The organism is Streptomyces sp. NBC_01003, from assembly GCF_045162695.1.
Classification (GTDB): domain Bacteria; phylum Actinomycetota; class Actinomycetes; order Streptomycetales; family Streptomycetaceae; genus Streptomyces.
Genome location: NZ_CP108707.1, coordinates 4,516,295 through 4,745,556 on the forward strand (window position 1 = coordinate 4,516,295; position 229,262 = coordinate 4,745,556).

Genomic DNA, 229,262 nt, shown 5'->3' on the forward strand with positions numbered 1-229,262 from the left:
GGACTGTCCGGTTCGGGCGGAGCGAAGACCGCACACCGAACCGGCACCCCTGCGCCCTCACCCGGGAGGGCCCGGAGGGATCAAGCCCCGGCAGGCTGACGGACGTTCGCGTTGACCCAGTCCACGATCGACGCCGTCGTCGCGCCCGGGGTGAAGATCTCCGCGACGCCCTTCTCCTTGAGCGGAGCGATGTCCGCCTCGGGGATGATCCCGCCGCCGAACACCTTGATGTCCGCGGCGTCGCGCTCCACGAGGAGCTCGATGACGCGCGCGAAGAGCGTGTTGTGCGCCCCGGAAAGAATCGAGAGACCGATCGCGTCGGCGTCCTCCTGGATCGCCGTGTCGACGATCTGCTCCGGCGTCTGGTGCAGGCCGGTGTAGATGACCTCCATACCGGCATCGCGCAGCGCCCGCGCGATCACCTTGGCCCCGCGATCGTGACCGTCGAGCCCTGGCTTGGCGACCACCACGCGGATCGGACCGGCTGCCACACCCATCACTGCCTCCATGAAGCGACTTCTACCCGATACCTGACCTGATGCGTACCCGGGAAGTGAACGAACGTTATCGACAGCATCCCGCAACCGACCGTTTCGCGGTGCGGAGCGAGGGGGAAATCACACGTTGGGACACGTTCGCTGCGCGCCACAGCCGCCGCAGGCGGTTCAGAAGCCGCATACGGGGGCCTCTGGCGCAAGGGGAGCCGCAAAGAGACAGCCGCACCACCACACCGCCGCCGGCCGCGCGGCGGGCGGCACGGCGCATCGGCGCCGCGGTACGTACGGAGTTTTCGTAACGCACCGCGACGGTCACACACGGGCACCAAGGCGTCACAGCCCGCGTACGACGCGCATCGTCGGCCACCTCGGCGCATGCTTCCCATGAGGGCACACGGGAGACAGAGCCGTTTTCCCGGGTGCCGACGGGAGGTCGGCCATGAAGGTCACGAGCATCCTGCCTTTTCGCCCGCTCTGTCAGCTGATCCCCACCAGACTGGTGTTCCCCGCCAGACTGGCCGGGGTCTCCGTCTCGTTGTTGAAGGCGACCGCTCTCGAGGTCGCGATCCTCGCCGGGCACCTCCTGCTGTACCCCTCCGGCATCATCCAGGAGCGCAGGGCCGCCCCGGAGCTCCCTGCGCTCGGCTACACCCCCGCCCCCAAGGGCCTGGACGAGGGCGCCGACGATGCCTCGTACCTGACGGAGAGCACCACGCTGCCGGGGTCTGAGGCCCAGAACGCCCACAGCACCCCCGACAGCCTCAGCGCCCGCCTGCCGGTCACCGAGAGCAAGCCGCCGGTTCTCCTGCTGCACGGCTTCATCGACAACCGCTCCGTCTTCCTCCTGCTGCGCCGCTCCCTCGCCCAGCACGGCCGGCACCATGTGGAGTCGCTGAACTACTCGCCGCTGACCTACGACATCCGCACCGCCGCCGCGCTGCTCGCCCGCCATGTCGAGGAGATCTGCGAGCGCACGGGCCACGACCGCGTGGACGTCGTGGGGCACAGCCTCGGCGGACTCATCGCCCGTTACTACGTGCAGTGCCTGGGAGGCGATCTGCGCGTACGCACCCTCGTGTCGCTCGGCACCCCGCACAGCGGGACCACGGTCGCGCCGCTGATGAACGCGCACCCGATCGTCCGGCAGATGCGCCCCGGCTCGACCGTCATCGAGGAGCTGTCCCGGCCCGCCCCCGGCTGCCGCACCCACTTCGTGAGCTTCTGGAGCGACCTCGACCAGATCATGGTTCCGCTGGAGACGGCCTGCATCGACCACCCCGACCTCATCGCGCAGAACGTCCGCGTCACCGGCGTCGGACACCTCGCGCTCCCCGTCCACCCGGCGGTCGCCGCCGGTATACGGCAGGCACTCGACGCCGAGGAGACGGAAGGAGGGCGCGCCGCCGACGCGGTGGGCGGCCTGACGGTGGCGTGACCGTGGCGTGAACGTGCCCCCGGAACGGTCTCCGAACTGGCCAAACGTCGAACGATTCTCGAACGCAGGGCCAAAGCTCTGCCCACAGTCCGCCGAAAGACGGCCGAATGCCCGTTTCCTGCGAACGGGAAACCTGCCGAAGATTGTCGAGCCCGCGTACCGCCGGGTACAGTCACCGCACTGCTCTGGCAGCCCCTGTTGTCGAGGCGAAAGAGAAGTTGGTGAACGACCGTCACCCGTCGGGGACTCAGACCTCCCCGGCCCCGGCTCAGGACGCCGACTACGCGCCCTACGCTCCGTATGACCAGCAGAGCGCGCAGTACGGCGACTACACCGGTTACGACGGCTACGCCACCGGCGGTTTCGCGGCCGACCCCCTCTTCGGGGACCTTCCCGGCGCGCAGAGCACCGGCTCGTACGACAGCGGCCAGTGGGCGACCGGCGCGCACCAGACACTGACGACGCAGGACTCCCAGCACCACGACCCGTACGCGGCGCAGCAGCACGCCTCCGCGTACGGCACCGGCAGCTACGACACCACCGCTGCCTGGGGGACCGCCGCTCACGAGCAACTCGGCGGTATTCCGGCCCAGTCCGGACCGGACCATTCCGGCCAGTGGGACAACAGCGCGTGGGCCGACCAGACCGGGCAGTGGGACGCGAACGCCTTCGGGGCGCAGGCGCAGGGATTCACCACGCAGGACGCGTTCGCCACGCAGACCTTCCAGGCACCGGCGGCCTTCGAGACCGGGACTTACGAGACCGGAACCTTCGACGCGCAGGGCTTCGAGACCCAGGCGTTCGAGGCTCAGGCCTATGAGACGCAGGCGTTCGAGGCCCAGCCCTTCGCAACACAGACCTTCGAAGCGCAGACCTTCGACACCGGCGCGTACGACGCCACCGCGTGGAACTCCGCCGGCACCGAAGTCGACGACAACGACCCCGACGCACGGCACGAATACGGCCAACCCGACGCCCCCGAGCCCGAGTTGAGCCACAACGACGATCGCCACGACAACTACGGCGAGGACCTCGACGACGGCGAGGAAATCATTGCCCGCGACGAGCGGCCCGCCCCCGTCACCCCGGCCCAGCGCGCCCGCTCCCGCCGCCGCTCCCCCGCCAAGCGCTCCGCGCTGCTCACCGTCGCGGTGCCCTCGGTGTGCGTGATGGGTGTCGCGGGAGTAGCCGCGGCCTCCGTCGGCGGGCTCGGCGGCGACGACAGCAAGGACACGACGGCGGCCTCGGCACCGGACGCGACCGCCGTGAAGCCCTCTGTCGCCAACAACAAGCTCGACACACAGCTCGCGGACCTCTCCGCGGACGCGGGCGACTTCGCCGACCGGGCGAGCCGCACCCAGGAACGTATCGACCTCAGGGCCAAGCAGCAGGCCGAGCGGAAGCAGGCGGCGGAGGAAGCGGCGCGCAAGGAGCGGCTGCGTCCCAAGTTCGCCCTCCCGGTCAAGCAGCGCGGGCTGAGCGCGTACTTCGGGCAGGCCGGTATCAACTGGATGTCCGTGCACACCGGGATCGACTTCCCCGTCTCGTACGGGACCCCGGTGATGGCCGCGACCGACGGCACCGTCCGTACGCAGTGGAACAGCGCCTACGGGAACATGACGATCCTGACGGCGAAGGACGGCACGGAGACCTGGTACTGCCACCTCTCCAGCCACGCCGTCATGAGCGGACCGGTCAAGGCCGGCGACCTCATCGCGCACTCCGGGAACTCCGGCAACTCCACCGGTCCGCACCTGCACTTCGAGGTGCGTCCCGGCGGCGGCTCTGCCGTCGACCCGCTCCCGTGGCTCCGCAGCCACGGGCTCGACCCGACGTAGTAGGGCCGAGCCTCCGGCGGGCGGCCTCCCTACGGCTTCCCCACCGGCCTACAGAGCTACAGCTTCTCCACCGGCGCGTACCGCAGAAGCAGGCGCTTCGGCTTGGGCTCGCCGAAGTCGACCGTCGCCTCCGCGTTCGCCCCTGTGCCCTTGACTCCGACGACCGTGCCGAGGCCGAACTGGTCGTGCGTGACCCGGTCTCCCACGGACAGCGCGACGACCGGCTTCTCCGTCGCCCGGCGCGTGGCGAACGCCGGTGTCGCGCGCGAGCGCGACGACGAGAGAGACGCGGCGATACCGCTCGTCGGACCCGCCGACTTGGCGGGCGCCATGGCGCCGGTCCGCTTCCACTCCAGATGCGCGTCCGGGATCTCCTCCAGGAAGCGCGACGGCGGGTTGTACGAGGGCTGGCCCCAGGCGCTGCGCAGCGTGGAGCGCGTCAGATACAGCCGCTCACGCGCGCGCGTGATGCCGACGTAGGCGAGGCGGCGCTCCTCCTCCAGCTCCTTGGCCTGGCCGAGGGAGCGCATGTGCGGGAAGACGCCGTCCTCCATACCGGTCAGGAAGACGACCGGGAACTCGAGGCCCTTGGCCGTGTGCAGCGTCATCAGTGTGATGACGCCGGAGCCGTCGTCCTCCTCGTCCGGGATCTGGTCGGAGTCGGCGACGAGCGCGACCCGCTCCAGGAACTCGGAGAGCGTACCGACGCTCGCCTCGCCCGCACCCTCGGCCGCGCCGTCCGCCGTCGCGCTCTCCTGCTCGAACTCCAGGGCCACGGCCGCGAGTTCCTGAAGGTTCTCGATGCGCGTCTCGTCCTGCGGGTCCGTCGACGACTGCAACTCGGCCAGATAGCCGGTCCGTTCGAGCACGGCCTCCAGGACCGTGGCCGGGCCCGCGCCCGACTCGACGATCGTGCGGAGGTCCTCCATCAGCGTGTTGAACCGCTTCACCGCGTTCGTCGAGCGGGCCGCCATGCCGTACGCCTCGTCGACGCGGCGCAGCGCCTGCGGGAAGGAGATCTTCTCGCGCTGGGAAAGCGCGTCGATCATCGCTTCGGCGCGGTCGCCGATGCCGCGCTTCGGCACATTGAGAATGCGGCGCAGAGGGACGGAGTCCTCGGGGTTGGCGAGCACCCGCAGATAGGCCAGAACGTCCCTGACCTCCTTGCGCTCGTAGAAGCGGACTCCGCCGACGACCTTGTAGGGCAGGCCGACGCGGATGAAGATCTCTTCGAAGACACGGGACTGCGCGTTCGTCCGGTAGAAGATGGCGACGTCGCCGGCCTTCGCGTCGCGCGCGTCCGTGAGCCGGTCGATCTCGTCGGCGACGAACTGCGCCTCGTCGTGCTCGGTGTCCGCGACGTAGCCGGTGATCTGCGCACCCGCGCCCGCATTCGTCCACAGGTTCTTGGGGCGGCGGGATTCGTTGCGCTCGATGACCGCGTTGGCCGCGGAGAGGATGGTCTGCGTCGAGCGGTAGTTCTGCTCCAGCAGGATCGTCGTCGCGTCGGGGTAGTCCTCCTCGAACTGGAGGATGTTGCGGATGGTGGCTCCGCGGAACGCGTAGATCGACTGGTCGGCGTCACCCACGACGCACAGCTCTGCCGGCGGGAGGTCGTCCGCGCGGGGCGGCTCGTCCTCCCCGCGGCCGCTGTCGGCCGACCCCACCAGCTCCCTGACCAGCGCGTACTGCGCGTGGTTCGTGTCCTGGTACTCGTCGACCAGGACGTGGCGGAAGCGGCGGCGGTAGTGCTCGGCGACGTCCGGGAAGGCGCGCAGGAGGTGCACCGTCGTCATGATCAGGTCGTCGAAGTCCAGCGCGTTCGCCTCGCGGAGGCGGGACTGGTACATCGCGTAGGCCTGGGCGAGGGTCTTCTCGAAGCCGTCGGCGGCCTGACCTGCGAAGTCCTCCTCGTCGATCAGCTCGTTCTTCAGGTTCGAGATCTTGGCGCTGAACGACTTCGGCGGGAACTTCTTCGGGTCCAGGTCGAGGTCGCGGCAGACCAGGGCCATGAGGCGCTTGGAGTCGGCGGCGTCGTAGATCGAGAACGACGACGTGAAGCCGAGCTTCTTCGACTCGCGGCGCAGGATGCGGACGCAGGCGCTGTGGAACGTCGACACCCACATCGCGTTCGCCCGCGGGCCGACGAGGGACTCGACGCGCTCCTTCATCTCGCCCGCGGCCTTGTTCGTGAACGTGATCGCGAGGATCTGGCCGGGGTGCACACCGCGCTCGCCGAGGAGGTACGCGATGCGGTGCGTGAGCACGCGGGTCTTGCCGGAACCCGCGCCCGCCACGATGAGCAGCGGGGAGCCGCCGTGGACGACGGCCGCCTTCTGGTTCTCGTTCAGCCCGTCGAGGAGCGCCGCCGGGTCTAGCGCCGGGCGTGGGGCGCCGTCCCGGTAGTACGCGTCCCTGGCCGGGGGCACGTCGAACTTCCCGTCGAACAGGTCGTCCGGAATGTGCTCCGGAGCCGTGTCGTCCTCGGGCGGCGGCGGGGCATGCTCCTCACTGGCCTTCGAAGCCGTGAGGTCCGCCAGGAAGCTGTCGTCAAAGAGGCTGCTCATCGCTCTACGAGTCTAGGCCGCCCCACTGACACCCACGGCCGTCCCGGAAACTTCCCCCGACTTCACGGACCCGGCCACCTCTCGTAGTGCGGTAATCACCCTCAGCAAGGGTTACCGGAGGTCACAATCAAGATTGCCGAAGGTCACGAAAATGTATCGGGCATATCGAACATCAACCTTCACAGCAGCCACACGAGTTGGCTAGCGTGCTCCGCGGGCCACCCGTCCCCCCGCCGGTAACCGCGCCGCGAGCGGGTCGCCCCCGCTGAGTTCAGTACGCCGAAAGGCATGGAACCGGGGACCCACGACCTTTGGGGTGAATCGGCCGACGACCCGTCAGGGCGCGGCCGTAGGGCAGCCTTCCGAATCTCCGCCCGAACCCGACAGCTAACCCGGTAGGCGGTCATGGGAAGGAGACGCGACCCTTGGCGTCGCACCGCAAGCCACGCACCAGAACAGCCGGCCCCCGCACGGCCCCCGTCGCCGGCATCACCACGGCGGCCCTCACCTCCATCGCCCTGCTCTCGCAGACCGCGACCGCCGCCCCCTCCGCGCCGCCGAAGCCGAGCCTGGAAGAGGTCCAGAAGAAGGTCGACACCCTCTACCACCAGGCGGGCGTGGCCACGGAGAAGTACAACGCGGCCAAGGAGCGCACCACCAAGCAGCAGAAGCGCGTCGGCGAGCTGCTCGACGACGTCGCGCAGCGCACCGAGAAGCTCAACAAGGCCCGCCAGGAACTCGGCACCTTCGCCGCGGCCCAGTACCGCACGGGCGCCGTCTCCGACACCGCGACGCTGCTCCTCGCCGACGATGCGCAGGACTACTTCGACCAGGACCATCTGATGAGCCGGCTCACGAGCCGCCAGAAGAAGGCCGTCGACGACTATCAGACCGAGCAGGCCGCCACCACGAAGAAGCGCACGGAGGCGGCCAAGAGCCTGGAGACGCTGACCACTTCGCAGGCCACGCTCAAGAGCACCAAGAGGGACGTCCAGCAGAAGCTCGGTGACGCCCGCGAACTCCTTTCGAAGCTGACCGCCGAGGAGAAGGCGCGGCTCGCGGCGATCGAGAAGAGGAAGCAGGAGGCCGCCAGGAAGAAGGCGGAGGAGCTGGCGCGTCAGCAGGCCGAGGCGGAGGCCAAGCGCAAGGCGGCCGAGGAGGCGCGCCAGACGGAGAACCCGGGCACCGGCACCGGTTCGGGGACGGGTACGGGTACGGGCTCCGGGAGCACCGGCAGCGGTTACGCCACCAAGGCGGCGAAGGTCATCGCCTTCGCCGAGTCCCAGATGGGCAAGCCGTACGTGTGGGGCGCCACGGGCCCGGACTCGTACGACTGCTCGGGCCTCACGCAGGCCGCGTGGAAGGCGGCCGGCATCACGCTGCCGCGCACGACCTGGGACCAGGTCAAGGTCGGCACGACCGTCACCACGGCCGACGCCAAGCCCGGTGACCTGGTTTTCTTCTACGACGACATCAGCCACGTCGGCATCTACATAGGCGACGGCAAGATGATCCACGCGCCGAAGCCGGGCGCGAACGTCCGCGTCGAGTCGATCTACTACATGCCGATCCACAGCGTGGTGCGCCCGGCCTGACCGCCTTCGTGGGGTTACGTTCGGGCGGTGCGCGGCCCGAACGCAACCCCACGTCCCGGACCCACGTGGTCCCAGCTCCCACCGGCCGCCGGCGCCGCCGTCATGGCCACCGGCATCATTTCGGTCGGCCTGCGACTCACCGGATACTCGGTGCTGTCCGGCATCATGCTGGTGCTCGCCGCCGCCCTCTGGCTGCTCCTCGCGGCGGACTTCGCGAAACGGCTGGTGCGGGAGCGCGACCGCTGGGAGTCCGAGGCGGACACCCCGCCCGCGCTCACCGCGGTCGCGGCGACGACCGTCCTCGGCACGCGGATCTCCCTGTCCGGCTGGCAGATCCTGGCCGAGGCGCTCCTCGCTCTGTCCGCGCTCGTCTGGCCGGTGCTCCTGATCAACGTCGTACGGCACTGGAAGCCGCGGATGCCGGGGTCCGTGTTCCTCGGCTGTGTCGCGACGCAGGGCCTCGTCGTCCTGGCGGCGACGCTCGCGCCCGCGGTCGGCGCGCACTGGCTCGCGTTCACCGGGATGGTGCTCTTCTGGGGCGGGATCATCCTGTACTGCTTCGCGCTGCTCCACTTCGACCTGCGCGAGGTGGCCTCCGGCGCCGGGGACCACTGGGTCGCGGGCGGCGCGCTCGCCATCTCCGCACTCGCCGCGTCGAAGCTCGTCGCGACGGGTCTGTGGAACAGCGACGACACGGACGTCCTGCGCACCATGAGCTTCCTGCTGCTCGCGCTCGATGCTGCCTGGTACGTCGTGCTGGCGCTGGCGGAGGTGCGGTGGCCCAGGCCGCGTTACGACGTGCGGCGCTGGTCGACGGTCTTCCCGATGGGAATGACAGCGGCGGCGGCACTGTCCGTGAGCGCCGCCGCCGATGTGCCCTGGCTCAAGGGGCCGGGGCAGGTACTGGTGTGGATCGCGGTGGCCGCGTGGCTCGCCACCCTGTTCGGGACGTTCAGGTCCCGAACACCCGCCTGACTCAGGTCCAGAGCACCGCGATGAAGATGTTCGCGGTGGTCAGGAGGCCTACGAGGCCGAACAGCCCCTTGTCCACCTTCTCGTCGTCCCGCTTCACGTACACGAGGCCGAGGATCACGATCAGCAGCGCGAGCTTCACGCCGATCTTGATGTTGTTGACGGTGTTGTCGTCCGCCTGGTTCAGGCCCACCAGGACGACACCCGTGACCAGCATGGTCAGCGCGCCGTGCAGCATCGCCGGGACGAACCGGGCCGTTCCCTTGCCCATCGCTTTCATCTGGGTGAGGAACCCACCGAGGAGCGAGGCGATGCCGATGATGTGCAGGCCGACGAAGAGGTGGATGAGTACGTCCATGACCGTCGAGCCTAGCCGGGGCCTCACTGCCTCCATGAACCGGCCCGCACCGGTCCCGCGCCGGTCACATACGGTCATACCCGGAACACGAGGACCAGTTGCGGACAATCCGTCACCAACCCGTGACGGTCAGGTTTAGCGTCCTTCCTCAGGTGACCGGCTCCCCACCCCCGCCCCGCTCAGGGGCGGCAGTCGGGCACCTACCGCCGAGAAAGGTCCGGCGGCGGCCCGCTTCCCCTGTGCGGGCCGCCGCCGGACGCGTAAGCAGTACGTACCGGAAGGACGTGCCCCTCGTGTCGGCAGCGCACCGCAAGCCCCGACAGCGCTCGCTCACCGGCCCCACGGCCCGCACCGCGGCGACCCTCGCTCTCGCCTCCGCGGCGACCGCCACCGCCCTGGACGGCGCGGCGCACGCGGATCCCCGGCTCACCCCGAGCCAGGTGAAGGCGAAGGTCGACCAGCTCTACCAGGAGGCCGAGAAGGCCACCGAGAAGTACAACGGCGCCAAGGAGAAGGCGGACAAGGCCGAGAAGAAGCTCGGCTCCTTGCGGGACGAGGCGGCCCGCAGGACGGACCGGCTCAACACCCAGCGCGAAGCGCTCGGTTCGGCCGCCGCCGCGCAGTACCGCACGGGCGCCCTCGACCCGGCGGTCCAGCTCGTCCTGTCCTCCGACCCCGCCCAGTACCTCGACAACGCGGCGCTCGCCGACCGGCTCGGCACCCGGCAGGCCTCCGCGGTCGGGCGCGTGCAGCGCGAACTCCGGCAGATCGACCAGCTGCGCTCCGAGGCCGACGGCCGGCTCGCCGAGCTGCGCAAGCGGCAGGGAGAGCTGAGGAAGCAGAAAAAGACGGTCACCGGGAAGCTGGCCGAGGCGAAGCGTCTGCTCGACCAGTTACCGGCGGCCGAGCGCACCGGCGTCGGAGCGGGCGCCGGCGACAGCGGCGCGGCCGGCCGCGCCTCCCGCTCGGACTCCTCCCGCGAGGTGCCGTCCGGCGCCCTGCCCAAGGCCCCGGACTCCCGCACGGCGGCAGCCATCTCCTACGCCTACAGCGCCCTCGGCAGTCCCTATGTGTGGGGCGCCACGGGCCCGAACGCCTTCGACTGCTCCGGCCTCACCCAGGCCGCGTACCGCTCGGCGGGCATCTCCCTGCCGCGCACCACGTACTCCCAGATCAACGCGGGCCCTCGCATCCCGCGCTCCCAACTCCAGCCGGGCGACCTGGTGTTCTTCTACTCGGGCATCAGCCACGTGGGCCTCTACATCGGCAACGGCAAAATGATCCACGCCCCGAACCCGAGCGCCCCGGTCCGCATCGCCCCGATCGACGAGATGCCGTTCGCCGGGGCTACGCGGGTGGCGTGACGAGAGTGCCGTTACGGTGCTCGCGCGCCATGTGGTCGTACGCGAGGTCCGCCACTTCGGCCAGCACCCCGGGGGCCGCGGAGCCGCAGTGCGCGCGCAGCTGCGCGGCGAACGCCTCCGAGTCCCGGCAGAGGGCGAGCGCCTGTGTCACCTGGGCGATCAGCTCCGGCAAGAACTCGGCGCAGTAGGGGTGTTCGCTCTCTGTCGCCGCGCGGATCGGGTCCTCCTGGTCGGTGAAAGCCGGGTCGAGCCAGGTCTCGAGGCCGAGCAGCCGCGGAAATCTCACCGCCAGCTCCCAGCGGGCGAGCGGGATCTCCTCATACGTCGCCTCGGGTTCGCGGCACGCCATCCTCAGGAGCGTCGCCAGGTCGTTCATGAACTCGGGCACAGTCCGAGTTCCCGCCGCACGACTCCACAGGGTGCGGGCGGACGGCGGGCAGGTCGAGAAGAACTCCTCGGTGAACGTGTGGGCCAGATAGTCCAGTTGGGCCGCGGCCGGCTGCAGCGGCCAGGTCCAGTACGAGCGGGTGTACTCCACCCCCTGAATGCGCTGGTAGCGCAGCACCTGCCACTCCAGCGGATCACCCGATTCGGCCGCGTCGGCCGCGAGACCGACGAGGTGGAATATGGCGCCGCTGCTCAGCGCGGACTGCGGAAGACGCGTCGTCACCGCCCGTCACACCAGGCGTCGCGCCGTAGCCCACCGCGTCAGCTCGTGGCGGTTCGACAGCTGGAGCTTTCTGAGGACCGCCGAGACATGGGACTCGACCGTCTTGACGGAGATGAACAGCTGCTTGGCGATCTCCTTGTACGCGTAACCGCGGGCGATGAGGCGCAGGACCTCGCGCTCGCGCTGCGTGAGGCGGTCGAGGTCCTCGTCGACCGGCGGGGCGTCCGTGGACGCGAACGCGTCGAGGACGAAGCCCGCCAGACGCGGCGAGAAGACCGCGTCGCCGTCCTGGACGCGGAAGATCGAGTCGACCAGGTCCGTGCCGGTGATCGTCTTGGTGACGTACCCGCGGGCGCCACCGCGGATGACGCCGATGACATCCTCCGCGGCGTCCGACACGGAAAGGGCCAGGAAGCGGACCGGGTTGTCGGCCGCCGCCATCAACGGGGCGCAGCGGCGCAGGACTTCGACGCCGCCGCCACCGGGAAGGTGCACGTCGAGGAGGACGACCTCGGGGCGGGTGGCCGTGATGACCGTGACCGCCTGGTCCACGTCCGCGGCCTCGCCGACCACCTCGACGCCCGTCGTCTCCGTGCGGCCGATCTCCGCCTGGACGCCGGTGCGGAACATCCGGTGGTCGTCGACAAGGACCACGCGTGCGTGACGGCCGACCGGCTCCGTCTCCGGCTCGCTCGCCGCGGTCGCGTCCGGCTTGACCTGCTCGTCACTCATGGGGTCTTCTCCGCCCTCTTCATGGTCAGTTCGACCTCCGTGCCGCCGTCCGGCACCGCGCGCAGCCGCGCCGTGCCGCCGTTGCGCTCCATCCGGCCGATGATCGATTCTCGTACGCCCATCCGGTCCGCGGGAATCGAGTCGAGGTCGAAACCGGGGCCCCGGTCGCGTACGGACACGAACACCGTCTCCTCCTCGACCTCGGCATAGACCTGGACCGCACCGCCCTCGCCACCGTACTTGGCGGCATTCACCATCGCTTCCCGCGCAGCCTGCATCTGTGCCGAGAGACCGTCGTCGAGCGGGCAGTCGCCGACCACCACCACCTCGAGGGGCACCCCGTGCTTGTCCTCGACCTCGGCCGCGCTGCGCTTGACCGCCTCCGCGACCGTGCCGGGCTCCTCCGCCTCGTCCTTCCCGTTCCCCTCCGGTCTGTAGAGCCAGGCCCGCAGGTCTCGCTCCTGTGCGCGGGCCAGGCGCCGCACCTCGTTCGCGCTCTCCGCGTTCCGCTGGATCAGCGTGAGGGTGTGCAGGACCGAGTCGTGGACATGGGCCGCGACCTCCGCCCGCTCCTGCGCGCGGATCCGCATGAGGCGCTCCTCGGACAGATCCTGCGTCATGCGCACGAGATAGGGGCCGGCGAGAAGGGCGATACCGACGAGGACGGCGAGGGCGGCCTGAAGGATGGAGCCGAGGTGCTCGGCCGACCCCTGGAGCACGAAGATCCCGGTGACACCGGCCCCGACGAGTACGACACCCGCCGCGGCCCGCGCCAGATTCAGCGTCCGCTTGCGGCGGCCGACCTCCATCCAGCGGGCCCGGCGCGCATTGTCCGCCTGGCGCCAGACGAGAGCCACGCCCGCACCGACGAGGAGCGTCGGCCACAGATACGCCTTCGCGTTCCCCGCCAGATTCACATTGCCGACGAACACCATCGACACGACGACCATGAGGAGCAGGGCGACGATCTGCCCCTTGTCCGGCTTGCGGGCGACGAGTCTGCGCCGTCCGTCCGTAGCCGTCTCCGTGGTGAAGGCAGGGGTCCGCTCGCTGCCCACGCCTCCGACGCCGAGCGGGACGAAGAACCAGAACGCCGCGTACAGGAGAGCGCCGAGGCCGTCCGCCATGAACAGGCCCACGAAGACGAGCCGCACCCAGATCACGGGCAGGCCGAGATGCCCGGCGAGCCCCCGCGCCACTCCGCCGAGCCAGCGTCCGTCGCTGGAGCGGTAGAGCTTGCGCGGCGGCCGCGGGACGTCAATGGGGGGTGCTGCGGCTTCCGGCATGCCATTGATGGTCACACGTGGGGCGGACCCCGGGCATCAGGGTTCAGCCCGGAGACTCCCCTGATCTCCGGCCCGGCCCCGAGCGCCGTCAGGGGCGATATCAGGGTTGGTCCAGGGTCGTCCCGACTGCCGCGGCGGGCCTCGGCCCGTCACGATGGACGCATGACAGATCACCAGCACGCCTCGACGGGAGCGCAGGCCGGGCAGCCGCAGGACGCGGTGCCCGGGCGCGGCTCCGGCGGTGCGTCCGCGCCGCCCGCACCGGGACAGGAGCCCGGCGTCCCCGCGCCGCCGAGCAAGTTCCGGCGCGACCGGCGGCACGGGACGCTGGGCGGAGTGTGCGCGGGACTCGGCCGGCACTGCGACATGGATCCGGTGATCTTCCGGATCGGCCTCGCCGTGCTCGCCGCGACGGGCGGGCTCGGCCTGATCTTCTACGGTTTCGCCTGGCTCTTCGTCCCGTACGACGACGAGGAGGAGAACGAGGCGCGCAAGCTCCTCTCCGGCCGCGTGGACGGCCCGGCGCTGACGGCCGTGCTCTTCGCGCTCGTCGGCTGCGGGCTCTTCCTCTCCATGCTGAACAACGGCGGAGTGCTGACATTCGCCGCCGTCCTCGCCCTGCTCCTCGCGGCCGCGGGGTACTGGTCCCAGCAGCGCCGAGCGGCCGACCCCGACCCTCTGGCCGCGCAGACCGTGGCCGACGCGCCGCCCGAGGCGCAGGCGCCGCCCGTCACCGGGGCGCCGTCCTGGTGGCGGGACCCGATAGTCAAGGACGGCACCCACGTCGGAGGGACCGGGTACTTCTGGGGGCCCGACAGCGGCGTCGACATCCGGTACGAGCCCACGGCACACGGGCACCGGACGACCTGGGGCCCTGACGTCTCCTCCCACGGCCCAAAGGGCGGGGCACCCAAGCAGCGCGGGCCGCGCTGGATCGGCGGCTGGACGTTCCTGCTCGCGCTGGCCGCGGGCTGCGCGGGCACGGCGGCGACCTGGGACGGCCACCCGCTCGGCACGGCCCTCCAGGCCGGTCTCGCGAGCGCGCTCGTCGTCTTCGGTCTGGGCATCGCGCTCAGCGCCTTCGTCGGACGGACCGGCGCCGGCTCGATCATCCTCGCGGTCATCACGGCGGGCCTCCTCGCCGCGTCGGCCGCGCTCCCCTCCAACATCACCACCCACTGGATGCGCACCCACTGGACCCCGGCCTCGGTCGCCCAGGTGGAGCCGGTGTACGAGCTGGGAACGGGCGTCGGCACGCTCGATCTGAGCGGGATCGATCTCGGCAAGGGCAAGACGCTGACGACGAGAGCGGAGGTCGGGGCGGGGCAGCTCAAGGTCGTCGTGCCGAAGGACGCGACGGTCGTGCTGCGGGCCGAGGTGGGCGTCGGTGACATCCGGCTGCCGGACGAAAAGACACAGGACGTGGACATCCGTCCGAGACAGGAGCAGAGGGTGACCCTCACACCACCGGTGGGCAGCGAGGACGGCGGCACGGTCGAGTTGCGGCTCAAAGTCGGTGTCGGACAGGCGGAGGTGGCCCGTGCCACGTCATGACTTCCAGCCGGGAAAGCTGATCGCGGGCCTGTTCCTGACCGCGGCCGGAGTCCTCTACCTGGGCGCCGCGCTGGGCGGCTGGGAGGTGGAGTGGTTCGCGGTGATCCCCCTGGTCGCCGCCGGCCTGGTCCTGGCCGCAGTAGCGGGCACAGCAACCTACGCGATCCGCCGCCGCCAAAGACCCCGTCCGACGGACTCCAGCTCCCCGTAGGACCGGAAACGGCGCACTGGCGCCCGCCGAGGGGCGCGGGGAGCTGCGCGCCCAGCCGCAACCGGCCAACAGCCAAGAACGCGACACGGGCCCCAAAGCCCCCGCCGCACGAAGAAACCCGTCAGCCAAGCCCGCCCCGGGCCCGGCGCCGAGCCGCAAGCATCGCATCCACCGAAAACACCGAAGCCCCCGCAAGCACCAGCGGCAGCCAAGCCATCAGATAGGCAAGATCGTTGCCGAGGTAATACGGCTCGGTGGCCCAGCTCACCGTCAGCCACAGGCTGAGCGAGATCAGCATGCCGCCCACGGCGGCGAGCCGGGCGAGCAGACCGATCAACGTGCCGATACCGACGGCCAGTTCACCGAAGGCGATCGCGTAACCGAAGCCGGTCGGGCTCTTGAGTGCCAGGTCGACCATGGCGGGGATGGCGGAGATGTCCCGCACTCCGCGCATCTGCTCACCGATCGACCCCGATCCGGTGGCGTGGAAGAACGCGCTGTCGGTCAGCTTGTCGAGGCCCGCGTAGATGAAGGTGACGCCGAGGAAGATCCGCAAGGGAAGGAGTGCAAACCGTTGGGCGTTGTCCCGCCAGCTGCCCCTGCCGTTGACGTAATCGGTATGGATATCCGTCCGCATGCCATGAGTCATCGCCCGTCCGCCGCCTCTCGCACCCGCATCGGTGCCCGCGAAATTGCCCGTCACCAGACTTTACGTACGAGCGGGCGCGACTGTTCAGTAACGTTCAGCTATTGCCGCAGGCCGGACGCGGACGCTCAGTCCGAAACGTCGATCGCGCACCGGTTCGTCTCCACGCCCGCCGCGGTGACGACCTGGACGTCGACCCGCCCCGGCTCGACGTCCACGGGAACCGGGACCGTCAGGGTCGAGTCGGTGGGGTTGGTGAAACCTCCCTGAACCGGGACGAGAGGCACATGGACGTGCACGGGACCGATGCGGACGATCATCCGGGAGAGCCGGTCCGCGGTGGCCGCGCCCGGCGGCACGAAGCCGGCCCCGCGGATCTCGATGTCGTCGCCGGTGCGGATCGGCGCGTCCAGGTCCCCGGCCTCACGGGACCGCACGACCGAAAGGATCACCGGCCGGCCGCCCTCGGCGTACTTGGCCGCGAGGTAGGTGGCCGCGGAGACCAGGACGAGCAGGGCGAGGCCCCACGGCAGATCCGGCAGCTGTCCCGGGCGGCGGGCGAGGCGCACGGCTACGAAGACGAGCGCGACGGCCGAGATCAGCACGTACTGGATGTCGGCGAAGGTGCCACGTCCGGAGTCGTCCGTGAGCAGGTCGGCGGCGCGCGGCCGGTCCGCGCGCACCTTCTGCAGGCGCTGGCCCAGCACGCGCATCCACACGACCCGCCGCACCAGGACGGCGACCCCGCAGACGACGGCGAGGACGGTCACGACCCCGGCGCCCCGGGCGAGTTCAAGGCCGGAGATCAGCGCGTCCCGTTCGCGGTGGCCGGAGGCGCCGGCCAGCTCGCCCGCCACGACGAGCACCGCGTAGACCACGACGAGGACCCAGCAGGCGGCGACGGCTCGGGAGGTGGACAGGCGGTTGTCCTCGCCGACGACCGGGGCGAGCACCCCGCCGGCCGCCCGGTGGACGTAGGCCGCGCCGGTCAGGAGGCCGCTCACGACGACCGCCGCGAGCAGTCCCGCCGTGCGCGCCGGCGTCCAGCCCGCGCCGATCGCCGTGAGCGCCTGCACGATCAGGAGCAGCGCGCACCCGCCCCACACCACGCCGACCGTGCGCGGCCACAGCCCGGCGAGCCACGCGTCGCCCTCGGCACGCCCGCGATCGGCCATGCCCCGCGCGGACTGGGTCAGTTCGTCCGAGACCCACTGGCGGGACGCGCCCGCCGAGTGCGCGACGGCAATGGGCAGACCCTGCCCGGCCGCCAGTTCGTCCCGTTTCGCGAGGAACGCGGCGACGGCCCTGCGGTGCCCTTCGCGCGCCCCGTGCGGGCAGTCGCCGCAGGTGCAGCCCCCGCTGTGCGTTCCCTCTCGCGCCTCCTGGACCGCCACCCGGTACGCCCGCCTTCCCATCCGGAGCCCGCCCGACCCGAACGGCCGCGCGTCAACTTCCGTGTAATGACTGGGAATTGTGCCGTACGCCAGGCCGTCCAGGGCCGCCAGGTCCGGTCAGAGGGGGTGAACAGTGAACGCCGGTGTTGACCCCCGAGGCCACAGCCCCGGCTCGAGGACGACGGCCCCGGCTCGAGGCACCGCTGCCCCGGCTCGAGACGGCACCGCCCCGGCTCAGGACGACACCAGCCCTCCGCTCAGGACAGCAGATCCGGCTCCGCGCTGCTGATCTCCTGCCACAGGGGCTGATGGTTGATCCACGCCACCAGGTCGCCGCCCAGCTGGTCCCGTGCCGCCACGGCCTGGCGGTGGTCGATCAGAATCGGGCGGCCCGCGGCCCGCGCCGCGAGCTGCACCTGGCAGGAGCGCTCCATCGACAGGAACCACCACGCGGCCGAGTCGACGGAGTCGCCCACGGTGAGCAACCCGTGGTTGCGCAGGATGAGCGCCTTGTACGAGCCGAGCGCGGCCGCGATCCGCCGCCCCTCGTCCGGGTCCACGGCCACGCCGGTGTACTCGTCGAGCAGCGCGTGGTCCTCGTAGAAGGCGCACGCCTCCTGGGTGATCGGGTCGAGCAGCTCACCGAGCGTGGACAGCGCCCGCCCGTACAGCGAGTGGCAGTGCGCGACGGCGACGACGTCGGGCCGCGCCCGGTGGACCTGGGCATGGACGGTGAACGCGGCCTGGTTCACATGGCGGCGGCCCTCGACGACCTGCCCGTCCCCGTTGGCGAGGACCAGGTCGGACACGGTGACGTGCTTGAACGGCATCCCGAAGGGATTCACCCAGTAGCAGTCGTCGTACTCCGGGTCCCGCACCGTGATGTGCCCCGACACCCCGTCCTCGTAGCCGAGACGCCCGAAGATGCGCAGCGCGCCCGCGAGCCGCTCCATGCGGTGCCGACGCTCGTCGGCCGGGGAGTCATGGATGGGGGGCATCGCGAACTGGAGGTGTTCGGTGGGGACCGGCGGCGGCGTCTGCGTGGACATGGAGCGGAAGTTACCTCCGAGGAGCGCAGGAGGACAGAGGCGGGCGGTGAAGAGAGTGCGCCGAACTCGTCGCGGGCGGCGCCGCGCATACCGGACAGCAGGTGTCGGGTATCCGCGCCAGACTCGGCGTATGACGTCGAACTGGGCCACTTTCACCACGGCCGAACCGGACCTCGCCAAGACGGTCGAGGAGCGCTTCGGTCTGTTCCAGCACCACATCCTGGCGACCCTCCGCAAGGACGGTTCGCCGCGCACGAGCGGACTGGAGGTGCGTTTCCTGCACGGGGAGTTCTGGCTCGGCATGATGCCGGGCTCGCTCAAGGCGCGCGATCTGCTCCGGGACCCGCGCTTCGCCGTCCAGGCCAACCCGGGCGACGGCACCGGCATGGGCGGCGGGGACGTACGGATCTCGGGACGGGCGCTGCTGGTCGAGGACCCCGAGGTCATCGCCTCGTACACGGACTCGGTCCAGGTCCCCGACCCGGACGACTTCCACCTCTTCCGCACCGAGCTGACCGAGGTCACCCGCACCTTCATCGAGGACGAGAAATACCTGGTCGTACAGGTGTGGAAGCCGGGCGGCGAGCCAGTACGCACCCTGAAGCGCACCTGAGCTGCCCCCCAGACATGAAGGCGCCGCCCACTCCATGCGGCAGTGGGCGGCGCCTTCACACACGGTGTCGGGGAGCGACTACTCCCACTCGATGGTGCCCGGCGGCTTGCTCGTCACGTCGAGCACGACGCGGTTGACGTCCGCGACCTCGTTCGTGATGCGGGTCGAGATCTTCGCCAGGACGTCGTACGGCATGCGCGTCCAGTCCGCCGTCATGGCGTCCTCGGAGGAGACGGGGCGCAGGACGATCGGGTGGCCGTAGGTGCGGCCGTCGCCCTGGACGCCGACGCTGCGGACGTCCGCGAGCAGGACGACCGGGCACTGCCAGATGTCACGGTCGAGACCGGCCGCCGTCAGCTCCTCGCGGGCGATGGCGTCGGCCTCGCGCAGCAGGTCGAGCCGGTCCTTGGTGACCTCGCCGACGATGCGGATACCGAGGCCGGGGCCCGGGAACGGCTGGCGCTGGACGATCTCGTCCGGCAGGCCGAGCTCGGCGCCGACCATGCGCACCTCGTCCTTGAAGAGCTGGCGCAGCGGCTCGACGAGCGCGAACTCCAGGTCCTCGGGGAGGCCGCCCACGTTGTGGTGGGACTTGATGTTCGCCGTGCCGGTGCCGCCGCCGGACTCGACGACGTCCGGGTAGAGCGTGCCCTGGACCAGGAACGCGACGTCCTCGCCGTCGGCCGCGCCCTCGGCGACGATCTCCGCCTGCGCCTGCTCGAAGACGCGGATGAACTCGCGGCCGATGATCTTCCGCTTGGCCTCGGGGTCGGAGACCCCGGCCAGCGCGTCCAGGAAGCGCTGGCTCGCGTCGACGACCTTGAGGTTCGCGCCGGTCGAGGCGACGAACTCCTTCTCGACCTGCTCGGTCTCGCCCTTGCGCATCAGGCCGTGGTCGACGTACACGCAGGTCAGCTGGGAGCCGATGGCCTTCTGGACGAGGGCCGCGGCCACCGCGGAGTCGACGCCGCCGGACAGGCCGCAGATCGCGCGCTTGGTGCCGACCTGCTCGCGGATCGCGGCGACCTGCTCGTCGATCACGTTGCCCGTGGTCCAGGTCGGCTCGATGCCGGCGCCCCGGTAGAGGAAGTGCTCGAGGACCTGCTGGCCGTACGTGGAGTGCATGACCTCGGGGTGGTACTGCACGCCGTACAGCTTCTTGGCGTCGTTCTCGAAGGCCGCGACCGGCACGACGTCCGTGGACGCGGTGACGGTGAAGCCCTCGGGCGCGGCCGAGCAGGCGTCGCCGTGCGACATCCACACGGACTGCTCGGTCGGGGTGCCCTCGAAGAGGGTGGAGCCGGGGCGGGAGACGGTCAGCGGCGTGCGGCCGTACTCACGGGCGCCGTTGTCGTCGACGGTGCCGCCGAGGGTCGTGGCCATCAGCTGGAAGCCGTAGCACATGCCGAAGACGGGGACGCCGGCCTCGAAAATGGCGCGGTCCAGGCGCGGGGCGCCCTCCGCGTACACGGACGAGGGGCCGCCGGAGAGGATGATCGCCTTCGGGTTCTTGGCGAGCATCTCCTCGACCGGCATGGTGCTCGGCACGATCTCGCTGTAGACGCGGGCCTCGCGGACGCGGCGGGCGATGAGCTGGGCGTACTGCGCACCAAAGTCGACGACCAGAACGGTGTCAGGGGCGGCAGCGGGGGACGCTGATGGCACGGCGGCGGCCTTCCGGCGGTGGAACACGAGCAGGGGTCTGTTTTGTCGATTCTAACGGGCCCGGACGGACACTCTTCGTCTCATCCCACGGACGCGGTGGCCGGGGCCACCGAGCCGGGGCATACTGGTCCTGTGACCAAGCACCGCATCGACTTCCTCTTTACCTATGGCAACCGGCCCGCCGGCTGCCAAGGTCGAGCTGCTTGATCACCTGACAAGCGACTTACCGGGCGCCCCGGGCCGACAAGGCCCGGGGCGCTCTGTCATCTCCGGTCCTTGCCACTCCGGGACACCCGTACCCATACGACGAGGAGCCCCAAGATGACCACCACCGCGACCCCCAGCGAAAAGACCGGCGCCCGCACCTCCGAGGCCACCGACGTGATCACCGGCGCCCGCGAGCGCATCGACTCGCTCGACGACCGGATCATCGGCCTGATCCAGGAACGGATGGCCGTCTCGGCCGTCATCCAGGAGGCGCGCATCACCTCCGGCGGGCGCCGCGTGAACCTGGCGCGCGAGCTGGAGGTCCTCGGCCACTACAGGGACGCCCTCGGCAAGCCCGGCACCGGCCTCGCGATGACGCTCCTGGAGCTGTGCCGGGGCCGGGTCTGAGGCCTACTCGACGCACCCACGTTCGGATCCGCTCTCACCCGTACGGCGCGTGACCGGTGCGCGGCACCCTTCGTTGGTCCCGATGTCCGTGCCAGCCAGGGGCGGGCCCGCTCAATCCACGCGTGGCTCCGCTGGAGCGATGAGACGTAGGGATCCATGCCGTACGTCGTGGGACCTCGCTCCAGCGTTTGTGACCGGACGGCAGGGGACAGCAGCCCGGTCACCCAAGAGAACGACCGGTCCCGGGGACGCCCGGGGCCGGTCGGCCTCCCAGCAGAACCCCTTCGCCCCTGTGGTCGAAACGGTCGGTCGAAACGGTTGCGCGCACGACAGACCCGCGAGCACGATGCGGAGAAACCCCCACATCCCACAGAGACCCAAGTCCCGGGCTTCACAAGTGAATTGCCGCAGGCCCGCCCCCTCCGCACGCCACCGCGCGCCGGGGTGGCGACCCCTGGCAGACCCGCACCAGCGGCGCAACCCCCCGGCGCCGCTCCCCCGGCACCGACGCCGCCCTGACGTCGGTGCTGAAGGCCAAGGGCCCCGCGGACTCGTCCGCGGGGCCCTTCGCTGTGCTCACCGGGCCAAGCCGAACTCGCCCGGTCCGGACAGCCGAGGTCAGGCGGTCTTCTCCAGCTTCGCGAGCTGCGCGTCGACGATCACCTGCGGCACGTCGGTCTTGCTCGAGTCCAGCATGTTCATGGTGTAGAACGCCACGACCGTCGAGCCGCTGCGCACCACGGTGAAGGTCATCGGGACCTTGTCGCCGTCGATGACACCCTTCACGTCGTACGAGACCGCCTCGTCACCCGCGTCGGGCGCGGGCCGCTCCTTGACGCCGTTGTACTTGTAGTCGACGTGCTCGTACGCGGTGCAGCTCTTCGAGGCCGTGCGCAGGTCCTTCATGACCTTGGCGGCGTCGGCACCGTCGTGCGCGAGCAGCGCCAGCGAGGTCACCTTGGGGTCGAGCTCGTCCGTCGCCATGAGCGTGCGCACGACCCGGTCCTTCGCCGTCGGCCGCGTCGAGAACATGAACATGTCGGCGAGCGGCTGGCACGAGGCCGGCTTCGCGGCGACGCTCTCGGTCGGCGGCAGGTCGTCCTTGCCCACCTTCTCGACCTTGTAGCCCTTGACGTCGCCCGTGGCGACGACGGCCTTCTCCAGCTCGGCCGCCGTGAGCGCCTTCGCGCCCTCCTCGGCGGGCTTCGCGGGCGCCGTGGTCTTCTCCGAAGCGGCCGACTTCGCCGGCTTCTTGGCGTCGTCGGTGGTCTCGGAGGACCCCCCGCACGCCGTCGTCACACCCAGGGCCGCGACCACGGCAGCGGCCGCCACGGCACGCCTCACACCTGACTTCACATTCCCACCTTCGTCTTCTGCGGCACGGGGCCACCCGTAGGCCTGTACCGAGGCGCCATCCAAGCCCGCCGCCAGCCTCTTTTACCAGCGCTTGGCGTAACGATCGGAGATCGCCGCAAAGGTTGTACGGGGCGCCGGGTGACCCAGCTCACATAAGAATCGTGTGAGGTCGAGGGCAACCATTTCCCGGGGTTGCCGGTCACTTGTGCGGAACCAACGGCCACACCCGCGACCCCACAACGCGGAGGCCTCCCAGCTCGTACTGCGCAGCAGCAGTACGCCGGACTTTCCGAGGTCTTCATGAAGCTTCGCCGTGCCCTGGCCGCCGCGGCCGCGACGGCTGCGATAGCCCCGATCGCGCTCCTTTCGGCGCCGGCCGCGTTCGCCGACGAAACTCCCGACACGACGACCGTCACGACCGAGACGCCGTCGACGCCGGCCGAAACGCCTCCGTCGACCCCGGCCACGCCGTCGTCGCCCGAAACCACTCCGTCCACCCCCGAGTCGCCGTCGACGCCGGCCTCCACGCCCGCGACGACCCCCGTCTCCACCCCGTCGGGCACGCCGTCCGACTCCACGTCGCCGTCGCCGTCCGCGACGCCGACCGAGGAGCCGACCCTCCCGACCGGCATCTGCGAGGAGGACAACGAGGGCTACCAGTCCAAGCTGTCCGTCTCCTTCAGCGGCCTGCCCGGCAAGATCGCGGCCGGCAGCGGCTGGCACGGCTTCACCCTCAACGTGAAGAACCCGACGAAGAGCGACCTCGACGAGGCCATCTTCTACGCGGGTGTCGGCCCGAACGACGAGAACGCCGAGAACGCGTACAAGGCGAGCCAGGTCCGACTCCAGGCGAAGGTCGACGGCTCCTGGGTCGACATCGACGACGGCGACGGCTACTCGTTCGGCTTCCTCGACCTGTCGGGCATCAAGGCCGGCAAGTCCGTCAACTACCAGCTCCGCCTGAACGTGAAGGCCGGCGCCCCCATCGGTGAGGGTCTGACCATCGGCGGCGGCTTCTACAACGACGACGAGCTGGACTGCCTCAGCGACACCTCCGCCAGCTACATCATCCAGATCGTGAAGCCCGGCACGGACACCGACGGGACCAAGCCGCAGGAAGGCGGCAAGGTTCCGATGCCGACCGAGAAGCCGAACGACAACAACACCCAGGAGGTGACCGGCAGCCTCGCTGAGACCGGTTCCTCCTCCATGGTCCCGACCATCGGCCTCATCGGCGGTATCGCCGTCGTCGCCGGTGCCGGCGCCGTGTTCACCGTGCGCCGCCGCAAGGCCGGCGCCACCGCGTAACACCCCTTAGGGGCTGCGCACACGGGAAGGACCTGCGCTCGGAGGGGGGCGCAGGTCCTTCCCGTGTGTCCGTTCCTTTCGGGAACGGGCTACTTCTTCTTGGGCGGGACCGCCGGCATCCCCAGGAACGGCAGCTTCAGCGCGCCGAACGCGTCCTGTGGGACCGCCGGGTTCTTCGGCGCCACCGCCGACAGCCGCGCGTACGCCACGCCCTGCGCCGGACGCGGGTCCTCCTCGCCCTTGTTGGGCCAGTACGACATCGCGCGCTCGGCCTGGGCCGTGATGGTCAGTGACGGGTTCACGCCCAGGTTCGCCGTGACCGCGGCGCCGTCGACGACCGAGATGCCCGGGTGCCCGTAGAGGCGGTGGTACGGGTCGATGACGCCCGTCTGCGGGGAGTCGCCGATCGGGCAGCCGCCCAGGAAGTGCGCGGTCAGCGGGGTGCCCATCAACTCACCCACGTTCGAGCCGGCGAAGCCGTTGATCTCCGCGGCGATCGTCGACGCGGCGTCCACGGCGGCCTTGATCTGCTTGGGGTTGGGCGCGCCATGGCCCTGCTCGGCCGTGAGCAGGCCCTTGCCGACGCCGTCCGGCTTCAGATAGGTCGTCAGCGAGTTGTCGAGCGACTGCATGACCAGGCCGATGATGGTCCGCTCGGACCAGCGGTGGTTGGAGAGCGAACGCGCCAGCAGGGTCGGGTGCTTGGCCACGTTGGCGAGCCACCCGGCCACGCGGGACGAGCCCTGCGCGTACGGGACCTGGAGGATCGTCATGCCGCCCATCGCGTTCGAGCCCTTGCCGTAGCGGACCGGCTCGATGTGCGTGTTCTCGTCCGGGTGGATCGAGGACGTGATCGCGACGCCCTGCGTGAAGTCGACCTTGGGCTTGCCGTGACGCTTCTTGTAGCGGCGGTTGTTGGTCTGGGCGCCGACGAGCGCCTCGGAGTTCGTCCGCGTCAGCTCACCCAACCTGGCGGACAGATACGGGAGTTGACCGCCCGCCTTCATGCGGTGCAGCAGGGTCTGCGTGCCGTACGTGCCGGCCGCGACGATGACGCGCCGGGCCTTGAACGTACGGCCCGCGCCCTTCTTCCTGTCGTCCGTCGGGAGCGTCTGGACCGCGTAGCCGCCCTGCGAGTCGTCGGTGACGGAGACGACCGTCGTCATCGGGTGCACGACCGCGCCCGCCTTCTCGGCGAGGTACAGGTAGTTCTCGTTGAGGGTGTTCTTCGCGCCGTGGCGGCAGCCCGTCATGCACTCGCCGCACTCGGTGCACGCCTTGCGGGCCGGGCCCGCGCCCCCGAAGTACGGGTCGTCGACCTGCGTGCCGGGCGCGGCCTTCACCGAACCGGCCCCGTCCTCGCCGCAGGCGTCCTTGCCGTCACCGAAGAAGACACCCACCGGCGCCATGTGGAACGTGTCGCCGATGCCCATGTCCTGGGCCGCCGCCTTCAGGTGGACGTCGGCCGGCGTCATGGTCGGGTTGAGCCGCACGCCCAGCATGCGCTGCGCCTGGTCGTAGTACGGGCTCAGCTCCGCCTGCCAGTCGGTGATGTCCTTCCACTGCGGGTCCTCGAAGAACGGCTTCGGCGGCACGTAGAGCGTGTTGGCGTAGTTCAGCGAGCCGCCGCCGACGCCCGCCCCGGCGAGGACCATCACATTGCCGAGGAGGTGGATGCGCTGGATGCCGTACATGCCGAACTTGGGCGCCCACAGGTAGTTCTTGAGGTCCCAGGAGTTCTTGGGCAGCGTGCCGGGCTCGAAGCGGCGGCCCGCTTCGAGCACGCCGACGCGATAGCCCTTCTCGGTCAGGCGCAGGGCGGACACGGAGCCGCCGAAGCCTGAGCCCACGACGAGGACGTCGTAGTCGTACGCGGCGTCGTCGGCGCTCCCGGCTTCACTCCGGACAGAGTTCTCCTGTGACACTGGCTCTCCTCGTTGAGAACGGGTGGTGCTCTAACGAAGACGGAAGGTCTTCATCGCCTTCAGGCTGCGGCTCATGAACGCCGCGTACTTCTCGTCGGTCATCCCGAACGACGGCGCCATCGGCATGATCCGCTGGTGCGCGACGGTCTGCGCCTCGGTGTACTTGAGGATGCCCTCGGAGCCGTGGCGGCGGCCGAGGCCCGAGTCCTTCATGCCGCCCATCGGCGACTGGACACTGCCGTACGCGGGCGCGTAGCCCTCGTTGATGTTGACGGTGCCGGTGCGCAGCCGGGAGGCGACGTCGTGACCGCGCCTGGCGTCCTTCGTCCAGACCGAGGAATTCAGGCCGTACGGCGTCCCGTTGGCCAGCGCGATGGCCTCGTCCTCGTCCGTGAAGCGGTAGACGGAGACGACCGGGCCGAAGGTCTCCTCGTTGCACACGGCCATCGGGGCCTCGACGCCGTCGAGGATGGTCGGCTCGAAGAAGTAGGGGCCGATGTCGGGGCGCGCGACGCCACCGGCCACGAGCTTCGCCCCCTTGGCCACGGCCTCGTCGACGTGCCGCGTCACCGTCTCCAACTGCCGCTCACCGACCAGGGATCCCATGTCCGCGCCGTACGCGAGGGACTTGCCCAGGCGCATCGCCTTGGTGCGCGTGGCGAACCGCTCGACGAACGCGTCGGCGATCGACTCGTGGACGTAGAGCCGCTCGATGGAGATGCAGAGCTGGCCCGCGGAGGAGAAGCAGGCGCGGACCGCGCCGGCCGCCGCCTTGTCGATGTCGGCGTCCGCCAGGACCAGCATCGCGTTCTTGCCGCCGAGTTCGAGCGAGACGCCGACGAGGCGCGCGGCGGCGCCCTGGGCGACCTCGCGGCCCGTGCGGGTGGAGCCGGTGAACGAGACGTAGTCGGCGTGCTTGACCAACTCGGGCCCCACGACCGGGCCTTCGCCGATGACGACCTGGAAGACCTCGGCGGGCAGCCCCGCCTCGATGAGCAGGTCGCGCGCCCACAGCGCCGTCAGGCAGGTCTCCGTGTCGGGCTTCATGACGACCGCGTTGCCGGACACGAACGCCGGGAGCGCGTCACCGACGGACAGCTCGAACGGGTAGTTCCAGGGGGCGATCTGGCCCACGACGCCGCGCGGCTGGCGCAGCTCGGTGACCTTGGTGAGGGTCGGGACGGCGCCCGTGTGGCGCTTCGGCTTCAGGTAGGCGGGGGCTTTGCGGCCGTAGTGGCGGGCCGCGACGGCCACGGCCTGGACCTCTTCGTGCGCGTGCAGGCGCGCCTTGCCGGTCTCCAGCTGGATCAGGTCGAGGACCTCGGCCTGGCGGGCGAGCACCAGGTCGTGGAAGCGCAGCAGCACGGCGGCGCGCTGCCGCGCGGGCACCTTCGCCCAGACGGCCTGCGCGGCACGGGCCCGCTCGAAGGCCTCCGTGACGTCCTCGGGCGTGGACTCGGGCAGGTCCGCCAGCTTCTCGCCGGTGAACGGCGTGTGGTTGGCGGTGCGGCCCGAGCCGGCCACACCCTTGGTGAGCTGGGCGACCAGCTCGGGCGTCACCACGTCGGCCGCGGTGCGCGCGCCCTGCGGGGCGGGAGCGACCGGGTTCGTGCCGGTCTTGTCCGTACGGTCCTTGGAGATGGCCTGCGAGTCCGTCATGGCGCGAGCGTAAGCGCCCGTCAACGTTTTGGGTACCCACGGGTAACGAGGTTTCACCAAGCACTCACACGCCGCCAGCGATCGCTGGCAACAAAGCCCCTGATCAGGGCGTTGTCAGGGCCTTCGGTCAGAGTTTGTCGATGTCGAGGTTGGCGATCGCCTGCTTCGCCACCTCACGCCCGCGCTCGGTGAAGTCGCCCTTGCCCGGGTAGTCGATCCAGAGCTGGTACATGTCGCCCGACCTGGTCTTGTAGTAGAAGACCTTCGCCTCTCGCGGCTTGAGCTCGTCGGAATCGCTGTCATCCGTGTAGGTGATCGTGTTCTCGGCGGACTCACGGTCGTTGTACGTGGTCTTGGCGGTCCGGCTGTGCGGAAGGGGCTTGTCCGCCATCTTCGTGTTGTCGCCCTTGTTGATCTCGTCGGAGTCCTTGTACGCCTGCGCGGACGCGGAGCTCGCGATCCCGTTCAGGCTGTCCTCGGACTTCTTCTTGAGATAGAGGGTGATCGAGACCGCGTAACTCGGATCCCGGTAGGAGACCCAGTGATCGGTCTTCAGGATGCTGTTGTCCACCTGGGACCGGACGTACTGCGGCGGCGCCGCGAACGTCGCCGCGAGCGTCTTCTCCTGATGGTCCTGCCACCCCTCCGGCAGCGGGCCCGCGAACGGGTTCGCGATCACCAGGTACGCCACCACCGCCGCCGCGACGACCGCAGCGCCGACGCCGAGCAGCGTCTTGCGGCTGAGGCTGACGCCCTTGCCGCCGGGGCCCGCGAGCTGGACGACCTGAGTGGGAGGCTGATGCGGCGGGTTGGCCGCGCGCTCCAGGAGGTCACGCACGCGCGCCGCGTTCGGGCGCCGGGCCGGGTCCTTGGCGAGCAGGCCGTTGATGGCCTCGGCGAGCGGGCCCTGGGCCGCGGCGGGCGCCGCCGGGGTCGCGTTGATCACGGACTGGAGCGTCGCCGGCGTGTTGCTGCGGCGGAACGGCGAGACGCCCTCCGTCGCCGCGTACAGGACGACGCCGAGGGACCACAGGTCGGACGCGGGGCCCGGGCGCTGGCCGAGGACCCGCTCCGGGGCGATGAACTCGGGCGAGCCGACGAAGCCGCCGGTGTCCGTCAGATTGGTCTCACCCTCGATCTGGGCGATGCCGAAGTCGGTGAGGACCACGCGGTCGTGGCGGCCGAGCATCACGTTGTCGGGCTTCACGTCGCGGTGCAGGACGCCCGCGGCGTGCGCGGCCTCAAGGGCGCCGAGCACTTCGAGGCCGATCCGCGCCGCCTCGCGGGCGCTGAGCGTGCCCTCCTGGAGCGCGTCACCGAGCGTGCGCCCCTGCACGAACTCCATGACGATCCACGGCTGTCCGTCCTCGACGGCGACATCGTGGACGTTGACCACGGCCGGGTGGTCGAGCCGGGCCGCCGCGCGCGCCTCGCGCCGCATCCGCTCGAAGACGGTGGTCCGCTCGCGCTCCGGCAGATGGTCGGGGACGCGCGGCTCCTTGACCGCCACCTCGCGGTCCACCGTCTCGTCCTTGGCCCGCCACACGGTGCCCATGCCGCCGTGCCCGAGCTTGCTCAGGAGCCGATAGCGCCCGCCGATCAGACGCCCGGCACCCGGCTCGGGCTCCGAGGCCTGCCGCGGCGGCACGACCCGCGTGGGCGGCGGCTGGTGCGGGGGCTGCGGGTGCGGCTGCGGATACGCGGTGGGGGGCTGGGCGTACGGGTTCCCCTGCTGGGGCGTGTGCGGCTGCTGCGGCGGCTGGAGTCCGAAGCTCGTCGGATCGTTCGGGCCGTAGGCGGGTCCCCCGTTGTTACTCATGCCCCCATGCCTACCGTGCGGGACGCCTCCGGATCCACTCCGGTCACGCAGTTGTGACCGCCCCGATGCCTCAGCCGCCCCCGGAGGGCACGAAGGTGGCAACCGCCGTGTCGAAGTACCGCTTGGCCTCCGCGATCCGGCCGACCGGCGCCGACACCCACACGTCGTACATCCGGCCGCCCTGCTCCCAGCACAGGTCGTACGTGTGCCTCGCGCCCTCCGCCGTGCTGAAGCCGTTCCACGTGAACCGCCAGAGCGCGGCGGGCCGGCCGGCGTGAGTCGTGTCGGTGACCGAACCGTCGCGGTAGCCCGGATTGTTGGCGGGCCCCTTCGCGTCGGAGCGGCGCTGCACGGCGCCGGGCCCGCCCGGGTCGGGGGCCGCCTCCTTGATGCCGATCCTGAACGTGTCGCCCGGCGACATGTAGAAGATCCGGGGTCCGTCGGGCTTCCTGCTGAAGTCGTCCGGCACGGCCAGGGAGAAGCCCTCCGGGTCGACGGCCGTGCGGTAACCGGCGGGGGACGCGGGCCTCGTGCCGGTCTGCTGCTCCGTGACGGTGACCGTCGGACGGGGCTCCGGCGCCGAGTCCGAGGGGGACGCCGTGTCGCCCGTGGGGCCCGGCGCGGACGCCGTGGGGCGGTGGGTGCCGCCGCCGTCGCCCCCGTTCACGAGCAGCGCGGCCGCGGAGACGCCCGCCCCGGCCATCGCGGCGACGAGCGCGGCGGCCGCGAGGACTACGCGAGCGGAACGCTTCTGCGGGGGCGCGGCAGCGGGCGCCGTGAGGCTGTTCCTGGCGGTGGGCGTGTAGCCGCCCATGGACCGCGGCGTCGTACCCGTGGCGACGTACGCGCGAAGGAGCCGGTCGGCCTCGTCCAGGCCGAGCCTGCGCTCCGGATCGCGCTCGAGGAGGCCCCGTACGACGGGCAGCAGCGGCTCGGCCTCGGCGGGCGGGTGGATCTCGCCGACGACCACGGCGTGCATGATCCCGCCCAGCGAGTCGCGCCGGAACGGCGACTCGCCCGTCACGGCCGCGCACAGCATCGCGCCCAGCGACCACAAATCCGACTCGGGACCGGTCCGCTCCCCCGCCATGCGCTCGGGCGCCGTGTACTCGGGCGAGCCGACGAAGGAACCCGTCTCGGTCAGCGTCGTCGCGCCGCTGACCTGCGCGATCCCGAAGTCCGTGAGCACGACGCGCTCGCTGCCCGCCTCGACGAGCACGTTCGCCGGCTTCAGATCGCGGTGCAGCACCCCCGCCGCGTGCGCGACCCGCAGCGCGCCGAGGAGCGCGATCCCGATCCGGGCCGCCTCCCGCGCGTCGACGGGCCCGGTCCGCGAGAGGCGGTCGGCGAGCGAGCCGCCCTCGATCAACTCCATGACGATGTACGGGCGTTCGCCGTGTTCCACGACGTCGTGGACGACGATGACGTTCGGGTGGCTCAGCTGGGCGACCGCGCGGGCCTCGCGCAGGGTGCGGTCCTTCTGCCGGCGGGCCTCGTCGGCGGAGAGCGTCTCGTCGAGTACGAGTTCCTTGACTGCGACGCGCCGCCCGAGCAGCTGGTCGGAGGCGCGCCACACGACGCCCATTCCGCCGCGGCCGATGCGCGCCTCCAGCCGGTAACGCCCGGCGATCACACGGACGTTGTCCTCCCCCTCGGTCCCCATGCGTTCCATCATGCCGCACGGAACGGGCGCCGGAGGGGCGTGCTCCGGGCCGTCAAGGGATCAACGAAACCGCAGGGCCGGCGCCCGCGGGCCACGGGCGCCTACGGCTCCCAGCCCCGCAGGATCGCGTCGAACTGCTGCCGCCCCTCGTCCCAGTCGGCCTCCGGCACGGACAGATAGATGGCGTACTCGGTGCCGTCGTTCTCGACGTACGTCTGCTCGATCGCGTGCCGCGGGCCCGACGTCGTGTCCTTGTTACCCGCGGTCCAGGTGAACTCCCACAGGGATCCCGGCCGGTCGCGGTAGGTGTTGGGCTGCAGATTGACCTGCTGGTAGTCGGGCAGCCCGGGCGGCTTCGTGACCTGCCGCTCCAGGTCCAGCTGGTGGTGGTACGAGTCGGGCCAGTCGGGGGACTCGTCGACCGCTATCCGTACGAAGTGCGCGCCGCCGTCCGGTGTGTAGTCGACCTGGGTGCCGTCCGCCTGCCGCTTCCAGTCCTTCGGCAGCATGAGGCTGTAGCCCTCGACGTCGTCGACGCGGACCCAGTCGTCCGGAATGCTCCCGGACTTGTGCTTGCCGCTGCCTGAACCCGCCGATGTGCTCGGGGCCCCGTCCTTGCCGGAGTTCGCGTCCGACGAGGTCCGGTCGTTCAGATAGTGGTTCGCGGCGAACACGCCACCGCCGCCGACGAGAGCCGCCGCCAGGGCCACGGCGACGACCCGCGGCCACTTGCGGCGCCCGGCCGTAGGGGCCGTCGGTATGACTGGGTGGTGCACACCTATCGCCGTCGACCGGTCCGTGGGCGTCGGCGGCGCCGCGGCGTGCACCTGCGTGGGTACGTAGGCCTGCGCCGCGTTGGAACGGCGTCCCTCGGCGGCCTCGGCGAGCATCGTCTCGGCCTCGTCGGCGGACGGGCGCGCGGCCGGATCCTTGCGCAGCAGCGCCTGGATGACGGGCGCGAGGGCGTCCGCGTACGTGAGTTCGCCCGGCTCGTCCTCGACGACGGCCTGCATCGTGCTGATCGGCGACGTACGCCGGAACGGGGACTTCCCCTCGACGGCCGTGAACAGCGTGGCGCCCAGCGCCCACAGGTCGGACGCGGGCCCGGGCGCCGAGCCGCTGACCCGCTCGGGCGCCAGATAGTCGACCGAGCCGACGATCTCGCCGGTCCGCGTGATCGTCGAATCGCCCTCGACCTGCGCGATCCCGAAGTCCGTGAGCAGTACCCGTCCGTCGCGGGCGAGCAGGACGTTGCCCGGCTTGACGTCGCGGTGCAGCACCCCGGCCGCGTGCGCGGCGCGCAGCGCCCGCAGTGTCCACAGGCCGATGCGGGCGGCCTCGCGCGGCTGGATGCGGCCCGCCTCCTTCACGGCGTCCGCGAGCGAGGGGCCCTCGACGAGCTCCATCACGATCCACGGCCGGTCGTCGTGCTCCAGCACGTCATGGACGGTGACGACCGCCGGGTGGTTGATGCGCGCGGCGGCCCGCGCCTCCGTCTGCGTCCGCGCGAGCAGCACGGCGCGGTCGGCCTCCTGCACGTACTGGGCCGCCGTCAGTTCCTTGACGGCCACGGCCCGGTGCAGCACCTCGTCGTGCGCCCGCCACACCCGGCCCATGCCGCCTCGCCCGATCGAGTCACCGAGTCGATAGCGGCCCGCGAGGAGCAGGCCTTGCATCTGATTCACGTTCCCCCGCAGGCGCATTGGTCGTGCCAGGGCCGCTCATGGCCTTGACAGAGCCACATTAGGGAGCGGCCCAGGCACAGGGAACCGCCGGGGGTGCACGGAGACCGCACTGTGACGCTTGTCGCCTGCCGGGACGGGGGCCGACAGGTCATCAACTAGGTGCATTCAGTACGCCGGTACGACGTCTGGCGTTGCACCAGCCCGTACTCCGATACATCAGCCCGTGCTCTGATACGTCGCCGACGCCTGCTGGTACAGGCGCGTCACCTCGTCGCGTTCGGCTTCGGGGCCCCGCAGTTGCACCACGTGGTACCGGCCGCCCACGATCATCGCGAGGTTGCGTACGTACGTCTCACGGCCCGCCGAGTTCTGCCACGTGAACTGCCCCTCGGCCATGGCCCGACCGCCCACGTCGATCCGGCGCATCCCGGAGGACGTCGCCCACGTCGAGTCGCGGAACGGCTGCAACTCGCGTTCCTTCTCCCGCTGGTACGTCATCGGGTCGCTGCCGTACGCGGACGTGCTGTCGCGGCCCGGTACGACGACGAGCTCGAAGTCGCCGTGCGTGTAGAGGACCTGGCCCTGTCCGTTCCTGCCCTGCCGGTTCCAGCCCTTGGCGACGGCGACGCGGAACCCTTCGGGGTCCTTGCGCAGGGTGAAGCCCTGCGCGACCTCGGGCTCGGACGAGTCGGTCTGCGGATCGGTGGCGGAGGGGGGCGACGAGCCGTTGCCGCCGTTCTTGCCCGCGGATTCGCCCGCCGACGGCGCCGGCGTGGACCTGCCGCCCTCGGGCGCGGGCCGGCCCCCGCCGGTGGCGCCCGCATGATCCTTGGCACCGTCACCCGGCGTGCCGCCGCTCGGCTCGGCCTTCGGCATGAAGACCACGGCATACGCGACCGCGGCGGCCAGGCCGAGCAGTACGAGAACGAGCAGGGTGCGGCCGAGCGAACGGGGCTTCCTGGGGCCGCGCTCTGACTGGGGGCGACGCTCTCGCTCCGACTGGGGGCGACGCTCCGGCCTCGTGCGCCGCTCCGCCTGCTGCGGCTGCGCCTTGGCCCGCTTGTGCCTCGCATGCCCGGGCCCGGCCCCGGCCCCAGCCTGGGCGGAGGAGCGCCAGCGGCGCCTGCGCACGAGCTCGCCCCGGCGCCGTACGATCGGCAGCCGCGTGGCGTCGAACGGGGGTGCGGCCACGACGTTCGCGCCCGCCTCAGGCTCCGGCGCGGACCGCACCAGCGACCTGAGCCACCCCCGCAGCTCCTCGAAGTCGAGCCGCTCCGTGGGGTCCTGACGCAGCAGCGACTCGACGACGGGCCGCAGCGGCCCGCACTCCTCGGCGAACGCGGGCGGCTCGGCGCACACCATCTGCACCAGCTCGCCGGTGTTCTCCTCCGGGTACGGGGCATGCCCCTGGACCGCCCGGAAGAGGAGGGCGCCGAGGGCCCACAGGTCGGTGGCCGGGCCGATCGGGGCGGCCAGCTGCCAGTTCTCGTGGACGGGCCCCGCCTGCTCGGGCGCCCAGCGCTCGGTGACGGGCCCGACGACGGTCATCCGCGCCTGCCGCGCACGGTCGGCGGCGAGGGCGGTGGCCGGCCCGCGACGGGCCGTCGCCGCCGTCTGCTGCGCGGGAATGAGCTGGTCCCAACGCGTGCTCTCCGGGGCGGAGCCGGGCGCCACAAGAGCGGTGGGCTCGGCCTGCTCCATGCCGGGCCGCGGGATCGCCCCGTGCCAGGGGCGCTCGGCGGAACCGCGTACGCCGTAGGGGTCGTCGATCCGGCCGGACTGCGCGTCGCCACTGTGCGTCCCGGCGCCGGACTCACCCCCGGACTCCCCGGACTCCCCGCCCGGCCCGCGCTGCGGCGGCCCCGGCGTCCCGTCCGAGTCCGCACCCCCGCGCGCGGCGGCCCGTGCACCGGCCCGGTACGCGGCTATCGCCCCCGCGCGCGCGGCCCGCGGGTCACTCCCGGCCTCAAGGGCGGCGGGCCGGGACGGCGCGGGGGCAAAGGGAACAGGAGGGGTGTAGGGGGACGCGGGAGCCGAAGACTGCGGGTCCTGCGGTTCCGAGGGTGCCGCGGGCGGCGCCGGCGTCGGGTCATAGCCGCACAACGCCTCCTCCGCCGCGCCGGCCGCGAGTCCGGTCAGCACGATCCGGCCGTCGTCGCACACGAGAACCGTGCGGGCGGTGATGTTCCGGTGGACCCAGCCGTGGGCGTGCAGCGCGCGCAGGGCGGTGAGGACGTCGGACGCGACCTCGGCCGCCCGGTACGGGGACAGCGGCTCCTCGGCGAGCAGCGCGGCGAGCGGCCGCGCGGAGACGACCTCACTGACGATCCACAGCGAGCCGCCCTCGGCGAACACGTCGAAGACCTGGTCGAGCCGTGGGTGGTCGGGTATCTGGGCGGCGGCCTGCGCGGCCTCGATGGCGCGGCGCACCGCGGGATCCGTCGGCCTGCGCGTGGTCCGCGCCGCGTCCCCCCGCTCGCGCCGGCCACGCGATTCACGCGGCACGAACCCGTCCGGGAGCCCCTCGGCGTCGAGCACCTCGGCCTCGACGACCTCGGGTAACGGCACCTGTCTGACCAGGACCTCCTGGCCGCTGTAGGTGTCGAACGCCCGCGTCGATGCGAACTCGTACGCGTCGGCGGGCGACAGCGGCAGGCGGTAGCGGTCGGCGAGCACTCGCCCCGCGTAGTCCTCCACGACGCGTCCCCCTGTCCGCCCGGTGGTCAATTACGTTCGTTCTGCGCCCTGTTGTGCGCAGTGATACGTACCGATGCGGCTGCGCACGGTCCGCAAGCACTCACGATACGTGCCGGACCGCTGTCAGGCTCAGGACTTCGGCTTGAACGTCTTGGTGAACGTCTCCCAGGCAGCCTTGCGCTGCGCACCGTCCCAGTCAGCGGCCTTGGCCGTGTACATCAGGCCGTAGCCGAGACCGCTGTTGACCACGAAACCGCGGTCCACGGAGCGGTACTTGGTTCCCCCGTCGACGTAAGTGAACTCCCAGTCCGCCGTGTTCCAGTCGCGGAAGTCGACGGCCGCTATGCGTATCCGGTCGTACTGGGCGCGGCGCATGTACTGCTCCTGGTTGCGCCAGTCCTGGACCGGGTTCGACTTGGGCGTCGTCGTCCAGCCGACGAGCAGCTTCTGCCCGTCGGGACCCGTGAAGCGGGCCCCCGCCGCGCTCGTCGAGACGTACTTCCAGCCCTTCGGGAGCCCGATGGAGAAGCCCTGGTCGTGCTTGTACGTCGAGGCGGCGCCGCTGCCGCCGGGAACCCCGCTGCCGCCGCTGGTGCTGTCGGGCGACGCTCCCTGGCCGGCGTCGCCGTCCTTGTCGCCGCCTTTGTCGGTGTCCGAGCCGGAGCCCTTGCCCTTGTCGGAGCCCTTGCCGCCGTCCTGCGCCGCGTCGTTGCCGCTGCCGGAGCCGCTGCCCTTGTCCTTGCTACCGCTACCGCCGCTGCCTCCGGTCGCTCCCGCGGAGGCGGCCTTGTCGCCGCCCTTGGCGGAACTGCCGTCGTCGCCACCGCTGAACGCGATGCCGATGACGGTGCCGATCACGGCGAGCGCGACGAGCACCGCCACGATCACGAGGGTGCGCCGCGGGACCACGTCCGTGAGCGAGGCCCTGGTCGCGGGCGTACGCGGCGGCCCGGCGGGCTGCGCCGGGATACCCGAACCGCCCTGCCCGACCGCGGGATGCGCGGAGGCTTCCGCCGTAGCGCCGGACGCATCTCCGCCGCCCTTACCTGCCGCGCCGGCCGCCGTCGCGGCGGTGGCCGCAGCAGCGGCCTTCCGCACCGTCCGCAGCGCACCGCGCAGCTTCTCGGCGGCCTCTTCGCCCCTCTTGCCCGCGCCATCGCCCACGGCGACACCGGAACCGGATCCGGATCCGGCCTCCGCAGAACCAGAAGCGGCGGCAGCGCTGGCGCCCGCAGCAGCCCCCGCCCCCGAACTCCCCTTGCCGAAGCGCACCTTGGGCGCCTTCGACGCCTTCGGCGCCCTGGGCGTCTGCTCGGGAATGGGCGGCAGCGGCACGACCTTGGTCGCGTCGACCGGCTCGGGCTCCTCGTCCTTGGGCTCGGGAGCGTGCAGGACGTCGTTGAGGAGCGCCCGCGCCCCGGCGTCGTCGAGCCGCTGCTCCGGGTCCTTGGCGAGCAGCCCGTAGATGACCTTCTCCAGCGGCCCGGCGTTCTTGGGCGGGTCGACCGGCTCGGTCATGACGGCAGTCAGGGTCGCGATGGCGGACCCCTTGTCGTACGGAGGAACGCCCTCCACCGACGCGTACAGCAGTCCGCCGAGCGACCAAAGGTCGGCTGCGGGACCGGGCTTGTGCCCGCGTGCCCGCTCCGGCGAGATGTACGAGGGCGCGCCGACGAGCATGCCGGTGGACGTGATCGAGGGGTCTCCCTCGACCTGGGCGATGCCGAAGTCCGTGAGGACGACGCGCCCGTCCTCGGCGATCAGCACGTTCGACGGCTTCACGTCGCGGTGCAGGATGCCCTCGCGGTGCGCGGCGCGCAGCACGTCGAGGATCGCGAGCCCGACCTCGGCGGCACGCCGCGGTTCCAGCAGACCGTCCTCGCGGATCTGCTCCGCGAGGGACTTGCCCTCGACGAGTTCCATCACGATCCACGGCCGGTCGTCCTCGTCGACCACGTCGTAGACCGTCACCGCGCTGTTGTTCCGGATCCGCGCGATCGCCTTCGCCTCACGCAACGTACGCGTGATCAGACGCCGCTTCTCCTCGTCGTCGATGCTCGACGGGAACCGCAGCTCCTTGACGGCGACCGTCCGGCCGAGCGTCTCGTCCTTCGCCCGCCACACGGTGCCCATGCCGCCGCGGCCGAGGACTTCTCCCAGCCGGTAGCGCCCGGCGAGGAGACGTGCACTCTTGTCCTGACGAGCTGTGCCCGCCTGCTCCGCCTCCGACATGCGTCCCCTCTGCAACCCGCCCTGACAGAGCCTTCATTGTCCCTTACCCGGAGACCACTCCACGCCCAGGGTCGGCCGTCCCTCATGATGGACCACACACAGGGAAGGACCGTCATGCCCGTACTTCGGACACTGCTGGCGATACCCCTGGCAGCAGCCCTGTTCTGTATGTTTCCGGGCAGTTCCACGACACTCGCGGCCCCGGCCACGGACGCCACTCTTCCGCTGCTGGTCACGGAGGGCAAGGCCCCCGCCGCGGCGCTGCTCGCCCGCGAGGGCAGCACGACGCGCTTCGTACGCACCGGCCCCACGATCCGCCGCACCGACCACTTCCGGGCCGGGAGCATCACGAAGTCGTTCATCGCAACGGTCGTGCTGCAACTCGCCGCCGAACACCGCCTGCGCCTCTCGGACACGGTTGACGATCACCTCCCGGGTCTCCTACGTGACCACGCCGTCTCCCTCCACTCGCTTCTCACCCACACCAGTGGCCTGCCCGACTTCACGGCGCGCACGCACGGCAAGATCCCGATATCCCCCGGCACCGCCGTACGCCTGGCCGAGGCCGACCCGCCGAAGCCCCGCGGCCACTGGTCGTACTCGAACACGAACTACGTCCTGCTCGGCATGGTCATCGGCCAGGTCACGGGCCACTCGTACGCGACCGAGGCCCGCCGCCGCATCATCGAACCGCTCCACCTCACCGGCACGTCGTTCCCCGGCACCCACACCGACCTGCCCACCCCGCACGGCCGCGCGTACGACGCGACGGGCCGCGACGTGACCACCCTGAACCCACGCGTGGCCGGCGCCGCAGGCGAACTGATCTCCACCCTCACGGACCTGAACCGCTTCTACACGGCCCTCCTGAAGGGCCGCCTCCTCCCGCCACGCCAACTCAGCACGATGCTCAACACCCGCACCACGCAAGGCCGCTACGGCATGGGCATCTACCCGACGAAACTCCCCTGCGGACCGACGGTCTGGGGCCACAACGGCCGAATCGAAGGCAGCTACGTCCGCACAGCGGCAACGAGAACGGCGTCGAGAGTAATCACGTTCCGCACCAACACAGCCACGGTGACGAACACCCCCCAACTGGAACGCCGCCTATTGACGGCAGAGTTCTGCGAACCCAACACCTAAAGACGATCCCGCCGTTCCAGCCCGTCCGGCGCTTGAGGACGAGCCCAACCCCCTACCCAGCCCGTCCGGCGCTTGAGGACGAGCCCGAAGCGCGAGGGGGGGGCCTGGGGGCACAGCCCTCAGCGCAACCCCGGCCCACCCCATCACAGCGGCACAATATCCGGCGCCCCCAATCGCGCCGCATCGGCCGAGAGGTCATCAGGTTGACGCTGAGACTCCCGCTCAGCCTGCACCCGCTTCTCGTAATGCTGCACCTCGCGCTCGATCTGGTCCTTGTCCCAGCCGAGCACCGGAGCCATCAGCTCCGCCACTTCACGCGCACACCGCGTCCCCCGGTCGAACGTCTCGATCGAGATCCGCGTGCGCCGCGTCAGCACATCGTCGAGATGCCGCGCCCCCTCGTGCGAGGCGGCGTACACGACCTCGGCCCGCAGATAGTCGTCGGCGCCGGTGAGGGGCGCGCCGAGCCCGGGGTCGGCAGCCACCAGGTCGAGCAACTCCTCCGCCAACGACCCGTACCGGTTGAGCAGATGCTCCACCCGCACCACATGGAGCCCGGTCCGCGCGGCGATCCTCGCCCGCGCGTTCCACAGCGCGTGGTAGCCCTCGGCGCCGACCAGCGGAATGTCCTCGGTGACGCAGTCGGCAACGCGCTGGTCGAGCCCGTGCACCGCCTCGTCGACGGCGTCCTTGGCCATGACCCGGTACGTCGTGTACTTGCCGCCCGCCACGACGACGAGCCCCGGCACGGGGTGCGCCACCGTGTGCTCGCGCGAGAGCTTGCTCGTGGCGTCGGACTCACCGGCGAGCAGGGGCCGCAGGCCCGCGTAGACCCCCTGGACGTCGTCGCGCGTGAGGGGCACCGCGAGCACCGAGTTCACATGCTCGAGCAGATAGTCGATGTCGGCGCTGGAGGCCGCGGGGTGCGCCTTGTCGAGGTCCCATTCCGTGTCCGTGGTGCCCACGATCCAGTGGCGCCCCCACGGGATCACGAACAGGACGCTCTTCTCAGTACGCAGGATGAGCCCGGTCGTCGAGTTGATCCGGTCCTTGGGCACGACGAGGTGAATGCCCTTGGACGCGCGTACGTGGAACTGGCCCCGCTCGCCCACCATCGCCTGCGTGTCGTCCGTCCACACGCCCGTCGCGTTCACGATCTGGCGGGCGCGGATCTCGTACTCCCCACCGCCCTCCACGTCCTCGACGCGGGCGCCGACGACGCGCTCGCCCTCGCGCAGAAACCCCGTCACACGCGCCCTGTTGGCGACCTTCGCCCCGTACATCGCGGCTGTCCGCACCAGCGTCGCCACGTACCGCGCGTCGTCCATCTGCGCGTCGTAGTACTGCAACGCACCCACGAGCGCGTCCTTCTTGAGCGCGGGCGCGACCCGCAGTGCTTGACGCCGGCTCAGATGGCGGTGCATGGGCAGGCCGCGCCCGTGCCCGCGCGCCATCGACATCGCGTCGTACATGGCGACGCCCGAGCCCGCGTACAGCCGCTCCCAGCCCTTGTGCTGCAGGGGATACAGGAACGGGACCGGCTTCACGAGGTGCGGGGCGAGGCGCTCAAGGAGCAGCCCGCGCTCCTTCAGCGCCTCGCGCACGAGCGCGAAGTCGAGCATCTCGAGATACCGGAGCCCGCCGTGGATCAGCTTGCTCGACCGGCTCGATGTGCCGGAGGCCCAGTCCCGCGCCTCGACCAGGCCGGTGGACAGTCCACGGGTCGCGGCGTCGAGCGCGGTTCCCGCGCCGACCACCCCCGCGCCCACGACCAGGATGTCCAGCTCCCGCTCGGCCATTCCCGCGAGCGCCTCGGCACGCTCCGCCGGTCCCAGTGTCGCTGTCCTCACTGCTACCTCCCGCTGTCGGTCAGTCGGCGTCGGTCCAGTCGGTCCCACCGGTGTCACCTGTCCGGTGTGCCCCGGCTCTCATCCCCCATTCACCGATTCTGACCGCCGTGCCCGACTTCAGCCACCACTCACCCGCAGCCTGTGGACAACACTCCCGGATTCCCGGCCCCGCAATACCGCATAACGGTCATATTTACTCCTAGTCTGACATTGCGCTCGTCCATCTTGTCCACAGGACTTGCGCTCCCCTCCCGCTCCGGCTATTGGGAAGGACGGCCCACTTCCATGCCCGCAGATCTCGCCGTCATCGGACTCGGTCACCTCGGCCTGCCCCTCGCCCAGGCCGCCGTCGCCACCGGCATCGCGACCATCGGCTACGACCCCGCACGCGCCACCGACCTCGCGGCCGGCCGCCTCCCCGGCGACGGCGCCGAGGGAACCCTGACCGCCGCCGACATCCGCCGGATGCTCTCGGGGGGCTTCCGGCCGACCGGCGACCCCGTCGAACTCGGCCGCGTCCGCACCGCCGTCATCTGCGCCCCCGCGCCACTCGGCGCGGACCGCTCCCTCGACCTCGCGCAGCTCACGGACGCCACGCGCGCCCTCGCCACCCGCCTGCGCCCCCACACCACGGTGATCATCGAGACCCCGGTCGCCCCCGGCACCACCGAAGGCGTCCTGCGCCCCCTCCTGGAGGACGGCTCGGGGCTGCGCGCCGGCCGCGACTTCCACCTCGCCTACTCCCCCGGCCGCCTCGACCCCGGCAGCCGCACGCACGCGTACGCCACGACCCCCAAGGTCATCGGCGGCCTCACCCCCGCCTGCACCGAGTCCGCCGCCGCCTTCTACGGCCGCCTGTCCGACAAGGTCGTACGCGCGCGTGGCCCGCGCGAGGCCGAGACCGTCCAGCTCCTGGAGACCAACTACCGCCACGTCAACATCGCCCTGGTCAACGAGATGGCCGTCCTCTGCCACGACCTGGGCGTCGACCTGTGGGACGTCATCCGCTGCGCCGAGACCAAGCCCTTCGGCTTCCAGGCATTCCGCCCCGGCCCCGGCGTCGGCGGCCACGGAGTCCCCCAGGACCTCTCACGCCCGCCCCTCCCGGTCCGCCCCCTGCGCATGGTGGAACTGGCCCAGCAGGTCAACCAGCACATGCCGCAGTACGTGATCCAGCGCGCCGCCACCCTCCTCAACGAACACGGCAAGTCGGCCCGCGGCGCCCGCGTCCTGCTCCTCGGCGTCACGTACAAGCCCGACGTCGCCGACCTGGAGGGCACCCCCGCCCACGAGATCGCCACCCGGCTGATGCAGTTGGGCGCGGCGGTCAGCTACCACGACCCGCACATCCCGTCGTGGAACGTCCTCGGCCACCCCGTCCCCCGCGCGGACTCCCTCTACGAGGCAGCAGCCGACGCCGACCTGACGATCCTGCTTCAGCAGCACCGCACGTACGACCTCCAGGGCCTGTCCGTGAAGGCCCAGCTCCTCCTGGACACCAGGGGCGCCACCCCGACGGGCGCGGCCCACCGCCTGTAGAAGCCCTCTACTAAGAGGTGTAACGGCCCTCCACGGAGACCTGTAGTGGCCCTCTACGCAGATGGGGCCCGCACCGAACCGGTGCGGGCCCCATCTGCGTAGAACTGCGTCAGCGGCGGTGCTGCGAGTCCGCCACCGTGACCTCGACGCGCTGGAACTCCTTGAGCTCGCTGTAGCCGGTCGTCGCCATGGCGCGCTTGAGGGCGCCGAAGAAGTTCATCGAACCGTCCGGGGTGTGCGAAGGCCCGGTGAGGACCTCCTCCGTCGTACCGACGGTCCCGAGGTCGACCTTCTTGCCGCGCGGCACGTCCTCGTGGACGGCCTCCATGCCCCAGTGGTGGCCCTTGCCGGGCGCGTCCGTGGCGCGCGCCAGCGGGGAGCCCATCATCACGGCGTCGGCGCCGCAGGCGATGGCCTTCGGCAGGTCGCCGGACCAGCCCACGCCACCGTCGGCGATCACGTGCACGTACCGGCCGCCGGACTCGTCCATGTAGTCGCGGCGGGCAGCGGCCACATCGGCCACGGCGGTCGCCATCGGCACCTGGATGCCCAGCACGTTGCGCGTGGTGTGCGCGGCGCCGCCACCGAAGCCGACCAGCACACCGGCCGCGCCGGTGCGCATCAGGTGCAGCGCGGCCGTGTACGTGGCGCAGCCGCCCACGATGACCGGCACGTCGAGCTCGTAGATGAACTGCTTCAGGTTCAGCGGCTCGGCGGCACCGGAGACGTGCTCGGCGGACACGGTGGTCCCCCGGATCACGAAGATGTCGACGCCCGCGTCCACGACCGCCTTGGAGAACTGGGCGGTGCGCTGCGGCGACAGCGCGGCGGCGGTGACGACACCGGAGTCGCGCACCTCCTTGATGCGCTGCCCGATCAGCTCCTCCTTGATGGGAGCCTCGTAGATCTCCTGGAGGCGGCGTGTGGCGCTCTCCGTGTCCAGCTCGCCGATCTCGTCGAGGAGCGGCTGCGGGTCCTCGTAGCGGGTCCACAGGCCTTCGAGGTTCAGCACGCCGAGGCCACCGAGCTCCCCGATCCGGATGGCGGTGGCCGGCGACACGACCGAGTCCATGGGAGCGGCCAGGAACGGCAGCTCAAAGCGGTAGGCGTCGATCTGCCAGGCGATCGAGACCTCCTTCGGGTCGCGCGTACGGCGGCTCGGTACGACGGCGATGTCGTCGAAGGCGTAAGCCCGGCGGCCGCGCTTGCCGCGCCCGATCTCGATCTCAGTCACGTGTGTGGCCTTTCCCTCTGCGTTTCAGCGCCTTCCAGTATCCCCGACATACGCGCCAGGGGCGGCCCCGGGGAACCCCGGGACCGCCCCTGACCCTGTCTTCGACTGTCGGCGACTACTTGCTGCGGCTGTAGTTCGGCGCTTCGACCGTCATCTGAATGTCGTGCGGGTGGCTCTCCTTGAGGCCCGCGGACGTGATCCGCACGAACCGGCCCTTGGTCTCCATCTCGTCGATGGAGGCGGCACCCACATAGCCCATCGTCTGGCGCAGGCCGCCGACGAGCTGGTGCAGTACGTTGGCCAGCGGGCCGCGGTAGGGCACCTGACCCTCGATGCCCTCGGGCACGAGCTTGTCGTCGGAGGCGACCTCGGCCTGGAAGTAGCGGTCCTTGGAGTACGACCGGCCCTGCCCACGGGACTGCATCGCCCCGAGGGAACCCATGCCGCGGTACGACTTGAACTGCTTGCCGTTGATGAACATCAGCTCACCCGGGGACTCCTCACAGCCCGCGAGAAGGCTGCCCAGCATCACCGTGTCGGCACCGGCGGCGAGCGCCTTGCCGATGTCGCCGGAGTACTGCAGACCGCCGTCACCGATGACCGGGACACCGGCGGCACGCGCGGCGAGAGCCGCCTCGTAGATCGCGGTGACCTGCGGGACACCGATACCGGCGACCACGCGCGTGGTGCAGATGGAGCCGGGGCCCACACCCACCTTCACGCCGTCGACACCGGCGTCGATCAGGGCCTGCGCGCCGTCACGCGTCGCGACGTTGCCGCCGATGACGTCGACGCCGACGCTGGACTTGATCTTCGCCATCCAGTTCAGCGCGTTGCTGTTGTGTCCGTGCGACGTGTCGACGATGAGGAAGTCCGCGCCCGCCTCGGCCAGCGCCTGAGCGCGCTCCAGGGCCTCGGGGCTCGCACCCACCGCGGCACCGACGAGGAGGCGGCCCTCGGCGTCCTTCGCGGCGTTCGGGTACTGCTCGGCCTTCACGAAGTCCTTGACCGTGATGAGGCCCTTGAGGACACCCGCGTCGTCGACCAGCGGAAGCTTCTCGATCTTGTGGCGGCGCAGCAGCTCCATGGCGTCGACGCCGGAGATGCCGACCTTGCCGGTCACGAGCGGCATCGGCGTCATGACCTCGCGCACCTGCCGGCTGCGGTCGGACTCGAACGCCATGTCGCGGTTGGTGACGATGCCGAGCAGCTTGCCCGCCGGGTCGGTCACCGGGACGCCGCTGATGCGGAACTTCGCACAGAGCGCGTCGGCCTCGGCCAGCGTCGCGTCCGGGTGCACGGTGATCGGGTCCGTCACCATGCCGGACTCGGAACGCTTCACGAGGTCGACCTGGTTGACCTGGTCCTCGATCGACAGGTTGCGGTGCAGCACGCCGACGCCACCCTGTCGCGCCATGGCGATGGCCATGCGGGACTCGGTGACCTTGTCCATCGCCGCCGACAGCAGCGGAATGTTCACGCGCACGTTGCGGGAGATGCGGGACGAGGTGTCGACCGCGTTCGGGAGGACCTCGGACGCGCCCGGCAGCAGCAGCACGTCGTCGTAGGTCAGCCCGAGTGTCGCGAATTTCTCGGGCACTCCGTCGACGTTTGCAGTCATGACACCTTCCCCAAATGGCCTTGATCGGTGCGGATGTCCATGCTAACGGGATCCGGAGGTGTCTCATTCCACGATCAAGATCACCAAGCAGATTTGTACGTTCACACGTGCGCGGCCCGCGCCCTGCACAGGGGGAGTCCCACGCGCGCGTGGCGCGTCTCACTCATCGGGTCGCGGCTTGGGGCACTGCTTGAAGCACTGCTCGGCTCGCTGTTTCGGCTCGCCGGTCCAGCTCGCAGTTTCAGCTCGTCGGTTCGGCTCACTGCTCGGCGAGCGCCCGCAGTCGGCTGAGTGCGCGGTGCTGGGCGACTCGGACGGCGCCCGGCGACATGCCGAGCATCTGTCCCGTCTCCTCGGCGGTGAGGCCGACGGCGATCCGGAGCAGCAGCAGCTCGCGCTGGTTCTCCGGAAGGTTGGCGAGGAGCTTCTTCGCCCACTCCGCATCGCTGCTGAGCAGGGCCCGCTCCTCCGGTCCGAGCGAGTCGTCGGGCCGCTCCGGCATCTCGTCGGAGGGCACGGCGGTGGAACCGGGATGCCGCATGGCAGCGCGCTGCAGGTCGGCGACCTTGTGCGCGGCGATGGCGAAGACGAACGCCTCGAAGGGGCGCCCGGTGTCCTTGTAGCGCGGCAGCGCGAGGAGCACCGCGACACAGACTTCCTGCGCGAGATCCTCCACGAAGTGCCGTGCGTCACCCGGCAGTCGGGTCAGACGGCTGCGGCAGTAGCGGATCGCGAGGGGGTGGACGTGCGCGAGAAGGTCGTGCGTGGCCTGCTCGTCGCCCTCGACGGCGCTGTGGACCAGTGCACCGATGGCTCCTGGGCCGGCTGCCTCGTCGTCGCGCATCGGTCCATGGTGCCTTGACGGCGTCCGGTCCGTGGCACCGCGTCCGTAGTTGTGCACTGAAGCGTTATGAGCAGGTGCGCCGGAACTCATCTCGTGCGCCCTCCCCTTCCGCTCGACCGACTCGTCCCTGAGGAACTCCACAACTCAAGGATGCGGCATGTCCGGCGAAACGAGGACCGGCGGCCGTCCGCAGCCCCGTCCGCCCTGGGGCGGACGGGGATCGCTGTGCCCCCGCGGCGGCGCATCGTGGGCCTTAGCGGACAAGGCCCCAGCGGAATCCGAGCGCCACGGCGTGCGCGCGGTCCGAGGCGCCGAGCTTCTTGAAGAGGCGGCGTGCGTGCGTCTTGACCGTGTCCTCGGAGAGGAAGAGCTCGCGCCCGATCTCCGCGTTGGACCGGCCGTGACTCATGCCCTCGAGCACCTGGATCTCACGCGCCGTGAGCGTCGGCGCCGCACCCATCTCGGCCGACCGCAGTCTGCGCGGCGCGAGCCGCCACGTCGGGTCGGCGAGCGCCTGCGTGACCGTGGCACGCAGTTCGGCGCGCGAGGCGTCCTTGTGCAGATAGCCGCGGGCACCGGCCGCGACGGCGAGCGCGACACCGTCCAGGTCCTCGGCCACGGTGAGCATGATGATGCGCGCACCGGGATCGGCGGACAGCAGCCGCCGGACCGTCTCGACGCCACCCAGACCGGGCATGCGTACGTCCATCAGAATCAGGTCCGAGCGGTCGGCGCCCCAGCGGCGGAGGACTTCCTCGCCGTTGGCCGCGGTCGTCACGCGCTCCACGCCGGGGACGGTCGCGACCGCGCGGCGGAGCGCTTCTCGGGCAAGCGGGGAGTCGTCGCAGACGAGGACGGATGTCATGACCGTCCTCCGCAGCTGATGCGCGTCACCTTGGGCCTCCAGGCTGGTACGAATCGTCACCTGTGCGGTCGACGCTCTCGGACACATGCCCGAGCGCTTGTTCTTTCAACCGCCTCCGCACTCTCAACGACGGTCACCCGAAAGAGTTACGGGTTCGGCGGTCTGCTTCGGCACTCTACGTGAGGGACCGGATACAGAGCAGACGGCGCAAGCGACCCACAAGGTTTCGCCACAATGCATGCCCCATTTAGCCGTTTTTCTTCACTTTCAGTGGTGTCTGAGGCTAGATTCGTAATGAGTCATATTTTCATCTCCTTAGACAGTAGATGTACGGTTCTTGGGCACCGTATCCGCGTCAGAACGGCTACAAGGGGACACAGCAATGGCAGATTTCTCCCGCCTTCCCGGACCGAACGCAGATCTATGGGACTGGCAGCTCCTCGCGGCCTGCCGCGGGGTGGACAGCTCGCTCTTCTTCCATCCGGAGGGAGAACGGGGAGCGGCGCGCAGCGCACGCGAGAACTCGGCCAAAGAGGTCTGCATGAGATGTCCGGTGCGCGCGGAGTGCGCTGCTCATGCGCTCCAGGTACGCGAGCCGTACGGCGTGTGGGGCGGGCTGACCGAGGATGAGCGCGAGGAGCTCATGGGCCGCGCCCGCAACCGGCTCGTCGCCGCCGCACCGGCGTCGGCGGGCGGCGCCCCGCCCGTGGTGAACAACTGACGGAAACGTTTCTTCACGGTGGGCACGCAGTTGCGTGCCCGCGGGCTTGTCAGGGCCCGATCACGGGTTCGTCAGGGCCCGATCAGCGGGCCGCGGCCCGCGCCAGGTGGTCGAGCGTGGCTGCCACGGCCGGCACCTGGGCCAGGTCGGGCAGTGTGAGGGCGACGATCTCGCGCTGCACAGCCGGCTCCACCGTCACTGTGCGTGCACCCTTGGGCCGTACGGATTCAATGGCGAGCTCCGGCAGGACCGCCACACCGAGGCCCGCGCCGACCAGGCCGATCACCGCCGGATAGTCGTCGGTCGCGAAGTCGATGCGCGGCGTGAATCCCGCATCCTCACAGACCTCCACCAGCTGCCGGCGACAGCGCGGGCAGCCCGCGATCCAGGGCTCGTCGGCCAGCTCGCCGATGGAGACCGCGTCCGACTTGGCGAGACGGTGCCCCTCAGGGACAAGGCCGACGAGACGGTCGGCGAGCAGCGGACGTACGACGAGGTCGTCCCAGTCCTCCGCGGCCTGCGCCCCTTCTCCCTCCCGTCTCCCACCACCGCCCTTGTCCGGAGACGCTTCGCGCCGCCCCTCGTATCTGAAGGCCAGGGCCACGTCGCAGTCGCCCTCGCGCAGCATCTCGACCGAGCGCGGCGGCTCCGCCTCCACGAGGGAGACGCGGGTGCCGGGGTGCGCGGCGCGCAGGGCGGCCAGTGCGGTGGGGACGAGCGTGGAGCTGCCGCTCGGGAAGGAGACGAGGCGGACTCGGCCGGCGCGCAGGCCCGCGATGGCGGCGACCTCTTCCTCCGCCGCGGTCAGCCCGGCCAGGATTCCCGCCGCGTGCCGCACCAGGGCTTCACCCGCCTGAGTGAGGCGCATTTCGCGCCCCGTGCGGATGAGGAGCGGGGTGCCCGCCGAGGATTCGAGGGCCTTCATCTGCTGGCTGACCGCGGGCTGGGTGCAGCCGAGCTCGCGGGCGGCCGCCGAGAAGGAGCCGGTGGCGGCCACGGCGCGCAGGACACGGAGGTGACGGGCCTCGATCATTCCTCAAGCATAAGGGGGCCTTGGGTGCAACAGGAAATATTGCGTCGACGCTTTGACGCCGCGTCGCCTAGCGTGCCGTCATGAAGCTTCTGTCTCTGAATGTGGGTCGCCCCGAGGCCAGCGAGCACACCGACCAGGCCGAGGGTGTGACCGGAATCGACAAGCAGCCGGTGCCGGGCCCCGTCCGGGTGGCGGCGCCCGGGCCCAAGGGGGTCGGCGCCAGCGGTCTCGAGGGGGACGCCGTGTGCGACTTGCGCCATCACGGCGGCGACTACCAGGCGGTCTACGCCTTCGCTCGCGAGGACCTCGACGAGTGGCAGGGCACGCTCGGCCACGACCTGCGCAACGGCTCGTTCGGCGAGAACCTCACGACCGAGGGTGTCGACGTGACGGGCGCGAAGATCGGCGAGCGCTGGCGCGTCGGCTCCGACCTGGTCCTCGAGATCACCTCCGGCCGGATCCCCTGCCGCACGTTCCAGGGCCACCTCGGCGAGAAGGGGTGGGTCAGGCGTTTCACCGCGCGGGCCGCCCCGGGCGCGTATCTGCGGGTGATCGAGCCGGGCGCGATCCGGGCGGGCGACACGATCGAGATCGTGCACCGGCCCGACCACGAGGTGACCGTCGCCTTCCAGTTCCGCGCCGTCACGACCGAGCGGGAGCTGCTGCCGCGGCTGCTCGTCGCAGCGGACGTGCTCGACCCCGAGGCGGTCCAGACGGCTCGTACGTACGTGGCCAAGTACGGAGACGGGGGCGCGGGGGGCGACGCGACGCAGGGGTAGAGCGGGCGTGGCCGCGTGGTGGTAACGGACGTGGTCCGCACGGCGGTTGCGGGTCCGGCCGCACGCCGGCTGCGACACCCGCCGGACCACGCGCGGGGGGCTCCCGAGCGTGGTCATGCCCACGGCGGTCACTGGGGGGGTGTCCGGCGGATCATGGCCGGGGCCCCCTAGCCTGGCCCCATGACTACCGCTCTGATTACGGGATCCACCTCGGGGATCGGTGCCGCGTTCGCGCGCCGGCTCGCCGCGGACGGCCACGACCTCGTCCTGGTGGCGCGTGACACCAAGCGGCTGCGGGAGCAGGCCACCGAGCTCCACGACCGGCACGGCATCGAGGCCGAGGTGCTCACGGCGGACCTCGCCACCGACGAGGGCATCGGCGCGGTCGAGGCGCGGCTGACCGACCGCAAGCGTCCGGTGGACCTGCTGGTCAACAACGCGGGCTTCGGCAACAAGGGCCAGTACCTGGAGGTCCCGCTCGCCGACGAGTTGACGATGCTGAAGGTGCACTGCGAGGCGGTCCTGCGGCTCACGTCCGCCGCGGTGGCGCCGATGCGTGAGCGCGGCAGGGGCGGCGTGGTGAACGTGGCGTCGGTGGCGGCGTTCGTGCCGCGCGGGACGTACGGCGCGTCGAAGGCGTGGGTCGTGCAGTTCACGCAGGGCGCGGCGCGGGACCTGGCCGGCAGTGGTGTGCGGCTGATGGCGCTCTGCCCGGGCTTCGTCCGTACGGAGTTCCACGAGCGGGCCGCGATGGGCACCGACAACATCCCCAAGTGGATGTGGCTCGACGCCGACAAGCTGGTGGCGGCGGCGCTCGCCGATCTGGCGCGCGGCAAGTCGCTGTCGATCCCGGATCCGCGGTACAAGACGCTGATGGGCGTCGTGAAGCTGGCGCCGCGCGGGCTGCTCGGCGGGGTCACGGCGAAGACGGGTCGCAAGTACGGGCCGCAGTAAGGCGCGGCGAGTCCGGGGCCGGGGCGGGGGATACCTCGGCCCTCGCCCGGTCCCGCCGGCTCGTTGCACGCCGGTCCCGCCGGCTCGTTACACGGCGGTGGGAAGATGGAGCTGTCCGGACCTTACGCAGGGGGCTCAGGGGGGCCGGAGGCGGCGTCATGACGTTTGTGCAGGTCATCGACTGCAAGACCAGCCGATTCGACGAGATGAACCAGCTCATGGACGCCTGGGCGGACAAGGCCCAGGGGAAGCGGACCGCGACGCACAGCGTCATCGGCAAGGACCGGTCCGACGACACCCACTTCATCGAGATCGTCGAGTTCCCGTCGTACGAGGAGGCCATGCGGAACTCGAACCTTCCCGAGACCGACACGATCTTCCGGGAAATGGTCGCCCTCTGCGACGAGATGCCCACCTTCACCGATCTGGACGTGGTGCGGGACGAGCAGTTGTACGCGGGCAACGCGCGCCGGTTCTTCGAGACGGTCGCCACCGAGGGTGAACTGCCGCCGCTCGACGGCCTGCTCGCGGAGGACTACCACGGTCACGATCCCGGCAACGTGGCGGACACCATCGGTCTCGACGCGATGCGGCGCGAGATCGAGATGTACCGCGGCGGGTTCGACTTCGAGTTCACCGTCGACGACCAGATCACCGAAGGCGACCGGGTGTGCACGCGGTGGACCTTCAGCGCCGAGCACAACGGCAACTTCATGGGGATCCCGGCGACGGGCAAGCAGGTCACGATGACCGGCGCGACCATCTTCCGGTTCCAGGAGGACGGGAAGATCGTCGAGGGCTGGTGGCACAACGACCGGCTGGGGCTGATGGCCCAGCTCGGCGCGCTCGACGAACTCGAGGGCTGACCGGCGGCCGTGTCGCGGGGCGCAACGCCGAGGCCCGGCCCCGCGACAAGCGCGGAACCGGGCCTCGTACGAACAGGCGCCAGTGCGACCGGCACCGTACTAGTTGCTCAGTGCACTAGTGGGAGTGGCCGTGACCGTGACCGCCGGCCTCGGGCTCCTCCTCCGCCGGCTTCTCGACGACCAGGGTCTCGGTCGTGAGCAGCAGCGAAGCGATGGACGCGGCGTTCTCCAGGGCGGAGCGGGTGACCTTGACCGGGTCGATGACGCCGGCCTTGACCAGGTCGCCGTACTCGCCGGTCGCGGCGTTGAAGCCCTGGCCCTTGTCGAGCTCGGCGACCTTCGAGGTGATGACGTAGCCCTCGAGGCCGGCGTTCTCGGCGATCCAGCGCAGCGGCTCGACGGCGGCGCGGCGCACGACCGCGACACCGGTGGCCTCGTCGCCGGTCTTGTCGAGGTTGCCCTCGAGGATCTTGACGGCGTGCACCAGAGCGGAGCCACCACCGGAGACGATGCCCTCCTCGACCGCGGCGCGGGTCGCGGAGATGGCGTCCTCCAGACGGTGCTTCTTCTCCTTGAGCTCCACCTCGGTGGCGGCGCCGACCTTGATCACGCACACGCCGCCGGCGAGCTTCGCGAGGCGCTCCTGGAGCTTCTCGCGGTCCCAGTCGGAGTCCGTGTTCTCGATCTCGGCCTTGATCTGGTTGACGCGGCCCTCGACGTCGCCCTTGACGCCGCCACCGTCGACGATCGTGGTGTCGTCCTTGGTGATGGTCACGCGGCGGGCGGTGCCGAGCACGTCCAGACCGGCCTGGTCGAGCTTGAGGCCGACCTCCTCGGCGATGACGGTGGCACCGGTGAGGGTGGCCATGTCGCCGAGCATCGCCTTGCGGCGGTCACCGAAGCCGGGCGCCTTGACGGCGACAGCGTTGAACGTGCCGCGGATCTTGTTCACGACCAGGGTCGACAGGGCCTCGCCCTCGACGTCCTCGGCGATGATCAGGAGCGGCTTGGAGCCACCGGCCTGGATGACCTTCTCGAGCAGCGGCAGCATGTCCTGGATGGAGGAGATCTTGCCCTGGTTGATCAGGATGTACGGGTCCTCGAGCACGGCCTCCATGCGCTCCTGGTCCGTCACGAAGTACGGAGACAGGTAGCCCTTGTCGAAGGCCATGCCCTCGGTGAAGTCCAGCTCGAGCCCGAAGGTGTTGGACTCCTCGACGGTGATGACACCGTCCTTGCCGACCTTGTCCATCGCCTCGGCGATGAGCTCGCCGACCTGCGAGTCCTGGGCGGACAGACCGGCGACAGCGGCGATGTCGGCCTTGTCCTCGATCGGGCGGGCGGTCGCGAGGAGCTCCTCGGACACGGCCTTGACCGCGGCGTCGATGCCCTTCTTCAGGGCGGCCGGGGAAGCGCCGGCGGCGACGTTGCGCAGGCCTTCCTTGACCAGGGCCTGGGCGAGCACGGTGGCGGTGGTGGTGCCGTCACCCGCGATGTCGTTGGTCTTGGTCGCCACCTCCTTCACCAGCTGGGCGCCGAGGTTCTCGTACGGGTCGTCGAGCTCGACCTCGCGGGCGATCGTGACACCGTCGTTGGTGATGGTGGGAGCGCCGAACTTCTTGTCGATGACGACGTTGCGGCCCTTGGGACCGATCGTCACCTTGACCGTGTCGGCAAGCTTGTTGACGCCGCGCTCGAGGGCGCGACGGGCGTCCTCGTCGAACTTCAGGATCTTCGCCATGGAGCTGTTAGTCCTCTCGAACGAACTGCGCCCCCGACGCCCGGCATGCTGAGAAAAGTCGCAGCTGAGTAGCGGGGTGCCAGGGGCGCAGAACTAAAACAGTGGGTGAATTACTTCTCGACGATCGCGAGCACGTCGCGAGCCGAGAGGACGAGGTACTCCTCGCCGTTGTACTTCACCTCGGTGCCGCCGTACTTGCTGTACAGCACGATGTCGCCGGTCTGCACGTCGAGCGGCAGGCGCTCGCCGTTCTCGAAGCGACCCGGACCAACGGCGAGGACGACGCCCTCCTGGGGCTTCTCCTTCGCGGTGTCCGGGATGACCAGGCCAGAGGCGGTGGTCTGCTCGGCGTCGAGCGGCTGGACCACAATGCGGTCCTCGAGCGGCTTGATGGCAACCTTGGAGCTGGTGGTCGTCACGATCCGACCTCCCCCTTCGGAGATCACGGGGTTAACTGTCTGAGGTGGCGACCAGGTGGATCCGTCGTCGCGGGTGCCGGACCTGCCCGTCGCTATTGGCACTCTCCAGTGGGGAGTGCCAGGGCCGAGACTATGACTGCGATTAGCACTCGGTCAAGCGGAGTGCCAATTCAGTGAGGGCGAGTCCTCCGCACGGCCCCTCCGGCCCGCCCGCCGCAGCCCCTCCGGCCCATCCCTCACAGGTAGTTCTCGAGCCTCCCCACCGCGAATCCCTGGGCCTGGATACGGCGGATCAGCCGCGCCGTCATCCCGGTGAGCGTCGCGCCGCGCGGCCCGGCACGGTCACTGAACCGGGCCCGGACGATGTCGCCGGGACGCAGCCGGTCCCCGTCCGCGTAACTCAGGCCCTCGCCCCGCGTCGAGGCGCGCCACAGGACGACGGCGTCGACGCCGCAAGTGGCGGCCGCGCGGAGGGTGTCCTGGTCGTACTCGCCGAAGGGCGGGCGGAAGAGGCGGGGGCGGGTGCCGAAGCGGCTCTTCAGCCGGTCCTGCTGGCCGCAGATCTCGGCGTGCTGCTCGGCGTACGGGAGCGAGGGCAGGGAGTGGTGGTTCAGGGTCTGGTTCTGCACGCCCGCGCCGAGAGCACGCAGCATGCCGAAGTGGTCGTGGCCGGGGCCCGCGACGCCGTCCGTGAGGAAGACGCTGACGGGCAGCCTCAGGTCCCGGACCATGTCGGCGAAGTGCGGGTCGCGGTCCACGCCGTCGTCGAAGGTCAGGAAGACGACGCGGTCCTTGGTCCGGACGTGGTCCACGACGGGCGGGAGTGGGTACGAGCCCGGGCCGGCCCCGGCCGCGTGGCCTGCCGGAGGTCTGGGCGCCGGGGCGAGCGGCGCGGAGAGACCCCAGCGGCGATAGGCGTCCGGAGCGGCGCCGCCCTGAGGGGAGTGGAGAGGCGCGGCGTGGGCAGGCCCCCCAACCGCCGCCTCCCCGGCGCCGAGCGCACCCCAGGACGACCCGCGCCCCACACCGGCGGCCGGCGTGGCCGTCGGAGCCGGGTGGCGCGAGTGGCGGACCTTCTCGGCCGCCTTCCTGCTGAGCCGCTCGATCGGGTCCACGGACGGGGCGCACCCGGTGAGCAGCGCGGATGCGAGGACACCGGCGGCCAGGGCGGCGGCGAGCAGCCGCCGCGGCCCGGTGCGCGCGGGGGCCCGTCGCGCCCGCACGGACCTCACAGGTAGTCCTCCAGCCGGGCCACCGCGTACCCCTTGTCGGTGACGTACTTCATGAGCCGGCGGACCATGTCGGGCATGGTGCCCTTCCACTCCCCGCGGCCGCGGAAGTGGCTGAGGATGATGTCGCCGGGGTGCAGGTCCCGGTCCGCCTCGCGCCACTCGACGTGGTCGACGAACATCTCTTCGTTCCAGATCGGCGCGTACTTGATCCCGCAGGACTTGGCGGCGCGCAGCGTGTCCCGGTTGTAGTTGCCGTAGGGCGGGCGGAAGAGGACGGGCCGCTTGCCGTACTCCTCCTCCATGATGTTCTGCATGCCGCAGATCTCACGCTTCTGCCCCGCGTAGGACAGACCGGGCAGGTAAGGGTGCGTCAGCGTGTGGTTGTTCAGGGTGACGCCGCGGGACTGCATCTTCCTGAAGTAGCCGTAGTTGTCCTCCACCAGGTAGTTGCTGAGGAAGGCGGTGTACGGGATCTTCAGGTCGCTCATCATCTTCAGGAACGCCGGGTCCTTCTCGGAGCCGTCGTCGATGGTGAGGAACACGACCTTGTCCTTGGTGGGCACGGTCGTGAAGACGGGCGGCAGATCCTCCTGGCCATGGACCTCGAACCCCTTGCGGGCGCTGATCACCGGCTTGTCGGCGGGCGGGGGCGGCGCGAGGAGCGGCGGCTCGGCCAGGCGCCACTTCTTGGCCATCGCGACCCGGGCGGCCTGGGCGGCGCCCGGCTTGCCCGCGTGGGGGTCGAGGGCGCGGCCGGGCGGCCCGTGGAGGGGCTGCTGGCCGGGCGCCGGCCGGACGGCTTCCGTGCCGACGGACGCGGCGCACCCGGAGGCGACCGCGCAGGCGGCGAGCACGGCGAGGCCGGCCCGCGTACGGCCGTTCCGGACCCCTCGGCCCGGTGTCCCCTTCAGGACCCTTTTGTCGTTTTGTCGTACAAGTCGCATGGCGCCGGATCCTCGCAGCTCACGGCGCTGATCAGGGCCCGACACCGCGGCCGGGCGCGCACCGTCCACCGACTGGCCCACAATGGGCCTGGTGAACGACCTCGCCTCCTTCAGCTCACTGCTCTCCGCACAGGGCCAGGCGCTCCTCGACGACGTACGGGGCATCACCCCCGGCCAGGAGCTCGCCGTCGCCACCCGGCTGCGCCGCGACCACCCGGTGGAACTCGTCTCCGCGGCCATCGCTCAGGCCCGGCTGCGGCAGCGCGCCGCGGCCAAGTTCGGCGAGGCGGACGCGAGCCGCATGTACTTCACGGCGAACGGCGTCGAGCAGGCGACCCGCACGAGCGTCGCCACCCACCGCGCGCAGGAGTTCAAGGCGCTCGGGGTGCGCTCCGTCGCCGATCTGTGCTGCGGCATCGGCGGCGACGCGATCGCACTGGCCCGCGCCGGGATCTCCGTACTCGCCGTCGACCGCGACCCCCTGACCTGCGAAGTCGCCCGGGCGAACGCTCAGGCCCTGGGCCTCGACGGGCTGATCGAGGTACGCGAGGCCGATGTCACCCAGGTCGACACGGAGCCGTACGACGCGGTGTTCGTCGACCCCGCGCGCCGGGGCGGCGGCAAGGGGGGCGGCCGGATCTTCGACCCGGAGGCGTACTCCCCGCCCCTGTCCTGGGCGGTCGGCGCGGCGCTCGGGGCCCGGCACGCGGCCCTGAAGATCGCGCCCGGCATCCCCCACGAGGCGATCCCCGACGCGGCCGACGCCGAGTGGATCTCGGACGGCGGGGACGTGAAGGAGGCCGTGCTCTGGTTCGGCACCGAGCCGGGCCGCATGCGGGCGACGCTGCTCCCCGGGCCGCGCGCACTCATCGGCCGCGGCCTCCCCGACCCCGAAGTGCGGCCCGTGGGACGGTACTTGTACGAGCCCGACGGCGCCGTCATCCGCGCCCACCTGGTCGCCGACGTGGCCGAGGAGGTGGCGGGCGGGCTGATCGACGAGATGATCGCCTACGTCACGTCCGACACGCTGCGCGCGACGCCGTACGCCACGGCTTACGAGATCACGGACCAACTCCCCTTCAACGTAAAGAAGTTGAGGGCGCTGCTGCGGGAGCGCGAGGTCGGGATCCTGACCGTGAAGAAGCGGGGGTCGGCGGTGGAGCCGGAGGAGCTGCGCCGCAAGGCGCTGCCGAAGCGGCACGGCCCGAACGCGCTGACGGTCTTCCTGACCCGCGTCGCGGGCGCCCCGACGATGCTGCTGGGCGCGCCCGCGCAGCCGGCCACGGGTGAACCCGCCGCCACCCGGCGCGGAGCGACGCCCTAACGACACCCCTCCGCCCGAGCCAGCAGCAGTTCCCGCTCCCGCTCATTACGGGTCAGCGAAGCGGCCCGCTCGAACTCGGCCCGCGCCTCCTCGTACCGCCCGAGCCGCTCAAGCAGGTCTCCGCGCACGCTCGGCAGCAAGTGGTAGTCGCGCAGCGCCGGTTCACCGACCAGGGCGTCCACCAGGGCGAGACCGGCCGCGGGGCCCTCGGCCATGGACACCGCCACCGCCCGGTTCAGCTCGACGACAGGGGACGGCGCACGCGCGGCGAGCAGCCCGTACAGAGTCGCGATCCCCTGCCAGTTCGTCTCCGCGTACGTGTGGGCGTGCGCGTGGCTGGCGGCGATCGCGGCCTGGAGGGCGTACGGGCCGGGGCCGCCGCCCGTGGACACCGCGTCCGCGCGGCCGAGCGCCGCGAACCCGCGCCGGATCAGGAGCTGATTCCAGCGCGTACGGTTCTGGTCCCTGAGCAGGACGGGCTCGCCCGAAGGGCCCGTACGGGCGGCCGAGCGCGAGGCCTGGAGCTCCAACAGGGCGGCCAGGCCGTGCACTTCCGGCTCCTTCGGCATCAGGCCGGCCAGGAGCCGGACGAGCCGCAGCGCGTCCTCGCACAGGCCGGGGCGCAGATAGTCGTCGCCCGCCGTGGCCGCGTACCCCTCGTTGAAGATGAGGTAGATGACCTCGAGGACCGAGCCGAGGCGGGCCGCCCGCTCAGGTCCGTAGGGCACTTCGAAGACGACGTTCTTCGTGGCGAGGGTGCGTTTCGCGCGCACGATGCGCTGGGCGACCGTCGCCTCGGGGGCCAGGACCGCGCGGGCGATCTCGGCCGTGGTCAGGCCGCCGAGCAGGCGCAGCGTGAGCGCGACCCGGGCCTCGGCGGACAGGACCGGGTGGCAGGCCGTGAAGACGAGGCGGAGCAGGTCGTCGTCGATGTCGTCCGGGTCCGCGGGCTCGTCCAGGTGGGGCGGCGCGGCCTCCAGGCCACGGCCGACCTCCGCCAGCTTGCGCGCGTATCGCTCCTTGCGGCGCACGAGGTCGATCGCCCGGTGCTTGGCGGTGGCCATGAGCCACGCGCCCGGGTTGTCGGGAACCCCCTCGTCCGGCCACTGCTCCAGGGCGGCGACCAGCGCGTCCTGCGCGAGTTCCTCCGCTATGCCCACGTCCCGGACGATGCGCGTGACACCGGCGATGATGCGGGGCGCCTCCAGACGGAAGACGGTCTCGATGGCGTGGGCCGCTTCGGCAGTACGTTCTGCTGTCACGGCCCACCATCAGACACCCCCGGCCGCACGGCGGCCAAGGGCCTGTCCGGCGTGGCTCGGCCCTCAGCCCTCGGCGATCTCCCGGATCTCGGAGGTGACCGTCCAGTGCTCCTCGTGCACCTTCAGGAAGCGCTTGGTCCACTCCAGGATCTCGGCCCGGTCCTTGGCCTGGATGATCGCGTAGCCGCCGATGACCTCCTTGGACTCGGTGAAGGGCCCGTCGGTGACGGTGATCTCGCCGTTCTCGTAGTGCATGCGGGTGCCCTCGGACGACGGGTGGAGGCCCCCGGTGTCGAGCAGCACGCCGGCCTTGGTCATCTCCTCGATCAGCTCGCCCATGCGCTGCATCAGCGCCTCGCTGGGGCCCTCGGCAGGGGCCTTGCTCTCGTCGATACGGACCAAGGTCATGTAGCGCGGCATGGTGGACTCCTCGTTCGGTGCGGTCGGGGCTTCTCCCCGCTCTCGTCTACGCGTCGAACGGGATCGGGGCGGATCGACACGCGCGCGGAAATTTCTTCGGGAAGTTTTCCGACCCCTCCCCGGCAACCCCCCAGCCCCTCCTCACCCGCGCCTTACCGCCCCCCTGCCACCATCACGCCCCATGCCCTTCGACCACAACGACCACTACCACCGGCTCCTCCTGCGCCGGCTGCCGGAGGAAGGCCGCAAGAAGGGCCGCGAGGAGGGCCGCCGCGCCCTCGACGTCGGCTGCGGCACCGGCCGCTTCGCCCGGCGCCTGGCGGCCCGTGGCTACACGGTCGACGCACTCGACCCCTCGGCCGAGGTCATCGCCGAGGCGGAGGCCATGGGCGGCGGGCCCCGCTACCGCCGGGCGGACGTGACGGCGACGGATCTGCCCGAGGGGCACTACGACGTCATCACCTGCCTGGCGAGCCTGCACCACATGCCGTTCGCGACGGTGACGCGGCTGCGCGCCGCCCTCGCTCCCGGCGGCGCGCTGCTCGTCCTGGGCTGCTACGCGGGCAGGACGCGCCGGGACCTCGTAGCCGTCCCCGCGAACGCGGCGGCTGCCCGCGCCGCGGTCCACGTGAGCGACCGGCTGCGCGGCGCCGCACGGCCGCCCCTCCAGCCCCCCGTGCGCCAACCCGACATGTCGCTCACCGACATTCACACCGAGGTCTCCCGCCTCCTCCCCGGCGGCGAAGTCCGTCAACTCCTCTTCTGGCGCTATCTGTTGACGTACAACAACGCCTGACGCGTCACCGCAGTGAGGCCCACAGCTTCCCGGCCTCCGGCTCGTCGGCGACGACACGGTTGGGGTCGGACGGCGCCGGGAGCACCGGCATCATCACCGTCTTCACCTCATCGGCCGACAGCCCCTTCAAGCTGCCCGCCAGGCCCTGGAGTTCGCCGAGGGAGTCGAGGCCGGTGTCCGTGGTGAGGCTTCCGGTGAGGGCGTCGGCGACCTTGTAGAGGCGGGCCGGGTTCGTCAGGAGATCGCTCTCCGAGACCTTCTCCACCAGCGCCTTGACCAGCTGCTGCTGGAGTTTGATGCGGCCGAGGTCGCTGCCGTCGCCGACGCCGTGCCGGGTGCGGGCGAAGGCGAGGGCCTGCTTGCCGTCGAGGTGGTGGTAGCCCGCGTCGAGCTGGAGGTGGCTCAGGTCGTCATCGATGTCCTCGGTCGTCGTGACGTCCACGCCGCCGAGCGCGTCCACGACCGAGGCGAAGCCGGAGAAGTCGATCTCCAGATAGTGGTCCATGCGGACGCCGGTGAGCTTCTCCACCGTCTTCACGGCACAGACGGGACCGCCCACGGAATAAGCGCTGTTGAACATGGCGCCGTACGCGGCCTGCGTGGTGCCGCCGGACGAGGTCGGGCACGCGGGCCGCTCGACGAGAGTGTCGCGGGGGATGCTGACGACGGTCGCCGACGAGCGGTCGGCGGCGAGATGGACGACCATCGCGGTGTCCGAGCGGGCACCCTCGCTGTGGCCGCCGCCGAGCGCGGAGTTCTCGCTGCCGCTGCGCGAATCCGAGCCGAGGACGAGGATGTTCAGCGCCCCGGCGGGCAGTGCGGTCGCTGAGGGCAGTGCGGTCGCCGAGGGCCCGGGAGTGACCGGGGCCGGCTTCGGGGGCCGGTCGTCGCCGAGCGCGTTGTCGATGTCGACGCCCTGGATGTTGTGGTCCAGATGCCAGTACGCCCACGCGGCCCCGCCCCCGGTGAGGACGAGAACGCAGCCGGCCACGGCACCGGCCGTCTTCACCAAACGCCCACGACGACGCTGTATTCGCTTCACAGGGCGAACATAAGTCGGAGTTATTACAACGGTAAACCAGTAAGACGCCGTCTTCCGGGAATCTCAGACGGTTCTCACGTCCCGGAGCGAGACCGCCTCAGGCGGGAGCGACCGCCTCGAACCGCCACCGGTGCACCGCCCGGGTCACCAACTCACCCTCAGGTTCGGGCAGTTCGGGCAGCTCGGCGTCGTACGCCGCCTCCCACCAGGTGATGACGAGGACCCGGTCCTGCGGGGCGCGGAAGAACTCGCGCCGCAGCGGCTCGGCCGCGAGGACCTGTCCCCGCGCCCAGGCGAGCAGCTCCTCGCCCCGCCCCTCGGCCGCCCGGGCCTCCCACATCAACGCGACGGTCATGAGTACAGGTTGTCCTTCGCGACCTCGTGCACATGGTCGTGGTCGTGCGTCTGCCCCGGCACGTGCGTCTCCGTCACCGGAAGCGACGAGTCGGCCGACAGGTCCCAGGCGGACGCGGACCGGTTGCGCGCCACCATCTCGGCGCCGAGGGCCGCGACCATCGCGCCGTTGTCCGTGCACAGCTTGGGCCGCGGCACGCGCAGCCGGATCCCGGCGGCCTCGCACCGCTCCTGGGCCAGGGCCCGCAGCCGCGAGTTGGCGGCCACACCGCCGCCGATCATGAGGTGGTCGACACCCTCGTCCTTGCAGGCGCGCACGGCCTTGCGGGTCAGCACGTCGACTACGGCCTCCTGGAAGGACGCCGACACATCCCGGACCGGAACGTCCTCACCGGCGGCGCGCTTCGCCTCGATCCAGCGCGCCACGGACGTCTTCAGGCCGGAGAAGGAGAAGTCGTACGCGGCGTCACGCGGCCCGGTGAGCCCGCGCGGGAAGGTGATCGCGTTCGGGTCGCCCTCCTTCGCGTACCGGTCGATGACGGGACCGCCGGGGAAGCCGAGGTTCAGCACCCGGGCGATCTTGTCGAAGGCCTCGCCCGCCGCGTCGTCGATGGTCGCGCCGAGGGGCCGCACGTCGGACGTGATGTCGGAGGAGAGCAGCAGCGACGAGTGCCCGCCGGAGACGAGCAGCGCCATCGTGGGCTCGGGCAGCGGCCCGTGCTCCAGCTGGTCCACGCAGATGTGCGAGGCGAGGTGGTTCACGCCGTAGAGCGGCTTGCCGAGCGCGTACGCGAACGCCTTGGCCGCCGAGACGCCCACGAGGAGCGCGCCCGCCAGCCCCGGGCCCGCGGTGACGGAGATCCCGTCCAGGTCGGAGGCGGCGACCCCGGCGTCCTTCAGGGCGCGCTCGATGGTCGGCACCATGGCTTCCAGATGCGCGCGCGAGGCGACCTCGGGGACGACGCCGCCGAAGCGGGCGTGCTCGTCGACGCTGGAGGCGACCGCGTCGGCGAGCAGCGTGTGGCCGCGGACGATGCCGACGCCGGTCTCGTCGCAGGAGGTCTCGATGCCGAGGACGAGCGGTTCGTCAGCCATTTTCGGTTCCTTGTACGGGTGTCACGGAGGTCGAGGGGTCGGTCAGACGCATCACGAGCGCGTCCACGTTGCCCGGCTGGTAGTAGCCGCGGCGGACGCCGATGGGCTCGAAGCCGAAGCGCTGGTAGAGCTTCTGCGCCCGGGTGTTGTCGACCCGCACCTCGAGCGTCACCTCGGAGCACTCGAAGTCGGTCGCGTGGCGCAGCAGGGCGGTGAGGAGCCGGGCGCCGAGCCCGGTGCCCCACTGGTCACGGGCGACGGCGATGGTCTGCACATCGGCCCCCACGCCGGAGCCGCCTTCGTAGTCCGTGCCGGACGCGGCGAGGCCCGCGTACCCGACGAGACGGTCGCCGTCGTGGGCGACGACATAACGGCGGGTCGACCCGGCGCCGCGCGCGTGCGCGAGCTCGGACCAGAACATGCCGCGGGACCACGCGTCGTCCGGGAAGAGATCCTTCTCGAGCGCGTGCACGGATTCGATGTCCCACCAGCGCATCTCGCGCAGAGCCGCGCTCACTTCGGGGTGACCACCTTGTAGTTCTTGGGCACCTGCGCGTCGGGCCGGCGCAGATACAGGGGGCGCGGCGCGTCGAGCTCCTCGCCGGCGGCGAGCTTCTCGGCGGCGAGCGAGGCGAGGGCGGCCGCCGACACGTTCTCGGGGGCGCGCGCGTCCGGGAACGTGTCCGGGTACAGCACGGCACCGGCGCCGACCGCGGGAAGCCCCGCGACCTGCTCGGCGATGTCGGCGGGGCGGTCGACGGCGGGCTCGGTGACCCGGGTGCGCGGATTCTCGTAGCGCGCCCAGTAGACCTCCTTGCGCCGCGCGTCCGTGGCGACGACGAACGGACCGTCCAATGAGGCGACCTCGGCGCCGTACGCGAGCCCGTCCAGCGTGCACAGACCGTGGACGGGCACACCGAGCGCGAGGCCGAAGGTGTCGGCGGTCATCAGGCCGACGCGGAGGCCGGTGTAGGGGCCGGGGCCCACGCCGACGACGATGCCGGTGACGGCGTCGAGTCTGACGCCGGCCTCGGCGAGTACCCGGTCGACGGCGGGCAGCAGCAGCTCCCCGTGCCGACGGGCGTCCACCTGGCTCGATGCGGCGACGACGGAGGAGCCGTCGTGCAGGGCGACGGTGACGGCGGGGGTGGCGGTATCCAGCGCGAGCAGCAGCACACAAACAGCCTACGGCTCCGGCGCCCCGCCCACGGCCGCCCCGGTGAGCCGCACGCCTGCTGCTACCGTCACCACAAAGACGTACGGGCAGGAGAGGTGGGCACACAGGTGGCACGGAGCAGCTCGGGATTCGTGGCCGGGCTCACCGCGGCGGCGCTCGCCGTGGTCGGCTTCCTCACCTACCAGGCATCGGCCAGCGCGCCGGAGAGCCTGGCCCCGCCGAAGACCGGGAAATCCCCTTCCGCGGCCGCGTCCCACTCCCCCGAGGAGAAGAAGGACCGGACAGAGGTCCCCGAGAAGTCCGGCACCGGTGAGCGGGTCGTCTACTCCGTGAGCGACGACCGGGTGTGGCTGGTCGCGGAGGGCGGCAAGGCGCAGCGCACCTTCAAGGTGACGCCTAGCACCGTGAACCCGCCGGCCGGGAGGTACCTGGTGACGTCGCGCTCGGCTTCGATCACCGGCAGCGACGGCGTACCGATCGAGCACGTGGTGCGGTTCGCGAATGTCGACGGCGTCACGATCGGCTTCAGCGCGGCGGTCGACGGCTCGATGCCGGCACCGGACCCGGCCAAGAAGACGGGCGGCATCCGCGAGAAGCGGGCGGACGGCGACGCGATGTGGGAGTTCGCGACGATCGGCAAGAAGATCGTCGTGGTCCAGTAGGGCCCTCCGTCACCCGACCCACGCCACAGAAACGCTCACGCGGCATCACGCCGCTCCTCACCGGCTTCCTCCCCCCTGCCCTCCCCCTGCTCAACGGGCGGAGTGGAGATGGCGGACGCGGCGGCGCAGGACGCGAGCAGATCGCTCATGGACAGCCCCGAGGCGGAGATCCCGGACATGTCCCCGTGCCCCGGCGCCACGCGGGGCTGCTGCGGCACGTCACGTTCTGAAGCCGACATGGATGCCTCCTGGGCTCCGGGGCAGCAAAGTTAGGTAGACCTAACCAGGACTGGTATCCATGTGACCACGCGGAACGCGCGCCGCGCAACATTTTGCCGACGCCATGTCGGAACGTTCGGGTGAAGGTACGAGAGTCAGGCGGCCAGAGCCTCCAGGCCCGCGCCGGCCCAGCGCGCCCCGAGGCCACGCAACGTCACCGAGCGCACCTCGTCGTCGGTGTCCCCCGTGGCGCGGTGGATGACGACATGGAGCCGGTCGTCGGCGAGGTCCTCCACCTTGCCGTCGCCCCACTCGACGACGATCACGGAGTCGGTCAGCGAGACGTCGAGGTCGAGGTCCTCCATCTCGTCGAGTCCGCCCCCGAGCCGGTAAGCGTCCACGTGCACCAGGGCGGGCCCGTCGCCGAGCGGCGGGTGGACGCGGGCGATGACGAAGGTCGGAGAGGTCACGGCACCCCGCACACCGAGGCCCTCGCCGAGCCCGCGGGTCAGTGTGGTCTTGCCCGCACCCAGCTCGCCGGTGAGCATCACGAGGTCGCCGGGTCGCAGCAGTTTGGCCAGGCGACGGCCCAAGTCCCCCATATGGGCGGGCGAGTTGACGGTGATCGAGGCGGTGGCGGCGTCAGCTGCCGGGCTGTGCGGTGTCTCCATAACTTCCCACGGTAGCCCCTGCGGGAACGGCTCCCGTGCGCGCGAGGAGGTCGGCCAGCCGGTCGGTGACGGCCTCGGGGTGCTCCAGCATCACCAGGTGCCCGGCGTCGGGCACGAGCACCAGCTCGGCGTCGGGCAGCAGCCCGGCGATGGCCTCGCTGTGCTCACTGGGGGTGACGAGATCCTGGTCGCCGGCCAGTACGAGTACGGGGAGCTGCGCGAACCGCTCGACGGCCTCGCTCTTCTCGTGCTCCTGAAAGGCGGGGTAGAACTCGGCGACGACGTCGATCGGCGTGCTCTCGATCATGCGCTCGGCGAAGCGGGCGACGGCGGGATCGACGTCACGCGAGGCGAACGAGTAGCGCTTGATGACGCCGGCGAACAGGTCGGCGGTGGCGCGGCGCCCCTTCTCCACCAGGTCGGCGCGCTGGCCGAGAATCTTCAGGACGCCGGGGAGCACGCGCCGCACGGCGTTGACGCCGACCACGGGCAGCCCGTAGCTGACCTCGCCGAGCCTGCCGGAGGAGGTCCCGACGAGAGCGACGCCGACGACGCGCTCGGCCACGAGCTCGGGAAAGTGGTCGGCGAACGCCATCACGGTCATGCCGCCCATGGAGTGCCCGACGAGGACGAGCGGCCCTTCGGGGGCGGCGGCGTCGATGACGGCCTTCAGGTCGCGCCCGAGCTGGTCGATGGTGACGTCGGGCCCGCCGTCGGCCTGCTCGACCCCGCGCCCGGACCGCCCGTGGCTGCGCTGATCCCAGTAGACGGAACGCACCACGCCCCGCAGGGCGGCACGCTGGAAATGCCAGGAGTCCTGGTTGAGGCAGTACCCGTGGCTGAATACCACGGTGACCGGCGCGGGCGCCTTGCGACCGAAGAGCCGGAGCCTGCGAGGTGCGGCACCGCCCTCGGACCCCACTTCCTCGACCTCGTAATAGAGCTCGGTGCCGTCCTCGGCGTAGGCCTTGCCGGGGGTGCCGCGCAGGGACCCGAACGGGCCGGAGGCATCCAGCGCGAGCCGCGCCTTCCTGCGCATGCCGCGGCCGACGGTGAGCCGCTCGACGGCGACACCGGCAGCGGCACCGGCCGCGACGACGCCTATCGCGGCGCCGGCGAGCCCGGCCACCCGCCAGCTCGCGACACCCGCCGCGGCCTCGGCGCTGCTCTCACTCACGTGCCGCTCCTCCGTCCACATAGACGCGCGGAACACGCGCCCCGATCCGGGTGACGATCTCGTACGCGATGGTGCCGGCGGCCTGCGCCCAGTCCTCGGCGGTCGGCTCGCCCCGGTCACCGGGCCCGAACAGCACGGCCTCGTCCCCGGCCCTCAGCTCGTCGCCGCCGAGATCGACGACGAACTGGTCCATGGCGACGCGTCCGGCGACGGTCCGCAACTTGCCCCCGATGAGTACGGGCCCGGTCCCCGAGGCATGCCGGGGAATCCCGTCCCCGTACCCGAGGGGGACAAGCCCCAGGGTGGTCTCGCCCGGGGTGACGTAGTGATGCCCGTAACTGACGCCGAGCCCGCCCGGGGCGTGCTTCACCAGGGCGAGCGAGGCCGACAGGGTCATGACGGGCCGCAGCCCGAAGTCCTCGGGGGTGCCGATCTCGGGGCTGGGCGAGATCCCGTACATGGCGATACCGGGCCGCACCAGATCGAAATGGGTCTCGGGCAGAGTCAGAGTCCCCGGCGAATTCGCAATATGCCGAACCTCGGGCCGAACCCCAGCCCCCTCCGCAAAGGAGACCATCTCGCGAAAAGAATCCAACTGAGCGGCAATCGACGGATGCCCCGGCTCATCGGCACAGGCGAAATGGGACCAGAGCCCAGAAACAACAACAAGCCCCTCGCGCTCCGCAGCAACGGCAGACCGCACCAGCTCGGGCCAGTCACCAGGCAGACACCCATTACGTCCGAGCCCGGTATCGGCCTTCAACTGAATACGAGCGGGACGCCCCACCACCCGAGCCGCAGCAACAACCTCGTCCAGAGCCCACATGCCGCTCACGGACATGTCGAGATCGGCCTCGATGCCCTCGCGCCAGGGCCCGCCGGGCGTCCACAGCCAGCACATGACGCGCCCCTCGATCCCCGCGGCACGCACCGCGAGAGCCTCCTCGGGCGTGGCCGTACCGATCCAGGTGGCACCGGCCTGCCGCGCGGCGCGCGCGCAGGGAATCATGCCGTGGCCGTAGGCATCAGCCTTGACCACAGCCATGAACTCGGCCCCGGGCGCACGATCGCGCAGGGACCGCACATTGGCCCGCAGAGCGGCCAGATCGATCTCGGCCCGGGCACGGCCCACGGCAGCTGCTCTCTCAGTCATCGTGCGCCCAGTGTCTCAGAGCCCCCCGACACCCCCATGTGACCACCACCCCTCAAACCCCCCACACCAACTCAAATCACCAAGCCAACAATCACCCCACAACGAAGAACCACGACCGCCCGACGAGCCAGGCGGAACCGGGAACCCGTACAAAGAACGGCCAGGTGGGAGGACGAATCCCCACCGCCCGGCAGCCGCCCGACGACTGGAGGGGACGCACCGGGATGTGCGCGCGGAGCCACCTCCACCCCGTTACGGGCGATTAGCCGGCCGGGGCAGGCCCATAGAACAGCGAGCACGTACATCCCGGGGCGACCCCGTCCCAAAGACGGCGAAGCGCCCACGACGGCGAGACAAAAGCCCACCGCCCCAAACCTGGACGCCCCTAGAACCCGCGCCGAACATCCCCCCAGGCCCCGGCAATCCCCCCGGCCACATCCTGAGCGACAACAGGCGCCCCACCGGACACCCGCCGAGCGGCAAGCCCATGCAGATAGGCCCCCACAGACCCGGCATCGAGAGCCCCGAGCCCAGCAGCGAGCAACGACCCGGCGAGCCCGGACAGAACATCACCACTGCCGGCGGTGGCCAGCCACGCAGTGCCAGTGGAATTGACCCGCACCAACCGCCCCCCACCCCCGGCGGAACTCCCACCCCCGGCAACCAGGGTCGTGGACCCCTTCAAAAGAACGGTCGCGGAGAACCGATCGGCCAACTCCCGTACGGCGGCAAGCCGTTCCGCCTCCACCTCCTCCCGGGAAACCCCCAACAACGCGGCGGCCTCCCCCGCATGAGGCGTGAGCAAAGTAGGCGCGCCCCGCCCCCGAACGGCCTCAGGATCGGCGAGCCGCAGCCCATCGGCGTCGATCAGAACGGGCACATCGGCCCCCACGACATCCGCGAGCCCGGACGCGTCATCACCGAGGCCGGGCCCGGCCACCCACGCCTGCACCCGCCCCGCCTTCCCTGGCGCGCCCTCGGACACCAGAGTCTCCGGGAACCGAGAGACGACGGCGCCGGCCGCAGGCCCCACGTACCGAACGGCCCCGGCCCCACCCCGCAAGGCCCCCGCCACGGCAAGCACGGCGGCGCCGGGATACCGGGCGGACCCGGCGACGATGCCCACGACACCGCGCCGGTACTTGTCGCTCTCACCGGTGGGCTCAGGCAACAGCCGGGCCACGTCATCGTGCTGAAGGGCCTCCAGATCCCCTTCCCCGGAAACCGGTTCGAGCCCGATGTCGACAAGCCGAACGGCACCGGCGTACTCCCGCCCGGGATCAACAAGAAGCCCGGGCTTGTACGCACCAAAGGTGACGGTCACATCGGCGCGGACGGCCTCCCCGTCGACCTGCCCCGTATCGGCGTCGACGCCGCTGGGCAGATCCACGGAAACGACAACGGCACGAGAATCCAGGGCAGCACGAACAACAGGCAGAGCACCCGCACGAAGCCCACCCCGCCCCCCGATGCCCACGATCCCGTCGACAACGAGATCGGCCCCGGCAAGAACCCGCTCACCACTGTCGGCGACGCGCCCCCCGGCGGAGAGGAAGGCAGCAAGCCCGGCACGGTGCACCCGCTCGGAGTCCAGAAGCACGGCGGCGACCCCGGCGCCACGACGGGCGAGCCGGGCACCGGCGTAGAGGGCGTCACCCCCGTTGTCCCCGGACCCGACGAGGAGCACGACCCGGGCCCCGTACACCTTGCCGAGGAGCTCGGCGCAGACGACGGCGAGCCCGGCGGCGGCACGCTGCATCAGGGCGCCTTCGGGAAGCCGCGCCATGAGGGCACGCTCGGCGGTCCGTACGGTGTCCACGCTGTAGGCAGTACGCATATGAGCGAGTCTCCCGCAAAGAAGAACCCCGCGCGCGAAGCGCACACCCAAACCGGAACCGGCCCCGGAACCGAGGCCGGACCCGAATCCGAACCCGAAGCCGAAACAAAGCCCCCCGGCCCCTACCCCCGGGCCCCTACCCCTCGGCGATCACCACAGCAGACGCAATCCCGGCATCATGACTGAGAGACACATGCCAAGACCGCACCCCAAGCTTCTCGGCGGCGGCGGCAACGGTCCCGGTGACCCGCAGCCGCGGCTGCCCACTCGCCTCGACACAGACCTCCGCATCGGTCCACCGCAACCCGGCCGGCGCCCCCAGCGCCTTGGCCAGCGCCTCCTTGGCGGCGAACCGCGCGGCAAGGGAGGCGACACCCCGCCGCTCCCCGCTGGGCAGCAGCAACTCCCGGTCGACAAAGAGCCGTTCGGCCAATCCGGGCGTACGCGCGAGCGACGCCTCGAACCGCTCGATCTCGGCAACGTCGATCCCGACCCCAATAATCAAAGCCAGCCCCCAGTCATCAAATCCGGCCCGTCACTCCACCGTCACGGACTTGGCAAGGTTCCGAGGCTGATCGACCTCGTTCCCGCGCGCAGTGGCCAGCTCGCAAGCAAACACCTGCAACGGCACCGTCGCAACCAGCGGCTGAAGGAGCGTAGGGGTGGCAGGGATCCGCACGAGATGGTCGGCGTAGGGGACGACCGCCTCGTCGCCCTCCTCGGCGATCACGATGGTGCGCGCCCCGCGGGCCCGGATCTCCTGGATGTTGGACACGATCTTGTCGTGGAGGACGGACCGCCCCTTGGGCGACGGCACGACGACCACCACAGGCAAGTCCTCCTCGATCAACGCGATGGGCCCGTGCTTGAGTTCACCGGCGGCGAAGCCCTCGGCGTGCATATAGGCGAGCTCCTTGAGCTTCAGGGCGCCTTCAAGGGCGACGGGATAGCCCACGTGCCGCCCCAGGAAGAGCACGGTCCGCTTGTCGGAGAGCGACCGGGCCAGCGCCCGCACGGGCTCCATGGTCTCCAGAACGCGCTCGACCTCACCGGAGATGTCGGCCAGGTCCCGGATCACCGCACGGATCTCGTCCCCCCACTTCGTGCCGCGCACCTGCCCGAGGTACAGGGCCACGAGGTAGCAGGCGACGAGCTGCGTGAGGAACGCCTTGGTGGAGGCGACGGCTACCTCGGGCCCGGCGTGCGTGTAGAGCACGGCGTCGGACTCGCGGGGAATGGTCGAACCGTTCGTGTTGCAGATGGCGAGGACGGTCGCACCCTGCTCACGAGCGTGCCGCAACGCCATCAGCGTGTCCATGGTCTCGCCGGACTGAGAGATGGCGATGACGAGCGAGCGCCCGCCCAGAATCGGATCCCGGTACCGGAACTCACTCGCGAGCTCCACCTCGCAGGGGATCCGGGTCCAGTGCTCGATGGCGTACTTGGCGATGAGACCGGCGTGGAACGCCGTCCCGCACGCCACGATCACGACCTTGTTGACTCCCTTCAACACGGCCGCGGGGATACGGAGTTCATCGAGCGTCAGCGCCCCGTCGACGCCGATGCGCCCGAGCAGCGTGTCGGCGACCGCCTTCGGCTGCTCGGCGATCTCCTTGAGCATGAAGTAGTCGTAGCCGCCCTTCTCGGCGGCGGAGGCGTCCCAGTCGACGTGGTACGACCGCACCTCGGCGGGCCGCCCGTCGAAGTCGGTGACGGTCACCCCGTCCCGTACGCCGTCCCGGCGCAGCTCGACGACCTGGTTCTGGCCCAGTTCGATCGCGGAGCGGGTATGGGCGATGAAGGCGGCGACGTCGGAGGCGAGGAACGCCTCGCCCTCCCCCACGCCCACGACGAGCGGCGAGTTGCGCCGGGCGCCCACGACGACGTCGGGCTCATCGGCATGCACGGCGACCAGCGTGAACGCCCCTTCGAGGCGCCGGCAGACGAGCCGCATGGCCTCTGCGAGGTCCGCGCACACGGAGAACTCCTCGGCGAGCAGATGCGCGACGACCTCGGTGTCGGTCTCGGACTCCAGGACGTGCCCGCGCTCGGCGAGCTCGGCGCGCAGCTCGGCGAAGTTCTCGATGATGCCGTTGTGGACGACGGCGACGCGGCCGGCGTTGTCGAGGTGGGGATGCGCGTTCGCGTCGGTGGGGGCGCCATGGGTGGCCCAGCGGGTATGGCCGATGCCCGTGGCCCCCGTCGGCAGCGGCCGCTCCACGAGCTCCTTCTCCAGGTTGGCGAGCTTGCCCGCCTTCCTCGCCGAGGCGAGGCCGCCGTCGGCGAGCACCGCGACCCCGGCCGAGTCGTAACCCCGGTATTCGAGCCGCTTCAGCCCGGCGAGCACGATGTCGAGCGCCGACTGAGATCCGACGTATCCCACGATTCCGCACATGGCGGCAGCCTAAGGCCGCGCGGTCAGCAGCCCCAGACGATCCGGTCCCGCGCGTCTTCGAGCAGACGCAGGTACTCCACTTCCTCGCAGCGCGGCTTGCTGCCCATCTCGTAGAGGTCGAGACAGTCGTCGAGATCCTCGCGCAGGTCCTCGTCGGGCAGGTCGAGGGCGAGCTCGCTGCGCACCTGACCGGCGAAGTCGTCCTCAACGAGCCTGGGTCTGCGCCGGACCAGGTCACGCAATCGGGGCACGGCCATAACGGTTCCCTCCCACCCGGACGGCGCGGCTCTGCGCCAGGTGCCGGGAACGTATCCCCGTTCCCCCGCCCGGTCCAGACCTGCGACCACGGAAACCCGCGAATTCCGGCACGAACCACGCACAGAAAACCCACCGCACCCCCACCCGCCGCACCTCACCGCCCCCAAGGTGACGCACCCCACCCCCCACCCCGTCCACACAGCCGTAACAATGGACTGTGATCTCTTCGGTCTCCGTGCCCCCGACGGCACCCCGGAGCGCCCACCGGCACAAGCCGGAGGCGACTCCCTACGTCGACCTCACCCGCACCGAGTGGAGCGCGCTGCGCAACAAGACGCCGCTCCCACTCACCGCCGATGAGCTGGAGAAACTGCGCGGCCTCGGCGATGTCATCGACCTGGACGAGGTCCGGGACATCTACCTCCCGCTCTCGCGTCTCCTCAACCTCTACGTCGGCGCCACCGACACCCTGCGCGGAACCCTCAACACCTTCCTCGGCGAGACCGTCGAGAAGGCGTCCCAGTCGGGCACACCCTTCGTCATAGGGGTCGCCGGTTCGGTGGCGGTGGGCAAGTCGACCGTCGCCCGCCTCCTCCAGGCGCTGCTGTCCCGCTGGCCGGAGCACCCGCGCGTGGAGCTGGTCACCACGGACGGCTTCCTGCTGCCGACCAAGGAGCTGGAGCGGCGCGGCCTGATGTCGCGCAAGGGCTTCCCCGAGTCGTACGACCGACGCGCCCTGACCCGCTTCGTCGCCGACATCAAGGCGGGCAAGGACGAGGTCTCGGCACCCGTCTACTCCCACCTGATCTACGACATCGTGCCCGGCCAGAAGCTCACGGTCCGCCGCCCCGACATCCTCATCGTCGAGGGCCTCAACGTCCTCCAGCCGGCCATGCCCGGCAAGGACGGCCGCACCCGCGTCGGCCTCGCCGACTACTTCGACTTCAGCGTGTACGTGGACGCGCGGGCCGAGGACATCGAGAGCTGGTACCTCAACCGGTTCAAGAAGCTCCGCCAGACGGCGTTCCAGAACCCGTCCTCGTACTTCCGCAAGTACACGCAGGTCTCCGAGGAGGAGGCGCTCGACTACGCGCGGACGACCTGGCGGACCATCAACAAGCCGAACCTGCTGGAGAATGTGGCGCCCACGCGCGGCCGCGCGACGCTCGTCGTGCGCAAGGGCTCCGACCACAAGGTGCAGCGGCTGAGCCTGCGGAAGCTGTAGAAAGCCGGAAAGCTACGCTTCGCGCATGCTGCACCTGCGACTGATCACCCCGGCCGACAAGACCGACGCGGTGGCCCGCCTGATCGAGAGGACCGTCGGCACCACGCATCTCGTGGTGGTGCCGGGCGCGGCCCGCGATCCCGAGGGTGACGTCGTGATGTGCGACGTCGCTCGGGAGGCCGGCGACGAGCTGATCAGCGGGCTGCGCGGGCTCCACATCGACACGACGGGCTCGATCGCCGTCGAGAACATCGACCTGTCGCTGTCGAGGCTGGCCGACAGGGCGGAGGACGAGGCGCCGGGCGAGGGCGCGGACGCGGTCCTGTGGGAAGCAATGACGGACGCGACGCACGAGGAGTCGACGCTCAACGTCACCTACGTGGCGTTCCTGGCCGTCGCGACGATGCTCGCGGCCTGCGGTGTGATGCTGGACAACGCGATCCTGATCGTCGGCGCGATGGCCGTCGGCCCCGAGTTCGGGCCGCTCGCCGGGATCTCCACGGCGCTGGTACAGCGCGCCCCGCGCCTGGTGTGGCGATCGCTGTGGGCGCTGCTGGCGGGATTCGCCGCCGCGATGGTGCTCACGGCCGGGTTCAGCTGGCTCCTTGACCTGTTCGGCCTGTTCACGCGCTCGATGGTCGAGGCGGACCGGCCGAACACGTCCTTCATCTGGAAGCCGGACTGGATGTCGTTCGTCGTGGCGTTCCTCGCGGGCATCGCCGGGACGCTGTCCCTCACGTCGGCGAAGTCGGGCGCCCTGATCGGCGTCGCCATCTCGGTGACGACGGTCCCGGCCGCGGCGAACGCGGCGGTGGCGTTCGCGTACAGCGACTACGCCCAGACATGGGGCTCGACCGCCCAGCTACTCGCGAACCTCGGCGGCATCGTCCTGGCCGGCACGCTCACCCTGCTCGCCCAGAAGTGGTTCTGGGCGAAGCAGCGCAAGCGTGCCACTCCTGCGGCCGGACCGGCCTAGGTCCTCCGAACTGCCTTATCCGAGCGTGGACTTGACGACATCGGCGAGGCGCCCGGCGATCGAGCGGGCCTGCTCGATGTCGGCGGCCTCGACCATGACGCGGACCAGCGGCTCCGTGCCGGACGAGCGCAGCAGCACCCGGCCCGTCGCGCCCAGCTCGCGCTCGGCGTCGCTGACGGCGGCGGCCAGCTCGGCGGACGTCGTGACGCGGGACTTGTCGACGTCGCGCACATTGACCAGGACCTGCGGGAGGCGCTCCATGACGGACGCGAGGTCCTGGAGGGTGCGGCCGGTCTGGGCGATGCGGGCCGCGAGCAGCAGACCCGTGAGCGTGCCGTCTCCGGTCGTCGCGTGGTCGAGGATGATCACGTGCCCGGACTGCTCGCCGCCGAGCGCGTAGTCGTGCTCCTTCATCGACTCCAGGACGTACCGGTCGCCGACGGCGGTCGCCACGAACTCGATCCCCTCGCGCTCCATGGCCAGCTTGAAGCCGAGGTTCGACATGACGGTCGCGACAACGGTGTCCTGGCGCAGGGCGCCGTGCTCCCGCATCGACAGGGCGAGCACGGCGAGGATCTGGTCCCCGTCGATCTCGGCGCCCGTGTGGTCCACGGCCAGGCAGCGGTCGGCGTCACCGTCGTGCGCGATGCCGAGGTCCGCGCCGTGCTCGATGACGGCGGCCTTCAGCAGGTCGAGGTGGGTGGAGCCGCAGCCGTCGTTGATGTTCAGGCCGTCCGGGTCGGCGCCGATCGTGACGATCTGGGCACCGGCCTGGGTGAACGCCTCGGGAGAGACCATGGCCGCCGCGCCGTGCGCCTCGTCCAGGACGATCCGCAGGCCGTCGAGCCGGTTGGGCAGCACACCGATGAGGTGGGCGACGTACTGGTCGAAACCCGCGTCGTACGAGTTCACACGGCCGACGCCGGCACCGGTCGGGCGGTCCCACGGCTCACCGGTGCGGTGCTGCTCGTAGACCTGCTCGATCCGGTCCTCCAGCTCGTCGGCGAGCTTGTGGCCGCCGCGCGCGAAGAACTTGATGCCGTTGTCCGGCATCGCGTTGTGACTGGCGGACAGCATCACGCCGAGGTCGGCGCCCAGCGCGCCGGTGAGATGCGCCACCGCGGGGGTGGGCAGCACGCCGACCCGCAGGACGTCGACGCCCGCGCTGGCCAGACCCGCGACAACCGCGGCCTCGAGGAACTCGCCCGAGGCCCGCGGGTCACGACCGACCACGGCCACCGGACGGTGCCCCGCGAACGTCCCCGCCTCGCCGAGTACATGTGCCGCCGCCACGGAGAGTCCGAGCGCGAGCTCGGCCGTCAGATCCGCGTTGGCGACACCTCGTACGCCGTCCGTGCCGAACAGTCGTCCCACTGGTGTCCTCCGAACTTTCGCAATTCTCGAAGAAGCGTCGGAAATCATCCGAGCATGCAAACTTATGAGCGCCTTGTGCCGTTATAACGCCCAGCGCCGCTATATACGAACGCCCCGGCGGCACACAGCGTGCCGCCGGGGCGAACGAAACGAACAAGCAGCAGCGATTTAGCGCTTGCTGTACTGCGGGGCCTTACGGGCCTTCTTGAGACCGGCCTTCTTGCGCTCGACCGCACGGTCGTCACGCTTGAGGTAACCGGCCTTCTTGAGGGCGCCGCGGTTGTTGTCGACGTCGGCCTCGTTCAGCGCGCGGGCGACACCGAGACGGAGCGCACCGGCCTGACCGGAGACGCCGCCACCCGAGATGCGGGCGATGACGTCGTAGCGGTTGTCGAGCTCGAGCACCTTGAAGGGCTCGTTGACTTCCTGCTGGTGGACCTTGTTCGGGAAGTAGTCCTCGAGCGTGCGCCCGTTGACCTTCCACTTGCCGGTGCCGGGCACGATGCGGACGCGCGCGATGGCGTTCTTGCGACGGCCCAGGCCGGCGGCCGGCTGCGGGTCGCCGAAGCGCGCGGCGTTCGACTCCGAGGTGTACTCGCCCTCGACGGGGACCTCGGACTCGGTGGTGTACTGCTCGACGTCGACAATCTCGGTCTCTTCGACCGGCTGCTCAACGGTGGTCTCGGCCACGATTCTCCTCAGATTCTTTTTCGTCTTTGGGGGTGGCCGGAACTACTGCGCGACCTGGGTGATCTCGAACGGCACCGGCTGCTGGGCAGCGTGGGGGTGCTGGTCGCCCGAGTAGACCTTCAGCTTCGAGAGCACCTGACGGCCCAGGGTGTTCTTGGGGATCATGCCCTTGATGGCCTTCTCGACGGCCTTCTCGGGGTTCTTGTCCAGCAGCTCGTCGTAACGAACCGAACGCAGACCGCCCGGGTAACCGGAGTGGCGGTACGCCATCTTCTGGGTCTTCTTGTTGCCGGAGAGGTGCACCTTGTCCGCGTTGATGATGATGACGAAGTCACCAGCGTCGACGTGGGGGGCGTAGATCGGCTTGTGCTTGCCCCGCAGGATGTTCGCGGCAGTGGTCGCCAGACGACCCAGGACGACATCCTGGGCGTCGATGACGTACCACTGGCGAGTGATGTCGCCGGGCTTGGGGCTGTACGTACGCACTTAGCAGCCTTCTTCTTCTTCAGTGGATGGGTGCTGAAAGTGGCATCACTGAAGCGATCGTGCAGCTTGGGACGACAGTGCCGGGTTCAGCGCCCGTATGCCGCCCACTGGTAACTGCTCCAGGGAACCTGTGCTTGGCCCCTCACGTGAGAATGAGAAAGCCAATACACATAACGAACTAGCAGGATACCCGCGCTTCCCCGTACGGGTCAAAACGCGGATCTGGACACCGGCACCGCCGGATCCGCCGCACTGGGCGGCCCTGCCACTTCCAGGGTAACCGCACGTCGCCGCAGGCAACGCCGTACGAGCGTGACCCCCGGCACACAGCAGGCACACACAAGGCGCACACAAGACCGGCCCGACCCTGCGCACACCCTTTCCCACCGCGCGGCACCCCCTGCGCGTCGGTCTAAGATGCGCCCCATGAGCTTTGGGCAGGGGGGACCCCAGTGGGGTTCCGGGGGCAGTGGTGGTTCACAGGGACCGGACTGGGCGGCACTCGCCGAAGCGTCCGAGACACGCGCGCGGCGCCGCCGCTGGCTGATGATCGGCGGTGGCGCGCTCGCCACGGTCGCCGTCGGCTCGGCCGTCGCGTTCGCGATCGTCTCCGCCAACGGCAAGAACTCGGCCTCGAACAAGCCCGCCGACCAGCTGCCGACGACCGCTGACATCCCCAGCGACACGGCCACGGCGGACCCGACGTTCGCGGAGACCACACCCCCGCCCCCGCTCGACCCCAAGGACTTCATCTCCAGCGCCAAGAAGGACAAGGCCCCGCTCAGCGCGGACACCCTCTTCCCCGGCACCAAGCTGACCGTCAGCGACCGCGTCTACAAGAAGGGCGCGACCGCCAGCACGAAGAGCTGCGCCTCGGCCACCCAGGGCGCGCTCGGCGGCGTCCTGACGGGCAACGACTGCACGCGCCTGATCCGCGCCACCTACGCGAAGGACGGCGTCGCGGTCACCGTCGGTGTCGCCGTCTTCGACACGGAGGCCCAGGCCACCAAGGCCAAGAACCAGTACACCAAGGGCACCGTGACCTCCCTGTCCGGCTCGGGCGTCCCCGCGTTCTGCCGTACGACGATCTGCCGCTCGACCACCAACTCGTACGGCCGCTACGCGTACTTCACGACCGCCGGGTTCACCAGCGGCGGCCGGGACGTCACCACCAAGGACCGCGCGGTCTTCACCACGGGTGACGACCTCGCCGAGTTCACGTTCCGTCAGATCACCCGGCGCGGCGAGGCGCAGGCCTCCGCTGCGGCCGAGGCGCCCCAGTAGGGGCTCAGCAGCACCCCGGCTCCGAGAAGGGCGCCCCGGGCAGCGTCCGCTTGTTCCTGGCTTCCTTGCTGCGCGCCGCGAGCAACTCGTCGGCCGGGTAACCGACTTCCTCCAGTGTCAGGCCGTGCGGCCGCACGACGTGCACCGCCGAGTCCCGTACGCCGGCGGCCAGGACCTTCGCGGGCCAGTCCGGCGTCCGGTGCCCGTCACCGACGAACAGCATCGCGCCGACCAGCGAGCGCACCATGTTGTGGCAGAACGCGTCGGCCCGGACGGTCGCTTCGAGGATCCCGTCGGGCGACCGCTCCCACCGCAGCTCCTGGAGCGTACGGATCGTCGTCGCGCCCTCGCGCCGCTTGCAGTACGCGGCGAAATCGTGCTCCCCGAGCAGCTTCTCCGCGGCGGCGTTCATCGCGTCGAGGTCCAACTCCCAGTCGTGCCACAGCACATGACTGCGCAACAGCGGATCAACACCGCCCGGGTTGTCGGTCACCCGGTACACGTACCGACGCCACACGGCGGCGAACCGCGCGTTGAACCCGCTCGGCGCCTGGGCCACCTTCCACACCCGCACATCGTGCGGCAGCCGCCCCGCGAGCCGGCGCAGGAGCTTGTCCTGGTGCTCGGCCCAGACCTCCTCCGGCAGATCGACATGCGCGACCTGCCCACGCGCGTGCACCCCGGCGTCGGTCCGCCCGGCCACGGTCAGCTCGTACGTCTGCGCGGACCGGGTCACGGTCTTCAGCGCGTCCTCGATCTCGCCCTGCACGGTCCGCCGGCCGCTGGCCTGCTTCGCCCACCCGGAGAAGTCCTTGCCGTCGTACGACAGATCAAGCCGCACCCGCACGAACCCGGGCTCTACCTCGTCACTCACACACAGATCCTCTCAGGCAAAGGCAATACGAAAGCGGGCCCGCCCCGAAGGGCGGACCCGCTCACATCAAGGCAGAGCCTCAGGCGTCCTTGGACTCCTCAGCGGCCTCGACCGCTGCGGCGTCCTCGACGACCTCGGCGGCCGGAGCGGCAGCCTCGGCGTCCTTGGCGGCACGCTTGGTGGCGGCCTCGGCCTCACCGGTGGCCTGCTGCGCAACAGTCAGCGCCTCGACCAGCTCGATGACAGCCATGGGCGCGTTGTCGCCACGGCGGTTACCGATCTTGGTGATACGGGTGTAACCACCCGGACGGTTCTCGTAGCGCGGGGCGATCTCCGTGAAGAGCGTGTGGATGACGCTCTTGTCGGTGATGACCTGGAGCACCTGACGGCGGTTGTGAAGGTCGCCCTTCTTCGCCTTGGTGACCAGACGCTCCGCGTACGGACGCAGACGACGGGCCTTGGCCTCGGTCGTCGTGATCTTGCCGTGCTCGAAGAGCGACTTCGCGAGGTTCGCGAGAAGCAGCTTCTCGTGCGCGGCACTGCCGCCCAGACGGGCACCCTTGGCGGGACGCGGCATGGTGTTTCTCCTAGATGTCTGCCCCGGCCGTATCAGGTACCAGGGTCAGTGTCCGAGCGGGCGGATGCCCGTCGGAGACCCGCGCCCCGTAAGGGGCGCGGGAGGGGTCAATCTGCGACTCCGTCGCGTGGGCGCGACCAGCCGAAGCTGACCGCCGCCGAAATCCGGCGTCCTCGCGGAGCGCCTAGTACTGCTCGGTCTCGACGAAGCCAGCGTCCGCGTCGTCGTCGGCGCCGAAGGCGTCGGCGGCGGCGGTCGGGTCGAAGCCGGGAGGCGAGTCCTTGAGCGCAAGACCCATGCCGGCCAGCTTCGCCTTGACCTCGTCGATCGACTTCGCACCGAAGTTGCGGATGTCGAGCAGGTCCGCCTCGGAGCGGGCGACGAGCTCACCCACGGAGTGGATGCCCTCGCGCTTGAGGCAGTTGTACGACCGAACGGTGAGCTCGAGCTCCTCGATCGGCAGCGCCAGATCGGCGGCCAGGGCGGCGTCCGTGGGGGACGGGCCCATGTCGATGCCCTCGGCGTCGATGTTCAGCTCGCGGGCGAGACCGAACAGCTCGACCAGGGTCTTACCGGCCGACGCCATGGCGTCACGCGGACGCATGGCCTGCTTCGTCTCGACGTCGACGATCAGCTTGTCGAAGTCGGTGCGCTGCTCGACACGGGTCGCCTCGACCTTGTACGTGACCTTCAGGACCGGCGAGTAGATCGAGTCGACCGGGATGCGCCCGATCTCCTGACCGACCTGCTTGTTCTGAACGGCGGAGACGTAGCCGCGACCGCGCTCGACGGTCAGCTCCATCTCCAGCTTGCCCTTGCCGTTGAGCGTGGCGAGGACGAGGTCGGGGTTGTGCACCTCGACACCGGCCGGGGGCGCGATGTCGGCGGCGGTGACCAGACCCGGGCCCTGCTTGCGCAGGTACATCACGACCGGCTCGTCGTGCTCCGAGGAGACGACCAGCTGCTTGATGTTCAGGATGAGGTCGGTGACGTCTTCCTTGACGCCCGGCACGGTGGTGAACTCGTGCAGGACACCGTCGATACGGATGCTGGTGACAGCAGCGCCGGGGATCGACGACAGGAGGGTGCGGCGAAGCGAGTTGCCGAGGGTGTAACCGAAGCCCGGCTCCAGCGGCTCGATGACGAACCGGGAGCGGAACTCGTCGACGACCTCTTCGGTCAGCGACGGGCGCTGAGCAATAAGCATGAAGGAATCCTTCAGACAGGGGCACCCACTATTTGATGCCCTGATGCCACCGGGTGGTGGCCCGGTGTTGATGCAGTAACAAGGGTACGGGCGATACGGCCCTTAAGAGCCGTACCGCCCGAAAACCTCAGACCAAGCAGTCGTACGTCAGGTCAGACGCGGCGACGCTTGGGCGGACGGCAGCCGTTGTGCGGGGTCGGCGTGACGTCCTGGATCGAACCGACCTCGAGGCCCGTGGCCTGGAGGGAGCGGATCGCGGTCTCGCGGCCGGAGCCCGGACCCTTGACGAAGACGTCAACCTTGCGCATGCCGTGCTCCTGGGCGCGACGCGCGGCCGACTCGGCGGCCATCTGCGCGGCGAACGGAGTGGACTTGCGCGAGCCCTTGAAGCCGACGTGGCCGGCGGAGGCCCACGAGATCACGTTGCCGGTCGGGTCCGTGATGGACACGATCGTGTTGTTGAACGTGCTCTTGATGTGAGCGTGCCCGTGGGCAACGTTCTTCTTTTCCTTGCGGCGCACCTTCTTGGCAGCGCCCTGACGACCCTTGGGGGGCATCTATTACTCCTACGGGAGGTGGTCGGTCCTGCAGCGACAGCTGTCGATAGACCGCTGAGCGAGGACTACTTCTTGCCCGGCTTCTTCTTACCGGCGATGGCGCGACGCGGGCCCTTGCGGGTACGAGCGTTCGTGCTGGTGCGCTGACCGCGGACGGGCAGGCCACGACGGTGGCGAAGACCCTGGTAGCAGCCGATCTCGACCTTGCGGCGGATGTCGGCCTGGATCTCGCGACGGAGGTCACCCTCGGTCTGGATGTTCGCGTCCACGTACTCGCGGATCTTGATCAGGTCCTCTTCGGACAGATCACGAACGCGGGTGTTGCGGTCCACACCGGTGGCGTCCAGCGTCTGCTGGGACAGCGTGCGGCCAATGCCGAACACGTAGGTGAGGGCAACCTCTACGCGCTTGTCGCGCGGGAGGTCAACGCCTTCAAGGCGTGCCATTCAAGGCTCCTGTTGATTCTCGGAGGTCTTCAGCAGAACCGTTCCCAGGTGCCGTACGAGGTACATCCTGGGTCCCCGGCCTCCGACCGGGGGTGTCGCCCTCCATTACCAATGGATCTGAAGAGGGACGGGTCCTGCATGTGTGCTTACTTGCGTCGCGCGAAACTCTGCGAACTGCAGTAGTGCGTCAGCCCTGGCGCTGCTTGTGGCGCGGGTTGTCGCAGATAACCATGACCCGGCCGTGACGGCGGATCACCCTGCACTTGTCGCAGATCTTCTTGACGCTCGGCTTGACCTTCATTGGGTGAGGTTCTCCGGGTCAGTGCCACCACCCCGCGCGAGGCGGGGTGCGGGCAAGATCTACTTGTACCGGTAGACGATCCGGCCACGCGTCAGGTCGTACGGAGACAGCTCCACCACGACCCGGTCGTCAGGGAGGATACGGATGTAGTGCATACGCATCTTGCCGCTGATGTGAGCCAGGACCTGGTGGCCGTTCTGGAGCTCCACCTTGAACATGGCGTTCGGGAGAGACTCGACGACAGTGCCTTCGATCTCGATGGCACCTTGCTTCTTGGCCACGCTTTGCCCTTCGAATCGACTACCTTGATCGACTCAGCACGTACATGCAGGCATGCGTGTGCACGAGAGCCGACGAGTCAGTCTACGTCAGGGCCCCCGGAAAGACGAATCGGGGAAGTTTGCCCCACACCCAAGATCATTATGCAAGGGGATCCGGAGCAGCGGTGACACCGTCCGGAGCAGCGGCCGTCATCAGGCCAGAGGGTCGGGCGCAGCGGTGACACCGAGCTCGGCCAGCTTCGCCTTGCCGCCGTCGGGCGCCGTGAGGACCAGCGGGCCCTGTTCGGTCAGCGCGATGGAGTGCTCCCAGTGCGAGGACCAGGTGCCGTCCGTGGTGATGACCGTCCAGTCGTCCTCGAGGACCTCGGTGCGCGGGGTGCCGAGGGAGACCATCGGCTCGATCGCGAGGCAGAAGCCGGGCACGAGCTTGGGGCCCTTGCCGCGGCGGCGCTCGACGTAGTTCAGGAGGTGCGGGTCCATGTGCATCTCGGTGCCGATGCCGTGGCCGCCGTAGTCCTCGACGATGCCGTACTTGCCGCCGCCCGGCTTCGGCTGGCGGCGGATGTAGGACTCGATGGCACGGGAGATGTCGACGAGCCGGTTGCCGTTCTTCATCGCGGCGATGCCGGCCCACATCGACTCCTCGGTGACCCGCGAGAGCTCGACCAGCTCCGGAGCGTGACCGGTCCCGACGAACGCGGTGTACGCGGCGTCGCCGTGCCAGCCGTCGATGATCGCGCCGCAGTCGATGGAGATGATGTCGCCGTCCTTGAGGACGGTCTTCTCGTCCGGGATGCCGTGGACGACGACCTCGTTGACCGAGGTGCAGATGGTCGCGGGGAATCCCCCGTAGCCGAGGAAGTTCGACTTGGCCCCGTGCTCGTCGAGCACCTTGCGCGCGACCTCGTCCAGGTCCCGGGTGGTGGCACCGGGCACCGCGGCCTCACGCGTCGCCGCGTGGATCGCGGCGACGACCAGCCCCGCCTCACGCATCTTGGCGATCTGCTCGGGGGTCTTGATCTGCACCATGGGGGCCTGCGCTCTCCGTCTTCCGTACTACGGGTTTACCTACACAACACTACGGCCGCGGCACCCTGTACGGGCACCGCGGCCGGAGCAGCGTAACAACGACTTACTTGTCGCGCTTGAGGGCCTCCATGGCCCGCGCGGTCACCTCGTCGACCTTGCCGAGCGCCGAGATCGTCCGCACCAGGCCCTGGGCCCGGTAGTAGTCGATGATCGGCTCGGTCTGCGTGTGGTAGACCTCGAGCCGCTTACGAACGGTGTCCTCGCTGTCGTCCTCGCGCTGGTACAACTCGCCGCCGCAGACGTCACAGACGCCTTCCTGCTTCGGCTGCTTGTACGACACGTGGAAGACGTGCGCGGAGTCCTTGCGGCAGATGCGGCGGCCGGCGATGCGCTTGACCACCTCGTCCTCGGGGACCTCGAGGTCCAGGACCGCGTCGAGCTTCACTTCGTCCGCCTTGAGGGCGACGTCGAGCGCCTCGGCCTGCGAGACGTTGCGAGGGAAGCCGTCGAGCAGGAAGCCGTTCACGGCGTCCGGCTGCTCCATGCGGTCCTTGGCCATCCCAATGGTGACTTCGTCGGGAACCAGGTTGCCGGCGTCCATGAACGCCTTTGCCTGCTTGCCCAGTTCCGTGCCCTGGCTGATGTTGGCACGGAAGAGGTCGCCCGTTGAGATGTGCGGAATCGACAGGTTCTTGGCAAGGAACGCGGCCTGCGTTCCCTTGCCCGCACCGGGCGGCCCGACGAGGACGATACGCATCAGCGGAGGAACCCTTCGTAATTGCGCTGCTGAAGCTGGCTCTCGATCTGCTTCACCGTTTCCAGACCGACACCCACGATGATGAGGATGCTGGTCCCACCGAACGGGAAGTTCTGGCTTGCCCCGAAGCCAACCAACGCCATCGTTGGTACGAGAGCGATCAGACCCAGATACAGCGAACCCGGCCACGTGATCCGGTTGAGTACGTAGCTCAGGTACTCAGCGGTCGGCCGGCCGGCCCGGATGCCCGGGATGAAGCCACCATACTTCTTCATGTTGTCCGCGACTTCCTCGGGGTTGAACGAGATCGCCACGTAGAAGAACGCGAAGAAAACGATCAGGAGGAAGTACGAAACGATGTAATAGGGGTGATTTCCCTTGGTCAGATGGTCGTTGATCCAGGTCTTCCACCCGGAATTGCCTCCCGCGAACTGCGCGACGAGGGCCGGGATGTAGAGCAGCGACGAGGCGAAGATGACAGGGATCACACCCGCCTGATTGACCTTCAGCGGGATGTAGGTGGACGTACCGCCGTAAGACCGGCGACCGATCATGCGCTTCGCATATTGGACAGGAATGCGGCGCTGCGCCTGCTCGACGAACACCACCAGGCCGACCATCACGAGGCCCACCAGGATCACGGCGCCGAACTCGATCCAGCCGCCGGCGAGGTCACCGGTCGTCTTGATGGTCCACAGGGCGCTCGGGAACGTGGCGGCGATCGAGATGAACATCAGGATCGACATGCCGTTGCCGATGCCGCGGTCGGTGATGAGCTCACCGAGCCACATGACGATGGCGGTACCGGCGGTCATCGTGATGACCATCGTGATCGTCACGAAGATCGACTGGTCCGGGACGATCTGGTTCGCGACGGGGCAGCCCTGGAAGAGGGCGCCGCTGCGAGCGGTCGCGACGAGGCCGGTGCCCTGGAGGATGGCGAGCGCCACGGTCAGGTAACGGGTGTACTGCGTGATCTTCGCCGTACCCGCCTGACCCTCCTTCTTCAGGGCCTCGAGCCGCGGGATCACGACAGTGAGCAGCTGAAGGATGATGCTCGCGGTGATGTACGGCATGATGCCGAGCGCGAAGATCGTGATCTGCAGGAGCGCGCCACCACTGAACATGTTGACGAGACCGAACAGCCCCTGCGTGCCTTTGTTCGCGTCCACGCATGTCTGGACGTTCGAGTAGCTGACTCCCGGGATCGGTACATGCGTACCCATCCGGTAGATCACGATGATGCCGAGCGTGAAGAGCAGCTTCTTGCGCAGGTCGGGCGTCTTGAACGCCCGGGCGAACGCGGTGAGCACGGTGCCTCCTGCGACCCCCGCGCACGTGCGTCAGAGGTGACGGTCTTGAGGTTCGATGAGTGAAGGAATGCGTAAACAGTCAAGCACCGGGTGAAGATCCGTCAGACTCGTCGCCTTCAGGACACACCGCCCGGCCCGGGGCGTCAGCCCCAGACGGATACAGCACAGTGCAGGCCACCATACCGGCGACCATGCCCCCCTTGGAACGACCAACCGGGGATGCCCCAAATATGGGGCATCCCCGGTTGGGAATCGCTCATGTCATCGAGACGTCTGAAAAGGTCAGACGAGCTCGGTGACGGTACCGCCGGCGGCGGTGATCTTCTCCTTGGCGGAGTTGGAGACGGCGTCAACCGTCACCTGCAGCGCCACGGTGAGCTCACCCTGGCCGAGGACCTTGACGAGGCTGTTCTTGCGAACGGCACCCTTGGCGACGAGACCCTCAACGGTGACCTCGCCACCCTCCGGGTACAGCGCGCTCAGCTTGTCGAGGTTCACGACCTGGAACTCGGTCTTGAACGGGTTCTTGAAGCCCTTGAGCTTCGGGAGACGCATGTGGAGGGGCATCTGGCCACCCTCGAAGCGCTCCGGAACCTGGTAACGGGCCTTCGTGCCCTTGGTACCACGACCGGCCGTCTTACCCTTGGACGCCTCACCGCGACCCACACGGGTCTTCGCGGTCTTGGCGCCCGGGGCGGGACGGAGGTTGTGGATCTTGAGCGGGTTGTTCTCCGCCATGATCAGTCGACCTCCTCGACCGTCACGAGGTGCCGCACGGTGTTAGCCATGCCGCGGAACTCGGGACGATCCTCCTTGACGACCACGTCGTTCAGGCGCTTGAGCCCGAGCGAACGCAGGGTGTCGCGGTGGTTCTGCTTGCTGCCGATGTACGACTTCGTCTGCGTGATCTTGAGGCGAGCCATTACGCACCCGCTCCCGCACGTGCACGAAGCAGAGCCGCGGGGGCGACGTCCTCGAGGGGCAGACCACGGCGAGCCGCGATCTCCTCGGGACGCTGCAGGCCCTTGAGGGCCGCCACGGTCGCGTGCACGATGTTGATCGCGTTCGACGAGCCGAGAGACTTCGACAGGATGTCGTGAACGCCGGCGCACTCGAGCACGGCGCGCACCGGGCCACCGGCGATAACGCCGGTACCGGGAGCAGCCGGCTTGAGCAGGACGACGCCCGCAGCCTTCTCGCCCGTGATCGGGTGCGGGATGGTGCCCTGGATACGGGGGACCTTGAAGAAGTGCTTCTTGGCCTCCTCAACACCCTTGGCGATGGCGGCCGGCACCTCCTTGGCCTTGCCGTAACCGACGCCTACCGTGCCATCGCCATCGCCCACTACGACGAGCGCAGTGAAGCTGAAGCGACGGCCACCCTTGACAACCTTGGCGACACGGTTGATCGCGACAACGCGCTCAACGTATGCGGTCTTCTCGGCGGCAGCAGCGCCACCGTCGCGACCCTTCCGGTCCCGCCGCTCGCCGCCACCGGCACCGCTTCCGCGGCGCTGGGGTCCAGCCATTGGAATTACCTCTCTTCGTTTTCCGCTAGCTACGGAACCGGATCAGAACTTCAGACCGGCTTCGCGGGCGGCGTCCGCCAGAGCGGCGATGCGCCCGGCGTACTGGTTACCACCACGGTCGAACACGACAGCCTCGACGCCCGCGGCCTTGGCACGCTCGGCGACCAGGGCGCCGACCTTGCCGGCCTGCGCGGACTTGTCGGCCTCGACACCACGGATCGAGGTGTCCAGGGTCGACGCCGACGCGAGGGTGTGACCCTTAACGTCGTCGATGACCTGGGCCACGATGTGGCGGTTCGAACGCGTCACGACCAGGCGCGGACGCTCGGCCGTACCCGAAACATGCTTACGGATACGAATGTGACGGCGCTTGATGGCAGCACGCTTGTAAGCGTCGCCCTTAGCAATCTTGACACCGTATGCCATGGCTTACTTACCCGCCTTTCCGACCTTGCGGCGGATGACTTCGCCTTCGTACTTGACGCCCTTGGCCTTGTACGGGTCGGGCTTGCGCAGCTTGCGGATGTTGGCCGCAACCTCGCCGACCTTCTGCTTGTCGATGCCCTCGACCGAGAACTTGGTCGGCGACTCGACCTTGAAGGAGATGCCCTCGGGCGCCTCGATCACGATCGAGTGGCTGTAGCCGAGCGAGAACTCCAGGTTGGAGCCCTTCGCCAGGACGCGGTAACCGACACCGCTGATCTCGAGCTTCTTCACGTAACCCTGGGTCACGCCGGTGATCATGTTGGCCACCAGCGTGCGGGACAGGCCGTGCAGAGCCTTGTTCTGACGCTCATCATTGGGACGGGCGACGTTCAGCACGCCGTCCTCGTCCTTCGTGATGACGATCGGAGCGACGATCGTGTGGCTGAGGGAACCCTTGGGGCCCTTAACCGAGACCGTACGACCGTCGATGGTGACGTCCACGCCGGCGGGAACCGTGATGGGGAGCTTGCCAATACGCGACATTAGCTATTCCTCCGTTCCCGACTACCAGACGTAGGCGAGGACTTCCCCACCTACGCCCTTCTTGCCTGCCTGCTGGCCGGTCAGGAGACCGTGCGACGTGGAGATGATCGCCACGCCGAGGCCGCCGAGGACCTTGGGCAGGTTGGTGGACTTCGCGTAAACCCGGAGACCGGGCTTGGAGATCCGCTTGATGCCCGCAATGGAGCGCTCACGGTTCGGGCCGAACTTGAGCTCGAGGACGAGGTTCTTGCCAACCTCGGCGTCCTCGGTCTTCCAGCCCGTGATGAAGCCCTCCTGCTGGAGGATCTCCGCGATGTGAGACTTGATCTTGCTGTGCGGCATTGCCACGGTGTCGTGGTACGCCGAGTTCGCGTTACGCAGACGAGTCAGCATGTCCGCGATCGGATCAGTCATGGTCATGAATTGGCCTTCGGCCTCTCTCGCCGGGGTTTCCTGTATGCGCCATCCCTCTCCCCACACAGAGGCGGGACGGGTGCGGTGCGGGGACCTACGGCGTAGTAAGTCGGTATGGGCGGCGGGCGCCCAACCCCACAAGCCTACGGCATGTGAAGGGGGGCTCCCGCCGTCCAAATACTTACCGAGAGCGTCCGGTAATTCCCAAGTCCCTAAGGACAGAAGGGGATTACCAGGAGCTCTTGGTCACGCCCGGCAGCTCGCCACGGTGAGCCATCTCACGAAGGCACACGCGGCACAGGCCGAACTTGCGGTACACGGAGTGCGGGCGGCCGCAGCGCTGGCAGCGGGTGTAGCCACGCACACCGAACTTCGGCTTACGAGCAGCCTTGGCAATAAGAGCCTTCTTCGCCATCTCGGTTACGCCTCCTTGAAGGGGAAGCCGAGGTGACGAAGGAGCGCGCGGCCCTCAGCGTCGTTGGTCGCCGTGGTGACCACGGTGATGTCCATACCCCGGACGCGGTCGATCTTGTCCTGGTCGATCTCGTGGAACATGACCTGCTCCGTGAGACCGAAGGTGTAGTTGCCACGGCCGTCGAACTGCTTGGGAGACAGACCACGGAAGTCGCGGATGCGCGGAAGCGCGAGCGACAGGGTGCGGTCCAGGAACTCCCACATGCGGTCGCCACGGAGCGTGACGTGGGCACCGATCGGCTGACCCTCACGCAGCTTGAACTGCGCGATGGACTTGCGGGCCTTGGTGATGGCCGGCTTCTGACCGGTGATCGTGGTCAGGTCACGGACGGCACCGTCCATGAGCTTGGAGTCACGGGCGGCGTCGCCGACACCCATGTTGACCACAATCTTGACGAGGCCCGGGGTCTGCATGACGTTCTCGTACGAGAACTCTTCCTGCAGCTTGCCCGCGATCTCCTCGCGGTACTTCGTCTTGAGACGCGGAGTCGTGGTGGTAGCCATCAGATGTCCTCACCCGTCCGCTTGGCAACGCGAACCTTGTTGCCCTCGTCGTCGAAGCGGTAACCGACACGCGTGACGACCTTGTTGCCGTCCTTCTCCACCACGAGCTGAACGTTGCTCACGTGGACAGGGGCCTCGGTCGTGACGATGCCACCGGCCTGCGAACCGCTGGCGGTGGGGCCGGCCTTGGTGTGCTTCTTGACCCGGTTGACACCCTCGACCAGGACGCGGTCCTCGCGGGGGAAGGCCGCGATGACCTTGCCCTGCTTGCCCTTGTCCTTACCGGTGATGACCTGTACCAGGTCGCCCTTCTTGATCTTCATGCTTACAGCACCTCCGGCGCGAGCGAGATGATCTTCATGAACTTCTTCTCGCGCAGCTCACGGCCCACCGGGCCGAAGATACGGGTGCCGCGAGGGTCGCCGTCGTTCTTCAGAATGACGGCGGCGTTCTCGTCGAAGCGGATGTACGAGCCGTCCGGACGGCGGCGCTCCTTGACGGTGCGAACGATGACCGCCTTGACGACGTCACCCTTCTTCACGTTGCCGCCGGGGATCGCGTCCTTGACGGTGGCGACGATGACGTCACCGATGCCCGCGTAGCGGCGACCCGAGCCACCGAGAACACGGATGGTGAGAATTTCCTTCGCACCCGTGTTGTCGGCGACGCGCAGTCGCGACTCCTGCTGGATCACGTCTATCTCCTGATTGTCTGCCGGTTCCCCCGGGGCAGTTCAGTGAACTGCCCCGGGAGCCTGGCGGAACGAACTCTGAGGGATACCCCTCAGAGAATTACTTGGCCTTCTCGAGGATCTCGACGATGCGCCAGCGCTTGGTCGCCGACAGCGGACGCGTCTCCATGATGAGGACGCGGTCGCCGACGCCGGCAGCGTTCTGCTCGTCGTGCGCCTTGAGCTTGTTCGTACGGCGGATGACCTTGCCGTACAGCGCGTGCTTGACGCGGTCCTCGACAGCGACGACGACGGTCTTGTCCATCTTGTCGCTGACGACCAGACCCTCACGGGTCTTGCGGAAGCCGCGGGCGGCAGTCTCTTCAGTCACGTTGCTCTCGCTCATCAGGCGTTCTCCACCGTCTCGATGCCCAGCTCGCGCTCACGCATGAGGGTGTAGATCCGCGCGATGTCCTTGCGGACGGCCTTCAGCCGACCGTGGTTCTCGAGCTGACCGGTCGCCGCCTGGAAACGGAGGTTGAACAGCTCTTCCTTGGCCTCGCGGAGCTTGTTGAGGAGCTCCTCGTTGCCCAGTTCGCGCAGCTCGGACGCCTTGGTACCGGCCGACATCACGACTCACCTGCCTCGCGCCGAACAATCCGGCACTTCATCGGAAGCTTGTGAGCAGCGCGGGTAAGCGCCTCACGCGCAATCTTCTCGTTCGGGTAGGACAGCTCGAACATCACCCGACCCGGGTGAACGTTCGCGACCCACCACTCGGGGGAACCCTTACCGGAACCCATGCGGGTCTCGGCGGGCTTCTTCGTGAGGGGGCGGTCCGGATAAATGTTGATCCAGACCTTGCCGCCACGCTTGATGTGGCGGGTCATCGCGATACGAGCCGCCTCGATCTGGCGGTTCGTCACGTACGCCGGCGTGAGGGCCTGAATGCCGTACTCGCCGAACGCAACCGTCGTACCACCCTTGGCCTGACCGCGGCGCTTGGGGTGGTGCTGCTTGCGGTGCTTGACCCTACGGGGGATCAGCATTTCGGTCAGGCCTCCGTTCCGGTGCTCTCAGCCGGAGCGGCAGCGGCGGGCGCGTCAGCCTTGGGGGCCTCGGCGGCCGGAGCCGACTGCTGCTGCGGCTTGCGGCCGCGGCCGCCACGCTCGCCACCACGGCCACCGCCGCGGGCCGGGCGGTCGTTGCCGCCGCCACGGGCCGGGCGGTTACCCGCACGGGCCGCAGCGTTCTCGGCGCGGACCTCAGCGATGTTCTTGACGTCGCCCTTGTAGATCCAGACCTTCACACCGATACGGCCGAAGGTCGTCTTGGCCTCGAAGAAGCCGTAGTCGACGTTCGCGCGGAGCGTGTGCAGGGGCACACGGCCCTCGCGGTAGAACTCCGAGCGGGACATCTCGGCGCCGCCGAGACGGCCACCACACTGGATCTTGATGCCCTTGGCGCCGGCCTTCATCGCCGTCTGCATGCTCTTACGCATGGCGCGACGGAAGGAGACGCGGGAGGACAGCTGCTCTGCAACGGCCTGAGCAACCAGCTGAGCGTCGGTCTCGGGGTTCTTGACCTCGAGGATGTTCAGCTGGACCTGCTTGCCCGTGAGCTTCTCGAGGTCACCGCGGATGCGGTCGGCCTCGGCGCCACGGCGGCCGATGACGATGCCCGGACGAGCGGTGTGGATGTCCACACGCACGCGGTCACGGGTGCGCTCGATCTCAACCTTCGAGATACCGGCGCGCTCCATGCCGGAGGTCATCATGCGACGGATGGCTACGTCTTCCTTGACGTAGTCCTTGTACAGCTTGTCGGCGTACCAACGGGACTTGAAGTCCGTGGTGATACCGAGCCGGAACCCGTGCGGGTTTACCTTCTGGCCCATTACCGGGTTCCTTCCTTGCTGCTGACGACCACGGTGATGTGGCTGGTCCGCTTACGGATCCGGTAGGCACGGCCCTGAGCACGCGGACGGAACCGCTTCAGGGTCGGGCCCTCATCCACGTACGCCTCGCTGATGACCAGCGAATTGGCGTCGGTGTGGTCGTAGTTGTGTGCAGCGTTGGCAATGGCGCTGTCCAGCACCTTGCCAACCGGCACGCTCGCGGCCTGCGGGGCGAAACGCAGGACCGCCTGAGCCTCCGTGGCATCCATGCCACGGATGAGGTCCACCACTCGGCGGGCCTTCATGGGCGTGACGCGGATGTACCGCGCCTGGGCCCTGGCTTCCATGGTTGTCCCTTCAGTGTTCGTCATAGTCGATTCCACCCCGCCTTAGCGGCGCTTCGACTTCCGGTCGTCCTTGACGTGACCCCGGAAGGTGCGCGTCGGCGAGAACTCGCCGAGCTTGTGGCCGACCATCGACTCGGTGACGAACACCGGGATGTGGATCTTGCCATTGTGCACCGCGATGGTGTGACCCAGCATGCTGGGGATGATCATCGAGCGACGGGACCAGGTCTTGATGACGTTCTTGGTGCCGGCTTCGTTCTGTACGTCCACCTTCTTTACGAGGTGGTCGTCGACGAAGGGCCCCTTCTTGAGACTGCGCGGCATCTAAACCCGCTCCTAGCGCTTCTTGTTCGTCTTGCGGCGGCGGACGATGTACTTGTTCGAAGCCTTCTTCGGCGAACGAGTACGACCCTCCTTCTGACCCCACGGGGAGACCGGGTGGCGACCACCGGAGGTCTTGCCCTCACCACCACCGTGCGGGTGGTCAACCGGGTTCATCGCCACACCGCGAACGGTCGGACGAACGCCGAGCCAGCGCTTGCGGCCGGCCTTGCCCCAGTTGATGTTCGACTGCTCGGCGTTGCCGACCTCGCCGATGGTGGCGCGGCAGCGAACGTCGACCAGGCGAATCTCGCCGGACGGCATGCGCAGGTGGGCCATCTGGCCCTCCTTCGCCAGCAGCTGCACGGAGGCACCTGCGGAGCGGGCGAACTTGGCACCGCCACCGGGACGGAGCTCGATCGCGTGGATCGTGGTACCGACCGGGATGTTGCGGAGCGCCAGGTTGTTGCCCGGCTTGATGTCGGCCCCAGGACCGTTCTCGATGCGGTCGCCCTGCGACAGGCCACGCGGAGCGACGATGTAACGCTTCTCGCCGTCGGCGTAGTGCAGCAGCGCGATGCGCGCGGTGCGGTTGGGGTCGTACTCGATGTGCGCGACCTTCGCCGGCACGCCGTCCTTGTCGTGACGACGGAAGTCGATCACTCGGTAGGCGCGCTTGTGTCCGCCACCCTGGTGGCGAACGGTCACACGACCGGCGTTGTTACGGCCGCCCTTGCTGTGCAGCGGGCGGACCAGCGACTTCTCCGGCGTGGACCGCGTGACCTCGACGAAGTCGGCGACGGAGGAGCCACGGCGGCCCGGCGTCGTCGGCTTGTACTTGCGGATTCCCATTTCTCAGTCCTCGTCCGATATTCGGACCAAGGCGCTCCGTTAGGAGGCCTGGCCGAAGATGTCGATACGGTCGCCCTCAGCGAGGGTCACGATCGCGCGCTTGCTGTCGGCACGCTTGCCGAAGCCCGTCTTGGTCCGCTTGCGCTTGCCCTGACGGTTGATCGTGTTGACTCCGGTGACCTTGACCGAGAAGACCGCCTGGACGGCCTGCTTGATCTGGGTCTTGTTGGCACGCGGGTCAACGATGAAGGTGTACTTGCCCTCATCGAGGAGCGCGTAGCTCTTCTCGGAGACGACCGGCTTGAGGAGGACGTCACGGGGATCCGTGAAGCTCTTGCTCAGCGGCGTCTCAACGGTGTTCTTGCCCTCGGCCTCGTGGCGCTTCGCCTTGGCGATGCGCGCGGCCTTGGCGGCCTTGGCCGCCTTGGGGGCGATGCTCGGGTGACGCGTAGCCATCAGGCTTCGCTCCCTTCGGTGTCAGTGGCCTGCGGGCCGGACACGAAGGACTCGAAGGCGGCCTGGGTGAAGACCACGTCGTCCGAGACGAGAACGTCGTACGTGTTCAGCTGGCCCGGCTCCAGGATGTGGACCTGGGGCAGGTTGCGAGCGGAGAGCAGCGCGGCCTCGTCGGCACGGTCGATCACCAGGAGCAGGTTCTTGCGCTCCGAGATCTTGGCGAGCAGCGACTTGGCGGCCTTGGTGGAGACTCCGCCGTCGACCACGCCGGTGACGACGTGGATGCGAGCGTTGCGGGCCCGGTCGGTGAGGGCGTGGCGCAGGGCCGCGGCCTTCATCTTCTTCGGGGTCCGCTGCGAGTAGTCACGCGGCTGCGGGCCGTGGACGACGCCACCGCCGGCGAACTGCGGCGCACGGGTCGAACCCTGGCGCGCACGGCCGGTGCCCTTCTGGCGGTAAGGCTTGCGCCCACCACCGCGGACTTCGCCACGGCGCTTGGTCTTGTGCGTGCCCTGACGGGCAGCGGCCAGCTGGGCGACGACGACCTGGTGGAGAAGCGGGATGCTGATCTTCTCTACGTCGAAGATCTCCGCGGGGAGCTCGACCGTCCCGGCCTTGTCGCCTGCAGGCGAAAGGATGTCAATGGTGCTCATCGGTTCCTCAAACCCCCTTGGCCGCGGTGCGGACCAGGACGAGGCCACCGTTCGGACCGGGAACTGCGCCCTTGATGAGGAGCAGACCCTTCTCCGCGTCAACGGCGTGAACGGTCAGGTTCTGGGTGGTGACCCGCTCGTTGCCCATGCGACCCGCCATGCGCATGCCCTTGAAGACACGGCCGGGAGTGGCACAGCCACCGATGGAACCGGGCATGCGGTGCACACGGTGGGCACCGTGGGACGCCTTGCCACCCTTGAAGTTGTGGCGCTTCATGACACCGGCGAAGCCCTTGCCCTTGCTCTTCGCGGTGACGTCAACCTTGACGCCGGCCTCGAAGACCTCGGCAGTGATCTCCTGGCCCAGCGTGTACTCGCTGGCGCCGGGGGTACGGAGCTCCACCAGGTGGCGGCGCGGGGTTACATCGGCCTTGGCGAAGTGGCCCTTGAGGGGCTTGTTCACCTTGCGCGGGTCGATCTCGCCGAAGGCGATCTGGACCGACTCGTAGCCGTCAGTGTCGTTCGTACGGACCTGGGTCACGACGTTCGGACCGGCCTTGACCACGGTGACCGGGACGACACGGTTGTTGTCGTCCCAGACCTGGGTCATGCCGAGCTTCTCGCCCAGGATGCCCTTGATCTGCTTAGCCATTCTCAGCTCACCGATCCCTAGAGCTTGATCTCGATGTCGACACCGGCCGGAAGGTCGAGTCGCATCAGAGAGTCAACGGTCTTGGGCGTCGGGTCGAGAATGTCGATCAGGCGCTTGTGCGTGCGCATCTCGAAGTGCTCGCGAGAGTCCTTGTACTTGTGCGGCGACTTGATGACGCAGTACACGTTCTTCTCAGTGGGCAGCGGCACCGGGCCTGCGACCGACGCACCAGTGCGGGTCACCGTCTCGACGATCTTCTTCGCCGAGCTGTCGATGACCTCGTGGTCGTAGGCCTTAAGCCGGATGCGGATCTTCTGTCCCGCCATGGCTACTAGTAGTCCTGTCTCTCGAAACGCTCTGGAACCTGGCAGGTCCTATTCCGTCCTCCTCCGACCCACGCGGTCGGGCGTGTCGCAGTCTCACTGACAGAAATATCCATACGGATTTCCCTGCTCGGGAGCTGCAGCCCTGGGACCGCGAAGCCGGGGGAAGAAACCCACCGGGCGCCTGGCTGAACGACCTCACTGCACTTCCCGGAAGATTCCCGTACGTCCGCCCTAGCGCTGCCTGCGGATCTTTCGACCTTCTGGCAGATGGGGCGACGAGTACTGTGGGACTCGCTTCCGGTCCTCCCGGCGGGAGGCGTGCAGCATCGGCACTCAACCGAGCAACCCCGACAGTCTGCCACAGAGCGGCTGCGCCTGGCCAATCGAGCCGTAGAGAGTACCCCTGGGGTGACGAAGGTCAAACCGGGGGCGCCACGCGTCGCTCATGCGGGGACACGCGCGAGGCGGGCCACATGGATCATGTGACCCTCTCCGCGCCGCCGGATTCGTCAGCGCACACCGTCTGATCACCGGTATCGCTCACCCACCTGACCCGTGTGGGCCGGGCATCGAAATGACGAGAGTCAACTTCGCGGACGTTGCCCGGCACGTGAGAAGCACGTCCCCGGCTCCGCATCCGATCGCTTTCCGCATCGGCGGCCGAGGCTTCCGGGACAGCCGGAATGACTCCTCGCAGCCCGCGGTCCACCACGGCGAACCGGAACTCGTCGTCCCCCGACCAGAGCCAGTCGACACTGCCGATGGTCTCGGAGAGCAGCGTCTCGCGGGTGCGCTGGTGCCGCGACTTCCTCGTCACGCTCCGCGCCCTCGACGATCTACTGCGCATCGAGGTGGCGGACACCAGGGGGGACAGGCGCCCGCCCCTTACGCGACAACCACCCGCCCCCGACGCCGAATCGGGGCGCGGCCTGCCCCCCATCGAGGCGGTAGCCGACCGCTGGGGCGTCGCGGAGGGACCCGTTCCGCGTAAGACGGTGCGGGCGGAACTGGATCTCGTACCACCGGAGCACGAGAACGCGTGCGCCGGTGTTCCATGCGACAACCCCAAAGGAACAACGGACGGGGAAAAGGAACCGAGCCAAGCCCCACCCGCCCCGGTCGTCGACCGCCGGGGCCACTCACTCACAAAGGTGAACATCGCCAACTCGGCTGGCCAAAGCCCCCGTTGACAGCCATACGCTCAGCGCGAGACGCAGGCAAACAGACAACCGCAGACATGCGACGGCCCCCGGCCGGGACTCGCAATCCCGATCGAGGGCCTGACCACCGAGGAAGAATCGAGCTTCCCGATGGGTACCCAGAACCCTAGCGCGCCCCCGCGCGCCCAGTCCCGCGTTGCCGGGAAAGCGCGCCCGAACCGGGCCCCCGCGCCGCTCGGCATCACGCACGCCAACACCCGCCACGCCACCCGCTTCACGGTGATCGGCAACCACCTGGCCCAGCACCGCGAGCTCTCCCTCGTCGCGATCGCGCTGGCTGTTCACATCCAGTCGCTGCCGACCGGCGCCCCGCGCAGAGGGCGAGCCGGGGTTCGGCGCGGTGCAGGCCGGCGAGGAGGTCGGCGGCGGTCTGGAGGAGGAGCGGGGAGGAGTGGGAGGGGTGGGGGGCGGCCAGGGGCCGGGGCGGGCGCTCGCCGTCGGGGCGGAACTGCAGCGCGGAGGCGAACAGGTCGATGGGGGGCGTCGTCATGAGAGATGACCCCGGACCAGTACCAGGAACTCGCCGCCCGCTACAACGGAGGCCCGTACCGGGAGTCCGACGGCGCCCAGGCCTACGGGCGTGGCTTCAACAACAACCTGGACGAGGCAAGGAACGCACTGCGCTGATGACAGACCCCGCCCGCCCTGCCGCTCCGGCACACCCCGACGGTCCCGCCCACCCGGACGACGACCGGGGCTTCCTTCGGGTGGTCCTCGCCCTGCCGTTCGCGCTGCTCACTCTCATCGCCGCGTACTTCTGCTGGACGGCCATGACCATCCGGCCGTCCGGGAGTTGGGACGACGACGCCTACGGCGGCATCGTCCTGTCATGCGTCGTCACCATCGCGGCCGCCGGCTCCGCGGCGGTGCTGTGGCTCCTGCCGTCCGTACGGCGGGTCATGGGGTGGGCGTGGGTCGCGCCCGCTCTGGTGCTGGGGGTCGCTGCCGCGGTGCGGTGGGTGGTCAGCGGTTGACCTGCGAAACCCGCCCCCGCCAAGACCATCGGTTCGAGTGAACGGAACATGTCCTTGCATGGAACCTGACCCCACTGACGAGCCTCTTCTCGGCTGAAGCACCGAGAAGCAGCGCACATTCCGACCGCTGCGTACGGCGGACGGAGGGCGACGCGTGCGACGCGGACGTGGACAGGACAAGCGTGATCAGAGCGCGCAGGACGGCGGCAGCGGGCGAATAGTCGACGGGGGCGAGGGGTTCCCGGCGGCGCCCGGCGTACACGGGAGCGACAGCCTCCCGCAGGCACCCCGCGTACACGGGAACGACAGCCTCCCGCAGGCACCCCGCGTACACGGGCGCCGGGCCGTGCTCATCGGGTCCGCCGCCGTCGCGGCCGCCACCGCGGCCGCCGTCGTGGGCCACGATGCCGCGACCGCGCCCCCGGCCCGCGCCACCGCCCCCTCCCCCGCCTCCGGCCGCCCCGCCGCCGAGGGCGATCACGCCCTACTGCTCCAGGTCCTCGCGCACCCCGACGACGACCTGTACTTCATGAACCCGGACACCAGCCAGGCCGTCGCCGCCGGCGTCCCCCTGGTCTGTGTGTACGTCACCGCGGGCGAGGCCGACGGCGTCAACAAGATCCCCGGCCGCGCGCATCCCCCGGCCGACAGGTCCGCGTACGCCTCCGCCCGTCACCAGGGGCTCCGCCAGTCCTACGCGACCCAGCTCGGCCTGCCCGTCTTCAGCGGCTGGCGCACCGAGGTCACCACGCTCGCGGGCGGGCACCAGGCCGAGGTGAACACCCTCGAGCACCGGGGCCGCCGCGTCGAGCTGGTCTTCCTCGACCTCGCGATGCACACCCCGGCGGGCCACATGGGTGCCCCGGCGCTGTGGCGGGAGCGCGGACTGCCGCTGCGTACGGTCGTCGTCGCCGGGTCGCCGCTGCGCCGGGCACAGATGTACGACTACGACGGCCTGGTCGACGTACTCGTGGCCCTCTTCGAGCGGTACCGGCCCACCCTCGTGCACACGCTCGACCCGGACCCCGACATCCAGGACAGCGATCTGCGTACGCGGATACGTGACAGCGAACAGCCCGGTTTCTCCGACCACGCCGACCACACGGCCGTGGCCGCCTTCACCTGGGCCGCGCTGATCCGCTGGTCGCAGACCGCGGCGGGTGGACCGCCCCCCTTCGCCGCCACCGCCTTCCGCGGCTACTACAACCACCACTGGCCCGAGAACCTCCCCGAGGCCGTGCTGCACGCCAAGGCTGCGCACCTGATGCCCTACGGCGCGGCTCCCGACTGGCAGTGCGGCAACCCCTCCGGCTGCGGCGACTACAACGTCGGCGGGGACCGCCCCCTCACCAACCGCAAGGGCTGGGTCCGCTCGACGCACTACCGCTACCCGGGCCCACGGATCGCCCTGGCCCAGGAACCGGACGGCAAGCTGTCCGGCTACGGAGTGCTCGGCATGCGGGCCGTCCGGTGGCGCGAGACCACGCAAGGAGTCTTCGGCCGGCCGACGGACCTCGGCGGCGGCCCGCTCGCGCCGGCCCTCGGCTCCGCGACCCTCCGCGACGGGCGGCAGCTGCTGCTCGGCCTGCGGCTCGCGGCTCTGGAGGGGCGCGGCGGCTCCGACCTGCGCGAGATCGTGGTCCTCGAACAGCGTGCCCCCGGCGGGGAGTTCGGCGCCTGGACCGGTCTCGGCAACCCGGAGACCGACCCCGTGCGCGGCCGCCGCGTCGGCGTCCCCGTCGCCGTCACCGCCCGCGACGGGCAGGTCCATCTCTTCGTACGGGACGCGGACCAGGGCATCAGTACACGGGTACGCGGCCTCGACGGGCGCTGGTCGCCGTGGCGCGGTCTCGGCGGCGGGCCCGTGCAGGACGGTCTGACCGCGGTCGTCGGTGAGGACGGCGGCGTCCATGTGTACGCGCCGGGACGCGACACGGTGCACCACTGGACTCCGGAGGGGCCCGCGCCGCTCGCCGGGCTGCCGGTGCCCGCCGACGCCGTCGCCGCCACGGGCGGCCGGCTCTACTACCGGGCCCCCGCCTCGTCGGCGCTGACGGCGACGGCCGGGCCCCCGTTCGACTTTCCGGGCTACGGCCCCGTGACCGCCGACGGGCCGTACCTCCTGGGCCGGGACACCGCCGGCACGCTCCAGCTCCTGCACCGCGGCCGGATCCAGCGGGCCGCGCGCGACCTGGTCACCCTCGACGGGCCCGCCCTGCGCGCCACCCCGCGCGGCCCCGTGGCCGCGGGCCTCTCCCCCGCGGCCCGGCCATGGCTGTGGCGCCCGGACAGCTCCACCGGCACCGGGACCGCCCGCAAGATCTGAGCGCCAAGAAGACCCGAGCCCCAAAACAAGAGAAGAACGCATGCGAAAGGGGCCCGTACGACCGAAGTCGTACGGGCCCCTTCTGGTGCTCGCTGGAGCTACCAGGTCAAACCGTCAAGGAAATTACTTGACGATCTTGGTGACCTGGCCGGCGCCCACGGTCCGGCCACCCTCACGGATGGCGAACTTCAGGCCCTCTTCCATGGCGACGGGCTGGATGAGCGCAACGTTCATCTCAGTGTTGTCGCCCGGCATGACCATCTCGGTGCCCTCGGGGAGGGTCACAACGCCGGTCACGTCCGTCGTGCGGAAGTAGAACTGCGGGCGGTAGTTGTTGAAGAAGGGGGTGTGACGGCCACCCTCGTCCTTCGACAGGATGTAGGCCTGGGCCTCGAACTCGGTGTGCGGCGTGACCGAACCGGGCTTGATGATGACCTGGCCGCGCTCGACGTCCTCGCGCTTGATGCCACGGAGGAGCAGACCGACGTTCTCACCGGCCTGGCCCTCGTCGAGCAGCTTGCGGAACATCTCGATGCCGGTGACCGTGGTGGTGGTCTTCTCGGTCTTGATACCGACGATGTCGACGGTCTCGTTGACCTTGAGGACACCACGCTCGATGCGGCCGGTGACGACGGTGCCACGACCGGTGATCGTGAAGACGTCCTCGATCGGCATCAGGAACGGCTTGTCGACGTCACGCTCGGGCTGCGGGATCGACTCGTCGACGGCGGCCATGAGGTTCAGGATCGACTGACCCCACTCCTTGTCGCCCTCGAGCGCCTTGAGCGCCGAGACCTTGACGACCGGCAGGTCGTCGCCCGGGAACTCGTACTCGGAGAGGAGCTCACGGACCTCGAGCTCGACGAGCTCCAGGATCTCCTCGTCGTCCACCATGTCGGCCTTGTTCAGGGCGACGACGATGTACGGAACGCCGACCTGGCGGGCCAGGAGCACGTGCTCCTTGGTCTGCGGCATCGGGCCGTCGGTGGCGGCGACCACGAGGATGGCGCCGTCCATCTGCGCGGCACCCGTGATCATGTTCTTGATGTAGTCCGCGTGACCGGGGCAGTCGACGTGCGCGTAGTGACGCGTCTCCGTCTGGTACTCGACGTGCGCGATCGAGATCGTGATACCGCGCTGGCGCTCCTCAGGAGCCTTGTCGATCTGGTCGAAGGCCGAGGCCTCGTTCAGGTCCGGGTACGCGTCGTGCAGCACCTTGGTAATGGCGGCCGTGAGGGTCGTCTTACCGTGGTCAATGTGACCGATGGTGCCGATGTTGACGTGCGGCTTAGTCCGCTCGAACTTCGCCTTCGCCACTGGGTCCTCCTGTGGAGTGGTTCTGTACGCCTTGCTTCATCGGCGCCAGGTGATCTTTGCTGGGAAACCCGCCGCCGGGGTTCGGGGTTACGAACCCCGGCGGTCGGTGTCAAGCCTAAAGCGTGAACTCGGGTGAGTTACTCGCCCTTGGCCTTCGCGATGATCTCCTCGGCGACGTTCCGCGGAACCTCGGCGTAGGAGTCGAACTGCATCGAGTAGCTTGCGCGACCCGACGTCTTGCTGCGGAGGTCGCCGACGTAGCCGAACATCTCCGAGAGGGGCACGAGGCCCTTCACGACACGGGCGCCGCTGCGCTCCTCCATGGCCTGGATCTGGCCACGGCGGGAGTTGATGTCGCCGATGACGTCACCCATGTAGTCCTCGGGCGTGGTGACCTCAACGGCCATCATCGGCTCGAGCAGCACGGGGCTGGCCTTGCGCGCGGCCTCCTTGAACGCCTGCGAACCGGCGATCTTGAAGGCGAGCTCGGAGGAGTCGACCTCGTGGTAGCCACCGTCGAGAAGGATGACGCGGACGCCAGTCATCTCGTAGCCGGCCAGGATGCCGAACTGCATGGCCTCCTGCGCACCCGCGTCCACCGACGGGATGTACTCCCGGGGGATGCGGCCACCGGTGACCTTGTTCACGAACTCGTACGTGGCGTCGCCGCTGTCGATCGGCTCGATCGCGATCTGCACCTTGGCGAACTGACCGGTACCACCGGTCTGCTTCTTGTGGGTGTAGTCGTGACGCTCGACGGCCTTGCGGATCGTCTCGCGGTAAGCGACCTGCGGCTTGCCGACGTTCGCCTCGACGCGGAACTCGCGCTTCATGCGGTCGACGAGCACCTCGAGGTGAAGCTCGCCCATACCACCGATGATGGTCTGGCCGGTCTCCTCGTCCGAGTGGACCTGGAAGGAGGGGTCCTCCTCCGAGAGGCGCTGGATGGCGACACCCAGCTTCTCCTGGTCGCCCTTGGACTTCGGCTCGATGGCGACCTGGATGACCGGCGCCGGGAAGTCCATGGACTCCAGGATCACCGGCTGCTTGTCGTCACAGAGCGTCTCACCCGTGGTGGTCTGCTTCAGACCCATGACGGCGACGATGTCACCGGCGCCCACCGACTCGATCTCCTCACGCTTGTTCGCGTGCATACGGTAGATCTTGCCGATGCGCTCCTTCTTGCCCTTGACGGAGTTCAGCACGGCGGTGCCGGACTCCAGGCGGCCCGAGTAAACCCGGACGAAGGTGAGCTTGCCGAGGTGCGGGTCGCTCATGATCTTGAACGCCAGCGCCGAGAGGGGCTCCTCGTCGGACGGCTTGCGCTTGACGACCGTCTCCGCGTCCTTGACGTCGTGGCCCTCGATGGCCTCGACGTCCAGGGGCGACGGCAGGTAGCGCACAACGGCGTCGAGCAGGGGCTGAACGCCCTTGTTCTTGAACGCGGTGCCGCAGAACACGGGGGTGACAGTGGTGTCGCCGCCCTTGCCGGAGGCGATGGTGATGCGACGGATCGCCGCGTACAGCTGGTCCACCGAGGGCTCAGTGCCCTCGAGGTACAGCTCCATCATCTCTTCGTCGTTCTCCGCGACGGCCTCGAGCAGCTTGCCGCGCCATTCCTCGGCAGCCTCGGTGTGCGTGGCCGGGATGTCGACGATGTCGTACGCCTCGCCCTTGGCCGCCTCGGCGGACCAGACGAACGCCTTCATCGTGACGAGGTCGACGACACCCTGGAAGTCCATCTCGGCGCCGATGGGCAGCTGCATGACGAGCGGGGTCGCACCGAGGCGGTTGACGATCATGTCAACGCAGCGGTGGAACTCGGCACCCGTACGGTCGAGCTTGTTGACGAAGCAGATACGCGGCACGCCGTAGCGGTCCGCCTGACGCCAGACAGTCTCGGACTGGGGCTCAACACCGGCAACGCCGTCGAACACCGTCACGGCACCGTCGAGGACGCGGAGCGAACGCTCCACCTCGACGGTGAAGTCCACGTGGCCCGGGGTGTCGATGATGTTGATGGTGTGGTCGACATCGTTCAGCGGCCAGTGACAGGTGGTGGCAGCAGAGGTGATCGTGATGCCACGCTCCTGCTCCTGCTCCATCCAGTCCATGGTCGCGGCGCCGTCGTGGACCTCACCGATCTTGTACGAAACACCGGTGTAGAACAGGATCCGCTCGGTGGTCGTCGTCTTGCCCGCGTCGATGTGAGCCATGATGCCGATGTTGCGCACCTTGGCCAGGTCAAGTGAAGTGGTAGCCATATCGGCTCAGTCTTCTCTCGGTCTCGATGTGGGTAGCGACTACCAGCGGTAGTGCGCGAAGGCCTTGTTGGACTCGGCCATCTTGTGGGTGTCCTCACGCTTCTTGACGGCAGCGCCAAGACCGTTCGAGGCGTCGAGCAGCTCGTTCATGAGGCGCTCGGTCATGGTCTTCTCGCGGCGGGCGCGGGAGTAACCCACGAGCCAGCGCAGCGCGAGCGTGTTGGCGCGACCGGGCTTGACCTCGATCGGCACCTGGTAGGTGGCGCCACCGACACGGCGGGACTTGACCTCGAGGGTCGGCTTGATGTTCTCCAGCGCGCGCTTCAGCGTGATGACCGGGTCGTTGCCCGACTTCTCACGCAGACCCTCCATGGCGCCGTACACGATGCGCTCGGCGGTGGAGCGCTTGCCGTTCAGCAGCACCTTGTTGATGAGGGAGGTCACCAGAGGAGAACCGTAGACCGGGTCAATGATGACCGGGCGCTTCGGGGCGGGGCCCTTACGAGGCATTCTTACTTCTCCTTCTTGGCGCCGTAGCGGCTGCGGGCCTGCTTGCGGTTCTTGACACCCTGGGTGTCGAGCGAACCGCGGATGATCTTGTAACGAACACCAGGCAGGTCCTTCACACGGCCGCCACGCACGAGCACGATGGAGTGCTCCTGCAGGTTGTGTCCCTCACCCGGGATGTAGGCCGTGACCTCGATGCCGCTGGTCAGACGCACACGCGCGACCTTACGGAGGGCCGAGTTCGGCTTCTTCGGGGTGGTCGTGAACACACGCGTGCAGACGCCGCGACGCTGGGGCGAACCCTCGAGTGCGGGCGTCTTGTTCTTCTCGACCTTGTCCTGCCGGCCCTTCCGGACCAGCTGCTGGATCGTAGGCACTACTTCTCCGGTTTCTGTGTGCCGAATAGTAAAGCTAACCTGGAACATTTCCCGACCCACGCGGTCGGGTGTGTCGAATACTGTGAACTCCCGCCGCCAAGCGGGAAGGGCGCAGATTACGGTGGCCCATCGCGGACTCCCGTAGCGGCTGACGACACGCACAGGAGCCCAGGCACACCCCAGGCACAAGGTCTGAGCGTACCTACCTCATCGGGTTCGGTCAAAACAAATGCAGTCCACCGCGACACGCCGGACTTGTCACGCTCCGCCCGGAGCCCCCCGCGCACGGCATGGACACGATTCAGTTGTTCACCCGTCCCCGCCTGTTCCGCTTCAGTTACCTTGATCGACCGGCTTTGCTGGATCTTGCTGGATCGGGGACACAGCGGTCAGGTGGTGCAGCTACGGGGCGACGGAGACCTTGACGACCGGGTGCCCTTCCTGGCCCGTCTGGAAGCGGACGACCGGGCGGCCCTGCTCGCCCTCGGCGGCGCCCTTCGCTGCTCCCCCGCGCGGCCCTGAGCCACCAGGACGAGCCGTCCGCCCATGTCCTGCTGAGCCTGCACGGCTGGACCGAGGTGATCGCCGCCGCGGCCAACGGCTACGAGGCCCTGCGCGGCCCCGGCGACATCGTCGGCGAGTCCGCGGCGCTGACCAGGCGCTCCAGGTCGGCGACGGTCACCGCCCTCGAACCGGTACAGGCCGTGGCCGTCGAACACGACCGCTTCACCCGCTTCCTCTCGGCCTCGCCCCAGGTCGCCCTGTAACTGCTCGGCCTGACCGCCGACCGCACCAGGGCCGCCGACCGCAGACGCCTCGAGTTCGCCTCCCTGAACGTGCGGGAGCGGTTCGCCGCACTGCTCCTGGACCTGGCCCGCACCCACGGACGCCGTACGGAAGAGGGCATCGAGCTCGCCGTGCCGCTCAGCAAACAGAAGCCGGCCGGATCCGTGGGCGCTTCGCGGGAGACGGTCCAGCGGCCGCTCAAGGAGCTGCGTGAGCAGCGTGCCGTGGTGACCGGCCGCAGGTCCCTGGTGATTCTGCGGCCCGACATCCTGCGGCAGCTGCTGACGGGCTGAACCCCCCTGGGGCCACAACAAGTGGGACTGTGCACACGGTCACACTTCCAGTGAGTCATCTGCCCTCACACCCCTCCCGCCACCGGCGCCATGCTGCCGGGCATGACTACTGAGCCCGTCAGCAGGACGATCCTGCTGTTCGACATCGAGCGCTTCAGCGACCGCGACGACGTCGAACAGGCCTGTCTGCGGCGCATGCTGTACGCCATCGCCGACCGGACGCTGGAAGCCGCCGGCATCGACGAAACGCTGCGGATGCGGGCCGACCGGGGCGATTCCGTGATGGAGCTGATCGAGGCGTGCGCCTCCGTCACCGGCCTGCTGCGCGCCCTTCTGACCGAGGTTCCCGCACAGCTGCGTGCCGTGAACCGGATGGCGTCGCGGTCGGCCCAGATCAGGCTGCGCGGGGTCGTGGCCACCGGGTTCGTGGCCGTGGACCCGCTCGACGGCTGGTCAGCTCCGACCTCGACCACGCCTGCCGGCTCCTCGACGCACAGGTGCTGCGGGACGCGCTGGGCGAGCGTCCGGACGACTTCGCCCTGTGTGTCTCGGAGAGCGTGCACAGCGGGATCGTCCGCCACGACCATCCGGGCGTCCCGCGCGACGCGTTTCACACCGTCACGGCCGGCAGCAAGAACGGCCCGTTGCGGGCGTGGCTGCACGGTCCGGTACCGGCGCGGAGCGGCACGGGCGACGACGGCCACGTGAGCGGGGGGAGGGGGAAAGCCCGGCGCCGGGTGGCCACCGCACAGGAGCGGCAGCGCCTCGAACCGGTCTGGCGGGAGGTCACCGCCCGTGCGGGCGTCGACGCGCGGACGTACGAGCTGTGGGTGGAGGACAGTGACGGCCTCAACGCGGTCGCGGCGGCCGGCCACATCGTCGGCGTCACCCGCTTCGCCATGAGCGAGCTGCCCAACGGCGAGTCGGCCGCGGTGACGGCCCACGAGCTGGGTCACCACGTCGGAGGCCATACCTGGTCCTCGCTGCTCGGCTACTGGTGCGCGCTGCCGGGCCGCATCGCCTGGCGGGTCTTCCGAGGCATCGGCCGGGCCCTGTTCAAGGTGTCCAAGTCCTTCTCCTGCTTCGGCGTCGGGTACTTCCTGCTCGTCTTCGGCAGCGTCGCCCTCACCACGATCAGCACGCTGTAGCTGTACGGGCTGCCGCTGCTGATCCTCGTCCTGCCGTACGCGCTCGCCGCGGTCAGCAGGCGCGCGGAGTTGCGCGCCGACCAGCATGCGGCGGGCCTCGGCTTCGCACCCGTGCCGGCCGGCGTCCTGGACAAGCTTCACCGTTCCGATCAGCAGCGGACGGCCACCGCGCGGGCCCTCAACCGCAGCGTCCCCCTCAAGGAGAGCCCTCTGAGCAGGCTGCTCTCCTCGCACCCGGACCACTACACCCGGCTCCACCACCTGCAGCCCTACCTCCAGCCCTACGCGCCCCAACAGCCACCGCGGCAGCCACCGCGCTGAAGCACACCGGCCGACCCAGGACAGCCGAAAGGGCGCCCACCCCGCAGAAACGGAGTGGGCGCCCTTCAGCAGACGTACGCCTTACTGGTTGTACGGACCGTAGTCGTAGTCCTCCAGCGGAACGGCCTGGCCGGAGCCCGTGCCGAACGGCGAGTAGTCGATGTCGTCGTAACCGACGGCCGAGTACATCGCGGCCTTGGCCTCTTCGGTCGGCTCGACCCGGATGTTGCGGTAGCGGGACAGACCCGTACCGGCCGGGATGAGCTTACCGATGATGACGTTCTCCTTGAGGCCGATGAGGCTGTCGGACTTGGCGTTGATCGCCGCATCCGTCAGGACTCGGGTCGTCTCCTGGAAGGAGGCGGCCGACAGCCAGGATTCCGTCGCCAGCGAGGCCTTGGTGATACCCATCAGCTGCGGACGGCCGGAGGCGGGGTGACCGCCCTCGGTGACCACACGACGGTTCTCGGTCTCGAACTTCGAGCGCTCGACGAGCTCGCCCGGCAGCAGCTCCGCGTCGCCGGACTCGATGATCGTCACGCGGCGCAGCATCTGCCGGATGATGATCTCGATGTGCTTGTCGTGGATCGACACACCCTGCGAGTTGTAGACCTTCTGGACTTCGCCGACCAGGTGGACCTGGACCGCACGCTGACCGAGGATCCGCAGCACGTCGTGCGGGTTGGTGGCACCGACGGTGAGCTTCTGGCCCACCTCGACCGCGTCGCCCTCGCCGACCAGGAGACGGGCACGCTTCGAGATCGGGAACGCCGTCTCGTCGCTGCCGTCGTCCGGGGTGACGACGAGCTTCTTGGTCTTCTCGGTCTCCTCGATCCGGACGCGGCCCTTGGCCTCCGAGATCGGGGCGACACCCTTCGGCGTACGAGCCTCGAAGAGCTCGACGACACGGGGCAGACCCTGGGTGATGTCGTCACCGGCCACACCACCGGTGTGGAAGGTACGCATCGTCAGCTGGGTACCGGGCTCACCGATGGACTGGGCGGCGATGATGCCGACCGCCTCACCGATGTCGACCAGCTTGCCGGTGGCCAGCGAGCGTCCGTAGCAGAAGGCACAGGTGCCGACCGTGGACTCGCAGGTGAGAATCGAGCGGGTCTTGACCTGCTCGACACCGTGCTGGATCAGCTGGTCGATGAGCACGTCGCCCAGGTCGACGTTGGCCGGCGCGATCACCTTGCCGTCGATGACGACGTCCTCGGCGAGCATACGGGCGTAGACGCTGGTCTCGACGTCGTCCGTCTTACGAAGGACGCCGTCCTCGCCGCGCGCACCGATCTGCAGCTTGAGGCCGCGCTCGGTACCGCAGTCCTCCTCGCGGATGATGACGTCCTGCGAGACGTCCACCAGACGACGGGTCAGGTAACCCGAGTCGGCGGTACGCAGGGCGGTGTCCGCGAGACCCTTACGGGCACCGTGCGTGGAGATGAAGTACTCAAGCACGGTCAGGCCCTCACGGAAGGAGGCCTTGATCGGACGCGGGATGGTCTCGTTCTTCGCGTTCGACACCAGACCACGCATACCGGCGATCTGACGCATCTGCATCATGTTTCCTCGGGCACCCGAGTCAACCATCATGAAGATGGGGTTCGTCTTGGGGAAGTTCGCGTTCATCGCCTCGGCAACCTCGTTGGTCGCCTTGGTCCAGATCGCGATGAGCTCCTGCGTGCGCTCATCCTTGGTGATCAGACCGCGCTCGTACTGCTTCTGGACCTTCTCGTCCTGCGCCTCGTAACCCGCGACGATCTCCTTCTTGGCCGCGGGGACCACGACGTCGGAGATGGCCACGGTGACACCGGAACGGGTCGCCCAGAAGAAGCCGGCCGCCTTCAGGTTGTCGAGCGTCGCCGCCACGATGACCTTGGGGTAGCGCTCGGCCAGGTCGTTGACGATCTCGGAGAGCTGCTTCTTGCCCACCGAGTAGTCGACGAACGGGTAGTCCTCGGGCAGCAGCTCGTTGAAGAGCGCGCGGCCCAGGGTCGTACGCAGCCGGAAGCTGTCGCCCGACTGGTACTCCGGCTCGCCTTCCTCGACGGCCGGCGGGGTCCAGCCACGCGGCGGGATGGTGCCCACCGGGAAGCGGATGTCGACGGACGACTGGAGCGCGAGCTCGCCGGCGTCGAACGCCATGATCGCCTCGGCGGTGGAGCCGAACGCACGGCCCTCGCCCTTGACGTCACGCAGCTCACCGTCGGTGGTGAGGAAGAACAGACCGAGGACCATGTCCTGGGTCGGCATCGTCACCGGACGGCCGTCGGCGGGCTTGAGGATGTTGTTCGAGGACAGCATCAGGATGCGGGCCTCGGCCTGCGCCTCCGCGGAGAGCGGAAGGTGCACGGCCATCTGGTCACCGTCGAAGTCCGCGTTGAACGCGGTGCAGACGAGCGGGTGGATCTGGATGGCCTTGCCCTCGACCAGCTGCGGCTCGAAGGCCTGGATGCCGAGGCGGTGCAGCGTCGGCGCACGGTTCAGCAGAACCGGGTGCTCGGCGATGACCTCTTCCAGGACGTCGTACACGACCGTGCGGCCGCGCTCGACCATGCGCTTGGCGCTCTTGATGTTCTGCGCGTGGTTCAGGTCGACCAGGCGCTTCATCACGAACGGCTTGAAGAGCTCCAGCGCCATGGCCTTCGGGAGACCACACTGGTGCAGCTTCAGCTGCGGGCCGACGACGATGACGGAACGCGCCGAGTAGTCGACTCGCTTGCCGAGCAGGTTCTGACGGAAACGACCCTGCTTGCCCTTGAGCATGTCGGACAGCGACTTCAGCGGACGGTTGCCGGGGCCCGTGACCGGGCGACCACGACGGCCGTTGTCGAAGAGCGCGTCGACGGCCTCCTGAAGCATGCGCTTCTCGTTGTTCACGATGATCTCGGGGGCGCCGAGGTCAAGGAGTCGCTTCAGGCGGTTGTTGCGGTTGATCACGCGGCGGTACAGGTCGTTCAGGTCGGAGGTCGCGAAACGGCCACCGTCCAGCTGCACCATCGGACGCAGGTCCGGCGGGATGACCGGCACGCAGTCGAGCACCATGCCCTTGGGGCTGTTGCTGGTCTGCAGGAACGCGGAGACGACCTTGAGGCGCTTGAGCGCACGGGTCTTCTTCTGGCCCTTGCCGGTACGGATGATCTCGCGGAGGCGCTCCGCCTCCTCCTCGAGGTCGAAGGACTCCAGGCGCTTCTGCAGGGCAGCGGCACCCATGGAGCCGTCGAAGTACGTGCCGAAGCGGTCACGCAGCTCGCGGTAGAGCAGCTCGTCACCTTCGAGGTCCTGGACCTTGAGGTTCTTGAAGCGGTTCCACACCTCGTCGAGGCGGTCGATCTCGCGCTGCGCACGGTCGCGCAGCTGCTTCATCTCGCGCTCCGCGCCTTCGCGCACCTTGCGGCGCACGTCGGCCTTGGCACCCTCGGCCTCGAGCTCGGCCAGGTCGGTCTCGAGCTTCTTGGCGCGGGCCTCCAGGTCGGAGTCGCGACGGTTCTCGATCTGCTGACGCTCCACCTGGACGTGCGCCTCGAGGGAGGGCAGGTCGCGGGTGCGGCGCTCCTCGTCCACGAACGTGATCATGTACGCCGCGAAGTAGATGACCTTCTCGAGGTCCTTCGGGGCGAGATCAAGCAGGTAGCCGAGGCGCGACGGAACGCCCTTGAAGTACCAGATGTGCGTGACAGGGGCGGCCAGCTCAATGTGGCCCATCCGCTCACGACGCACCTTGGCGCGAGTGACCTCGACGCCGCAGCGCTCGCAGATGATGCCCTTGAAGCGGACACGCTTGTACTTACCGCAGTAGCACTCCCAGTCCCGGGTCGGACCGAAGATCTTCTCGCAGAAGAGTCCGTCCTTTTCGGGCTTGAGGGTGCGGTAGTTGATGGTTTCAGGCTTCTTGACCTCGCCGTGCGACCAGGTCCGGATGTCGTCCGCGGTGGCAAGGCCGATCCGCAGCTCGTCGAAGAAGTTGACGTCGAGCACTGTGCGTCAATCCCTCTTTCGGGGTTGTGCCCCTCGCGTAAAGCGAGAAATAAGGCGCTTCATCATGGTCTGAACGGTCCCGGGGATGGCCGGGGGTTCCTTGTGGGAGCCCCCGGCCAGGCCCGTCAGACCTCTTCGACGCTGCTCGGCTCGCGCCGGGACAGGTCGATACCGAGCTCCTCCGCCGCGCGGAAGACGTCCTCGTCGGTGTCGCGCATCTCGATGGACATGCCGTCCGAGGACAGCACCTCCACGTTGAGGCAGAGCGACTGCATTTCCTTGATGAGCACCTTGAAGGACTCGGGAATGCCCGGCTCGGGAATGTTCTCGCCCTTGACGATGGCCTCGTAGACCTTCACGCGGCCGGTCACGTCGTCGGACTTGATCGTCAGGAGCTCCTGGAGGGCGTAAGCGGCACCGTAAGCCTCAAGCGCCCACACCTCCATCTCACCGAATCGCTGGCCACCGAACTGAGCCTTACCACCCAGCGGCTGCTGGGTGATCATGGAGTACGGACCGGTCGAACGGGCGTGGAGCTTGTCGTCGACCAGGTGGTGCAGCTTGAGGATGTACATGTACCCGATCGAGATCGGGTCCGGGAACGGCTCACCGGAGCGGCCGTCGAACAGGTTGGCCTTGCCGGACGGCTGGACCAGACGGTCACCGTCGCGGTTCGGGATCGTGGCCTCGAAGAGACCGGAGATCTCGTCCTCGCGCGCACCGTCGAAGACCGGGGTCGCGACGTTGGTACCGGGGGCGACCTGGTCGGCGCCGATGGCCTGCAGGCGCTGGGCCCACTCGTCACCGAGGCCGGAGACGTCCCAGCCGCGGCTGGCGAGCCAGCCGAGGTGGATCTCCAGGACCTGTCCCGGGTTCATTCGGGACGGCACACCCAGCGGGTTGAGGATGATGTCGACCGGAGTTCCGTCCTCGAGGAACGGCATGTCCTCGATCGGAAGGATCTTCGAGATAACACCCTTGTTGCCGTGGCGGCCGGCGAGCTTGTCACCGTCCGTGATCTTGCGCTTCTGCGCCACGTAGACACGAACCAGCTGGTTCACGCCCGGCGGCAGCTCGTCGCCCTCTTCACGGTCGAAGACGCGGACGCCGATGACCTTGCCGATCTCACCGTGCGGCACCTTCAGCGAGGTGTCGCGCACCTCGCGCGCCTTCTCACCGAAGATCGCGCGGAGCAGGCGCTCCTCCGGCGTCAGCTCGGTCTCACCCTTGGGCGTGACCTTGCCGACGAGGATGTCGCCGGCGACGACCTCGGCACCGATACGGATGATGCCGCGCTCGTCGAGGTCGGCGAGGACCTCTTCGGAGACGTTCGGGATGTCCCGGGTGATCTCCTCCGGGCCGAGCTTGGTGTCACGGGCGTCGACCTCGTGCTCCTCGATGTGGATCGAGGAGAGGACGTCGTCCTGCACGAGGCGCTGCGACAGGATGATCGCGTCCTCGTAGTTGTGACCCTCCCACGGCATGAACGCCACGAGCAGGTTCTTGCCGAGCGCCATCTCGCCGTTCTCGGTCGCGGGACCGTCGGCCAGAACCTGGCCCTCGATCACGCGGGCGCCCTCGTCCACGACAACCTTCTGGTTGACGGAGGTGCCCTGGTTGGAGCGCGAGAACTTCGCGAGGCGGTACGTGGTGTACGTGCCGTCGTCGTTGGCGGTGGTGATGTAGTCCGCGGAAACCTCCTGGACCACACCGTCCTTCTCCGCCTTGAGCACGTCGCCCGCGTCAGTGGCGCAGCGGTACTCCATGCCCGTGCCGACGAGCGGCGCCTCGGACTTGATCAGCGGCACGGCCTGACGCATCATGTTCGCGCCCATGAGGGCACGGTTGGCGTCGTCGTGCTCGAGGAACGGGATCATCGCGGTCGCGACCGACACCATCTGGCGCGGCGAGACGTCCATGTAGTCGACGTCGTCGCCCGGGATGTAGTCGATCTCGCCGCCACGACGGCGGACCAGGACGCGGTTCTCGGTGAACCGCATGTCCTCGCCGAGGCCGGCGTTGGCCTGGGCGATCACGAAGCGGTCTTCCTCGTCCGCGGTCAGGTAGTCGACGTCGTCGGTGACGACACCCTCGACGACCTTGCGGTACGGCGTCTCGACGAAGCCGAACGCGTTGACGCGACCGTAGGAAGCCAGCGAGCCGATCAGACCGATGTTCGGGCCTTCAGGCGTCTCGATCGGGCACATACGGCCGTAGTGGGACGGGTGCACGTCACGGACCTCGAAGCCGGCCCGCTCACGGGAGAGACCACCCGGGCCAAGCGCCGACAGACGGCGCTTGTGGGTGAGACCCGACAGCGGGTTGTTCTGGTCCATGAACTGCGACAGCTGGCTGGTGCCGAAGAACTCCTTGATGGAGGCGACGACCGGCCGGATGTTGATCAGGGTCTGCGGCGTGATCGCCTCGACGTCCTGAGTCGTCATGCGCTCGCGGACGACGCGCTCCATACGAGCCAGACCCGTGCGGACCTGGTTCTGGATGAGCTCGCCGACGTTACGCAGACGACGGTTGCCGAAGTGGTCGATGTCGTCGGTCTCGACGACAATCGAGACACCGCTGTCGCCAACGGTCTCGGTCTCACCGGCGTGCAGCTTCACCAGGTACTTGATCGACGAGATGATGTCCTCGACGGTCAGGACGCCGGCGTCCAGCGGGGCTTCGCCGCCCAGCTTCTTGTTCACCTTGTAGCGGCCGACCTTCGCGAGGTCGTAACGCTTCGGGTTGAAGTAGAGGTTCTCGAGCAGCGTCTGCGCGGCCTCACGGGTCGGCGGCTCGCCCGGACGCAGCTTGCGGTAGATGTCGAGGAGCGCGTCGTCCTGGCCCTGGGTGTGGTCCTTCTCCAGGGTGGCGCGCATGGACTCGTACTCGCCGAACTCCTCGAGGATCTGCTCGGTCGTCCAACCGAGAGCCTTCAGGAGAACGGTGACGGACTGCTTGCGCTTGCGGTCGATGCGGACACCGACCATGTCGCGCTTGTCGATCTCCATCTCGAGCCAGGCACCCCGGGACGGGATGACCTTGGCCGAGAAGATGTCCTTGTCGGACGTCTTGTCGATCGAGGAGTCGAAGTAGACGCCCGGCGAGCGGACGAGCTGCGACACAACGACACGCTCGGTGCCGTTGATGACGAAGGTGCCCTTGTTGGTCATGAGCGGGAAGTCGCCCATGAAGACCGTCTGGGACTTGATCTCGCCGGTCTCGTTGTTGGTGAACTCGGCGGTGACGAAGAGCGGGGCGCCGAACGTGAAGTCGCGCTCCTTGCACTCGTCGATCGAGTTCTTCGGCGGCTCGAAACGGTGGTCGCGGAACGTCAGGGACATCGACCCTGAGAAGTCCTCGATCGGGGAGATCTCCTCGAAGATCTCCTCCAGACCGGACTTCCTGGGGACGTCCTGTCCGCTGTCCAGAGCCGCCTCGACACGAGCCTTCCACGCGTCGTTGCCGAGCAGCCAGTCGAAGCTTTCGGTCTGCAGCGCAAGAAGGTTCGGAACCTCGAGGGGCTCCTTGATCTTTGCAAAGGAAATGCGCAGCGGGGCGGTGCTGGCGCCGTTGTTCGTATTCGCGGTCGAGGCAGTGCGCGAGGCGGCCAAGAGGGGGTCCTTCCGAGGGCTCGGACTCACTACGCGCGTACCGGTCCCAAGCTGGCACGGAGGCAGAAGCTTCCCGAATCGGCCGGTGAAGGCCAGGTCAGGAGGACTTCAGTCCACGGTGCTGGAGCGAGGGCATGCCCCTGGTGACGGGCAGGGAGCAGCTAACAGGCAGCGCAAAGGGTCAGTGTAGCCACTTGGCTCACTGATGTCCAGTGCGGGTTTTTTGAGACCCTCGTTGTCCTCAACGACCCTCGTCAGACCCTCGTTGTTCTCAACAGCTGCAACACGTCACCACGTCACTCGTGGCGCGCACATCCTTACTGCCCTCTTCGTCGTCGATCCATGCCTCGGATCCGGATCGTTGTGACGACGCGTCCTGAGAATTGCGCGCTGCGTGCGGTTCGTCAAGGCCCCCTCCTGTGCGAACGGGGCTGCCCCGACCCCCGCACTCACCAGCAGGCACCCGCAGGCACCGGCTCCAGGCACCGGTTCCAGGCACAACGAAGATCACCATACTCGTCGGGACCGTCAGTGCAAGGCAGCCGAACTGGAGCGCCGAGCGGCCGTCCGAAAAGCCTGAAGGGCGACCACCCAGTTGGGTGATCGCCCTTCAGTACGTTCGCGTTACAGCCCTACGCGAGAGCCGCTCAGCAAGGAGTCAGCAGACTCCAGAGGTCACTTGACCTCGACGGAGGCGCCGGCGCCCTTGAGGGACTCGGCAGCCTTCTCCGCGGCGTCCTTCGCGACCTTCTCGAGGACGGGCTTCGGGGCGCCGTCGACGAGGTCCTTGGCCTCCTTGAGGCCCAGGGAGGTGAGCTCGCGCACGACCTTGATGACCTGGATCTTCTTCTCGCCGGCGCCGGTGAGGATGACGTCGAACTCGTCCTGCTCCTCGGCAGCCTCGGCGGCCGGGCCACCGGCGGCGGGGCCGGCAACGGCGACGGCCGCGGCGGCGGTGACGTCGAACTTCTCCTCGAAGGCCTTCACGAACTCGGAGAGCTCGATGAGGGTCATCTCTTCGAACTGCGCGAGCAGGTCGTCCTGGGACAGCTTCGCCATGATGGCGTCCTTCCACTAATTCGGCAGGTGCCGGAGTTACATGTAGGCGGGCGTACGTTCGGCCCGCTGCGACCGTCGCCCTTGCGGGCAACGATCATTGCGCGAGCCGAGTTACTCGGCACCGCCCTGCTCGTCGCGCTTGACGCGAAGCGCCTCCGCAGTGCGGACGAACTTCGACGGGAGCGCCTGGAAGACCTGAGCAGCCTGAGTCTGCTTGCCCTTCATGGCGCCCGCCAGCTTGGCGAGCAGAACCTCGCGGGACTCGAGGTCCGCGAGCTTCTTGATCTCATCGGCGGACAGCGCCTTACCGTCAAGGACACCGCCCTTGATGATGAGGTTGGGGTTGTCCTTGGCGAAGTCACGAAGACCCTTCGCCGACTCCACCGGGTCACCGGTGACGAAGGCAACCGCTGTCGGACCCGTGAACAGGTCGTCCAGCGTGTTGATCCCGGCCTCGTTGGCCGCGATCTTGGTCAGCGTGTTCTTCACCACGGCGTACTCGGAGTTCTCACCGAGAGAACGGCGCAGCTGCTTGAGCTGGGCCACGGTGAGACCCCGGTACTCGGTCAGCACGGCGGCGTTCGAGCTGCGGAACTTGTCCGTGAGCTCGGCTACCGCGGCAGCCTTGTCGGGCGTCGGCATAGAGCGTCGGCCTCCTTCCGGGTGATGAGGACCGCTCAGAAGGGGCTGTACAAAACAAAACGCCCCGGCGCAGGCGCACGGGGCGTAGCTCGACCGGAACGAGTCCGGGAACTTTCCACAGTCACCTGCGCAGGTCGTCCGCTTTCAGCAGATCCTTCGGTCGCCGGATCCTCTTGCGAGGGCACGGCAACGACCAGCGGTCTTTGGCTTCCTGAGGAGATTACGTGACGGGGTCCGCCTCAGGCAAATCCGCCCTTGTCGGCCGCCCGCCGGGGCACTCAACCGCTGGTCGCGCGCGGTCCGCTCGCCTTGGCCTCGCCCTCTTCACTGTCATGCAGTGGGCTTTCGACTGACGACGTCCTTGAAGTCGACCGTGTCCCGCGCCGGCGGGCGCTCGGCCGAGGCGCGGGCGCCGTAGTCGGCGTAGTGCACGGTCCCGGAAAAGGCTCCGGAGCCCGTACGGGCCCGCTGGACGCGCTTGACCAGGAGGTGCCCGCGGTCGATCCAGACGTCGACGCGCTGCCCGTCGGCCGTGCCCGTGTAGTGCGTGGCGCGCACGCCGCGCACGGTCTCCCGGCCCACCTCGCGCGCGTTCCCCGAGGACAGCAGCAGTTTCAGGGAGGCCGCCGGTGAGAGGTCGGCCCCGGGGTCGTACGGGTATCGGATCCAGTGCTTGCCGTCCGACAGCGCGGCGAACTTGTCGGTCATGCGCGTGTAGTACGCGTCCGGCAGGAAGCGGGACTGGGACGGGGAGCCGCCCATGAGCCGGGTCGTCGAGGCCATCGAGCCGCCGGTCGCTGTCACCCTAAGGGTGCCGCGCAGCCCGCCCGACCAGCGCAGGACGCCCACGCTCCGCGACGACAGGCTGGTGCCCGTACTGCTCGTCGCCTCGATCCTCGCGGACCCGGCGGCGGTGACCTCCGAGCGGGCGGCCCGCAGCGCCCCGGTGACCCTCTCCTCACCCCTGGGCGCCTCGTGCGAGCCGCAGGACACCAGGCCGGCCACCGCCAGGCAGACCGTCGCGTACCGCACCCACGTCCTGCCGTTCATACGCTCCCCCCGCCGAGCCCCAGTTCGACCCCGCACGCTAGCGGAGCCCACCGGTGCCCGGAGGGGTTAGCGGAAAACGGGAACGGGCCCCGCACCTCGAAAGGTGCGGGGCCCGAGCCGACTTGGCTGAGCTGTCAGGCTCAGACCGCAGCCGGGTCCTCCTCGACGAGGAGGTTGCGGGTGCGGTTCGGGTCGAGCGGAACGCCGGGGCCCATCGTGGTGGCGATGGCGGCCTTCTTGATGTAGCGACCCTTGGCGGCGGACGGCTTCAGACGAAGGATCTCGTCCAGGGCCGCGCCGTAGTTCTCCACCAGCTGGGTGTCGTCGAAGGACACCTTGCCGATGATGAAGTGGAGGTTCGAGTGCTTGTCGACGCGGAACTCGATCTTGCCGCCCTTGATCTCGTTCACGGCCTTGACCACGTCCGGGGTCACCGTGCCGGTCTTCGGGTTCGGCATGAGGCCACGGGGGCCGAGCACGCGGCCGAGGCGGCCGACCTTGCCCATGAGGTCCGGGGTGGCGACAACGGCGTCGAACTCGTTCAGGCGGTTGCCCTTGGAGATCTCGTCGATGAGCTCGTCGGAGCCGACGATGTCGGCGCCAGCGGCTTCCGCGGCCGCAGCACGGTCACCGGTCGCGAAGACCAGGACCCGGGCGGTCTTGCCGGTGCCGTGCGGGAGGTTCACGGTGCCACGGACCATCTGGTCGGCCTTGCGCGGGTCGACACCCAGACGCATGGCGACCTCGACGGTGCCGTCGAACTTCGTCGCGGAGGTCTCCTTGGCGATACGGACGGCCTCGAGCGGGGCGTAGAGCTTGTCCCGGTCGATCTTCGCGTCCGCAGCGCGGAGAGTCTTGCTGCGCTTCACTTCTACTCCTGGAGTTCAGGGATGGAGTTCGTGGTCCGGGCCGGCGCTGGCCCTGCCACTGGAGGTCTTACGGGGTGGAGGGGTTCAGCCCTCGACCGTGACGCCCATGGAACGCGCGGTACCGGCGATGATCTTCGCGGCGGCGTCCAGGTCGTTGGCGTTCAGGTCGGCCATCTTGGTGGTGGCGATCTCGCGGACCTGCGCGTCGGTGATCTTCGCGACCTTGGTCTTGTGAGGCTCGCCGGAGCCCTTCTCGATGCCCGCGGCCTTGAGGATCATCTTGGCGGCCGGGGGCGTCTTGGTGATGAAGGTGAAGGAGCGGTCTTCGTAGACCGTGATCTCCACCGGGATGACCCAGCCACGCTGCGACTCGGTCGCGGCGTTGTAGGCCTTGCAGAACTCCATGATGTTGACGCCGTGCTGGCCCAGCGCGGGACCAACCGGCGGGGCCGGGTTGGCGGCACCGGCCTGGATCTGGAGCTTGATAAGCCCCGTGACCTTCTTCTTCTTGGGAGGCATTGCTCTCTCCGGGTCCTAGTGAGAGTTTTCAGCCGACCACCCGGTCATCCGGATGGAGGCATACCGCACAACGATAACGGGTATCCATGTGCGGCTAAAAACCGAGCAGGTCAGACAGGCTGTGAGAGCCCGTCTGACCTGTTCGGAAGTGCTTGTTCCAGAAGGTGCCGGAAGGGGCTAGTTCTTCTGGATCTGGTCGAAGCTGAGCTCGACCGGGGTCTCGCGACCGAAGATCTCGACGAGGCCCTTGACCTTCTTCGAGTCGGCGTTGATCTCGTTGATCGTCGCCTGCAGCGTCGCGAACGGGCCGTCGGTGACGGTGACCGAGTCGCCCACCTCGAAGTCCAGGACCTGGACCTCGACCTTGCGGGACGGAGCCGGCCTGCCCTCGGCCTCGGCAGCCTCACGGGCGGCCTTCTCCTCGGCCTCCGGGGCGAGCATCTTGACGATCTCGTCCAGGGTCAGCGGGTACGGGTCGTAGGCGTTGCCCACGAAGCCGGTGACGCCGGGGGTGTTGCGGACGACGCCCCAGGACTCGTTCGTCAGGTCCATGCGCACCAGCACGTAGCCGGGGAGCTTGTTCTGACGGACGGTCTTGCGCTCGCCGTTCTTGATCTGCGCGACCTCTTCCTGCGGCACCTCGGCCTGGAAGATGAAGTCCTCGACGTTCAGCGAGACGGCGCGCTGCTCGAGGTTGGTCTTCACGCGGTTCTCGTAACCGGCGTACGTGTGGATGACGTACCACTCGCCGGGCAGCGTGCGCAGTTCCTCGCGCAGGGCGACGATCGGGTCGACCGGCTCGGACTCCTCGGCGGCTTCCTCGACGGACTCCTCGTCGGCCTCGGCCTCGGGGGCGTCCTCGGCGGACTCCTCGTCGGCGTCGTCCTCGGCGGCGTGCTCGAGGGACTCCTCGGCGGCTTCGACCTCGTCCTCGACGTGCGCGTCAGCCTCAGTGGCTGCCTCGTCGGCAGCCTCGGCCTGGACCGTGTCCTCGGCGTTCTCGGCGTCCGCCGCCTCGACAATGTCGAGCTCGTCCTCAGCGGACTCGACGGGCTCGATCGCCTCGTTCAGGTTCGGGTCAGACACTGTGGCTGCTTCTTCCTGGATACATAGGGGTGGAACACGCGAAAGGGGCGCCGGGTACGGCGCCCTTCGCTCTCGGCTCAGCCGAAGATGTACTTGACAGCGTGGTTGAAGCCATAGTCAATCACGGTCACCAGACCGATCATGATGACGACGAACACAATCACCACACTGGTGTAGGTGGTGAGCTGATTCCGAGTCGGCCAGACAACCTTGCGGAGCTCCGCGACGATCTGGCGGTAGAAGAGCGCGAGACGGCCGAAGGGGCCCTTCTTTCCGCGCTTGCCACCTTTACGGGGCTTCTTCTGGGACTCCGGCGCCTCATCCTGGGCATCAGGCATGTCGATGGAGCCCACGGCGTCCGTCACGCGTCCTCACCTGAATTCCGGGTCGTGGCCGTGCCGCGCCCGGTTGAGCCGCACGGCGGTGCATTTGCAGTACGTACATGCGCACACGTCCTGGCGAAGGAGTGTGTAGCAGGGCCGGAGGGACTTGAACCCCCAACCGCTGGTTTTGGAGACCAGTGCTCTACCAATTGAGCTACGACCCTTTGTCTGCCCCAACGTACCGCATCCTTCCGACTGCACGATGTGTGCCGGAAGAGGGCGGCCGGTGAAGGCCAACGAGCAGTGAGTGTACGTGTTCCGCGGCCCTCCGTCGAACAGAAAGAAGCGGGCCGGTCGTTGATCGTCCGTGAAACCCGTGTGCCGGCCGGGTTTCCGGTCTGGAACGATGGGGTTATGAGCGCTGCTGCTACTCCTTCCTCCTCGCCCACCGAGCGCCGGGTCTCCGCCCGTGTCGGCGCGATCTCCGAGTCCGCGACCCTTGCCGTCGACGCCAAGGCCAAGGCCCTCAAGGCCGCCGGGCGTCCGGTCATCGGTTTCGGCGCGGGCGAGCCCGACTTCCCGACCCCGGACTACATCGTCGAAGCGGCCATCGAGGCCTGCAAGAACCCGAAGTACCACCGGTACACGCCCGCCGGCGGTCTGCCCGAGCTGAAGGCCGCGATCGCCGCGAAGACGCTCCGCGACTCCGGCTACGAGGTCGACGCCTCGCAGATCCTGGTCACCAACGGCGGCAAGCAGGCCATCTACGAGGCCTTCGCCGCGATCCTCGACCCGGGCGACGAGGTCATCGTCCCGGCGCCGTACTGGACGACGTACCCCGAGTCGATCCGTCTCGCCGGTGGTGTCCCGGTCGAGGTCGTCGCCGACGAGACGACCGGGTACCGCGTCTCCGTGGAGCAGCTGGAGGCGGCGCGCACCGAGCGCACCAAGGTTGTCCTGTTCGTGTCGCCGTCGAACCCGACGGGCGCGGTCTACAAGGAGGCCGACGCCGAGGCGATCGGCCGCTGGGCCGTCGAGCACGGCCTGTGGGTCCTCACCGACGAGATCTACGAGCACCTGGTCTACGGGGACGCCAAGTTCACGTCCCTGCCGGCGCTCCTGCCCGAGCTGCGCGACAAGTGCATCGTCGTGAACGGCGTCGCCAAGACGTACGCGATGACCGGCTGGCGCGTCGGGTGGATCGTCGGCCCGAAGGACATCGTGAAGGCCGCGACCAACCTGCAGTCGCACGCCACGTCGAACGTGTCGAACGTCGCGCAGATCGCCGCGCTCGCCGCCGTGTCCGGTGACCTGACGGCCGTCGCGAAGATGCGCGAGGCCTTCGACCGCCGCCGCAAGACCATCGTGCGGATGCTGAACGAGATCGACGGTGTGCTCTGCCCCGAGCCCGAGGGCGCCTTCTACGCGTACCCGTCGGTGAAGGAGCTGCTCGGCAAGGAGATCCGCGGCAAGCGTCCGCAGACCTCCGTCGAGCTGGCCGCGCTGATCCTGGAGGAGGCCGAGGTCGCGGTCGTCCCGGGTGAGGCCTTCGGCACGCCGGGCTACCTGCGTCTGTCGTACGCCCTGGGCGACGAGGACCTGACCGAGGGTGTCTCGCGGATCCAGAAGCTGCTCGCCGAGGCGCGCGACTGACGCGTCTTCCGCGTGGTGCGGGCCGTCTCCGGGATTCCCGGGGGCGGCCCGTTCTTCGTGCGGCCCTTCGTCCGGATCTTGGGCCAGTTCTTCGGTCGGATCTTCGTTCGGACAAGGCCACGAAGGGGGAAAGCCGCTTCCCGCGCGGCGGGTGTGTGCGGCAAGATCCTGGAATGGAGCGTGTACCACGTGATGTAAGGCAGCTGCCCAAGGCCCATCTTCATCTGCACTTCACCGGGTCGATGCGGCCCACGACCCTGCTCGAACTCGCCGACAAGTACGGCGTCAGGCTGCCGGACGCCCTGACCGGGTCCGAGCCGCCGAAGCTGCGGGCCACCGACGAGCGCGGCTGGTTCCGCTTCCAGCGGCTGTACGACGCAGCGCGGTCCTGCCTGCGCGAGCCCGAGGACATTCAGCGGCTGGTGCGCGAGGCCGCGCTGGAGGATCTCGCGGACGGGTCGGGGTGGCTGGAGATCCAGGTCGACCCGACGTCGTACGCGCCGCGGCTCGGGGGGCTGATCCCAGCCCTGGAGGTCATCCTGGACGCCGTCGAGACCGCCTCGCGCGACACGGGTCTCGGCATGCGGGTCCTGGTGGCCGCGAACCGTATGAAGCATCCGCTGGACGCGCGCACTCTGGCCCGCCTCGCCGTGCGGTACGCGGACCGCGGCATCGTCGGCTTCGGGCTCTCCAACGACGAACGGCGGGGCATGGCACGGGACTTCGACCGTGCGTTCGCCATCGCCAGGGAGGGCGGGCTCCTGGCCGCGCCGCACGGCGGCGAGCTGACCGGGCCCGCCTCCGTCCGCGACTGTCTGGACGACCTGGAGGCGACTCGGATCGGGCACGGAGTACGGGCCGCCGAGGACCCCCGGCTCCTGAAGCGTCTCGCGGACCGGCAGGTGACCTGCGAGGTCTGCCCGGCGTCCAATGTCGCGCTCGGCGTCTACGAGAAGCCGGAGGATGTACCCCTGCGCACTTTGTTCGAGGCAGGGGTGCCGATGGCGCTCGGCGCCGACGACCCTCTCCTGTTCGGCTCACGTCTGGCCGCCCAGTACGAGATCGCGCGCCGTCACCACGACTTCGACGACTCCGAACTGGCCGAGCTGGCACGGCAGTCGGTGCGCGGTTCGGCGGCGCCGCAGGACATCAAGGCGAAGCTGCTGTCGGGGGTCGACGACTGGCTGACCGCCGCCCCCTGAGCAGGCCCGGCGCGTCTGTCACTCCGACAGGGTCGACGTCCTGACCGCCAGCGGAACGTACTTGGGGTCGAACATGAGGTTCCGCCGGTCCTCCTTGAGGAGGGTGCCGTTCACCGCGAAGGCCGGGGTGCCGGACGCCTTGTCGGCCTCGAAGGCCTTCTCGGAGGCGGTGACGAAGGAGCGGTACTTCATGCCCTTCACCGCCGCGTCGAACTCGGGGCCGCGCAGGCCCTTCACCCGCGAGGCCATGCGGAGCAGGAACGCGTCGGTGTAGCCGTCGACGGCCTCCTCGGGCTGCTCCTGGAAGAGGAGGTCGTGGTACTCGACGAACTTCCCCTTTTCCAGCGCGGCCCGCAGCGCGTTGGCCGCCTTCTTCGAGCCCTTGCCGCCCAGCCGGTCGTCGAGGAACGACGCCAGGGTGTACTCGGTCCTGACCTCGCCGTGGAGGGTCATCTTCCGCAGCGCGCCGGCGCCGCCGTCCTCCTCGAAGTCACGGCAGACGGGGCAGCGCAGGTCCTCGTAGAGCCGTACGACGGTGTCCGCCTTCGATGACCCGACGACGACCGTCGTGCCGTCGGCCGCGAGGTGTTCGGGCAGCTGCCCGGAACTCGCAAACCGCTCGGGCTTCTTGGCGTCGGTCGCGTCCCCGCCGGACGATCCCCGGCCGCACCCCACGGCGAGCGCGCCCGTCAGCGCCGCCACCAGCACCGATATGGCGGCCCGGCGCCCTCTTCCACGCAGCATGATCTTGCCCTCCCCGGAAAGAAGAGGGACTCTATGCGATCCCTGTGAGCAGGGTGCGGGCGAGGCCCGCCGCGAACTCGTCCAGCGGCTGCGGAGGCTTGCGGCCGGGGGCCATGTCGTACGCGAACGCGCGCTGGGCGCAGGCTCCGAGAAGGAGGGACGCGGCGGCGTAGGTGTCGGCGTCGCGGCTGACGCGGCCCGCGTCCTGCTCGGATCTGAGATAGGCGTCCAGGCCCTGGATCGGGCGGTGGGGGCCCGAGCCCATCTCCCGCAGCGCCTCCTCGTGACGGCGCTTGAGCTGGGGTTCCGCGTACAGGGAGGCGGCCATCGGGAAGGTCTGCTCGTAGAAGAGGGCGGCCTCACGGGCGATCTCCGTGAGGTTCTCCTCGACGCTCTTCACGCCCGGCTCCCTGGCGAGCTCGGTCAGGAGTGGTCCGAGCTTGGGCAGCCGCTCGCTGAGAACGGTCACGAACAGCTCTTCCTTGTTCGCGAAGTACTTGTAGAGCGCCGCTTCCGAACAGTCCGCAGCTTTGGCGATCTCCTTGGTGGTGGCGCGGGCGAGGCCGCTGCTCAGCATGAGTTCATGGGCGGCGTCGACGATGCGGACGCGGGCCGGCTTCTGATGCATGCGGACTCCAACCGAGCTTGACGAGTAGGTGAGTATCCACTCACTCTAGGGGTGAGTGAACACTTACCCACCTTAGGAGGGTGTGCCATGAGGATCACTGTCTTCGGAGCGACCGGCGGTATCGGCCAGGAAATCGTCCGGCAGGCACTGGCATCAGGACATCAGGTCACCGCGGTGGTCCGGGACCCCGCGCGGTTCACGGTGACGGGCGCGGACCTGGAGGTGTTCCGGGCGGATGTGCGGGACCCCGAAGCGCTGCGCCCCGCGGTCGCCGGGCGCGACGCGGTCCTGTCCGGGCTCGGCGCCCGCAAGCGCTCGGACGCGGGCATCACGGTCGAGCTGACCCGGTCGGTGCTGGGGGCGGCGGAGGCCGAGGGCGTACGGCGTCTGCTCGTCGTCAGCGCGGCGCCGGTCGGCCCCGAGCCGGAGCGCTCACCGCTCCTCGACCGCGCCATGATCGGCGCCATCAGCTCGCTGCTCAAGCCCGTCTACGACGATCTGCGGGCCATGGAGGGCGAGCTCGCGGCCAGCACCACGGACTGGACCTCCGTGCGCCCGCCGAAGCTCACGGACAAGCCGCTCACGGGCACGTACCGGACCGTGGTGGGCGGGAATCCGCGCCGCGGCCGGAGCATCTCGCGGGCCGACGTGGCCCACGCGATGCTGGCGATGATCGACGACCCGTCGACGGTGAAGCAGGGCGTGGGGGTCGCCTATTAGCGGGTCGCCGGGTCAGAAGATCAGGGGGTCAGAGAGTCACGCCCACCGTGACCGGCTCGTTGACCAGCGTCACGCCGAAGGCGTCGTGGACGCCGGCCACGACCTCGCGGGCGAGCGCGAGCAGGTCGTCGGTGGTCGCCTCGCCGCGGTTGGTGAGGGCGAGCGTGTGCTTGGTGGAGATACGCGCGGGCCCGCTGCCGTAGCCCTTGGTGAAGCCCGCCTTGTCGATGAGCCAGGCCGCCGAGGTCTTCACGCGGGCCTCGCCGGCCGGGAAAGCGGGCGGGGCGGTGTCGGGGCCGAGACGGTCCGCCACGCGCGCGTGGAAGGCGGCGAACTCCTCCTCGGTGAGGATCGGGTTGGTGAAGAACGACCCGGCCGACCAGGTGTCGTGGTCCTCGGGGTCGAGCACCATGCCCTTGCCCGCGCGCAGCTTCAGGACAGTCTCGCGGGCGAGGGCCGCGGGGACCCGGTCGCCCGCCTCGACACCGAGGGTGCGGGCGGTCTCGGGGTACTTGACGGGGGCGCTCATGCCGCCCGCGTCCTCGAGCCCGAACCGCACCCGCAGCACCACGAAGCGGTCGGGATCGGCCTTGAAACGGCTGTGCCGGTACGAGAACGCGCACTCCTCGTTCGGAATGGTGACCGTCTCGTCGGCCTTCCGGTCGTACGCGATCACTTCGGTGATCGTCGACGAGACCTCCTGGCCGTACGCGCCCACGTTCTGGATCGGCGTGGCGCCGGCGGAGCCCGGGATTCCGGCGAGGCACTCGATGCCCGCGAGACCGGCCTCGACGGTGCGGGCGACCGCGTCGGTCCACACCTCGCCGGCCGCGAGGTCAAGGTTCGTACCGTCGAGCGAGAAGCCCTTCGTGGCGATCCGCAGGGCGGTACCCGCGAAGCCCTTGTCGCCGATGACCAGGTTGCTGCCACCACCGACGATCAGCAGCGGGGTGCCCGCCGCGTCGGCCTCACGGACGGCGGCGATCACCTCGTCGTCGGTCGTCGCCGTCAGCAGCCGGGCCGCGGGGCCGCCGAGACGGAAGGTGGTCAGGGGGGCGAGGGGGGCGTCGTGGAGTTCCTGCACGCGCTCAAGAGTACGAGAACGGCCCCGCCGGTCGTGGCGGGGCCGTTCGTCTCCTTCAATACCTGGCGAGCCTTCCCCTACTTCAATATCGGGCGAGTCTGCTCCTTCGATACCTGGCGAGCTCACCTCACGGCTCACGTCAGGCGCCGCAGCGCCTCCGCCCAGTCGAGCGGCAGCTCGTCCGTGGTGGTCTGCCAGCGCACGAACTTCGCGTCCTTCATCTGTGAGCGCAGACCACCAGCCGTCGGGCCGTGGGGCGCCGAGCCCGCGAAGCGCTTCAGCGCGTCGGGCGACTCCCAGGCGGACAGGGTCCAGAAGGTCCGCCGCAGGGGCGCCGCCTTCACGGAGGCTCCGTACGCGCCGGGCGCCTTGCTCACCTGGCGCCAGACAGAGGGGGTCTTCGCGAAGAAACGGAGGGCTCCCCACAGGGTGCGGGTCTCGAAGCGGGAGGCCATGACGTGGACCTCGGCGCCGGCCGGCGGGGTGTTCGGGACGGTCCAGGGCAGTGTGGGCATGACGGGCTCCTTCGAAGAGTGCCGGTTGGTTGCGGGGCGATCTCAGTTCGAAGCGGTCTCCAGGACAGGGGCGGATCGGGGCTCGGGCTCGCTCCTGGAGCCCTCGGCCGCGCGCCGGCGGGAGGGGATGAACAGGGCCGCGGCTCCGGCGACGGCCACCGTGGCCGCGCCCACCCACAGTGCGGGCTGGATGCCGTCCACGAAGGTCTGCGCGGAGTCGTAGCCGCCCTGCGCCGCGAAGATCGACGACATCACGGCGATACCGAGCGCTCCGCCCACCTCGCGCAGCGCGTTGTTCGCGCCGGACGCGATGCCCTGCTCCTGCGGGCGGACGCTGGACATGACCAGGTTGGACGCGGGGGCGAAGTAGAGGGACATCCCGATGCCGTTGATGATCAGGGCGGGCAGCTGCGCGGCGTACGAGGCGTCGGCGGAGACCACGGAGGCGTAGTAGGCGAGGCCCGCGGCCTGGAGGAAGAGGCCGGTGGCGACGACCAGGCGGCCGCCGATCCGGTCGGACAGGTACCCCGCGATCGGCGAGACGAGCATCGGCATGCCGGTCCAGGGCAGCATCCGCAGGCCCGCCTCGGTGGGCGAGTAGCCGAGTACGCCCTGCATGTACTGGCTGAGCAGGAAGATCGAGCCGAACATCCCGAGGAACATCAGCAGGCTGGCCGCGTTGATCCCGGCGAAGGCGCGGGAGCGGAAGAGGCGCATCGGCAGCATCGCGTTCCTGGCACGGGTGCCGTGCAGCGCGAAGGCGACGAGCAGGGCGCCGCCGGCGAACAGGCCCAGCAGGACGAGTCCGCTGGTCCAGCCGTCGCGGGGCGCGCGGACCAGGGCGTACACGATGCCGAAGAGGCCGCTGCTGGCGAGCGCTGTGCCGACCAGGTCGAGCCGGGCGCCGGCGCCGTACGACTCGCTGAGGCGTAGCCGGGCGAGCGGGAGAAGGGCGAGGCCGAGCGGGACGTTCAGCCAGAAGATCCAGTGCCAGGAGACGTGCTCGGTGAGGCTGCCGCCGATCAACGGCCCGCTCGCGACGGCGAGCCCGTTGACGGCGCCCCAGATCCCGTACGCCATCCCGCGCTTCGCCGCCGGGACGGCCGCGGTGAGCAGGGTGAGGGTCAGCGGCATCATGATCGCGGCGCCGACGCCCTGGACCGCGCGGGCGGCGATCAGCGAGTCGATGCCGGGCGCCATGGCCGCGGCGGCGGACGCGCCGGTGAAGACCGTGAGGCCGACGAGGAAGAGCCGGCGGCGGCCGAACCGGTCACCCAGGGCCGCGCCGAACATCAGCAGCACGGCGAAGGTGAGCGTGTAGGCGCTGACCGTCCACTCCAGGTCGTCGAGCGCGCCGCCGAGATCCTTGCGGATGGAGGGCAGTGCGGTGGTGACGACGAGGTTGTCGAGGGCCGCCATGAATCCGGCGACGCTGGTGATGACGAGGGCCCAGACGGCTCCCCCGCGCTGTGGTGTTGCTGTCCGCTGTGACATCGCTTCCCCCTGAGATCCCTTGGTTAGTTATTGATGACTAACCTTCGCGGGCACAAAAGTGCGCACCCCCGTGACACACGCGCTGCACTACTCGGATTGCTGAGACCGCTGAGGCTGCACCGACTCGTAGAAGCCGGCCCAGACCCTGTGGTCGGGCTGGAAACCCATGGACACCAGGACGTTGATGAGCATCCCGTAGGCGATGAACTGCGTCGTGTCACCGACATCCGCACCCAGCGCCAGCCGGGCCGTGTCGTACATCTCCATCCAGCCGGCCCGCAGCGTCTCACCGAACTCCCGGTCACCGGCCGCCTCCGCGGAGGCCACGGCGACGTACATCTGCATCTGCATGAGCAGCACGTCCGGGTCGTCCGCGATGAGCGCCTGGTAGGCCGCCCCCATCTCGCGCAGGGCCGCTTCGCCTTCGAGGCCCTCCGACGCCCTGCGGAACACCTCGGTGGTCCGCTCGCAGCAACGTCGGGCCGCCGCAAGGAAGATGGCCTCCTTGCCCGGGAAGAGCCGGAAGAGATACGGCTGCGAGACGCCCACCCGCTTGGCGATCGCCTCGGTGGACGTGCCCTTGTAGCCGCCGCGGGCGAATTCGATCATCGCCGCACGAATGACGCTCTCGCGCCGCTCCTCCGCACTCATCCTGACCATGCGACTAAATTAGTGGCCAATCACTACCTAAGTCAACCCCGAACGTGGGCAAGGACACGAGTAAGGGGCGCCCTCCTCGGAGGGCGCCCCTTACTCACGGCTACGCAGCTGCCGATCAGGCGAGCTGAACGACCGCCCGCGACATCCCGAGCACCTTCTGCCCGGCGCTCATGGCGGTCAGGTCGACGCGCACCCGGCCGTCGTCGAGCTTGGCGGCGACCTTGCCGCTGACCTCGATCGTCGCGCCCTCGTCGTCGTTCGGGACGATGACGGGCTTGGTGAAGCGCACGCCGTACTCCACGACGGCGGCCGGGTCACCGACCCAGTCGGTCACGACGCGGATCGCCTCGGCCATGGTGAACATGCCGTGGGCGATGACGTCCGGGAGCCCGACCTCGACCGCGAACTTCTCGTTCCAGTGGATCGGGTTGAAGTCACCGGAGGCGCCCGCGTACTGCACGAGCGTGGCGCGGGTCACGGGGAACGTCTGGGCCGGCAGCTCCGTGCCGATCTCCACATCCGCGTACTGAATCGTCGTCGTCATGGTCACGCCCCCTCGGCCGCGCGCGACACGAGCTTGGTGTAGGCGGTCACGACGTGCTCGCCGGCCTCGTCGTGCACCTCGCCGCGGATGTCCAGGATGTCGTTGCCCGCCAGGGACTTGATCGCCTCGATCGTCGAGGTCACGGTGAGCCGGTCACCGGCGCTCACCGGGCGCGTGTACACGAACTTCTGGTCGCCGTGCACGACGCGGCTGTAGTCGAGGCCCAGCTGCGGGTCCTCGATCACCTGGCCCGCGGCCTTGAACGTGATGGCGAACACAAAGGTCGGCGGAGCGATCACATCGGGGTGGCCGAGCGCCTTGGCCGCCTCCGGATCGACGTAGGCGGGATTGGCGTCCCGCACCGCCTCCGCGAATTCACGGATCTTCTCCCGGCCGACCTCATAGGGGTCGGTGGGCGGGTAGGACCGTCCCACGAAGGACTGGTCGAGCGCCATGGACTCGGCACCTCCTGGATTTGCGCTGTTGCCGGATGTTGCCGGATCTTACGGCCGGCCGCCCACACGCGATAACGACATGAGGCCGCCCCCTCGAAAGGGGACGGCCTCATGTACGAGCCTGAGTTAGCGCGTTTCGCGGTGCGCCGTGTGCTGGTTGCAGCGCGGGCAGTGCTTCTTCATCTCAAGACGGTCCGGGTCGTTACGCCGGTTCTTCTTGGTGATGTAGTTCCGCTCCTTGCACTCCACGCAGGCCAGCGTGATCTTCGGGCGGACGTCGGTGGCAGCCACGTGAGTGCTCCTTGGACGGACGGTTGACGGATGAACGCATGAATAGTAGCCGACCGGAGGACCGACCCCACAATCGGCTACTGTGTGTAGCGGTGACCGGACTTGAACCGGTGACACAGCGATTATGAGCCGCTTGCTCTACCGACTGAGCTACACCGCTTTGATGCGATGCCCCTCACCCGAAGGTGAGGGAACTTCACACCAGAGCCCCAATACGGAATCGAACCGTAGACCTTCTCCTTACCATGGAGACGCTCTACCGACTGAGCTATTGGGGCGAGCGATGAAGACATTACACGCTCGCCCGCCGATCGCCCAAATCCGTTTCGCGGCCGCCCCCCAGGGGCAGGACCACGGCCGTTCCGGCGCCGCAACAACCGCCCACGACCGCCTCATCGGCACCACGCACCACAGCAGTACGACTATTGCGCTCCTCCGCAAAGCGGGCCTGCCACAGCTCTAGGCTCGACCCGCGCTGCGTGATCTTGTACGCCCCTTCCGGCCCGCCTCCGGTCCGGGGCGGCCCCCGCCCACGCGGCCGCCGCCCCCGAACCCCAGGAGCGCGATGCCCGACAGCCAGCCGCAGCACCCCCGCTCCCCCGGCAACGACTCCGCCGCCGAGAGCACCGCCCTCCTCCTGTGCGGCGCCCGGCTCACCGACGGCCGGACCGTGGACGTGCGGCTCGACGACGAGCGCATCGAGGCCGTCGGCACGGCCGGCAGCCTCACCGCCCCCTCCGCGCGCGTGGACCTCGGCGGCTACCTCCTGCTCCCTGCCCCCGCCGAACCTCACACCCATGGCGACACGGCGCTGTCCGAGGAGACGGAGGGGCCGGTGTCGTACGACGGGCCCGACGTGCAGCGGCGGGCCACCGAAGCCGCGCTGCTCCAGCTCGGGCACGGGTCCACCGCGCTGCGCGCGCATGTGCGGATCGGGGATCTGCAGGGCCTCGGCCCGATGGAGGCGGTGCTCCAGGCGTGGCGGTCGCTGCGCGGCCTGGCCGATCTGCGGACCGTGGCGATGCCCCGGCTCCTGACGGGCCTCGCGGGGGCCGACGGCCTGTCGATGCTGCGGGACGCGGTGAAGATGGGCGCGTCCGTGGTGGGCGGGTGCCCGGATCTCGACCCCGACCCGACCGGCTACGTGGAGGCGGTCCTCGAGGTCGCGGCGGAGCAGGGCTGCGCGGTGGATCTGCATACGGACGGCGGTGATCCGGCACGGCTCGGGCGGATCGCGACGATGGCCGGAGGGCTGCGGCCCGGCGTCACGATCGGGCCGTGCGGCGGGCTCGGGCGGCTGCCGCGCGAGGTCGCCGCGCGCACCGCCGACCGACTCGCCGCCGCGGGCGTCACGGTGGTCTGCCTGCCGCAGGGGGGCTGCGCGGGCGTCGACCGTCGCGACACGGCTCCCGTACGGCTCCTGCGGGCGGCCGGCGTGCGGGTCGCGGCGGGCAGCGGGGCGCTGCGCGACATGGCGAACCCGGTGGGGCGTGGCGATCCGCTGGAGGCCGCGCACCTGCTGGTCTCGCGCTTCGGGCTGCGCCCCGAGGAGGCGTACGACTGCGTCAGCGGGGCAGCGCGGGCAGCGCTCGGGCTGCCCGAGGTGCGGGTGGAGGCGGGCTTTCCCGCGGAGCTCGTCGCCGTGCGCGGCGACCGGCTCGCTGGTGCGCTCTCACTCGCGTACAGCCGGATCGTGGTGCACCGGGGGCGGGTGGTGGCGCGCACCAGCGCGGTGCGGGAGTACTGCGACTCGGCGTCGGCGCTCGATCTGCCGCGGCAAGGGCGAGCGGGGATGCCGACGGAGGGCGGGGGCTGCGGGCAGGAGTGAAAGGGCCCGCACGCACGCGGGCCCCCTTGCCTCCCGTGAAGCCCGTCTGCCGCCCTCACCCGGGGCATTGACCAACTGTCAGAAGCCGCCCATCGGGGTACCCATCATGAACGGGTTGCCGCCCGCGAGCTCGCCGAGCGGGACCTCGGTCGCGCCGGACGGTGCGCTGATGTCGCCCGCCTTGCCGAACTTGAGCACCAGCGGGACCTTGGCGCCCTTCTTGCCGTCGGCGAGGGTCGCGAGGTCGAAGGAGATCTTCGACAGTGCGCCGTTGGTGATGGAGAAGTCGACGGCCACCTTCTTGGCGGGGGCGTCCTTGAGGTCCTTGGCGGTGGGGAATCCGGCGCCGGGCGGCAGCTCGTCCTTCAGGGGGCCGAGCTTGTCGAAGAGGTCCGTGAGGAGCTCACGGAAGGACGCCTTGGCGACGATGCGCTCCGTGCCGTCCTTGGTGCCGGCGCTGCGGAGCGTGACGTCGTCGGCGATGACGCCGCGCAGGGCCTTGAGGACCTTCCGCTGGGTGCGCTCGTCCACGCCGCCGGAACCCTTGGAGCCCTCGCCTGAAGTTTTCTTCTTGGCGTCCGAGACGTCCACCTTGACCCACTCGCCTTCGAGGGCCTTCGCGAGCCCCTCCTCGCCCTTCGGGAGGTCCTTCGGCGAGGGGACGGGGAAGCCCATGAGCTCCGACGACTTCTGCATGTCGAGGCGGAAGTAGACGAAGTCTCCGGCGAACCGGTACTCGGCCAGGGTGCCGCCCTTGACCGACACCTTCGCGCCCATCCCGACGAAGTCCTTCTCGCCCGACTCGGACAGCGGCTTCTTCGACCGTACGGAGAAGGTGATGTGGGCACCGGCGAACGCCTTGGCGATCGTCGGCGGCATGGCCTCGTCGCCCTGTCCGCCGACCAGCTCCATGAGCGCGTCCGGCTTCGCGTCGAGGCCCAACTCGAAGGACAGCGACTTCTGTTCGCCGAGCTTGTCGGCGGCCTTGTCGATCTTCTGACCGGCCGTCAAGTTCTCGACGGTGCCGCAGGCGGAGGTGGTCGCGAGCAGCAGGGCGGCGCAGCCGGCCGCGGTGAGGGTGGTGGTGCGTATGGCGCTGATGTCTGTCTCCCGCTGAGGTCCGATGAGAGACCCGGCGGCCGTCGGCGGCACGGGTCGCTGATGAGACTCACGAGGCACCCGCAAGGTTGCGCGGCGAACGGGGGCGGCCCGGCGTACGGTCGGAAGCATGCGCATTGTCATCGCTGGTGGTCATGGTCAGATCGCGCTGCGGCTCGAGCGTCTGCTCGCCGCACGCGGAGACGAGGTCGCGGGCATCATCCGCCGCGCCGAGCAGGCGGACGACCTGCGGGAGGCCGGGGCCGAGCCCCTGGTGTGCGACCTGGAATCGGCGTCCGTGGAGGAGGTCGCCGGGCTTCTGGAGGGCGCGGACGCGGCGGTGTTCGCGGCCGGCGCGGGGCCGGGCAGCACGGCCGGACGCAAAAACACGGTGGACCGCGGGGCGGCCGTACTGTTCGCGGACGCGGCGGAGCGGGCCGGGGTCCGGCGGTTCGTCGTGGTGTCGTCGATGGGCGCGGACCCGGCTCATCAGGGTGACGACGTCTTCGACGCGTACCTGCGGGCCAAGGGCGAGGCGGACGTGTCCGTACGGGCCCGGTCCGGCCTGGACTGGACGATCCTGCGCCCCGGGATGCTCACGGACGACGCGGGCACCGGACTCGTACGTCTGGAGGCGTCCACCGGGCGGGGTCCGGTGCCGCGGGACGATGTGGCGGCGGTGCTCGCGGAGCTGGTGGACACGCCCGCCACCGCGGGGCTGACGCTGGAGCTGATCTCCGGGTCGGCGCCGGTGATGGTGGCGGTCAAGTCGATCGCGGGGAACTGACCGCGGTGGGGAACTGAGCGCGGTTCAGAAGAGCGGGAGCTGGCCGGGCACTGTCGGGACCACGTAGCCGTCGAGGGACGGCTGTGCGGCGCCGAGTTGCGCGGGCCTGCGGGAGCCCGGGCAGGACACGAGTTCGCCCGCGCTGCGGGCCCCGGGCGGGTCGTGGCGGGCGAAGCGGCCGGCCACGACGGCGATGTCGCGGCGGCACTCGGGGCAGTTTCTGCGGCGAGACGCCGACGGTACGGACATGGGGATCAGTCTGCGCCACGGGGTGTCCGAGGATCCGAAGAAGCCCCCTCCGGACGGCGATGTCACGGTCCGGAGAGGGCTTCCCTGAGGCTTCCCCGGGAGCTTCCCTGGGAGCTTCCCTGGGGCTTCCCTGGGAGCTTCCCGCCATGCGGCGGCGCCGGGCACAGCCTGCTTCGTCCACGTCCCGTCCACGCCTCGTCCCGGCGCATCCCGCGCCCCCTGGCCCCCCGGGCACCCCCAGTAGGGTGGGCGCGACAGCACCTCATGAACCGGAGCAAGGAGCAGACGTGAGCGAGGCGGCGTCTAACGACCTGCAGCAGGAGATCGCCCGGGAACTCCAGGTCGCCGAGACCTTCGAGGCCGAGCGTGAGATCGAACGGCGGGTGGCCTTCCTCACCGAGCGGCTGACCTCCACCGGCCTGCGCTCCCTCGTGCTCGGCATCAGCGGCGGTGTCGACTCCACCACAGCCGGCCGGCTGTGCCAGCTCGCCGTGGAGCGGGCCCGGGCCGCCGGACACGAAGCGCGGTTCTACGCGATGCGGCTGCCCTACGGGATTCAGGCCGACGAGCAGGACGCCCAGCTCGCGCTCTCCTTCATCCGGGCCGACCACGTACTGACCGTGGACATCAAGCCCGCCAGCGACGCCGCGATCGAGGCCGCACTGGCCGCCGACGTGAGCTTCCGCGACGAGGGCCACCAGGACTTCGTGCACGGCAACATCAAGGCCCGGCAGCGCATGGTCGCCCAGTACGCGGTGGCCGGCGCGCACAACGGCCTCGTCGTCGGCACCGACCACGCCGCCGAGGCCGTCTCCGGCTTCTTCACGAAGTTCGGCGACGGCGCCGCCGACCTGGTCCCGCTGACCGGCCTGACCAAGCGCCGGGTGCGCGCCGTCGCGGACTCGCTGGGCGCACCCGCCGAGCTGGTGTGGAAGGTCCCCACGGCCGACCTGGAGACCCTCGACCCGGGCAAGGCCGACGAGGACGCGCTCGGGGTCACCTACGACGACATCGACGACTTCCTGGAGGGCAAGCCGGTCGACGGGCGGGCCTTCGAGACGATCGTCCACCGCTACCGCCTCACCGACCACAAGCGCCAACTCCCCATCGCGCCCTAGAGGGCTCTGTGTGGGGGCCATGTAGGTACGAGACCGTCTGAGATCGCTTGAGACCGCCTGTTCAACGCGGTCTCGTACCCCTCGCGCACGGGCCCGAAATACAAAGAACCCCCTCCGAACTACGTTTCCGCAGTTCGGAGGGGGTTCTCCACCATGTGGCGGCGCCAGGATTCGAACCTGGGAAGGCTGAGCCGGCAGATTTACAGCGGGCCGGTTCGTGAACGCCTGACCTGGAGAAATCCACGGCTGAAGGCCTCCGGGGGACATGTGGGGGAATCCACCCCGCCCCCGAGCACTTGGTGACGTCTGATGCCGTCAGCACCCCCGCGCTCCCAGGGCCTGTCTTGAGTCGTGAACAATGCGGTCCGTTTCGGACCCGAGCGTCACGCCCGACTGCTCCTCACTGCTGGCGCGCGTGGGCCTGGTCTCCTCGGGACGCCTCAGACTGTCCTGTGCCACCGAGCCTTGAGCGTGTGCCATCGAGGTCTGACAGAGATTTTCTAGTGCTCTGAGTCCGCCGACTTCTCGCGCTTGGGCGGAAGGATGGTCTCCTCATCGGTTTTCACTTCTGTGAGCGGATGAGTTAGCCCTAGAACATCCGAGAGGTCTACCCCGCGCAGGTCGGCCCCGGTGAGCGTCGCCCTGCCCAGGTCGGCCTTGGTGAGCATCGCCCCGCTCAGGTTGGCCCCGGTGAGCATCGCCCCGCCCAGGTCGGCCCCGGTGAGCGTCGCCCTGCTCAGGTAGGCCCCGGTGAGCGTCGCCCCGCTCAGGTTGGCCCCGGTGAGCGTCGCCCAGCCCAGGTTGGCCTTGGTGAGCGTCGCCCCGCCCAGGTCGGCCTTGGTGAGCATCGCCCTGTACAGGTCGGCCCCGGTGAGCATCGCCCCGCCCAGGTCGGCCCCGGTGAGCATCGCCCCGCCCAGGTCGGCCTTGGTGAGCGTCGCCCCGAGCAGGTCGGCATTGGTGAGCATCGCCCCGCCCAGGTCGGCCTCGGTGAGCGTCGCCCCGCGCAGGTAGGCCTCGGTGAGGTCGGCGCGGTGCAGCTGTGCACCGGCGAGGTGCAGGCCGTGGAGGTCGAGGAGTTCGCGGGGGTCTACATGGGTGCGTGATTCCGCGCGGGTCAGCGCGGTCAGGGCCGCCTGGACGTCGGCGGCTGGCTCTTGAGGGAGTTGCTCCGAGTCTGGCGCCGTGGAGGTGGGGGTACGCCCGTCGGGGCCCGGTGTCGGGGTGGTAAGTGCAGCCTTTGGGGCGCGGTCGCGAATGAAGTGGCCCAGGACACGGGCGGCGTCGGTTGCAGCTTGCTCGGGTGCGTCCTGGACGATCTGTTCCAGGGCAAGGATGCCGCCGATGCGGACGTATCGCTCCGTCGAGCCCAAGCGTTCCAGAGCTTTGGTGAAACGTTCGGTGATCTGGCCGCGCCGGGTGAGCCGGTACGTGCGAGCTGTGTAAAGCAGGGCGATCCCGGCACCGAGGGCGGCGACGCAGGCGACTGTCGCGGTACGCAGACCAGTGACCAGGGCAGCCGACCCCTTCTCCAGCTCACTGGGGTCCAAGTACTTCTCGTCGAGCACGTAGGGACCTCGCCACACCAGCCACGGCAGACCGGCAAGTAAGGCGAGCGTACCCACCGCTATGAGCACGATCGTGCCCCACCGGCGGGCCCTGACCTTCTGCCGGACCCGGGTCCGGCGCTGCTCAAGGGGCAGGGTGTTCCGTGCGGCTCGGCGGCGTGCCCGTACGCCACGGCCCCAGCGAAGCGGGTGCGGAGTCTTCATACCCGGTACATGCCTGTACCGGGGGGCGCGGTTGCGGGCCATGGCCTCCCGGCGCGCCGGGGCGCGTTTCGGCGTGCACAGAAAATCGAACACATGCTCTACTGGGTTCATGGTGCACACCGAGCATTCTCGCGACATCGTGCAGGCCCAGCGCGACTGGATCCGCACCTACAACGCCCTCGCCGAGGCCCCGACCCGCAGCAATACACGCCTGCGGCGTCGCCTGATCGATCTGTCCCGCCGCCTCGTCCAGGACGTCCCTCGGGAACAGCTCGCAGACCTGCGCCAGCAGGCTGAGGAGAAACCGTGACCCGCGTCCGACGGTCTTGGGACATCACGGAGCGCCAGCAGTCGGTGCTCGCCGCGATACGCGCCCACATCGCCGATCACGGCGAGGCCCCCACCGTGCGAGAGATCGCCGCGGCCGTCGGCCTGGCTAGCCCCTCGTCGGCGCTGTACCAGCTGCGCCGCCTTGAGGAAGCCGGCGTCGTTCGGCGCGCTCGGGGCGCCGGCTCGCGGGACTACCGGCTCAGCTGACGTCCGACGACACCCGCCCCATTGACACGGTCCCCTCCGTGGGGCGTGAACAGGCGCGCATCAAGCCGGGATCGCGGCTGACGCACCGGTCAGAAGTCGAAGTATTGATGAGGTCCAGCAACCACCTGCCGCAACCAGAGCTCCATCCCCCTGTGCCCAGCGGCGGAAGGTCGCGGATGGTCGTCGTTGGTCGCTCTGGGCCAACCGTTGACGGTCCAGTGACGGCCCAGGACACGCAGGCGCTGCCGGAGGGCAGCACTGCTCCTCAGACCCATCGTTGAGTGTTGGCCTCCTAATCCAGCGTCCGGCACCTGCCACAAGATCGTGCAGCTACCAACACTCCTGGCTACCCTGGGAGCACGGGTAACTACCGTCCAGAGGGGGCAAGTTCGTGGATCCAGAGATAGTCGCGCTGGCGGGTACAGCAGGCACAACCCTGGTCACTCTATTGACCACCGAAGCGTGGCAACGAGCCCGAGACGGCATTGCCTCGTTGTGGCGCCGTGCTGAGCCAGATCGGGCCGAGGGGATATCCGCCGAGCTCGACGTGACCCGGACAGACCTGCTAGCCGCTCAGACAGGCGGCGACCTCGAATCCCGGGACGAACTGGGTACAGAGTGGCAAGGCCGCATCCGGCGGCTACTCGTGACGCACCCCGAAGAAGCCGAAGCGCTTCGCACCCTCATCAACGAGCTACAGCCGCTCGCGCCAGCCGTTACGTCGGTCTCCCAGCACGCCACCGCCTCCGGGCACGCCCGCGTGTACCAGGCGGGCCGCGACCAGAACTTCAACCAACGATGAGCGGCGGCAACGACGCGCAGGCCGACGGGCAAGGGCGCGTCTACCAAGCTTCAGGCGACCAGCACATCATCGAGCACCACCATCACAGCCCCGAGTGGTCCGGTCCGGACTCCGTGCGTCACCCAGCTGTCGGCCGCGCCCCCGTGGCGCTCCGCGACCGCGTCGGAGAGATGGACCGGCTGCGGGCCGCGGTCGAGCCTGACATCGGCAACCGCGTCTACGTCCTCCATGGCTTGGGAGGCTGCGGCAAGACCGCCGTGGCCTACACCCTCTTCCAACACGCCACCAACAACGTCGGCCGCATCGGACTCTGGGTCAACGCCTCTGACCCAGCTTCTCTACGCGCCGGCATGCTCGCTGTCGCCGCTGACCGTGGCGCAACCGACGCTGAACTTACCGGTGCACGCAGCGGCCTACGCCCCGCCGCCGACCTTGTCTGGCAATACCTCGACCGCTCCGAACAGCCATGGTTGCTGGTCCTCGACAACGCCGACACTCCTGCCGTCCTCCGTGACGGAGGATGGCTGCGCACCAGCCCCGCCGGCACCGTCATCGTCACAACCCGCCAAGCAGCAGCCCATTGGTGGCCGGGCGCCGAACTCCTCCAATTCGGCGTCCTTCCACGCGAAGACGCCGCCCGCGTCCTCCAGGACTTCGCACCGCACGCTGGAAGCATTGAAGAAGCGGCAGAGGTCGCCGACCGCCTGGGACGCCTTCCCCTCGCGCTCACCCTCGCCGGCGGATTCCTCGCCCACCAAGTCATTGACCCGTGGACCCTCGCCGACTACGGGCACAGACTCGACAACGGTGCTGGACTCCACCGCATCGAACTCATAGACCAGGGTGCTGAGACCCACAGCGATCCCCGGCGCCTATTGAGTCGTACCTGGCAACTCTCGCTGGACGCCCTCACCACACAAGGACTACCCGAAGCAACCCACCTGCTCCGCCTTCTCGCCTGCTTCGCGGGCGACCCGCTCCCCCTCAAGGTCCTCGCCCATGCCGAACTTGGCGCAGAGCTGAACCGTACCCGCGTCGAATCGGCCCTCCGAGGGCTGCTCGACCACTCTCTTGCCGAACTCCTGCCAGCCCCCGCACGCTGCCTACGCGTACACGGAATACTTCTTGACAGTGTTGCTCACGCAACCCCGCATAACCAGCGACAGAAACTCGCTTCGACAGCTGTCCATGTACTCAAAACCATGCTGCCAGAAGTACCTGAGCGTGGAGTGCAAGACCCTGCGGTGATCATGCTCGCTCCTCATGTCATTGCATTCCTACGGCGAGTAGTGAACTGGGAGACTGAACTATCCGCGGTGGAGGGAGCAGCCGAGTGCGCCCTCCGGCTCGTCATTGCCGTTCACAGGTCGGGGGACTACGCCTCGGCGCTCGCATTGGCTAATGAAGCCATCGAAATTTCCGCTCCCCGCCTTCAAGCCGAGAATGTTTTCGTTCTTAGACTCCGCCAACGTGTGGGCCGCGCCCTCTTCCGCCTCGGACGATTCGAGGAGTCCGAGACCAAATATCAACAGATACTTGAGGAATGCGAGCGGACACTCGGATCCGCTGCCCCCGACACGTTCGAAACATGTTTACGGCTGGCGCTGCCGCTCTACAATCTTGGACGGGCCCAGGAATCGATTCCGTTGATCAGACGGGCAGCGCAAGGCCGGGAGGAGACTCTTGGCAAGTCGCATCCACTCACACTCATCGCTCGGAATTGCCTCCTAGAGGTGGCTGGAATCCCAGATATAGCTGGGCTCCCAGTGAGCGACGAGTTGCTTTCCACGGGGCCCGCACTGATTGCAGACTGCCGCAGCGCAGCCGGCGAGGATCATTCATTAACGCTCGGCGCTGAACTGAACTACGCCTATGCGCTTATCGGCGCAAATAGACCGATTGAGGCACTCCCTCACGCTCGTAAGGCTCTCGCCGGGTACGAGCAGGCTTTCCCACCGGACTACCCGTTGCTGTTCAATGCACGGCACAACCTTAGCCGCATCTTCAACGCCCTCGGCCAGCACGCCGATGCGATCGAGCAAGCAAAGATGGTTGCAGAAGGGCGAATCCGAACTCTAGGCCCGACACACCCGTGGACCCTTAACGCCCAAGATCTTCTCAATCGGTACAGGAACACTTAAAGTCGGGGTGGGCTACACCGGGGCAGCGCCGTCCGCAGCACCAACGCAGTGTCCTCAGGGTGCCGTTCCTCGCACTTCCACCGCTTCTTGCGCAGGAATTGATGCGGGCCGCCGGCCGCCTGCTGCGATCCAATCTCGGCCACTCCTGACCTGCTGGCGCCGGGTCACACTTGGTCGCTGTCTGTCGTTGCGGGCCGCCCGTTGACGGCCCAGCGACGGCCCGGGACGGGCGGTCTTCCGAGGGTCGGCAGACTTACAGAGGGCTCCGTTAACCGCCTACGACCTGCGAAGATCCGTGTGCCGCCCTCCGCCGGGGGACACCTGGGGGACCAGAGCCAGCTCAAGGGGCCTGGGCAGGGATACACGGGCCGTCGATGAGCATCGTGTCAGGAGCTCGACTTGGCAGATGTACATCCCTAAGCGGGCAACGCCTCAGCGCTGGCAATCAAAACCTTTTGCGCCAAAAAGCGCATCAGCTCATTCTCGGTTCGAACGCTATCGGCTTCCGAAGTGAAGGGAAGCAGGAGCGAGTCAGCATTACCCCCGCCATCCTCTTTCGAGTGCACCACGAGGCACCGAATGTGGTAAATCCTGTCGCATACGGTTTCGACTAAGGTGCTTTTATTCTTGACATCAATTACAGGCGCCCCTGAGATCAATGGCTTCTTTTGGGAAAAGTGCTCCATTAGGGCGGCGTCGCCTGAGATCAGCTCCGCGATGGCATCACCAGAGACGCTGTATTTCATAGTTGCTTTGAGTTGGCTACGCTCGTCACCATAGCCGCGTCCCGACTGTTGCGATATTCGAAGGATGCGCGACAGGTGCATTTCATCGTCTGGTCGAAATCGCGGATCTCGAAGCTCATTTCTTAGCCTGTCGAGAAGATCTCGTTGATTGTATCGAGGGAAGTGATATTCCAGAACTTGATAGTATGCGAGGAACTGTAGAAGTGGCATGCTCGTCGCGGACCGAGCATAATTATAGAGGCTCAAAGGCTCCTTGCCGTAGCGAAGTCTTGGCAGAGTGGGCAACTGTGCACTCCGTACGAAGCGTGGCCTGGCCCGTCGCGCACCCAGAAAGCGTGCACGCCTCATGGTGAGCGGAATTCCGTAGTTCATGTCAAACTCGAATAGAATCGAGCTTCCGACACTTTCAAGGAACGCTAGCGATTCCTCGTACGTCCCACTCGCATTTCGAAAAATGCGCAGCGTTGGCGCCCTGCCGTACCCCTCCGACAAGAGGGCATGCGCTTTAGAGGGGCTCCCGATTTCAGCAGTCCAACGCTCATCTCGGCTCCCCTGGAACCTGACTACCCAGCCACCCTCGCCTTCCTCTGAATCCTCCAGCAATTCCCAGCCTGGCAGTCGCGCAAGGTTTTGCACATATGATGGGCCTGAATTATTCAAAGCCACCTCAATGCAAGGGGTATCTCCCACCCTTTCGAAGGCGTCTAGGTCACCCAGGGCGCGATACTGGGTGAACTCAAAGCCGAGACAATCTTTCGCTCGCTTCTCCGAGATGTCGACGTCTCTGGTTTTGCGTCCCGATTTGATAGACACCGTGAGGGAATGGACGACGCCATCATAAACAGGGTTCCAGCGATACGAAACACCCTGCCGCTTCAGCTGGTCCTCAAGGTCGAGAAGCGGAGAGTCAGGAGAAAGGGCATCTGGTGCGGCATTATCCGTGCTCACAAACATCACTCTCCCGCGCTCTGCCGGTAATATGCACCGCATTTTGACATATGACGAAAGCCTGTGTCTTGGGCGTTTACGGGTTACCCGTCAGGTCTTGTCACGCTCAGCTTCTGACCTGAGCGAGAGAGCTGAACGCCCACGACTGCGACCTCCTCTCAAACCGCCCCCGGTTGCCCGTCGCCACAGTCAACTCGACCACCGCTCCTCCCTCTCATCCATCTGCTTCCACCTTTCGAAGATTGGCAGGAAGGGGCCCAGCACCTCCAACTCCTCGTCAGGCCCCGTGATGGTCTCCTCGAAAACAATCTTTCCCAACTTAGTTCTACTGAAAGGGGCAAGCAGAGAGCGGCGTTCGCCGTCTCTCGTCGCGGCCGCGACATGAAGCACTTCCTTCCTGTCCTTCCTGTCGCGGGGTGGAATTACCTGACCCTGCGCATCTAGCGCTTCCCCTTGCGCCCACCACGCCTCAATGACCAGAACGACACCATCCGCCCGCAAAGATTCCACACGATCCGCCAGGCGGTGAAACATCAGATACTTGCCGTTCTGGTCAGCGAAGTTAGGGGAGATCATGTCAATGATCTTCCCGCCCCTATAGGACCACATCATGGGCATGTGGCATTTATCTTTCTTTAGCACCATGCGCGCTGACTCCATCAACTGCGGAGCTGCTTCGATAGGATTAGAGGCGGTCACGGAAAAAGAGCCGTATCGCTCCCTGGCCTTCTCCACCCGCCGTTCATCGCGCTTCAGGTAATGCTCAACTTCGCGGATACCGAAGCCGTCCTCCAGGTCAAGATGCTCCTGCCTGACGCCCGCGTTGATGTCCATGCAAGCTAGCGGCTGCTCATCGATGACCGGAGTTACACACGAAGGCTCCCGGTCATCTAGGGCGCACAGAGAGACATCAGCGGCAGCGTGCGCAGTGTGGAGCAATCTGCTCAACTCAATGAATACCTCCCTGGTCGCATGGAGCAGCTCCCAGTCGGGTAGAGCCTTGTCTACCCACCTGCGAGAAACCGTGACGACACCCATTCGAGGGTTTCCCGGATCCGCAAAGATCGCTCCAAGCATCTCGCGCGACGACATTCTTGGAGGGAATGTAAATTTCCTCTCCTCTTTAACCGCCCAGTTCCCCACCCAACGAATTTTGGCCTCGCTGAGCAATTCGAGGTCAGATTCTTTAACGACCCTGTTCCTCGACTTTACTGCCCAGCGCATCAGAGGCTTAGGGCCAACCTCTTTAACAAACCTGGTGTACCAATCTTCATACCCAACCAGCTCGGCCTTCTGCTTTTGAATCATGAATGTCACATTGCGCAACCCTTGAATCAACGAGTTTAAATGCATGCGGAAGCTGTCGGGTTCCATATAGGAACCCGACATCGAGTGCCACATTGCATGGCAATCCATCAACCGCTTGTGAGCAATCGGCATGGGGCATGGCTGAGAAGCAGTCATATCCAGAGGATAAAGCTGCCAGCGATCCGCGCTGTGCGATTTACGTTTTCGTACAGAAAATCTGCATTTGTCTCCGGCGTCCGTCGCGGAGCACGAGCCATCCGCACACCTACTCCCCCAGCGCCCGAAGATGCTCCACGAAGTCCTCGACAAGGCTCCCCAGGACGGCCTTGCCCTTGTCCGGCGTCGCGTACGACGGGAAGCCGATAACTCCGGTTTCGGTGTACGCCTTCATCCCGTGCGTCAGAAGGAACGGACGCTCGCCGCCGTCATGGTCCGCGGTCTCGTAACCCTCACGCACGAGAGCCGGTTCCGCGTGGAGCAGGATGGACGTTTCGATCTCCCCGGCATGCATGTCGCCGTGCGCGTCGGAGACAAGGCCAGCGCACTCTCGGGCTCGGTTCCACTCGCGACCCTGTGGGAAGAGCGTCATCCGCGGCTCGGTGAGATTCGCTTCCTGGACGATGTTCGAGAGGACGTAGTTCCCGCCGTGAGCGTTGACGAGTACAAGCTTGCGGACGCCGGCGGCTTCGAGCGATGCGGCGATGTCGTTCACTACTGCGTGAAGGGTCCGAGCGCTGATGCTCACCGTGCCCGGCCAGGTGCCGTGTTCATGGCTACACGCGATCGTCACGGGCGGGAGTTGAAGGACCGGATAGGCGGCGGCAACCTCACGGGCGATGACGCACGCGATGGCGGTGTCCGTGATGAGCGGCAGGTGGGCGCCGTGCTGCTCGTACGAACCGATCGGGAGAATGGCGACTCGGGGCTCCTGTTCCTGAACGTCAGTGGTTGTGATCGCGGGAAGCAGGTTCACGGCTCTCCTTCAACTGGTCAGGTCCCCTTCATACTGCCCACGACTCGGTTGAGTTCCGCAATCTCCACGAGCTTGCGGAACGGCTCCAGGTGCGTTTGCAGCCGGGTCAACTCTGCCAAGATCCGAGCCGAACCGGTCGCCTGGGCGATGCTCACCGCCTGTGTGGCCGCGTTGACGGCACTTTCCAAGTCCTCGTTCAGCGCGTACGCCGTGGCCAGCCGAGCGAGGCACAGCCCCCTGTCTCGTTGCTGCTGAGCGGGCCACCTCGTAAGGCTGTCCTCCAACGGCTTCACCGCGTCCTCTGGACGATTGAGCTCGATGGCGCAGTTGGCTGCCTCCATGTCGATGTACGCGACGGAGACGTACGAGGCGAGGCCCTCATCATCGTCAGGGCTCCTGTCCGCGAGTGCACGAGCTTCATCGAGCGCACGGGCGGTCTCGCTCTCGCTGCCCAAGACGGCGAGGGCATTCGCCCGGGCCCGTAAGGCGACGGCTTCGACCTGCCCCGGGATCTTGCCCGCGTGCTTCAAGGCCGCGTTGGCCAGACCCTGGGCGTATCCAGCGTGCCCCGCCTCCGTGGCGATGTTGGCCCGCCGTTGGAGGACGTACGTGTTCAACGTCGGCTCGTCGAGTTCGTACGCGTAGTCGAGGGCCCGATTCGTCCAGAGCATCGCTTCCTGCGAGTCCCCCGAGTCCTGGTAGAGCCATCCCAGGAACTCCGCGTACCTCAGGCCGACGCGGAGAACGTCGCCCCGCATCGGACCTGCGGCATCCCTGCATAACTGCTCGATGAGCGGCACCTGGCTCAGCACCGGATGAACGAGGAACCGCGGACCGACCAGCGGCTCCGCCTGTGAATGCTGCACGAACACGGACTTGAGGTAGTCGAGAGTCGCTGCGTTAGCCGTGGGCGCCGGGCCCCGGGGCATGGGCAACTTCGGCAAGGCGTCGAGCTGAGAGGGCGCGGCCTCCAACGCGAATCCCAAGTCCTTGCGGGTCGCTTCGTAGACCTCGCAGAAGAGGGCCTGGTACTCGGGACCAGGTGGCCGGCGCCCGTTCTCGAACATCGAGACTTGCGTCTTCAGACTGGCCCGCGATGGGAGGACGAAGCCAATTCGTGGGGCAGCGTCCTCCATCGCATCCATCAACTGAGCCTGCGTCCACCCGCGAGCACGGCGAGCGGCTTTCAGCTCGGTCTCCATCGCTTCCCCCAACTCAGTCGGCGCGGCAGACCCTCATGATTACCCAATAGCGCCTCTGACGTGGGGAGTTAACAGGTAACACAGAGGGGGTGTTAACCCCTGTCCACTGTCAACCGGCGCGGAATCGGGCCTACTAGTTCTCGTCAGCGCGACCGGGGTGACTGGCTTCCAGCCTCTCGACTCGGTCGCGAAGTTCCGAGAGCTGGGAGGTGACATGTTCGAGCTTGAGCAGGACTTCGGAGAGATCCGGACCGCTGCCGGACTTGCCGGCGTCGGCGACCTGCTTCGGGTCCCGGGCGTAGCTGCCTCGCGCGGTTGTCGTCAGGAGTCCCTCATCACGAAGGACTCCGAGGGCCTTTTGCACGGTGGTCGGCGAGATCTTGAACCGGCTCGCCAAGTCCCTTACGGAACCCACATTGCGGCCGGGCTTGATGACTCCGTCCCTGATCTCACGTCGCAGGGTCTCGGCTGCCTGCTCGTACGGCTGTCTGGGGTCGTCCTCAGCGATCGTCACAGCTTCGAGCGTACCCACTAGCACGACCTAGCACGTTCCTTGCGCGGACCTCTTGCGCGATGTCACGTACTAGTACATGCTGTTACGTACCAGCAAGGACGCCGGAAGGGCCGCCTCGCTGCATGCACCACTGCTTGACCTGCACGAATGCGCCGATGAGTCCCGTTCCTTGAGGACGGGAGCCCTTTAAGGGTTACCGCGCTCGCCGGGAGTGACTGTTCATTGAGAACTCAACAGAGGACGTGATTGACGGGGCTAGCCCCGTCCCCGCAACGGCCCGGGTGATGGCCGCCGGCGGCCACTTCGTGGCAGACGAACCTGTCCTGTCTCGCGTGCCAGCTCTGGAGAAGCGCCCTTGGGGAGCATGCCTCCACCCCTGGAGGACAGCCCCTTGAGCGCCACCTGGTGCGCGCCGCCCTGCTGGCGTCAGAGCAGTGACGATGACGTATTTGACCGCCCCGATGGTCGCAAGGACGGGTTCGACTCCCGGCCGGGGCACGCACGCTCACTCACCCGACACCGACTGAAGGAGCCGTGATGGGCCTGTTCGGAACGGCCGCGCGATCTGCTGCATCGTCCACCTCGACGCCCAAAGGCGAGTGCCCGCAATGCTGGGACCACGCCCACAACCGCGCGGCGCACAGGGGGCTTGGTCCCCGCCAGGACTGCCCGCGGTGCGTGGACCACATGGTCAATGGCTGTCCCGGCTTCAACCGGCGCTGATTGCAACATCCGCCCAGATGGTCGTACGGCTGGGTTCGACTCCCGGCCGGGGCACTCACCGTCCGCCGGGGCGGGCGTCGTCTCTCCACAAGCCGCGCCCGCTCCGGTCCCTCCCATCCCTCCGTGATCAGGAGTTTCGTCATGCGTTCCTACATCAGCGGCCACCAGGCCGTGACTAGCACCGACTTCATCGAACTCGCCCTCGGTACCCCGGTTGAGCTGTGGCTGGGTGTGGACGGGGAGAGCGAGATGGACCGCGCGGCGCGTCTGGACGCGGCCCGCGACATCCTCGCCGACGACCCCGGCATGCCGGACGAGGCGATCCGCATCGCCGCGGCGGCGATCGAGGAGCACGCTCCGGTGCTCTTCAACGTCGTCCCGCTGGCCCGGCCCGCCACCCGCGCCCGCCGGGCCCGGAAGGGGGCGGCGGCATGATCCGCATCGTCAGCACACCGCGCCTCGAACAGCTTGAGTCTGCCGCCAGGCAGGCCCGCGAGTGCGCACGGCAGATCAGAGCGGACGCGAACGAGGCGTTCGGCCGGCACGTGCGCGAGCTGTACGCCGCCAATGACCGTGCGGAGCGGGCGGAGGCGACCACGGACGAGGTGGGCGCGATTCTCTCCCGCGCGATGAAGGAACTGAGCGCTGCTCAGCAGGAGCTTCTGCTGAAGGACATCGAGCTTCGCCGCCTGCGTGAGGAGCTGACGGCATGAACACCCAGATCCGCACGCCTCTGACGAAGACGCAGATGATCGTGCTGAGTGCGGCGTTCGTGCCGATGGTCGCCACCGGCGTGTTCGGTGGGGCCGGTACGTACTCCAACATCAGTGGGGCGTACGGCAAGGGCACCGCGCTCGGGGCCGTGGCTGCGGGCGAGGGCGCCACGGCCGTCCTCGCGCTCGTGCTGCTCGGGCTGACGATGCTGGGCCAGGCTTCCCCGCGCGTGATCCGGCTCGGGCTGTGGGCCCTGCCGGCCGCGGCGTCGGCGATGGCCGCGATGGCGGCCGACGACCCGGGTACGACCGTCATCTACGCCATCACCCCGATGGGCATGTGCGTCGCTGCCGAAGGCATGGCGTTCCTGGCCCGTCGCATCGCCGTTCACACCGAGGGACGCGACGCGGAAGGCGAGCGCCGGGCGGTCGAGGTCGTCCAGCGGCTCGCCTATCACCGGGCCCGCGCCGCCAACCACCCCAGCGAACGAATCCGCAAGTGGTCGGATCGGGCGTCGTGGCGACTGGCCCGCAAGGTCGGATCGGGCGATGCGGAGCTTGGATCGAGGCTGCTCGATGTGCAGCGTCAGCGCGTCACGATCGGCGCCGACGCCGCCCTCGGGTCGATGTTCCGCCTCGCCCCGGACGCTCTGCCGCCTGTGGGCGCGAATATGGAGGAATCTACCGAGACAGTGAGGATTCGGTCTACGGCTGACCTGCCCGAATCGACCCCGGCGCCGATCACGGCGAACCCGATCGCTCTGCCGTCTCCGGTCGCGGTCGGCTTCCTGAAGTCGACCCTTGCGACCAAGCCCGTTCCGGCGATCGAGTCGGCCCCGGTCCGGCCGATCGAGAAGCGCACTGTGCCCGCCGAGTCGACCCGACCGCGCGGTGCCACGGGCCGTGTGCCCGACGCTGCCCGATCGAGTCGGCCTAAGCGGACAGCCGATCAACTGCTCGATGAGGCCCGCATTGTGACGGCCGATTGGCCGGACGCGAAGCTGACCGCCGAGGGCATCCGGCTCGCGGTGCACACCTCGCCGAAGAACGCCCGGCTGCTGCGGGACACCCTGCGGGCCGAGCGCGCGAGTGCGGCAGCGGCCTGATGTCCGCGGCATTCGGCAAGTGCTACGACCCGTCCGGCGCCCGCTACGGCGTCCCTACCTACCCGTGGCGCCTTGCCCCGGAGGGGATGGCCACGCACCGACAGCTCCGGGCGCAAGGGCTGCGGCCGGGTGGTCAGCCGATAGCGGCCCAGCTCATGCGCCGCTCCCGCCGCCGCAAAGCGGGCGTGAGCGTGGCGTTCCTGTACCGCCTCGACCTCGCCAAGCCCGTGCGGCCGATGACCTCACGCAAGTGGGGCGCGCTCGCCCTGGCGATGCTCGCCCGCCGCACCTGCCCGGCCTGCCACTTGGACGCGGGATACGTGATCCCGACCTCGCTCGGCATGTGCGTGACCTGCGCTTATCCCACCGAACAGTGCGCCGCCTGAACCCTGCTACTCGTCAAGGAGATCGATCGTGAAGGTCACCGCCTACCGAGTCTTCGGCCGCCGCAACATCCTGCGTGAGGCTCAGCACGCCGCTCCGTCGGCCGCCGACCTGGTCGCGCACAACGTCCGCGGGCGCCTGCCCCGCGTCGAGATCGTCCTCACCACCCCGCAGGGCATCGGGGAGCTGACGACCAGGGCGGAATCCTCCCTGGTGCCCGGCGCCTCCCCCGGGGCCCTGGACAAGAACCGCCGCATCGTCGTCCGCAATGCCCGCAGCGTCTTCGGCCTGACCACGGCCACGCGCAACGGGGTGCTGATCCTGCTCAACGTCCACAAGCTGCCCCACCCCGACCTGCTGGCGGTCACCCTCGTGCACGAGCTGGTGCACGCCATGCAGTTCTCCCGCCCCGGCGTCCTGGAACGGCACCTCGACCGTGTGCGCCACAACCTCGACATCGCGCCGCTGTCCCGGCGCGAACTGCGCTCCCTCGACCGGCAGATGGCCGCCGACGAGGACGAGGCGTACCGCGTGGAATCGGCGCTGACTCCACAGCTCAACGCCTACGCCGCCTGAACCCCGCAAGGGCCCGGCCGCCCACCTCCTACAGCGACGGCCGGGCCCTTTCCGCCCCACTCGACAAGAGGGAGCAGACCCACCGTGTCTGAGAACACCGTCACTGGCCAGCCCGAAGAGCCCGAGCGCGCAGGCGCCGAGGTCTTCGACATCACCACCGGACTGCCCGCCGCTACGGCCCCCGCCCCCGCCGCGGACCCGGCGCCAGCCGAAGCCCCGGCGCCGATCGAGGCGGACGACGACGAGGACGAGTCGCCCCGGCCGCGGCCGGTCGACTCGCCCGACCTGCCCGCCCCGGGCATCACCACCTACAAGCGCAAGCCGATCCTGCCGAGTTGGCTGACCTCGAAGCCGGGGTTCGTCTCGACCACGCAGCGCGCGGCCAGCAACGCGTTATATGCGACCGTCTTCCACGGCATCCGAACCCCCTGGTACGCGCTGCAGCTCGGGCTGCACGCGCCGCGCGGTGCGGCCCGGATGGTCCGCAACACCAACCGGTGGGTGTGGGACGCGGAGGCGGCCCCGCTGCGCGCCTATGAGGTCTACAGGGAGAACACCGCCGAGTACCTGAAGCTGTCGCGCCAGCGCGACCACCGGGTACGCCTGCGGGTCCTCATCACGACCGTCGGTCTGGTCTTCGGTACGGGGTTCGCGCTGACCATGTACGTCATGGCGCCGGGCTGGCTGACGGTTCTGGCGTCGGCTGCGGTGCTGGTCGCGGGGTTCTGGGGCGCACCCAAGGATCAGCCGGTCATCGGCCCCGCGGTCCTCAAGACCGAGATCCAGAAGCTCACCGGATCGATCGTGCTGCGCGCGCTGGACAACATCGGCAACGCGAAGCTGTCGGCCGCCATCAAGAAGGGCGCCGACATGAACGGGATGCGCTTCACCTCCGAGATCACCCGCGATGGGCCCGGATACCGCGCTGACCTGGACCTTCCCTGGGGCGTTACCCCGGAGGACATCATGGAGGCCCGCAAGCCGCTGGCGTCCGGCCTGCGCCGCAAGGTCGGCTGCGTTTGGCCCTCGGCCGACCCGACCGAGCACGAGGGGCGCCTGATCCTGTGGGTGGGCGACAAGCCCATGAACGAGACCACCAAGCCCGCGTGGCCGCTGCTCAAGTCGGGCAGCGTGGACCTGTTCAAGCCGGTCGTGTTCGGCAACGACCAGCGCATGGGCGACGTGTCCGTGACCCTCATGTTCGCCTCCGTCGTGGTCGGGTCCATCCCGCGCATGGGCAAGACGTTCCTGATGCGTCTGTTCCTGCTGATCGCCGCACTCGATCCGCGCTCTGAGCTGTACGCGTTCGACTTCAAGGGCACCGGCGATTTCGGCGCCCTGGAGCCGGTCTGCCACCGCTACCGCGCTGGTGACGAGGACGAGGACATCCTGTACGTCCTGGAATCGCTGCGGGAACTGCGCACCGAGCTGCGCAGGCGAGCGAAGGTCATCAAGTCCCTGCCGCGCTCACGCTGCCCCGAGTCGAAGGTGACTGCGGAGCTGGCCAACGACAAGTCCCTTGGTCTGCACCCGATCGTTGCCGGGTTCGATGAGTGCCAGGTGCCGTTCGAGCACGAGAAGTACGGCGCGGAGCTCGAAGAGATCGCCACCGACCTGTGCAAGCGCGGTCCCGCGCTCGGCATGGTGACCCTCTTCGGCACCCAGCGCCCCGACGCGAAATCGCTGCCCACCGGCATCTCAGCCAACGCCGTGCTGCGGTTCTGCCTCAAGGTCATGGGCCAGCCCGCCAACGACATGGTGCTGGGTACCTCGATGTACAAGGCCGGGTACCGGGCCACGATGTTCTCCCGCACCGACCGCGGCATCTGCTGGATGGCCGGTGAGGGCGACGACCCGCGCATCGTGGCGTCCGCGTTCGTCGACGCGCTCGGGGCTGAGCAGGTCGTGGCCCGGGCCCGCACGATGCGCGAGGAGTACGGCAACGTCACCGGCCACGCCATCGGCCAGGCGCCCGAGAGTGGAGAGGCCGCGTTCGATCTGCTGGCCGACATCCTCAAGGTCGTGCCGGCCGATGAGGACAAGGTCTGGAACGAGAAGGTCGCCGCCCGGCTCGCCGCCCTGCGCCCGGAGGTCTACGGCGGGTGGAAGGGCGAGACGGTCACCTCGAACCTCAAGCCCCACGGCGTCGCCGCGCAGGACGTCTGGGGCAGCACCGACAAGGGCAAGGGCACCACCCGGCGCGGCATCGCCCGCGCCGACATCACCAAGGTCGTCACCGTACGTGACGGAAAGTAGTCCGGAGGACGCCGCGCACGAGTGCTAGACCTAGCAGCCATCGCTGCTAGGTCTAGCACCCCCGCTAGCAGCCCAAACCGGCCCCCATCTGCGAACTCGCACCTAGCACTCCACCTGCGTAAACGCCGGAAACCCCGCCTGGAAGGCACCCCATGACCCTCATCCTCCTTGCTAGCGCCTGCCTACTCGCCGTCACGCTCGGTTACGCCAGTCTCTGCGCAGGTAGTCCGTTCGGGGACTGCCGCAAGTGCCGCGGCATGGGTCGCGCGCTCAAGACCGACCGCAAGGGGCGGCCCAAGCCCGGCAAGACCTGCCGCCGCTGCAAGGGCCACGGCAAGCGCATACGCGTCGGACGCCACCTCTACAACGTGTGGCTGCGCCTCTACCGCGACGGCACCGACACCAAGCAGCCCGGCTTCAAGCCTGCCGCGAAGGGATAACCCCGATGGCCATCACCGTCTCGCTCGTCGCCCTGTTCGGCCTCGTCCTGTTCTTCCTGCTCCGCTCCCACACCCTCGGCTACGGCAGCGCGTTCATCGCCACCGGGTTCGGATTCTTCCTCGCCTCCACCGGCGCCTCCGGGCCCATCAACCAACTCACCACCGCCGTCATCCACGCCATCGGCAACCTCTAGGAGGCAGGTCATGAACGAACAGATCATCGCCCGGCACTGGCTGCCCCTCATCGCCCCCAAAGCCGCGCCCGCCCTCGCCACCTCCACCGTCCTCATCCTGGCGCGGATCTGGAACGCCAACGGCGCCGAACACTCCACCGGCAACGCCGTGCTGATGGCCGCGCTGTCCCTCGCGGCCGGAGCGGCCGGCGTGTTCGCCTCCACCGGCTACGCCGGAGACAAGGTCATCGCCGGAACCGCGTTCGCCGCCTCCGGCGCCCTCGCCTTCACCGGCATCGCCGGATACACCGACGGCCTCTCCCTGCCGCTCCTGCTGTGGGTCCTGGCCACGGTCGCCGCGTACGGACTGGCGGCCCGCTACTGGCGCACCGACCGCCGCACCGCCGTGGCCCACGAGCGGCACACAGCCGAACGCCGCGAGGAGCACGCCCACATCGAGCGCGTCACCGCCATCGAGGCCGGAGCCCAGATCGAAACGGCCCGCGCCGGGGCCGCCTACGCCGAACAGCTCGCCACCGCCCTGCTCATCCGGGCCGCGCTGCCCGGCTTCAATCCGCAGGCGCTCACGGATGCGGGCCTGCCCCAACTCCCCGCCACCGACCAGGAGGCAGCGTGAACCGCCGCACCTACGCCGCGCTCGTCATGACCACCGGCGCCGTGGCCCTGCTCGCCGGGTGCTCCCTGCCCGACGGCCCGGCCGGCGTCGTCGTCGCCAAGGCCCAACGCACGCCCCCGGCCAGCGCGACCCGCCCGTACTTCCTGACCGTGCGCACCGCCGACGGCGACCGCAAGGACTTCCAGGTCTACATCGACGACTTCGACTCCTGCTCCATCGGTGAGCGCTACCCCGCCTGCACCAAGAGCTAGGAGACCCCGCCATGACCGCAACCACAGCGCTCGCCGCCACCCTCTACACCCGCTCCTCCGACCGAGTCTTCCCGCCGGAGTTCCTCAGCGCGGACACCGTGCGCGGCCTCATCCGCCGGGCCCGCAGGAACACCGGCGTGGAAGCGGTGCACGTCTACGAGTGCGCCGACCGCACCGGCGCCCCGCTGCACATCGCATACGTCCGCTTCGCCTCCGGCAATTGGTCCAACGTCACCGACGTCATCGACATCTACGAGATCCCCACCGCGGCTCTCACCGACCTGTAGGTACGCCCGGGGCGGGCGCCGTCTCTCCACAAGCCCGCGCCCGCCTCGGGTCTCCAGTCCCTCCAAGAGAGCAGGAGACCACCAGCATGAGTCCTCCCGCCGCGCTGCGGCTCGGCTCGCTGTGCACCGGATACGGCGGCCTGGACGTGGCCGTTCAGGACGTCTTCGGCGGTGCGCTCGAATGGGTCGCGGACAACGACCCCGGCGCCAGCCGCATCCTCGCCCACCGCCACCCCAGCACGCCGAATCTGGGCGACATCACCGCCATCGACTGGCGCGCCGTCGAGCCGGTCGACGTGCTGCTGGGCGGCTATCCGTGCCAGCCGTTCTCCACCGCCGGCCGAAGGAAAGGAACCGCCGATGCCCGGCACATCTGGCCCCACATCGCGAACGCCCTTCGCACACTACGACCCCGCATCGCGATCTTTGAGAACGTCGCAAACCACCTTCGACTTGGGTTTGCCGACGTCCTCGCCGACCTTGCCCGCCTCGGGTTCGATGCGGAGTGGTGCCTTGTACGCGCGTCGGAGGTCGGCGCTCCCCACCAACGGAATCGGCTGTTCCTCTACGCCACTGCTGCCGACGCCCCGCACCTCGGACACGAACGGGGCCGGGGAACACGGGACGGGCGGCCCGGACCTACGGACAGCCGTGGCTCTTCTGCCTACGCCCAACGCCTCGTTCCCGGGGACGACAGCGAACTACCGGCAGGATGGGACACCGTACGGGACCGGGTACGGGATGACGCTCCTCGATGCGGCGCGCCTGCTGCTGCCGACGCCGACGGCCTCGGACGGGGAGAGGGCGAGCACGGAGTACGGGCGGGGCAACCCGACGCTGCGTGGGGCCGTTTCCTCCCAGCCATCCGCCGGTGGGAAGCCGTCACCGGTCACCACGCACCCCGGGCAACTGACGATCGCCATCGGCTGAGTCCCCCGTTCGTCGAGTGGCTCATGGGCCTGGCTCCCGGCTACGTCACCGACGTCCCCGGCCTCACTCGCACTCAGCAACTGAAGGCCCTCGGCAACGGCGTCGTACCACAACAGGCCGTCCAGGCCCTGCGCTACCTGGCCCGAACCACCCGCAGCGCGGACCACTGCGTCGACGCTGCCTGAACATACGCCGAGGCGGGCGCCGTCTCTCCACAAGCCTGCGCCCGCCCCGGTTCTCCAGTCCCTCCAAGAGAGCAGGAGAGAACCAGCATGACCCATCCCGCCTCGATCCGGCGAGACCACCTCAGCACCGCGCTGAGGCTCGCGGCTGACGGCCTGCCCGTGCTGCCGCTGCACAAGGGCAAGGTGCCCTTCGCCAACTGCCCCGCGTGCTTGTACACCTCGTGCGGCGGGCGCCCGCACATGAAGACCCCCGGCCCGTGCACCTGCCCGGCGCCCTGCCACGGCTGGGCCGCCGCAACCACCGCCCCCCACGCCCTCAGCTCGCACGCCTGGGCTCGGGCGTGGCGCGACGCGGCGGCGGTGGCCTACCACCCCGGCGGCGCTGGCCTGACCGTCGTCGACCTCGATACCCCCGACGCCGTCGCCTGGGCGCGCCGGACCCTGCCGGCCACCCGGACCGTGGCCACCACCCGTGGACAGCACTGGATCTACCAGGGCGCCATGCAGTCCGCTAACGCCGTCCGCGCGGGCGTCGACATCAAGTCGACGATGGCCTACGCCCGGTGGCTCGGGCTCGGCACCGGCACCCTCACGGCACTGCCGCAGGAAGTGCGCGCGCTGACCGAGAGGGAGCCGTCCACGGTCCGCCCGGTACCGTGCGCCGTCGCTGTGCCCGCGCGGGCCGTCGAGGGCGCCTGCCGCCACCGCACGCCCGTCTTCCTGGAACGGGGCATCGCCATGGCGGAGCAGCGCATCACCGAAGCGTCCAGCGGGGTCCACGCGACCGTCTACCGCACGTTCCTGGCCGTGCTGTCCGCGCACGGCCGGTGCGGCTGCCTCACCGACGCCCACGTCGGCCGCCTGTTCACCGCCGCGCAGGCCAAGGGCGAAACGCTGCGGCACTGCGCCGACGCGTGGACCAACGCCCGTACCAGGTTGGGACTGTAGCCATGTCCGAGGACGAAAAGACCCCGGCCCGCGAGGTCATCGCCGACTACGCACAAGCGCACTTCCGCTACTTCCGAACCGCCGACGGCACCGTGTACGCGCAGAAGAACGGCCACCCCGTGGCCCGACCCATTCGCTCCCAGGGCACCACGGGCAGCCACCGCCAGGAACTCATGGTCGGCCTGTTTAAGGACGGAATCGGCGTGTTCAACGGGACAGCGCTCAAGGAGGCGTTGGACTTGATCGAAGCACTCGCGCTGGACGAGGACACGCAGCCCGTGAACATCCGTGTCGCCCCGGGGTTCGACGGCGCGACGTGGCTGGACCTGGGCCGCAATGACGGACAGTCCGTCCGCATCCACGCCACGGGGTGGGACATCGTCACCCCCGACCCGGCGGAGGTGTGCTGGCGGCGTACCCAGCTCACCGGGGAACTGCCCCTGCCGGCCAAGGACACCGACGGCAAGGGCATCGACCTGCTGCTGAGGCTGTGCAACTTCGCCAACGCCGAGACCGAGTGCCTGGCCATCGCGTGGCTGATCGGCTGCCTCGGTCCGTCCGTACCCGTCCCCGCGCCGTTCCTCACCGGCCCGCAGGGCGCGGGCAAGTCCACCGGCGGGCGGATGCTCGTGCGGATCATCGAGGGCATGAGCGGCGACCTGCGCCGGGCCCCCAAGGATGAGGAGAACCTGATCGCGGCCGTGGCCGCGGGATGGGTCACCGCCCTGGACAACCTCTCCCACCTCACCCCAGACCTCTCCGACGCCATGTGCTGCATCGTCACCGGAGCCGAGAACATCAAGCGCGCCCTCTACACCGACGGGGACGTCGTCCGGGCCCGCTACCGGCGCCCCCTGCTCATGACCGGCATCGACGTGGGCGTCATCCGCCCTGACCTCGCCGAACGCCTCCTGCCGCTCCGCCTGGAGAGGCCCAAGGTCCGGCGGACCGAGGCGGAACTGTGGACGGAATACGAAGAGATCCTGCCCGCCGTTCTCGGCTCGCTCCTCGACCTCACAGTCAAGGTCCGCGCCGCCGACTCCGACATCCCTACCGACCTGCGTATGGCGGACTTCGCGCACCTGTGCGCGCAGTTGGACGCGGCGACCGGCCTCGGAGCGCTGAACGCGTACCGGGCCAGCCTGGACGACCTCAACGACGACGTCATCGAGGGCGACCTCCTCGCGCAAACCGTTCTGCAGCACGCGGCCAGCATCGAGCCGGGGGCCGAGGAGCGGATGACGTCTGCCGAGTGGCTGCACGGGCTCACCCGTCTCTACAGCGGCGAGGACTGCCGTCCGCTGCCCAAGGGCTGGCCCACCACGGGAAAAGTCCTCTCCGACCGGCTCAAGCGCCTTCAGCCCACCCTCGCCGCCCGGGGCGTCCTCATCGACTGGGGCCGCACCAACGCGGCCCGCTACATCGAGATCACCCGCCAGGCACCACCGGCCCCGCATCAGCAAGAGCAGCTGCTCTGACCTGCGGCACCGCGACCGAACGCACAAGCAAGAAGAGCACCACCCGCCCCGCGATGGGTGCTCTTCTTGCTGTTCGGCGGCGTGCCGCCGCTGACGGTCGCGCCGCGAAGCGGCTCCTTCTTCACGTTCTAAGGAACACCGCACACCACATCAGACACCCCTCTCTCTTTTCCTAAGGAAAGAGATCCTGCGTCACCTGCGTCACCCACGGGCCGGAAACGGCTAGTGGCCTGCGGCTACAGCGGTGACGCAGACAGTCGACGGCTGCGTCATCCCGCGTCACCTGTGTCACCGATGACAGAAGTCTGCGTCACCGGTGACACAGCTCCGGCCCACCTGCGTCACAGAAAGGCGCAGGTCAGCGGCGTATATGACGCAGATGACGCAGTGACGCAGAAATCCCAACCTCGGACACACGCGAGGCCCGCAAGGGCTCTCCACCCTGCGAACGGGGCCCAGAGCCCCGCCATGACCGAAGCCTCGAAGGAGTCGACCGTGGCACGCCCCCAGATGCTCAAACTCCCCGAAGTTCTCGAAGAGATCGGCATCAGCCGCCCCGCCTTCTACCGCATGGAAGCGCGCGGCAAAGCCCCTCGTATTCACCGGCTCCCCAACGGACAAGTCCGTATCAGTCGCGTCGACCTGGACGCCTGGTGGGAGAGCTGCGCACAGCGCGCCGCCTGACAAGACATCCCCATCGAGCCCGCCCCTCCGGAGGCGGGCTCTGTCCTTCCCCGGAGAGTCATGCCCCTCACGTACGACGTCCGTGTCTACAGCATCGAGACCCGCCGCGACCGCCCGAAGCCCTACCGCGTGCGCTGGCTCGTTGGCACGCAGAAGCACTCCAAGAGCTACACCGTCAAAGCCCAGGCGGACGGCCGTCGCTCGGAACTGATGACCGCCCTCCGCATGGGCGAACAGTTCGATGTAGAAGCGGGCCTGCCCGCCTCCGAACTCCGCGCGCTGAACGGCTCCGTGACCTGGTACGAGCACACCCGTGCGTATGTCACGCGCAGGTGGGACCGCCTTCCCGCCAAGTCCCGCCGGAACGACGCTGACGCCCTGGCGACCATCACACCCGCGCTCGTGAAGACGACCGTCGGCCGGCCGTCAACCCGCGCGCTCCGCACCGCCCTGTACGGGTGGGCGTACAACAGGAGCCGCTGGGACAAGGAGCACCCCTCCGAAGTCACGGACTCGCTGGGCTGGTTGGAGAAGAACTCCCTGCCCGTCTCCGCGCTCGAAGACCCTGAGACACTCCGCTTGGCGCTCGATGCTCTGTCGACGCTGCTCGATGGCTCCCCCGCGGCCGGACGTACGGCAAACCGCAAGCGAGCCTGCCTCAGTGACGTTCTCGGTCTCGCGGTAGAGCGTCGGTACTTCAGCGTTCCCGTGAACCCGCTGTCCACGGTGAAGTGGACGGCACCGAAGTCCGCGGAGGAAATCGACCCCTCGAGCGTCGCCAACCCTCGACAGGTCCGGGAGCTACTTGAAGGCGTCCGCGCGCAGGGCGACCGCGGCGCCCACCTCGAAGCCTTCTTCGGGTGCCTGTACTACGCCTCCATGCGGCCCGCCGAAGCCGTTGGACTGACCGCCGCACAGTGCCACCTGCCGAAGCGCGGATGGGGCCACCTCACGCTGCGCGGCGGCATCGTCCACGCTGGGCACGGATGGACGGACGATGACCGGGCCCATCAAGACCGCCACCTGAAGGCGCGAGCGGTCCGAGACTCGCGCGTGGTCCCCATCCCGCCGCACTTCGTGGCCATGCTCCGGTGGCACATCACCCGCTACGGCGCGGCCCCGGACGGCCGTCTCTTCCGTACGAGCCGCGGCGGCGTCATTCAGGACACAGGCTATGGCGAGGTCTGGGCCGAAGCTCGCGCCACGGCGCTGACGCCCAATGAGGTGGCGTCGCCGCTTGCCCGACGGCCGTACGACCTTCGATGCGCCGGGGTCTCCTTCTGGCTGTTCAGTGGCGTCGACCCCATGGAGGTCGCGCGGCGGGCCGGGCACTCGGTGGCCGTGCTGCTCCGCGTCTACGCGAAGGTTCTGGCACAGGCGCAGGACCGAGCGAACCGCCAGATTGAGGCTGGCCTGCGGGAATGGGACGGAAACGGCGCTTCCCCCGGGGGACGTCTGGGGGACACACGCTGATCAGGCTTGCTTGTCACCTGAGACAGGATGAGACAAGCCTCGCTTTTCGATCCTCATTCGAACGAGCGCGTTCGAATGAAAAAGAACCCCCTCCGAACTGCGTTTCCGCAGTTCGGAGGGGGTTCTCCACCATGTGGCGGCGCCAGGATTCGAACCTGGGAAGGCTGAGCCGGCAGATTTACAGTCTGCTCCCTTTGGCCGCTCGGGCACACCGCCATGGGTTTGCTGCTTTGGATCTCCGCTGTGGGGCGGTGCTCCGTGGCAACGACGTAAACGATACCTGATGGACGGGGGTGCTTCGCCACCCGATTGATCGGCACCCGGGGGCGGGGTGGTGGCTAGGCTTTGCGGATGCGGCCCAGGGAGCCAGGGCCGTGGATGACGCATCCAGACGCAAGCCGTTTCACCACCCGATACAAGGAGCCACAGGACATGGCCGACTCCAGTTTCGACATCGTCTCGAAGGTCGAGCGGCAGGAGGTCGACAACGCCCTCAACCAGGCCGCCAAGGAGATCTCGCAGCGCTACGACTTCAAGAACGTCGGCGCCTCGATCTCGTGGTCCGGCGAGAAGATCCTGATGGAGGCGAACTCCGAGGACCGCGTCAACGCGATCCTCGACGTCTTCCAGACCAAGCTGGTCAAGCGCGGGATCTCGCTGAAGGCGCTGGACGCGGGAGAGCCGCAGCTCTCCGGCAAGGAGTACAAGATCTTCGCCTCCATCGAGGAGGGCATCTCGCAGGACAACGCCAAGAAGGTCGCGAAGCTCATCCGTGACGAGGGCCCCAAGGGCGTCAAGGCACAGGTCCAGGGCGAGGAGTTGCGGGTCAGCTCGAAGAGCCGCGACGACCTCCAGGCCGTGCAGGCGCTGGTCAAGGGCCACGACTTCGACTTCGCGCTGCAGTTCGTGAACTACCGGTAAGAACAGCGGGTCAGGACAGCGGGTGACCGCAACTGTCGCCGAAGCAGGGGCAATTGCCCTGACGTGATGGTCTGCCGCCGCTCCCGGTGCGAGGCTGGTGGGACTAGATTCCCGCTGCCCACAGGGCACTGGAGGTTGTTGTGGCGGCAGAACCCACGGTCGGCGCAGGTTCCACCCTCGAACTGGCGTTGCACGGACCGGATCCGGGGCCCGAACTGGCCACCCTCCACGAGGCACTGACGGCCGCGGGGGCCGCCAGTGTCGACCAGGTACGACTCACCGCGCCCGCCTCCGACCAGCGGGTCGCCGAGCTGGTCCAGGTCTGCACGCTGCTCGTCGGCGGGGCGGTGGACGTGGTGTCGATCGTCGAGGCCGTACGCGGCTGGCTCGCCGGGCGCCGGGAGGCGGCGGCGCGGCAGCCCGCCCCGGCCGGCGCGGACGACGTGGTCCCGTCCGTCGTCATCACCATCGGTGACCAGCGCCTCGAGATCACGTATCCGTCGGACCGCGCGCAGAGCGATGCCATCGCGCGCTTTCTGGACCTGCACCGGCAGGACGGGCGATGACCACCCTCGACGTACGCACCTCGGCGCACGGGCCGGGGCGCACCCAGTACGCGTACGGGCTGAAGTCCGGTGGCGGGTCCGTGGTGGGGCCGCTGGAGCAGGAACACGCCGTCGATGTCAGCCAGGACCTGGTCAAGGACCTGTGCAAGGACATCGACGAGGCGCTCAAGGACGCCCGTGACGACGATCCGGCGCTGGGCAGAGTGCTCAGACAGAAGGGGAGACTCCTCTTCAACTCGCTCTTTCCGCGCGCCGGTTCGGGCGAGATGGTGCGCCAGCTGAAGGAGTCGACGGGATCACTCCTGGTCAGCACGAACGAGTCCCTGGTGCCGTGGGAGCTGCTGCACGACGGGGAGAGCTTCCTCGGGCTCGTGCACGAGCTCGGCCGGCGGTCCGTCGTCAGCAGACCGGTGGTGGGCGGGCGCGAGTGCACACAGGTGCGGCGGGCGCTGATCGTCGGGGACACCCTGGGGGATCTGCCGTCGGCCCGTGAGGAAACCGAGCGGATCAGCGCCTGGCTGAAGGGGCACGGCGTCGCGTGCACCGTCCTCATCGGGCGGGACGCGACCCTGGTCCGGGTCATCCAGGAGCTGGCCGAGGACGAGGAGCCGTACGACCTCTTCCACTACTCGGGGCATGTGTCCGGGGTCTCCGGGGCCGCCGGGCTCATGGTGCACAACCGGAAGCTGATCGACATGGACGCCCTCCAGCCGCTGGCCGGGATCGGGGCGCCGCCCGTCGTCTTCATCAACGGCTGCGCGTCCGCCGACCCCGCGCTCGAACCGGCCTCGCGCGCGCTCGCCGAGGCCTCGCTCACCATGAGCGCCTGCATGTCCTTCATGGTCATGGGGGCCAAGACCGTCGTCGGTACCCGGACGCCGGTCGGGGACGCGAGCGCGCTGCGCTTCGCCGAGGCCTTCTACGGACAGCTCCAGGAGCAGATCACGGCCGGGGCCGCGATGCGGCAGGCGCGGGCCGATCTGGAGCAGCGGGCGGACTGGGCCTGGGCGTCGTTCGTGCTCTACGGGGATCCCGAGGTGCGGATCTCCACCGCGGCCGAGCCCGCCCCACCGCCGCCCACCGGGCCGGAGCGGCCCGAGTTCACCCCCGAGGCCGCCGAACTCCTGCGCAAGACACGGGAGTTCGCCGCCGTACGCGGCCTGGTCACCTCCGTCGACCTGCTGATGGCCCTGCTCGAGGACGAGGAGGTACGGGAACGGGCCGCCGCGCGGATCGGGGCCCAGCGCATGGATCTGCTGGCCAAGGTGCTGCGCGAGATCCAGGGGCAGACGCCCCCCGGGAGCGGTACCCGGGCCGGGTCGAGCAGCGCGTCGCTCACCGCGGTGAACGGGCACCGGCCGCGGATCGGGCTGTCCGGCACCGTGACCCGGGTACTCGACGGGGCCGAGGCGCGGGCCCAGGAGGCCGGGCGGGACATCGGCGTCGACGACATCTCGCTGGCGTTCCTCGCGACGGGCGGCGGGAGCTGCGCCGAGCTGTTGCAGCTCATCGGGGTCGCACCCGAACGGCTGCTGCTGCCGCTCTCGGAGGCGCCGGCGCACGGCGACGACGAGCGTGTGGACATCGCGGCGCTCGACCCGCGCGCGGCCGCCGCCGTGCAGTGCGCGCGGCTGCTCGCCTCGGTTCAGCGCAAGAAGATCAGCACGTACATGATGCTGCGCGCGTTCGGGGTCGTCGGGAGCGAAGCGCTGCGCGGGGCGCTCGCCGCGCAGGGCGAGGACGGCGCGGCCGCGTTCCGGAAGCTGGCCGGGCTCGGGAATCCCAAGCCGAGGGAGTTCTCCTCGCGGACGTTGTCCAAGGTGCAGGAGGTCTGCCGGGAGGCGCAGGAGCCCGTCGACGAGCAGACGCTGCTGATAGCGATGCTCACCGACGAGGACTCCACGGCGCGGACCATGCTGCGGCGCCTGGGGGTGGCGCCGGAGCTGGTCATTCAGTCGTTGCAGGCTCCTTCTCCGGAGGCTCCTTCTCCGGAGGCTTCGGCGGCTTCGGATTCTGCGGGGGCGTCGAAGTCTCCGCGGGATCCGGACTCTCCGTAACCCGGGAGTCCAGGTGGGCCAGGCCCTTCAGCGCCGTCGTGTCGTTCGGGCGGCGGGTGAGGACCTGGCGCCAGTGGTCACGGGCCTCCTCCGGGTCGTCCAGGAGGAGGCAGGCCAGCGCGAGGGCGCTGCGGGCCTCGGCGTCGCCGGGGCACCAGTGGACGACGGCGGCGAAGTGGTCGCGCGCGGTGGCCGTGCGGCCCGACCTGGCAGCCTCAAGACCCGCGTTGAAGAGCTTCGCCGGGTGGGCCCTCAGGCGCGCCCACGCGCGCAGCGGGGTGGCGCAGGACCGGCAGGTCTCCGCCGTCGCGCTGTTGACGGCCCGGCAGCGCGGCAGGGGGCAGGCCAGCCGGCCCGGGTCCGACGTCACCAGTTCCCCCCTGCGGACCGGTTCCCGGGGCTGTCGACCGGGATGCCGACGGCCTCGGCCCGTTCGGTGAGCAGGATCTGGGCGAGCCGGCGCAGCCGTGCGACCAGCTTGCCCGCCTCCTGGCCCACCTGCTCCGGGTTCGTGGCGAGGAGGGGCACCAGCTGCTCCAGCCTGTTCCTGACGTCGGTCAGGTCGCGTTCCTCCGAGGTCCTGCCGGTGGCCACGGCGACCCGGCTCAGTTCCTCCGCCTGCTGGAACCCGAAGCGCAGCAGGCCCTCGGCGCGCTCCTGCGGGGAGAGCTCCCCGCCCGAGGAGGAGCGCAGCAGTCCTCTCAGGTAGGTGAAGTGGCCCTGGAGCTGGGCGATCGCCTCGCCGTACCTGCGCTGGTCACCGGCGGCGTGGGCGCGTTCGCCCTCGGCGCGCTGGGCCTCGATCGCGCGGATCACCTCGGGGCCGTCGAACGGCTTGTCGCCCGCCGGCCCCGACTCGGACAGATGGGCGTGCAGCCGCAGGCAGTCGTCGACCAGGGCGTCGAACTCCCGCTTGGGCGGCTGGAGTTCCTGGTCGGCCTCGCCCAGGACGGCCACGATCTCCTCCAGCTCGCGGAACTCGTGCACCGCCGCCGCCACGTCGCCCCGGTCGCGGGCCTCCTCGAAGGCGCGGCGGGCCTTGGTCCACTTGGCGCGGACCACGGTCTGCGGGCCCGTCGCGAGATAGCCGACGTTCTCCTCGAAGCGGTGGTAGAGCTCCTCGACCACCGACGCGTCGGGCATCGGCGGGTCCACCGGCACTTCGAGCAGGGCGTCGAAGGTGGTGTCCTCGCCGATCGAGCCGCGGACGGTGATGGACGCGTCCTCCTGCATGGCCACGTTCATCCGGATCGCCGTCCCCCGCGGCGTCGACGAAGGGACCACGACCTTGATCACCTGGATCGGTACGGCCTGCTGGAACAGCCGCAGCTCGACCTGCTCCCGGCCGGGGTGCCCGAAGTCGAAGTCGGCCTCGAAGGGCAGCTGCTGCATGGCCGGGATCAGTTCGCGGCGGCCGGTGCGACCGTCGCCCAGGTCCACCTCCAGGAGGACCGACTTGGCCGTGATGGCCGCTCCCCCGCCGCCACCGCCGGGCCGCGCGCTGTGGGCGAGCGCGCGGCCGGCCGTGGCGACCACGTCGCCCTCGGCGTCGTACACCTCGAAGGTGAGCAGGCTCTCCGCGTCCGGCTGTACCGGGACCTGGGTGAAGGCGAAGGCGCCCTCCTCGGAGAGGTCCGCCTCGTCCTCGAAGCCGGTGGTGGTGAGGTGGACACGGCCGCCGGAGAGGTCGAGGCCCTCGGCCAGCGCCTGGACGGTGCCCCCGACGTGGGTGGCCGCGGAGCCCGTGGCGGCGAAGCCGTGGAAGGAGACGCGTACGGTGCGGGCCTCGTCGTAGACGGCGAGGCCGCCGACGGCCGCCGCGCGCACCGCGGCGCCCAGCGCGACGGCCGTGTCGGCGTGCTCGACGACCGGCGCCTCGCAGGCCGCGCGGACCTGGCGGGCCGAGCCGGGCGCGGGGTTCGCGCAGAGTTCCTGTGTCACCATCTCCCTGACCAGCGGCATATGGGTCGAGCCGCCCGCCAGGATGATGTGGTCGACGTCGGCGAGTGTGATGCCGGCCCGCTCCCCGGCGCGGCGCAGGGCCTCGTCGCAGTAGGCGAAGGTCCGCTCGATCAACGGGCGGGCGATGTCGTCCAGTTCGGGCCGCTCCAGGAGCGCGTCGATGACGACCGGCCGCTTCTCCTGGTCGGTGAGGCGCCCGGTGTCGCGGAGCATGTAGTCGGGCTGGTCCGTGAGCGCCTTCTTCGCGCCCTCCGCGAGGATCTTCAGCTGGCTGAAGCGGAGCCGGTCCTCGGGATCGTTCTCGGGGTCGAGGTCGAGGGCGTAGCCGTCCGCCTGGAGCATCTTCTGCAGGTGCCGGGCGAAGGCCTCGTCGATGTCGTCGCCGCCGAGGCGGTTGTTGCCGCTGATGCCGAGCACCTCGAAGGTGCCCTCCGTGCAGCGCAGGACGCTGACGTCGAAGGTGCCGCCGCCGAGGTCGTACACGAGGAAGGTGCCGTTACGGGTGGTGGTGCGCCAGCAGTAGTGGCTGGCGGCGGCGGTCGGCTCGTGGAGCAGGCCGAGGACTTCGAGCCCGGCCTGCTCGGCGGCCTTTCGGGTCGCGTCGATCTGCGGCTGGTCGAAGTAGGCCGGCACGGTCACCACGGCCCGGTCGACGATCCAGCGGACGTCCGGGCTGTCGAACGCCGCCACGTCCGTCTCGATCCGGCGCTTCATCTCGGCCAGGATCGCGGCCGAGACCTGCGCCGGGGTGTACTCCTCGCCGGCCAGGTCGACGGTCGTACGGCTGCCCATCAGGCGTTTCACCGAGGTGACCGGCTCCGGGGTGCTGCCCTTGCGGGCGAACGCCTTGCGGCCCACGACCAGTTCACCGCCGGCCGGGCTGCGCCAGACGCAGCTGGGCGTCGTGTACGACTTCGAGACCGGATCGCGGTGGATCACGATGTCGCTGTCGGAGGGGTTCATCACGGCTACGGCGCTGTTGGTCGTGCCGAGGTCGATGCCTACGGCCTTGCTGACGATCTGCTGGCTCATGTGGGGTGACCGCTCCTTCTTGGCCTGCTCGTTCAGGTGTCCGTGGGTGCAGGTGTCTGTCCCGGCGGCATCTCGGCGTCGGGCTCGGGCTTCACCTGGGGATCCGGCTCGGGGGGCGCCTCGGGCTCGGGCTCGGAGGCTGGTGCTGGGGCGGGTACGGGGGCGCCCATGACGACCTGGGCGAAGCGCACCACGGCACCGTCGTGGAACACCGCGTACTCGTTCGTCTCGGCCACGACCTCGGCGTCGAACTCCGGGCTCTGCAGCCAGTGCACCGGGTCCGCCCAGTCCAGGACCTCGTCGGCGGTCAGGCCCTTCGGGTCGCGCACCTCCACGCCGGCGCCGCGCAGCACGTCGAGCATCCGGTCCTTCACGTTCTTCAGCTCACGGTGCCGGAGCTTCTCGTCCACGGCCTCGCGCGGCTCTCCGGCCCTGTTGACCTGCTGCTCCAACGTGCCGATGAGCATGGCCAGTTCGAAGAGCGTGGCGTGCACGCGCGTCGCGGCCGAGGCGGAGGCGCCGCGGGCGGCGGCCAGCTCCTCGTGGCGGCGCTGCAGTACGCCGGCCAGCTCGGCCTCCGGTGCGGTGGTCGCGCCGTGGACCTCGGGGACGGGGCGCTCGGCGAAGTTCTCCCAGCCGGGCCGCACGGCATCGGGCTCATCCGAAGAGGACATCGCGCACCTCCAGTTCCGGTTCCTCGTCCTGGGCACGGGCTGCCGCAGGGGCCGTACGCAGGGCGTCGTCCGCCCTCGCGACGGGCGCCGTCGCGAGGGCGCGGACGGTGCGGCGCAGGGCCTCCGGCAGGTCGAAGTCCTCGGGCCGCAGGTTCTGGCCCCCGAGGTCCGCCGGGTAGGTGCGGTGGGTGCGGGCGAACGCGTCCCACCGGCGGTCGCGGTAGTCGGTGCCCGGCGGCTCGGTCACCTCGTACCGCAGCCGGGCCCGCGGGTTACGGATCAGCTCCCGCATCGCCCAGTCGTAGAGGTCGCGGTCCTGGGCGGTGGACGCGGTCTGGATGCCTTCCTCGGCGCGTTCCACGATGTGCGCCTCGGTGGCGTCGACGGGGAGTCCGAGTACGTGGAAGGGGTTGGGCCGACGGTTCGCCGACGGCAGTGTCGTCATGGGCGCAGCCTTCGCAGGAGGTCTTCGATACGGGCGATGTTGTCCCGGGTGGCGGCTTCCGGGGCGATCCGCTCCGCCCGCCGCAACAGGTTGATGGCGGCCTGCAGTTCACCCTCCACGGCGTTCGGGCCGATGCGGACGGAGCGTTCGAGGTTGCTGAGCGCGGCGTTGCTCATGGCCACCGCGCGGTTGTTCATTCCGGTGGCCACCGCGCGCAGCGCCTTGGCAGCCTCTTCGCGCATCTTGGGGTCGTCGCCGGCGGCCGCGATGCGCTCCGCGTCGCGCACCGAGCGCTCCGCCTCGTCGAGCCGCTCGGCGTCCAGCAGGACGTAGCCGTGGTTGATCAGGGTGCTGGTGCGGAGCCGGTCGAGGGTCTTCTCGGTCGCGTCGGTCCTCGGGACGCGGTCGAGTTCGGCGAGGGCCTTCGGGTAGCGGCGCGCCTTGATGTGTTCGAGGGCGGTGCTGAACAGGGCGTCCCGGCGGTACTGCTCAAGGAGTTGCGGCGCGTTGGTGTTGGCAGGGTTCCACTCCTTGGCCAGTTCGAAGTACGCGATGGCCTTGCCGGTGTCCCGGTCGAGGAGGCCGCGGTCCACGTAGTGGGCGGCGAGCAGCTGGTTCTCGCGCAGGTGCGGGCGTCCCTTCACGGCGCTCTGCGCGAGCAGTTCCGCGTACCGCACAGCCTTGGTCACGACCGTGCGCATGTGGTCCCGGTCGCCCATCTGGTACAGGCAGTTCTGCCACTCGTTGTGCCAGGCGACGACGGTGCACAGGACGTTCCTGGGTGCGAAGCCGTGGTCGACGGCGCTCGCCAGACTGCTGATGCCCTCTTCGTAGTCCTTGTCGATGCCGTCCGGCAGGGCACGGACCCGCTCGGGGTCGTCGATGCGCTTCTCGGCCGCGCGCACCAGGTCGGTGGACCAGTCGTCGAGCAGGGCGCCCGCGCGGTCCGAGACTGCGGCGAAGAGGTCCTCGTCGACGCCCGGCAGCACCCCGGCCAGGGGCCCCTCAGCCAGCAGGGTGCGGGTGACATGGGTGCCCTGGCGCAGGGCGGTCAGGCAGTTCAGATGGAGGCGGGCCTGGTCCTCGCGGTGCTCGGCGAGGGCCCGCGCGCCGTGGCTGCGGTGCAGGGTCAGGAGTTCGTCGGTCAGGGAGGTGCGCAGATACTCGGCGTCGGGACCGGTCGCCGCGTCGGCGCCGGGGCTCACCGCGTCGTCGGATCCCGAGCGGTCGGCGAACGCCTCCCAGAATCCCGGGTGGCACAGCAGCAGGACCCACAGGACGGTCGCGGTGACCAGGTCCTCGTCGGCGGCTCCGGTGCGGGTCAGCTTCGCGAGGGCCTCTTCGCGGTAGACCACGGCCATCGAGTGCAGGACGGGGATGTCGCTACGGGCGGCCCTGCGCGCGAAGAACCGCGTCAACTCCCGCTCTATGGCACCCGCTTGGTCCGCTCCGAGCGCCTGCCACACCGGGTGCTCGGCCATCGCGGCTTCCACGGCCGGGAGCCTGCCGGGGCGTTCCCAGGACTCGGCCGCGTCCGGGAAGAGGTGGCTGAGGAGGGCGTCGGAGCGGTCGTTGCGCTCCAGGTCGGCGCGGTGCCGGTGGGCCGGGTGCTCCCCGGGGAGATGACCGGCGGCCCGTCCCAGGAGTTCCAGGGCCCGTGCGGGGTCGCCGTCCGCCTTGACGGCCACCGCCCGGTGGCACAGGTACTTCCCGTACTCGGCGGCGGCCGTGTCCCCGTCGGCATCGGCGTTCAGGGCGTGCCCCCACAGCCTGTCGGCGACTTCGTGGTCCCCGACGGCGGCGGCGCACCGGGCGAGGGTGACGGCATCGAAAGGTACGAGACCGTCCGCTTCCGGTGAGTCCCCGGTGAGGCGGTCCGCCAGACGGCGTACGACCTCCGCCAGGGCCTGGGCGCGACCGTCCCGCCGCCTGGCCCGGGCCACCCTGGCGCAGAGCGCGGGCAGGGTCGCGGCCACGTCGACCAGGCCGGTCAGGTCGTGATCGCGCAGGGCCAGGGTGAGCGCCTCGGCGGCCTTCGCACGCTGGGCCGGGAGGTGTCCGGCCGCCTGGACGACGAGGAGCGGGGCGAGCAGGGCGGGGTTGCCGCCGACGGGCGGCAGCTCGGCGGGCGGCTTGCCTTCGAGGGCCCGGGCGAGAAAGGCGACGACCTGAGCGGCGGCGCGATGGGCCTCTTCGGTGCCGCCCGGACCGTCGGCGCCCTCCGCGCCCTCATCCTGTACGTCGCCCTCCGCGCCCTCAGCGCCACCATCTTGTACGTCGCCCTCCGCGCCCCCATCGTGTACGTCGCCCACAGCCCGTAACAGCCGTACCGCATCCGCCCTGTCGCCGGCCCTGAGCGCGGCCGCCGCGAGGGGCAGGGCCAGCAGCGGATCGTCCCTGATCTCGGCCGCCGCATCCGCATCCGCATCCGCATCCGCGTCCTTGGCCGTCTCGTCGTGCGGCCCGGCAAGCGAGGCGGCACGGCGGGCCTCGCGCGCCACCGCCGGCAGCGGCCAGGCTTCCGCGAGCACACCGAGCGCCTCGGCCAACTCACCCTGTACAGACGGGACTTCGCCCAGCAGACAGGCCCGCCCCAGAGCCATGGCGAGCACCTCCACGGCACGGGCGTCGCCCACATCAGCGGCGGTCGGCCCATCGGCCTCCCCCGCCCACCCCACCAGCGCCTCCACCAGTACGGGCTCCGCCCCGCGCGGCTCCACCAGCAGCTGTCCGAGCCCGAGCAGCCAGGCCGTACGGGGGTGATGGCGGACGATGCGCCACGGTGCGGCGCCCGTACCGTCGGCGGGGCGTGCCGCGCGTTCGGCGAGGAGGCGGGCCGCGCGGGCGAGGCGTCCGGCGTCGGCGGGGACGGGCGGGAGGGCGCCGGGCCCGGTGACCTGCGCGTCGATGAGCCGCGCGGCCGCCCACCCGGCGCGCTGCACGGCCCGGTCGGTCTCCCCGTCGGCCCACAGCGCCGTGGCCTCGCGCAGCGCCAGTACGCCGCTCTCGTAGCGGGCCCGGGGCGTCGGCAGGCGGTCGAGGCGCCGCCCGGCGTCGGCGGTGCGGCCGAGGGCCAGTTCGGCGCGGGCGCGGACGAGTTCGGCCTTGGGGCCGCGTACGCCGTCGAGCAGGTCCGCCGCCCGGTCGGGGTGTCCGGCGTTCAGTTCGGTCACGGCGAGGACGAGGGTGGCGCGGTCGTGGCCCTGGCCGCGGGCCTGTTCGAGCAGAAAGTGGGCCCGGTCGCGGTCTTCCGGGAGGGCCGACAGGCCGCGCCACAAGAGCTGTTCGGGCAGGGGAAGGCGCCCGAAGAGGGAGAGGGCGGTGAGGTGGCCGACCGCGTTCCGGCGGCCGCCGGCGACCTCGACGCCGAGGAGGGTGCGCAGGGCCTCCAGGAGTTCCGGGACGGTGGCGCCCTCGGCGCCGAGCGGGTCCCAGGCCAGGTCGACGCCGGGTTCCCGTCCCTCGGCGAGCCTCAGCCGGGCCGAGACGACCGCGGTGAAGGCGTGTGCCGCGCCCTTCATGACCGTACGTTCCTCGTCGGTGGCACGGTGGCCGGGATCGGTGTCCGCCAGGAGGCAGCCGAGCGGCCAGGCGCGCGCGTCGCCGTCGGCGAGCAGCGCGCGGCAGCGGCGTCCCGCCGCCTCGTGTTCGCCGCACAGCAGCTGGGCCCAGGCCGCGTGATAGCCGAGGTCGGTCCGGTCCGGGAACTCGTCGGCGACCACGACGAGGTTCTTGGCGGCCAGGTCGGCGTTGCCTTCGAGGAGCTGGGCACGGCCCAGGGCGTAGCGGCCCCAGGGACGGCTGTCGCCGCCGTCGCCGATCGTGGCGAGCCGTACGGCCGTCAGCGGTGCCGGGGTGGCGGGGCCCGGGGGTCCGTCGCGGCCGGGGTCCAGTTCGAGCCACTCCAGCATCCGGCACAGGTCGGTCAGTTCGGCGCCGCGCGGTGTGAGGGCGGCTTCCCGGCCGCGTACGGCGGTGAGGGCCTCGGCGTAAGCGCCGCTGTGCAGGCGGGCGGCGATGAGGCCGCGCAGGGCCTCGCCGTCGGTGGGGTCGGCGGTGCAGGCTCGGGTGAAGTGGGCGGCCGCGTCGGCCGTTTCGCGGTTCAGCAGCAGGGCTCCGAGGCCGAGCGTCCGGTCGAGGCCGGCGAGGCGCAGGCCCGCCGCGGACAGTTGCGTGGCGAACGCGTGGGCGCGCTCCACGCGGCCCGTCTCGTCGGCGAATCCGGCTCCGAGGAGGTACCCCACCATCTGGTGCACTTCGGGCGGCACGGTCGCGTACCGCCTGAAGATGTCCACGTAGACGGCCAGTTGGTCGTCCTGGTCGGCGCCGAGCCTGGCCAGGGCGGTGGCGCCGATGGAGCGGGACTCCTCGTGGACGAACGCGCTGCGGTAGAGCCGTGTGTACAGGGACACCGCGAAGTCCCGGTCACCTGCGTCGGACCGGGCCACGGCGGCGTCGGCGAGCGGGACCCAGCTCTGGTGGAGTCCGATGCGCCCCTCCGCCGCCATGCGCTCGCCGACCTGGGCGAGCCGGTCCAGGTCGGCGGCCTCGACGTGGGGCAGGAAGCGGGGGCCGAGGAAGGACTGCTGGAAGGAGGGCCACAGGTCAGCGGTGCGGTCCTGGTACTCCTCGATGCCAGTGAGAACCGCGCGCAGGCTCACAAGGCCGGCGCGCGGATCGGCGTCGTCGAGCGCGCTCGCCCAGGCGTTCTCCAGCCGGCCGCGCCGGGACAGACCTTTCCTGAGGGACCGCTGGGGCTCCACCCGTCACCCCCGGTCCCGCTCGGCGCGGGCGAGGCGCCCGAACCGCTCCGCCTGGAAACGGTTGCCGGCCTTGCGGAACGCCTCCTCCGCGCGGCGGGCAAGCCTGGCGCGGTCGGCGCCGGACGGCATCAGGGCGCGCCCGCGGACGAGTTCACAGGCGTCGGCCCAGGAGTGGGCGGCCGCCAGGTGATCGCCCGCGGAGTCGTGGACCTGCCCCAGTTCGGTGAGCAGGCCCAGGCGTAACGGGTCCGGGACGTGGTTGCGTTCGAGGCCCCTGCGGAGCACGGTCGCGGCGGCCGGGCCCTGCCCCGACGTCCTCAGCCGCCGCCCCTCCGCCAGCTCGGCCTCGCCCGGCTGCCGCACGACCGGCTTCTCCAGGACCACGTCCAGGGCGGCGATCACCTCCTCCGCGCTGCGGAACCGTCGCGCGGGCCGCAGTTCGAGCAGGCGCATCACGAGGGCGTCCAGGGCGGGCGGGACGAGGTTGTTGTGGACCGAGGGGCGTACGGGCGGCGCGTTGCGCTTCTGCTCCTGGAGCCAGTCGCCGTGCGCCGACTCGGGCAGCGCCGGCGGCGGTGTCAGATGCGCGTACGCGTGGCGGCCGGTCAGGCCCTCATACATCAGGAGCCCCAGCGAGTACAGGTCGGACTCGGGGACGCTGGAGCCGGCCGCGGTCTCCGGCGCCATGTACTGGAGGGTGCCGACCGTGCCCGGGACGTGGCCGAGCTCCAGCATCCGGGCGGCCAGGCCGAAGTCGATGAGCCGGACCCAGTTGTCGCTGCCCAGGAGGACGTTGTCGGGCTTGAGGTCGCGGTGCAGCAGCGGCGGGTCCAGGCGGTGCAGTCCGCGCAGGGCCACGCAGATCTGCCGCGCCCACTTGACCAGCAGCGGTGCCGGGACGCGCCCCATCTCGGCGAACTGGCCGGCGAGGGTGGTCCCGGGGACGTACTCCATGGCGAGGAAGGCGCGGCCCGCGAGCCCCTTGGCGAGGCCGCCGTCGTACACGTGCACGAGATGGCGGCGGGCCTCGGCGTCCGCCATGGTGTCCATAGCCTCGGCGAGCAGCAGGACGTCCTGGAACAGCTCCGCGGCGTTCTCCTCGGTCAGGCCCGAGCGCCGGGAGAGCTTGAGGGCCACACTGCGCACCGGATGGCCGAGGATGTACTGGTCGGCGCGGAAGACCGCCCCGAAACCGCCGCCTCCGATCCAGCCGCTCAGTGCGTAGCGGCCGTCGACCACCCGGCCTTCGAGCCCGCGCAGGTCGGACTCATCCGGTGCGGCCTGGTTCATCGTGTGCGTCCCCCTCTCCGCTCCCGTCGGACTTGGTCGACCCGCCTTCCACAGAGGACAGTTCCACCCCGCCCGCCGGTTCCGGCGACAGGAAGCGCACCCGTGTAAGGGAGCCGCCTCCCGTCCCGTCCCGGCCGGAGAACAGGGCGTCACGCACGCCCGGCGGCGGTGGAGGCACGAAGTCGACGACGATCCGGTCGCAGGCCTGGAACTCCTCCGCCCGCTCCTCGGCCGCCGCGAGAACGGGGTTCTCGACCAGGTCGGAGAGCACCTTGGCCATGATGCGGCCGCCCTCGCGCCCGCCCGCCTCGGAGTTGAGGCGGTGGCCGAGCGCGCCCGCGTACCGCACCAGTTCCTCGGGGACGGTCAGCTCCTTCTCCCGCTTCTCGCGCCAGAAGGCCGCCTGCCGGTCGAGCACCTTGCGGCCGATGGCGGTCATCGCGTCGCCGCCGAGCGGGCGGAAGACGATGACGCGGCGGACGCGGGCCAGGAACTCGGGGGTGAAGACGGGCATGCCGTCCCGGCTGCGCTCGGACGCGAGCTTGGCGCGTACGGCGGAGGAGATCTCCTCGTCCGAACTGCCTTCACCGAGGTGCGAGATGATCTCGTGCCCGGCGTTCGTGGTGAGGATGAAGATGGCGCGGTCGCCGTGCGCCTTGACGCCCCGCTGGTCGGTGATCCAGCCCTCGTCGAAGAGGTTGAGGAAGGGCCGCAGCACCTCGGGGTGCGCCTTCTCCGCCTCGTCGAGGAGGAACACGCAGTACGGGTCGCTGTTGAGCTCGTTGATGAGCCGCCCGCCGCGCTCGTGGCCCACGTAGCCAGGCGGTGAGCCGAGGATGCCGGACACGCTGTGCGGCTCCGTGAAGTTCTCCATCGGGTACGTCTGCAGCCGCTTGGACGCCGAGTAGAGACCGGCGACCCGCTTGGCCAGCTCCGTCTTGCCGACGCCGGTCAGGCCCGCGAAGAGCAGCACCGACGCGGGCCCCGAACCGACCGCGGCCAGGCCCGCCTTGATCCGCCGCAGCTCGTCCGCGACCACCCGGACCGCCTGGTCCTGCCCGACGACCTCCGCACCGAGCGCCGTCGCGTAGTCGACCCGCTCACCGCCCGTGCCGGCGATCTGCTCGCGCGGCATCCCGGACAGCTCGGACACCACGTCGGCCACTTCGTCGAGCGTCACGGCGCTGCGTTCGTCGCCGTGCTGCCTGCGCGCGTAGTCGAGGTCCTCGCAGGCGCGGCGCAGGACCTTGACGGCGGACAGCGGCAGCCGCTGGTGCCGGACGAAGTCACCCGCGAGGACCACGGCCCTCGCCACCGCGTGGCGCTCGATCCGGATGCCGGTGAACTCCGTCTCCAGCGCGTCCGCCGCGAGGCGCACCATGGCCCGCGCCGCCTCCCGCTCCGGCTCGGCCATGTCGATACGGCAGGTCAGTTCCTGGAGGACGTGGTCGGCGGCGACCAGGTCCTCGTAGTCGTGCTCGGCGAGCACCCCGATGAGATGGATCCTGCGCTCCTTGAGGGCGCGGCGCAGCTCCAGCAGGTGGTCGGCGCCGTGCCGGCCGCGCAGCAGGGGACCAAGGCCGTCGACGCAGACGACCAGGTCGGTGCGGCCCGCGACCTGGCCGATCAGGGCCGTCAGCTGTTCGCCGCTGCCTTCCGCGGCGACGTCCTTGCAGTCGACGCGCAGGAACCGCTTGCGGCGCAGGAACGGGATCTCGCCCGTGGCGGCCCGCCGGGCGAGCTCGCGCAGCAGCGTGGTGGTGCCGATGCCGGGCAGGCCGGTGATCAGTACGTGATTGTTCTCCGTACGGTGCAGGGCCCGGCACAGTGGCTCGAAGTAGCCGTCGAGGTGGGCGGCCGGGCCGATGGCGCCCGTCCTCGCGAGCCAGGTGAGGTCCTCGGAGGGCGGCAGGAACGCGGGCAGCCGGAAAGGCACCTCGCGGGGCGCCGTCGAACGGGTCTCGCCGAGTACGTCGCGCATGCTCTCGCGCAGCCGCTCGATGTCGAGGCGCAGCGGCTCGGCGGCCAGCACGGAGGCGAGTCGCTGCGGTGGGCTGTCCAGGAGGGCCGCGAGCAGATGCGGGGTGTCGATCTGCTCCGCGTCCCAGCGGGCGGCCGTCGTGCGCGCCGCGTGCAGCAGGTCCCGAAGGGACTCGCCGATCCCGTCGCGGTCGAGGCGCGGGGCGGTCCGGCTCCCCCGCTCGGTGATCCGGAACGCCTGGGTGATGATCTCCACGGCCTTCACCAGGCCGACCTGGAGCGGCAGTTGGAGCCGGAAGAGGCGCTCGGCGGGCCCTTCGGTCTCCGACAGGAGAGCCATCAGACAGTGCGGCGGGAGCAGCCGGTCGTAGCCGAGCTCGGCGGCCCGCTGGGCGGCCAGCTCCAGGACGGCCCAGGCGTCGTTCGTGAACTCCTCGGAGCGCAGCCGGCCCGACGCGTCGTCGTACAGCTCGGGCGGCTCGTCGGCGTGGACCCCGATCTGCCTGCGCAGCGCCTCGGCGGCCAGGGGCAGATCGAGGAGCGGCGTGAGGAAGTCCCGCTCGTCCGCGGAGGGGGCGTCGAGCAGACAGGCCAGCAGCAGCTCCAGGCGGACCTCTGCGCCCACCGCGTCGCGCGTGCACCGGGACTCGAACTCTTCGAAGGCCGCGGCCAGTTCGGGGCTCACATGGTCGCGCGCGCCGTCGAACGCGTAGCCGTTCCCCGGCGGGGCGTAGACGGCGACCGTCTCCAGGAGGTGATGCGGGGCCGCGCCCTCGGCGAGCGCGCCCTCGAACGCGGGGAGCACCGCGGGGTCGCGGGCGTCGAGCGCCGCATACAGGATGTCGCCGGGGCGTAAGCGCTCGGTGGCGCGCTCCGCGGCGGACAGCAGGACGGCGGCGGTGCGCTCGTCCCCGAGGGCGTCCGGATCAAGGAAGCCGTCCGTGAAGAGGCGCACGGTACGGCCTTCGGGATGCTCTTCGGGGCCGCCTTCGGGGCCGTTCTCGGAACTGTCCGGACTCTTTGCGGAATCGTGCTGCATCTTCGCGCGCAGGCCGCGGCTTCACGACGTTTCGGGCCTGCCTGCCCACCTCCCCCCGTGCAGCGACCATGCTTCCACACGGAGTACGCGGGGTCCCTTTGCTACGCAAAAGAGGGGACAACTCTTTGGCCGTACGGCCGAGTTGGTCCCCTCCTGCTGCGACGTCAGGGCGGCGCCTACCGCGAGGCGAACGGCTCGTCCGTGCGGACGATTTCGCGGCCGAGCGGCATCAGGGAGACCGGGATCAGCTTGAAGTTGGCGATGCCCAGGGGGATGCCGATGATCGTGATGCACTGCGCGATGCCCGTCACGATGTGAGCGAGGCAGAGCCACCAGCCGGCCAGGATCAGCCACAGCACGTTCCCGATACAGGACGGGGCGCCCGCGTCCCGGCGCTCGACCGTCGTATAGCCGAACGGCCATAGCGCGTACACACCGATCCTGAACGCCGCGATGCCGAACGGGATGCCGATGATCGTGATGCACAGGATCAGGCCCGCGAGCAGGTAGCCGAGGAACAGCCAGAAGCCGCTCAGCACTAGCCAAATGATGTTGAGGATTGTCTTCACGGGTGACGACCTGCCATCTGCTCTAGCCGGGCGATGCGCTCCGCCATCGGCGGATGCGTGGAGAACATCTTGGACATGCCCTGCCCGGGACGGAAAGGGTTCGCAATCATCATGTGGCTTGCGGTCTCGATCCGCGGCTCCGGCGGGAGCGGCAACTGCTTGGTCCCCGCGTCGAGTTTGCGCAGGGCGCTCGCCAGGGCCAGCGGGTCGCCGGTGAGCTGGGCGCCCGACGCGTCCGCCTCGTACTCCCGGGATCGGCTGATGGCGAGCCGGATGACCGTGGCCGCGATGGGGCCCAGGATCATGATCATCAGCATGCCGAGCAGGCCGGGGCCTTCGTCGTCGTTCGAACGGCCGACGGGGATCAGCCAGGCGAAGTTGACCAGGAACATGATCACCGAGGCGAGGGCGCCGGCGACCGACGAGATCAGGATGTCGCGGTTGTAGACATGGCTCAGCTCGTGCCCGATGACACCGCGCAGCTCGCGCTCGTCGAGGATCCGCAGGATGCCCTCGGTGCAGCACACCGCGGCGTTGCGCGGATTGCGGCCCGTCGCGAAGGCGTTGGGCGCTTCCGTCGGCGAGATGTACAGGCGGGGCATCGGCTGGCGGGCCTGCGTCGACAGCTCGCGGACCATGCGGTAGAGCGCGGGGGCCTCGAACTCGCTCACGGGGCGCGCGCGCATCGCGCGCAGGGCCAGCTTGTCGCTGTTCCAGTACGCGTACGCGTTCGTCGCGAGGGCGATGCCGAGGCCCACGATCAGCCCCGTACGACCGAAGAAGCTGCCGATGACGATGATGAGGGCGGACAGTCCCCCGAGGAGTACGGCGGTCTTCAGCCCGTTGTGCCGGCGGTGCACGGTACGCCCTCCATGTGGTGCGGCAGGGGAACCCTCTGCTTACTGGTGCTGGGTGCTTCCACGGTCCAGTGGACCCTCCTGTACTGGTCAACGCCAGACGAGGAGGACGAGTTCCCTTGTGCGCGCGGAGGGCGAGGAGGGCGCGTGTAGGCCGTACGGGTGGGGGTGGCCCGCCGGCCAGGGTCAGCGCTGTTCGGGGAGCCCGGCGAGCGCGAGGGCCTCGGGGTCGGCCTTGAGCTCGCTGGTGCAGTGGGAGCAGCGGGTGGCGATCGCGGGGATCTGGCTGAAACAGCGCGGGCAGTCGCGCAGGGCGGCCTTGATGTCGACCGGCTTGCCGCGGTCGAGGCGGGCCTGGAACTTCACCATCGGGACGACGACGAGGAAGTAGAGCACCGCCGCCGTGATCACGAAGGCGATCGCCGCGGCGACGAACTTGCCGTACGGGAAGTCCGTTCCCTCGACCTGGAAGTGCGCCTTGCTGAAGTCGCCGGTCGAGCTTGTCGCGAGGCCGATGAGCGGGGCGATGAACGCCGTGCTGAAGCCCGTGACGACGGCGGTGAAGGCGGAACCGACGGCGAGGCCGATCGCCATGGTCACGATGTTCCCGCGAAGGATGAAGTCCTTGAACCCGCTCAGCACGGCAGTGTCTCCCTGGTGTACGACGTTTGGGGGGTCGCTATGAGGGTGCCTAGAAGAGGCCCGTCGAGGCAAAACGGAGCACCATCTGAGGTGCACCCGACAGGGCGACCCCGATGACGGCGGTGAGCCCGATCGCCGCGGTGAGCGGGGCCGGAATCCGCTGTACCGCCTGCTCGCCCTCGGCGGGGCGGAACAGGGTCGCCGTCCACTGAAGGTAGTAGTAGAGCGCGATCACGACGTTGACGGCCATGACGACGGCGAGCCAGCCGAGGCCCGCGTCGACGGCCGCCGAGAAGACGGTGACCTTCGCGAAGAGGCCGATGATGCCGGGCGGCAGGCCGGCGAGGCAGAGCAGGAAGAAGCCGAGGACCAGGGCGGCCAGCGGCCTTGACCGGTACAGGCCGCGGTAGTCGCTGATGCGGTTCAGGGGCTTCGTACGGGCGACGAGTGCGGCCACGGCGAAGGCGCCGAGGTTCACGGCTGCGTACATGAGGGCGTACGCGACGGTGGAGCCGATGGCCTTGTCGGCGTCCTTGGAGTAGGCGGCCGCCGCGATCGGGACGAGGAGGTAGCCGGCCTGGCCCACCGAGGACCAGGCGAGCAGGCGTACCGCGCTGTACGCGCGCGTGGCCTGCTGGCGCAGGGCCGCCACGTTGCCCACGGTCATGGTGAGCGCGGCCAGCGCGGCCAGCGCCGGACCCCACACGTCGGCGTAGGACGGGAAGGCGACGACGGTGACGAGGATGATCCCGGAGAAGCCGACCGCCTTCCCGATCACCGACAAGTAGGCGGCGACCGGGAGGGGGGCTCCTACGTAGGTGTCGGGCACCCAGAAGTGGAAGGGGACGGCGGCGGTCTTGAACGCGAAGCCGACGAGGGTGAGGGCGACGCCCGCCTGGGCCAGGGTGTGGAACTGCCCGTCGACGTGCGTCAGGGCGGTGGCGATCCTCGTGAGGTACAGGGTGCCCGTCGTCGCATAGACGAAGCTCACGCCCAGGAGGGTGACCGCGGTCGCCGTGACCGAGGACAGGAAGAACTTCAGGGCCGCTTCGGAGGAGCGCCGGTCGTCACGCTTGATGCCGACGAGGGCGAACGCCGGCAGGGACGCCACTTCCAGGGCGACGACGAGGGTCGCCAGGTCGCGCGAGGCGGGCAGCAGGGCGGCGCCCGCGGCGGAGGACAGGAGCAGGAACCAGAACTCCCCCTCGGGGAGCTCCCTGGGCGTGTTCTTCGCGTCCTTGATGCCGGTGACGGACAGCAGCGCGGTCAGCAGGGCGCCGGCCAGGACGAGGAACTGGATGACGAGCGTGAAGTGATCGGCCGTGTAGCTGCACGCGGCCTGCTCGCCCTTGAGCGTCTTGAGGCAGAAGGTCGAGCGGTCGCCGTCCAGGAGCGGCAGCAGCGCGAGCGCGGCGGCGGCGAGGCCCGCGACGGAGACCCAGCCGAGCAGCGCCTTCCTGCGCTCGCCGAGGAACAGGTCCGCGACGAGCACCACGAGGGCGACGACCGCCGCGATGGTGGGCGGCGCGATCGCGAGCCAGTCGACGGACTGGACGAGGGACGCCACGGACGGCGCGGCGACGGCGGTCACTGGATGCCTCCTGCGAGGAGCTTCTGCACGGCCGGGTCGGTGAGGCCGATCAGGGCCGCGGGCCAGAGCCCGCCGACGACGGTGAGGGCGACGAGCGGGGTCCAGGCGGCGAACTCGTAGCCCTGGACGTCGGCGAGCTTCGGCGCCTCGGCCTCGTGCGGGCCCATGCAGACCCGGCGGACGACGGCGAGCATGTACGCGGCGGTGAGCAGGGTGCCGAACGCGGCGATCGCCATGAATGTGAGGAACGCGGGGCGGCTCAGGCCGGCGGCCGGCTTGAACGCCCCGAACAGGGTGAGCATCTCGCCCCAGAACCCGGCGAGGCCCGGCAGCCCGAGGGACGCGACGGCGGCGAAGGCGAGGAGGCCGCCGAGGCGGGGCGCCTTGCCGTAGAGCGCCATGCCGCCCTGCTGGGCGAGTGCGTCCAGGTCCGTGCTGCCCGTGCGGTCCTTGAGGGCGCCGACGAGGAAGAACAGCAGGCCGGTGATGAGGCCGTGGGCGATGTTCGCGAAGAGCGCGCCGTTGACGCCGGTCGGGGACATCGTCGAGATGCCGAGCAGGACGAAGCCCATGTGCCCGACGGACGAGTACGCGATGAGGCGCTTGAGGTCGCCCTTGGCGCCGGGCCGTGCGAGGGCCAGGCAGGCCAGGGACCCGTAGATGATCCCGACGACGGCGAACGCGGCGAGGTACGGCGCGAAGGTGTGCATGCCGTCGGGCGTGATCGGCAGCAGGATCCGCACGAATCCGTACGTGCCCATCTTCAGCAGCACGCCGGCGAGGAGGACCGAGCCGACGGTGGGCGCGGCGGTGTGGGCGTCCGGCAGCCAGCTGTGCAGCGGCCACATCGGCGTCTTGACGGCGAGCCCGATCCCGATCGCCAGAACGGCGGTGACCTGCACGGACGTGCTCAGGCCCCGGCCATTGTCAGAGGCGAGTGCCACCATGTCGAATGTGCCGGACTTGAGTCCGATGAGGAGGAGGCCGAGCAGCATCACGACGGAGCCGAGGAGCGTGAAGAGGATGAACTTCCAGGCCGCCTTGGCCCGTTGCTCACCGCCCCAGCGGGCGATGAGGAAGTACATCGGGATGAGGACCATCTCGAAGGCGAGGAAGAACAGCAGCAGGTCGAGCACGGCGAAGGTCGCGAGGGTGCCGGACTCGAGGACGAGGATCAGCGCGACAAATGCCTTGGGGGACGGGCCCGTTGCCCGCGGCGTCAGCCGCTGATGTTGCTGCTTGAAATAGCTGTACAGCGCGCAGAGGAAGGTCAGCAGCGCGGTCAGGAGCAGGAGGGGGAGCGAGATGCCGTCGATGCCGAGGTGGATGCGCACGTCGAGTGCGGGGATCCAGCTGATGTCGGTCGTGGCCTGCATCTTTGACGGGTGGTCATGGTCGAAGCCCAGCGCGAGGACGATCGCGGCGATGAGGATCACGCCGGTCACGGTCACGCCGTGGCGGAGCACGGCCTGGTCCGGGGACTTCCCCTTCAGCCCGGGCGGGGCCGGGAGAAGAGCGGCGGCGGCGCCGATGAGCGGGCCGACGACGATCAGTGCGAGAAGGAACTGCATCACGGATTCGCTGATATCGATCACGGCTGCTCACGCTCCGGCGGTGGCGACGAGGACGACGGCGATCGCCAGGACGACGGTCCCTGCGAGCAGGGCGCTGAGATAGGTCTGCACGTTGCCGGTCTGGGCGCGGCGGACGGCCCGGCCCAGCCAGTTGGGTACGGCGGCGGCGCCGCGCACATAGGTCTCGACGACCTCGCTGTCGAGGAAGCGGACCAGTGAGGCCGCGGCCAGGACGGGCCGGACGAACAGGGCCGCGTAGACGGCGTCCAGGTGGAAGCCGGTGGCCGCGTGGCGGTGCAGCGGGCCGAGCAGGAGACGGCCCGGGTCCGCCGGGTCGGGGGCGTAGGCGATGTCCCCGTACGCGGCCGTGTGGGTGGCGATGGCCTCGGCCTCGACGAGGCCGCCGTCCGCGTCGGGGTGGGCGGCGACGGCGCCGAGCGGGACACGGGCGGCGAGGGCCGTGGTGTGGCGCCAGGCCGCGTAGGTGACGATCCCGCCGACGAGGGCGACGCCCGTGCCGAGGACGGACGTGGTGAGGGTCGGGGTCAGCGAGCGGCCGTCGAACCAGCCGGGCAGGATGCCCACGGTGAGGCCGAAGGCGAGCGAGGGGACCGCCAGGACCCACAGCACGGCGTTCATCGCTACGGGCTGCTTGCCGTGGTCCGGGGCCTCGGCTCCGTGGCCGCGGAAGGCCAGGAGCCACAGGCGCGTGGCGTACGCGGCGGTGAGCAGGGCCGTGAGGAGGCCGGACACGAGGACGATCCAGCCCGCGGAGGACGGGATGGCCTCGGCGTGGCCGGTGGCCGCGTGCTCGGCGGAGCCGAGGACGGCCTCCTTGGAGAAGAAGCCGCTGAACGGCGGGATCGCGGCGAGCGCGAGGAGCGCCACGGTCATCGTCCAGTAGGCGTCGGGGACACGGTCGCGCAGGTCCTTCATGCGGGACATGGCCGCGAGCGAGTTGGTGCCGGCGGCATGGATGACCACGCCGGCCCCGAGGAACAGCAGCGCCTTGAAGGCGCCGTGCGACAGGAGGTGGAAGACGGCGGCGCCGCGGTCGCCGACGGCGAGGGCGCCGGTCATGTAGCCGAGCTGACCGATCGTCGAGTACGCGAGGACGCGCTTGATGTCGTCCTGCGCGAGGGCGGCGAGCGCCGAGCCGGTCATCGTGACGGCGGCCATGACGGCGAGGACGACCAGAGCGGCGCCGGAGGCGGCGAAGACGGGGAGGAGCCTGGCGACGAAGTAGACACCGGCGGCGACCATCGTCGCGGCGTGGATCAGCGCCGAGACCGGCGTGGGGCCGGCCATCGCGTCGGGCAGCCAGGTGTGCAGCGGGAACTGCGCGGACTTGCCCGCCACACCCGCGAGGAGCAGCAGGGCGATCAGCGTGGGGTGGTCGAGACCGCCGCTCGCGACGGCACCGAGCACCGTCGTGATGCGGAAGGACCCGGCGTCCACGGCGAGCGCGAACAGGCCGATCAGGAAGGGGACGTCGCCGAGCTTCGTGACCAGGAACGCCTTGAGGGAGGCGGCGCGCGCCTCCGGGGTCTCCCAGTAGTGACCGACGAGGAAGTACGAGCAGATGCCCATGACTTCCCAGCCGACGAGCAGCACCATCAGGTCGCCCGAGTAGACGACGAGGAGCATCGCGGAGGTGAAGAGCGAGACGAGCGCGGCGTACGAGGGGTAGCGCGGGTCGTCGCGCAGGTAGGCCGTCGAGTAGATCTGCACGCACGACGCGACGACGCAGACCAGTACGGCGACGAGCGCGGCGAAGCCGTCGATGTGCAGAGCGAGCTCGATGGGAATCGAGCCCGTCGGGGTGAGTTCGGTGGCCGCGTCGATGCTCCGGCCGCCGCCCTGGCGCACGGCGACGAGGACGGCGAGGGCGAGCGCCGCGAGGGTCGGCAGTACGGCGAGGGGCCGTACGAAGCCGGGGGCGGTGCGGCCCAGGAGCAGTCCCGCCGCGGCGGCGAGGAACGGGAGGAGGGGGACGAGTACGGCGAGGGTCGTGGTGGTCACGCGGTGGCCTCGGCCTTCTCGTCCGTCGCGGCCCCGGCGCCGGCGTCCGCTGCGGATCCGTCCGGTGCAGAGCCGTCGGGTCCGCCGTCGTCCGGGGACTCGGCGGTGTCGCGGAGCTTGTCGATGTCGGAGGTGCCGCGGCCGCGGTACACGGCGAGCACGATCGCCAGGCCGATGCCGATCTCGGCGGCGGCGATGGCGATGATGAAGAGGGTCAGCGCCTGGCCCGAGTGGAGGGTGTCGCGGGCCGCCTTGCTGAGCCAGACGTCGAAGGCGACGAGGTTGAGATTGACGGCGTTGAGCATCAGCTCGACGGACATCAGGACCAGGACCGCGTTGCGGCGGGCCAGCACTCCGTACAGGCCCGTGCAGAAGAGCAGGGAGGAGAGGACGGCGGGATAGGCGAGGTGCATCAGCGGTTCCCCTCCCGGGCCTTGGAGTTCATGTCCTGTGCCTTGGCGGTCTTGCGGGAGAGGACGATCGCGCCGACCAGGGCCGCGAGGAGCAGGACCGAGAGGGCCTCGAAGGGGAGCACCCAGTGCTGGAAGAGGATCGATCCGGTCACGGCGGTGGTGCCCTGGGGAGCGCCGTCGAGGTCGACCCACGTGGTGCGGAAGGCGTCCACGACGACCCAGACGAGGGCGGCGGCCGCGGCGACGGCGACCGTCAGCGCGGCCCACCGGTTGCCCGAGTCGGCATCCGGGGAGCGGCCGATGGGCGCCCTCGTGAGCATCAGTCCGAACAGGAGGAGGACGACGACGGAGCCGACGTAGATGAGGACCTGCACCCAGGCGATGAACTCGGCGGTGAGCAGCAGGTATTCGACGGCGAGGCCGCCGAGGGCGACGACCAGCCACAGGGCCGCGTGCACGAGCTGCTTGGTGGTGACGGTGACGATCGCGGCGCCGAAGGTGACCAGGCCGACGAGGAGGAACGCGATCTCGACGCCGGTCGGCGAGAGGAAGCCGTGGGTCTGCGTGGCCGCGGTGGCGGCCGCTGCGACGGGGGTCACGCGGGTCCCTCCTCTCCGGGGGCGGGCTCGTCGGGGGCGGGTTCTTCAGAGGCGGAGGCGGGTGCTTCCGAGGCCGGCGCCTGGGCGGCTGCGGCCTGGGCGGCGGCCAGCTTCTCGGCGGCCTTGCGGGCGGCGGCGAGTTCCTTGGGTTCCTCGGCCGCCGGGTCGAGCGCGGGCGGGGCCGGGACCGTCCACATCCACTCGCGCAGCCGGTCGCGCTCGTGGGTGAGTTCGTGGATGTCCGTCTCCGCGTACTCGAACTCCGGGGACCAGAACAGCGCGTCGAAAGGACACACCTCGATGCAGATACCGCAGTACATGCACAGGGCGAAGTCGATGGCGAAGCGGTCGAGGACGTTGCGGCTGCGCTCGCGGCCGCCCTCGACGGCGGCCGGCACCGTCTCCTTGTGGGAGTCGATGTAGATGCACCAGTCGGGGCACTCGCGGGCGCACAGCATGCAGACCGTGCAGTTCTCCTCGAACAGGCCGATGACGCCCCGGGTGCGGGGCGGCAGTTCGGGCTGGACGTCCGGGTACTGCTCGGTGACGGTCTTATGCGTCATCGTGCGGAGGGTGACGGCGAGGCCCTTGGCGAGACCTGCGCCTGGGATCGGAGCCACTAGTTGATCGCCACCTTCACGATTCCGGTGAGCGCGATCTGCGCGAGTGCGAGGGGGATGAGGAGGGTCCAGGAGAGCTTCTGGAGCTGGTCCTCGCGGAGACGGGGGTAGGTGACGCGCAGCCAGATCACGACGAACGCGAGGACGGCCGCCTTCAGCAGCGTCCAGACCCAGCCGAGGCCGTCGGCGCCCCACGGCCCGTGCCAGCCGCCCAGGAACAGGACGGTGGTGAGGCCGCACAGGACGACGATCCCGGCGTACTCGGCGAGCAGGAACAGGGCGAAGCGCAGGCCCGTGTACTCGGTGTACGCGCCGAAGATGATCTCGGAGTCGGCGACCGGCATGTCGAAGGGCGGGCGCTGGAGTTCGGCGAGGCCCGCCACGAAGAAGACGAGGGCGCCGACGATCTGCCACGGCACCCACCACCACTGGAACGCGTCGACGATGCCGGGCAGGGAGACGGTGCCCGCGGCCATCGCGACCGAGGCGGCGGCGAGCAGCATCGGCAGTTCGTAGGCGAGGAGCTGAGCGGCGGTGCGCAGGCCGCCCAGGAGGGAGAACTTGTTGGCCGACGCCCAGCCCGCCATGAGCGAGCCGAGCACTCCGACGCCCATGACGGCGAGCACGAAGAAGATGCCGGCGTCGACGACCTGGCCGACCGCGCCCTCGCTCGGGCCGATGGGAATGGCGAGCAGGACGAGGAGGTACGGCAGGAGGGCGACGGCGGGCGCGAGCTGGAAGATGCGGCGGTCCGCGCCGGCGGGGACGATGTCTTCCTTCTGCGCGAACTTCACGCCGTCGGCGACGAGCTGGGCCCACCCGTGGAAGCCGCCCGCGTACATGGGGCCGAGGCGGCCCTGCATGTGCGCCATCACCTTGTGCTCGGTCTGGCCGACGACAAGGGGCAGGACGAGGAAGGCGACGAAGACGACGATGAGCCGCAGAGCGACGTCGAGCACGTCGTTCACTCCGTTCCTCCTGAGGGGGTGTCGGGGGTGTCCGGGGTGTCGGGGGTGTCGGGGGCTTCTTCGGCATCCGGGGTTTCGGGGGTGGCCGGTGCCTCCGGGGCCGTCTCCGGGGTGGCCGGTGCCTCCGGGGCGTCCGGTGCCTCAGGCGTGGGCTCCTCCGGCGCGGCCGGTTTCGGCTCGTCGAAGGCCGGGCGGGCGTGGTGCCAGGGCGCGTCGCCGGTGGCGCCGGGCTTGCCCGCGGCGTCCGGATTGGGCGCCGCAGGTGTCTCAGGAGTTGCAGGCGTCTCGGGAGTCGCCGGCGTCTGCGAAGCCGACCCCTGCGACGCACTCCGCGAACGCCTCGGCGGCGCGGCAGCCGCCGCATCCGTGCCCGGCGCGGCGGCCTGACTGGCCGACCCCTCCCCCGCCGTGCGCGTCCGCCGCACCGGACGGTCGCCCGCCGCGCGGCCCGCGCCACGGGCCGGGCGGGCCGGGGCGGGCGGAAGCTGGCCCTTCAGCGGACCCCACTCGTTCGGATCGGGAACACCCGGCGGCAGCATCTGCCGCCGCTTCGGCCCACCGTGCCCCGCACCCGCCGCAGGCTCCCCTGGCTCCTTGGCCCCCGGCCACGCCTTCACGACGCGCGCCGCAAGCACGAAGTCCTTGCGCAGCGGGTGGCCCTCGAAGCCGTCGGGAAGGAGGAGCGGCACCAGGTGCGGGTGGCCCTCGAAGCGGACGCCGAACATTTCGTGCGTCTCGCGCTCGTGCCAGCCCGCGCCCGCGTACACGTCGACCGCGGTGGCCAGGACGGGGGCGTCGTGCGGCACGGTGGTGCGCAGGAGCAGGCGGCGTACGGGAGACAGGGCGACGACGTGCGCGCAGACGCGGAAGCCCGTGCCGGGCTCGTCGACCGCGCTCAGCCAGTCGAAGTAGGTGCAGCCCAGCGTGGTGCGGGCCGTTTCGAGGGCGTCGATCCAAGTGTCCGCGGGAACGTCGACGGTGAGGACCTCGTACGACTCCTCGGCCGTGGCGTCCGGGCCGAAGAGCTCCTCGACGGGTCGGGGCAGCCAGCCGGTCACCGCTCACCCTCCCCGGAGTCGTCGCGCGTGGGGACCGGCGGCTTCACGAGACCGCTGCTGAGCGCGGCCGCCGAAGGCCGCCCGGCCGCCGCGTCGGCCGACGCGTACCGCTCGCCCAGCGACTCGCGCGCGATCTTCTCCTGAAGCTTCAGAATTCCCTGGAGCAGCGCCTCCGGCCGGGGCGGGCACCCGGGCACGTACACGTCGACCGGAATGATCTGGTCGACGCCCTTGGTGACCGAGTACGAGTCCCAGTACGGGCCGCCGCAGTTGGAGCAGGCGCCGAACGAGATGACGTACTTGGGCTCGGGCATCTGCTCGTACAGGCGCTTCACGGCCGGGGCCATCTTGTCCGTGACCGTGCCGGAGACGACCATCAGGTCGGCCTGGCGCGGGCCCGGTGCGAAGGGGATGACGCCGAGGCGGATGAAGTCGTGCCGCGCCATGGACGCCGCGATGAACTCGATGGCGCAGCAGGCCAGGCCGAAGTTGAAGACCCAGAGCGAGTAGCGGCGGCCCCAGTTGAGGACCACCTTCATCGGCTCGGGGGCCAGGCGGGACAGCACGCCCAGCTTCTTCGGGCTGACGGGATCCGGCAGGAGCACGGGCTCCGAGGGGGTCACGTCCATGTGAGGACGCCCTTCTTGTATGCGTACAGCAGGCCCACGGCGAGGAAGCCGAGGAAGATGAACATCTCCACGAGCGTCGCCGCGCCGAACTGCGGATCGGCGAAGACGGTCGCCCACGGGAAGAGGAAGATCGAGTCGACGGCGAAGATGACGTAGAGGAACGCGTAGACGTAGTAGCGGACCTGAGTGTGGGCCCAGCCTTCGCCGACGGGGTCGACTCCGCACTCGTACGTCAGGAGTTTCTCGGGGGTCGGGACCACCGGCCTCAGCAGCCGCCCCGCGCCGAAGGCGACGGCCACGAACAGGACGCCCACGACGGCGATTGCGCCGACTACAGAGTACGTCTGGAAGTAGCCCGCGGCGACGATGGTCGATTCCGGCACGTCCGCCCCTCGCTCCGTGGTGTTCGACGATCTGTACGCACGGGAGTCTAGGGCCTGTTAAAGAGACGGTAAGCAGGCGTCCAGGGTTGAGGTGGGGTTATCCCCCGTCGGGTCCGGCAGCCCGCCTCATGGCGCCCCGGCGCCGCGCCGGGCACGCTGTCGCATATGACCGCTCGCATCGTCACCACAGAGCCGGACGCGGACCGCCCGCCGGCCCCGCGCTTCGCCTTCGGCCGGCACACCTGGAAGGAGATCGCGTATCTCCTCAGCAATCTGCCGGTCGCCGTGCTCGGCTTCACGTATGTCGTGACGATGCTGGCCACCGGCGTCGGCCTGGCCGTGACGGTGATCGGCCTGCCCGTGCTCGCGGCCGGTCTGCTCGGCGCGCGTCAGCTCGGGAAGGCGGAGCGCGGCCGGGCCCGCGCGCTGCTCGGGCTGCGCATCGAGGAGCCGAGCCCGCTGCCGCGCAGGCGCGACGAGGGCTTCTTCGGACGGCTGTGGTCCGGCCTGAAGGACCCGGTGGGCTGGCGGGCGATGCTGTACGAGTTCATACGGCTGCCGTGGGGCGTGCTCACGTTCGCGATCACGCTGACCGGGCTCTTCGTGCTGTGGCCGGTGCTTCCGTTCATCGTGCGGGGGCTGACCAACGCGGACCGGGCGATGGCGCGGGCGCTCCTGTCGCCCTCGGACGAGCTGGAGCGGCGGATCGCCGAGCTGGAGTCGGACCGCGGCGTCGTCGTCGACACGGCCGCCGCCGACCTGCGCCGCATCGAGCGCGACCTGCACGACGGCGCACAGGCCCGCCTGGTCAACCTCGCGATGGGCCTCGGCCTCGCGAAGGAGAAGCTGCTCGAGGACCCGGACGCCGCTGCCGCCATGGTCGACGAGGCACACGGCGAGGTGAAGCTGGCCCTTCAGGAGCTGCGCGATCTGGCCCGCGGCATCCACCCGGCCATCCTGACCGACCGCGGCCTGGACGCGGCCCTGTCCTCCGTGGCCTCGCGCTGCACGGTCCCGGTGAAGGTCACGGCTGACCTGCCTCAGCGGCCCGCCGCGGCGATCGAGGGCATCGCGTACTTCACGGTGTCCGAGCTGCTCCAGAACGTCAGCAAGCACAGCGGGGCGCGGTCGGCGTCGGTCGACGTGTGGCGCTCGGGGGACCGGCTGCTGATCCAGGTGGGGGACGACGGGCACGGCGGCGCGAGCCTCGACAAGGGCACGGGCATGTCGGGCCTCGCGGACCGGCTCGGCGCGGTGGACGGCCTGTTCGTCGTGGACTCGCCGGAGGGCGGCCCGACGACGGTGACCGCCGAGCTGCCCTGGCGCGACCGCACGCCCGCCTGAGAGGCACCGCGGGGTAGGGAAAACCCCCGGTCCAAGACGCCGACCGGCTCCATGGCCGCGGGGCGCCGCCGCGAGGAGTCTGGAAGTACCAGGCGGACGAGCAGAACGGACGGACCCCACCGATGATCACGCCCACGCAGTACGGACAGGGACATGGCTACCGCGACGACGCGGTGGCCGGGGAACGGCGTCACCGTCTCCCGGCCGGGCTGCGCGCGCCGATCGAGGGCCGTACGTTCCGCGAGTTCGGCTATCTGCTCCTGAGCCTCCCGATCAGCATCATCACGTTCGTGTACGCGGTGACGATGGTGTCGCTCGGCGCCGGCCTGCTGATCACGTTCCTCGGCATCCCCGTGCTGGCCGGCGCCCTCGCCGGGGCGCGCGGCTTCGCCGCGATGGAGCGGGCCAGGGCGCGCGCGCTGCTCGGCATCGACGTCGGCACCCCGGCTCCGCTGCGGCCCCGCGCCCACGGCCCGATGGCGTGGATGGGCGCCCTCCTCAAGAGCGGCGAGTCCTGGCGCAACCTGCTGTACACGGTCGTGCACTTCCCGTGGGCGGTCTTCGCGTTCAACGTCGCGCTGGTCTTCTGGACGGTCGGCTGGTCCCTGCTCACGTATCCGCTGTGGCAGTGGGTCTTCCCCATGTACGCGGGCCAGGGCGGCATCCAGTTGTACGGCGACGGCGCGCACAACGTGTACCTGGACAACCCCTTCGAGATCACCGTCACCGCGGCGGTCGGCCTGCTGATCACGCTCGCGACGCCGTGGATCATCAGGGCGCTGGCCTCCGTGGACCGGGCGCTGGTGAGCGGGCTGCTCGGCCCCTCGCGGCTCGCCACGCGCGTCGTGGAGCTGGAGTCGGACCGCGGCGTCGTCGTCGACACGGCCGCCGCCGACCTGCGCCGCATCGAGCGCGACCTGCACGACGGCGCACAGGCCCGCCTGGTCAACCTCGCGATGGACCTGGGTCTCGCCAAGGAGAAGCTGACGGAGGACCCGCGGGCGGCGGCGCGCATGGTGGACGAGGCGCACGGCGAGGTGAAGACGGCACTCCAGGAGCTGCGGGACCTGGCTCGCGGCATCCACCCGGCCATCCTGACCGACCGCGGCCTGGACGCGGCCCTGTCCTCCGTGGCCTCGCGCTGCACGGTCCCGGTACAGGTCGAGGTCGACCTGCCCGCGCGGCCCGCGCCGGCCATCGAGGGCATCGCGTACTTCACGGTCGGCGAGCTCCTGCAGAACGTCAGCAAGCACAGCCGGGCGACCCGCGCCACGGTCGACGTGTGGCGGGTCGAGGACCGGCTGATGCTCCAGGTGATGGACAACGGCGTGGGCGGCGCCGACGCCTCCGCCGGTTCCGGCCTCGCGGGGCTCGCCGAGCGGCTCGACGCCGTCGACGGGATCCTCCTGGTGGACTCGCCGGCGGCGGGCCCGACGCGGATCACGGCCGAACTGCCGTGGCGGCGCGCCTGACGACCGGCCCCCGCGTGTGCGGTGCACCCTTCCCCCGGGGCGCACCGCACACGCGCGTCCTTCCTCTTCCCGGTCAATCCCGGCACCACCGCCCAGGACCGTCCGGATGCTGGGATGCTGGTGACCGTTGAACGGGTGGGACGGGCTGTGGGGGGCCGAGAAACGTGGAGGACAGAGTGCGAGTGGTCATCGCCGAGGATTCAGTGCTGCTCAGGGAGGGCCTGACCCGGTTGCTGACCGACCGCGGGCACGACGTGGTGGCGGGCGTGGGCGACGGGGACGCGCTGGTCAAGACCATCACCGACCTGGCCGCGCAGGACGCGCTGCCGGACGTGGTGGTCGCCGACGTGCGGATGCCGCCGACGCACACGGACGAGGGCGTGCGCGCCGCGGTCCTGCTGCGCAAGCAGCACCCGGGGCTCGGGGTGCTGGTCCTTTCGCAGTACGTGGAGGAGCAGTACGCGACCGAACTGCTCGCCGGTTCCAGCCACGGCGTGGGCTACCTGCTCAAGGACCGGGTGGCCGAGGTGCGCGAGTTCGTGGACGCGGTGGTGCGGGTGGCACAGGGCGGTACGGCGCTCGACCCCGAGGTGGTGGCCCAGCTCCTGGGGCGCAGCCGTAAGCAGGACGTGCTGGCGGGGCTGACTCCGCGTGAGCGCGAGGTGCTCGGCCTGATGGCCGAGGGCCGGACGAACTCGGCGATCGCGCGTCAACTGGTCGTGAGCGACGGCGCGGTGGAGAAGCACGTCAGCAATATCTTCCTGAAGCTGGGGCTGTCCCCGAGTGACGGGGATCACCGGCGCGTTCTGGCGGTGCTCACCTACCTGAACTCGTGACGACCTGACGCCCTGTCAGATATGGCGGGAATCGGCCGGTGGACTCCGGGACGCCCCAGGACCGACCCCAGGACCGACCCCGGGTCGACTCGGGGTCGACCCGAATTCGGTCCTAGAACCAAAGGATGAGTGGGCGCGTCTTCGAACAGGGGGCCATGGGGGTGGGTAAATCGTGACAAACAAGGTCATCAGGGTGTCTCATTGTCGCGTCCACCATGCGAACCATCCAGGGAAGGCGACCCTTACCGACGTAGGGTGGGCCATGGAGAGGCCGGTCGGCCGGCCGCTCCCGCAGAGCCGCCTCGAGGGAGGTCCAGTTCAGTGACCAGCCAGGTCAGTAGCCCGGCCGAGCAGGCCGATGGGGCAGTGGTCGGAGAGCAGCGCAAACACGCGAACGGCAAGGACGTACGGCGTCTGGACCGGGTGATCATCCGATTCGCGGGTGACTCGGGCGACGGGATGCAGCTGACGGGTGACCGGTTCACCTCGGAGACTGCGTCGTTCGGGAACGACCTGTCCACGCTGCCGAACTTCCCCGCCGAGATCCGAGCGCCCGCAGGGACACTGCCGGGCGTTTCTTCGTTCCAGCTGCATTTCGCGGACCACGACATCCTCACGCCGGGCGACGAGCCGAACGTGTTGGTGGCGATGAACCCGGCCGCGCTGAAGGCGAACATCGCGGATGTGCCGCGCGGCGCGGAAATCATCGTCAACACGGACGAGTTCACCAAACGGGCGATGCAGAAGGTCGGTTACGAGACCTCCCCGCTGGAGGACGGTTCGCTGGACGGATATCACGTCCATCCGGTGCCGCTGACGACGCTCACGGTCGAGGCGCTCAAGGAGTTCGAGCTGTCCCGCAAGGACGCGGGCCGCTCGAAGAACATGTTCGCGCTGGGTCTGCTGTCGTGGATGTACCACCGGCCCACCGAGGGCACGGAGCGGTTCCTCAAGTCGAAGTTCGCGAAGAAGCCGCAGATCGCCGCGGCGAACATCGCCGCTTTCCACGCGGGCTGGAACTTCGGTGAGACGACGGAGGACTTCGCGGTCTCCTACGAGGTCGCGCCCGCCTCGTCCGCGTTCCCGACCGGCACCTACCGCAACATCTCCGGGAACCTGGCCCTGTCCTACGGGCTGATCGCGGCGTCCCGGCAGGCGGACCTGCCGCTGTATCTGGGCTCGTACCCGATCACGCCAGCCTCGGACATCCTGCACGAACTGTCGAAGCACAAGAACTTCGGCGTGCGCACGTTCCAGGCGGAGGACGAGATCGCCGGGATCGGCGCGGCGCTGGGCGCGTCGTTCGGCGGCAGCCTCGCCGTCACGACCACCTCCGGCCCCGGCGTGGCCCTGAAGTCGGAGACGATCGGACTGGCCGTCTCCCTCGAACTGCCGCTGCTGGTGGTGGACATCCAACGCGGCGGCCCCTCCACCGGGCTGCCCACCAAGACGGAGCAGGCGGACCTGCTCCAGGCGATGTACGGGCGCAACGGTGAGGCGCCGGTTCCGGTGGTCGCGCCGCGCACGCCGGCCGACTGTTTCGACGCGGCGATCGAGGCGGCCCGGATCGCGATCACGTACCGCACCCCGGTCTTCCTCCTCTCCGACGGCTACCTGGCCAACGGCTCGGAGCCGTGGCGCATCCCCGAGGTCGACCAACTCCCCGACCTGCGCACCCAGTTCGCCTCCGGCCCGAATCACACCGAGGACGACGGCACCGAGGTGTTCTGGCCCTACAAGCGAGATCCGCAGACACTGGCCCGTCCGTGGGCGATCCCCGGCACGCCGGGTCTTGAGCACCGTATCGGCGGGATCGAGAAGCAGGACGGCACGGGCAACATCTCCTACGACCCGGCCAACCACGAGCGCATGGTCCGCACCCGCCAGGCGAAGATCGACGGCATCGAGGTCCCGGACCTGGAGGTCGACGACGCCTCGGGCGGGGCCAACACCCTTGTCCTCGGCTGGGGTTCCACCTACGGACCCATCACCGCCGCCGTACGCCGGCTGCGCGCCGCCGGCGAGCACATCGCGCAGGCCCATCTGCGCCATCTGAACCCGTTCCCGCGGAATCTGGGCGAGGTACTGCAGCGTTACGACAAGGTGGTGATCCCCGAGATGAACCTCGGCCAGCTCGCCACCCTCGTCCGGGCGAAGTACCTGGTGGACGCCCACTCGTACAACCAGGTCAACGGCATGCCGTTCAAGGCTGAGCAGCTCGCCACGGCTCTCAAGGAGGCCATCCATGGCTGACACCGGCACGAAAGGCACGGGCACGATCGAGGCGCTCTCGCTGGTACCCAAGGCCGAGGCCGAGCAGTCCATGAAGGACTTCAAGTCCGACCAGGAAGTGCGCTGGTGCCCCGGCTGCGGCGACTACGCGATCCTGGCCGCCGTCCAGGGCTTCATGCCCGAGCTCGGTCTGGCGAAGGAGAACATCGTCTTCGTCTCGGGCATCGGCTGCTCGTCCCGCTTCCCGTACTACATGAACACCTACGGGATGCACTCCATCCACGGCCGCGCCCCGGCCATCGCGACCGGCCTGGCCTCCTCGCGCCGCGACCTGTCCGTGTGGGTGGTCACCGGTGACGGCGACGCCCTGTCCATCGGCGGCAACCACCTCATCCACGCCCTGCGCCGCAACGTGAACCTGAAGATCCTCCTCTTCAACAACCGGATCTACGGCCTCACCAAGGGCCAGTACTCGCCCACCTCCGAGGTCGGCAAGATCACCAAGTCGACACCGATGGGCTCGCTCGACGCGCCCTTCAACCCGGTGTCCCTCGCGCTCGGCGCGGAGGCGTCGTTCGTGGCCCGTACCGTCGACTCCGACCGCAAGCACCTCACCGACGTGCTGCGCCAGGCGGCCGCCCACCCGGGCACCGCCCTGGTGGAGATCTACCAGAACTGCAACATCTTCAACGACGGCGCCTTCGAAGTCCTCAAGGACAAGCAGCAGGCCGAGGAGGCGGTGATCCGCCTGGAGCACGGGCAGCCGATCCGCTTCGGCACCGACCTCGCCAAGGGCGTCGTGCGGGACCCGCAGACCGGTGACCTGGAGGTCGTCGACGTGACCGAGGACAACCAGTCACAGATCCTCGTCCACGACGCACACGCGGCCTCGCCGACGACGGCGTTCGCCCTGTCCCGCCTGGCCGACCCGCACACCCTGCACCACACGCCCATCGGCGTCTTCCGCTCCGCCGAGCGGCCCGTCTACGACGTGCAGATGTCCGAACAGCTCGACGAGGCGATCGAGCAGAACGGCAAGGGCGACCTCGGCGCGCTGCTCGCCGGGGGCGACACCTGGACCGTGGTCGGTTAGGCGGACCGTCCGATGACACAGCCCGCGCCCCCCTAGGGGGCGCGGGTTTCGTCGTATGCCGCTCTGGCCTCCGTCACCGCTTCCATGCGGCGCTCCGTCCACATCGCGAGCGTTCTCACCTGTTCCGCCGCCTCGCGGCCGAGGTCGGTGAGCGAGTAGTCCACGCGTGGCGGGATGACCGGCTTCGCGTCGCGGTGCACCATGCCGTCGCGCTCCAGGGTCTGGAGTGTCTGCGTGAGCATCTTCTCGCTGACGCGGCCGATCTCTCTTCGCAGCTCGCTGAACCGGTACGAGCGCCCCTCAAGGGCGATCAGGACGAGGACGCCCCAGCGGCTGGTGACGTGTTCGAGCACGAGCCGGTACGGGCACATGTCCTCGCCGCCGGCACTCCCCTTGCTTACTGCCATGCCAGTACCTTACTTCAAAGTGGGTACTTTCCAATAGTTAGCGCCCGACGTAGGCTCAGCGTCATAACCAGTCGCTAAGGGAGATTTCAGACATGAGCATCGTCGTCACCGGAGCCACCGGACACCTCGGCCGTCTCGTCATCGACGGTCTCCTTGCCGCCGGCGTCCCGGCGGAGAGCATCGCCGCGGTCGTCCGCGACAAGAACAAGGCCACCGACCTCGCCGCCCGCGGCGTCGAGCTGCGGATCGCCGACTACAGCGCGCCCGGGACGCTGGCCGGCGCCTTCGCCGCCGGGGAGCGGGTCCTGCTGATCTCCGGCAGCGAGGTCGGGCAGCGCGTGGCGCAGCATCAGGCCGTGATCGACGCCGCGAAGGGCGCGGGCGTCGCGCTGCTCGCGTACACCGGCGTCCTAGGCGGGCCCGCGGCCGACTTCGACCTGGCGGCCGAGCACAAGGTGACCGAGCAGGCGATCCTGGACTCCGGTCTGCCGTACACGTTCCTGCGCAACGGCTGGTACCACGAGAACTACACCGAGAACCTCGCCCCGGTCCTGGAACACGGCGCCGTCACCGCCTCCGCGGGCGAGGGCCGCGTCGCCTCCACCTCCCGCGCCGACTACGCCGCCGCCGCGGTCGCCGTCCTCACCGGCGAGGGCCACGAGAACCAGGCGTACGAGCTGAGCGGCGACGTCGCCTGGTCCTTCGCCGAGTACGCCGCCGAGCTGTCGAAGCAGACCGGCCGCACGATCGCGTACAACTCCGTCACGCCCGAGCAGAACCGGGAGATCCTGCTCGGCGCCGGACTGCCCGCACCCTTCGCCGACATCCTCGTGGGCGTCGACATCGCCATCGGGCAGGGCCTGCTCGCCACCACCAGCGGCGACCTGTCCCGACTGACGGGCCGCCCCACGACCCCGCTCGCGGACGCGATCAAGGCCGCGCTCGCCTGAGAACGGACGGTCTCCCACCTGCACGGACGTCCTGTCATGACCGTATAGAGATACGGACATGACAGCCGGCGCCCCGCGGCGCTACCTTCATGAGTGGCCGCCACGGGGCGTCCGCGTGTGTGAAGGAGGGGCCGTGGAGGCTGGGCAGTCGAGGAGCGAACAGCGGACAGGACTGTTGAACGGCATCGCGGCCTACGGGATGTGGGGCCTGGTGCCCCTGTTCTGGCCCCTGCTCAAGCCCGCCGGCGCCGGTGAGATCCTCGCCCACCGCATGGTGTGGTCGCTGGCCGTCGTCGGCATCGCCCTGCTCTTCGTACGCCGCTGGGCCTGGGCCGGTGAGCTGCTGCGCAACCCGCGCAGGCTGGCGCTCGTCACGGTCGCCGCGGCCGTCATCACGGTCAACTGGGGCGTCTACATATGGGCCGTGAACGCGGGCCATGTCGTCGAGGCGTCACTCGGCTACTTCATCAATCCGCTGGTCACCATCGCCATGGGCGTCCTGCTCCTGGGCGAGCGGTTGCGGCCCGCGCAGTGGGCGGCGGTCGGCGTCGGCCTCGCCGCGGTCCTCGTCCTCGCCTTCGGATACGGGCAGCCGCCCTGGATCTCCCTCTGCCTCGCCTTCTCCTTCGCCACGTACGGCCTGGTGAAGAAGAAGGTGAACCTCGGCGGCCTGGAGTCGCTCGCCGCCGAGACCGCGATCCAGTTCGTGCCCGCGCTCGCCTATCTGCTGTGGATCGGCTCGCAGGGCGAGTCCACGTTCGGCAACGGCGCGGGCCACGCCACGCTGCTCGCGGCGACGGGCCTGGTCACCGCGATCCCCCTGGTCTGCTTCGGCGCCGCCGCCATCCGCGTACCGCTGTCGACGCTGGGGCTGCTCCAGTACCTGGCACCGGTCTTCCAGTTCCTGCTCGGCATCCTGTACTTCCACGAGGCGATGCCCGCCGAACGCTGGGCGGGCTTCGCTCTCGTATGGGTGGCGCTCACGCTCCTGACGTGGGACGCGCTGCGGACGGCCCGGCGGGGGCGGATCGCGCTCGCCGAGCAGGAGGCACGGGTGACGGCTCCGGAGACGGTGCCGGAGTCGGCAGCGGAGTCGATTCCGCAAACGCGGACTCAGCCACAGACGCAGACGCAGCCTGAGACGGATCCGCGGCGCGAGCCGGCCGCCTGATCCCGCGCGCCGACACGGGCGCGCCCAGCTTCACGCAGCCGCGCCGCGCGATCGACGGGATCAGCCAGCGGTTGCTGACGGTCACGCTGCGGCTTCCCGTACGAGGCGTACCAGTGCGGTGGTTGGCTACGCCGTGATGTCCTTCGTCGTGAAGCGCGCCCACGCCGCCGAGCCGAACACGGCCGCGTACAGGCCCTGCAGGCCCAGGTTCTTGAGCAGGTCGTCCCAGTAGACCGGCTCGCGCATCAGGTCGGCGAAGGACAGCCAGTGGTGCGAGAACAGATACGGCTGGATCGCGTGCAGCTGGGGGATCTGGTCGAGGATCTGGACGGTGATGAGCAGGCCCACCGTCGTCGCCATCGCCGCGATCCCGCTGTTCGTGAGCGTCGAGACGAACAGTCCGAGCGCGGCGATCCCCACGAGTGACGCGGCCACGACGAGGGCGATCAGCAGAGCCCGTACGAGACCCTCGCCGAAGCCGATCCGTGTACCGGAGATCGTGACGAGGTCGCCGAGCGGGAAGAGCAGGGCGCCCGTGGCGAGCGCCGTCGCCGCCACGACCAACGTCGCGACCAGGCAGAACGTCATCGTGGTCGCGTACTTGGTGAGGAGCAGGCGGGTGCGGCCCGCGGGGGCGACGAGCAGATAGCGCAGCGTCCCCGCGTTCGCCTCGCCGGCGATCGCGTCACCCGCGATCACCCCGACGGCCATCGGCAGGAAGAACGGGAGCGTCGCGGCGAGCGAGGTGAAGACCAGGAACAGGCCGTTGTTGGTGATCTGCGCGATGAACGCGGGCCCTCCCGCGCCGCCGCCCGCGGCCTGTGAACCGCCGCTCGTCTCGATCTTGACGGCGATCCCCACGAGGATCGGCACCCCGGCCAGGACCGCGAGCAGGGCGATCGTGCGCCACCGGCGGAACGTGGTGACCAGCTCGCTGCGGAACAGGCCGAGCGTCCAGATCCACTTCCGCACGGGCGCCGCGTCCTTGGCGGCGGTGACGGTGGCGGCGGTCGTGGCCTCAGCCCGCGACATCGAATCCCTCTCCCGTCAGGGCCACGAACGCGTCCTCCAGCGAAGCCCGTTCGAGTCCGAAGCCGCGGACGCGGACGCCCGCGGTGACCAGTGCGGCGTTCAGCTCGGCGAGGTCGGTGCCGGGGCCGGGCGGCTCGCCCGTCACCTGGTCGTCCGTCACGGTCAGGTCCGCGATGCCCCGCTCCTTCAGGACGCGCGCCGCGTCGCCCGGGTCGGGGGTCGTGACCACGAGCCGGCCGCGGGCCCCCGCCGCGAGGTCGGCGACCGGGCCCTGCGTGATGAGCCGGCCGCGCGCCATCACGGCCGCGTGCGTGCAGACCTGCTCGATCTCGTCGAGGAGGTGCGAGGAGAGGAAGACGGTCGTGCCGTCCGACGCCAACTCCCGCACCAGGGAACGGATTTCGCGCATGCCCTGCGGGTCGAGTCCGTTCGTCGGCTCGTCGAGCACGAGGAGCTTGCGGGGCTGGAGCAGCGCGGCGGCGAGCCCGAGGCGCTGCTTCATGCCGAGCGAGTACGCCTTCGCCTTCTTGCCCGCGGCGGCCGTCAGGCCCACCCGGTCCAGAGCGGTGGCGACGCGGGCGCGCCGGGTGCGGGGGTCGGCGGCCGGGTCAGCGGAGTCGTACCGGATCAGGTTGTCCCGGCCGGACAGGAACCCGTACAGGGCGGGGCCCTCGATGAGCGCGCCGACGTGCGGGAGGACCGTGCGGGTCGCGCGGGGCATGGGGCGGCCGAGGACGCTGGCCGCGCCGGACGTCGGCTCGATCAGGCCCATCAGCATGCGGATGGTGGTGGTCTTGCCCGAGCCGTTCGGCCCGAGGAAGCCGAAGACGCTGCCGGCGGGGACGGTGAGGTCGAGGCCGTCGACCGCCGGCTGGTCGCCGCCGTAGCGCTTGGTGAGGGCCCGCGTCTCGATCACGGACTCCTCGGCAGTGCTTGCCACCATCTCGCTCCCGTCGTGCCCGTCGGTCCTGGTGGAGTGCGGGAGTGGAGGCACCGGGACCGGCGCCTCCACTCCTGACTGCCAACTCTCCTGCCGCGTACGGCTACTGCGCCGCGTTCGCCGCCTTCACGAGCGCGTCCTTGGTGACCGCGCCCACGTAGACCTTGCCGTCGTCCGTGATCAGCGCGTTGACCAGGCGGGTCGAGAAGACCGTGCCCGAGCCGAACTTGCCCGTCACATGGTCGCCGAGCGCGTCCATGAACTTCTGCGCCTCCGGCGGGACGTCGCCCGAGCCCGAGCCGCCCGTCGGCAGGCCCTGCCCGCCGGGCAGCTTCAGCTCGGCGATGGACGTCCAGCCCTCGCCGATGACCTTCATGTCGTTCATGCCGCCGCCCTGAGCGTCCTTCAGCTCCTTGGGCATCCCCTTGGGGAGGTCCTTGGGCAGGTCCTTCGGCGCGTGGGACTTGTCCTGCGCCTTGAGGTCGTCGCCCTCGGTGACCTTGGTGCCCTTCGGCGGGGTGAAGTCGAACGTCGAAGCGGCCGGCTCGGCGAAGTCCACCTTGGTGAAGCCCGCGTCCACGACCGCCTTGCCGCCGCCCGCGGGCGTCAGCGTGAACTTCAGCGGCACACCGGTCTTCGCGTCCACCGAGATGGTGATCCCGCCGACCGTCGAACCGGCCTGCTTCGGCTTGACGAGCAGCTTGTACGCGTCACGCCCCGCGACCTGCGAGGTTCCCTCCACCGAGATCGACGTCGTCTTGCCGGACGCCTTCAGGACCTCGTCCGCGAGCTCCTTGGGCGTGGCCGGGACGCCCTTGGGCGTCTCGCCCTTGCTGCGCTTCTCGGCCCGGTCACCGGCGGCAGCTGCATCCTTGGAGTGGTACGCCTCGTTCGAGGCGCTGTCGTAGGCCCAGACCTCGTCGCCGTTGTGGATCACGCTGTACTCGGCCGCGTTGTCCAGGACCGACAGCTTGTGCCGGTCCGGGCCGTCCGCCGCGACGCGCAGCGTGTGCGTGCCGGAGGCGAGCTCCATCAGCTTGGACTGCGGGTCGGCGGCGGAGCCCGCCTTGCCGTCCCCACCGTCCGAGGAGCCGCCGGCGCCCGGGGTGAAGCCGCCCGCCATACCGCCCAGGGACGGGAGTCCGAGATCCGTGGAGATCTTCACCGTGCCGGACATCTGCTGCACGTCCGACTTGGCGATCTTCTCGATGAGCTGCTGCGCGCTGAGCTTCGGCAGATCGGGGCTGCCGGAGTCGGCCAGCGCGGGGACGAGCCCGATCGTCGCCGCGGCCACCCCCACCACCGCGACCGGGACCACATAGCGGGTCGCCTTGCGACGACCGGCGCTTTCGGATTCGTACGGTGCCATGTTGTTGCCCTACCTCCGTGTTGGGCGGCGGCCTACCGTCCTTGCTCGTGTGTCCACCCCAAGCCGCCATTCTCACCCGAACTGGTCGGGAGTGGTGTTATCAATCTGACCAAATCGGCCGGGCGGAAGCGTCAGACCCCAGGATCAACTCCGCGTACTCCCGCGGTATGACACGAGAGGGCGGCGCCTCCCCCATCCCGTAGGGGAGACGCCGCCGGTTCCGCGGGTCGGTCAGCGCTGTACGAACACGTAGTCGGCCCGGTACGGCACTCCGACGACCGTGCCGGGGTCGCAGCTGCCCGCCGGGGCGACTCCGCCGACCGTGTTCAGGCGCAGGATCTCGGCGGTGCCGGAGAGCAGCCCGTGCCGCTTGCCGGTCTGCGTGGCCCTGAGGTCCAGCTCAGGGATGTTCCCGTCGCCGTTCGGGGTCTTGCCGATGAGCTTGCCGGTGACGGCGCTGTGGTCGGGCGCGATCCACTGCGGCGTACCGGAGTTGGGCGCCGTGAAGGTGTGGACGATGTTGCCACCGAGTACGGCGCGCACGTCGTGCTGCGCGAAGGCGTACGCGCCTGACCCGTCGTCCGCCTTCCGGCACTGATAGATCTGCCGGCCGCGCACGACCGAGGCCTGCACGTGCGAGAGCGCGTCGCGGAAGGCGAAGTCCGTGCTGACCTTGTGGAGCTGGCCCCGGACGGCGCCGCCCGGGAACTCGGCGGTGTGCAGATTGGCGTAGAAACCGCCGGGGTTCTTCGTCAGGCGGCCGAGCAGGGCGCGGTCCTTGACGGTGACGGAGCCGGTGACCTGGTGGTTCCTGATCCTGCCGAGGAGGCCGGTGAAGTCGACCTTCACCCCGCCGTTCGTGCCCTTCGCGCCCTCGTGGATGTGGAGCATGGTGGGCTTCGCGGTGCCCCGCCACTTGACCGCGACCGACACCCGGTCGCCCTTGACCTTGATGAACTCGAGGGCCGCGCCATCCTTGTCGCCCACGGCGGGGCCGCCCTTGACCGGTACCTCCGCCGCGCCGTTGAGGCCGGCCGCGAAGAGCGCGCCGCCCCGCCCGCCGGAGAGCGAGCCGTGGGCGTCGAGAGACTGGACGCCGTGCGCCGCGTGGCCGGAGCCCCCGCGCTCGCCGTTGTCCGCGACGGCCGGCAGAACGGCCGCCGTCACACCGGCTGCGGCAGCGGCCGCCACCCCGGCGAGCACGAGGGTCTTGCGCCGCTTCGAAATCGTTCCGAGAGTGCCCATGATCGTTGTTCCCCCTGTCGGAGCCGGCACCCCCTGCGCCGGCTTCCAGGCATGAGTACGGAACGAATCTCAGCTTGGACTCAATCCAATGATGTGACCTGCATCACACCGCAATCCGGTCGAGTGGAACCCCGCAAGGACCACGGTCCCGGGGTCGAGCAGCAACAGCCACCGACCTCACCGGCCCGCGCGCGGCGGCCCGGTGAGACGGGAGGGCGTCAGCCCGCCCGGTGCACCACCGCGTCGCACAGCTCCAGGAGAGCCGCCTTCGCGGCGCACTCGGGCAGCGGCGCGAGGGCCGCCCGCGCCTCCTCCGCGTACCGCACCGTGTCCTTGCGGGCCTGCTCCAGGGCGGGGTGGACGCGCAGTCGCGCGAGCGCCTCGGCGTGGCGCGCGTCGTCCGTCAGGTCGGAGTCGAGGAGCTCGCACAGGGCGCGGTCCTCGGGCAGGCCGAGCTGCTCGGCACGCTCGCGCAGCCGGAGGACCGGCAGCGTGGGGATGCCCTCGCGCAGGTCGGTGCCGGGGGTCTTGCCGGACTCGTGCGAGTCGGAGGCGATGTCCAGGACGTCGTCGGCGAGCTGGAAGGCGACGCCGAGCCGCTCGCCGTACTGGGCGAGGACGTCCACGACGCGCTCGTCGGCGCCCGACATCATCGCGCCGAACCGCACGGCCACGGCGATCAGCGAGCCGGTCTTGCCGCCCAGGACGTCGAGGTAGTGGTCGACCGGGTCGCGGCCGTCGCGCGGTCCGGCCGTCTCCAGGATCTGCCCGGTGACAAGGCGTTCGAAGGCCTCCGCCTGGATGCGGACGGCCTCGGGCCCGAGGTCGGCCAGCATGTGCGAGGCGCGCGAGAAGAGGAAGTCGCCGGTCAGGACCGCGACGGAGTTGCCCCAGCGGGTGTTGGCGCTGTCGACGCCGCGGCGCACGTCGGCCTCGTCCATCACGTCGTCGTGGTAGAGCGTCGCGAGATGCGTGAGCTCGACGACGACGGCGGCGGGCACGACACCCGGCGCGTACGGATCGCCGAACTGCGCGGCGAGCATCGCGAGGAGGGGCCTGAAGCGCTTGCCGCCCGCACGGACGAGATGCTGCGCGGCCTCCGTGATGAAGGGGACCCCGCTCTTCGTCGCCTCGAGCAGACCCTCCTCGACAGCCGCCAACCCGGCCTGGACATCGGCTTCGAGAGCCTGGTCCCGCACGCTAAGACCGAAAGTCCCGACGACGGTCACGAGAGGTTCTCCTGTCTGCTGACGATCACATGGCGAACTCGGTCGATCATTTGGTCGATGACACGGTTTGTCGATGTGTCGCTGCCATCACTCAAGTCAGCGTATCCGGTCGCGTTTCGATCACAGTGGGGGCCTGCCCGCACAGACCAGGCCGAGCGGCCCACGAACACCCCCGGTATGTTCTTGATCAGCTCATACGACCGAGAAGACCGGGAGTCTCGCTTTTGTCCCGCACCACGGCCGAGGCCGAGCCGAACGATCCGGAGAGCGAGCAGCCGCCGCCGGGCGACGACCACGCGTTCTTCGGCCAGCCCCGCGGCCTGCTCACGCTGTCGGGCCTCGAGGTCTGGGAGCGTTTCTCGTTCCTCGGCATGCAGGCCATCCTCGTCCTCTACTTCGCGGACACGGTGGCACACGGTGGCCTGGGCATGTCCGCGGGGACGGCGGCCTCCGTATCGGCAGCGTACGGAACGCTCGTCTACCTCGTCTCGGTGGGGGGCGGCTGGCTCGCCGACCGGATCCTCGGCTCGTACCGCGCGGTCCTGTACGGCGGCATCCTGATCGCCTGCGGCCACTACGCGATGGCGGTGCCGACGGCGGCCATGACCTGGGTCGGCCTCGGCCTGATCAGCGCGGGAACCGGCCTGGTCAAACCCAATGTCGCCACCATGGTCGGCAAGCTCTATCGCACCGACGACGAGCGCCGTGACGCCGGCTTCGCGCTGTACTACATGGGCATCAACATCGGCGCCTTCGCGGGCCCGTTGGTCACCGGCTGGCTCGGCGACCACAAGGGCTGGCACTGGGGCTTCTCGGCCGCCGCGATCGGCATGACGTTCGGACTCATCCAGTACGTCGCCGGGCGACGTCACCTGGCCGGGCGCAAACACGCCGCCGAGTACGCGCTGCCGCCCGAAGGGATGCGACGCGCGGTCCGGATGATGATCGCGGGCGCGGTCGTCGTCGCCGTACTCGCCGTGATCCTCGTCCGGGCCGGCTGGCTGACGATGGACCGCTTCGTGGACGTCCTCACGGTCATCTCGGTCATCGCGCCGGTCGTGTACTTCGCGGTCATGTTCCGCAGCCCCCGCGTGACCGCCGAGGAGCGCGGCAGGCTCAAGCCGTACGTCGTGCTCTTCCTGGCCTCCGTGGTCTTCAACTTCATCCTGTTCCAGGCGTACTCGACGATGATCCTGCTGGCCTCGACGAATGCCAGGACCGAGATCCTCGGCTTCCACTTCCCCGCCAGCTGGTACGCCTCCGCGCTCGGCGCCTTCGAGGTCGCGCTCGCCCCCGTGGTGGCCGGACTGTGGGCCCGGATGGGACCGCGTCAGCCGCACGCCTCCAACAAGATCGCGTTCGGTGTGATCCTGGGCGGTCTGTCGTTCCTTCTCATGGTCATCCCCACCTCGGGCCACAGCGGGGACACGTACAAGATGGCCGCCTGGTGGATCGTCGGCTCGTATCTGCTGCTCGGCCTCGGCGACATCCTTCTGGAGACTTCCGGCATGTCGGCGACGACGAAGCTCGCCCCGAAGGCCTTCTCCAGCCAGACCATGTCCCTGTGGTTCCTGTCGCTCGCCCTCGCCAACGGCATCCAGGCACAGACCGTGAAGCTCTACGGCGAGGTCTCCAATCCCGCGTACTTCGGCGTCAACGGCGCCATCGCCGTCGTCATCGGCCTGGCCGTGATCGCGCTCGCGCCGTGGCTGCGCAGGACCATGCACCCCGTTCACTGAGGTGACTCCCATGTCAGAAACCCCGGCCATCACCATCCGCACCTCCTTCCCCTACGAGACGACCCGCGAGGACGTCCGTGTACCCCTGCCGGACGGCACCACGCTGTTCGCCCGCATCTGGCGTCCGGTGACCGACGAGCCGGTGCCCGCCATCCTCGAGTACCTCCCGTACCGCCTCAGCGACTGGACAGCGCCGCGCGACTGGCAACGCCACCCCTGGTACGCGGGCCACGGCTACGCCTCCGTACGTGTCGACGTACGCGGGCACGGCAACTCGGAGGGCCTGCCCGGCGACGAGTACGACACGACGGAGCTCGCGGACGGGGTCGCCGTCGTCAACTGGCTGGCCGCACAGCCCTGGTGCAGCGGCAAGGTCGGCATGTTCGGCATCTCCTGGGGCGGCTTCAACTCCCTCCAGATCGCGGCCCTCGCGCCCGAGCCGCTCAAGGCGGTCGTCACGGTCTGCTCGACGGACGACCGCTATGACAACGACGTGCACTACATGGGAGGTTCCGTCCTCGCGGTGGACATGCACGCGTGGGCGGCGACCATGCTCGCCTTCGTGTCGCGGCCGCCCGACCCCCAGTTCGTCGGCGAGGGCTGGCGCGACATGTGGCTGAAGCGCCTCGAAGCGGTCGACCCGTTCATCCACACCTGGCTCGGCCACCAGACGCGCGACGCCTACTGGCAGCACGGCAGCGTCTGCGAGGACTACACCGCCGTACGTGCGGCCGTCCTCGCGGTGGGCGGCTGGCACGACCCGTACCGCGACACCGTCCTGCGCCTGGTCGAGAACCTGCCCGACCAGCAGGTGCGCGGGATCATCGGCCCCTGGTCGCACCAGTACCCGGACCGCGGCCTGCCGCCGGGCCCCGCGATCGGCTTCCTCCAGGAGACCCTCCGCTGGTGGGACCACCACCTCAAGGGCGCCGACAACGGCGTCATGGCGGAGCCCAAACTCCGCTCCTGGATCAGCGACTCGCACCCGCCCGCCACCGTCTACCCGACGCTGCCCGGCCACTGGGTCGGCGACCCGTCCTGGCCGTCCCCGAACGTCGCGCCCCTCGCGTACGCCCTTCAGGGCCCGCCCGTGATCGTGAAGTCGCCCCAGCAGACGGGACTGGACGCGGGCCGCTTCTTCCCCTTCGGCAACGACGCGGACCTGCCGCCGGACCAGCGGGACGAGGACGCGAAGTCGGCGTGCTTCGAGTTCGAGGTGCCCTCGGAGCTGCAGGTCCTCGGCCGTCCGCGGGTGACGCTGCGGATCACCAGCGAGGTACCGCGCGGGCAGGTCGCCGTCCGGGTGTGCGACGTGGCGCCCGACGGCTCGTCCACGCTGGTCACACGCGGCGTCCTGAACCTGTCCTCGCGCGAGGGCCGCGACAAGGCCGTCGCCTGGCCCCCGGGCACCACGGACGAGTTCTCCTTCGAGCTGAACGGCATCGGCCACACCTTCCCGGCCGGGCACCGCATCCGCCTCGCGGTGTCGTCCGCGTACTGGCCCTGGATCTGGCCGCAGCCCGGATCCGAGGCCGGCTTCACCCTCGACCCGGCGGGCAGCGCCCTCGAACTGCCGGTCAGGATGGTCGACGCCGAGAACGGCGCCGACATCGGCTTCGAACAGCCCGAACAGTCCGAGCCGATGGGCGTCGTCTACCCGGCCACCCTGGACGAACAGCGCCCCGAGCGCCTCTGCGTCCGCGACGTCGCCAAGGGCGAATGGCGCCTGGAGGTCGACCCGCGCTACGGCGGCACCCGGGTCTACCCCGACGGCCTCGAATTCACCGAGGACGCCGTGGAGACGTACGTCATCCAGGAGGCGGACCCACTCAGCGCGCGCACCCGCTCCGACTGGTCGATCCGCCTGCACCGCCCCGAGCTGGCATGGGACGTGACGATCAAGACCCGCTCCGAAATCGCCTGCGACGCGACGGACTTCATCACCAGCAACGAGGTGGTGTGCCGGGACGGCGGCGAGGTGGTCTTCCACCGGACATGGGAGCAGCGGATTCCGCGCACGGCGGGGTGAGGTGGGGTGGAGGTGAGCGTGAGGCGAGGCGAGGTGAGGTGAGGTGAGGTGAGGGTGAGGCGAGGTGAGGGTGAGGCGGGGTGAGGGTGGCCCGGGGGCGACGGGTCACAACCGTCAGGTGACGGCTGTCGGATGACAACTGTCAGATGTCAGATGACGGGTAACAGATGACAGATATCAGCATCTGTCATTCGCCAGCCGATACGGGCGGCCGGCCTACGCCCAGCCCCCGAACTCCCGCTCCAGGACAACCCCCACCCCGTCCTCCTCATTGGACAGGGTCACCTCGTCGGCCGCCGCCCTGAGTTCGGCGTGGGCGTTGGCCATGGCGACGCCGTGGCCGGCCCACGCGAACATCGGCAGGTCGTTCGGCATGTCGCCGAAGGCGATCGTGCGCTCCGGCGTCAGACCGAGCCGTTCGGCAGCCAGCGCGAGCCCCGTCGCCTTGGTGACGCCGCACGGCTGGAGCTCCACGGTGCCGGGGCCCGACATGGTGACCGTCGCCAGATCGCCGACGACCGCCCGGGCCGCCGTCGCCAACTCGTCGTCGCTCAGCCGGGGATGACGGAGCAGCACCTTGCTGATGGGCTCGGCCCACAGCTCCTCGCGACGCTCGATCCGCACGGCGGGGAGCGTGGGGTGCGGCATCACATAGCCCGGCTCGATGAGTGTCAGACCATCCGTACCGTCCTGATCGACCGCCGCGTCGACCTGGCCGACCTCGGCCTCGATCTTGCCGAGGGCCTGCTCGGCGAGGTCGCGGTCGAGGGTCAGGGACCACACGACGCGGTCCGTCGCCGCGTCGTACAACTGGGCGCCCTGGGCGCAGACCGCGAGGCCAGTGCCGCCGAGCTCGCCGAGCAGCGGCCGCACGCGCGGCGCGGGCCGTCCCGTCACCACGAGGTGCCGGGCCCCCGCGGCTGCCGCGGCCGCGAGGGCGTCGCGCGTCCGTTCGGAGACCGTGTCGTCGCCGCGCAGCAGCGTCCCGTCCAGGTCTGTGGCGATGAGTTCGAACGGAGCGGAGCGAAACGGAGCGGGCATGATCGAGAGAATACGGACCGCTCCGCCGGGTCACTCCGCCCGGTCACCCCCTCCGTCGCCCCGCCCGTTCACCCCAGCGCGGGGCGCCTCACGCGTGTGCCGCCGCGAGATGCTTCACCAGCCGCGGCGACGCGAACTCGGTGCCGCACACGAACCTCATCACCGGCCCGAACGACGACCCGCCCAGCATGCCCGTGAAGTAGAGCCCCGGCACCGAGGACACATAGCCCGACCCCAGCTTGGGAGTGCCCCGGCTGGCGGCGATCCGGGTCCGCAGACCGTCGCCGAGGAAGTCCATCGCGGCGAGGTCCACGCGGTAGCCGGTCGCGGCGATGACGTGGTCCGCGGTCAGCTCCTCGCGGCGCCCGCCGGGGGCCCGTACCGTGAGGGCCGCGCCTGAGTCCGCCGCGGCGGACCGCACGATTCCTTCCACTTCGCGCACCCGCACCTTGTCCTCGAACCGCTCGCGCAGCCACCACGCCCCGAGCGGCCCGAGCACCCGCCGGACGAGGAAGTGCCGTGCCTGCGGCGGGAGATGGCGGTACGGGTGCGGGTAGTACGTCAGCGCGTACAGCGACCAGGCCCGGCCGAACGGCGTCTCGGGGCGCAGCTTCGGCTGGTCCCACGGCGGCGCGCCGAATCGTACGGAGCCCTGGCCGCGCGCCACGATCCGCACGCTCGCCCCGGCCTCCGCGGCGAGCGCGGCGGTCTCCAGGGCGGACTGCCCGGCGCCGACGACGATGAGTTCCCTGCCGGAGAAACGGGACAGGTCGTGGTGCTGCGAGCTGTGGGAGACAGGGCCTGTGGGGGCGGGGCCGTCGGGCGCCGCCGCGGCGAGCTCGTGCGGCAGGTGGTCGAGGCCCGAGAGACCGGTGGCGACGACGACCGCGCGGGCCGTGAACTGCTCGCCGGAGTCCAGCTTGACCTCGAAGTTCTCATGTCCGCGCCGGTCCACCGACACGACCCTGACCCGCTCCAGGTCGGGCACGAGCTGCTGCTGGAACCAGTCCCCGTAGGCGACGAACGTCTCGACCGGGACGATGTCCTCGTCCGTCACGAGGCGCGGGATCCCCGCGGCGTCGCAGTAGTCGACGAGGTCGTGGCCGCGCTGTGGGGCATCGATGTTCGAGGCGGACGGCACGGACTTCAGGAGCATTCCCGCGGGCATGTGCGAGCGCCAGCTCACCATGGGGTCGCCGAAGACGCGCACCGGGATGCCGCGTGCCCTCAGATGGGCGGCGGTCGACAGGCCGTACGGGCCCGCTCCGATGACAGCTACCGGATGAATCACGAAGTCCCCTCCCCAGGGAAGAACATTTGCTTCCTACTTCGCGTTGACACTTGGCACTTGGTACTCAGTGGTGGTCGTGCGCTATGTGGTCCTGGTCGTGCCGCTGCCTCGGCGGTTGGTCCGCCACAGCTGGTGGAGGTGGCGGGCTCCTGGGCCCACGAAGCGGGCGAGCATCGTGAACAGGGGCCGCAGATCGTCGGTGGCGAGCCAGGCGAGTTCCGTGCCCGTGGCACGGGCCGGGGCGTGCGGGGTCGTGTAACCGCTGCGGCGGTAGGCGATGAGAGCGGGCAGGTCGATGTTCTCCACCACGTACCGGTGGCCCGCGCGCTGTTCCCCCTCTGGGACGGCGCGGCCGGTCAGGTCGAGGTGCATGGCACGGACGACGTCGATCCCGGACTCGCTCTCGAAGAGCCGGAACTGGGCGCCCATGCGCGGATTGAAGTCGAGGAGCTTGTACTGGCCGTCGCGCCGGTCGAAGCGCAGGTCGAGATCGATGACGCCGGTGAAGCCGATCTGTTTGATGAAACGCGCGGCGAGGTCCGCGAGTTCCGGATTGTCGACGACGTACGCGTTCGCCGTCATGCCCGCGTGGGGCGGCCAGGAGCGCACCTTGACGCCGGTGAAGAGGGCCAGCGGCGTCGAGTCCGCGTCGAAGTACGCGTGCACGATCCAGTCCTCGGCCTGCTCCCTCGGCAGATACTCCTGGAGGATCACGCCGGGCTGCCCACCCCAGTCGCGGGCGAGTTCGAGCAGGCCCTCGGAGGTCGCGATCTTCGTCGTGCCGTTCACCGCGGGCTGTTTGCGGCGGGTGAACGCCTCCCGGTTCTTGGCGACCACCGGGAAGCGGGCCGACGCGGCGAACTCCTCGATGTCGGCGTACGACTCGGGGAACGAGGCCGCCGGCGACGCGACGCCGTGCGCCACGCACAGTTCGTGCAGCCCCTGCTTGCTGGCGAGGCGGCGCGGCAGGTCCTGCTCGACGCGGGGGAACAGGAACCTCCCCCCGTCCGCCAGCTCTTCCTGGTGCTCGGCGATGAGGACGGCCGCCTCTTCGTCGGTCGGGATCAGGACCGTGGGCCTGCCGATCCGGCGCGCGATGCGCAGCATGCCCTCGACGAGCCGCTCCGGTTCCTCGGCCCCGGTGGTCCGCCAGGGAAAGGCCCGGCGCAGATAGCGCGAGGACGCCGCGGGCGTGTAACGGTCCTCCGTGATCGCGTACATGGGCACGCCGAGGCGCCCCAGGCTGCGAATTGCTCCCACTCCTCCGTGGTGCAGTGGATAGTCACCGAACTTGACGATCAGGCCCGGCACGTCCCGGTCGCATTCGAACGGCACGCTGCTGGCGCTCCTGGCCACGGGTCCCCCCACGTGTCCTGTCCCCCTTCGGACCCGGACCCACCCCGCCCGCGTCCCCCGATAGGACGCTAAGCCGGAATTGACCGCTCCAGCAAGGCTTATCCGGACATTGCGAACTCTTTAGACACTGCCCCAACGCGCCGCTCCCACGTAACGTGTGGCCCACCCATATGGAAAGCGAGGCAGGTACGCATGTCCGAGCAGACCCCGCTCACCCCCCTCGATCTCCCCGAAGGCGACCCCTTCGGACCGCACAACCTCCCGTACGGGGTGTTCTCCCTGCCGGGGGAGGCCGTGGAAGCGCGCCGGGTCGGCGTGCGCCTCGGCTCGTACGTGCTGGACGCGGGCGCCGCGGCGGCCGCGCTCGGCTCGCCCTACGTCTCCCTGCTCGCCCGCCCCACCCTGAACCCGCTCATGGCGGCGGGCCGCACCGCCTGGTCGGACGTGCGCCGCGCGCTCACGGCCTGGGTCACGGTCCCGGCCCACCGCGAGACCGTACGCCCCCTGCTGCACCCGCTCGCCGATGTCACCCTGCACCTCCCCTTCGAGGTCGCGGACTACGTCGACTTCTACGCCTCGGAGAACCATGCCCGGAACCTGGGCCGGATGTTCCGTCCGGACGAGGAACCCCTGAAGCCCAACTGGAAGCATCTGCCGGTGGGTTACCACGGTCGCGCCGGAACGGTCGTGGTCTCGGGCACGGACGTGGTCCGCCCCTCGGGCCAGCGCAAGCCCCCGGCCGACCCGGCCCCCGTCTTCGGCCCCTCGATGCGGCTCGACATCGAGACGGAACTCGGCTTCGTCGTCGGGACGCCGTCGGCGCAGGGCACACCGGTGCCGCTGTCGGCGTACCGCGACCACGTGTTCGGGCTGTGCCTCCTCAACGACTGGTCGGCGCGCGACATCCAGTCCTGGGAGACCGTGCCCCTCGGCCCGCACCTCGGCAAGTCGTTCGCCACGTCGGTCTCGGCCTGGATCACCCCGCTGGACGCGCTGGACGAGGCGCGCGTGGCGCCCCCGGAGCGCACATACCCGCTGCTGCCGTACCTGGACGACTCGGCGCCCTCCGCCGACGGCATCGCGGACGAGCCCGGCGGCTACGACCTGCACATCACTGTCACCCTCAACGGCCACGTCATCTCCGAGACCTCCTCCGCCTCCCTCTACTGGACGGCGGCGCAGATGCTGGCGCACATGACGGTGGCCGGCGCCTCCCTGCGCACGGGCGACCTGTACGGCTCCGGCACCATCAGCGGCGCCTCGGAGAACGCACGCGGCTCCCTCATCGAAATCACCTGGAACGGCCGCGATCCCATCGAACTCCCCGACGGCAAGCGAACGTTCCTCGAGAACGGTGACGTGGTCACGATGACGGCCTGGGCCCAGGGCCCGGACAACACCCGCGTGGGCATCGGCGAAGTGACGGGGCGGATCGTGGCGGGCGCCACGGCATGAGAGACCTGAGGCGGCGCTGTCAGGGGCCCGACGGTGGGGCGCCGTCAGTGGCCTGAGGGCGCCGTCACCACCGTCACCACCGTCACCACCGTCACCACCGTCACCACCGTCACCAGTCGATGTCCTCCGGCTCCTGCTCGTCCTCGGGCCAGCCGGGGTCCGGCTCCGGCGCCTCCCCGGCGGCGGAGCCGGCCGGGGCCGCCGGTCCGCTGGAACCGGCGCCGTCCAGGCCCGCCAGGACGGCGAGCACACCCTCGCCCCACGTAGCCAGCTTCTTCTCGCCGACGCCGCCGATCGCGCCCAACTGGCCGATGGACGTCGGGTGTTGGAGGGCGATCTCCTTGAGTGTCGCGTCGTGGAAGATGACGTACGCCGGGACCCCGTTCTCCTTCGCCTGCGCGCCGCGCCACGCGCGCAGCGCCTCGAACACGGGCAGCAGCTGCTCCGGCAGGTCCGCCGCGGGCGACTTCGCCTTGCGGTCCCGCGAGGCCGACCGGGGCGCGGCGGGGCGCGGCGCCTCCTTGCGCAGCCGTACCTCCCGCCGGCGCCCGAGGACGCTCCCGCTCTCCTCGGTGAGCACCAGCGTCCCGTACTCGCCCTCGACCGCGATGAGCCCCTGCGCCAGCAACTGCCGTGCCACGCCCCGCCATTCGGCCTCGCTCAGGTCCTCGCCGATACCGAAGACGGAGAGCTGGTCGTGGTCGAACTGGATGACCTTGGCCGTGCGCCGGCCCATCAGGATGTCGATGACCTGGCCCGCGCCGAACTTCTGCCTGCGCTCCCGGTCGAGACGCACCACCGTGGAGAGGACCTTCTGAGCGGCGACGGTGCCGTCCCAGGTCTCCGGTGGCGAGAGGCACGTGTCGCAGTTGCCGCAGCTTGCCGCCTGCGGCTCCTGGCCGAAGTACATGAGGAGCTGGGACCTGCGGCACTGCGCCGTCTCGCACAGCGCCAGCATCGCGTCGAGGTGGGACCCCGCCCGGCGCCGGAACGCCTCGTCCCCTTCCCCCATGTTGATCAGCTTCCGCTGCTGGACGACGTCCTGCAGCCCGTACGCCATCCAGGCCGTGGACGCGAGCCCGTCGCGGCCGGCGCGGCCCGTCTCCTGGTAGTACCCCTCGACGGACTTCGGCAGGTCGAGGTGCGCGACGAACCGGACATCGGGCTTGTCGATGCCCATGCCGAACGCGATGGTCGCGCAGACGACCAGGCCCTCCTCGCGCAGGAACCGGGACTGGTGCGCCGCGCGGGTGCCCGCGTCCAGGCCCGCGTGGTACGGGACCGCCTCGATGCCGTTGCGGCTGAGGAACTCGGCCGTCGCCTCCACCGACTTGCGCGACAGGCAGTACACGATGCCCGCGTCGCCCTCGTGCTCCTGCTTGAGGAAGCTGAGGAGCTGCTTCTTCGGGTCCGCCTTCGGCACGATCCGGTACTGGATGTTGGGCCGGTCGAAGCTCGCCACGAAGTGCTTCGCGTCCGGCATGCCCAGGCGCTGGGTGATCTCCTGGTGCGTGGCGTGCGTCGCCGTCGCCGTGAGCGCGATGCGCGGCACGTCCGGCCAGCGCCGGCCGAGGACGGAGAGCGCCAGATAGTCGGGGCGGAAGTCGTGCCCCCACTGCGCCACACAGTGCGCCTCGTCGATCGCGAAGACGGAGATCCTGCCGCGGGAGAGCAGGTCGAGCGTGGAGTCGAGGCGCAGCCGCTCCGGCGCCAGATAGATGACGTCCAGCTCGCCCGCGAGGAACTCGGCCTCGACGGTGCGGCGCTCGTCGAAGTCCTGCGTCGAGTTCATGAACCCGGCGCGCACGCCCAGCGCGCGCAGCGCGTCCACCTGGTCCTGCATGAGGGCGATGAGGGGCGAGATCACGACGCCCGTGCCGGGCCTGACCAGGGCCGGGATCTGGTAGCACAGGGACTTTCCGCCGCCGGTCGGCATCAGGACGACGGCGTCCCCGCCGTCCACGACGTGGTCGATGATCGCTTCCTGCTCGCCGCGGAACGCGTCATATCCGAAGACGCGGTGCAGCGTCTCCAGCGCGCCGCCGCGCATCGCCGTCGCCACGCCGGGCTCCGTCACCTCGCTCATGCCACCGATCCCATTCATCGCCCTGTCCCCCGTACGTCCATACTTTGTGGTTCGACCACTGCTGCCACGATAGGGCTCCGCACCGACAGCCCGAAAAGTTATCCACAGGCTGGGGGTGAATGTGCCTCCCGGCCAGGGGTCCAGGAACGCCTCCGCCCGGCATCCCCTCGCGGGGACACCGGGCGGTGACGACCGTGCGTGGCGCGGTTACCGCACGAACACGCTCGCCTGGTTCGCCAGGTCCAGGAAGTACTGCGGCGCGAGGCCCAGCACCACCGTGACCGCCACACCCACCGCGATCGTGGTCATGGTCAGCGGCGAGGGCACCGCGACCGTCGGGCCGTCCGCCTTCGGCTCGCTGAAGAACATGAGCACGATCACCCGGATGTAGAAGAACGCCGCGATGGCCGACGAGATCACACCGACCACGACGAGCGCACCGGCCCCGCCCTCCGCCGCCGCCTTGAACACGGCGAACTTTCCGGCGAAGCCCGAGGTCAGCGGGATGCCGGCGAAGGCGAGCAGGAACACCGCGAAGACGGCCGCGACCAGCGGCGAGCGGCGTCCGAGCCCCGCCCACTTCGACAGGTGCGTGGCCTCGCCGCCCGCGTCCCTGACCAGCGTCACCACGGCGAACGCGCCGACGGTCACGAAGGAGTACGCGCCCAGGTAGAAGAGCACGGACGAGATGCCGTCGGGCGTGGTGGCGATGACACCGGCGAGGATGAATCCGGCGTGCGCGATCGACGAGTACGCGAGGAGCCGCTTGATGTCGGTCTGGGTGATCGCGACGATCGCGCCGCCCAGCATCGTGATGATCGCGATGGCCCACATGACCGGCCGCCAGTCCCAGCGCAGGCCGGGCAGGACGACGTACAGGAGCCGCAGGAGGGCGCCGAAGGCGGCGACCTTGGTGGCGGCCGCCATGAAGCCGGTGACCGGTGTCGGCGCGCCCTGGTAGACGTCCGGGGTCCACATGTGGAACGGCACGGCGCCGACCTTGAACAGCAGGCCCATGACGACCATGGCGACGCCGATGAGCAGCAGCGCGTCGTTCCCCATGGTGTCGGCGAGCGCCGGGTCGATGTTCTGGATCGATCCGTCGACGACGTCGGCGATCGTCGCGTACGACACGGAGCCCGCGTACCCGTACAGGAGGGCGATGCCGAACAGGGTGAATGCCGAGGCGAAGGCGCCGAGGAGGAAGTACTTGACCGCGGCCTCCTGCGACATGAGCCGCTTGCGGCGGGCCACGGCGCACAGGAGGTAGAGCGGCAGGGAGAAGACTTCCAGGGCGATGAACAGCGTCAGGAGGTCGTTCGCCGCGGGGAAGACCAGCATGCCGCCGATCGCGAAGAGCGCGAGCGGGAACACCTCGGTGGTGGTGAACCCGGCCTTCACGGCGGCCTTCTCGCTGTCGCTGCCGGGCACGGACGCGGCCTGCGCGGCGAACGAGTCGACGCGGTTGCCGTGCGCCTCCGGGTCCAGGCGGCGCTCGGCGAACGTGAAGATCGCGACGAGGCCGGTCAGCAGGATCACGCCCTGGAGGAACAGGGCCGGGCCGTCGACGGCGATCGCGCCCATGGCCGCGATGTGCGCCTTCGTGGTGCCGTACCCGCCGGCCGCGAGCCCGACCACCGCGGCGAACGCGGCGGCCAGGGCGACGACGGCGAGGAACACCTGGACGTAGTAGCGGGACTTGCGCGGCACGAACGCCTCGACAAGGACCCCGAGGACCGCCGCACCGATGACGATCAGGGTGGGCGACAATTGGCCGTATTCGATCTTTGGCGCGTCGATCTTGGAAATGGGATCGGCCGCCGTTGTCCACAGGCTGTGGACGGCTGCTGCGCTCACTTGGCCGCCTCCACCGCTGGCTTCGGGTCCTTCTTGTGTACGTCGGACAGGGTCTGCTTGACCGCCGGGTTCACCAGGTCGGTGACCGGCTTCGGGTAGACGCCCAGGAAGATCAGCACGGCGATCAGCGGGACGACCACCGCGAGTTCCCGCACGCGCAGGTCCGGCAGGGCCGAGACCTCCGGCTTCACCGGGCCCGTCATCGTCCGCTGGTAGAGGACGAGCGTGTAGAGCGCGGCGAGCACGATGCCGAAGGTCGCGATGATCCCGATCACCGGGTAGCGCGAGAACGTGCCGACCAGGACCAGGAACTCACTCACGAAGGGCGCGAGGCCCGGCAGCGAGAGGGTCGCGAGGCCACCGATCAGGAACGTGCCGGCGAGCACCGGGGCGACCTTCTGCACGCCTCCGAAGTCCGCGATCAGGCGCGAGCCGCGGCGCGAGATCAGGAAGCCCGCCACCAGCATCAGGGCGGCCGTCGAGATCCCGTGGTTGACCATGTAGAGCGTCGCGCCCGACTGGCCCTGGCTCGTCATCGCGAAGATGCCGAGGACGATGAACCCGAAGTGCGAGATCGACGCGTACGCCACCAGGCGCTTGATGTCCCGCTGGCCGACCGCGAGCAGCGCCCCGTAGACGATGCTGATGAGGGCCAGTACGAGGATGACCGGCGTCGCCCACTTCGAGGCCTCCGGGAAGAGCTGGAGGCAGAAGCGGAGCATCGCGAACGTGCCGACCTTGTCGACCACCGCCGTGATGAGGACGGCGACCGGGGCGGTGGCCTCCCCCATCGCGTTCGGCAGCCAGGTGTGCAGCGGCCACAGCGGCGCCTTCACCGCGAAGGCGAAGAAGAAGCCGAGGAAGAGCCAGCGCTCGGTGCTGGTCGCCATGTGCAGCGAGCCGTTGGCCCGCGCGGCGGCGATCTCCTGGAGCGAGAAGTTCCCCGCCACCACGTAGAGACCGATCACGGCCGCCAGCATGATGAGGCCGCCGACGAGGTTGTAGAGCAGGAACTTCACGGCGGCGTACGAGCGTTGGGCCGCCGCGTTCTCGTCGCTGCCCGCGTGGGCACGGTCCCCGAAGCCGCCGATGAGGAAGTACATCGGGATGAGCATGGCTTCGAAGAAGATGTAGAAGAGGAAGACGTCGGTGGCCTCGAAGGAGATGATCACCATCGCCTCGACGCCGAGGATCAGGGCGAAGAAGCCCTGCGTCGGGCGCCACCTCGAACTTCCCGTTTCCTGCGGGTCGGCGTCGTGCCAGCCCGCGAGGATCACGAACGGGATCAGGAGGGCGGTGAGCGCGATGAGCGCCACCGCGATGCCGTCCACGCCCAGCTCGTACCGCACCCCGAAGTCCTTGATCCAGGAGTGGGATTCGGTGAGCTGGTAGCGGGCGCCACCGGGCTCGAAGCGCACGAGCACGACCGCGGCCAGCACCAGCGTGGCGAGCGAGACGAGCAGCGCCAGCCACTTCGCCGCCGTGCGCCGCGCCGCCGGTACGGCAGCCGTGGCGATGGCTCCCACGGCGGGGAGCACCGCCGTCGCTGTCAGCAGAGGAAAGGACATTGCTATCAGACCGCCCTCATCAGCAGGGTCGCGGCGACGATGAGTGCCGCACCGCCGAACATCGAGACGGCGTACGAGCGGGCGTAGCCGTTCTGGAGCTTGCGCAGCCGGCCGGAGAGCCCGCCGACCGAGGCCGCCGTCCCGTTGACCACGCCGTCGACCAGGGTGTGGTCGACGTAGACCAGGGAGCGGGTGAGGTGCTCGCCGCCGCGGACCAGGACCACGTGGTTGAAGTCGTCCTGGAGGAGGTCACGGCGGGCGGCCCGGGTGAGCAGCGAGCCGCGCGGGGCGACGACCGGGACCGGGCGCCGGGCGTACTGGAGGTAGGCCAGGCCCGCGCCGATCACCAGGACCACCATGGTGGCGGCGGTGACGGTCGTGGCGCTGATCGGCGCGTCCCCGTGGCTGTGCTCGGTGACCGGCTCCAGCCAGTGCAGGAAGCGGTCGCCGATGCTGAAGAAGCCACCCGCGAAGACGGATCCGACCGCGAGCACGATCATCGGGATCGTCATGGACTTCGGCGACTCGTGCGGGTGCGGCTCGTGGCCCTCCGCGTCCGGCTGCCAGCGCTTCTCACCGAAGAAGGTCATGATCATCACGCGCGTCATGTAGTACGCGGTGATGGCCGCGCCGAGCAGGGCCACCGAGCCGAGGATCCAGCCTTCCGTGCCGCCCTTCGCGAACGCCGCCTCGATGATCTTGTCCTTGGAGAAGAAGCCGGACAGACCGGGGAAGCCGATGATCGCGAGATAGCCGAGCCCGAACGTGACGAACGTGACCGGCATGTACTTCCTGAGGGCGCCGTACTTCCTCATGTCCACCTCGTCGTTCATGCCGTGCATGACCGAACCGGCGCCGAGGAAGAGGCCCGCCTTGAAGAAGCCGTGCGTCACCAGGTGCATGATCGCGAAGACGTAGCCGATGGGGCCGAGGCCCGCGGCCAGCACCATGTACCCGATCTGCGACATCGTCGAGCCGGCCAGCGCCTTCTTGATGTCGTCCTTCGCGCAACCGACGATCGCACCGAACAGGAGCGTGACCGCACCCACGATGACGACGACGAGCTGTGCGTCCGGCGACGCGTTGAACACCGCGCCGGAGCGGACGATCAGATAGACACCGGCGGTCACCATGGTCGCGGCGTGGATGAGGGCCGAGACCGGGGTCGGGCCCTCCATCGCGTCACCGAGCCAGGACTGCAGCGGCACCTGGGCGGACTTGCCGCACGCGGCGAGCAGCAGCATCAGGGCGATGCCCGTCAGTGTCGCGCCGCCGCCCTGGTGCTCCTCCGCCGCCTTCAGGACCGGCGCGAAGGCGAACGTCCCGAACGTCGTGAACATCAGCATGATGGCGATCGACAGGCCCATGTCGCCGACGCGGTTGACCAGGAAGGCCTTCTTCGCCGCGGTCGCCGCGCTGGGCTTGTGCTGCCAGAAGCCGATCAGGAGGTACGAGGCGAGACCCACGCCCTCCCAGCCGACGTACAGGAGCAGGTAGTTGTCGGCGAGGACCAGGAGCAGCATCGCCGCGAGGAACAGGTTCAGGTAGCCGAAGAAGCGGCGGCGCCGCTCGTCGTGCTCCATGTACCCGATCGAGTAGATGTGGATCAGCGTGCCCACACCGGAGATCAGGAGCACGAACGTCATCGACAGCTGGTCCAGCTGGAAGGAGACGTCCGCCTGGAAGCCCTCGACCGGGATCCAGCTGAACAGGTGCTGGGTGAAGGTGCGGTCGTCGGCGCTCTTGCCGAGCATGTCGGCGAAAAGGAGGACGCCGATGACGAAGGAGGCGGCCGAGAGCAGCGTGCCGAGCAGATGGCCCACACGGTCCAGCCGCCGTCCGCCGCACAGCAGTACGGCCGCTCCGAGCAGTGGCGCCGCTACCAGCAGCGCAATCAGGTTTTCCACTGTGCAGCGACCCCTTACAGCTTCATCAGGCTGGCGTCGTCGACCGAGGCCGAGTGGCGGGAACGGAACAGCGACACGATGATCGCGAGCCCGACCACGACCTCCGCGGCGGCGACGACCATCGTGAAGAAGGCGATGATCTGGCCGTCGAGATTGCCGTGCATCCGGGAGAACGCGACGAAGGCGAGGTTGCAGGCGTTGAGCATCAGCTCGACACACATGAACAGAACGATCGCGTTCCGCCTGATGAGCACGCCGGTGGCGCCGATCGTGAACAACAGGGCGGCGAGATACAGGTAGTTGACCGGATTCACTTCGACGCCTCCTCGGTCCGCTCAAGGCGCTCGGCCGAGCGCTGCTCCAGGGCCTTCAGATCACCGAGCGCCTCGTCCGACACGTCGCGGATCTGACCGCGCTCGCGCAGCGTCTGCATGACCGTGAGCTCCGACGGGGTGCCGTCGGGGAGCAGGCCCGCGATGTCGACCGCGTTGTGCCGGGCGTAGACACCGGGGGCGGGCAGCGGCGGGAGGTGCTTGCCCTCGCGCACGCGGTGCTCGGCCATCTCCCGCTGCGTCCTGGCCCGCTCGATGCGCTCTCGGTGCGTGAGCACCATGGCTCCGAGGGTGGCCGTGATCAGCAGGGCGCCGGTGATCTCGAAGGCGAAGACGTACTTCGTGAAGATGAGGGCGGCGAGCCCTTCCACGTTCCCCCCGGCGTTCGCCTTGCCCAGTCCGCTGAACTGGTGGAGCGAGGCGTTCCCGATGCCCGCGAGGAGCAGGATCCCGAAGCCGAGTCCGCACAGCAGGGCCAGCCAGCGCTGCCCCTTGATGGTCTCCTTCAAGGAGTCCGCCGCGGTGACACCGACGAGCATGACCACGAAGAGGAACAGCATCATGATCGCGCCGGTGTAGACGATGATCTGGACGACGCCCAGGAAGTACGCGCCGTTGGCCAGGTAGAAGACCGCCAGGATGATCATGGTCCCGGCGAGGCACAGCGCGCTGTGCACCGCCTTCTTCATCAGGACCGTGCACAGGGCGCCGATGACGGCGACCGTGCCGAGGACCCAGAACTGGAAGGCCTCACCGGTGGAGGTCGTGTAGGCGGCGAGCTGGCTCATGCCTCCGCCCCCTCGGGTTCGGGCTTCTCGCCCTTGGAGACGGCGACCTGACGCACCGTGCCGGGCGCGGCCTCCGTCACCAGACCCTGGTAGTAGTCCTGCTCGTCCGTGCCGGGGAAGATCGAGTGGGGCGATTCGACCATGCCCTCCTCGAGCCCGGCGAGCAGCTGCTCCTTGGTGTAGATCAGGTTCTCGCGGCTGCTGTCGGCGAGCTCGAACTCGTTCGTCATCGTCAGCGCGCGCGTGGGGCACGCCTCGATGCACAGGCCGCACAGGATGCAGCGGGCGTAGTTGATCTGGTAGACGCGGCCGTACCGCTCGCCCGGCGAGTAGCGCTCCTCGTCGGTGTTGTCCGCGCCCTCCACATAGATGGCGTCCGCGGGACAGGCCCAGGCGCACAACTCGCAGCCGATGCACTTCTCCAAGCCGTCCGGATGACGGTTGAGCTGGTGCCGGCCGTGGAAGCGCGGGGCCGTGGTCTTGGGCTGCTCCGGGTACTGCTCCGTCAGCCGCTTCTTGAACATGGCCTTGAAGGTCACGCCGAAGCCGGCCACGGGATTCTGGAAGCCGGGCTTGGTCTGCCCGCCCTCCGTCGACTCCTCAGCCATGGGACGCCTCCTTTCCGTCACTGGGACCGTCACCGGTTCCGTCACTGGCAGTATCCGGTCCACCACTGACAATCAACTCCCGCTCCCCGCGCGGGCGTCGGCGCGGCACGGCCGGCGGAGTCTGGCCGGGCAGCGGCGGGACCGGGAAGCCGCCTGCCATCGGGTCGAAGGCCGCGGGCTGTTCGGCTGCCTCCCGCGCCTCGCGTTCCTTGCCGCCGCGGTCCCTGAAGATGTCGACGAGGAACGAGAGCAGCAGCAGGGCGAGGACGCCCCCGCCCACGTACAGGGCGATGGGCCAGAAGGAGTAGTTCTCGTTCCGCAGGGTCCGCACGGTGGCGACGAGCATCAGCCAGACCACGGAGACCGGGATCAGGACCTTCCAGCCGAGCTTCATCAGCTGGTCGTAACGCACACGCGGGAGCGTGCCGCGCAGCCAGATGAAGAAGAACAGCAGCAGCTGGACCTTGATGACGAACCAGAGCATCGGCCACCAGCCGTGGTTCGCGCCCTCCCAGAAGGTGGACACCGGCCACGGGGCCCGCCAGCCGCCCAGGAAGAGCGTCACCGACACGGCCGAGACCGTCACCATGTTCACGTACTCGGCGAGCATGAACAGCGCGAACTTGATCGACGAGTACTCGGTGTTGAAGCCGCCGACGAGGTCGCCCTCGGACTCCGGCATGTCGAACGGCGCGCGGTTCGTCTCGCCGACCATCGTCACGATGTAGATCAGGAACGAGACCGGCAGGAGCACGATGTACCAGCGGTCGTGCTGCTGGGCGACGATCTCCGAGGTGGACATCGACCCGGAGTAGAGGAACACCGAGGCGAAGGCCGCGCCCATCGCGATCTCGTACGAGATCATCTGGGCGCAGGACCGCAGACCACCCAGCAAGGGGTAGGTCGATCCGGAACTCCAACCCGCGAGCACGATCCCGTAGATGCCGACCGAGGCGACCGCGAGGATGTAGAGCATCGCGATCGGCAGGTCGGTGAGCTGCATCGTGGTGCGGTGGCCGAAGATCGAGACCTCGTTGCCGGAGGGCCCGAAGGGGATCACGGCGATCGCCATGAACGCCGGGATGGCGGCGACGACCGGGGCCAGGATGTAGACCACCTTGTCGGCGCGCTTGACGACGACGTCTTCCTTCAGCATCAGCTTGATGCCGTCGGCGAGCGACTGGAGCATGCCCCAGGGGCCGTGCCGGTTGGGGCCGATGCGCAGCTGCATCCAGGCGACGACCTTGCGCTCCCACACGATGGAGAAGAGCACGGTCACCATCAGGAAGGCGAAGCAGAAGACCGCCTTGACCGCGACCAGCCACCAGGGATCGCGGCCGAACAGCGAGAGGTCTTCCAGAGCGAGCGGGATCATGACTGCACCTCCTTGGCCTCGTCGATGCCCGCGGGACCGATCCGGACGAGTGCGCCGGGCACGGCCCCCGTGTCGGAGGCCACGCCCCCGCCGGTGGAGTTCAGCGGAAGCCACACGACGCGGTCCGGCATCTCCGTGACCTGGAGCGGGAGTCGGGTCGTCCCCGCCGGCCCGGTGACGACGAGCTCGTCGCCGTCCTTGACGCCCGCCTCGGCGGCCGTGGCGGCCGACACACGCGCGCGTGCCGCGTGCCGCGTGCCGGCGAGCGCGTCGTCCCCCTCCTGGAGGCGGCCCTGGTCGAGCAGCAGCCGGTGCCCCGCGAGGACGGCCTCACCGGACGCGGGCCGCGGCACCTGCGAGGCCGTCTCCAGCGAGTCCGTCGCGCGGGGCCCGCTCCACCCGCCGAGGCGGTCGAGCTCCCCCCGCGCGGCCCGCAGGTCCGGCAGTCCCAGGTGTACGTCCATGGCGTCCGCGAGCATCTGGAGCACCCGCGCGTCGGCGGGCGCCAGGGATCGCGTCATCTGGTCGGGCTTGAGCGCGGCCTCGAAGAGGCGCGCCCGGCCTTCCCAGTTGAGGAACGTGCCCGCCTTCTCGGCGACCGCGGCGACCGGGAGCACGACGTCCGCGTGGTCGGTGACCTCGCTGGGACGCTGCTCCAGGGAGACGACGAACGCCACCTCGTGCAGTGCTTCACGCGCGCGTGCCGGGTCGGGCAGGTCCGCGACCTCGACACCGGCGACGACCAGGGCCCGCAGCTCGCCGCCGGCGGCGGCCTCGACGATCTGGCCCGTGTCGCGCCCGTAGCGGTGCGGGAGTTCGGACACTCCCCAGGCGGCGGCCACCTCTTCCCGCGCGCGCGGGTCGGTGGCCGGACGTCCGCCGGGAAGCAGCGACGGCAGGGCGCCCGCCTCGATCGCGCCGCGCTCCCCGGCCCGGCGCGGAATCCACACCAGCTGGGCGCCGGTCGCCGTGGCGGCCCGCACGACGGCGGTCAGGGCGCCCGGCACGGACGCGAGCCGCTCGCCGACGACGATGACGGCACCCTCGGCACGCAGCGCCTGGGACGCCTCGGCGCCGCCGTCCTCCAGGCCGAAGCCGGAGGCGAGTGCGTCCAGCCACTCGGTCTCGGTGCCCGGAGCGGCCGGCAGCAGCGTGCCGCCCGCCTTCTCCAGGCCCCTGGTCGCGAACGGGGCGAGCCCGAACGTCCGCTGGCCGTGCCCGCGCCACGCCTTGCGCAGCTTCAGGAAGACGCCGGGCGCCTCCTCCTCGGCCTCGATCCCGACGAGGAGGACGGCGGGCGCCTTCTCCAGAGACGTGTACGTGACCCCGACACCGTCGAGGTCACGCCCGCGTCCGGCGACCCGCGCCGCCAGGAAGTCGGCCTCCTCGCTGCTGTGCACGCGCGCGCGGAAGTCGATGTCGTTCGTGTCGAGCGCCACGCGCGCGAACTTGCTGTACGCGTACGCGTCCTCAACGGTGAGCCGGCCACCGGCCAGGACCCCGGCGCGGCCGCGGGCCGACAGCAGACCCCGAGCCGCGACGTCCAGGGCTTCGGGCCAGGAAGCGGGCTCGAGGACACCGTCCGCGTTACGGACGAGCGGCGTGGTCAGCCGGTCGGGCTTCTGCGCGTAACGGAACCCGAAGCGGCCCTTGTCGCAGACCCACTCCTCGTTGACCTCGGGGTCCGGCGACGCGAGGCGCCGCATGACCTTGCCGCGCCGGTGATCCGTGCGGGTCGCACAGCCGCCCGCGCAGTGCTCGCACACGCTGTGCGAGGACACGAGGTCGAAGGGCCTGGAGCGGAATCGGTACGCCGCCGAGGTCAGCGCCCCGACCGGACAGATCTGGATCGTGTTCCCGGAGAAGTACGACTCGAAGGGGTCGCCCTCGCCGGTGCCGACCTGCTGGAGCGCGCCGCGCTCGAGCAGCTCGATCATCGGGTCACCGGCGATCTGGTTGCTGAACCGCGTGCAGCGTGCGCAGAGCACACACCGCTCACGGTCGAGCAGGACCTGGGTCGAGATCGGGACCGGCTTCTCGAACGTCCGCTTCTTCCCGTCGAAACGGGAGTCGGACTGGCCGTGCGACATGGCCTGGTTCTGCAGCGGGCACTCGCCGCCCTTGTCGCAGACCGGGCAGTCCAGCGGGTGGTTGATGAGGAGCAGCTCCATCACGCCCCGCTGCGCCTTCTCGGCGACGGGCGAGCTGAGCTGGCTCTTGACCACCATGCCGTCGGTGCAGGTGATGGTGCAGGACGCCATCGGCTTGCGCTGGCCCTCGACCTCGACGATGCACTGGCGGCAGGCGCCGGCCGGGTCGAGCAGGGGGTGATCGCAGAAGCGGGGGATCTCGATGCCGAGCTGTTCGGCGGCGCGGATCACCAGCGTGCCCTTGGGCACGCTGATGCCGATGCCGTCGATCGTCAGCGAGACGAGATCTTCCGGCGGCACCGCCGCCTCACCGCCCCCGGAGGGAGCGCCTGTGGTTACCGTCATGCGTTCACCTCCGTGCGCTGGTCCGCCCAAGCGGTCGACTTGGCGGGGTCGAAGGGGCAGCCCTTGCCCGTGATGTGCTGCTCGTACTCCTCGCGGAAGTACTTGAGCGAGGAGAAGATCGGGGACGCGGCGCCGTCGCCGAGCGCGCAGAACGACTTGCCGTTGATGTTGTCGGCGATGTCGTTCAGCTTGTCGAGGTCACTCATCGAGCCCTTGCCGGCCTCGATGTCGCGCAGCAACTGCACGAGCCAGTACGTCCCTTCACGGCACGGTGTGCACTTGCCGCAGGACTCGTGGGCGTAGAACTCGGTCCAGCGCGTGACCGCCCGCACGACGCAGGTCGTCTCGTCGAAGCACTGGAGCGCCTTCGTGCCGAGCATCGATCCCGCGGCGCCGACGCCCTCGTAGTCGAGGGGCACGTCGAGGTGCTCGTCGGTGAACATCGGGGTCGAACTGCCGCCGGGCGTCCAGAACTTGAGGCGGTGCCCCGGACGCATGCCGCCGCTCATGTCGAGGAGCTGGCGCAGCGTGATGCCGAGCGGCGCCTCGTACTGGCCGGGGTTGGTGACGTGCCCGCTGAGCGAGTACAGCGTGAAGCCCGGGGACTTCTCGCTGCCCATCGACTTGAACCAGTCCTTGCCGCGATGCAGGATCGCGGGAACCGATGCGATGGACTCGACGTTGTTGACAACAGTGGGGCACGCGTAGAGGCCCGCGACCGCGGGGAAGGGGGGACGGAGCCGCGGCTGGCCACGGCGGCCTTCGAGCGAGTCGAGCAGTGCGGTCTCCTCGCCACAGATGTACGCGCCCGCGCCCGCGTGCACCGTGAGTTCGAGGTTCAGCCCGCTGCCCAGGACGTTCTCGCCGAGGTAGCCCGCCGCGTAGGCCTCCCGCACGGCCTCGTGGAGCCGTCGCAGTACGGGGACGACCTCGCCCCGCAGATAGATGAAGGCATGCGAAGAGCGGATCGCGTAGCACGCGATCACGATCCCCTCGATGAGGGAATGCGGGTTCGCGAAGAGGAGCGGGATGTCCTTGCAGGTCCCGGGCTCCGACTCGTCGGCGTTGACAACCAGATAGTGCGGTTTGCCGTCACCCTGGGGAATGAACTGCCACTTCATTCCGGTGGGGAAGCCCGCGCCGCCGCGGCCTCGCAGGCCCGAGTCCTTCACATAGGCGATCAGGTCGTCCGGCGACATGGCGAGCGCCTTGCGCAGACCCTCGTAGCCGTCGTGCCTCCGGTAGACGTCGAGGGACCAGGACTTGTCCTCGTCCCAGAACGCCGAAAGGACCGGCGAGAGCAGCTTCTCGGGGCTGGTGTCGTTGTTGATCTCGGCTGCCAAGGTCATCACTCCCCCTCCTCGGCGACAGGGCCCGCCGGGTGGGCCGGATCGGAGGACGACGTGTCCTGCGGCGCATCGTGCGAACTCAGGTGCTCGGCGGGCGACGTGTCGTGCGGTGCCGCGTTGTCGGCGTCCCGATGGGGGCCTCCGTCGCGCGGATGGACCACCCGCGCGGGGGCGGCCTCCCCCTTGGCGAGGCGCAGGCCGATCAGCGAGGCAGGTCCCGCGCTGCCGCTCGCCTCGACGGCGCCGGGCCGCTCGTCCGGGAAGCCGGCGAGGATCCGCGCGGTCTCCTTGTACGTGCACAGGGGGGCGCCGCGGGTGGGTTCGACCTCCGCGCCCGCGCGCAGGTCGTCGACCAGCCGCTTCGCGCTGCCCACCGTCTGGTTGTCGAAGAACTCCCAGTTGACCATCACGACGGGCGCGAAGTCGCAGGCCGCGTTGCACTCGATGTGCTCGAGGGTGACCTTGCCGTCCTCGGTCGTCCCGCCGTTGCCGACGCCCAGGTGCTCCTGGAGGGCCTCGAAGATGGCGTCACCGCCCATCACGGCGCACAGCGTGTTCGTGCAGACCCCGACCTGGTAGTCACCGCTCGGCTTGCGCCGGTACATCGTGTAGAACGTCGCGACGGCGGTGACCTCGGCGGTGGTCAGGCCCAGCATGTCGGCGCAGAACTGCATGCCCGTGCGCGTGACATGGCCCTCCTGCGACTGCACGAGGTGCAGCAGCGGGAGGAGCGCGGAGCGGGAATCCGGGTAGCGGGCGATGATCTCGCGCGCGTCCGTCTCGAGCCGGGCTCGGACGTCGTCCGGGTAGTCGGGCGCGGGCAGTTGGGGCATGCCCAGGCTGACGCCCTGGCCCTGCTCGGAAGGAGTGGTGGTCACCGGTCGACGCCTCCCATCACGGGGTCGATGGACGCGACGGCGACGATGACGTCGGCGACCTGGCCGCCCTCGCACATCGCCGCCATGGCCTGAAGGTTGGTGAAGGAGGGGTCTCGGTAGTGGACCCGGTAGGGGCGGGTGCCGCCGTCGGACACGACGTGCACCCCGAGCTCCCCCTTGGGGGATTCGACGGCGGAGTACGCCTGCCCGGCGGGGACCCGGAAGCCCTCGGTCACCAGCTTGAAGTGGTGGATCAGGGACTCCATGGAGGTGCCCATGATCTGCTTGATGTGATCGAGCGAGTTGCCGAGGCCGTCCGGGCCGAGCGCGAGCTGCGCCGGCCAGGCGATCTTCTTGTCGCCGACCATGACCGGGCCCGGGGCGAGCCGGTCCAGGCACTGCTCGACGATGCGCAGCGACTGCCGCATCTCCTCCAGGCGGATCAGGAAGCGTCCGTAGGAGTCGCAGGTGTCGGCGGTCGGGACCTCGAAGTCGTAGTTCTCGTAACCGCAGTACGGCTGCGACTTGCGCAGGTCGTGCGGGAGGCCCGCCGAGCGCAGGATCGGTCCGGTGGCACCGAGCGCCATGCAGCCGGTGAGGTCGAGATAGCCGACGTCCTGCATACGGGCCTTGAAGATGGGGTTCCCGGTGGCGAGCTTGTCGTACTCGGGAAGGTTCTTCGACATCTTCTTCACGAACTCGCGGATCTGGTCCACCGCGCCGGGCGGCAGGTCCTGGGCGAGTCCGCCGGGCCGGATGTACGCGTGGTTCATGCGCAGGCCGGTGATGAGCTCGTAGATATCGAGAATGAGTTCACGATCACGGAAGCCGTAGATCATGATCGTCGTGGCGCCGAGCTCCATGCCGCCGGTGGCGATGGCGACCAGGTGCGAGGAGATCCGGTTCAGCTCCATCAGGAGCACCCGGATGATCGACGCCCGGTCGGGGATCTCGCTCTCGATGCCGAGGAGCTTCTCGACCGCGAGGCAGTACGCCGTCTCGTTGAAGAACGGCGTCAGATAGTCCATGCGCGTCACGAACGTGGTGCCCTGCGTCCACGTGCGGTACTCGAGGTTCTTCTCGATGCCCGTGTGCAGATAGCCGATGCCGCAACGGGCCTCGGTGACCGTCTCGCCGTCGATCTCCAGGATCAGCCGGAGCACGCCGTGCGTGGACGGGTGCTGCGGGCCCATGTTGACGATGATGCGCTCGTCGTCGGCCCTGGCCGCGGACTGGACGACCTCGTCCCAGTCGCCACCGGTGACCGTATATACGGTCCCCTCGGTCGTCTCGCGCGCCGAAGCGGCCGATGCCGCAGAAGAAGTAGACATCAGGAGTACGACCTCCGCTGGTCCGGAGCCGGGATCTGGGCGCCCTTGTACTCGACGGGGATGCCGCCGAGGGGGTAGTCCTTGCGCTGCGGGAAGCCCTGCCAGTCGTCCGGCATCATGATCCGCGTCAGCGCCGGGTGGCCGTCGAAGACCAGACCGAAGAAGTCGTACGTCTCGCGCTCGTGCCAGTCGTTCGTCGGATAGACGGCGACCAGCGAGGGGACGTGCGGATCCGCGTCGGGGGCGCTGACTTCGAGACGGATCAGCCGGTTGTGGGTGATCGAGCGCAGGTGGTAGACGGCGTGCAGCTCGCGGCCCTTGTCGTCCGGGTAGTGCACCCCGCTCACGCCCGTGCAGAGCTCGAAGCGCAGGGCCGGGTCGTCGCGCAGCGTCCGGGCGACGCGCACCAGGTACTCGCGTTCGATGTGGAACGTGAGCTCGTCGCGGTCGACGACGGTCTTGTCGATGGCGTTCTCGGGTACGAGGCCCTGTTCTTCCAGGGCCCCCTCCAGCTCGTCGGCCACCTCGTCGAACCAGCCGCCGTACGGCCGCGAGGCGGCGCCCGGCAGCCGTACGGAGCGGACGAGGCCGCCGTAACCCGAGGTGTCGCCGCCGTTGTTGGCGCCGAACATGCCGCGCTGGACGCGGATCTCCTCGCCATGGTCGCCGCGCTGCCCCGGGAGGTTGGCCGCGCTGAGGTCCTTCTCGGGGTTGACCCCGTTGCTGTCCGCGTCGCTCACCGCAGCAGCCCCTTCATCTCGATCGTCGGGAGCGCCTTGAGCGCCGCTTCCTCCGCCTCGCGGGCCGCCTCCTCGGCGTTCACGCCGAGCTTGGAGGACTGGATCTTCTGATGGAGCTTGAGAATCGCGTCCATCAGCATCTCCGGCCGCGGCGGACAGCCGGGCAGGTAGATGTCCACAGGGACTACGTGGTCGACGCCCTGCACGATCGCGTAGTTGTTGAACATCCCGCCCGACGAGGCGCACACGCCCATGGAGATGACCCACTTGGGGTTCGGCATCTGGTCATAGACCTGTCGCAGGACGGGCGCCATCTTCTGGCTCACGCGCCCGGCCACGATCATCAGGTCCGCCTGCCGCGGCGAGCCGCGGAAGACCTCCATGCCGAAGCGCGCCAGGTCATAGCGGCCGGCGCCCGTCGTCATCATCTCGATGGCGCAGCACGCCAGGCCGAACGTGGCCGGGAAGACGGATGACTTGCGCACCCAGCCCGCGGCCTGCTCGACGGTGGTCAGCAGAAAGCCGCTCGGCAGCTTTTCTTCGAGTCCCATGGCTTAAGGCCCCTCAGTCCCATTCCAGGCCGCCGCGCCGCCATACGTACGCGTACGCGACGAAGACGGTGAGCACGAAGAGCAGCATCTCCACGAGCCCGAAAACA

The 229,262-nt window shown here is 69.6% G+C and carries 220 protein-coding genes, 4 tRNA genes, 1 pseudogene and 1 riboswitch (1 of these 226 cut by a window edge); of the genes and pseudogenes, 69 read left to right on the forward strand and 156 right to left on the reverse strand.

Translation table 11 applies throughout. The features are described from left to right. Positions 1–80: 80 nt before the first annotated feature. Positions 81–497, reverse strand: coding sequence for a cobalamin B12-binding domain-containing protein (locus OG698_RS20535; protein WP_100594811.1), 417 nt, complete (start codon positions 495–497; stop codon positions 81–83). Between the two features lie 439 nt (positions 498–936). On the opposite strand from OG698_RS20535, the gene OG698_RS20540 reads away from it, so the two are divergent. Beyond that, positions 937–1,932: a lipase family alpha/beta hydrolase gene (locus OG698_RS20540; RefSeq protein ID WP_406104576.1), complete on the forward strand. Its 996-nt coding sequence runs from the start codon at positions 937–939 to the stop codon at positions 1,930–1,932. A 221-nt stretch (positions 1,933–2,153) separates the two neighbouring features. Continuing rightward, positions 2,154–3,770 carry a M23 family metallopeptidase gene (locus OG698_RS20545; RefSeq protein WP_406104578.1) on the forward strand — a complete coding sequence of 539 codons (1,617 nt, stop codon included), beginning with the start codon at positions 2,154–2,156 and terminating at the stop codon, positions 3,768–3,770. A gap of 56 nt (positions 3,771–3,826) precedes the next feature. Here the strand turns inward: OG698_RS20545 and pcrA are convergent, their stop codons facing one another. Then, complete coding sequence (pcrA, locus tag OG698_RS20550; RefSeq protein ID WP_406104580.1) at positions 3,827–6,337, reverse strand: DNA helicase PcrA; 2,511 nt, start codon at positions 6,335–6,337, stop codon at positions 3,827–3,829. A 267-nt stretch (positions 6,338–6,604) separates the two neighbouring features. Beyond that, a riboswitch (cyclic di-AMP (ydaO/yuaA leader) is annotated at positions 6,605–6,754 on the forward strand. Between the two features lie 8 nt (positions 6,755–6,762). Here pcrA and OG698_RS20555 point away from each other — a divergent pair. Next, a complete protein-coding gene (locus OG698_RS20555) occupies positions 6,763–7,932 on the forward strand; it encodes an NlpC/P60 family protein (RefSeq protein ID WP_406104581.1) in 1,170 nt (389 codons plus the stop codon). Positions 7,933–7,959: 27 nt separating this feature from the next. Continuing rightward, on the forward strand, positions 7,960–8,907 hold the full coding sequence (locus OG698_RS20560; RefSeq protein WP_406104583.1) for a tellurite resistance/C4-dicarboxylate transporter family protein: 948 nt from the start codon (positions 7,960–7,962) through the stop codon (positions 8,905–8,907). Between the two features lies 1 nt (position 8,908). On the opposite strand, the gene OG698_RS20565 is transcribed toward OG698_RS20560, so the two are convergent. Beyond that, positions 8,909–9,262 carry a hypothetical protein gene (locus OG698_RS20565; RefSeq protein WP_116510905.1) on the reverse strand — a complete coding sequence of 118 codons (354 nt, stop codon included), beginning with the start codon at positions 9,260–9,262 and terminating at the stop codon, positions 8,909–8,911. A gap of 293 nt (positions 9,263–9,555) precedes the next feature. On the opposite strand from OG698_RS20565, the gene OG698_RS20570 reads away from it, so the two are divergent. Beyond that, positions 9,556–10,626, forward strand: a complete 1,071-nt coding sequence (locus tag OG698_RS20570) for an NlpC/P60 family protein (RefSeq protein WP_406104584.1) — start codon at positions 9,556–9,558, stop codon at positions 10,624–10,626. Here the strand turns inward: OG698_RS20570 and OG698_RS20575 are convergent. The 3 genes from OG698_RS20575 to OG698_RS20585 are packed head-to-tail and all read right to left on the reverse strand — an operon-like array spanning position 10,610 to position 13,314. After that, entirely contained in the window at positions 10,610–11,296 is a 687-nt protein-coding gene (locus OG698_RS20575; protein ID WP_406104586.1) for a hypothetical protein, read from the reverse strand. The genes OG698_RS20570 and OG698_RS20575 overlap by 17 nt on opposite strands. Before the next feature lie 6 nt (positions 11,297–11,302). Further along, positions 11,303–12,028 (reverse strand): response regulator transcription factor, encoded by a 726-nt coding sequence (locus tag OG698_RS20580; protein WP_267893713.1) that lies wholly within the window; start codon positions 12,026–12,028, stop codon positions 11,303–11,305. Then, a complete protein-coding gene (locus OG698_RS20585) occupies positions 12,025–13,314 on the reverse strand; it encodes a PspC domain-containing protein (RefSeq protein WP_406104587.1) in 1,290 nt (429 codons plus the stop codon). Before OG698_RS20585 ends, OG698_RS20580 begins: the two co-directional genes overlap by 4 nt. A gap of 162 nt (positions 13,315–13,476) precedes the next feature. Here OG698_RS20585 and OG698_RS20590 point away from each other — a divergent pair, with 162 nt between their 5' ends. After that, positions 13,477–14,868, forward strand: coding sequence for a PspC domain-containing protein (locus OG698_RS20590; RefSeq protein ID WP_406104589.1), 1,392 nt, complete (start codon positions 13,477–13,479; stop codon positions 14,866–14,868). Then, positions 14,855–15,079: a hypothetical protein gene (locus tag OG698_RS20595; protein ID WP_406104591.1), complete on the forward strand. Its 225-nt coding sequence runs from the start codon at positions 14,855–14,857 to the stop codon at positions 15,077–15,079. Before OG698_RS20590 ends, OG698_RS20595 begins: the two co-directional genes overlap by 14 nt. Positions 15,080–15,200: 121 nt before the next feature. Here the strand turns inward: OG698_RS20595 and OG698_RS20600 are convergent, their stop codons facing one another. The 3 genes from OG698_RS20600 to OG698_RS20610 form a co-directional block, all read right to left on the reverse strand. Beyond that, complete coding sequence (locus OG698_RS20600; protein WP_100594822.1) at positions 15,201–15,728, reverse strand: DoxX family protein; 528 nt, start codon at positions 15,726–15,728, stop codon at positions 15,201–15,203. Positions 15,729–15,853: 125 nt separating this feature from the next. Beyond that, complete coding sequence (locus tag OG698_RS20605; protein ID WP_406104592.1) at positions 15,854–17,119, reverse strand: hypothetical protein; 1,266 nt, start codon at positions 17,117–17,119, stop codon at positions 15,854–15,856. 257 nt (positions 17,120–17,376) lie between these two features. Next, positions 17,377–18,168 carry a class II aldolase/adducin family protein gene (locus OG698_RS20610; RefSeq protein WP_399971129.1) on the reverse strand — a complete coding sequence of 264 codons (792 nt, stop codon included), beginning with the start codon at positions 18,166–18,168 and terminating at the stop codon, positions 17,377–17,379. A gap of 130 nt (positions 18,169–18,298) precedes the next feature. On the opposite strand from OG698_RS20610, the gene OG698_RS20615 reads away from it, so the two are divergent. Further along, complete coding sequence (locus OG698_RS20615; protein WP_406104594.1) at positions 18,299–18,781, forward strand: pyridoxamine 5'-phosphate oxidase family protein; 483 nt, start codon at positions 18,299–18,301, stop codon at positions 18,779–18,781. A 78-nt stretch (positions 18,782–18,859) separates the two neighbouring features. On the opposite strand, the gene guaA is transcribed toward OG698_RS20615, so the two are convergent. Then, positions 18,860–20,446 (reverse strand): glutamine-hydrolyzing GMP synthase, encoded by a 1,587-nt coding sequence (gene guaA / locus OG698_RS20620; protein WP_399971250.1) that lies wholly within the window; start codon positions 20,444–20,446, stop codon positions 18,860–18,862. Between the two features lie 321 nt (positions 20,447–20,767). Between guaA and OG698_RS20625 the strand changes: the two genes are divergently transcribed. Next, complete coding sequence (locus tag OG698_RS20625; RefSeq protein ID WP_406104596.1) at positions 20,768–21,061, forward strand: chorismate mutase; 294 nt, start codon at positions 20,768–20,770, stop codon at positions 21,059–21,061. A gap of 618 nt (positions 21,062–21,679) precedes the next feature. Here OG698_RS20625 and OG698_RS20630 read toward each other — a convergent pair. Continuing rightward, positions 21,680–22,417, reverse strand: a complete 738-nt coding sequence (locus OG698_RS20630; protein ID WP_406104597.1) for a hypothetical protein — start codon at positions 22,415–22,417, stop codon at positions 21,680–21,682. Between the two features lie 300 nt (positions 22,418–22,717). Between OG698_RS20630 and OG698_RS20635 the strand changes: the two genes are divergently transcribed. Then, positions 22,718–23,725 (forward strand): LAETG motif-containing sortase-dependent surface protein, encoded by a 1,008-nt coding sequence (locus OG698_RS20635; RefSeq protein ID WP_406104598.1) that lies wholly within the window; start codon positions 22,718–22,720, stop codon positions 23,723–23,725. 89 nt (positions 23,726–23,814) lie between these two features. Here the strand turns inward: OG698_RS20635 and OG698_RS20640 are convergent, their stop codons facing one another. From OG698_RS20640 to OG698_RS20670, 7 genes are all read right to left on the reverse strand, one after another. Further along, positions 23,815–25,650: a GMC oxidoreductase gene (locus tag OG698_RS20640; RefSeq protein WP_406104600.1), complete on the reverse strand. Its 1,836-nt coding sequence runs from the start codon at positions 25,648–25,650 to the stop codon at positions 23,815–23,817. Between the two features lie 30 nt (positions 25,651–25,680). Beyond that, a complete protein-coding gene (locus OG698_RS20645) occupies positions 25,681–27,309 on the reverse strand; it encodes a succinic semialdehyde dehydrogenase (RefSeq protein WP_406104602.1) in 1,629 nt (542 codons plus the stop codon). Positions 27,310–27,436: 127 nt separating this feature from the next. Beyond that, positions 27,437–29,128 (reverse strand): serine/threonine-protein kinase, encoded by a 1,692-nt coding sequence (locus tag OG698_RS20650; RefSeq protein WP_406104604.1) that lies wholly within the window; start codon positions 29,126–29,128, stop codon positions 27,437–27,439. Positions 29,129–29,198: 70 nt separating this feature from the next. Further along, positions 29,199–30,791, reverse strand: coding sequence for a protein kinase domain-containing protein (locus OG698_RS20655; protein ID WP_406104606.1), 1,593 nt, complete (start codon positions 30,789–30,791; stop codon positions 29,199–29,201). A 101-nt stretch (positions 30,792–30,892) separates the two neighbouring features. Next, positions 30,893–32,467: a serine/threonine-protein kinase gene (locus OG698_RS20660; RefSeq protein ID WP_406111188.1), complete on the reverse strand. Its 1,575-nt coding sequence runs from the start codon at positions 32,465–32,467 to the stop codon at positions 30,893–30,895. Positions 32,468–32,692: 225 nt separating this feature from the next. Then, a complete protein-coding gene (locus tag OG698_RS20665) occupies positions 32,693–35,173 on the reverse strand; it encodes a protein kinase (protein WP_406104608.1) in 2,481 nt (826 codons plus the stop codon). A 129-nt stretch (positions 35,174–35,302) separates the two neighbouring features. Then, positions 35,303–37,405 carry a serine/threonine-protein kinase gene (locus OG698_RS20670; protein ID WP_406104609.1) on the reverse strand — a complete coding sequence of 701 codons (2,103 nt, stop codon included), beginning with the start codon at positions 37,403–37,405 and terminating at the stop codon, positions 35,303–35,305. Between the two features lie 114 nt (positions 37,406–37,519). Between OG698_RS20670 and OG698_RS20675 the strand changes: the two genes are divergently transcribed. Beyond that, on the forward strand, positions 37,520–38,551 hold the full coding sequence (locus tag OG698_RS20675) for a serine hydrolase domain-containing protein (protein WP_406104611.1): 1,032 nt from the start codon (positions 37,520–37,522) through the stop codon (positions 38,549–38,551). Between the two features lie 143 nt (positions 38,552–38,694). Here OG698_RS20675 and OG698_RS20680 read toward each other — a convergent pair whose 3' ends face one another. Next, positions 38,695–40,401, reverse strand: a complete 1,707-nt coding sequence (locus tag OG698_RS20680) for a glycerol-3-phosphate dehydrogenase/oxidase (RefSeq protein WP_406104612.1) — start codon at positions 40,399–40,401, stop codon at positions 38,695–38,697. A 285-nt stretch (positions 40,402–40,686) separates the two neighbouring features. On the opposite strand from OG698_RS20680, the gene OG698_RS20685 reads away from it, so the two are divergent. Continuing rightward, positions 40,687–41,940, forward strand: coding sequence for a nucleotide sugar dehydrogenase (locus OG698_RS20685; RefSeq protein WP_406104613.1), 1,254 nt, complete (start codon positions 40,687–40,689; stop codon positions 41,938–41,940). 109 nt (positions 41,941–42,049) lie between these two features. Here the strand turns inward: OG698_RS20685 and OG698_RS20690 are convergent, their stop codons facing one another. The 4 genes from OG698_RS20690 to OG698_RS20705 form a co-directional block, all read right to left on the reverse strand. Beyond that, positions 42,050–43,174, reverse strand: coding sequence for a GuaB3 family IMP dehydrogenase-related protein (locus OG698_RS20690; protein ID WP_100594838.1), 1,125 nt, complete (start codon positions 43,172–43,174; stop codon positions 42,050–42,052). A 115-nt stretch (positions 43,175–43,289) separates the two neighbouring features. Continuing rightward, positions 43,290–44,795, reverse strand: a complete 1,506-nt coding sequence (gene guaB / locus OG698_RS20695) for an IMP dehydrogenase (RefSeq protein ID WP_100594839.1) — start codon at positions 44,793–44,795, stop codon at positions 43,290–43,292. A gap of 259 nt (positions 44,796–45,054) precedes the next feature. Continuing rightward, a complete protein-coding gene (locus OG698_RS20700; protein WP_324903690.1) occupies positions 45,055–45,639 on the reverse strand; it encodes a sigma-70 family RNA polymerase sigma factor in 585 nt (194 codons plus the stop codon). A gap of 253 nt (positions 45,640–45,892) precedes the next feature. Further along, positions 45,893–46,504 carry a response regulator transcription factor gene (locus OG698_RS20705; protein ID WP_003948568.1) on the reverse strand — a complete coding sequence of 204 codons (612 nt, stop codon included), beginning with the start codon at positions 46,502–46,504 and terminating at the stop codon, positions 45,893–45,895. Positions 46,505–46,886: 382 nt separating this feature from the next. Here OG698_RS20705 and OG698_RS20710 point away from each other — a divergent pair, with 382 nt between their 5' ends. Beyond that, the gene (locus OG698_RS20710) at positions 46,887–47,225 is read left to right on the forward strand and encodes a WhiB family transcriptional regulator (protein WP_100594840.1); all 339 of its coding nucleotides are present in this window, start codon (positions 46,887–46,889) and stop codon (positions 47,223–47,225) included. A gap of 82 nt (positions 47,226–47,307) precedes the next feature. Here OG698_RS20710 and OG698_RS20715 read toward each other — a convergent pair whose 3' ends face one another. Next, positions 47,308–48,258, reverse strand: a complete 951-nt coding sequence (locus OG698_RS20715; RefSeq protein WP_406104615.1) for a LysR family transcriptional regulator — start codon at positions 48,256–48,258, stop codon at positions 47,308–47,310. Positions 48,259–48,338: 80 nt separating this feature from the next. Here OG698_RS20715 and OG698_RS20720 point away from each other — a divergent pair, with 80 nt between their 5' ends. The 3 genes from OG698_RS20720 to OG698_RS20730 all read left to right on the forward strand — a co-directional run bounded on the left by OG698_RS20720 (position 48,339) and on the right by OG698_RS20730 (position 50,857). After that, positions 48,339–49,037, forward strand: a complete 699-nt coding sequence (locus OG698_RS20720) for an MOSC domain-containing protein (RefSeq protein ID WP_406104617.1) — start codon at positions 48,339–48,341, stop codon at positions 49,035–49,037. A gap of 180 nt (positions 49,038–49,217) precedes the next feature. Further along, positions 49,218–49,991 carry an SDR family NAD(P)-dependent oxidoreductase gene (locus OG698_RS20725; RefSeq protein ID WP_399971114.1) on the forward strand — a complete coding sequence of 258 codons (774 nt, stop codon included), beginning with the start codon at positions 49,218–49,220 and terminating at the stop codon, positions 49,989–49,991. A gap of 158 nt (positions 49,992–50,149) precedes the next feature. Continuing rightward, the gene (locus tag OG698_RS20730) at positions 50,150–50,857 is read left to right on the forward strand and encodes an ester cyclase (protein ID WP_406104619.1); all 708 of its coding nucleotides are present in this window, start codon (positions 50,150–50,152) and stop codon (positions 50,855–50,857) included. Positions 50,858–50,972: 115 nt separating this feature from the next. Here OG698_RS20730 and groL read toward each other — a convergent pair whose 3' ends face one another. The 4 genes from groL to OG698_RS20750 all read right to left on the reverse strand — a co-directional run bounded on the left by groL (position 50,973) and on the right by OG698_RS20750 (position 55,193). Beyond that, positions 50,973–52,598 (reverse strand): chaperonin GroEL, encoded by a 1,626-nt coding sequence (gene groL, locus OG698_RS20735; protein WP_399971112.1) that lies wholly within the window; start codon positions 52,596–52,598, stop codon positions 50,973–50,975. 110 nt (positions 52,599–52,708) lie between these two features. Next, complete coding sequence (gene groES, locus OG698_RS20740; RefSeq protein WP_073810087.1) at positions 52,709–53,017, reverse strand: co-chaperone GroES; 309 nt, start codon at positions 53,015–53,017, stop codon at positions 52,709–52,711. A gap of 236 nt (positions 53,018–53,253) precedes the next feature. Further along, on the reverse strand, positions 53,254–54,240 hold the full coding sequence (locus OG698_RS20745) for a polysaccharide deacetylase family protein (RefSeq protein ID WP_406111190.1): 987 nt from the start codon (positions 54,238–54,240) through the stop codon (positions 53,254–53,256). 5 nt (positions 54,241–54,245) lie between these two features. Further along, entirely contained in the window at positions 54,246–55,193 is a 948-nt protein-coding gene (locus OG698_RS20750) for a polysaccharide deacetylase family protein (RefSeq protein WP_406104621.1), read from the reverse strand. Between the two features lie 91 nt (positions 55,194–55,284). Between OG698_RS20750 and OG698_RS20755 the strand changes: the two genes are divergently transcribed. Beyond that, entirely contained in the window at positions 55,285–56,517 is a 1,233-nt protein-coding gene (locus OG698_RS20755) for a THUMP-like domain-containing protein (protein ID WP_406104622.1), read from the forward strand. Here OG698_RS20755 and OG698_RS20760 read toward each other — a convergent pair. Together OG698_RS20760 and OG698_RS20765 are read right to left on the reverse strand one after the other, a co-directional pair. Beyond that, positions 56,514–57,779 carry an RNA polymerase sigma factor gene (locus OG698_RS20760; protein ID WP_406104624.1) on the reverse strand — a complete coding sequence of 422 codons (1,266 nt, stop codon included), beginning with the start codon at positions 57,777–57,779 and terminating at the stop codon, positions 56,514–56,516. The genes OG698_RS20755 and OG698_RS20760 overlap by 4 nt on opposite strands. 63 nt (positions 57,780–57,842) lie before the next feature. Next, positions 57,843–58,199: a YciI family protein gene (locus OG698_RS20765; RefSeq protein ID WP_383087352.1), complete on the reverse strand. Its 357-nt coding sequence runs from the start codon at positions 58,197–58,199 to the stop codon at positions 57,843–57,845. Positions 58,200–58,380: 181 nt separating this feature from the next. Between OG698_RS20765 and OG698_RS20770 the strand changes: the two genes are divergently transcribed. Continuing rightward, a complete protein-coding gene (locus OG698_RS20770) occupies positions 58,381–58,995 on the forward strand; it encodes a class I SAM-dependent methyltransferase (RefSeq protein ID WP_406104626.1) in 615 nt (204 codons plus the stop codon). 4 nt (positions 58,996–58,999) lie between these two features. On the opposite strand, the gene OG698_RS20775 is transcribed toward OG698_RS20770, so the two are convergent. The 5 genes from OG698_RS20775 to tsaB form a co-directional block, all read right to left on the reverse strand. Then, entirely contained in the window at positions 59,000–60,004 is a 1,005-nt protein-coding gene (locus OG698_RS20775; protein ID WP_406111192.1) for an LCP family protein, read from the reverse strand. Positions 60,005–60,134: 130 nt separating this feature from the next. Further along, entirely contained in the window at positions 60,135–60,392 is a 258-nt protein-coding gene (locus OG698_RS20780; RefSeq protein WP_406104627.1) for a hypothetical protein, read from the reverse strand. Beyond that, complete coding sequence (tsaD, locus tag OG698_RS20785) at positions 60,389–61,486, reverse strand: tRNA (adenosine(37)-N6)-threonylcarbamoyltransferase complex transferase subunit TsaD (RefSeq protein ID WP_406104628.1); 1,098 nt, start codon at positions 61,484–61,486, stop codon at positions 60,389–60,391. The genes OG698_RS20780 and tsaD overlap by 4 nt, the downstream gene beginning before the upstream one ends. Beyond that, the gene (rimI, locus tag OG698_RS20790) at positions 61,479–61,982 is read right to left on the reverse strand and encodes a ribosomal protein S18-alanine N-acetyltransferase (protein ID WP_406111194.1); all 504 of its coding nucleotides are present in this window, start codon (positions 61,980–61,982) and stop codon (positions 61,479–61,481) included. The genes tsaD and rimI overlap by 8 nt, the downstream gene beginning before the upstream one ends. A gap of 17 nt (positions 61,983–61,999) precedes the next feature. After that, entirely contained in the window at positions 62,000–62,662 is a 663-nt protein-coding gene (gene tsaB, locus OG698_RS20795; RefSeq protein WP_406104630.1) for a tRNA (adenosine(37)-N6)-threonylcarbamoyltransferase complex dimerization subunit type 1 TsaB, read from the reverse strand. A gap of 108 nt (positions 62,663–62,770) precedes the next feature. Here tsaB and OG698_RS20800 point away from each other — a divergent pair, with 108 nt between their 5' ends. Next, positions 62,771–63,325, forward strand: a complete 555-nt coding sequence (locus OG698_RS20800) for a hypothetical protein (RefSeq protein WP_406104631.1) — start codon at positions 62,771–62,773, stop codon at positions 63,323–63,325. 35 nt (positions 63,326–63,360) lie between these two features. On the opposite strand, the gene OG698_RS20805 is transcribed toward OG698_RS20800, so the two are convergent. From OG698_RS20805 to OG698_RS20840, 8 genes are all read right to left on the reverse strand, one after another. Next, the gene (locus OG698_RS20805) at positions 63,361–63,564 is read right to left on the reverse strand and encodes a hypothetical protein (RefSeq protein WP_100594854.1); all 204 of its coding nucleotides are present in this window, start codon (positions 63,562–63,564) and stop codon (positions 63,361–63,363) included. A gap of 135 nt (positions 63,565–63,699) precedes the next feature. Next, positions 63,700–64,215, reverse strand: a complete 516-nt coding sequence (gene tsaE, locus OG698_RS20810) for a tRNA (adenosine(37)-N6)-threonylcarbamoyltransferase complex ATPase subunit type 1 TsaE (protein WP_100594855.1) — start codon at positions 64,213–64,215, stop codon at positions 63,700–63,702. After that, on the reverse strand, positions 64,187–65,413 hold the full coding sequence (locus tag OG698_RS20815; RefSeq protein ID WP_406111196.1) for an alpha/beta fold hydrolase: 1,227 nt from the start codon (positions 65,411–65,413) through the stop codon (positions 64,187–64,189). The genes tsaE and OG698_RS20815 overlap by 29 nt, the downstream gene beginning before the upstream one ends. Continuing rightward, on the reverse strand, positions 65,385–66,545 hold the full coding sequence (gene alr / locus OG698_RS20820) for an alanine racemase (RefSeq protein WP_406104633.1): 1,161 nt from the start codon (positions 66,543–66,545) through the stop codon (positions 65,385–65,387). Before alr ends, OG698_RS20815 begins: the two co-directional genes overlap by 29 nt. Before the next feature lie 385 nt (positions 66,546–66,930). Next, positions 66,931–68,382 carry an NAD(P)H-hydrate dehydratase gene (locus OG698_RS20825; protein ID WP_406104636.1) on the reverse strand — a complete coding sequence of 484 codons (1,452 nt, stop codon included), beginning with the start codon at positions 68,380–68,382 and terminating at the stop codon, positions 66,931–66,933. A 136-nt stretch (positions 68,383–68,518) separates the two neighbouring features. Next, entirely contained in the window at positions 68,519–68,887 is a 369-nt protein-coding gene (locus tag OG698_RS20830; RefSeq protein WP_406104637.1) for a holo-ACP synthase, read from the reverse strand. A gap of 30 nt (positions 68,888–68,917) precedes the next feature. Next, positions 68,918–70,777, reverse strand: a complete 1,860-nt coding sequence (gene glmS / locus OG698_RS20835) for a glutamine--fructose-6-phosphate transaminase (isomerizing) (RefSeq protein WP_406104639.1) — start codon at positions 70,775–70,777, stop codon at positions 68,918–68,920. A 23-nt stretch (positions 70,778–70,800) separates the two neighbouring features. Further along, the gene (locus OG698_RS20840; RefSeq protein WP_406104640.1) at positions 70,801–71,028 is read right to left on the reverse strand and encodes a hypothetical protein; all 228 of its coding nucleotides are present in this window, start codon (positions 71,026–71,028) and stop codon (positions 70,801–70,803) included. Between the two features lie 242 nt (positions 71,029–71,270). Between OG698_RS20840 and coaA the strand changes: the two genes are divergently transcribed. Then, positions 71,271–72,260: a type I pantothenate kinase gene (coaA, locus tag OG698_RS20845; RefSeq protein WP_406111198.1), complete on the forward strand. Its 990-nt coding sequence runs from the start codon at positions 71,271–71,273 to the stop codon at positions 72,258–72,260. A 25-nt stretch (positions 72,261–72,285) separates the two neighbouring features. Further along, a complete protein-coding gene (locus OG698_RS20850; RefSeq protein WP_406104641.1) occupies positions 72,286–73,236 on the forward strand; it encodes a DUF389 domain-containing protein in 951 nt (316 codons plus the stop codon). Positions 73,237–73,251: 15 nt separating this feature from the next. On the opposite strand, the gene glmM is transcribed toward OG698_RS20850, so the two are convergent. The 3 genes from glmM to rplM form a co-directional block, all read right to left on the reverse strand. Beyond that, entirely contained in the window at positions 73,252–74,610 is a 1,359-nt protein-coding gene (gene glmM / locus OG698_RS20855; protein WP_406104642.1) for a phosphoglucosamine mutase, read from the reverse strand. Positions 74,611–74,778: 168 nt separating this feature from the next. Continuing rightward, positions 74,779–75,300 carry a 30S ribosomal protein S9 gene (rpsI, locus tag OG698_RS20860; RefSeq protein ID WP_100594864.1) on the reverse strand — a complete coding sequence of 174 codons (522 nt, stop codon included), beginning with the start codon at positions 75,298–75,300 and terminating at the stop codon, positions 74,779–74,781. A gap of 42 nt (positions 75,301–75,342) precedes the next feature. Next, on the reverse strand, positions 75,343–75,786 hold the full coding sequence (gene rplM, locus OG698_RS20865; RefSeq protein WP_100594865.1) for a 50S ribosomal protein L13: 444 nt from the start codon (positions 75,784–75,786) through the stop codon (positions 75,343–75,345). Positions 75,787–76,212: 426 nt separating this feature from the next. On the opposite strand from rplM, the gene OG698_RS20870 reads away from it, so the two are divergent. Then, entirely contained in the window at positions 76,213–77,070 is an 858-nt protein-coding gene (locus tag OG698_RS20870) for a hypothetical protein (protein WP_159032494.1), read from the forward strand. Between the two features lie 4 nt (positions 77,071–77,074). Here the strand turns inward: OG698_RS20870 and truA are convergent, their stop codons facing one another. The 32 genes from truA to OG698_RS21030 form a co-directional block, all read right to left on the reverse strand. Then, positions 77,075–77,944, reverse strand: a complete 870-nt coding sequence (gene truA, locus OG698_RS20875) for a tRNA pseudouridine(38-40) synthase TruA (RefSeq protein WP_406104643.1) — start codon at positions 77,942–77,944, stop codon at positions 77,075–77,077. A gap of 79 nt (positions 77,945–78,023) precedes the next feature. Continuing rightward, positions 78,024–78,521, reverse strand: coding sequence for a 50S ribosomal protein L17 (rplQ, locus tag OG698_RS20880; RefSeq protein ID WP_399971094.1), 498 nt, complete (start codon positions 78,519–78,521; stop codon positions 78,024–78,026). 184 nt (positions 78,522–78,705) lie between these two features. Continuing rightward, positions 78,706–79,728, reverse strand: coding sequence for a DNA-directed RNA polymerase subunit alpha (locus OG698_RS20885; RefSeq protein ID WP_003966937.1), 1,023 nt, complete (start codon positions 79,726–79,728; stop codon positions 78,706–78,708). Between the two features lie 152 nt (positions 79,729–79,880). After that, positions 79,881–80,285: a 30S ribosomal protein S11 gene (rpsK, locus tag OG698_RS20890; RefSeq protein WP_003948617.1), complete on the reverse strand. Its 405-nt coding sequence runs from the start codon at positions 80,283–80,285 to the stop codon at positions 79,881–79,883. Between the two features lie 65 nt (positions 80,286–80,350). After that, positions 80,351–80,731 carry a 30S ribosomal protein S13 gene (gene rpsM / locus OG698_RS20895; RefSeq protein ID WP_116511038.1) on the reverse strand — a complete coding sequence of 127 codons (381 nt, stop codon included), beginning with the start codon at positions 80,729–80,731 and terminating at the stop codon, positions 80,351–80,353. Positions 80,732–80,918: 187 nt separating this feature from the next. Further along, positions 80,919–81,032: a 50S ribosomal protein L36 gene (gene rpmJ, locus OG698_RS20900; RefSeq protein WP_003974245.1), complete on the reverse strand. Its 114-nt coding sequence runs from the start codon at positions 81,030–81,032 to the stop codon at positions 80,919–80,921. A 59-nt stretch (positions 81,033–81,091) separates the two neighbouring features. Then, positions 81,092–81,313: a translation initiation factor IF-1 gene (infA, locus tag OG698_RS20905; protein ID WP_003948620.1), complete on the reverse strand. Its 222-nt coding sequence runs from the start codon at positions 81,311–81,313 to the stop codon at positions 81,092–81,094. Between the two features lie 192 nt (positions 81,314–81,505). Then, positions 81,506–82,342 (reverse strand): type I methionyl aminopeptidase, encoded by an 837-nt coding sequence (map, locus tag OG698_RS20910; RefSeq protein ID WP_326774517.1) that lies wholly within the window; start codon positions 82,340–82,342, stop codon positions 81,506–81,508. 103 nt (positions 82,343–82,445) lie between these two features. Further along, entirely contained in the window at positions 82,446–83,099 is a 654-nt protein-coding gene (locus OG698_RS20915; RefSeq protein WP_383087307.1) for an adenylate kinase, read from the reverse strand. Then, positions 83,099–84,412 (reverse strand): preprotein translocase subunit SecY, encoded by a 1,314-nt coding sequence (secY, locus tag OG698_RS20920; protein ID WP_100594873.1) that lies wholly within the window; start codon positions 84,410–84,412, stop codon positions 83,099–83,101. Before secY ends, OG698_RS20915 begins: the two co-directional genes overlap by 1 nt. 282 nt (positions 84,413–84,694) lie before the next feature. Then, complete coding sequence (rplO, locus tag OG698_RS20925) at positions 84,695–85,150, reverse strand: 50S ribosomal protein L15 (protein ID WP_100594874.1); 456 nt, start codon at positions 85,148–85,150, stop codon at positions 84,695–84,697. A gap of 2 nt (positions 85,151–85,152) precedes the next feature. Further along, positions 85,153–85,335 carry a 50S ribosomal protein L30 gene (rpmD, locus tag OG698_RS20930; RefSeq protein ID WP_041985698.1) on the reverse strand — a complete coding sequence of 61 codons (183 nt, stop codon included), beginning with the start codon at positions 85,333–85,335 and terminating at the stop codon, positions 85,153–85,155. Further along, positions 85,335–85,940 (reverse strand): 30S ribosomal protein S5, encoded by a 606-nt coding sequence (rpsE, locus tag OG698_RS20935; protein WP_326774519.1) that lies wholly within the window; start codon positions 85,938–85,940, stop codon positions 85,335–85,337. The genes rpmD and rpsE overlap by 1 nt, the downstream gene beginning before the upstream one ends. 42 nt (positions 85,941–85,982) lie before the next feature. Next, positions 85,983–86,366: a 50S ribosomal protein L18 gene (rplR, locus tag OG698_RS20940; protein ID WP_100594876.1), complete on the reverse strand. Its 384-nt coding sequence runs from the start codon at positions 86,364–86,366 to the stop codon at positions 85,983–85,985. 3 nt (positions 86,367–86,369) lie between these two features. After that, positions 86,370–86,909, reverse strand: a complete 540-nt coding sequence (rplF, locus tag OG698_RS20945) for a 50S ribosomal protein L6 (protein WP_100594877.1) — start codon at positions 86,907–86,909, stop codon at positions 86,370–86,372. A 21-nt stretch (positions 86,910–86,930) separates the two neighbouring features. Next, on the reverse strand, positions 86,931–87,329 hold the full coding sequence (gene rpsH / locus OG698_RS20950; RefSeq protein WP_030221010.1) for a 30S ribosomal protein S8: 399 nt from the start codon (positions 87,327–87,329) through the stop codon (positions 86,931–86,933). A gap of 223 nt (positions 87,330–87,552) precedes the next feature. Continuing rightward, positions 87,553–87,738, reverse strand: coding sequence for a type Z 30S ribosomal protein S14 (locus OG698_RS20955; RefSeq protein ID WP_003948630.1), 186 nt, complete (start codon positions 87,736–87,738; stop codon positions 87,553–87,555). Positions 87,739–87,743: 5 nt separating this feature from the next. Continuing rightward, positions 87,744–88,301, reverse strand: a complete 558-nt coding sequence (gene rplE, locus OG698_RS20960) for a 50S ribosomal protein L5 (protein ID WP_100594878.1) — start codon at positions 88,299–88,301, stop codon at positions 87,744–87,746. Then, a complete protein-coding gene (rplX, locus tag OG698_RS20965; RefSeq protein ID WP_100594879.1) occupies positions 88,301–88,624 on the reverse strand; it encodes a 50S ribosomal protein L24 in 324 nt (107 codons plus the stop codon). The genes rplE and rplX overlap by 1 nt, the downstream gene beginning before the upstream one ends. A 2-nt stretch (positions 88,625–88,626) precedes the next feature. Beyond that, complete coding sequence (rplN, locus tag OG698_RS20970; protein ID WP_003974257.1) at positions 88,627–88,995, reverse strand: 50S ribosomal protein L14; 369 nt, start codon at positions 88,993–88,995, stop codon at positions 88,627–88,629. A gap of 97 nt (positions 88,996–89,092) precedes the next feature. Continuing rightward, complete coding sequence (rpsQ, locus tag OG698_RS20975) at positions 89,093–89,377, reverse strand: 30S ribosomal protein S17 (protein ID WP_100594880.1); 285 nt, start codon at positions 89,375–89,377, stop codon at positions 89,093–89,095. Further along, positions 89,377–89,601 (reverse strand): 50S ribosomal protein L29, encoded by a 225-nt coding sequence (rpmC, locus tag OG698_RS20980; protein ID WP_059079052.1) that lies wholly within the window; start codon positions 89,599–89,601, stop codon positions 89,377–89,379. The genes rpsQ and rpmC overlap by 1 nt, the downstream gene beginning before the upstream one ends. Continuing rightward, positions 89,601–90,020 (reverse strand): 50S ribosomal protein L16, encoded by a 420-nt coding sequence (gene rplP, locus OG698_RS20985; RefSeq protein WP_030782563.1) that lies wholly within the window; start codon positions 90,018–90,020, stop codon positions 89,601–89,603. Before rplP ends, rpmC begins: the two co-directional genes overlap by 1 nt. A gap of 5 nt (positions 90,021–90,025) precedes the next feature. Next, the gene (rpsC, locus tag OG698_RS20990; protein WP_116511058.1) at positions 90,026–90,868 is read right to left on the reverse strand and encodes a 30S ribosomal protein S3; all 843 of its coding nucleotides are present in this window, start codon (positions 90,866–90,868) and stop codon (positions 90,026–90,028) included. Then, positions 90,868–91,215, reverse strand: coding sequence for a 50S ribosomal protein L22 (rplV, locus tag OG698_RS20995; RefSeq protein WP_026249422.1), 348 nt, complete (start codon positions 91,213–91,215; stop codon positions 90,868–90,870). The genes rpsC and rplV overlap by 1 nt, the downstream gene beginning before the upstream one ends. A 42-nt stretch (positions 91,216–91,257) precedes the next feature. Further along, the gene (gene rpsS / locus OG698_RS21000; RefSeq protein WP_100594882.1) at positions 91,258–91,539 is read right to left on the reverse strand and encodes a 30S ribosomal protein S19; all 282 of its coding nucleotides are present in this window, start codon (positions 91,537–91,539) and stop codon (positions 91,258–91,260) included. Positions 91,540–91,551: 12 nt separating this feature from the next. After that, a complete protein-coding gene (gene rplB, locus OG698_RS21005) occupies positions 91,552–92,388 on the reverse strand; it encodes a 50S ribosomal protein L2 (RefSeq protein ID WP_266561187.1) in 837 nt (278 codons plus the stop codon). A 39-nt stretch (positions 92,389–92,427) separates the two neighbouring features. Further along, the gene (gene rplW / locus OG698_RS21010) at positions 92,428–92,844 is read right to left on the reverse strand and encodes a 50S ribosomal protein L23 (RefSeq protein WP_100594884.1); all 417 of its coding nucleotides are present in this window, start codon (positions 92,842–92,844) and stop codon (positions 92,428–92,430) included. Further along, entirely contained in the window at positions 92,844–93,497 is a 654-nt protein-coding gene (rplD, locus tag OG698_RS21015; RefSeq protein ID WP_100594885.1) for a 50S ribosomal protein L4, read from the reverse strand. The genes rplW and rplD overlap by 1 nt, the downstream gene beginning before the upstream one ends. A 7-nt stretch (positions 93,498–93,504) precedes the next feature. Then, entirely contained in the window at positions 93,505–94,149 is a 645-nt protein-coding gene (gene rplC / locus OG698_RS21020) for a 50S ribosomal protein L3 (RefSeq protein ID WP_100594886.1), read from the reverse strand. A gap of 17 nt (positions 94,150–94,166) precedes the next feature. Beyond that, positions 94,167–94,475 carry a 30S ribosomal protein S10 gene (gene rpsJ, locus OG698_RS21025; protein ID WP_003948644.1) on the reverse strand — a complete coding sequence of 103 codons (309 nt, stop codon included), beginning with the start codon at positions 94,473–94,475 and terminating at the stop codon, positions 94,167–94,169. A 478-nt stretch (positions 94,476–94,953) separates the two neighbouring features. Beyond that, on the reverse strand, positions 94,954–95,292 hold the full coding sequence (locus tag OG698_RS21030; protein ID WP_406104650.1) for a hypothetical protein: 339 nt from the start codon (positions 95,290–95,292) through the stop codon (positions 94,954–94,956). An 898-nt stretch (positions 95,293–96,190) separates the two neighbouring features. Here OG698_RS21030 and OG698_RS21035 point away from each other — a divergent pair. The 3 genes from OG698_RS21035 (at position 96,191) to OG698_RS21045 (ending at position 98,995) form a co-directional block, all read left to right on the forward strand. Continuing rightward, entirely contained in the window at positions 96,191–96,322 is a 132-nt protein-coding gene (locus tag OG698_RS21035; RefSeq protein WP_406104652.1) for a hypothetical protein, read from the forward strand. Further along, a complete protein-coding gene (locus tag OG698_RS21040; protein WP_406104654.1) occupies positions 96,322–96,669 on the forward strand; it encodes a hypothetical protein in 348 nt (115 codons plus the stop codon). Before OG698_RS21035 ends, OG698_RS21040 begins: the two co-directional genes overlap by 1 nt. A gap of 346 nt (positions 96,670–97,015) precedes the next feature. After that, positions 97,016–98,995, forward strand: a complete 1,980-nt coding sequence (locus OG698_RS21045) for a PIG-L family deacetylase (RefSeq protein ID WP_406111200.1) — start codon at positions 97,016–97,018, stop codon at positions 98,993–98,995. A 123-nt stretch (positions 98,996–99,118) separates the two neighbouring features. Here OG698_RS21045 and tuf read toward each other — a convergent pair whose 3' ends face one another. The 4 genes from tuf to rpsL form a co-directional block, all read right to left on the reverse strand. Further along, entirely contained in the window at positions 99,119–100,312 is a 1,194-nt protein-coding gene (tuf, locus tag OG698_RS21050; protein WP_100594894.1) for an elongation factor Tu, read from the reverse strand. A gap of 137 nt (positions 100,313–100,449) precedes the next feature. Then, positions 100,450–102,576: an elongation factor G gene (gene fusA / locus OG698_RS21055; protein ID WP_100594895.1), complete on the reverse strand. Its 2,127-nt coding sequence runs from the start codon at positions 102,574–102,576 to the stop codon at positions 100,450–100,452. 39 nt (positions 102,577–102,615) lie between these two features. Continuing rightward, positions 102,616–103,086: a 30S ribosomal protein S7 gene (gene rpsG / locus OG698_RS21060; RefSeq protein WP_116511074.1), complete on the reverse strand. Its 471-nt coding sequence runs from the start codon at positions 103,084–103,086 to the stop codon at positions 102,616–102,618. A gap of 2 nt (positions 103,087–103,088) precedes the next feature. Then, entirely contained in the window at positions 103,089–103,460 is a 372-nt protein-coding gene (rpsL, locus tag OG698_RS21065) for a 30S ribosomal protein S12 (protein WP_003948652.1), read from the reverse strand. A gap of 396 nt (positions 103,461–103,856) precedes the next feature. On the opposite strand from rpsL, the pseudogene OG698_RS21070 reads away from it, so the two are divergent. From OG698_RS21070 to OG698_RS21085, 4 genes and pseudogenes are all read left to right on the forward strand, one after another. After that, positions 103,857–104,539: pseudogene (locus OG698_RS21070) on the forward strand (Crp/Fnr family transcriptional regulator). Positions 104,540–104,641: 102 nt separating this feature from the next. Beyond that, the gene (locus tag OG698_RS21075) at positions 104,642–105,247 is read left to right on the forward strand and encodes a hypothetical protein (RefSeq protein ID WP_406104657.1); all 606 of its coding nucleotides are present in this window, start codon (positions 104,642–104,644) and stop codon (positions 105,245–105,247) included. 29 nt (positions 105,248–105,276) lie between these two features. Continuing rightward, positions 105,277–105,687: a M48 family metalloprotease gene (locus OG698_RS21080; protein WP_406104658.1), complete on the forward strand. Its 411-nt coding sequence runs from the start codon at positions 105,277–105,279 to the stop codon at positions 105,685–105,687. 69 nt (positions 105,688–105,756) lie between these two features. Then, complete coding sequence (locus OG698_RS21085; protein WP_406104660.1) at positions 105,757–106,008, forward strand: hypothetical protein; 252 nt, start codon at positions 105,757–105,759, stop codon at positions 106,006–106,008. An 81-nt stretch (positions 106,009–106,089) separates the two neighbouring features. Here the strand turns inward: OG698_RS21085 and OG698_RS21090 are convergent, their stop codons facing one another. The 10 genes from OG698_RS21090 to OG698_RS21135 all read right to left on the reverse strand — a co-directional run bounded on the left by OG698_RS21090 (position 106,090) and on the right by OG698_RS21135 (position 119,372). Beyond that, a complete protein-coding gene (locus OG698_RS21090; protein WP_383087275.1) occupies positions 106,090–109,989 on the reverse strand; it encodes a DNA-directed RNA polymerase subunit beta' in 3,900 nt (1,299 codons plus the stop codon). Positions 109,990–110,114: 125 nt separating this feature from the next. Continuing rightward, positions 110,115–113,600, reverse strand: coding sequence for a DNA-directed RNA polymerase subunit beta (gene rpoB / locus OG698_RS21095; RefSeq protein ID WP_326774530.1), 3,486 nt, complete (start codon positions 113,598–113,600; stop codon positions 110,115–110,117). Between the two features lie 675 nt (positions 113,601–114,275). Then, complete coding sequence (gene rplL, locus OG698_RS21100; protein WP_100594898.1) at positions 114,276–114,659, reverse strand: 50S ribosomal protein L7/L12; 384 nt, start codon at positions 114,657–114,659, stop codon at positions 114,276–114,278. 111 nt (positions 114,660–114,770) lie between these two features. Then, positions 114,771–115,301, reverse strand: a complete 531-nt coding sequence (gene rplJ / locus OG698_RS21105; RefSeq protein ID WP_100594899.1) for a 50S ribosomal protein L10 — start codon at positions 115,299–115,301, stop codon at positions 114,771–114,773. A gap of 330 nt (positions 115,302–115,631) precedes the next feature. After that, positions 115,632–116,351, reverse strand: coding sequence for a hypothetical protein (locus tag OG698_RS21110; RefSeq protein ID WP_406104662.1), 720 nt, complete (start codon positions 116,349–116,351; stop codon positions 115,632–115,634). A 140-nt stretch (positions 116,352–116,491) separates the two neighbouring features. Next, complete coding sequence (gene rplA, locus OG698_RS21115) at positions 116,492–117,220, reverse strand: 50S ribosomal protein L1 (protein WP_100594901.1); 729 nt, start codon at positions 117,218–117,220, stop codon at positions 116,492–116,494. A gap of 84 nt (positions 117,221–117,304) precedes the next feature. Continuing rightward, positions 117,305–117,739 (reverse strand): 50S ribosomal protein L11, encoded by a 435-nt coding sequence (rplK, locus tag OG698_RS21120; RefSeq protein ID WP_100594902.1) that lies wholly within the window; start codon positions 117,737–117,739, stop codon positions 117,305–117,307. Between the two features lie 177 nt (positions 117,740–117,916). After that, positions 117,917–118,825 (reverse strand): transcription termination/antitermination protein NusG, encoded by a 909-nt coding sequence (gene nusG / locus OG698_RS21125; RefSeq protein WP_406104664.1) that lies wholly within the window; start codon positions 118,823–118,825, stop codon positions 117,917–117,919. 77 nt (positions 118,826–118,902) lie between these two features. Further along, positions 118,903–119,190 (reverse strand): preprotein translocase subunit SecE, encoded by a 288-nt coding sequence (gene secE / locus OG698_RS21130; protein WP_100594904.1) that lies wholly within the window; start codon positions 119,188–119,190, stop codon positions 118,903–118,905. Between the two features lie 109 nt (positions 119,191–119,299). After that, positions 119,300–119,372 (reverse strand) — tRNA-Trp (locus OG698_RS21135). Between the two features lie 190 nt (positions 119,373–119,562). Here OG698_RS21135 and OG698_RS21140 point away from each other — a divergent pair. Together OG698_RS21140 and OG698_RS21145 are read left to right on the forward strand one after the other, a co-directional pair. Beyond that, a complete protein-coding gene (locus tag OG698_RS21140; RefSeq protein ID WP_406104666.1) occupies positions 119,563–120,801 on the forward strand; it encodes a pyridoxal phosphate-dependent aminotransferase in 1,239 nt (412 codons plus the stop codon). 173 nt (positions 120,802–120,974) lie between these two features. Then, a complete protein-coding gene (locus OG698_RS21145) occupies positions 120,975–122,003 on the forward strand; it encodes an adenosine deaminase (protein WP_406104668.1) in 1,029 nt (342 codons plus the stop codon). Positions 122,004–122,021: 18 nt separating this feature from the next. On the opposite strand, the gene OG698_RS21150 is transcribed toward OG698_RS21145, so the two are convergent. Both OG698_RS21150 and OG698_RS21155 read right to left on the reverse strand, forming a co-directional pair. Beyond that, positions 122,022–122,747, reverse strand: a complete 726-nt coding sequence (locus tag OG698_RS21150; protein WP_406104669.1) for a DsbA family protein — start codon at positions 122,745–122,747, stop codon at positions 122,022–122,024. Positions 122,748–122,778: 31 nt separating this feature from the next. Continuing rightward, positions 122,779–123,375: a TetR/AcrR family transcriptional regulator gene (locus OG698_RS21155; protein WP_406104671.1), complete on the reverse strand. Its 597-nt coding sequence runs from the start codon at positions 123,373–123,375 to the stop codon at positions 122,779–122,781. Between the two features lie 87 nt (positions 123,376–123,462). Between OG698_RS21155 and OG698_RS21160 the strand changes: the two genes are divergently transcribed. Beyond that, positions 123,463–124,095 carry an NAD(P)-dependent oxidoreductase gene (locus OG698_RS21160; RefSeq protein ID WP_406104672.1) on the forward strand — a complete coding sequence of 211 codons (633 nt, stop codon included), beginning with the start codon at positions 123,463–123,465 and terminating at the stop codon, positions 124,093–124,095. 28 nt (positions 124,096–124,123) lie between these two features. Here OG698_RS21160 and OG698_RS21165 read toward each other — a convergent pair whose 3' ends face one another. From OG698_RS21165 to OG698_RS21205, 9 genes are all read right to left on the reverse strand, one after another. After that, positions 124,124–125,239, reverse strand: coding sequence for a UDP-N-acetylmuramate dehydrogenase (locus tag OG698_RS21165; RefSeq protein ID WP_406111202.1), 1,116 nt, complete (start codon positions 125,237–125,239; stop codon positions 124,124–124,126). 74 nt (positions 125,240–125,313) lie between these two features. Further along, positions 125,314–125,694 (reverse strand): DUF3291 domain-containing protein, encoded by a 381-nt coding sequence (locus tag OG698_RS21170; protein ID WP_406104673.1) that lies wholly within the window; start codon positions 125,692–125,694, stop codon positions 125,314–125,316. Positions 125,695–125,736: 42 nt separating this feature from the next. Further along, a complete protein-coding gene (locus OG698_RS21175; RefSeq protein WP_406104675.1) occupies positions 125,737–127,188 on the reverse strand; it encodes a DHA2 family efflux MFS transporter permease subunit in 1,452 nt (483 codons plus the stop codon). A gap of 87 nt (positions 127,189–127,275) precedes the next feature. Further along, positions 127,276–127,848, reverse strand: a complete 573-nt coding sequence (locus OG698_RS21180) for a TetR/AcrR family transcriptional regulator (protein ID WP_406104677.1) — start codon at positions 127,846–127,848, stop codon at positions 127,276–127,278. A gap of 115 nt (positions 127,849–127,963) precedes the next feature. Continuing rightward, on the reverse strand, positions 127,964–128,392 hold the full coding sequence (locus OG698_RS21185) for a MaoC family dehydratase (protein ID WP_399971078.1): 429 nt from the start codon (positions 128,390–128,392) through the stop codon (positions 127,964–127,966). A gap of 2 nt (positions 128,393–128,394) precedes the next feature. Then, positions 128,395–128,847 carry a MaoC family dehydratase N-terminal domain-containing protein gene (locus OG698_RS21190; protein ID WP_406104679.1) on the reverse strand — a complete coding sequence of 151 codons (453 nt, stop codon included), beginning with the start codon at positions 128,845–128,847 and terminating at the stop codon, positions 128,395–128,397. Positions 128,848–128,973: 126 nt separating this feature from the next. Next, entirely contained in the window at positions 128,974–129,138 is a 165-nt protein-coding gene (rpmG, locus tag OG698_RS21195; protein ID WP_100594914.1) for a 50S ribosomal protein L33, read from the reverse strand. Positions 129,139–129,225: 87 nt separating this feature from the next. Continuing rightward, positions 129,226–129,298, reverse strand: a tRNA-Met gene (locus OG698_RS21200). A gap of 45 nt (positions 129,299–129,343) precedes the next feature. Then, positions 129,344–129,416 (reverse strand) — tRNA-Thr (locus tag OG698_RS21205). 287 nt (positions 129,417–129,703) lie between these two features. Here OG698_RS21205 and OG698_RS21210 point away from each other — a divergent pair. Next, positions 129,704–130,966: an amidohydrolase family protein gene (locus OG698_RS21210; protein WP_406104681.1), complete on the forward strand. Its 1,263-nt coding sequence runs from the start codon at positions 129,704–129,706 to the stop codon at positions 130,964–130,966. 78 nt (positions 130,967–131,044) lie between these two features. Here the strand turns inward: OG698_RS21210 and OG698_RS21215 are convergent, their stop codons facing one another. Beyond that, a complete protein-coding gene (locus OG698_RS21215) occupies positions 131,045–132,118 on the reverse strand; it encodes a hypothetical protein (protein WP_406104683.1) in 1,074 nt (357 codons plus the stop codon). A 76-nt stretch (positions 132,119–132,194) separates the two neighbouring features. On the opposite strand from OG698_RS21215, the gene OG698_RS21220 reads away from it, so the two are divergent. Beyond that, a complete protein-coding gene (locus OG698_RS21220; RefSeq protein ID WP_406104685.1) occupies positions 132,195–132,851 on the forward strand; it encodes an SDR family oxidoreductase in 657 nt (218 codons plus the stop codon). Between the two features lie 24 nt (positions 132,852–132,875). Here OG698_RS21220 and OG698_RS21225 read toward each other — a convergent pair whose 3' ends face one another. Next, positions 132,876–133,100, reverse strand: coding sequence for a hypothetical protein (locus tag OG698_RS21225; protein ID WP_326774542.1), 225 nt, complete (start codon positions 133,098–133,100; stop codon positions 132,876–132,878). Between the two features lie 287 nt (positions 133,101–133,387). Here OG698_RS21225 and nadE point away from each other — a divergent pair, with 287 nt between their 5' ends. Further along, positions 133,388–134,218, forward strand: coding sequence for an ammonia-dependent NAD(+) synthetase (nadE, locus tag OG698_RS21230; RefSeq protein ID WP_406104686.1), 831 nt, complete (start codon positions 133,388–133,390; stop codon positions 134,216–134,218). Between the two features lie 500 nt (positions 134,219–134,718). Here the strand turns inward: nadE and OG698_RS21235 are convergent, their stop codons facing one another. Then, positions 134,719–135,990 (reverse strand): pentapeptide repeat-containing protein, encoded by a 1,272-nt coding sequence (locus tag OG698_RS21235; RefSeq protein WP_406104688.1) that lies wholly within the window; start codon positions 135,988–135,990, stop codon positions 134,719–134,721. A 109-nt stretch (positions 135,991–136,099) separates the two neighbouring features. Between OG698_RS21235 and OG698_RS21240 the strand changes: the two genes are divergently transcribed. From OG698_RS21240 to OG698_RS21255, 4 genes are all read left to right on the forward strand, one after another. Next, positions 136,100–136,300 carry a hypothetical protein gene (locus tag OG698_RS21240; protein ID WP_406104690.1) on the forward strand — a complete coding sequence of 67 codons (201 nt, stop codon included), beginning with the start codon at positions 136,100–136,102 and terminating at the stop codon, positions 136,298–136,300. After that, positions 136,297–136,527, forward strand: a complete 231-nt coding sequence (locus OG698_RS21245; protein WP_326711646.1) for a winged helix-turn-helix transcriptional regulator — start codon at positions 136,297–136,299, stop codon at positions 136,525–136,527. The genes OG698_RS21240 and OG698_RS21245 overlap by 4 nt, the downstream gene beginning before the upstream one ends. A 391-nt stretch (positions 136,528–136,918) precedes the next feature. Beyond that, entirely contained in the window at positions 136,919–137,329 is a 411-nt protein-coding gene (locus OG698_RS21250) for a hypothetical protein (RefSeq protein WP_406104692.1), read from the forward strand. Next, positions 137,326–139,470 carry a tetratricopeptide repeat protein gene (locus OG698_RS21255; protein ID WP_406104694.1) on the forward strand — a complete coding sequence of 715 codons (2,145 nt, stop codon included), beginning with the start codon at positions 137,326–137,328 and terminating at the stop codon, positions 139,468–139,470. Before OG698_RS21250 ends, OG698_RS21255 begins: the two co-directional genes overlap by 4 nt. A 416-nt stretch (positions 139,471–139,886) precedes the next feature. On the opposite strand, the gene OG698_RS21260 is transcribed toward OG698_RS21255, so the two are convergent. The 5 genes from OG698_RS21260 to OG698_RS21280 form a co-directional block, all read right to left on the reverse strand. Beyond that, complete coding sequence (locus tag OG698_RS21260; protein ID WP_406104695.1) at positions 139,887–141,164, reverse strand: hypothetical protein; 1,278 nt, start codon at positions 141,162–141,164, stop codon at positions 139,887–139,889. Between the two features lie 189 nt (positions 141,165–141,353). Further along, a complete protein-coding gene (locus OG698_RS21265; RefSeq protein WP_406104697.1) occupies positions 141,354–142,538 on the reverse strand; it encodes a hypothetical protein in 1,185 nt (394 codons plus the stop codon). Positions 142,539–142,737: 199 nt separating this feature from the next. Then, a complete protein-coding gene (locus OG698_RS21270) occupies positions 142,738–143,445 on the reverse strand; it encodes a creatininase family protein (RefSeq protein ID WP_406104699.1) in 708 nt (235 codons plus the stop codon). 17 nt (positions 143,446–143,462) lie between these two features. Further along, positions 143,463–144,647 carry a helix-turn-helix domain-containing protein gene (locus tag OG698_RS21275; protein WP_406104701.1) on the reverse strand — a complete coding sequence of 395 codons (1,185 nt, stop codon included), beginning with the start codon at positions 144,645–144,647 and terminating at the stop codon, positions 143,463–143,465. A 133-nt stretch (positions 144,648–144,780) separates the two neighbouring features. Further along, positions 144,781–145,161 carry a GntR family transcriptional regulator gene (locus tag OG698_RS21280; protein WP_406104702.1) on the reverse strand — a complete coding sequence of 127 codons (381 nt, stop codon included), beginning with the start codon at positions 145,159–145,161 and terminating at the stop codon, positions 144,781–144,783. Positions 145,162–145,698: 537 nt separating this feature from the next. Between OG698_RS21280 and OG698_RS21285 the strand changes: the two genes are divergently transcribed. From OG698_RS21285 to xerC, 17 genes are all read left to right on the forward strand, one after another. Beyond that, positions 145,699–145,884: a pRL2-8 gene (locus OG698_RS21285; protein ID WP_406104704.1), complete on the forward strand. Its 186-nt coding sequence runs from the start codon at positions 145,699–145,701 to the stop codon at positions 145,882–145,884. 141 nt (positions 145,885–146,025) lie between these two features. Then, a complete protein-coding gene (locus tag OG698_RS21290; protein WP_406104706.1) occupies positions 146,026–146,319 on the forward strand; it encodes a hypothetical protein in 294 nt (97 codons plus the stop codon). Then, entirely contained in the window at positions 146,316–146,597 is a 282-nt protein-coding gene (locus OG698_RS21295) for a hypothetical protein (protein WP_406104708.1), read from the forward strand. The genes OG698_RS21290 and OG698_RS21295 overlap by 4 nt, the downstream gene beginning before the upstream one ends. After that, positions 146,594–147,703, forward strand: a complete 1,110-nt coding sequence (locus OG698_RS21300) for a conjugal transfer protein (RefSeq protein WP_406104710.1) — start codon at positions 146,594–146,596, stop codon at positions 147,701–147,703. The genes OG698_RS21295 and OG698_RS21300 overlap by 4 nt, the downstream gene beginning before the upstream one ends. Then, on the forward strand, positions 147,703–148,089 hold the full coding sequence (locus OG698_RS21305; protein ID WP_406104712.1) for an RRQRL motif-containing zinc-binding protein: 387 nt from the start codon (positions 147,703–147,705) through the stop codon (positions 148,087–148,089). Before OG698_RS21300 ends, OG698_RS21305 begins: the two co-directional genes overlap by 1 nt. Positions 148,090–148,117: 28 nt before the next feature. Continuing rightward, positions 148,118–148,663, forward strand: coding sequence for a hypothetical protein (locus OG698_RS21310; protein WP_406104713.1), 546 nt, complete (start codon positions 148,118–148,120; stop codon positions 148,661–148,663). A gap of 84 nt (positions 148,664–148,747) precedes the next feature. Beyond that, a complete protein-coding gene (locus OG698_RS21315) occupies positions 148,748–150,919 on the forward strand; it encodes a cell division protein FtsK (RefSeq protein WP_406104714.1) in 2,172 nt (723 codons plus the stop codon). A gap of 152 nt (positions 150,920–151,071) precedes the next feature. After that, the gene (locus OG698_RS21320; RefSeq protein ID WP_406104716.1) at positions 151,072–151,359 is read left to right on the forward strand and encodes a hypothetical protein; all 288 of its coding nucleotides are present in this window, start codon (positions 151,072–151,074) and stop codon (positions 151,357–151,359) included. 5 nt (positions 151,360–151,364) lie between these two features. Continuing rightward, entirely contained in the window at positions 151,365–151,553 is a 189-nt protein-coding gene (locus OG698_RS21325; RefSeq protein ID WP_406104718.1) for a hypothetical protein, read from the forward strand. Between the two features lie 10 nt (positions 151,554–151,563). Further along, positions 151,564–152,169, forward strand: coding sequence for a hypothetical protein (locus OG698_RS21330; protein WP_406104719.1), 606 nt, complete (start codon positions 151,564–151,566; stop codon positions 152,167–152,169). Further along, the gene (locus OG698_RS21335) at positions 152,166–152,420 is read left to right on the forward strand and encodes a hypothetical protein (RefSeq protein WP_406104721.1); all 255 of its coding nucleotides are present in this window, start codon (positions 152,166–152,168) and stop codon (positions 152,418–152,420) included. The genes OG698_RS21330 and OG698_RS21335 overlap by 4 nt, the downstream gene beginning before the upstream one ends. Before the next feature lie 11 nt (positions 152,421–152,431). Beyond that, on the forward strand, positions 152,432–152,707 hold the full coding sequence (locus OG698_RS21340) for a hypothetical protein (protein WP_406104722.1): 276 nt from the start codon (positions 152,432–152,434) through the stop codon (positions 152,705–152,707). An 86-nt stretch (positions 152,708–152,793) separates the two neighbouring features. Then, positions 152,794–153,822 carry a DNA cytosine methyltransferase gene (locus OG698_RS21345; protein ID WP_406104724.1) on the forward strand — a complete coding sequence of 343 codons (1,029 nt, stop codon included), beginning with the start codon at positions 152,794–152,796 and terminating at the stop codon, positions 153,820–153,822. 87 nt (positions 153,823–153,909) lie between these two features. Beyond that, on the forward strand, positions 153,910–154,770 hold the full coding sequence (locus tag OG698_RS21350) for a bifunctional DNA primase/polymerase (protein WP_406104726.1): 861 nt from the start codon (positions 153,910–153,912) through the stop codon (positions 154,768–154,770). Between the two features lie 2 nt (positions 154,771–154,772). Beyond that, complete coding sequence (locus tag OG698_RS21355) at positions 154,773–156,248, forward strand: ATP-binding protein (protein WP_406104728.1); 1,476 nt, start codon at positions 154,773–154,775, stop codon at positions 156,246–156,248. A gap of 495 nt (positions 156,249–156,743) precedes the next feature. Further along, on the forward strand, positions 156,744–156,932 hold the full coding sequence (locus tag OG698_RS21360; RefSeq protein WP_406104730.1) for a helix-turn-helix transcriptional regulator: 189 nt from the start codon (positions 156,744–156,746) through the stop codon (positions 156,930–156,932). 60 nt (positions 156,933–156,992) lie between these two features. Beyond that, complete coding sequence (gene xerC, locus OG698_RS21365; RefSeq protein ID WP_406104732.1) at positions 156,993–158,405, forward strand: tyrosine recombinase XerC; 1,413 nt, start codon at positions 156,993–156,995, stop codon at positions 158,403–158,405. 134 nt (positions 158,406–158,539) lie between these two features. On the opposite strand, the gene OG698_RS21370 is transcribed toward xerC, so the two are convergent. After that, positions 158,540–158,621 (reverse strand) — tRNA-Tyr (locus tag OG698_RS21370). A 216-nt stretch (positions 158,622–158,837) separates the two neighbouring features. Between OG698_RS21370 and OG698_RS21375 the strand changes: the two genes are divergently transcribed. From OG698_RS21375 to OG698_RS21385, 3 genes are all read left to right on the forward strand, one after another. Further along, on the forward strand, positions 158,838–159,326 hold the full coding sequence (locus OG698_RS21375; protein ID WP_100598068.1) for a YajQ family cyclic di-GMP-binding protein: 489 nt from the start codon (positions 158,838–158,840) through the stop codon (positions 159,324–159,326). 140 nt (positions 159,327–159,466) lie between these two features. Then, positions 159,467–159,892 carry a hypothetical protein gene (locus OG698_RS21380; protein WP_116511133.1) on the forward strand — a complete coding sequence of 142 codons (426 nt, stop codon included), beginning with the start codon at positions 159,467–159,469 and terminating at the stop codon, positions 159,890–159,892. Next, positions 159,889–161,949: a CHAT domain-containing protein gene (locus tag OG698_RS21385; protein ID WP_406104734.1), complete on the forward strand. Its 2,061-nt coding sequence runs from the start codon at positions 159,889–159,891 to the stop codon at positions 161,947–161,949. Before OG698_RS21380 ends, OG698_RS21385 begins: the two co-directional genes overlap by 4 nt. Here the strand turns inward: OG698_RS21385 and OG698_RS21390 are convergent. The 20 genes from OG698_RS21390 to OG698_RS21485 form a co-directional block, all read right to left on the reverse strand. Further along, entirely contained in the window at positions 161,840–162,319 is a 480-nt protein-coding gene (locus OG698_RS21390) for a tetratricopeptide repeat protein (RefSeq protein WP_406104736.1), read from the reverse strand. The two genes, OG698_RS21385 and OG698_RS21390, sit on opposite strands and share 110 nt — an antisense overlap. After that, positions 162,316–164,943, reverse strand: a complete 2,628-nt coding sequence (locus tag OG698_RS21395) for an Hsp70 family protein (RefSeq protein WP_406104737.1) — start codon at positions 164,941–164,943, stop codon at positions 162,316–162,318. Before OG698_RS21395 ends, OG698_RS21390 begins: the two co-directional genes overlap by 4 nt. 32 nt (positions 164,944–164,975) lie before the next feature. After that, a complete protein-coding gene (locus OG698_RS21400) occupies positions 164,976–165,617 on the reverse strand; it encodes a hypothetical protein (RefSeq protein WP_406104739.1) in 642 nt (213 codons plus the stop codon). Beyond that, positions 165,601–166,062: a hypothetical protein gene (locus OG698_RS21405; protein ID WP_406104741.1), complete on the reverse strand. Its 462-nt coding sequence runs from the start codon at positions 166,060–166,062 to the stop codon at positions 165,601–165,603. Before OG698_RS21405 ends, OG698_RS21400 begins: the two co-directional genes overlap by 17 nt. Continuing rightward, positions 166,059–170,825 (reverse strand): hypothetical protein, encoded by a 4,767-nt coding sequence (locus tag OG698_RS21410; RefSeq protein ID WP_406104742.1) that lies wholly within the window; start codon positions 170,823–170,825, stop codon positions 166,059–166,061. The genes OG698_RS21405 and OG698_RS21410 overlap by 4 nt, the downstream gene beginning before the upstream one ends. Positions 170,826–170,828: 3 nt before the next feature. Continuing rightward, positions 170,829–172,115 carry a serine/threonine-protein kinase gene (locus OG698_RS21415; protein WP_406104744.1) on the reverse strand — a complete coding sequence of 429 codons (1,287 nt, stop codon included), beginning with the start codon at positions 172,113–172,115 and terminating at the stop codon, positions 170,829–170,831. Next, a complete protein-coding gene (locus OG698_RS21420) occupies positions 172,093–175,050 on the reverse strand; it encodes an AAA family ATPase (RefSeq protein WP_406104746.1) in 2,958 nt (985 codons plus the stop codon). Before OG698_RS21420 ends, OG698_RS21415 begins: the two co-directional genes overlap by 23 nt. Before the next feature lie 260 nt (positions 175,051–175,310). After that, on the reverse strand, positions 175,311–175,703 hold the full coding sequence (locus OG698_RS21425; RefSeq protein WP_406104748.1) for a YccF domain-containing protein: 393 nt from the start codon (positions 175,701–175,703) through the stop codon (positions 175,311–175,313). Further along, positions 175,700–176,563, reverse strand: a complete 864-nt coding sequence (gene htpX / locus OG698_RS21430) for a zinc metalloprotease HtpX (RefSeq protein WP_399971060.1) — start codon at positions 176,561–176,563, stop codon at positions 175,700–175,702. Before htpX ends, OG698_RS21425 begins: the two co-directional genes overlap by 4 nt. A 183-nt stretch (positions 176,564–176,746) precedes the next feature. Then, a complete protein-coding gene (locus OG698_RS21435; RefSeq protein WP_406104750.1) occupies positions 176,747–177,202 on the reverse strand; it encodes an MscL family protein in 456 nt (151 codons plus the stop codon). A gap of 49 nt (positions 177,203–177,251) precedes the next feature. Next, positions 177,252–178,793 (reverse strand): NADH-quinone oxidoreductase subunit N, encoded by a 1,542-nt coding sequence (locus OG698_RS21440; protein ID WP_406104752.1) that lies wholly within the window; start codon positions 178,791–178,793, stop codon positions 177,252–177,254. Beyond that, a complete protein-coding gene (locus OG698_RS21445) occupies positions 178,790–180,388 on the reverse strand; it encodes a NuoM family protein (RefSeq protein WP_406104754.1) in 1,599 nt (532 codons plus the stop codon). Before OG698_RS21445 ends, OG698_RS21440 begins: the two co-directional genes overlap by 4 nt. A 6-nt stretch (positions 180,389–180,394) precedes the next feature. Further along, the gene (locus OG698_RS21450; protein ID WP_406104756.1) at positions 180,395–182,389 is read right to left on the reverse strand and encodes an NADH-quinone oxidoreductase subunit L; all 1,995 of its coding nucleotides are present in this window, start codon (positions 182,387–182,389) and stop codon (positions 180,395–180,397) included. Further along, positions 182,386–182,802: an NADH-quinone oxidoreductase subunit NuoK gene (gene nuoK / locus OG698_RS21455; RefSeq protein WP_406104758.1), complete on the reverse strand. Its 417-nt coding sequence runs from the start codon at positions 182,800–182,802 to the stop codon at positions 182,386–182,388. The genes OG698_RS21450 and nuoK (OG698_RS21455) overlap by 4 nt, the downstream gene beginning before the upstream one ends. Then, positions 182,802–183,401: an NADH-quinone oxidoreductase subunit J gene (locus OG698_RS21460; protein WP_406104760.1), complete on the reverse strand. Its 600-nt coding sequence runs from the start codon at positions 183,399–183,401 to the stop codon at positions 182,802–182,804. Before OG698_RS21460 ends, nuoK (OG698_RS21455) begins: the two co-directional genes overlap by 1 nt. Continuing rightward, on the reverse strand, positions 183,398–184,021 hold the full coding sequence (locus OG698_RS21465; RefSeq protein WP_406104761.1) for a NuoI/complex I 23 kDa subunit family protein: 624 nt from the start codon (positions 184,019–184,021) through the stop codon (positions 183,398–183,400). The genes OG698_RS21460 and OG698_RS21465 overlap by 4 nt, the downstream gene beginning before the upstream one ends. Next, positions 184,021–184,989 (reverse strand): NADH-quinone oxidoreductase subunit H, encoded by a 969-nt coding sequence (locus OG698_RS21470; RefSeq protein WP_406104763.1) that lies wholly within the window; start codon positions 184,987–184,989, stop codon positions 184,021–184,023. The genes OG698_RS21465 and OG698_RS21470 overlap by 1 nt, the downstream gene beginning before the upstream one ends. Beyond that, positions 184,986–186,047, reverse strand: a complete 1,062-nt coding sequence (locus OG698_RS21475) for an NADH-quinone oxidoreductase subunit C (RefSeq protein WP_406104765.1) — start codon at positions 186,045–186,047, stop codon at positions 184,986–184,988. The genes OG698_RS21470 and OG698_RS21475 overlap by 4 nt, the downstream gene beginning before the upstream one ends. Further along, the gene (locus OG698_RS21480; RefSeq protein ID WP_100598056.1) at positions 186,044–186,676 is read right to left on the reverse strand and encodes an NADH-quinone oxidoreductase subunit B; all 633 of its coding nucleotides are present in this window, start codon (positions 186,674–186,676) and stop codon (positions 186,044–186,046) included. The genes OG698_RS21475 and OG698_RS21480 overlap by 4 nt, the downstream gene beginning before the upstream one ends. Next, on the reverse strand, positions 186,667–187,059 hold the full coding sequence (locus tag OG698_RS21485; protein WP_329571295.1) for an NADH-quinone oxidoreductase subunit A: 393 nt from the start codon (positions 187,057–187,059) through the stop codon (positions 186,667–186,669). Before OG698_RS21485 ends, OG698_RS21480 begins: the two co-directional genes overlap by 10 nt. 165 nt (positions 187,060–187,224) lie before the next feature. Between OG698_RS21485 and OG698_RS21490 the strand changes: the two genes are divergently transcribed. The 5 genes from OG698_RS21490 (at position 187,225) to OG698_RS21510 (ending at position 194,036) form a co-directional block, all read left to right on the forward strand. Next, positions 187,225–188,403, forward strand: a complete 1,179-nt coding sequence (locus OG698_RS21490; RefSeq protein ID WP_399971051.1) for a sensor histidine kinase — start codon at positions 187,225–187,227, stop codon at positions 188,401–188,403. Positions 188,404–188,525: 122 nt separating this feature from the next. After that, on the forward strand, positions 188,526–189,875 hold the full coding sequence (locus OG698_RS21495; RefSeq protein WP_406104767.1) for a sensor histidine kinase: 1,350 nt from the start codon (positions 188,526–188,528) through the stop codon (positions 189,873–189,875). Positions 189,876–190,051: 176 nt separating this feature from the next. Continuing rightward, positions 190,052–190,711, forward strand: coding sequence for a response regulator transcription factor (locus tag OG698_RS21500; protein ID WP_276314690.1), 660 nt, complete (start codon positions 190,052–190,054; stop codon positions 190,709–190,711). A 321-nt stretch (positions 190,712–191,032) separates the two neighbouring features. Further along, the gene (locus OG698_RS21505; protein ID WP_406104768.1) at positions 191,033–192,964 is read left to right on the forward strand and encodes a 2-oxoacid:acceptor oxidoreductase subunit alpha; all 1,932 of its coding nucleotides are present in this window, start codon (positions 191,033–191,035) and stop codon (positions 192,962–192,964) included. Further along, the gene (locus OG698_RS21510; protein ID WP_326774563.1) at positions 192,957–194,036 is read left to right on the forward strand and encodes a 2-oxoacid:ferredoxin oxidoreductase subunit beta; all 1,080 of its coding nucleotides are present in this window, start codon (positions 192,957–192,959) and stop codon (positions 194,034–194,036) included. Before OG698_RS21505 ends, OG698_RS21510 begins: the two co-directional genes overlap by 8 nt. Before the next feature lie 32 nt (positions 194,037–194,068). Here OG698_RS21510 and OG698_RS21515 read toward each other — a convergent pair whose 3' ends face one another. Continuing rightward, positions 194,069–194,443 carry a winged helix-turn-helix transcriptional regulator gene (locus tag OG698_RS21515; RefSeq protein ID WP_406104769.1) on the reverse strand — a complete coding sequence of 125 codons (375 nt, stop codon included), beginning with the start codon at positions 194,441–194,443 and terminating at the stop codon, positions 194,069–194,071. Between the two features lie 92 nt (positions 194,444–194,535). On the opposite strand from OG698_RS21515, the gene OG698_RS21520 reads away from it, so the two are divergent. Both OG698_RS21520 and rarD read left to right on the forward strand, forming a co-directional pair. Continuing rightward, the gene (locus OG698_RS21520) at positions 194,536–195,393 is read left to right on the forward strand and encodes an SDR family oxidoreductase (protein WP_406104771.1); all 858 of its coding nucleotides are present in this window, start codon (positions 194,536–194,538) and stop codon (positions 195,391–195,393) included. Between the two features lie 199 nt (positions 195,394–195,592). Beyond that, positions 195,593–196,564, forward strand: coding sequence for an EamA family transporter RarD (gene rarD / locus OG698_RS21525; protein WP_406111204.1), 972 nt, complete (start codon positions 195,593–195,595; stop codon positions 196,562–196,564). Between the two features lie 126 nt (positions 196,565–196,690). On the opposite strand, the gene OG698_RS21530 is transcribed toward rarD, so the two are convergent. The 5 genes from OG698_RS21530 to OG698_RS21550 form a co-directional block, all read right to left on the reverse strand. Continuing rightward, complete coding sequence (locus OG698_RS21530) at positions 196,691–197,596, reverse strand: ABC transporter permease (RefSeq protein WP_406104772.1); 906 nt, start codon at positions 197,594–197,596, stop codon at positions 196,691–196,693. Further along, positions 197,583–198,539: an ABC transporter ATP-binding protein gene (locus tag OG698_RS21535; RefSeq protein ID WP_406104774.1), complete on the reverse strand. Its 957-nt coding sequence runs from the start codon at positions 198,537–198,539 to the stop codon at positions 197,583–197,585. The genes OG698_RS21530 and OG698_RS21535 overlap by 14 nt, the downstream gene beginning before the upstream one ends. Before the next feature lie 100 nt (positions 198,540–198,639). Beyond that, on the reverse strand, positions 198,640–199,905 hold the full coding sequence (locus tag OG698_RS21540) for a LolA family protein (protein ID WP_406104776.1): 1,266 nt from the start codon (positions 199,903–199,905) through the stop codon (positions 198,640–198,642). 231 nt (positions 199,906–200,136) lie between these two features. Beyond that, entirely contained in the window at positions 200,137–201,150 is a 1,014-nt protein-coding gene (locus tag OG698_RS21545; protein ID WP_406104777.1) for a CHRD domain-containing protein, read from the reverse strand. 218 nt (positions 201,151–201,368) lie between these two features. After that, the gene (locus OG698_RS21550) at positions 201,369–202,379 is read right to left on the reverse strand and encodes a polyprenyl synthetase family protein (RefSeq protein ID WP_406104778.1); all 1,011 of its coding nucleotides are present in this window, start codon (positions 202,377–202,379) and stop codon (positions 201,369–201,371) included. A 224-nt stretch (positions 202,380–202,603) separates the two neighbouring features. On the opposite strand from OG698_RS21550, the gene OG698_RS21555 reads away from it, so the two are divergent. Both OG698_RS21555 and OG698_RS21560 read left to right on the forward strand, forming a co-directional pair. Continuing rightward, a complete protein-coding gene (locus OG698_RS21555; RefSeq protein ID WP_406104780.1) occupies positions 202,604–204,118 on the forward strand; it encodes a peptide MFS transporter in 1,515 nt (504 codons plus the stop codon). Between the two features lie 28 nt (positions 204,119–204,146). Then, a complete protein-coding gene (locus tag OG698_RS21560; RefSeq protein ID WP_406111206.1) occupies positions 204,147–206,147 on the forward strand; it encodes a CocE/NonD family hydrolase in 2,001 nt (666 codons plus the stop codon). A 216-nt stretch (positions 206,148–206,363) separates the two neighbouring features. Here the strand turns inward: OG698_RS21560 and OG698_RS21565 are convergent, their stop codons facing one another. The 3 genes from OG698_RS21565 to OG698_RS21575 all read right to left on the reverse strand — a co-directional run bounded on the left by OG698_RS21565 (position 206,364) and on the right by OG698_RS21575 (position 209,814). Then, positions 206,364–207,188 carry an HAD family hydrolase gene (locus OG698_RS21565; protein WP_406104782.1) on the reverse strand — a complete coding sequence of 275 codons (825 nt, stop codon included), beginning with the start codon at positions 207,186–207,188 and terminating at the stop codon, positions 206,364–206,366. 88 nt (positions 207,189–207,276) lie between these two features. Next, a complete protein-coding gene (locus tag OG698_RS21570) occupies positions 207,277–208,479 on the reverse strand; it encodes an FAD-dependent oxidoreductase (RefSeq protein ID WP_406104783.1) in 1,203 nt (400 codons plus the stop codon). An 81-nt stretch (positions 208,480–208,560) separates the two neighbouring features. Then, on the reverse strand, positions 208,561–209,814 hold the full coding sequence (locus OG698_RS21575; protein ID WP_406104785.1) for an ATP-grasp domain-containing protein: 1,254 nt from the start codon (positions 209,812–209,814) through the stop codon (positions 208,561–208,563). Positions 209,815–210,027: 213 nt separating this feature from the next. Between OG698_RS21575 and fahA the strand changes: the two genes are divergently transcribed. After that, positions 210,028–211,290 (forward strand): fumarylacetoacetase, encoded by a 1,263-nt coding sequence (fahA, locus tag OG698_RS21580; RefSeq protein WP_406104787.1) that lies wholly within the window; start codon positions 210,028–210,030, stop codon positions 211,288–211,290. 109 nt (positions 211,291–211,399) lie between these two features. Here the strand turns inward: fahA and recQ are convergent, their stop codons facing one another. The 15 genes from recQ to OG698_RS21655 all read right to left on the reverse strand — a co-directional run. After that, positions 211,400–213,376 carry a DNA helicase RecQ gene (gene recQ / locus OG698_RS21585; RefSeq protein WP_406104789.1) on the reverse strand — a complete coding sequence of 659 codons (1,977 nt, stop codon included), beginning with the start codon at positions 213,374–213,376 and terminating at the stop codon, positions 211,400–211,402. Between the two features lie 207 nt (positions 213,377–213,583). Beyond that, positions 213,584–215,233, reverse strand: coding sequence for an NADH-quinone oxidoreductase subunit NuoN (gene nuoN, locus OG698_RS21590; protein WP_406104791.1), 1,650 nt, complete (start codon positions 215,231–215,233; stop codon positions 213,584–213,586). Further along, positions 215,230–216,801, reverse strand: a complete 1,572-nt coding sequence (locus OG698_RS21595; protein ID WP_406104792.1) for an NADH-quinone oxidoreductase subunit M — start codon at positions 216,799–216,801, stop codon at positions 215,230–215,232. The genes nuoN and OG698_RS21595 overlap by 4 nt, the downstream gene beginning before the upstream one ends. Positions 216,802–216,806: 5 nt before the next feature. Beyond that, entirely contained in the window at positions 216,807–218,708 is a 1,902-nt protein-coding gene (gene nuoL / locus OG698_RS21600) for an NADH-quinone oxidoreductase subunit L (protein ID WP_100598033.1), read from the reverse strand. Between the two features lie 14 nt (positions 218,709–218,722). Then, positions 218,723–219,022 carry an NADH-quinone oxidoreductase subunit NuoK gene (gene nuoK, locus OG698_RS21605; RefSeq protein WP_100598032.1) on the reverse strand — a complete coding sequence of 100 codons (300 nt, stop codon included), beginning with the start codon at positions 219,020–219,022 and terminating at the stop codon, positions 218,723–218,725. After that, a complete protein-coding gene (locus tag OG698_RS21610) occupies positions 219,019–219,828 on the reverse strand; it encodes an NADH-quinone oxidoreductase subunit J (protein ID WP_406104794.1) in 810 nt (269 codons plus the stop codon). The genes nuoK (OG698_RS21605) and OG698_RS21610 overlap by 4 nt, the downstream gene beginning before the upstream one ends. Next, complete coding sequence (gene nuoI / locus OG698_RS21615) at positions 219,825–220,436, reverse strand: NADH-quinone oxidoreductase subunit NuoI (RefSeq protein WP_406104796.1); 612 nt, start codon at positions 220,434–220,436, stop codon at positions 219,825–219,827. Before nuoI ends, OG698_RS21610 begins: the two co-directional genes overlap by 4 nt. Next, positions 220,429–221,811 carry an NADH-quinone oxidoreductase subunit NuoH gene (nuoH, locus tag OG698_RS21620; RefSeq protein WP_399971030.1) on the reverse strand — a complete coding sequence of 461 codons (1,383 nt, stop codon included), beginning with the start codon at positions 221,809–221,811 and terminating at the stop codon, positions 220,429–220,431. The genes nuoI and nuoH overlap by 8 nt, the downstream gene beginning before the upstream one ends. Next, positions 221,808–224,306, reverse strand: coding sequence for an NADH-quinone oxidoreductase subunit G (locus OG698_RS21625; RefSeq protein WP_406104798.1), 2,499 nt, complete (start codon positions 224,304–224,306; stop codon positions 221,808–221,810). Before OG698_RS21625 ends, nuoH begins: the two co-directional genes overlap by 4 nt. Then, a complete protein-coding gene (gene nuoF / locus OG698_RS21630) occupies positions 224,303–225,658 on the reverse strand; it encodes an NADH-quinone oxidoreductase subunit NuoF (protein ID WP_383087155.1) in 1,356 nt (451 codons plus the stop codon). The genes OG698_RS21625 and nuoF overlap by 4 nt, the downstream gene beginning before the upstream one ends. Next, positions 225,655–226,533 (reverse strand): NADH-quinone oxidoreductase subunit NuoE, encoded by an 879-nt coding sequence (nuoE, locus tag OG698_RS21635; RefSeq protein ID WP_406104800.1) that lies wholly within the window; start codon positions 226,531–226,533, stop codon positions 225,655–225,657. The genes nuoF and nuoE overlap by 4 nt, the downstream gene beginning before the upstream one ends. Then, complete coding sequence (locus OG698_RS21640) at positions 226,530–227,864, reverse strand: NADH-quinone oxidoreductase subunit D (RefSeq protein ID WP_406104802.1); 1,335 nt, start codon at positions 227,862–227,864, stop codon at positions 226,530–226,532. Before OG698_RS21640 ends, nuoE begins: the two co-directional genes overlap by 4 nt. Then, positions 227,864–228,604, reverse strand: coding sequence for an NADH-quinone oxidoreductase subunit C (locus OG698_RS21645; protein ID WP_406104804.1), 741 nt, complete (start codon positions 228,602–228,604; stop codon positions 227,864–227,866). Before OG698_RS21645 ends, OG698_RS21640 begins: the two co-directional genes overlap by 1 nt. Further along, complete coding sequence (locus OG698_RS21650; RefSeq protein WP_006133126.1) at positions 228,601–229,155, reverse strand: NADH-quinone oxidoreductase subunit B family protein; 555 nt, start codon at positions 229,153–229,155, stop codon at positions 228,601–228,603. Before OG698_RS21650 ends, OG698_RS21645 begins: the two co-directional genes overlap by 4 nt. Before the next feature lie 13 nt (positions 229,156–229,168). Beyond that, on the reverse strand, positions 229,169–229,262 hold the final stretch of the coding sequence (locus OG698_RS21655; RefSeq protein ID WP_007383963.1) for an NADH-quinone oxidoreductase subunit A. It continues 266 nt past the right edge of the window; 94 of the gene's 360 nt are visible here — the last part of the coding sequence; the start codon falls outside the window, past its right edge — the gene reads right to left on this strand; it ends in the stop codon at positions 229,169–229,171.

Bases quoted from the DNA above. Each gene is read 5' to 3' on its own strand.
- OG698_RS20535 (WP_100594811.1), bottom strand. From the start codon at position 497: ATGGGTGTGGCAGCCGGTCCGATCCGCGTGGTGGTCGCCAAGCCAGGG.
- OG698_RS20540 (WP_406104576.1), top strand. From the start codon at position 937: ATGAAGGTCACGAGCATCCTGCCTTTTCGCCCGCTCTGTCAGCTGATC.
- pcrA (WP_406104580.1), bottom strand. From the start codon at position 6,337: ATGAGCAGCCTCTTTGACGACAGCTTCCTGGCGGACCTCACGGCTTCG.
- OG698_RS20565 (WP_116510905.1), bottom strand. From the start codon at position 9,262: ATGGACGTACTCATCCACCTCTTCGTCGGCCTGCACATCATCGGCATC.
- OG698_RS20580 (WP_267893713.1), bottom strand. From the start codon at position 12,028: ATGAGTGACGAGCAGGTCAAGCCGGACGCGACCGCGGCGAGCGAGCCG.
- OG698_RS20585 (WP_406104587.1), bottom strand. From the start codon at position 13,314: ATGCCGGAAGCCGCAGCACCCCCCATTGACGTCCCGCGGCCGCCGCGC.
- OG698_RS20590 (WP_406104589.1), top strand. From the start codon at position 13,477: ATGACAGATCACCAGCACGCCTCGACGGGAGCGCAGGCCGGGCAGCCG.
- OG698_RS20600 (WP_100594822.1), bottom strand. From the start codon at position 15,728: ATGACTCATGGCATGCGGACGGATATCCATACCGATTACGTCAACGGC.
- OG698_RS20610 (WP_399971129.1), bottom strand. From the start codon at position 18,168: ATGTCCACGCAGACGCCGCCGCCGGTCCCCACCGAACACCTCCAGTTC.
- OG698_RS20615 (WP_406104594.1), top strand. From the start codon at position 18,299: ATGACGTCGAACTGGGCCACTTTCACCACGGCCGAACCGGACCTCGCC.
- OG698_RS20625 (WP_406104596.1), top strand. From the start codon at position 20,768: ATGACCACCACCGCGACCCCCAGCGAAAAGACCGGCGCCCGCACCTCC.
- OG698_RS20635 (WP_406104598.1), top strand. From the start codon at position 22,718: ATGAAGCTTCGCCGTGCCCTGGCCGCCGCGGCCGCGACGGCTGCGATA.
- OG698_RS20645 (WP_406104602.1), bottom strand. From the start codon at position 27,309: ATGACGGACTCGCAGGCCATCTCCAAGGACCGTACGGACAAGACCGGC.
- OG698_RS20650 (WP_406104604.1), bottom strand. From the start codon at position 29,128: ATGAGTAACAACGGGGGACCCGCCTACGGCCCGAACGATCCGACGAGC.
- OG698_RS20655 (WP_406104606.1), bottom strand. From the start codon at position 30,791: ATGGGGACCGAGGGGGAGGACAACGTCCGTGTGATCGCCGGGCGTTAC.
- OG698_RS20660 (WP_406111188.1), bottom strand. From the start codon at position 32,467: ATGCAAGGCCTGCTCCTCGCGGGCCGCTATCGACTCGGTGACTCGATC.
- OG698_RS20670 (WP_406104609.1), bottom strand. From the start codon at position 37,405: ATGTCGGAGGCGGAGCAGGCGGGCACAGCTCGTCAGGACAAGAGTGCA.
- OG698_RS20675 (WP_406104611.1), top strand. From the start codon at position 37,520: ATGCCCGTACTTCGGACACTGCTGGCGATACCCCTGGCAGCAGCCCTG.
- OG698_RS20685 (WP_406104613.1), top strand. From the start codon at position 40,687: ATGCCCGCAGATCTCGCCGTCATCGGACTCGGTCACCTCGGCCTGCCC.
- guaB (WP_100594839.1), bottom strand. From the start codon at position 44,795: ATGACTGCAAACGTCGACGGAGTGCCCGAGAAATTCGCGACACTCGGG.
- OG698_RS20700 (WP_324903690.1), bottom strand. From the start codon at position 45,639: ATGCGCGACGACGAGGCAGCCGGCCCAGGAGCCATCGGTGCACTGGTC.
- OG698_RS20705 (WP_003948568.1), bottom strand. From the start codon at position 46,504: ATGACATCCGTCCTCGTCTGCGACGACTCCCCGCTTGCCCGAGAAGCG.
- OG698_RS20710 (WP_100594840.1), top strand. From the start codon at position 46,887: ATGGCAGATTTCTCCCGCCTTCCCGGACCGAACGCAGATCTATGGGAC.
- OG698_RS20715 (WP_406104615.1), bottom strand. From the start codon at position 48,258: ATGATCGAGGCCCGTCACCTCCGTGTCCTGCGCGCCGTGGCCGCCACC.
- OG698_RS20720 (WP_406104617.1), top strand. From the start codon at position 48,339: ATGAAGCTTCTGTCTCTGAATGTGGGTCGCCCCGAGGCCAGCGAGCAC.
- OG698_RS20725 (WP_399971114.1), top strand. From the start codon at position 49,218: ATGACTACCGCTCTGATTACGGGATCCACCTCGGGGATCGGTGCCGCG.
- OG698_RS20730 (WP_406104619.1), top strand. From the start codon at position 50,150: ATGACGTTTGTGCAGGTCATCGACTGCAAGACCAGCCGATTCGACGAG.
- groL (WP_399971112.1), bottom strand. From the start codon at position 52,598: ATGGCGAAGATCCTGAAGTTCGACGAGGACGCCCGTCGCGCCCTCGAG.
- OG698_RS20750 (WP_406104621.1), bottom strand. From the start codon at position 55,193: ATGCGACTTGTACGACAAAACGACAAAAGGGTCCTGAAGGGGACACCG.
- OG698_RS20765 (WP_383087352.1), bottom strand. From the start codon at position 58,199: ATGCCGCGCTACATGACCTTGGTCCGTATCGACGAGAGCAAGGCCCCT.
- OG698_RS20770 (WP_406104626.1), top strand. From the start codon at position 58,381: ATGCCCTTCGACCACAACGACCACTACCACCGGCTCCTCCTGCGCCGG.
- OG698_RS20780 (WP_406104627.1), bottom strand. From the start codon at position 60,392: ATGACCGTCGCGTTGATGTGGGAGGCCCGGGCGGCCGAGGGGCGGGGC.
- tsaD (WP_406104628.1), bottom strand. From the start codon at position 61,486: ATGGCTGACGAACCGCTCGTCCTCGGCATCGAGACCTCCTGCGACGAG.
- rimI (WP_406111194.1), bottom strand. From the start codon at position 61,982: ATGCGCTGGTGGGACATCGAATCCGTGCACGCGCTCGAGAAGGATCTC.
- OG698_RS20805 (WP_100594854.1), bottom strand. From the start codon at position 63,564: ATGTCGGCTTCAGAACGTGACGTGCCGCAGCAGCCCCGCGTGGCGCCG.
- tsaE (WP_100594855.1), bottom strand. From the start codon at position 64,215: ATGGAGACACCGCACAGCCCGGCAGCTGACGCCGCCACCGCCTCGATC.
- OG698_RS20815 (WP_406111196.1), bottom strand. From the start codon at position 65,413: ATGTGGACGGAGGAGCGGCACGTGAGTGAGAGCAGCGCCGAGGCCGCG.
- alr (WP_406104633.1), bottom strand. From the start codon at position 66,545: ATGACTGAGAGAGCAGCTGCCGTGGGCCGTGCCCGGGCCGAGATCGAT.
- OG698_RS20825 (WP_406104636.1), bottom strand. From the start codon at position 68,382: ATGCGTACTGCCTACAGCGTGGACACCGTACGGACCGCCGAGCGTGCC.
- glmS (WP_406104639.1), bottom strand. From the start codon at position 70,777: ATGTGCGGAATCGTGGGATACGTCGGATCTCAGTCGGCGCTCGACATC.
- OG698_RS20850 (WP_406104641.1), top strand. From the start codon at position 72,286: ATGCTGCACCTGCGACTGATCACCCCGGCCGACAAGACCGACGCGGTG.
- OG698_RS20870 (WP_159032494.1), top strand. From the start codon at position 76,213: ATGAGCTTTGGGCAGGGGGGACCCCAGTGGGGTTCCGGGGGCAGTGGT.
- rplQ (WP_399971094.1), bottom strand. From the start codon at position 78,521: ATGCCGCGTCCCGCCAAGGGTGCCCGTCTGGGCGGCAGTGCCGCGCAC.
- OG698_RS20885 (WP_003966937.1), bottom strand. From the start codon at position 79,728: ATGCTTATTGCTCAGCGCCCGTCGCTGACCGAAGAGGTCGTCGACGAG.
- rpsK (WP_003948617.1), bottom strand. From the start codon at position 80,285: ATGCCCCCCAAGGGTCGTCAGGGCGCTGCCAAGAAGGTGCGCCGCAAG.
- rpsM (WP_116511038.1), bottom strand. From the start codon at position 80,731: ATGGCACGCCTTGAAGGCGTTGACCTCCCGCGCGACAAGCGCGTAGAG.
- rpmJ (WP_003974245.1), bottom strand. From the start codon at position 81,032: ATGAAGGTCAAGCCGAGCGTCAAGAAGATCTGCGACAAGTGCAGGGTG.
- map (WP_326774517.1), bottom strand. From the start codon at position 82,342: ATGGTGCAGATCAAGACCCCCGAGCAGATCGCCAAGATGCGTGAGGCG.
- OG698_RS20915 (WP_383087307.1), bottom strand. From the start codon at position 83,099: ATGCGTATCGTCCTCGTCGGGCCGCCCGGTGCGGGCAAGGGAACGCAG.
- rplO (WP_100594874.1), bottom strand. From the start codon at position 85,150: ATGGCGGAGAACAACCCGCTCAAGATCCACAACCTCCGTCCCGCCCCG.
- rpmD (WP_041985698.1), bottom strand. From the start codon at position 85,335: ATGGCTCGCCTCAAGATCACGCAGACGAAGTCGTACATCGGCAGCAAG.
- rpsE (WP_326774519.1), bottom strand. From the start codon at position 85,940: ATGGCTGGACCCCAGCGCCGCGGAAGCGGTGCCGGTGGCGGCGAGCGG.
- rplR (WP_100594876.1), bottom strand. From the start codon at position 86,366: ATGGCATACGGTGTCAAGATTGCTAAGGGCGACGCTTACAAGCGTGCT.
- rplF (WP_100594877.1), bottom strand. From the start codon at position 86,909: ATGTCGCGTATTGGCAAGCTCCCCATCACGGTTCCCGCCGGCGTGGAC.
- rpsH (WP_030221010.1), bottom strand. From the start codon at position 87,329: ATGACCATGACTGATCCGATCGCGGACATGCTGACTCGTCTGCGTAAC.
- OG698_RS20955 (WP_003948630.1), bottom strand. From the start codon at position 87,738: ATGGCGAAGAAGGCTCTTATTGCCAAGGCTGCTCGTAAGCCGAAGTTC.
- rplE (WP_100594878.1), bottom strand. From the start codon at position 88,301: ATGGCTACCACCACGACTCCGCGTCTCAAGACGAAGTACCGCGAGGAG.
- rplX (WP_100594879.1), bottom strand. From the start codon at position 88,624: ATGAAGATCAAGAAGGGCGACCTGGTACAGGTCATCACCGGTAAGGAC.
- rpsQ (WP_100594880.1), bottom strand. From the start codon at position 89,377: ATGAGCGAGAGCAACGTGACTGAAGAGACTGCCGCCCGCGGCTTCCGC.
- rpmC (WP_059079052.1), bottom strand. From the start codon at position 89,601: ATGTCGGCCGGTACCAAGGCGTCCGAGCTGCGCGAACTGGGCAACGAG.
- rplP (WP_030782563.1), bottom strand. From the start codon at position 90,020: ATGCTGATCCCCCGTAGGGTCAAGCACCGCAAGCAGCACCACCCCAAG.
- rpsC (WP_116511058.1), bottom strand. From the start codon at position 90,868: ATGGGCCAGAAGGTAAACCCGCACGGGTTCCGGCTCGGTATCACCACG.
- rplV (WP_026249422.1), bottom strand. From the start codon at position 91,215: ATGGAAGCCAGGGCCCAGGCGCGGTACATCCGCGTCACGCCCATGAAG.
- rpsS (WP_100594882.1), bottom strand. From the start codon at position 91,539: ATGCCGCGCAGTCTCAAGAAGGGGCCCTTCGTCGACGACCACCTCGTA.
- rplB (WP_266561187.1), bottom strand. From the start codon at position 92,388: ATGGGAATCCGCAAGTACAAGCCGACGACGCCGGGCCGCCGTGGCTCC.
- rplW (WP_100594884.1), bottom strand. From the start codon at position 92,844: ATGGCTACGCGTCACCCGAGCATCGCCCCCAAGGCGGCCAAGGCCGCC.
- rplD (WP_100594885.1), bottom strand. From the start codon at position 93,497: ATGAGCACCATTGACATCCTTTCGCCTGCAGGCGACAAGGCCGGGACG.
- rplC (WP_100594886.1), bottom strand. From the start codon at position 94,149: ATGGCTAAGCAGATCAAGGGCATCCTGGGCGAGAAGCTCGGCATGACC.
- rpsJ (WP_003948644.1), bottom strand. From the start codon at position 94,475: ATGGCGGGACAGAAGATCCGCATCCGGCTTAAGGCCTACGACCACGAG.
- OG698_RS21035 (WP_406104652.1), top strand. From the start codon at position 96,191: ATGACCCCGGACCAGTACCAGGAACTCGCCGCCCGCTACAACGGAGGC.
- OG698_RS21040 (WP_406104654.1), top strand. From the start codon at position 96,322: ATGACAGACCCCGCCCGCCCTGCCGCTCCGGCACACCCCGACGGTCCC.
- fusA (WP_100594895.1), bottom strand. From the start codon at position 102,576: ATGGCTACCACTTCACTTGACCTGGCCAAGGTGCGCAACATCGGCATC.
- rpsG (WP_116511074.1), bottom strand. From the start codon at position 103,086: ATGCCTCGTAAGGGCCCCGCCCCGAAGCGCCCGGTCATCATTGACCCG.
- OG698_RS21075 (WP_406104657.1), top strand. From the start codon at position 104,642: ATGACTACTGAGCCCGTCAGCAGGACGATCCTGCTGTTCGACATCGAG.
- rplL (WP_100594898.1), bottom strand. From the start codon at position 114,659: ATGGCGAAGCTGTCCCAGGACGACCTGCTCGCGCAGTTCGAAGAGATG.
- rplJ (WP_100594899.1), bottom strand. From the start codon at position 115,301: ATGCCGACGCCCGACAAGGCTGCCGCGGTAGCCGAGCTCACGGACAAG.
- OG698_RS21110 (WP_406104662.1), bottom strand. From the start codon at position 116,351: ATGAACGGCAGGACGTGGGTGCGGTACGCGACGGTCTGCCTGGCGGTG.
- rplK (WP_100594902.1), bottom strand. From the start codon at position 117,739: ATGCCTCCCAAGAAGAAGAAGGTCACGGGGCTTATCAAGCTCCAGATC.
- OG698_RS21140 (WP_406104666.1), top strand. From the start codon at position 119,563: ATGAGCGCTGCTGCTACTCCTTCCTCCTCGCCCACCGAGCGCCGGGTC.
- OG698_RS21145 (WP_406104668.1), top strand. From the start codon at position 120,975: ATGGAGCGTGTACCACGTGATGTAAGGCAGCTGCCCAAGGCCCATCTT.
- OG698_RS21150 (WP_406104669.1), bottom strand. From the start codon at position 122,747: ATGCTGCGTGGAAGAGGGCGCCGGGCCGCCATATCGGTGCTGGTGGCG.
- OG698_RS21155 (WP_406104671.1), bottom strand. From the start codon at position 123,375: ATGCATCAGAAGCCGGCCCGCGTCCGCATCGTCGACGCCGCCCATGAA.
- OG698_RS21160 (WP_406104672.1), top strand. From the start codon at position 123,463: ATGAGGATCACTGTCTTCGGAGCGACCGGCGGTATCGGCCAGGAAATC.
- OG698_RS21170 (WP_406104673.1), bottom strand. From the start codon at position 125,694: ATGCCCACACTGCCCTGGACCGTCCCGAACACCCCGCCGGCCGGCGCC.
- OG698_RS21175 (WP_406104675.1), bottom strand. From the start codon at position 127,188: ATGTCACAGCGGACAGCAACACCACAGCGCGGGGGAGCCGTCTGGGCC.
- OG698_RS21180 (WP_406104677.1), bottom strand. From the start codon at position 127,848: ATGGTCAGGATGAGTGCGGAGGAGCGGCGCGAGAGCGTCATTCGTGCG.
- OG698_RS21185 (WP_399971078.1), bottom strand. From the start codon at position 128,392: ATGACGACGACGATTCAGTACGCGGATGTGGAGATCGGCACGGAGCTG.
- OG698_RS21190 (WP_406104679.1), bottom strand. From the start codon at position 128,847: ATGGCGCTCGACCAGTCCTTCGTGGGACGGTCCTACCCGCCCACCGAC.
- OG698_RS21210 (WP_406104681.1), top strand. From the start codon at position 129,704: ATGCCCGACAGCCAGCCGCAGCACCCCCGCTCCCCCGGCAACGACTCC.
- OG698_RS21220 (WP_406104685.1), top strand. From the start codon at position 132,195: ATGCGCATTGTCATCGCTGGTGGTCATGGTCAGATCGCGCTGCGGCTC.
- OG698_RS21225 (WP_326774542.1), bottom strand. From the start codon at position 133,100: ATGTCCGTACCGTCGGCGTCTCGCCGCAGAAACTGCCCCGAGTGCCGC.
- OG698_RS21235 (WP_406104688.1), bottom strand. From the start codon at position 135,990: ATGAAGACTCCGCACCCGCTTCGCTGGGGCCGTGGCGTACGGGCACGC.
- OG698_RS21240 (WP_406104690.1), top strand. From the start codon at position 136,100: ATGGTGCACACCGAGCATTCTCGCGACATCGTGCAGGCCCAGCGCGAC.
- OG698_RS21255 (WP_406104694.1), top strand. From the start codon at position 137,326: ATGAGCGGCGGCAACGACGCGCAGGCCGACGGGCAAGGGCGCGTCTAC.
- OG698_RS21265 (WP_406104697.1), bottom strand. From the start codon at position 142,538: ATGGAACCCGACAGCTTCCGCATGCATTTAAACTCGTTGATTCAAGGG.
- OG698_RS21275 (WP_406104701.1), bottom strand. From the start codon at position 144,647: ATGGAGACCGAGCTGAAAGCCGCTCGCCGTGCTCGCGGGTGGACGCAG.
- OG698_RS21285 (WP_406104704.1), top strand. From the start codon at position 145,699: ATGGGCCTGTTCGGAACGGCCGCGCGATCTGCTGCATCGTCCACCTCG.
- OG698_RS21290 (WP_406104706.1), top strand. From the start codon at position 146,026: ATGCGTTCCTACATCAGCGGCCACCAGGCCGTGACTAGCACCGACTTC.
- OG698_RS21295 (WP_406104708.1), top strand. From the start codon at position 146,316: ATGATCCGCATCGTCAGCACACCGCGCCTCGAACAGCTTGAGTCTGCC.
- OG698_RS21300 (WP_406104710.1), top strand. From the start codon at position 146,594: ATGAACACCCAGATCCGCACGCCTCTGACGAAGACGCAGATGATCGTG.
- OG698_RS21305 (WP_406104712.1), top strand. From the start codon at position 147,703: ATGTCCGCGGCATTCGGCAAGTGCTACGACCCGTCCGGCGCCCGCTAC.
- OG698_RS21320 (WP_406104716.1), top strand. From the start codon at position 151,072: ATGACCCTCATCCTCCTTGCTAGCGCCTGCCTACTCGCCGTCACGCTC.
- OG698_RS21325 (WP_406104718.1), top strand. From the start codon at position 151,365: ATGGCCATCACCGTCTCGCTCGTCGCCCTGTTCGGCCTCGTCCTGTTC.
- OG698_RS21330 (WP_406104719.1), top strand. From the start codon at position 151,564: ATGAACGAACAGATCATCGCCCGGCACTGGCTGCCCCTCATCGCCCCC.
- OG698_RS21340 (WP_406104722.1), top strand. From the start codon at position 152,432: ATGACCGCAACCACAGCGCTCGCCGCCACCCTCTACACCCGCTCCTCC.
- OG698_RS21345 (WP_406104724.1), top strand. From the start codon at position 152,794: ATGAGTCCTCCCGCCGCGCTGCGGCTCGGCTCGCTGTGCACCGGATAC.
- OG698_RS21350 (WP_406104726.1), top strand. From the start codon at position 153,910: ATGACCCATCCCGCCTCGATCCGGCGAGACCACCTCAGCACCGCGCTG.
- OG698_RS21355 (WP_406104728.1), top strand. From the start codon at position 154,773: ATGTCCGAGGACGAAAAGACCCCGGCCCGCGAGGTCATCGCCGACTAC.
- xerC (WP_406104732.1), top strand. From the start codon at position 156,993: ATGCCCCTCACGTACGACGTCCGTGTCTACAGCATCGAGACCCGCCGC.
- OG698_RS21375 (WP_100598068.1), top strand. From the start codon at position 158,838: ATGGCCGACTCCAGTTTCGACATCGTCTCGAAGGTCGAGCGGCAGGAG.
- OG698_RS21385 (WP_406104734.1), top strand. From the start codon at position 159,889: ATGACCACCCTCGACGTACGCACCTCGGCGCACGGGCCGGGGCGCACC.
- OG698_RS21395 (WP_406104737.1), bottom strand. From the start codon at position 164,943: ATGAGCCAGCAGATCGTCAGCAAGGCCGTAGGCATCGACCTCGGCACG.
- OG698_RS21400 (WP_406104739.1), bottom strand. From the start codon at position 165,617: ATGTCCTCTTCGGATGAGCCCGATGCCGTGCGGCCCGGCTGGGAGAAC.
- OG698_RS21405 (WP_406104741.1), bottom strand. From the start codon at position 166,062: ATGACGACACTGCCGTCGGCGAACCGTCGGCCCAACCCCTTCCACGTA.
- OG698_RS21415 (WP_406104744.1), bottom strand. From the start codon at position 172,115: ATGAACCAGGCCGCACCGGATGAGTCCGACCTGCGCGGGCTCGAAGGC.
- nuoK (WP_406104758.1), bottom strand. From the start codon at position 182,802: ATGCACCTCGCCTATCCCGCCGTCCTCTCCTCCCTGCTCTTCTGCACG.
- OG698_RS21480 (WP_100598056.1), bottom strand. From the start codon at position 186,676: ATGGACGTGACCCCCTCGGAGCCCGTGCTCCTGCCGGATCCCGTCAGC.
- OG698_RS21490 (WP_399971051.1), top strand. From the start codon at position 187,225: ATGACCGCTCGCATCGTCACCACAGAGCCGGACGCGGACCGCCCGCCG.
- OG698_RS21495 (WP_406104767.1), top strand. From the start codon at position 188,526: ATGATCACGCCCACGCAGTACGGACAGGGACATGGCTACCGCGACGAC.
- OG698_RS21510 (WP_326774563.1), top strand. From the start codon at position 192,957: ATGGCTGACACCGGCACGAAAGGCACGGGCACGATCGAGGCGCTCTCG.
- OG698_RS21515 (WP_406104769.1), bottom strand. From the start codon at position 194,443: ATGGCAGTAAGCAAGGGGAGTGCCGGCGGCGAGGACATGTGCCCGTAC.
- OG698_RS21520 (WP_406104771.1), top strand. From the start codon at position 194,536: ATGAGCATCGTCGTCACCGGAGCCACCGGACACCTCGGCCGTCTCGTC.
- rarD (WP_406111204.1), top strand. From the start codon at position 195,593: ATGTGGGGCCTGGTGCCCCTGTTCTGGCCCCTGCTCAAGCCCGCCGGC.
- OG698_RS21530 (WP_406104772.1), bottom strand. From the start codon at position 197,596: ATGTCGCGGGCTGAGGCCACGACCGCCGCCACCGTCACCGCCGCCAAG.
- OG698_RS21535 (WP_406104774.1), bottom strand. From the start codon at position 198,539: ATGGTGGCAAGCACTGCCGAGGAGTCCGTGATCGAGACGCGGGCCCTC.
- OG698_RS21540 (WP_406104776.1), bottom strand. From the start codon at position 199,905: ATGGCACCGTACGAATCCGAAAGCGCCGGTCGTCGCAAGGCGACCCGC.
- OG698_RS21545 (WP_406104777.1), bottom strand. From the start codon at position 201,150: ATGGGCACTCTCGGAACGATTTCGAAGCGGCGCAAGACCCTCGTGCTC.
- OG698_RS21565 (WP_406104782.1), bottom strand. From the start codon at position 207,188: ATGCCCGCTCCGTTTCGCTCCGCTCCGTTCGAACTCATCGCCACAGAC.
- fahA (WP_406104787.1), top strand. From the start codon at position 210,028: ATGTCCGAGCAGACCCCGCTCACCCCCCTCGATCTCCCCGAAGGCGAC.
- recQ (WP_406104789.1), bottom strand. From the start codon at position 213,376: ATGAGCGAGGTGACGGAGCCCGGCGTGGCGACGGCGATGCGCGGCGGC.
- OG698_RS21595 (WP_406104792.1), bottom strand. From the start codon at position 216,801: ATGTCCTTTCCTCTGCTGACAGCGACGGCGGTGCTCCCCGCCGTGGGA.
- OG698_RS21610 (WP_406104794.1), bottom strand. From the start codon at position 219,828: ATGAGCCAGCTCGCCGCCTACACGACCTCCACCGGTGAGGCCTTCCAG.
- nuoI (WP_406104796.1), bottom strand. From the start codon at position 220,436: ATGGCTGAGGAGTCGACGGAGGGCGGGCAGACCAAGCCCGGCTTCCAG.
- nuoH (WP_399971030.1), bottom strand. From the start codon at position 221,811: ATGATCCCGCTCGCTCTGGAAGACCTCTCGCTGTTCGGCCGCGATCCC.
- OG698_RS21625 (WP_406104798.1), bottom strand. From the start codon at position 224,306: ATGACGGTAACCACAGGCGCTCCCTCCGGGGGCGGTGAGGCGGCGGTG.
- OG698_RS21640 (WP_406104802.1), bottom strand. From the start codon at position 227,864: ATGTCTACTTCTTCTGCGGCATCGGCCGCTTCGGCGCGCGAGACGACC.
- OG698_RS21650 (WP_006133126.1), bottom strand. From the start codon at position 229,155: ATGGGACTCGAAGAAAAGCTGCCGAGCGGCTTTCTGCTGACCACCGTC.